The sequence below is a fragment of the Pseudomonas sp. 32A genome (assembly GCF_052682255.1).
This window is the reverse complement of the sequence record NZ_JBQYLY010000001.1, coordinates 3,033,596-3,258,511: the sequence shown is the minus strand read 5'-3', so window position 1 is coordinate 3,258,511 and position 224,916 is coordinate 3,033,596. Positions and strand designations below refer to the sequence as shown.

Below are 224,916 nucleotides of genomic sequence, written 5' to 3'. Positions count from 1 at the left end.
CAGGCGCAGGAGAAACCATTTCTGTTTCTGGCCGATGCACAGCGGTTGGCTGTGGGTACGCACCAGACGTTGCGGCAAACGATAGCGCAACCAGCCTCGGGTGCAGGCCAGAATTTGCACATCTTCACGTTCAAGGCCTACTTCTTCGTTCAACTCACGGTACAAGGCGTCTTCAGGGGTTTCGTCGGGGTTGATTCCGCCTTGAGGAAACTGCCAGGCATCTTGGTTGATACGGCGAGCCCATAGCACCTGTCCGGCATCATTCGTAAGAATAATCCCGACATTAGGACGGAAACCATCGGGGTCGATCACGGCAACAACCTCGCAAACGCATGTCACCGCATTGTTCCACAAAGATTGATACAGCGGCAACGAGGCTGCTTACCTTATGTGCACTCTTGTGAAAAGACCGTATTCTGGACGCCTTTTTACAGACTTTTCAGCGAGTAACTGCAATGCGCCTGGCTTTATTCGACTTGGACAACACGCTTTTGGGGGGTGACAGCGATCACGCCTGGGGCGATTACCTCTGTGAACGCGGGATTCTCGACGCCGTGGCCTACAAGGCCCGCAACGATGAGTTCTACCAGGACTACCTGGCCGGCAAGCTGGATAACGCCGAGTACCTGAACTTCTGCCTGGAAATCCTCGGCCGCACCGAGATGGCCCAGTTGGAGGAGTGGCACCGTGACTACATGCGCGACTGCATCGAGCCGATCGTGCTGCCCCTGGCCGTTGAACTGCTGGCCAAACACCGCGCCGCGGGCGACAAGCTGGTGATCATCACCGCCACCAACCGTTTCGTCACCGCGCCAATTGCCGCACGCCTGGGCGTGGAAACCCTGATCGCCACCGAATGCGAGATGGAAAACGGCCGCTACACCGGGCGCAGCACCGATGTACCGTGTTTTCGCGAGGGCAAGGTGACGCGCTTGAATCGTTGGCTGGAAGAGACCGGGTACAGCCTGGAGGACAGTTACTTCTATAGCGATTCGATGAATGACCTGCCGTTGCTGGAGCAGGTGACGCATGCGGTGGCAGTGGATCCGGATCCGAATCTGCGGGCTGAGGCTGAGAAGCGTGGTTGGCCGGTGATTACTCTGCGCGGCTAAAGATCGTTCCCACGCTCCGCGTGGGAATGCATCACTGGACGCTCTGCGTCCGCTCTTGGGACGCGGAGCGTCCCGGGCGGCGTTACCACGCGGAGCGTGGGAACGATCATCTAGACGGGTTTGGCACCCATCAACCCGGCAATCGCCACAAACCCCACCAGGCTCACAACCGCCAGCGCCACGGTAAAGTTCAAACTCCCCGCCCCGCCCAATCGCAGTCGATTAAGCCGCACCACCAGCCAGAACCAGCTCAGCGCCGCCACGGTGTAGATCACGCTCGAGCCCAGAATCCAGGTTTGCCCCAGCGGCCAGCCGATCAGGTGCGCCAGCCACCAGCCGGTGAACGGCATGCTCACCACGCAAATCCCCATCAACAACCACACAAACACCCAGGGCCGCTGCACGGTATAGGCCGGCCCCGCACTGCGTTTGCGCCAGGCCAGCACCGCCAGCGCGACGCCGCTGAGCAGCAGCAACACCGTGGCCGCGATGTGGATAACTTTAAGGGTGGTCAGCGTTTCCATGTTCTCGATTCCTTGAAGGCCGCTCAGTCAGCGTAGTCGCTCAACCGAGGAACAGTTGGTAGGCCGGGTTATCACTTTCATCCCAGTACGGGTAGCCAATGGCTTCCAGCGCCGCCGGCACCAGGTGGCGCTCGTCCGCCGGCACTTGCAGGCCCGCCACTACGCGCCCGTCAGCGGCGCCGTGGTTGCGATAGTGGAACATCGAGATGTTCCAGCGCCCGCCCAATTTGTTCAGGAAGTTGAACAACGCCCCCGGACGTTCCGGGAATTCGAAGCGGAACACCACTTCGTCGCTGACGTGCGCCGCATGGCCACCGACCATATGGCGGATGTGCAGCTTGGCCAGTTCGTTTTCCGTCAGGTCCAGCACCGGGAAACCCTGGCTGGTGAGGCTGGCGATCAGTGCACTGCGCGGGTCGTTTTCCGGGTGGGTCTGCACGCCGACAAAAATGTGCGCCTCGCGACCAGAGTGGTAGCGGTAGTTGAATTCGGTGATCTGGCGCTTGCCCACGGCCTCGCAGAAGGCCTTGAAGCTGCCCGGCTTCTCGGGAATGGTCACGGCGATGATGGCTTCGCGGCCTTCACCCAGCTCGGCGCGCTCGGCCACATGGCGCAGGCGGTCGAAGTTGACGTTAGCCCCGGAATCAATGGCCACCAGGGTTTGCCCGGTGATGCCACGGGTCTCGACGTACTTCTTGATGCCCGCCACGCCCAGGGCGCCAGCCGGTTCCGTGATGGAGCGGGTGTCGTCGTAGATGTCCTTGATCGCCGCGCAGATTTCATCGGTGCTGACGGTGATCACTTCATCCACGTAATCCTTGCAGATGTCGAAGGTGTGCTGGCCGATCTGCGCCACTGCCACGCCGTCGGCGAAGATGCCCACGGTCGGCAATACCACGCGCTCGCCCGCCGCCATGGCGGCTTGCAGGCAGTTGGAGTCGTCCGGCTCGACGCCGATGATCTTGATTTCAGGCCGCAGGTATTTCACGTACGCCGCGATCCCGGCGATCAGGCCACCGCCGCCCACCGGGACGAAAATCGCGTCCAGCGGCCCCGGGTGCTGGCGCAGGATCTCCATCGCCACGGTGCCCTGCCCGGCAATGGTGTGCGGATCATCGTAGGGGTGAATGTAGACGTAGCCTTTTTCGTCGACCAGCTTCAGCGAATACGCCAGCGCTTCCGGGAACGAATCCCCGTGCAGCACCACTTTGCCGCCACGGGAGCGCACGCCTTCGACCTTGATCTCGGGCGTGGTCTTGGGCATCACGATGGTGGCCTTGACCCCCAGCACCTTGGCCGCCAAGGCCAGGCCCTGAGCGTGGTTGCCCGCTGAAGCGGTGACCACACCGCGCGCACGCTCTTCGGCACTCAGCTGGGTCAGCTTGTTGTAGGCACCGCGAATCTTGAACGAGAACACCGGCTGCAAGTCTTCGCGCTTGAGCCAGACCTTGTTGCCCAGGCGCTCGGAGAGCTGGCGGGCGGTCTGCAGCGGGGTTTCTACGGCAACGTCGTAAACGCGCGAGGTGAGGATCTTTTTGACGTACTGTTCAAGCATCGGAAAGCATCACTGGGCGGGTTGGGCAGGGCCAAGGAGTCTAACCCAGCGTTTGGCCGGGCGACCACACGAAAACCGAGGTTTTGTTGGGTTATACTCGCGCCCCTCTTTACTCCCCGCCCGTTCCGGAGCCCGCATGACCCAGGATCAACTCAAACAGGCAGTGGCCCAGGCCGCCGTCGATTTAATCCTTCCTAAACTCGACGATAAAAGCATCGTCGGTGTCGGCACCGGCTCCACCGCCAACTGCTTTATCGATGCGCTGGCCCTGCACAAAGGCGCGTTCGACGGCGCGGTTGCCAGCTCCGAAGCCACCGCTGCGCGGCTCAAGGGCCACGGTATTCCGGTGTATGAGCTGAACACCGTCAGCGACCTGGAGTTCTATGTCGACGGCGCCGATGAAAGCGACGCGCACCTGAACCTGATCAAGGGCGGCGGCGCAGCCCTGACCCGCGAGAAGATCGTAGCGGCCGTGGCCAAGACCTTCATCTGCATCGCCGACGCCAGCAAACTGGTGCCCGTCCTCGGCGCGTTCCCGCTGCCGGTGGAAGTGATCCCGATGGCCCGCAGCCACGTGGCCCGCGAGTTGGTGAAGCTGGGCGGCGACCCGGTCTACCGCGAAGGCGTGCTGACCGACAACGGCAACATCATCATCGACGTGTTCAACCTGCAGATCACCAACCCGGTGGAGCTGGAGCGTCAGATCAATGCCATCGTCGGCGTCGTCACCAACGGCCTGTTCGCGGCACGCCCGGCTGACGTACTGCTGCTGGGCACCCCGGAAGGCGTGAAAACCCTCAAAGCCTGAACCGCTCCCCAACTGTAGGAGCGGGCTTGCCCGCGAACAACCAACCAGCGCCTCGCCCGCTCAGGGCGACCCGCGTTACCGGTAACGTTTTTCGCGAGCAAGCGTGCTCCTGCAAGCAGCATTTGCGCTCACCCTCGGCCGAAACCGAGCACGCCCCACGGCATCTCTCGCCGCGCTTCGTATCAAATCTGTTACAAATTACAGCCAGGCGACTCGTGCGTTTAACAATGCGCCAATTCGCCGCCGCCCATGGAATGAGGCGCGCATTGTGCAAAAGGTCTCGGCTCCCGACTCCAATCACTTCAAGGAAGACCCTGTGATAAAGCCTCTAGCCCTCGCTGTCAGCGTTGCCAGTGCCCTGCTGTCCACCAGCGCCCAGTCATACGATTACGGCCAACACGCCAACACCACCCTGGAAACGCTGATCAACGACTACCCCGGTCGCTATCGCGGCACCGCCAATTTCGCCGGGGCTGCCGATTGGATGCAAAGCCAGATGGGCAGCGCCTATAACATCAGCCGCCAGGATTTTTCCTGGACCGCCAGCGGCACCTCTCGCAGTTCGCAAAACGTGGTGGCCTACGCCGCCGGCACCCAGCCGCAATATGTGGTGATCGGTGCGCACTTCGACACCTATTTTGGTCGCCCCACCTTGCAAGGCCTCGATGACAACGGCTCCGGCGCCAGTGTGCTGACCGAGGTGGCAAAAAACCTGGGCGGGCTGCAGTTGGAGAACGGCCTGCAAATCGTCGGCTTTGGCGCAGAGGAAGAAGGGCTGCGCGGCTCGAAAGCCTTCGTCAACTCATTGAGCGCCAGCCAGAAGGCCAACATGCTGGCGATGATCAACCTCGACAGCCTGATCACCGGCGACATGATGTACGCCCACGCCGGCCAGAACAGCACCGCCAACCCGGCGCTGGCGTCGTTGCGCGAGCACACGTTCCAGATCGCCAGGGAGCTGAACATTCCGCTGTTCACCAACCCCGGCCTCGACCCGCAATACCCCAAGGGCACTGGCTGCTGCAGCGACGGCGAACCCTTCGAGCCGCTGAATATCCCGATCCTGTATATCGAAGCAACCAACTGGGAATTGGGCGACCTGGATGGTTATACCCAGACCAACAACCCGGCCATCCCCGGCGGATCGACCTGGCACGACCCTGCCGAGGACAACAAGGCTGTGCTGACCAATGCCTTCGGCCAGGAACGTATTGACCAGCGCCTGCGGGACTATTCGCGGCTGCTCAGCCGGCTGGTATTGGAGTTGACCAATGCCGACTTGATGGCCTCCACCGCCTCGGGTGGCGCCGTTGCGCGCAACATGCAGGACAACCTGCAACGCCAGCATCAGTCGATGGTGCGCCTGCACGATCGCCGCTGGCTGACCCTGCAGTCGGCCAGCCGCGAGGTCGGCAGCTTCGATGGCGAAATCGGCGTAGACGGCGAATACAACCCCGACAGTGGTTTCGACGCCGCCCCCAACCCCGAGGCGCGGAGTCTCGGCCTGCATGCCCTGGGCGACTACCAGTTGAGTTCCAGCCTGAACCTGGGCGCCAGCCTCAGCTACCTCAATGGGCGCGACAAGCTTGAGCATCGCGGCAAACTGCAAAGCGACACCTGGCAGGCAGCCGCTTACGCACTGTTGAATGACGGCGGCCCGAGCTGGCTGGCCGGCGACTTGAGCGTGGGCCACAGTCGCTTTGACTCCCGGCGCAATTTGCTGATCCAGGCCAACGGTGGGCCGGTATTGCTCAATCAGCACCTGACCGGGAAAACCGATGCGTTGGCATTGGGCGCGCGGGTGCTGGGCGGCTATGACTTCGACTTCGGCGCGATCAAGAGCGGGCCCTTTGCCGGGCTGGACTACACCCATTACCGCATCGATAAATTCCATGAAAAGCAGGACCTGCGTACCGCCCTTGAGTACGAAGAACAGTCGTTCGACTCACTTGAAGCCAGCCTCGGCTGGCGTGTGCGCGGTGCTGTCGCCTTGCCTTATGGCCTGAGCCTGATGCCTTACGCCGACATCGCCTGGGTCAAGGAACTGGCCGACGGCCGCCTGGACGACCTTGACCTGACCGCCCGCGCCGATGGCCAGGCACGCACGGCCCGGCTGGGGTCAGTGGATAAAAGTTTCGGCCGCGCCCAGGTCGGCAGCCAACTGGCAATCACCCCGCAGTTGGGCGTGTATGCCGAAGTGAACGGCCGATTGGGCCATGCCGAGGGTAGCCAGACCGGCTATTCGCTGGGCGTGCAGTGGATGTTCTGATCAGGGCTTCTTGAACACATAAAAGAGGTTCGGCTCACTGACCATGTACAACGTGCCGTCGTTGTCCATGGCAATCCCCTCGGCCTGAGGCACGCGCTGCTTCAGGCCATGGCGCCCCTTGAGCAGCGACAGACTGCTCAGCGGACGACCGTCGATATCCAGTTCCAGCACCAGGAAAGACTCATCCGACAGCGCCAGCAGATGGCCGCTGCGCTCGTCGTATTGCAGGCTCGACAGGTCGCGCACAAACAACCCGGCATCGCGCTTGGGGTTGTTGATCACGTGCACCGAGTAGGTTTTTTCCGGTTTGAAATGGGGAAAGCCGTGCACCTCGTAGATCAGCATCGGGTCGCGTTCCTTGGCCACAAACAGGCGCTTGCCCACCGAGTCATAGGCCAGGCCTTCGAAGCCTTTGTTGCCACCCAGGTGCACGCCGAGGGTCATTTGCTCGGCGTCGGCGGCATCGAGGAATTGGGTGTCGTCATCCACATGGACCTTGATCAGCCGCTGCTGGCGCTCGTCACTGATGACGTAGGTGTTGTCGCTGATGTACTCCACCGCCTCCGCATCACCAAAACCCACCAGCGCAATGCGCCGCAAGATTTTGCCCTCCAGGGACAACTCCACCAGTTCGGCATTCTTGTTGGTCACGGTAAACAGGCTGTTGCGCACCGGATCAAAGGTCAGGGCCGAGACATCATCGTTGAGGCCGTCGATCACCTGCGCCTCCAGGGCCACCCGGTAATCCCCCAGGCCAATGGAATGCTCACCGGCGGGATGGCGCCACGACTGCCAGTTGAACCAGGCACGCTCGAACAGGCGCAATTGCTGCGCGACCACGCCCACCGCCACCAGGGCGATCAGGATCAGGATGAAAAAAGCAGGTTTGGGGCGGGCAAGTCGACGCATCGGGCGGGGCTCAAAGTGAAAAACTGGCGAATGAATATCACGGTCGCCTGAATTTAAACTTAAACGCCCCGGGTGTCTGGCGGATGCCGCAGATAGAGAGAAATCTGACGTAATCGAACTACTGTTTCTGCTTCTCGAAGCGATAGAACAGGTTCGGCTCGCTGACCATGTACAGCGTGCCGTTCTCGTCCATGGTCACGCCTTCGGCACGGGGAATGGTGTCCTTCAAGCCATTGAAGCCACCCAGCAAGGTCATGAAGCTGACTTGCTCGCCCTTCTCGTCCAGTTCCAGCAGCAGATGGGAATCGGCCGACAGCGCCAGCAGATGGCCGGTACGGGGGTCGACGGTCAGTGCCGACAGGTTACGCATGTCCAATTCGGTGTTGGCGAGCTTCTGCTTGTCACCGGTGAGGGTCTGGCTACCGTCGCTTTTCCAGGTAAACAGGGCCGGCGGACGTTCTTCGCCGAGAATCAGCTGTTGATTGCGCTTGTCCCAGGTGATCGCTTCGAAGGCTTTGTTCTGGTCCTTCGAGGGGCCGAGGTCATAGGACGGGAAGTCGGCTTTGTTCAACTGCTGGGTCTGCGGGTCAACCTTGATGATGGTCAGGCTGTGCTGACGCTCATCGACCACAGCCATCAGGCCGTTTTCCATCATGGTCACGCCTTCCGGGTTGTTCCAACCATTGAGCGGCATCTTGCGCAGCACGTCGCCTTGCAGGGTCAGCTCAACCAGGAACGGGTTCTTGCCCATGACCGAGAACAGGGTCTTGGTCAGCGGGTTATACGCCAGGTCCGAGGCTTCGTCCTTCTCCATGCCGGGCAGCAGCTTGGCGTCGATCACCGCGTGGTAGTCCGGGAGCCAGACACTTTCCAGGCGCTCGGCCGGAGTTTCGAAGCCCTCTGCCACCCACAACACACCGCGGTCGTCCCAGTGCATGGCCCAGGCCACGCCATAGATGATCGCGCCGGCCAGGAACAGCCAGGAATACCAGCGCATGGCAAGGCGTGAACGCAACGAGGGTTTTACGGAGGGGAGAGGCACGGCCATTACGCTTTCCAGAAAGTCAGCTTTAGGGGATAGCACAGGATCACAAGGTCCGCGCGCGGGAGGCTGATGATTATCCGGATGGGGTGTGAAAAAAATGCAAAAACCGATTTTGCAGCCATACACAGATCAAATGTGGGAGCGGGCTTGCTCGCGAATGCGTAGTGTCAGTCACTGAATCTGTCGACTGGTCCACCGCATTCGCGAGCAAGCCCGCTCCCACATTTTTGACCGCGTTTCGCCAGGTATTTAGCGAACGCTGCTTTCGAAGCGGCTCACACCCGGCAACTCCAGCACCAGTTCATCGCCCACATTCAGCGGGCCCACGCCTGCCGGCGTACCGGTGAGGATCACATCCCCGGCCTGCAGCGAGAAGCAACCGGCCATGTACTGGATCATCGGGATGATCGGGTTGAGCATGATCGCGCTGTTGCCGTCCTGGCGCACTTCGCCATTGATGGTCAGGCGAATGCCAATATCCGTCACATCCGGGAAGGTGCTGCCGACCACGAACGGTGCAATCACTGCCGCGCCATCAAACGACTTGGCGATTTCCCAAGGCAGGCCCTTGGCTTTCAGCTCGGCCTGTTTGTCCCGCAGGGTCAGGTCTAGGGCCGGGGCGAAGCCGGAGATGGCGTCCAGCACTTCTTCGCGGCTCGGCTTGGTCGACAACGGCTTGCCAATCAGCACTGCAATTTCCGCTTCGTAGTGCACCGAACCGCGCTCGGTAGGGATGGCGAAGCCGCCTTCCAGCGCCACCACGCAGCTGCCGGGCTTGATAAACAGCAGCGGCTCGGTGGGTACCGGGTTATCCAGTTCCTTGGCGTGTTCGGCGTAGTTACGCCCGATGCACACCACTTTCCCCAGGGGAAAGTGAATATTGGTGCCGTCGACATACTTGTGCTGGTAGCTCATGGACCGACTCCTTCAGGGACTGTTAAACAGCGAAAATCTTGCCTGGGTTCATGATCCCGTTCGGGTCGAACACCGCTTTCACTGCCTTCATGTATTCGATTTCAACCGGCGAGCGGCTGTAAGTCAGATAGTCGCGCTTGGTCATGCCTACGCCGTGTTCGGCGGAGATCGAGCCGTTGTACTTCTGCACGGTCTCGAACACCCACTTGTTGACGGTGGCGCACTTGGCAAAGAACTCGTCCTTGCTCAGGTTTTCCGGCTTGAGGATGTTCAGGTGCAGGTTGCCGTCGCCGATGTGGCCGAACCACACGATTTCGAAGTCCGGGTAGTATTCGCCGACAATCGCATCAATTTCCTTCAAGAAGGCCGGCACTTTCGACACAGTCACCGAAATGTCGTTCTTGTACGGCGTCCAGTGGGAGATGGTCTCAGAGATGTACTCGCGCAGCTTCCACAGGTTGTGCAGCTGGGTTTCGCTCTGGCTCATCACGCCGTCCAGCACCCAGCCCTGCTCCACGCAGTGTTCGAACGTGGCCAGGGCGTCGTTGGCCACTTCTTCGGTGGTCGCTTCAAATTCCAGCAGCGCGTAGAACGGGCAGTCGGACTCGAACGGCGCCGGTACGTCGCCGCGCGCGAGGACTTTGGCCAGGGCCTTGTCGGAGAAGAATTCGAAGGCGGTCAGGTCCAGCTTGCTCTGGAAGGCGTGCAACACCGGCATGATCGAGTCGAAATCGGTGGTGCCGAGCACCATCGCGGTGAGGTTTTTCGGCGCCCGGTCCAGGCGCATGGTCGCTTCGACCACAAAGCCCAGGGTGCCTTCCGCGCCGATGAACAGCTGGCGCATGTCGTAGCCGGTGGCGTTCTTGATCAGGTCTTTGTTCAATTCCAGCAGGTCGCCCTTGCCGGTGACGACTTTCATGCCGGCGACCCAGTTACGGGTCATGCCGTAGCGAATCACCTTGATCCCGCCGGCATTGGTGCCGATATTGCCGCCAATCTGGCTGGAACCGGATGAAGCGAAGTCCACCGGGTAGTACAGGCCTTTTTCTTCGGCGACGTTCTGCAATTGCTTGGTGACCACGCCCGGCTGGCACACGGCGGTGCGGTCGGTGAGGTTTACGTCGAGGATCTGGTTCATATAGTCGAACGACACGACCACTTCGCCATTCGCCGCGACGGCAGCGGCCGACAGGCCGGTACGACCACCGGACGGCACCAGCGCCACCTTGTGTTCATTGGCCCAACGGACGATGGCCTGCACCTGTTCGGTGGTCTTCGGGAAGACGATGGCCACCGGGGCCGGGGCGAAATGCTTGGTCCAGTCCTTGCCGTAAGCCTCAAGGGAGTCAGCATCGGTCAGGACCTTGCCAGGCTCAACCAGGGTCTTCAGCTCATCAATCAGGGCAGGATGGGTCATCGACAGAACTCTCGAACAATTCATGGTCATCCTGAGAACGCTTCACGTCGCAGGAATGGGTGTTTAGCGGGGCACGTATGCTAGCATACCGCCCCCGCAGGATAGTGCCCAAGGGCGTTCTGCGGTGACGGCTTTCCTGCCGTCCGGGTCAGCTTGCGCTGCTCGATTCCCTGCCATTTTTCTCCGGGATACAGGTTTACGCAGATGAGCAAGACTTCTCTCGATAAGAGCAAGATCAAGTTCCTTCTTCTGGAAGGCGTCCACCCATCGGCCGTCGAAGTTCTGAAGGCTGCTGGGTACTCCAGCATTGAGTACATCACCAGTTCTCTGCCGGAAGCCCAGCTCAAGGAAAAGATCGCCGACGCGCACTTTATCGGCATTCGCTCCCGCACTCAGCTGACCGAAGAGATCTTCGATCACGCCAAGAAGCTTGTCGCTGTAGGTTGTTTCTGCATCGGCACCAACCAGGTCGACCTCAACGCAGCGCGCGAGCGCGGCATCGCGGTGTTCAACGCACCGTACTCCAACACCCGCTCCGTGGCTGAGCTGGTATTGGCCGAGGCCATCCTGCTGTTGCGCGGTATTCCCGAGAAGAACGCCTCCTGCCACCGTGGCGGCTGGATCAAGAGCGCAGCCAACTCCTTCGAAATCCGCGGCAAGAAGCTGGGTATCGTCGGTTACGGTTCGATCGGTACTCAACTGTCGGTATTGGCCGAAGGCCTGGGCATGCAGGTGTTCTTCTACGACACCCTGACCAAGCTGCCATTGGGCAACGCCACTCAGGTGTCGAGCCTGACCGAGCTGCTGGGCATGTCCGACATCGTGACCCTGCACGTACCGGAAACCGCTGAGACCCAGTGGATGATCGGCGAGAAGGAAATCCGCGCCATCAAGAAGGGCGGGATCCTGATCAACGCCGCACGCGGCACTGTTGTTGAGCTGGACGCCCTGGCCGACGCGATCAAGGACAAGCACCTGATCGGCGCCGCCATCGACGTGTTCCCAGTAGAGCCGCGCTCTAACGACGACATCTTCGAAAGCCCGCTGCGCGGCCTGGACAACGTGATCCTGACCCCGCACATCGGCGGCTCCACCGCTGAAGCCCAAGCCAACATCGGCCTGGAAGTGTCGGAGAAACTGGTCAAGTACAGCGACAACGGTACGTCGGTGTCCTCGGTCAACTTCCCGGAAGTGGCCCTGCCGGCTCACCCTGGCAAGCACCGTCTGCTGCACATCCACCAGAACATCCCTGGCGTGATGATGGAGATCAACAAGGTCTTCGCGGAAAACGGTATCAACATTTCCGGTCAGTTCCTGCAGACCAACGAGAAAGTCGGCTACGTGGTGATCGACGTAGACGCCGAGTATTCGGACCTGGCGCAAGAGAAGCTGCAACACATCAAAGGCACTATCCGTAGCCGCGTGTTGTTTTAATCCTGTAGGAGCGGGCTTGCCCGCGAAAAACGTTAACGAAAACGCGTGCATCCTGGATGCACGCAGCGCCCTCAGGTTTTTCGCGAGCAAGCTCGCTCCTGCAAATAAAAAACGGGAGCCCCGCAAGGGGCTCCCGTTTTTTATTTCACGTTAACCGTGATGACTTTCGAGGCTACAGTCGGGTTGAACTGCATATGCAGTTTGTCGCCGGCGACCAGTTGCAGCGTGTGCTTGCCTGGGGTGAGGGTCACCTCGGTTTCGGTCTGGGCCTTGCCGTAGTGGATCACGGTGTCGGTGGCCGGGATTGGCACGCTGGCGTCAGGCAATGCTTTCTGGTCGATCAGCAGGTGGTGGTGGCCGGTGCCCGGATCCTGGCTGGTGGCCGGCGCCAGTTTCAGGCCTTCCATGCCGAATTTCACGGTGAAGGTTTTATCGACGGTGGCGCCATCTTTCGGCGACACGATGAACACTTTGGCACCTTCTGGTGGAGCGCTGCGCGGGATGCCATCAGCAGCGGTCGCCAGCATCGAAGCGCCCAGCAAAAGGCTGGCCAGGGTTGCACGGGTCAAAAAGGCTTTCATTCACTTCTCCAGTTTTTCGGTGAAATCTGTAGGGTTAAGACAACTTCGCGACAAATTGCTGTCCAAGGCACTCAACACCATAGCAAAGCGAGCCGGAACAGCGCCTCGCTCATTCGAATTCTTTAGGAGAGACCATGCGCTTCCTGCCTGGCCTGTTACTTTTACTTCCCCTTGTGAGCCCCTTGGCCCATGCCGAACTGATCGACGATGTGTTTGACCGTGGGGAATTGCGCATCGCCCTGGAAGCCAACACCCCGCCCTTCAACTTCAAGGAAGGCGACAAACTCACCGGTTTTGAAGTGGAGCTGGGTGAGTTGCTGGCCAAGGAAATGGACGTACGCCCCTCCTTTATCACTGTCGATGCCGCCGATCTGCTACCCGGCGTGGAAAGCGCCAAGTACGACGTGGCCATCAACCATATCGCTATGACTCCTGAACTGGCGGATCGTTTCGACTTCAGCGAGCCCTACAGCTACTCCAGTGCACAGCTGATCGTGCGCAAGCAGGAACAACGTCCACTGGGCAGCTTCGCGGCGCTCAAGGGCAAGGCGTTGGGCGTGGCCCAGGGCAGCCAGTTTGTGGAGCAGGCGCGCACCGCCGAGGGCGTTGATTTGCGCAGCTATGCCGATGCCAAGCAGCCGATCAAGGACGTCGCAGACCAACAGATTGATGCCGCCATCAGTGACCGGTTGCTGATTCCCTACGCGATTCGCGACAGCCAGTTGCCGGTGAAGGAAGGCGCAGACGTCGGCCCTACGCTGAGCCTGGCGATTCCGTTCCAGAAGGGTAACCCGGCGTTCAAGGCCAGCCTGGACAAGGCCCTGCAGCGGGTAAAGGCCGATGGCCGGCTGACGGCGTTGTCGGAGAAGTGGTTCGGAATGGATGCGAGCAAGCCGGTGAAAAAGGCCGAATAAACGACTCGGTCAATGTGGGAGCGGGCTTGCTCGCGAAAGCGGTGGGTCAGCTTGAGCATCGGGTGACTGACACTGCGCTTTCGCGAGCAAGCCCGCTCCCACATGTTGATCTATGTCGGGCTTGAGCATTTTGCCAGGGCCGCTGCCGCTTCGGGCAGTTCCAGCTCACTGAACACCAGCACTCCATGGCGCTTGAGCAATGCCGCCGTCACGCCTTCGCCCGTGACCTTCACGCCGGTGAAGGTGCCGTCATAGGTCAGCAGATTGCCGCAGGACGGGCTATTGGCCTTGAGCACGGCGACCCGGATGTTGTGACGCTGCACCAAGGCCAACGCCTGGCGGGCACCCTCGAGGAAAGCTTCGCTGAAGTCTTCGCCTTGGGCCGTCAGCACCTGGGCGCGGCCTTCCCACACATCAATCCCCTGCCCGCCCGGGATTTCGGCAGACGGCCGTGGCGTCGGCAAACCTCCCGCAACCTCGGGGCACACGGCAACCACCCGGCCTTCGGCCTGCCATGCGGCGAGTTGGTCGAAAGGCCCGCTGGCGCCTCCGTCGTAGCGTACCCGGTGCCCCAACAGGCAGCGGCTGACCAGAATCTTTTGCATCATCAGAACGGCTCGTTACCCCGCCGGCGAAACCAGCCGGTAAGGGACAAGCGTTCGCGGGTGGCGGGCATGACTTCATGGGGGATCTCCCCCGACAGGAACACCACCAGGCAACCGCCGATGGGCACCACATCGTATTCGACGTCGCCCTTGAGGTACATGCGCAACTGGCCACCATGCTCCGGCAGCCAGGCGTTGTTCAAGTAGATCACCGCCGACACCATACGCCGGTCGTCATCGCGAAAACGGTCTACATGCTTGAGGTAAAACGCCCCCGGCGGGTACATCGCGAAGTGGCTTTCGAAGTCTTCCAGGCCCAGGAACAGGCCCCGGTTCATCGCCACCCGCAGGCTGTCCATCAGCTCGAGGTAGGTGTCGCAGGCGACTACTTCACCCGGCTCCAGCCACTGGATATGGTCGCCCCGAATGCCCTCGCGAATCTCCTGGGACGGCCCGCGCCCGACGGCTGCCGGCGCCAATTCACCCTCGGCGGCGCGTTTATGGCACTCAGCCGCCAGTTCGAGGGTCAGAGCCTCGGGCAGGAAGATATTCTGCTGCGACCAGCCTTGTGCGGCCAGGTCATCGACAATGCGTAACAGCAGCGGGTGATCGGAGGGTATGGGCATGGCGCGCATAGTATCCATACGCCTGTGAATCCGACAGAGCCGCCGAGCGTCTGAATACACTTTAGTCAGGTGACCGATAGGATTTCTCGACAAATCCTACGCCCGACACGGACAATAGTGGCCGACTGACAGGAGTCCCTATGCGTCGTTTGTTTTTTTCCTTGCTGATGCTCTGCGTTTTGCCCGCCTGGGCAGACAGCCATGACCAGTTGTACAAGGTCGCCGGCTGGGCAGACCAGCGCGCGCATTTTAATGACGCCCTCAGTGCCGCCCAGCAGCGCTACCGCAATAGCTTGCCGCCGGCGGTGTATCAAGCGCTGGTGGACAACAGCAATAAACGCTTTGCGCCGCAGTCGGTAGACCAGCGCGCCGAAGCACAGCTGCGCAAGAATCTGGCGGACCCGAAGCCGGCGTTGGCCTTTTTCCAGTCGCCCCTTGGCCGCAAGATTGTCGCCGCCGAGTTGCTGGCCACGCGCCGGGATCAACTGGCGAAGAATGCCCAGGGCTTGCCGCATATGGAGGCCGACGCCACCCGCAGCCTGATCATTGGCCACCTGGCCCAGGCGCTGCCGGCGCGGGAAGCCGGGGCTGAAGTCAGCCTGGCGATTGCCGGTGTGGCGGCCGACAGCTTGAGCCAGATGATCCCCGGCCTGTTGGGCGGCGGTCAGGCACAGGGCATGTTGAACGGCCAGCGTGAGCGCCTGATGCAGCAGATTGGCAATGATTTGAACAACACGTTGTTGTACGTCTACCGCGATCTGTCTGACCCGGAGTTGGAGGAGTTCGCGACGTTCGCGGAGTCGCCGGATGGCAAGGCGTACTACAAGGCGGCATTGGCGGCGATCCGGGCCGGGCTGGCGGTCGGTCAAAGCACTTCAAGCCTGGCACCCTGACACCGATTGATCGCTCCCACGCTCCGCGTGGGAGCGCAGCTGGTGACGCTCTGCGTCACGGGACGCGGAGCGTCCTCGGAGGCATTCCCACGCGGAGCGTGGGAACGATCTCAGGCCAGGTGATCACTTAGAAACTTGAAGTACACCTGCCGAATCTCCGGAATCTCATTCGCCAAATGATGCCTGCCACGCGGCAGCATCAAGATCTCCGGCTGGTCGAACTTGCTGCGCAGTACCGTCAGGTTGTGCTGCCAGTCCACCGTCATGTCTTCCTCACCCTGCACGATCAACGGCCGCCGCGCACTGCGTGGCGCGGCTTCAATGCGTTTGATCCAGCGCGCCAAGGCGCCCACCCAGGCGGTCGGCAGTTGCCGGGGCTGCAACGGGTCGGCCTCCAGGAACGGCTTGAACTGCGGGTCGTTGGTGTTATCGCTGAAACGCCGGGCGATGCCTTTGACGAACGGCCGGAGCAGGTAATAACTGAGCTGCGACCAGCCCCAGGCCCGGGGACGCACCAGCGGTGAGAGCAAAAAGGTCTTGCCCTGGGCCGGGCTGTCGACGCCATGGTTAAGCAGGTGATCCACCACAATCGCGCCGCCGGTGCTTTGCCCGAACAGGTGCCACGGCTGCGGCAATTGCAACGCCCTGGCCTGTTCAAACAGCGCCTGCACCACGTTCTGGTATACCGCAAAGTCATCGATGCTGGCCCGCGCGCCGCTGGACAAACCATGGCCCGGCAAGTCGCAGGCGATCACCACAAAGCCCTGGTCCAGCGCCCAATCCACGGCATTGCGGTACAAACCCATGTGGTCGTAGAAGCCATGGAACAGGAACATCGTCGCCACCGGAACGGGCGGCCACCACACCTGGCAGACCACCTCGAACCCATCCACCGTAACCCGCCCCAGGCCGCTTACTGCGGGCACTTTGCGGGCGGGCAGGTCCAGGCCATAGAAGCGCTGGTAGACCCGGGCCTCGGCAGAAAGCGGCTGCGCGTCCACCAGGGGCCGCAAGCTTTCGCGTAGATGATCAGGGTCAAACGTAACGGGCATAAGAACTTCCAGACTGTGGCTTCAACGCGTTGAACAGATGAATATCGAGCCGCGATATTCATCTGTCAGGGCAAGCATGGCAAGCTACGCGTCCTCCGAGGATCGATCCAAATGCGACAGCCCTACCGCACCACCCTCTTCGCCAGCCTGATCGTGATCATTTGCGCCGGGGTGCTATGGGCGGCGTATGACTGGTTCCAGGGGCGCTACCTGCGGGCGTTCAGTGAGCATACGGCGGTGTTTTCCGGTGACAGCCTGAGCCTGCCGGCCGAGCTTGCCGGCCCGGGCCCAATCCGCCTGGTGCACTTCTGGGACCCGGCCTGCCCGTGCAATGTCGGCAACCAACAGCACCTCAGCGAGCTGATCGAGCAGTACGCGCCCCAAGGCGTAGAGTTCTATTCCCTGCAGAAAGCCGGCAGCCACGGCCAGTTGCCCGCCACCCTCGGCGCGATGAAGGCCCTCAAGGCCGTGCCAGGCGCCCAACACTTGCCTGCCAGTCCGGCCGTTGGCATCTGGGACCGCAGTGGCAAGCTGGCCTACTTCGGGCCCTACAGCGAAGGGCTGACGTGCAACTCCAGCAACAGCTTTATCGAGCCGATCCTGCAAGCCCTCGGAGTCGGGCGCGAGGTCAATGCGACCCACACCCTCGCGGTTGGCTGTTACTGCGAGTGGAACGCGGCCGCCCCTCCACCCTGAGGCGACATGCCAAGCTGAACAGAGGCTGTTCATTCGGCAAACTCAAATAACTGTATCGGCATGCTCCTGTATCGTGAGCAGCTAGTGGAGCGGACGGCGTTTGAGTCGTCAGTGCCAGGCGCACAAGCAGACGATACGGGAACACATGAGCCAATTAACCATCATCCTCTGGATACTCAACGTCATCGTTGATACGTCCGGCCAGTTGGCGTTTAAAGCCGCTGCCTCAGCCAGCGCCGAGCATGACGGCATGGCCCACTGGCGCCATATGCTCAAGCGTCCGTGGATCTGGCTGGGCATCATCTGCTATGTCTTCGAATTCGTGCTGTGGCTGGCCTTCCTGACGCTGGTGCCGTTGTCGGTCGGGGTGATGCTGGGCTCCATCAATATTGTCGTGATCATGATTGCCGGGCGTTTCCTGTTCAAGGAAAGCCTGACCAAATGGCGGTTGATCGGCATCCTGCTGATCGCCTGTGGCGTGACCGTCGTGGGGTTTGAGTAATGAAACGGTTTTATATTCTGGGTTTTCTGTCGCTGATCGTTTTCGATACCTTGGCGCAGGTCAGCTTTAAGTTCGCCTCGATTCACGCCGAACCACTGACGATGGACGCCGCCTGGCTGATACGCGTGTTCGGCGCGCCGTGGATCTACGGTGCATTTGTTGGCTACATCGGCGCGTTTTTTACCTGGATGACGTTGTTGAAATACGCGCCGGTCGGCCCGGCATTTGCGGCGTCACACCTGGAGCTGATCAGCGTGACGCTGATCTCCGTCTGGCTGTTCAACGACACCCTGACCCTGCCTAAAATCGTCGGTGGCGCGCTGATTATCGCGGGCATCCTGTGCCTGGCGCGCAGCGAAGAAAAAGAGAGCAAGACCGTCGAGGCCGAGCCCTCGCAGACGCTGGCGTCATGACCCGCGTGGCCGGCCGGGAGATTCCGCCAACAGCGGGCCTTCCCCTGCGCTGGCGGGATGTGTTCAACCTCTCGGGCGACCTGGCCCGCTCGCTGGCCCAACAACTCGATATCCCGCTGCCGGCCCTGCCCTGTTCCGGCACGGCCGCCCTGATCATGGCGCTGCGGGTGTTGCAGCAACGCAGTCCTGGGCGCACCGAGCTTATCGTCCCCGCGTATACCTGCCCGTTGGTTGCCCTGGCTGCCCATCACTGCCCGCCTCTGCGGGTGGTGCCGTGCGATTTACAGCCCGGTAGCATCGACCTGGACGAGCAACAGCTGGCGCAATTGTGCAACGCAAATACCTTGGCGATCGTCGTCACCCACCTGGCCGGGCGTGTGGCGGATGTGGACGCCGCCAGGCGCATTGCCGAGCCACTTGGCGTGGCGATCATCGAAGACGCCGCCCAAGCCATGGGCGCGCTGGATGACGGAAAAAGCGTCGGGCTCAAAGGCGACATCGGCTTTTTCAGCATGGCGCTGGGCAAAGGCCTGACAACGGCCGAAGGCGGCGTGTTGTTCAGCCGGGACCCGGCGCTGCATCAGGCATTGCACCAGCAATGCCGGCAGGACTTGCCCTTCAGCCTGCGCTGGGAAGCGCAACGCAGCGCCGAGCTGTGGGGCTATGCCGCGGCGTATCAGCCCCGTGGGCTGAAGTACGTGTACGGCAAACCGCTGCGGGCGGCGCTGGCGCGGGGCGATGAAGTGGCGGCGGTGGGCGACGATTTTTCCATCAACGATATCCCGTTGCACCGTCTAGGCGGTTATCGCCAAAAAGTAGGTGCTGCAGCGCTGACACGCCTGCCCGAACATTTGCAGCAAGGGCGCCTGCGGGCGTTGCGCCGCGTGGCGTTGCTCAACAGCTTGCCCGGCGTCTCGGTGTTGACCGACCGCCCGGGCCAGCAAGGCACCTGGCCGTTTCTGATGGTGGTCATGCCCAGCGCACAAACTCGCGATACCGCCATGGCGCAGCTGTGGACGGCGGGCCTGGGCGTCACCCGCCTGTTCATCCACGTATTACCGGGCTACCCGGCACTCACCCCGCTCTTGCAGCAAGGCGTCGCTACCCCGCACGCACAATGCTTCGCCGCCCAAACCCTGTCGATCAGCAACAGCCACTGGCTGACGGACGAGCTGTTCGAGCAAGTGCTGGATCATCTACGGCGAATTCTTAAACGCTAGCCCAGCTCTGATCGATGCGGGTCAAAAGGCGCGCATTCAACTCATTCTGCTGCTGTTGCCAGATCACCACCTGGTTTTCCGGCAGCTCTTCCTGGCCATCCGATGCACTCAGCCAGCGCTTGAACTTGCTCTGGTAGTGGTAGGCCGAGACGTCACCGGTGATGTCCGCGCCAATGATGCTGCCGTGGCATGCATCGATCAGCTGATTCAAATGCGTCTCCAGAAACTCGCCCTGGTCCCAGTTGGTATTCACCACCTCCGGGCTCAGCACGTCTTTGTCGATGGAGAGATACACCGGCAATGACCGGTCGAGCTGCGCCAGGAACGCGCTCATCAACTCGTCCGCGTTGGCGAATGCGCGATTGCTGCGGCCTGCGCCGATCCACTTCAACCAGCGGGTATCGACGTTGGTGTTCCAGTAGGTCAGCTTGCGTTTCACCAACGGCGACCAGTGATTCTCCCAGGCGTGCTTGAGGGAAATGTCCGGCGAGCCGATGCCCAGCACATGCACATGCTCGACCTGCGGCAAACGGCTGGCCCAGTAGACCCAGGACCCACAGTGGATACCAAACGGATAGCGCATGTTGTCCGGGTGGTTATCGCAAATGATCAGCTGGATCTTTTGCTGGGTGGGAAGACGGTTCAACAGCAACTGGCTGAGGTGGTGATAGTCACCGCTGCCGGTAAACACGCAGCCGTAGTCTTTGGGCATCTGCGCTTGCAGGGCGTTCTCCAGCTCCTTGAACTGCGCCCAGCGGCAACCGAACCGAATCTTCTCCTGCCAGGCTTGCAGCGGCAGGGTAATGGCGCCGGGAATGTTATTCACGGCTCCGTCAAAATCGAGGATCAATGCGGGACGGGCCTGGCTCATGCGGTTTGCTCCTGCTGCCACTGGGTATCGCTTTCAAAATGGTGCCGGAAACGGTTCATCACTTTGCGCAGCAGCGGGTTCCTCACCCAGACCAGATGGCGGGTAAACGTGAACTTGGCACCGAGGCTGGCCTTGACCTGTGGGTCGGTCCACCCCGCGACATAAAACTGCAGGCCCTTTTCCAGGGCGAACTCCAGGTTCACAAACCAGCTGACGAAGTACAGGTTGTGCTCCAGCGCCAGCGGGTAGTTAAGGCCGATGTACTTGTCGAGCAACTTGCCGTCTTGCTGGTAGCACAGGTTATAGCCAACCAGCTCGTCCTCGTCCCAGTAACAGAACACATGCCCGCCGCTGTCGGCATCGGTGAGCAACTGGATGAAGAACTCGGGCGTGAGCAAGTCGAAGTGGATCTCGCTCTGTGCGTACACCGCCTTGTACAGCCGATACAGTTCCTGCTGCCATTGCTCGTCGCTGAAGCGGGCATCGCCGGTGTCCAGGATCTCGATGCGCAGCTCATCACGGCTGCGTAGCTTGCGGCGGATATTGCGGCGACGGCTGTGGGACAACCGCGACAAATACTCATCCGTCGAGCTGAAGTCGATCGGTACATAGGCCAGCGCCTGGCCCTCTACATCGATGAATCCGCGCTGGGTGCAGGCCTCGATCAACGCGTGTGCGTAACGATTGTCCTCGACGCTGAGCAGTGGAGAATCCAGCGGCACGTCTTTGACGATGGTGAGTTTGCGTTGCGGCGCACACTCCTGTTGCAGCCATTGCGCCATGTCCTGTGGCGGTACGCTCAGCGGAAACGGGGAATATTCGCTGACCGTGGTGCCGACAAAGCAGGTGTCGATATGCAGCCATGACTGCCACAAACGGTACCCCGGCCAACTGCGCAGGCGGGCACGCAGCTCATCGTCGGCGGTGGTTTGCAGGTCGAACCGGGTGAAAAAGTACGGCAGTCCCTGTGCTGACAGCTGGGCGTTGAAGCCCACCGGCGGGTATCGCAAAAAGTGGCTGATCAGCGATGGCGTTTCCATGCAGCAGGCATAAGGCACCTGTGCACGGCTGGGATCTGTCATAAATTGCATTCCGAAAGTGATAGCAAAGGCGCGCCCGGATGACGGGGTGAATCATCGCGCCGCTGGTTTCATGTAACAGAGTAAACATAATACTCCGCCCACCCGCGGCCCACTTCAGAACCCCCACTTCATGCAGCTCAGGTTCAGGGAGCAAGAACCCGAGAGCATTTTCCGCAGCGCTCGCCAAACCCACTAAACTGCCCGAATCTTCACGGTGACCGACTAATAAGGGACAACCCATGAAACGCATCCTGACCGCGCTGGCCATCCTGCTCGTAGCCCTTATGGTTGGCGCCGGCTGGTACGTGTACAGCAAGCAGCCGACTCGCCAGGGCACGGTGGAGCTGGCCCACCTGCAAGGCTCGGTCACCGTGCGCTACGACGACCGAGGCGTGCCGCATATCCGCGCCGAGAATGAGACCGACCTGTACCGCGCCCTCGGCTACGTACATGCCCAGGACCGGTTGTTCCAGATGGAGATCATGCGGCGCCTGTCCCGTGGCGAGCTGGCCGAGGTGCTGGGGCCCAAGTTGCTGGAAACCGACAAACTGTTCCGCAGCCTGCGCATTCGCGAGCGCGCCTTGAGCTACGTCGAACACATGGACCATGAGTCTGCGTCCTGGAAGGCCCTGCAAGCCTACCTGGACGGGGTCAACCAGTATCAGGACAGCCACGCCAAACCCATGGAGTTCGACGTACTGGGCATCCCCAAGCGTCCGTTTACCGCCGAAGACACCATCAGCGTCGCCGGCTACCTGGCCTACAGCTTTGCCGCTGCCTTTCGTACCGAACCCTTGCTGACCTACGTCCGCGATCAACTGGGCAACGATTACCTGAAGGTCTTCGACCTCGATTGGCAGCCCAAGGGCGCACTGAACCTGGCGGCTGGTGACTGGAAGGATTTGGGCGCCATCGCCCAGTTGAGCGAACAGGCCATGGCCGACAACGGCCTGCCGCAGTTCGAAGGCAGCAACGCCTGGGCCATCAGCGGCAGCCGTACCAAGAGCGGCAAACCGTTGCTGGCGGGTGACCCGCATATCCGCTTCTCGGTGCCATCGGTGTGGTACGAGGCGCAGCTGTCAGCGCCGGGTTTCGAGCTTTACGGTTATCACAACGCGCTGGTGCCGGTGGCGTTCCTGGGCCACAACAAGGATTTCGGCTGGAGCCTGACCATGTTCCAGAACGATGACCTCGACCTGATCGCCGAGAAGGTCAACCCGGACAACCCCAACCAGGTCTGGTACCACGACAAGTGGGTGGACATGACCAGCAGCGAGCAACAGATCGCGGTCAAGGGCCAGGACCCGGTGACCATAACCCTGCGCACCTCGCCCCACGGCCCGATCATCAATGACGCGCTCGGCGAAAACGCCGGCAAGACGCCGATTGCCATGTGGTGGGCGTTCCTCAACACCGAGAACCCGATCCTCGATGGCTTTTATCAGCTCAACCGTGCCGACACGCTGGCCAAGGCCCGTGCGGCGGCGGCCAAGGTCCAGGCGCCTGGCTTGAATATCGTGTGGGCCAATGCCAAAGGCGATATCGGCTGGTGGGCAGCGGCGCAACTGCCGATCCGCCCGGCCGGGGTCAACCCGGGCTTTATCCTCGACGGCAGCACCGCCCAGGCGGACAAGCTCGGCTTCTACCCGTTCAGCGCCAACCCCCAGGAAGAAAACCCGGCCCGCGGTTACGTGGTGTCTGCCAACGCCCAGCCGGCATCCCCCACCGGCATGCCGATTCCCGGGTATTACAACCTGGCGGACCGTGGCCAGCAGTTGAATGCCCAGTTGAGCGACAACAGCGTGAAATGGGATGTGGACAACAGCCAGGCCTTGCAGCTCGGCACCACCACCGCCTACGGCCCACGGCTGCTGGCGCCGTTGCTGCCGGTGCTGCGTGAAGTGGTCAAGGACCCGGCACAGTTGAAACTGGTGGAGCAATTGGCAACGTGGAAAGGCGATTACCCGCTGGACTCCACCAGTGCCACGCTGTTCAACCAGTTCCTGTTCAACCTCACTGACGCCGCGTTCCACCCAAAGCTGGGCGATGCGATGTTCAAGACCTTGCTCACCACCCGAGTGGTGGATGCGGCCTTACCGCGCCTGACCGCTTCAGCGGATTCGCCCTGGTGGGACGGCCACCGCGCCGAGACCGTCAAGCTTGCCTGGGACAACAGCCTGCAACACCTCAAGGCGACCTTCGGCGACGACCCGGCGCAGTGGCAATGGGGCAAGGCCCACACCCTGACCCATGGCCATCCGCTGGGCTCGCAGAAGCCGTTGGATCAGATCGTCAACGTCGGCCCGTTTGCCGCTCCTGGCACCCATGAAGTGCCCAACAACCAATCCGCACAGATCGGCCCGGCGCCATGGCCGGTGACGTACGGACCGTCGACCCGGCGCCTGATCGACTTCGCCGATGCGGCGCATGCGCTGACCATCAACCCGGTCGGGCAGAGTGGCGTGCCGTTCGACAAGCACTACTCCGACCAGGCGGAGACGTATATCGAAGGCGGGTATGAGCAAGCGCATTTCAATGATGAGGAAGTGACGGCGAATACCCGCAGTACGCTCAAGCTGTTGCCGGCCAGGTAGGTGGTTGAAATACGGACTGTGTGGGAGCTGGCTTGCCTGCGATAGCGGTGTGTCAGTCGATAGAAATGTTGACTGACACACCGCTATCGCAGGCAAGCCAGCTCCCACAGTTGATCTGCGTTGTTGCGTCTACCGGGCTCGCAGCCGCCCCGGCGCTTCACCGTAGGTCTCCTTGAATTTCTTGCTGAACGCCGCCTGGGACTGATACCCCGCCTGGGCAGCAATATCCGTCAGGCTCAGCCGCGACTGCTGCAGCAGGTTGAACGCCAGCTCCATGCGCAACTGCGTCAGCAACACCCACGGCGACACACCCGCCACTTTGACAAACCCACGCATGAAGGTCGCCCGGGACATCGACGCGGCGCTGGCCAGGCTGTCGATGGTCCACTCATGCCCGGGCTTCGCCAGCATCGCCTGCCAGGCCTTGCCCAGGCGTTTGTCGGCCAGCAAGGCGAAAGTGCCCGCCACCGGCGCTTGCTGCGTCAGCCACGCCCGCAGGATCAAGGTGAACAACGCCGACGACAGTGCATCGATAAAGAACCTGGCCCCCAGCCGTTGCCCGTCCGCTTCGCTGCGCATCAGTGCGATCAATGCCGCCAACTGCCCATCGGCCTGCCACTGCCGACTCGACACCACCAGATAGTCCGGCAACGCACTGAACAACAACGACTGACGGTTATAGCGAAAGCTGCCGCAAAGCATGTCCACGTCCGGCTGTTCACCGCCCAGGCGATGGATCGGCAACAGGCCGCCCTCGATCACGGTCTGCGCCACCGGCTTCACCCGCACGCCCTGGCTGCGCACCAGGTGCGTCGCGCCACCGGGCATCAACAGGATATCGCCCTCTTCCAGCGTCACCTGCTGCCCACCGGACAATTCGGCGCGGCAGGTGCCCGCCAGCACAATGTGATACGGCGCCACGCCCAGCGGCTCGGGCTCGTGGTCCATGGCCCAGGCGCCCTGGAACTGGCAACGCAAGTCCAGGCTGCCCCGCAGGTTGGCCAACGCGATCAAGGTGTCGATGGAGTTCATTTGCGAGCATCGGTCAAAAAGATGAGCGGATTGAACAATACCGCCAAACCGGAACAGCCCAGACTGGTTTCACACCCAACCCGTTCAGGAGTTAACGCGATGTTCAATAACTGGTCCGACTTGCTGCCTACCGTGAAGAAAGCCTTTGGCGCACTGGGCAAGAGCAACCCGAAGATGGTCAAAGCCTACATGGCGCTGGGGGAAGCTGCCGAGGAAAACAACGTCCTGGATGCCAAGACCCGTGAGCTGATTTCCATCGCCGTGGCCATCACCACGCGCTGCGACGGTTGCATCGGCGTGCATGCCGACGCGGCGATTAAGGCCGGCGCTACCCGCGAAGAAGTGGCCGCGACCCTGGCCACGGCGATTTCGCTGAATGCCGGTGCGGCGTATATCTACTCGCTGCGTGCCCTGGAAGCCTACGACACGCTCAAACCGGCGCCGCAAAGTTAAGCCGGAATTGTTGCGGCGTCACGCCCAGCCGGCGGTTGAACACACTGCGCATGTGCTGGGCATCGCGAAAGCCGCATTGATACGCCACGGTCTTGAGCGGCGCGTGGGTGCTTTCCAGCATCACCCGCGCCGCATCCACCCGCGCCCGCTCGACGAACTCCGCCGGGGTGATCTGCGCTTCCCGGGCGAACACCCGCGAGAAGTTGCGCGCGCTCATGTTGGCAGCCTTGGCCAGGTCGGCGATGGTCAGGTCGCCTGTCAGGTTGGCCAATACGTAGAGCTGCACCAGCGCCACCGCCGAGGTGGCTTCGGCGTGGGGTGTCAGAAACGGGCTGAACTGCGACTGCCCGCCTGAACGCTGGGTAAATACCACCAGACGCTTGGCCACGCTGAGGGCGACTTCCGGGCCGTGGTCCTGGGCCAGCAGGTACAGCGACAGGTCGATGCCCGCCGTCACCCCGGCGGAGGTGTAGAGGTTGCCGTCCTGCACGTAGAGGCGGTCCGCTTCGACCTGGGACGATGGGCATAAGGCGGCCAGATCAGCGGCGTCGCCCCAGTGGGTAGTGACGGTGCGCCCGTCCAGCAGACCGGCGCGGGCGAGCATGAAGGCGCCGTTACAGATGGAGCCGAAACGTTTGGCTCGCGCGCTGGCGTCACGCAGCCATTGATTGAACACCGGGCCGAAATCCTCAAAGGGCAACTGCGGCCCGCCGGCCATCAACAGCAAATCGTAAGGGTCGAGGGCTTCGCTGAAATGCCGGTGCGCCTGCAACGACAAGCCGTTGGAACAGGCCATGTTGCCGTGCCCCAGGCCAATCACCTCCAGCTGGTAATGCGCCTCGGGCGGCAGAAAACGGTTGGCCTCGCAGAACACATCCAGCGGCCCGGTCACGTCCAGTGACTGGACGCCGGGGAAGATCAGGATGGCAACGGTTTTGCCCATGGGTAGAAACACCTTTTTCCAACTGAATAAATGCAAAACCCCTGTGGGAGCTGGCTTGCCTGCGATACAGGCGACGCGGTCCATCAGGTATACCGAGGTGATGCTATCGCAGGCAAGCCAGCTCCCACATTTGATCGCGCATACCCTTGGCGCGATATCGCAGCACATTGGCCGGGATCGCATCCTCGCCGCGATGGCCCCCTCGCGGGCGCACGACCAGACTGGACTCATCGGCGCCAACCCGGCGCTTTCTTGAGGACAACGACCATGAGCACCACCATCGCCGGCATCAAGATCCCGGACAGCGCCCTGGCCAAGGCCACCACCGAATACATCCGCGACATCGAATCCGACCTGCTGTACCACCACTCCCGCCGGGTGTTCCTGTTCGGCGCCTTGAGCGGTGAGCGCCAGCAACTGGCCTATAACCCGGAGCTGCTGTACGTCGGCGCGATGTTCCACGACCTGGGTTTGGTGGAAGGTCACCGCAGTGACGACGAGCGCTTTGAAGTGGACGGCGCCAATGCAGCGGCGGACTTTCTCAAGCCTTACGGGTTGAGCGATGACGACATCGAACAGGTGTGGTTGTCGATTGCCCTGCACACCACGCCGGGGGTGCCCAAGCATCTGCGTCCGACTGTGGCGCTGGTGACCGCTGGCGTGGAAATGGACGTGCTGGGGATGGAGTACGCGGCGTTTACCAGCGTGCAGCGCGAAGCAGTGGTGCATGCGCATCCACGGGGTGAAGGGTTCAAGGAGTGCATCATCTGCGCGTTTGCCGATGGCCTGCGCCATCGTCCGCAGACCACGTTCGGCAATGTGAAGACCGATGTGCTGGTGGATCAGGAGCCTGGGTTCAAGCCGATGAACTTTGTCGAGGTGATTCGCAAGTCGCCTTGGATGGCCTGACAGGATCGTTCCCACGCTCTGCGTGGGAATGCATCCCTGGACGCTCCGCGTCAGCTCTCAGAGTCGTGACGCGGAGCGTCACAGGAGGCGTTCCCACGCGGAGCGTGGGAACGATCATCCTAGACCGGCGCTGGAGCCCGACGCGAATCCGTCGGCTTCTCCCAGCCATCCGCAGCCGCTTCTTCAATCGCCTGCTGGATCGCTTTCTTGCGGTGCTCTTCAGCACGACGGCTGAAGAACCACACCAGGAACGTCACGATCGACACCGCCAGCAGAATCAAGCTGGCCACGGCGTTGATCTCGGGTTTAACCCCCAGACGCACCGCCGAGAACACTTCCATCGGCAACGTGGTAGAACCCGGCCCCGACACGAAGCTGGCCAACACCAAGTCATCCAGCGACAGCGCGAACGACATCATGCCGCCCGCCGCCAGCGACGGCGCGATCATCGGGATGGTGATCAGGAAGAACACCTTCCACGGCCGCGCCCCCAGGTCCATCGCCGCTTCTTCAATCGACAGGTCCAGCTCACGCAAGCGCGCCGACACCACCACCGCCACATACGCCGAACAGAACGTGGTGTGGGCGATCCAGATGGTCACCAGGCCACGTTCCTGAGGCCAACCGATCATCTGCGCCATGGCCACGAACAGCAGCAACAGCGACAGACCGGTGATCACTTCCGGCATCACCAGCGGTGCCGTCACCAGGCCGCCGAACAGCGTGCGGCCCTTGAACTGGCTGATACGCGTCAGCACGAACGCCGCCAACGTACCCAGCGCCACTGCGGCAATCGCGGTGTAGCAGGCAATTTCCAGGGAGCGACCGACGGAGCCCATCAACTGGGTGTTGTCCAACAGGCCGACGTACCACTTGATCGACCAACCGCCCCACACCGTCACCAGTTTGGATTCGTTGAACGAGTAGATCACCAGGATCAGCATCGGCAGGTAGATGAACAGCAACCCCGCCACCAGCATGAAGCTTGAGAAACTGACGCGCTTCATATCTTGCCCTCCATCTCTTTGGCTTGGCTGCGGTTGAACAGAATGATCGGCACGATCAGGATCGCCAGCATCACGACCGCCAAGGCAGACGCCACCGGCCAGTCACGGTTGTTGAAGAACTCTTGCCACAACACTTTACCGATCATCAGGGTTTCCGGGCCGCCCAGCAGTTCCGGGATCACGAACTCGCCCACCACCGGGATAAACACCAGCATGCAGCCGGCGATGATGCCGTTCTTGGACAGCGGCACGGTGATTTTCCAGAAGCTGTTGAAGGTGCTCGAACCCAGGTCCGATGCGGCTTCCAGCAGGCTCTGGTCGTGCTTCACCAGGTTGGCGTACAGCGGCAGGATCATGAACGGCAGGTACGAATAGACCACGCCGATATACACCGCGATGTTGGTGTTGAGGATCTGCAGCGGTTCGTTGATCAGCCCGATGGACATCAGGAAGCCGTTGAGCAAGCCGTTGTTGCTGAGGATGCCCATCCACGCATACACGCGGATCAGGATCGCAGTCCAGGTCGGCATCATGATCAGCAGCACCAGCACCGTCTGGATTTCCTTGCGCGCGCTGGCAATGGCGTAGGCCATCGGGTAGCCGATCAGCAGGCAGAGGACGGTGCTGAAAAACGCCATCTTCAGCGAGCCCAGGTACGCCGCGATGTACAGCTCGTCATCGCCCAGCATCCCGTAGTTGGCCAGGTTCAGCACCAACTGCAGTTTCTGCTCAACGAAGGTGTAGATCTCGGTGTACGGCGGGATCGCCACGTCGGCTTCGGCAAAGCTGATCTTCAAGACGATGAAGAACGGCAGCATGAAGAACAGGAACAGCCAGAGGAAAGGGATCCCGATGACCACGTGCCGGCCACCGGGGGTTATTCGTTGCAGCTGGCGTTTGAACTTCTTCATGTTCATGAGCGAAGTACCACGCCGCTGTCGTCTTCCCACCACACGTACACCTGGTCGCCCCAGGTTGGGCGCTGGCCGCGGCGCTCGGCGTTGGCCACGAAGGACTGCACCAGCTTGCCGCTCGGCAATTCGACGTAGAACACCGAGTGGCCGCCGAGGTAGGCGATGTCGTGCACCTTGCCGCTGGACCAGTTGTGCTCGCAGGTCGGCATTTCGGTGGTCACCAGCAGCTTTTCAGGGCGGATGGCGTAGGTCACCGACTTGTCTTCCACCGAGGTGGCGATGCCGTAGCCGACGTAGATGTCGCGGTCCAGGTCCGGGCACTTGAGTACCGCGTGGCCTTCGGCGTCGTCCACCACCTGGGTGTCGAAGATGTTGACGTTGCCGATGAACTCGCACACCAGGCGGCTGGTAGGCGTTTCATAGATGTCGATCGGGCTGCCGATCTGGGCAATCCAGCCCAGGTGCATGATCGCGATGCGCTCGGCCATGGTCATGGCCTCTTCCTGGTCGTGGGTCACCATCACGCAGGTCACGCCTACGCGCTCGATGATCTCAACCAGTTCCAGTTGCATCTGCGAACGCAGTTTCTTGTCCAGTGCGCCCATCGGCTCATCGAGCAACAGCAGTTTCGGACGCTTGGCCAGGGAACGCGCCAGGGCCACCCGCTGGCGTTGACCGCCAGACAGCTGGTGCGGCTTGCGCTTGGCGTACTGGCTCATCTGCACCAGCTTGAGCATCTCGGCCACACGGGCGTCGACCTCGGCCTTGGGGATCTTGTCCTGTTGCAGGCCAAACGCGATGTTCTGGGCCACGGTCATGTGGGGGAACAGGGCGTAGGACTGGAACATCATGTTGATCGGCCGCTCGTACGGCGGCATGTCGGTGATGTCCACACCGTCGAGGTAAATGCGTCCTTCCGTTGGGCGCTCGAAGCCTGCGAGCATGCGCAGCAAGGTGGATTTGCCCGAACCCGATCCGCCGAGCAAGGCGAAGATCTCGCCTTTCTTGATTTCCAGGGACACATCGTCCACCGCAATCGTCTCGTCGAACTTCTTCGTGACCCGGTCGATTTTGACCAGCACCTTTTTCGGTGTCTGGTCGCCCTCGAGGGCTTTCTTATAGGCGCCGGAGGCAACTGCCATTTACGAAACTCCCAGAATAAAAAGAGTGCAGCTCGCCCAATACGGGCCAGCCTTGGATAGTTTGAGCGTTAAGCCTTACTTGCCCGTCTTGACCTTGGTCCAACTACGGGTCATCAAGCGTTGCACTTTCGGGGGTAGCTCGAAGTTGACAAAAGTCCGGTCGAGAACCGCCTGCGGTGGGTAAACCGCTTCGTCGGTGCGTATCGATTGCTCCATCAGTTTGTCCGCCCCTGGGTTAGGGTTGGCGTAACCGACGTAATCACTGACCTGAGCGATCACCTCAGGTTTCAGCAAATAGTTGATGAAGGCGAGGGCCTCTTTGACGTTGGTGGCATCCTTGGGGATGGCCAGCACGTCGAACCACAAGTTGCCGCCTTCTTTCGGAATCACGTAGGCGATGTTCACGCCCTTGCCCGCCTCGGTCGCACGGGCCTTGGCCTGGAACACATCACCGGAGAAACCGGCCGCCACGCAGATGTTGCCGTTGGCCAGGTCCGAGATGTACTTGGAAGAATGGAAGTAGGTCACGTAAGGACGCACTTTCAGGAGTTTCTCTTCAGCCTTCTTATAGTCTTCAGGGTTGGTGCTGTTGGGGTTCAAGCCCATGTAGTTGAGCACCGCCGGCAACATTTCGTCCGCCGAGTCCATGAACGACACGCCGCAGCTCGCCAGCTTCTTCATGTTTTCCGGCTCGAACAGCACGGCCCAGGAATCGATCTTGTCGACGCCCAGCACTTCTTTGACTTTATCTACGTTGTAACCAATACCGTTGGTGCCCCACAGATACGGCACGGCGTACTGGTTGCCCGGGTCGTTCTTTTCCAGACGCTTGAGCAGCGCCGGGTCGAGGTTGGCGTAATTGGTCAACTGCGACTTGTCGATTTTCTGGAACGCCCCGGCCTTGATCTGCTTGCCAAGGAAGTGGTTCGACGGCACTACCACGTCATACCCGGTACGGCCGGCAAGTAACTTGCCTTCCAGGGTTTCGTTGGAATCAAACACGTCATAGACCGGCTTGATGCCGGTGGCCTTTTCAAAGTTGGCCAGGGTGTCCGGGCCGATGTAGTCCGACCAGTTATAAATATGCACAGTCGGGGCGGCCTGCACGCTGACAGCCAGCGTGATACCTGCACCCACCAGCAAGGCTTTGCGAAATAAAGAAATTGGCAAGTGGAGGTCCTCTTAAATAGTTGGGCCCGAAGTTGTTGCCCGGCAACAAAACCGGCGCGCAACTTACCCTCGATAAACCGATCCGGCAAAACTTTCTGTCATTTAATGGGTAGGAGCGGGCTATGTGGGAGCGGGCTTGCTCGCGAAAGCGGCGTATCAGTTGATACATACGCTAGCTGACACACCGTCTTCGCGAGCAAGCCCGCTCCCACACCAGCCTGCTCCCACAGGTCTTAAGGCTTACTTGCCCGATTTGATTTTGGTCCAGCTGCGGGTCATTTCACGCTGAGTAGCAGCCGGCAAGTCAGCAATGGCATACAGCTTGGCTTGCACGTCCGCTGACGGATAAATGCCTGGGTCGCTGGTGATGTCTTTGTCGACCAATGCGGTAGCCTTCTCGTTACCGTTCGGGAAACGCACGCTGTTGGTGATGCTTGCCATGACTTCCGGCTTGAGCAGGTAGTTCATGAACTTGTAGGCGGCGTCGACGTTCTCGGCATCTTTAGGGATGGCGACCATGTCATAGAAGCTGCCGGCACCTTCTTTCGGAATGTCGTAGGCCACCTTGACCTTGCCACCGGCTTCAGCCGCGCGGGACTTGGCCTGCTGCACGTCACCCGAATAACCAACGGCTACGCAGATGTTGCCGTTGGCCAGGTCGGAGATGTACTTGGACGAGTGGAAGTAACCGATCGAAGGACGCAGCTTGAGGAACAGCGCCTCGGCTTGCTTGAGGTCTTCTTTCTTCTGGGTGTCGGTCGGCAGGCCCAGGTAATGCAGTGCCACCGGCAGCATTTCGGTTGGCGAATCGAGGAAGCTCACACCGCAGCCTTTGAGCTTGGCGAGGTTTTCCGGCTTGAGGATGGTGTCCCACGAGTCGATCTTGTCGATGCCCAGTGCAGCCTTGACCTTCTCCGGGTTGTAGCCGATGCCGATGGAGCCCCACATGTACGGGAAGGCGTGCTTGTTGTCCGGGTCGCTGACGGACACGGCTTTAAGCAGGGATTTGTTCAGGTTGTCGTAGTTCGACAGCTTGGACTTGTCCAGTTCCTGGTAAACGCCGGCCTTGATTTGCTTGGCGAGGAAGTTGTTCGACGGCACGACGATGTCGTAGCCGGACTTGCCTGCCAGCAACTTGGCTTCCAGGGTTTCGTTGGAGTCGAACACGTCATAGACCACCTTGATCCCGGACTCTTTTTCAAAGTTCGCGATGGTGTCCGGTGCGATGTAGTCGGACCAGTTATAAACGTGCAGCACTTTATCGTCGGCGTGCGCCGCGCCTGCCATGGCCCCCATCAGGGACAAGGCCAGGAGGGTCTTGCCAGCGTTCTTCAAACCTAATGCCTTCATTCGGTCATGCTCCAATTTTTTCTTTTTTGGGCCACGTTCGTTCTTTAAGTCCAACGTGTTTCGCAGCCCGTCTAAGGGGCAACAAAACAGGGCGACAGTCTGGCAAGTTCAGGGGCCGGCTTTCAACCAATGCCCCGCTTTTCTAACATCCCAGAAGCAGCGCCCGACAGGCGCTGCGTTCTGAGCCTAGCATTTAGCCCTGCAATGCCGCCAAAGTCAGGTCCAGGCAGTGCCGCGCCTTGGTCACCAACTCGTCTATCTCGGCCTTGCTGATCACCAGCGGTGGCGAAATGATCATGGTGTCGCCCACGGCGCGCATGATCAGGCCATTCTCGAAGCAGAACGTGCGGCAGATCATGCCAACACCACGGCCTTCATAACGCTTGCGCGTTGCCTTGTCCTGAACCAGCTCGATGGCACCGAGCATGCCCACACCGCGAACTTCACCCACCAACGGGTGATCCGCCAGTTCCCTCAAACGCTTTTGCAAATAGGGTGCCGTTTCGTCATGCACGCGCTTAACAATTTGTTCATCGCGCATGATGCGGATGTTTTCCAGGGCCACCGCTGCCGCCACCGGGTGACCGGAATAGGTGAAGCCGTGGTTGAAATCACCGCCTTCGTTCAGCACGGCGACCACTTCGTCGCGCACGATCAGGCCACCCATCGGGATGTAGCCGGAGGTCAGGCCCTTGGCGATGGTCATCATGTCGGGCTTGAGGTCGTAGAAATCGCTACCGAACCACTCACCGGTACGGCCAAAGCCGCAGATCACTTCATCGGCGACGAACAGGATGTCGTACTTGGCGAGGATTTCCTTGATGCGCGGCCAGTAGCTGGCAGGCGGTACGATCACGCCACCGGCACCCTGGATTGGCTCGGCAATAAAGGCGCCGACGTTGTCCACGCCCAGCTCCAGAATCTTCTCTTCCAACTGGTTGGCCGCCCACACGCCGAACTCTTCCGGGCTCATGTCGCCGCCTTCGCCGAACCAGTACGGCTGGGCGATGTGGACGATGCCCGGGATCGGCAAGTCGCCCTGTTCATGCATATACGTCATGCCGCCCAGGCTGGCGCCGGCCACGGTGGAGCCGTGGTAGCCATTCTTGCGGCTGATGATGGTTTTCTTGTTCGGCTGGCCTTTGATCGCCCAGTAGTGGCGGACCATACGCAGCATGGTGTCGTTGCCTTCGGAGCCGGAACCGGTGAAGAACACGTGGTTCATGCCTTGCGGGGCGATATCGGAGATGGCTTTGGCCAGTTCCAGCACCGGCGGGTGGGCAGTCTGGAAGAACAGGTTGTAGTAAGGCAGCTCTTTCATCTGCTTGGCGGCCGCATCAGCCAGTTCATCGCGACCGTAGCCGATCGCCACGCACCACAGGCCGGCCATGCCGTCGAGAATCTTGTTGCCTTCGCTGTCCCACAGGTAAACGCCGTGGGCTTTGGTGATGATCCGTGGGCCTTTCTCTTTCAATTGCTTGAAGTCGCTGAACGGCGCCAGGTGGTGATCGCTGCTCAAGGCTTGCCATTCACGGGTTTGCGGGTTGTTGCTGGACATACCAATCTCCTAAGTGTTTCAGGTGAGGGCGCGCCGTTTGAAGGGCGCGCCCGGCGCATCAGACGGCAAAGAGCAGGAATTCCCGCTCCCACGAACTGATCACGCGCTTGAAGTTTTCATGCTCGGCCCGCTTGACCGCGACGTAGCCTGTGATGAATTTGTGACCCAGGTATTTCTCGATGGTCTTGCTGTTTTCCATGCGTTCCAGGGCGTCTTCGATGGTCAGCGGCAGGCGCAGGTTGCGGCGCTCGTAACCACGGCCCACCACCGGCGCGCTTGGGCTGATGCCTTCGACCATACCGATGTAGCCACACAGCAAGCTGGCAGCAATCGCCAGGTACGGGTTGGCGTCGGCACCCGGCAGGCGGTTTTCCACCCGACGGTTTTGTGGGCCGGCGTCCGGTACCCGCAGGCCTACGGTGCGGTTTTCTTCGCCCCACTCCACGTTGACCGGCGCCGAGGTGTCGGGCAGGAAGCGGCGGAACGAGTTGACGTTAGGCGCGAACAGCGGCAACAACTCAGGGATGAATTTCTGCAGGCCACCTATGTGGTGCAGGAACAGCTCGCTCTTGGTCCCGTCTTCATTGGAGAACACGTTCTTGCCGGTGGCGATGTCGATGATGCTCTGGTGCAGATGCATTGCGCTGCCGGGCTCGCCGGTCATGGGCTTGGCCATAAAGGTGGCCGCCACGTTGTGCTTGAGCGCCGCTTCACGCATGGTCCGCTTGAACACCAGGATCTGGTCGGCCAGGGACAGGGCGTCGCCGTGACGGAAGTTGATTTCCATCTGCGCCGTGCCGTCTTCGTGGATCAGCGTGTCGAGGTCCAGTTCCTGCAGCTCGCACCAGTCGTAGACGTCTTCGAACAACGGGTCGAATTCGTTGGCCGCTTCTATAGAGAAGGACTGGCGGCCGGTTTCCGGGCGACCGGAACGGCCAATCGGCGGTTGCAGCGGGAAGTCCGGGTCTTCGCAGCGCTTGGTCAGGTAGAACTCCATCTCCGGCGCCACGATGGGCTGCCAGCCTTTATCGGCGTAGAGCTTGAGGACTTTCTTGAGCACGTTGCGCGGCGACAGCTCGATCGGGTTGCCTTGCTTGTCGTAGGTGTCGTGGATCACCTGGGCCGTAGGCTCTATGGCCCAGGGCACGAGGTACACCGCGTTCTCGTCCGGGCGGCAGATCATGTCGATGTCGGCCGGGTCGAGCAATTCGTAATAGATGTCGTCTTCGACATAGTCGCCGGTCACGGTCTGCAACAGAACGCTTTCGGGCAGGCGCATGCCTTTTTCGGCGATGAACTTGTTGGTCGGCGAGATCTTGCCCCGGGTGATGCCGGTGAGGTCGCCAATCATGCATTCGACTTCTGTGATCTTGTGGTCTTTCAACCAATCGGTGAGCTGGTCGAGGTTGTTACTCATAAATGCCTCTGGGCTGTGTTTCCTGACATCCATTAAAGGTCAGGCGTAAGTTGACGCAGCATCCGCGTCGCGTTGCATCACCCGCTTTCGACAGGCATTGCCAAATGCCTGGAAGATTGCGAGGTAGTGCGGGTTAGAGCTTACCTGCCATTCGGGGTGCCATTGCACTCCTAAAGCAAAAGCCTTGCCCGCGGGAACCGAAAAGCCTTCGATCAGGCCGTCCGGCGCGGTGGCCTCGACCTGAAAACCCGGCGCCAGGCGATCGATGCCCTGTGAATGAATCGAGTTGACCTGGATCGTCGACGGCAATCCCAGGCTTGCCAATACCCCATTCGGGGAGATGGCCACTGCGTGCGCCGGGCCGTACTGGATGTCCAGCGGCTGGGTGTCGTCTTCGCGGTGATCCATCATGCCCGGCACTTCGTGAACCTTCTGGTGCAGGCTGCCGCCAAACGCCACGTTCATTTCCTGGAAGCCACGGCAAATCCCCAGCACCGGCACGCCTGCCGCAATCGCGGCACGCAACAGCGGTAGCGTGGTTTGGTCCCGTGCAGAATCATGAGCAGTCCCGGGCGCGCTGGCCGGACCGTCGTAGTGAAAGGGTTCGATATTGGAAGGTGAGCCGGTGAAAAGAATGCCGTCCAGACCGTCAAGAATATTGGCCGGGTCGAGCACATCCGCCAGGGACGGAATAATCAACGGCAAGCCCTTGGCAGCGGTGGCCACTGCACGGACGTATTTGTCGCCACTGATGTGATAAGCATGCAGACCGACCTGTTTGGAGCAGGCGGTGACGCCGATTAACGGCAGGCGAGACATGAAGCACCCCGGTATTATTGCTGTTATGGGTTTGAATCGAGCTTAGCCTTGTTCATTTTTTTACACAACACCCCCGTAAAAAATACAACACGGCCCGCTCAAACGTGCTGGTTCCAAGAGCACCAATCCCAAAAAATCGCCCCAAAAAGCCCCAAAAAAGCCCTCAAGGCGCTTTTTTAGGGCAAAAAAGGCCTCGCTTGACTTCGGCATGCCGTTCGGGTTGACTGAAACCCGAAGAGATCAATGATTGATATTTTTAACAACAAAGGTGTTGCATCATGTCGGTACCCCCGCGTGCCGTTCAGCTTAACGAAGCGAACGCGTTCCTTAAGGATCATCCTGAGGTTCTGTACGTAGACCTTCTAATTGCGGATATGAATGGTGTGGTGCGCGGCAAGCGCATCGAACGCACCAGCCTCCACAAGGTTTACGAGAAGGGCATTAACCTGCCTGCCTCTCTATTTGCCTTGGATATCAATGGCTCAACGGTGGAAAGCACCGGCCTGGGTCTGGACATCGGTGATGCTGACCGAATCTGTTATCCAATCCCCGACACCCTGTGCAATGAACCCTGGCAAAAGCGCCCAACCGCGCAACTGCTGATGACCATGCACGAACTCGAAGGTGAACCTTTCTTCGCCGATCCTCGCGAAGTACTCCGCCAAGTTGTAAGCAAATTTGACGACCTCGGTCTGACCATCTGCGCCGCATTCGAGCTGGAGTTCTACCTGATTGACCAGGAGAACGTGAATGGCCGGCCACAACCGCCCCGCTCGCCGATCTCCGGCAAACGCCCGCATTCGACACAGGTCTACCTGATCGACGACCTCGACGAATACGTCGACTGCCTCCAGGACATTCTGGAAGGTGCAAAAGAGCAAGGCATCCCTGCCGACGCCATCGTCAAGGAAAGTGCCCCGGCGCAGTTCGAAGTGAACCTGCACCACGTTGCCGACCCTATAAAGGCCTGCGACTACGCGGTACTGCTCAAGCGCTTGATCAAGAACATCGCCTACGACCATGAGATGGACACCACCTTCATGGCCAAGCCTTACCCGGGCCAGGCAGGCAACGGCTTACACGTACACATTTCGATCCTGGACAAGGACGGCAAGAACATCTTTGCCAGCGAGGATCCCGAGCAGAACGCCGCATTGCGTCACGCGATCGGCGGTGTGCTGGAGACCCTACCCGCCCAAATGGCGTTCCTGTGCCCTAACGTCAACTCCTACCGTCGTTTCGGCGCACAGTTCTACGTGCCGAACTCGCCGTGCTGGGGCCTGGATAACCGCACCGTGGCGATTCGCGTACCGACCGGCTCGTCCGACGCCGTACGTATCGAACACCGTGTGGCCGGTGCCGACGCCAACCCTTACCTGCTGATGGCTTCGGTCCTGGCGGGCGTGCATCACGGCCTGACCAACAAGATCGAGCCTGGCGCACCGGTGGAAGGCAACAGCTACGAGCAGAACGAACAGAGCCTGCCGAACAACCTGCGTGATGCCCTGCGTGAGTTGGACGACAGCGAGGTGATGGCCAAGTACATCGATCCTAAATACATCGATATCTTCGTCGCCTGTAAGGAAAGTGAGCTGGAAGAGTTTGAACACTCCATCTCCGACCTTGAGTACAACTGGTACCTGCATACCGTGTAAGCGGTTGCCGGGTTAAAAAGAACGCCGCAGGCTTTTGGCTTGCGGCGTTTTTTTATGCCTGTCTGTAGGAGCAAGCTTGCTCGCGAAAAACCTGAGGGCGCCGCGTTGATTCAGGATGCCCGCGTCATCGTTTACGACCCTCGCGAGCAAGCTCGCTCCTACATGGTATGGATCACAGGCTGTCTCTCGTACAATGCCCGCTGCCCTGTAGGAGACTTCAATGAATCGCCCTGCCACCCCTCGCAAACCCCGCGCCCGCAGCCAGGCCCGGATCGACGCGATTCTCGACGCCGCCCGCACCTTGCTGGCCGCCGAAGGCGTGGCCAGCCTGTCGATTTACAGCGTGGCCGAGCGGGCACAGATTCCGCCGTCCTCGGTGTACCACTTCTTCGCCAGCGTGCCTGCCTTGCTGGAGGCGCTGACCGCTGACATCCATGCAGCCTTTCGCGCGGCCATTCAGGCGCCGATCGACCACGACTCACTCAAGCATTGGCGCGACCTTTCCTGCGTGGTGGAGCAGCGCATGCTCACCATCTACAGCAACGACGCCGCCGCCCGGCAATTGATCCTGGCCCAGCATGGGTTGACCGAAGTGACACAGGCCGACCGCCAGCACGATCTGGAGTTGGGAAACCTGATGTATGAGGTGTTCAACCGGCACTTCGAGGTGCCGAGCCTGCCCGCCGATGTCGACGTGTTTGCCCTGGCTTTGGAACTGAGCGACCGCGTCTACGCGCGCTCGGTGCATCAGCATGGGCAAATCACCCCGCGCATGGCCGAGGAAGGCATGCGGGTGTTTGATGCGTATGTGGGGCTTTATCTGCCGGCGTTCTTGCCCAAGCGCACACCCAGATGATCATTCCCACGCTCTGCGTGGGAATGGCTCATGGGACGCTCCGCGTCCCGCCAGCCAGCACAAGACTTGAGCCCTGCGCATGGGTGACGCGGAGCGTCACGGGATGCATTCCCACGCAGAGCGTGGGAACGATCACAGCTTGGCGATCGACACCTCGGTGGATTTCACGAAGGCAATCACTTCACTGCCAATCACCAGTTCCAGCTCTTTCACCGAGCGCGTGGTGATCACGGAAGTGACGATGCCGGACGCGGTCTGCACGTCGATTTCCGACAGCACGTCGCCTTCGACGATTTCCTTGATGGTGCCTTTGAACTGGTTACGCACGTTGATGGCTTTAATAGTCATGGTCGTTCTTCCTGTGTAAGACAAGTGAGTTATTGAGCCCAACGCAATTGCGTAGGCAGCGGTGAAACAGGTTCGGGTTCCGGCGGGGTGCCGGGCAGCGACAACACACGGTTAAGCACTTCGGTTTCCAGCGCCGCCAGGCGGTGGGAGCCACGCACCCGCGGGCGTGGGAGTTCCACGTGCAGGTCGAGGCCGATTTCGCCGTCTTCGATCAGGATCACCCGGTCGGCAATGGCCACGGCTTCGCTGACGTCGTGGGTCACCAGCAACACGGTGAAGCCGTGCTTCTGCCAGAGGTTCTCGATCAGTTGCTGCATCTCGATCCGGGTCAGGGCATCCAGGGCCCCCAGCGGTTCGTCCAGCAGCAACAGGCGTGGCTGGTGGATCAAGGCGCGGGCCAGGGCCACGCGTTGCTTCTGGCCACCGGACAACGCCGCCGGCCACTCATTGGCGCGCTCGGCCAGGCCGACCGCTTCCAGCGCTTCCAGTGCCCGCGGGCGCCAGTTGCCCTTGAGGCCAAGGCCCACGTTGTCGATGATCTTTTTCCACGGCAGCAGGCGCGCTTCCTGGAACATCAACCGCGTGTCTTCAATCGCCTCGCTCAGCGGCGCGGAACCGGCGAGCAGTTCGCCGCCGCTGGCTTTGTCCAGGCCGGCCAGCAGGCGCAGCAAGGTACTTTTGCCGCAGCCGCTGCGGCCTACGACCGCCACGAATTGACCGGCAGGAATATGCAGGTCGATTTCCTTGAGCACTTCCCGCGCGCCGAAAGCCTTGCGCAACTTGCGCACTGCCAGGGGAATGCCCCGCAGCAGGCGTGGAGGTTGTTGAGCGGTCATGCCGCACCTCCTTTATTCACTTGATAAGCCGGGTGCCAGCGCAGCCAGACACGTTCCAGGCCACGCGCCGCCAGGTCTGCCAGCTTGCCGAGCACGGCGTACAGCACGATCGCCAGTACCACCACATCGGTCTGCAGGAATTCCCGGGCGTTCATTGCCAGGTAGCCGATGCCGGAACTGGCGGAGATGGTTTCCGCGACGATCAACGTCAGCCACATAAAGCCCAGCGCAAAGCGCACGCCCACCAGAATCGAAGGCAAGGCGCCCGGCAAAATCACTTGGCGAAACAGGCTGAAACCGGACAGGCCATAACTGCGGGCCATTTCCACCAGCGCCGGGTCGACGTTGCGGATGCCGTGGTAAGTGTTGAGGTAAATCGGGAACAGCGTGCCGAGGGCGACCAGGAATATCTTCGCGGTCTCGTCGATGCCGAACCACAGGATCACCAGCGGGATCAGCGCCAGGTGCGGCACGTTGCGGATCATCTGCACCGAGCTGTCCAGCAGGCGTTCACCCCAGGTCGACAGGCCGGTGATAAAGCCCAGGGCCAGGCCGATGCTGCCGCCGATCAAAAAGCCCAGGCCCGCACGCCAGCCGCTGATGGCCAGGTGGGTCCAGATTTCGCCGCTGCGCACCAGGCTGATGCCCGCTTCGATCACCGCGCTGGGTGCCGGCAGAATACGCGTCGACAACCAACCGGCCGACACCGACAACTGCCATACCGCCAGCAACAGGATCGGCAGCGCCCAGGGCGCCAATCGATGACTTAACTTTTCAAGGTTCATGGCGGCGCCTCAGCTCTGGGACGCAGCTTTGGGAAGAATGTCGTTGGCGACCATTTCGCCGAACGGGCTGACGTAGCCGGCGCCTTTCGGCAGCTCGGGACGTTCGATGTCCAGGTGCGGGAACAACAGCTCAGCCACGCGATACGACTCTTCCAGGTGTGGATAACCGGAGAAGATAAAGGTGTCGATGCCCAGGTCAGCGTATTCCTTCACCCGTGCAGCCACGGTCGGCCCATCGCCCACCAAGGCCGTGCCGGCTCCGCCACGTACCAGGCCTACGCCGGCCCACAGGTTGGGGCTGACTTCCAGGTTGTCGCGACTACCGCCGTGCAAGGCGGCCATGCGTTGCTGGCCTACGGAATCAAAACGTGACAACGAGGCCTGGGCGCGGGCGATGGTTTCATCGTCCACGTGGGAGATCAGTTTGTCGGCGGCCTGCCAGGCTTCGGCGTTGGTTTCACGCACGATCACATGCAGGCGAATGCCGAAGCGCAGGGTACGCCCGAGCTTAGCGGCCTTGGCCCGTACCTGTGCGATCTTTTCCGCTACCGCAGCCGGCGGCTCGCCCCAGGTCAGGACCATTTCCACTTGCTCGGCTGCCAGGTCCTGGGCCGCTTCGGAGGAACCCCCGAAATACAGCGGCGGACGCGGTTGCTGGATCGGCGGATAGAGCAACTTGGCGCCTTTGACGCTGATGTGCTTGCCGTCGTAATCGACGGTTTCGCCTTCCAGTACGCGGCGCCAGATGCGGGTGAATTCCACCGACGCCTGGTAACGCTCTTCATGGCTCAGGAACAACCCGTCGCCGGCCAATTCATCCGGGTCTCCACCGGTTACCAGGTTGAACAACGCCCGGCCACCGGACAGACGATCCAGGGTCGCTGCCTGACGCGCCGCCACCGTCGGGGAAATGATCCCGGGGCGCAGCGCGACAAGGAATTTCAAGCGTTGGGTCACCGGGATCAGCGACGCTGCCACCAGCCACGAGTCTTCGCACGAACGGCCGGTGGGGATCAGCACCCCGCCGAAGCCGAGGCGGTCTGCCGCTTGGGCTACTTGCTGCAAGTAACCGTGATCAACGGCGCGAGCGCCTTCGGCGGTGCCAAGGTAATGGCCGTCGCCGTGGGTAGGCAGGAACCAGAAAATATTGAGGCTCATGGAGTTGTCTCCTGAAGAAGTCGGATTACGGCGCTTTGGCAACGGCGGCGGGTGGCGTCCAGATCACGTCCTTGATGTTCAAGGGTTTGGGGATCAATTTGAGTTGGTAGAAGCTGTCGGCGATTTTCTGCTGCGCGGCGACCACTTCCGGGGTCAGGAACAGCGCGCCGTAGCCCTGGCGTTTCACCGAGGTCAGGGTGATGTCGGCCGGCAAGCCCAGCAGCGGTGCAACTTGTTCAGTGACTTGCTCCGGGTTGGCCTTGGACCATTCGCCCACCGCGCGCACTTCTTCCACCAGCGCCTTGATCACCTCAGGGTGTTTTTCGGCGTAAGGCTTGGTGGCCAGGTAAAACTGATGGTTGTCGGCGATGCCGGTGCCGTCACGCAGGGTGCGGGCTTGCAGTTGTTTCTCGGCGGCCGCCTGATACGGGTCCCAGATCACCCAGGCATCGACGCTGCCGCGCTCGAACGCGGCGCGGGCATCGGCGGGCGGCAGGAAGACGGTCTGCACGTCGGTGTATTTCAGGCCGGCATCTTCCAGGGCACGCACCAGCAGGTAGTGCACGTTGGAGCCCTTATTGAGGACGACTTTCTTGCCCTTGAGGTCTTGCACCGATTTGATCGGCGAGTCTTTCGGTACGAGGATCGCTTCGCTGGTCGGCGCTGGTGGTTCATAGGCGACGTAGAGCAAATCGGCACCGGCGGCCTGGGCGAACACCGGTGGCGTCTCACCCGTCACGCCGAAGTCGATGGAACCGACGTTCAATCCTTCCAGCAGCTGCGGGCCACCGGGAAACTCGGTCCACTGCACTTGCACGCCCTGCTCGGCCAGGCGTTTTTCCAACGAGCCCTTGGCCTTGAGCAGCACCAGGGTGCCGTACTTCTGATAGCCGATCCGCAGGGTCTCGGCGGCTTGAGCTTGAACGATGGCACCGAAGGACACAGCCGCAGCAAACAGTGCGACCAGACCACGACGCAAGATGACAGTGCGCATGGCGCTCTCTCCAAAATACGATGAGGGGGTTGGCTGCACCTGCTTGGCCGTTGGCGGCTGAGTAAGGTGAGTAGTACTTGTTGAATCCAGGTAAAGCTGGGTGAGGCTTAAATGCTCCAGCGAGCACTCAACAAACGTTCATTCAACACATTGGGGTCAAGGGGTTTCGGGCGGCGGGCCATGGCGCTGTAGAAGGTTTCCAGGGCCTCGCTCAAACGTTGTTCCAGCACCGGCACCAGTTGCGCCTGGGCACTGCCTTCGCCGTAAGCAATCTGGCTGTCTTCGGCGAAAATCCCGTGGAGCAATTCCTGGGCTTTCAGGGCCGACAGCACCGGCTTCAAGGCGTAGTCCACCGCGAGCATGTGGGCGATGCTGCCGCCGGTGGCCATCGGCAATACCACTTTGTGGGCCAGGGCGCGTTCGGGCAGCAGGTCAAGGATGGTTTTCAGCGCGCCGGAAAACGAAGCCTTGTACACCGGCGTGGCGATCACCAGGCCATCGGCATTTGCCACTTGCTGCAGCAGGTCGATGATTTTCGGGCTGTCGAACCGCGCGTGCAGCAAGTCTTCGGCCGGGAAGTCCCGTATCTGATAACTCACCACTTCCACGCCTTGTTGCTGCAACCAGTTGCGGGTGTGATCCAGCAAGACCCCGGACCGGGAACGTTGGCTGGGGCTACCACCAAGTGTTACGACCAGCATGTAGGCAATTCCTTTGGAAAGTGTCGGCGGTTCGCTATGTGGCGATGGCGCCAAGATGGGACAGACCATATCAGCCAATTTATATATCTATAAATCTTATTTTTTCATTTGTTTATTCTTTAAATGCATATGCGGCTGACTAAATTCCAGGCATAAAAAAAGGCCGTCGAAACGGCCTTAAAACCCCTGCTGTGTGAGACTTGAAATGCGATCAAGTGTGGGAGCGGGCTTGCTCGCGAAAGCGGTGTGTCATTCAAAGATGCGTCAACTGACAGTGCGCATTCGCGAGCAAGCCCGCTCCCACATTGGGTTCTGTGTCAGCGATTCGGTTGGGGGGTGAGCCGCAGGTACGGCTTCACTGCGCGGTAACCCTTCGGAAAGCGTTTCTTGATCTCTTCCTCGTCCTTGAGCGACGGCACGATCACCACCTCATCGCCGTCCTGCCAGTTGGCCGGGGTGGCGACTTTGTGGCTGTCGGTCAGTTGCAGCGAGTCGATCACCCGCAGGATTTCGTGGAAGTTGCGCCCGGTGCTGGCCGGGTAGGTGATGGTCAGGCGAATCTTTTTGTTCGGATCGATCACGAACAGCGAACGCACGGTGAGGGTATCACTGGCATTCGGGTGGATCAGGTCGTACAGGTCGGAGACCTTGCGGTCTGCGTCGGCCAGGATCGGGAAGTTGACGATGGTGTTCTGGGTTTCGTTGATGTCTTCGATCCACTTGTGGTGGGAGTCCACCGGGTCCACCGACAGGGCAATGGCCTTGACGCCGCGCTTGGCGAATTCATCTTTGAGCTTGGCGGTAAAACCCAGCTCGGTGGTGCACACCGGGGTGAAGTCCGCCGGGTGGGAAAACAGCACGCCCCAGCTATCGCCCAGCCACTCGTGGAAACGAATCTTGCCGGCGCTGGAATCCTGTTCAAAGTCGGGGGCGATGTCGCCCAGTCTGAGGCTCATGGTGTGGCTCCTGATGAGTGCTTATGGAGCCCACTGTGCCTGTGTCGCGGATTATTTAAAAAGAATAAATATCGATTTATCTAGACGATAAAGGAATATTAAAAATCTGTTCATTGGACTTGGCTACAGGCGAGGATCAACATCGGCTTCAAGGTTCGAGAAGGCCTTGAGACGCTGTACAAAGAGGGGTTCAGGACGGGCTTGCGGGGGTTGAGCCCGACTTGAAAAGTAAAGCACCCTGCCCGGCATTGCGCCGGGCAAGGTTTTACGCTCTTACTTGAACGCGTAGCTGTAGCTGACGATCAGGCGGTTTTCGTCCTGGTCGCGAGTGCTGGCCAGGTCGGTACGCCACATGGCGTTCTTCCAGGCGACGCCCAGGTTTTTCAGCGGACCTTCTGGAATAACGTAGGCCAGGGTCAAGTCACGCTCCCACTCGGTCTTTTCACCGACGGCAGTGTCGATGTTGCTGCCACGCAGGTAGATCACACCGGCTGTCAGGCCAGGTACGCCAACCTTGGCGAAGTCATACGCGTAGCGAGCTTGCCAGGTACGCTCGCCAGCACGGGCGAACTTCTGGATTTGCATGTCGGTAGTGGTGCTGTTCGACGAGCCGTCACCTTGGTTCAGCCAAGGGAAGTCGCTGTCGCCCTTGGTGTACTGGTAACCAGCACCAAAGGTGTGACCAGCAACCGAGTACAACGCCAGGTAGCTGTACAGGTCGTTGTCGACCTTACCTTTGGTAGTCGTGTTGCCGTAGAAACCGGTGGTGTAGTAACCGGCAGTATCACCGTTGGCACCGTTGTCGCGGCTGCGGTAGTAACGCAGGTCACTTTTCAGAGTGCCTGGACCGATCGCCCAGTTGTGGACCAAGCCCAGGAAGTTCTGAGCATAAAAGTCCTTCAGCTCGCCGAAGTAGTACGAAGCGGTCAGGTCTTTGGTGATTTTGTAGTCAGCACCGGCGTAATAGAACTTGTTGACGAAGTTACCAGCGTCGTAGTTCGAGCTACCGTTGGCACCGGCCAGGGACAGACCTTCATTGTTGCTGGAGTTACGGCCTTTGGAGTGCTCGATCTGACCAGCAGTCAAGGTCAGGTCCTTGATCTCGTTCGAAGAGATCTCGCCGCCCTGGAAGGTTTGTGGCAGCAGACGACCGTCGTTGGTCTTGATGACCGGGTTGTTCGGCTGCAGGGTACCGATCTTCAGCACGGTCTGGGAGATCTTGACCTTACCGGTCACGCCCAGGCTGGCGAAATCGTTGACCGCCTTGTTGCCATCACTTGGGAACACGGTGCCGCCGGAAGCAGTACCGGTGTAGTTACCGTGGTTTTCACGGCTGGAATCCAGACGCACGCCGTACAGGCCGATGGCGTCGAGACCGAAGCCTACAGTGCCCTGGGTAAAGCCGGAGATGAAGCGCAGGTCGAAGCCTTGGCCCCATTCAGCGTTTTTGCTGCGGGTGTTGGACGTTCTCGAAGGAACGCCATCACGGTTGTCGGTATTGATGTAAAAGTTGCGCAGACCAAGAGTGACCTTGCTGTCGTCGATAAAACCTGCGGCGCCTGCTTGTTGAGCGATTGCCCCCAAAGCTACGGCCAACGCCAATGTTGACTTCTTCATGTACCGCTCCTCTCATTTCTAATTTTTGTATTTCTTAGGTCTCGGGTCTGACGCCCTTGATCCACAGATGCGCGATTAGCGCCAGATAGTGACTGACAAGTCAATCGTAACCTTGTGTGTCTACTACCTTCGTCTAACCGCAGTTGATTTGGTCCCTGCAGGGTAATGAGTTTTTCATACACCCAAAAAGAATTGTTTCATTCTTTTTCATACGATTCTGGAATAACGCTTTCCATGTGACGGTCTGGCCGTTGAGGCAGTACCGCTGCATAAAGGTGTTCCTGAAGAGTATGTCTCTGCGTTTTTTTAGATCGTTTTGTGTTGACCCAATGGGGCCATACGTCACTCACGATCAAAAACGCGACGCCATCATGGCCAAACGCACATCATTCCGTCAATTTGTTACAGTTTTTGTATCGATGAAACTTTTCTGCCGTCCCGCTAATGCATCTCACCGTACCTGGCGATAATGTCACTTTGATGTCAGTTGTGTGGATAATTCTGCAAACCCGGCGAGTGGCCTCATTGCACCCATCCCGGATGCAAGACTTGCCAAATTGACAGGCGAGAGGATTGCCCCCTCGCCGCTTCAGGCTTACAACGCCTTTTCGAAAATCTTCGAATTACGCTGATAGTTGTACAGCGACGCCCGCGCCGACGGCAGGCGATCCACTGTACTCGGCACAAACCCACGCTCGCGAAACCAATGGGCAGTACGGGTGGTCAGCACGAACAACGTCTTCAAACCCTGGGCCCGGGCACGGGTCTCGATGCGTTCCAGCAGTTCGTCACCGCGACCGCCATGACGGTACTCCGGGTTCACGGCCAGGCACGCCAGCTCCCCTGCGTCCGAGTCGGCGATCTGATACAGCGCCGCGCAGGCGATGATCATGCCTTCACGTTCCACCACACTGAACTGCTCGATTTCCCGCTCCAGCACTTCACGGGAACGGCGCACCAGAATCCCCTGCTCTTCCAGCGGGCTGATCAGGTCCAGCAGACCGCCGACATCTTCAATTGCCGCTTCGCGCACCAGCTCAAACTGCTCCTGGGCGACCAGCGTACCGCCGCCGTCCCGGGTGAACAGCTCGGTCAGCAAAGCACCATCTTCGGCATAACTGACAATGTGGCTGCGGCCTACGCCGCCACGGCAAGCTTCAGCCGCTGCGTCCAGCAGCTCAGCCTGGTAGTTGCTGCCCAAGCGTTGCAGGTGCGCAGGCACCTGTTGCGGACGCAGTTCACGCACCAGGCGGCCGTGTTCATCGATCAAACCAAGATCGGCGCCAAACAGCAGCAATTTGTCCGCGCCCAGGTCAATGGCGGCGCGAGTGGCGACGTCTTCGCAGGCGAGGTTGAAGATTTCACCGGTAGGCGAATAACCCAGCGGCGACAGCAATACGATGGAACGCTCGTCCAGCAGCCGGTTGATGCCCTTGCGGTCGACCCGGCGCACCTCGCCGGTGTGGTGATAGTCGACGCCTTCAAGCACACCAATCGGGCGCGCCGTCACCAGGTTGCCGCTGGCCACCCGCAGGCGCGAGCCCTGCATCGGCGAGGACGCCATGTCCATGGACAACCGCGCTTCGATGGCGATACGCAGATGGCCGACCGCGTCGATCACACACTCCAGAGTCGCGGCATCAGTAATGCGCAAGCCTTCGTGGTAAGCCGGGGTCAGGCCGCGGGCGGCGAGGCGGGTTTCGATTTGCGGACGCGAACCGTGGACCAGCACCAGGCGCACGCCCAGGCTGTGGAGCAGCACCAGGTCGTGGACGATATTGCCGAAGTTCGGATGATCCACACCATCGCCCGGCAGCATGACCACAAAGGTGCAGTCGCGGTGGGCATTGATGTAAGGCGAAGCGTGACGAAGCCAATTGACGTATTCGGGCATAAAACCTGGGCCTGTAATAAAAAGCAGCCAAAAAGGGATGAATCATGAAAACGCACAGCGGGCTGTTGGTTATCGTCGGAACAGGCTTGGCGACACGCTCGCTCTCCTTCTATGTACGGATGGGCAGGGGTTAATTTATGCAGGTGTCAGGCAGTAATGTTGAATCAGTTCCCGCAATAGACGCACTGTAGGCGTCAAGCGTGACATTTCAAGGTACTCGCCGGGCTGGTGGGCGCAGGCGATATCGCCAGGGCCGAGCACCAGGGTCTCGCAACCAAGGCGCTGAAGATAAGGCGCTTCGGTGCCGAACGCCACTGCTTCAGCGCGATGACCGGTAAGTCGTTCAGCCACCCGCACCAACTCGGCATCCTCTGCTTGCTCGAACGGCGGCACTTCGGGGAATAACGGCGCGTAGTCGATCTTCACCTTATGCCGCTCGGCCAGGGGCTCAAGCTTCTGCCGGATGGCCGCGCGCAGCACCTGGGGATCCATGCCGGGCAAGGGCCGCAGGTCGAATTCAAGGGAGCACTGGCCGCAGATGCGATTGGGATTGTCGCCACCGTGGATACAGCCGAAGTTCATGGTCGGTTGCGGCACGCTGAATTGTGGGTTGCGGTATTCGCGCTGCCAGGCCAGGCGCAGGCCACGCAGCTCGCCGATGGCGTCGTGCATGGCTTCGAGGGCGCTGTGGCCCAGGCTTGGATCCGACGAATGGCCGCTGCGCCCGAGAATATCGATGCGCTCCATCATCACGCCCTTGTGCAGGCGGATGGGTTTGAGGCCGGTCGGCTCGCCGATCACCGCCGCGCGGCCTAAAGGACGGCCCGCCTCGGCCAGCGCCCGGGCGCCGGCCATGGAGCTTTCTTCATCGCAGGTGGCAAGAATCAGCAGCGGTTGCTTGAAGGGTTGGTCCAGCAGCGGCTGCACGGCTTCGATCACCAGGGCGAAAAAGCCCTTCATGTCGCAGCTGCCCAGTCCTACCCAGCGGCCGTCGACTTCCGTCAGCTTGAGCGGATCGGTCTGCCATAGCGCGCCATCGTAGGGCACGGTGTCGCTGTGACCCGCCAACACCAGGCCGCCAGGGCCGGTGCCGAAACTGGCCAGCAGGTTGAATTTTCCGGGGCTGACCTGCTGGATGTCGCAGGCAAATCCCAGGTCCCCCAGCCAGGTGGCGAGCAAATCGATCACCGGGCGGTTGGATTGGTCGAGAGAGGCCTGGGTACAACTGACCGAAGGCGCGGCAATCAGCGCGGCGAACTGTTCTTTCATGGATGGTAAAGGCATGCGCTGTCTCTCAACTTCCCGGACGAACCCCATCATAGAACCATCTGCACGACACAATAAACCGTTGCGGCGCGTTGCCGGGCTCAGTCCTGTACACTGCACGACCTTGGCAGCCACTCATTTCCCCGGCTGCGCTCCCGATCCTGGATTTTCCGGCCATGCAGAAAGAAACCGAAATCAAGCTCCGCGTCAGCCGCGAAACCCTCGCCGCGCTGCGTGAGCACCCGTTACTGAAAAAACGCAACAAAAGTGGCTGGGAACGCCGTGAGCTGATGAACCAGTACTTCGACACCCCGGAACGCGACCTGGCCCAGGCCAAAGTGGCCCTGCGCCTGCGCAAAGACGGCGACGAAGTGATCCAGACCCTCAAGACCCGTGGCCAGAGCGTTGCCGGCTTGTCGGAACGCAATGAGTACAACTGGGACCTGGCCAAAGCCAAGCTCGACGTGAAGAAGCTCGACGGCGAATGCTGGCCCGAGCAACTGGCCGAGCTGGACAAAAAGACCCTCAAGCCGATCTTTACCACCGATTTCGTTCGCGAACGCGCCGAAATTGCCTGGGGCCGCGGCAAGGCCAAGGTGGTGATCGAAGCCGCCCTGGACCTCGGCCATGTGGTCGCCGGCAAGCAGAAAGAAGAAATCTGCGAACTGGAACTGGAACTGCGCGAAGGCGACCCGGCCGCCCTGCTGGAGCTGGCCGCTGAACTGGCCGCAACCCTGGCCCTGATGCCGTGCGATATCAGCAAGGCTGAGCGTGGCTATCGCCTGTTCGACGCCAACAGCTACTCCCTGAGCCTGCCGGCACCGGTGCTGCACGCTGAAATGCCGCTGGACGACGCGTTTGCCGCCGTCATGTGGCACCTGTTGGGCAGCAGCCAGCGCCTGGCCGAGCAATACCGTTTCAATGGCCACTGGCGCCTGCTGCAAGACTGGGTAGAAAACCTCGGCGAACTGCGTGCCCTGCTCGGCAGCCTCGGCCAGGCCGCGCCACGCCAATCCACCAGCGAACTGCGCGCCGCACTGGACGCCTTGCTGGAAGACTGGCGTCCGCTGGTTCAGGCCGGTGACGACGATGAAGACATCCGCAAGGCCGCGCCGGAACAGTTCGCTGAAGAACTGGAAGACGTGCGCTGGGGCCTCTTCTCGCTGACCACTTCCCGCTGGCTGCTGGCCCGTACCTGGGCAGCGGAGCGCAACGTGCGTGGCAATCGCCAGGGCGCTGCACAGCTCGCCAACTGGCTGCCACGCCTGCTGGCCGACGACGCCGTCGCCCTGCAACTGCCGCGCTACCAGCAACAGCCGGAAGACCTGGCCGAGCAACTGCCGCGTATCGAACGCATCCTGGCCTGGCTGCACCATGCACGCCAAGTGCTGGATATCGCCGAGCTGGACCGTCTGTATGGCGAGTTGAACAAGCTGGCGCACCTGGCCAACCAGCCGATCACCGATGAGTCGCTGGATGCGCGGATGCATCAGGCAATCGCGGTGTATCAGAATCGCGCCTGGAAAACCCTGCTGCGCCTGTAAAACCCTTGTGGTGAGGGAGCTTGCTCCCTCGCCACTAAAGTCAGGCCATGGCAACTATCAGCGCAACACCGGCAAACTCGTGGTGGACTTGATCTCCGACAGGGCCACTATCGAGTTGACCTCCTGAATCCCCGGCACCATCGAGAGTTTTTCGAAGAAAAACCGCTCATACGCTTCAATGTCCGACGTGACGATCCGCAGTAAAAAGTCCACCGCCCCCATCAGCACATAACATTCCAGCACTTCCGGAAAACCGCGAATCGCCTCGGTGAATTCAGTGAAGTTGGAACGGCCGTGGGCGTTGAGTTTCACCTCGGCAAAGATCTGCGTGTTGAGGCCGATTTTTTTGCGGTCCAGCAGGGTGACCTGGCCGCGAATCACACCCTCCTCTTTCAGCCGCTGAATCCTGCGCCAGCACGGCGACTGCGACAGGCCGACCTGTTCGGCAATCTGCGCGCTGGAAAGCGAAGCGTCCTCCTGCAACAGCGCCAGGATGCGCCTGTCATACACGTCCAACTCACTGTGCATAGAAATACCTGTTAATCGTACTTTCTGGAATTACATGATTCTCTTATAAGCCAATACGGGCTTTTTTAGATAAGAAATCTCCCGGGGCGCATGTAAAAATTTCTCCAGTCGAATCCGGAGAATCATCATGCACGTCGTCGAATCCACCAGTCCCGCCCCACGCGTCGATGCCTGGGCCGTCAGCAACGCTCACTGCCAGGCGCACTATCAAATCCTCGCCGAGGCTGAACCCGACGTGTTGTGCCGGGTGCTCAACTATTTTGCCCTGCAATTCCTGGTTCCTCGCCAGGTGAACGTGCAGCGCGAAGACGACCTGCTGGCGATCGATATCGTGATGGATGGCCTGAGCTGGCACCGGGCCCAGGTGATCGGCGAAAAACTTCGTAACCTGATCAGCGTGTGCTCGCTGGAACTGCAACCGGCTGATGCGGTGCGGCCTCTGGCGGTGCAGGCGGCCGGTCAGTAAAAGCCTGCAATAAACCCCGGAGGCCGAAGCGCAAGGGGTGACTAGCCTGAGGACTACGTCTAATCGTTGCCCAGGAACGTCGCCATGCCCGTTGCGCCAAATACCCAGGATCGCTGGCTGGAAATCCATCAGTTGCTACCTGCCCTGATCGACCAGGGCGTGGTGCCCGCCGACCTGACCGTAACGGCGAACAGCGGGCGGCATCCCCTGGAATGCATTGCCAGCTCGGGGCCGCCGCTGGAAATGCTGACCGAATGGCTGGCCCGTCACTGCGGGCAGCCTTACCTGCGTATCGACCCGTTGAAAATCGATGTCGCCGCAGTGGTGCCGCTGATGTCATACGCCTTTGCCCAGCGGCACAAGATCCTGGCGGTTGCGGTCGACGCCCACAGCGTTACCGTCGCCAGTGCCCAGCCTTACGTGAGCAGTTGGGAAGCGGGCCTGGCTCAAGTGTTGAAGCGTTCCATCAGGCGGGTGGTGGCCAACCCCCAGGATATCCAGCGCTGCACCGTAGAGTTTTACCGGCTCGCGAAATCGGTCAACGGCGCTATTGATCAAAAAACGTCCAGCGCTCCCAACATCGAGCAACTGCTCAACCTTGGCGCCAGCGACCAGGAACCCGACGCCAACGACGCGCACATCGTCAACATCGTCGACTGGCTGTTGCAGTACGCCTTCGGCCAACGGGCCAGTGATATCCATATCGAACCCGGCCGCGAACAGGGCCGCGTGCGTTTTCGCATTGATGGGCTGCTGCACGACGTCTATCAATTCCCGTCCCAAGTGACGATGGCGGTGGTCAGCCGCCTGAAAAGTCTCGGGCGGATGAACGTGGCGGAAAAACGCAAACCCCAGGACGGCCGGGTAAAGACCAAAAGCCCCGCGGGCGGCGAAGTGGAACTGCGCCTTTCGACCTTGCCCACGGCCTTCGGCGAAAAGCTGGTGATGCGAATTTTCGACCCGCAGGTGCTGCACAAGGATTTCCAGCAACTGGGGCTCTCCGACGACGACCTGCAACGCTGGCAATCCATGACCGGCCAGGCCAACGGCATCATTCTGGTCACGGGCCCCACTGGTTCGGGCAAGACCAGCACCCTGTACACCACGCTCAAGCAACTGGCCACCCGCGAGGTCAACCTGTGCACCGTCGAAGACCCAATCGAGATGGTCGAGCCGGCCTTCAATCAGATGCAGGTCCAACCCAACATCGACCTGACCTTCGCCAGCGGCATCCGTGCCCTGATGCGCCAGGATCCGGACATCATCATGATCGGCGAGATTCGCGACCTGGAAACCGCAGAAATGGCGATCCAGGCCGCCCTGACCGGGCACCTGGTGCTATCGACCCTGCACACCAACGATGCACCCGGCGCCATCAGTCGCTTGCTGGAACTGGGCATCCCTCATTACCTGATCAATGCGACATTGCTGGGAGTGATGGCCCAGCGTCTGGTGCGGCTGTTGTGCCCGCACTGCAAGCAGCTCGCCGGGCAGGTCTACCAGGCCGTGGGTTGTGGAGAATGTCGGGAAAGTGGGTATCGGGGCCGGGCCGGGATCTACGAAATCATGCTGATGAACGACCGCCTCAAGGCCTTGATCACCCCGGGCACCAACCTCCAGGTCCTGCGCCGCGCGGCCCTTGACCAAGGCATGTGCAGCTTGCGGTCTGCCGGTACGCGCAAGGTAATGGCAGGGCTGACGACGATGGACGAGGTGCTGCGAGTGACGCCTGGGGATTCAGAAACAAATCCTTTGATTGATGGGCCGGTAAACCGTTCTTATCCGTGACAACACCGTTACAATCGGAAAAACCTCGCTTTACCGCCCACACCAGATAGGGAATCGTTATGCAGATCGGAACCGTACTGCTTCTTTTCGTAGGCTTGGCCGTCGCCATCCTCTTCATGGGTTTCAAAGTGGTCCCCCAGGGTTACCAGTGGACGGTTGAACGCTTTGGCCGCTACACCAACACCCTCAAGCCGGGCCTGAACATCATTATCCCGGTCATGGACCGCATCGGTCGCAAGATCAACGTGATGGAAAGCGTGCTGGATATTCCACCCCAGGAAGTCATCACCGCCGACAACGCCACGGTGCAGATCGACGCCGTGTGCTTCTTCCAGGTGGTCAATACCGCCCAGGCCGCCTACGAGGTGAACAACCTCGAACACGCCATCCGCAACCTGCTGCAAACCAACATCCGTACCGTGCTCGGCTCCATGGAGCTGGATGCGATGCTCAGCCAGCGTGACGGCATCAACGAAAAACTGCTGCGCACCGTCGACGAAGCCACCGCACCGTGGGGCATCAAGATCACCCGGATCGAAATCAAGGACATCAGCCCGCCTGCCGACCTGATGGCTGCCATGTCCGGCCAGATGAAGGCCGAGCGGATCAAGCGTGCACAGATCCTCGAAGCCGAAGGCCTGCGAGCCTCCGCGATCCTGACCGCCGAAGGCAAGAAGCAGGCGCAGATCCTTGAGGCCGAAGGTGGTCGTGAGGCGGCGTTCCTGGAATCCGAAGCCCGTGAGCGTCAGGCAGAAGCTGAAGCCCGCGCCACTCAAGTGGTATCGGAGGCGATCGCCACCGGTAACGTGCAGGCCATCAACTACTTTGTCGCCCAGAAATACATCGACGCACTGGGCAAGCTGGCCTCAGCCAACAACAGCAAAGTGATCCTGATGCCGCTGGAAGCCAGCCAGGTGATTGGCGCCGTTGGTGGTATCGGCGAGATCGTCAAGGCAACCTTCGACAACAAGAAAGCCTGAGGCACGCACCATGTGGGAATTCCTGCAGCACCTGTCGTTTTGGGACTGGCTGGCACTGGGCACGGTGCTGTTGATCCTTGAAGTGTTCGGTGCCGGCGGTTATCTGCTGTGGATGGGCATCGCTGCGGCAGCCGTGGGCGTCATCAAGTTCTTGATCCCGAGCCTGGGCCTCGAATGGCAACTGCTGCTGTTCGCGGTGTTGTCGATCCTGACGGCGGTGTACTGGTGGCGACGCCAGCGCAGCAGCGCCAAGGTCAGCGACCAGCCGGGGTTGAACATGCGCGGTTCTGAGCTGATCGGCCGCACCTTTGTGGTGCATCAGGCCATTATCGAGGGCCGAGGCAAGATCAAGGTGGGCGATGGTGTCTGGATGGCCTCCGGGCCTGACGCGCCGGTTGGGGCACACGTACGTGTCACTGGTCAGGAAGGCGTTATTTTGCAGGTTGAAACTGTTTAGTCATCCATGGAACTCGACTGGGCTATCTACAATCAAACTGTTCAGATAACCCAGTCGGAGTCACCCATCATGCGTCTAAAATATGCTGTCGCAACCCTCGCTGTGCTTTCCCTTCCTGTCGGTTCAGCCATGGCCGACAGCTTCTGGCGTAATGTCATCTCATCGGGTGCCACGACCGGCTCGACGTACCTGACCTTCAAGGACCACAAAATGGTGGTCGCCGCCCAGGACGACGCCGGTAGCTTCGTCGCCAGCGACGGCAGCATCCGCGGCCCTTACCTGGAAGCTGCGATGCAGAAGGTCCGCGCCGATAACCCTGGCCTCAAGGCCACGGACATGGACCTGGCCAACGCGATCCTGGCAAAAAACGCCATTGCTTCCGAGTAATACCGTCGCGTAAAAAATGCCGCTCTTCGAGAGCGGCATTTTTTTGCCCCTTCTTCCTACACCCGACGCTGACGATTCAAAATTCGATCAGGAAAACTCCTGTCGAGCGGGCCGCCCCCCCGGCAACAAGCTATCGATTCCCTATTAGTTCAAGTGAATCGATGACTATGAAAAAACTCACCGGCGCCCTGCTGCTTGCCGCGATCGTCACCCCTTATGCCCAGGCAGAAGGCTGGTACGGGTCGGCAAAGCTCAACAGCGCCCGCCAGAACCTCTCAAGTTCCCTGTTGACCAGCCCACGGGTAACCCACCGGGTAGAAGCGCCTGACAGCAGCAAGACATTCACCGGTTCATTTGCCGTGGGTTATGCCTTGGCTGATGGCTGGCGCCTTGAAGGTGAATACACCACGCCCAGCCACTCGAACTTCAAATCCCATTGGGCACCGTTCAATGCCAACGTCAACAGCCTGCAGACCGACAGCCAGCGCCTGATGCTCAACGGTTATAAAAACATCCCGATCAACGAGTGGCTCTCGTTCTACGGCATGGCGGGGGTGGGGGTGGCCCAAATCGACGCCAAGGGTTATCAGGCCAACGAAACACGTCGCTTTGCCAGCCATCGCCAACACAACTTCGCCTACAGCGTCGGCCTGGGGCTGGATGCCAAGGTCAGCGAAACCCTGACCCTGGGCACCGGCTGGCGTTACGTGGACATGGGCCGGATCGAAACCGGCTACAACACCTTCGCCAACCGGATAAACGCCCGGGACGAGCAGCTTAAAGGCAAGCTCAAGGATCAGAATGTGTTTCTTGAGGCGCGCGTTTCTTTCTGACGTAGACGCCGAGAATGCCGCTTACCAGGCGGCATTTTTTGTTTAAGAGGAGACAATTCATTCACAGGCGACAGGCTATATTCAGTCGAGCCGTGCAACCATGCGCGGCATTGATATGCTTTTTCTCAGCGCCCTTCTGAAACGGATGCCTTCAACGTCATGAGCCAACTGCCCTTTCTGCCGTTCTCCAAGCCCACCATTGATGAAGCCACCATCTCGGCGGTGGGCGACGTACTGCGCTCCGGCTGGATCACCAGCGGGCCGAAAGTGCAGGCGTTCGAAGCGCAGTTGTCGGAATACTTTGGCGGGCGCCCGGTGCGCACCTTCAACTCGGGCACCTGCACCATGGAGATCGCCTTGCGCATCGCCGGTATCGGCCCTGGAGATGAAGTCATCACCACCCCGATTTCGTGGGTCGCCACGGCCAACGTGATTCTGGAAGTCGGCGCCACTCCGGTGTTCGCCGATATCGACCCGGTAACCCGCAATATCGACCTGGCCCAGGTAGAAGCCGCGATCACGCCGCGCACCAAGGCGATCATCCCGGTGTACCTGGCCGGTCTGCCACTGGACATGCCATTGCTCTACGCCCTGGCCAACAAGTACAACCTGCGCATCGTCGAAGACGCCGCCCAGGCCCTGGGCTCCAGCTGGGATGGCGAGCGCATTGGTGCTACCGGCGATTTCGTGTCGTTCAGCTTCCAGGCGAACAAAAACATCACCTCATCCGAAGGCGGCTGCCTGGTATTGAACAACGCTGAAGAAGCGCGCCTGGCGGAAAAATATCGCCTGCAGGGCGTGACCCGCACCGGCTTCGACGGCCTGGACGTGGATGTACTCGGCGGCAAGTTCAATATGACCGACATCGCAGCGGCCATCGGCCTGGGCCAATTTGCCCACATCGAGAAGATCACTGCCCATCGCCAGGAACTGGCACGGCACTATTTCGAATGCTTCGGCAGTGATTTCGAAGAAAAGTACGGCGCGCAATTGCCACCGGCAGACTTCGAAAACAGCAACTGGCACCTGTTCCAGCTGGTACTGCCGGAGCGCCAGGACGGGTTGCCGGCGCGCGCCACGTTCATGGAGCAGATGCAGGCCCACGGCGTCGGCATTGGCTATCACTACCCGCCGATCCACCTGCTGAGCTTGTACAAGGCGCAGGGATTCAAGGAAGGCATGTTCCCGGTAGCGGAAAAAGTGGGGCGTTTGATTGTGTCGTTGCCAATGTTCACGGCGATGACGAAGGCGGATGTAGAGCGTTCGGTAGCGGCGGTCAAAGCGGTATTGAAGCGCGGATAAAACCTTTGCGGGAGCCGGTTGCCGGCTCCCGCAGCGGGATCACTCGCCGATGGCAGCCTTGTAACCGGCAGCGTCCAGCAGCTTTTCCAGATCAGCCGAGTTGCTTGGCTTGAGCTTGAAGATCCAGGCACCGTAAGGGTCGGAGTTCAACAGCTCTGGCTCGCCGCTCAAGGCGTCGTTCACCGCGATCACTTCGCCAGCAATTGGCGAGTAGATATCTGAAGCGGCCTTAACCGATTCAACTACACCCGCCTGCTGAGTCGCCTCAAATACGTTGCCGACTTCGGTCAACTCGACGAACACCACATCTCCCAAAGCTTCCTGGGCATGGTCCGAGATCCCGACGGTCACCGTACCGTCAGCTTCCAGACGGGCCCATTCGTGACTTTCGGCAAAACGCAGGTCGGCAGGGATATCGCTCATAGTCTGTGTCCTCAAGAAAAAATGTCAGCGGCCATTGGCCCGCCGGAAACGTTAAATCAGTGTTTTGCCATGACGCACGAAGGTCGGTTTGACCACCCGAACCGGGTACCACTTGCCGCGGATTTCCACCTCGGCCCGGTCAGCAGTCGCCGACGGCACACGCGCCAGGGCAATGGATTTGCTTAGCGTAGGAGAGAAACTACCACTGGTGATCTCTCCTTCGCCAACATTGGCGATACGAACCACCTGATGAGCGCGTAAAACCCCGCGCTCCTCCAGTACCAGGCCGACCAGCTTGGACTTCACACCGGCAGCCTTTTCGGCCTCCAGGGCGGCGCGACCGATGAAATCGCGCTCGGCCGGTTCCCAGGCGATGCTCCAGGCCATGTTGGCTGCCAGGGGCGAAACGTCCTGATGAATATCCTGACCGTAGAGGTTCATGCCGGCCTCAAGGCGCAGCGTGTCGCGGGCGCCGAGGCCGATGGGCGAAATACCTGCGCCCACCAGATCGTTGAAAAACGCCGGGGCCTGGTTGGCCGGAAGAACAATTTCCAGACCGTCTTCGCCGGTGTAACCGGTGCGCGCAATAAACCAGTCGCCGTCGGCCAGGCCTTCAAAGGGCTTGAGCTGGTGAATCAAGGTGGCACGTGACTGGGTGACCAGCTCGGCGATCTTTTGCCGGGCGTGGGGTCCTTGAATGGCGAGCATGGCCAACTCGGGCCGCTCGTGGATCTGGGCCTGAAAGCTGCCGAGCCGGGCCTGCATCCAGGCCATGTCCTGGTCGCGGGTGGCCGCGTTGACCACCAGCCGGTAACCGGTTTCGGTGCGGTACACGATCATGTCGTCCACCACGCCGCCCTGCTCGTTGAGCATGGCGCTGTACAACGCACGGCCACAGCCGTGCAAGCGGTCAACATCATTGGCCAGCAGGTGCTGGAGCCATTCCTTGGCCTGGGGGCCTTTGATATCGATCACGGTCATATGGGATACATCAAACACCCCGCAGTCGCGTCGCACCTGATGGTGTTCCTCAACCTGCGAGCCGTAGTGCAACGGCATATCCCAACCGCCAAAATCGACCATTTTCGCGCCAAGGGCGAGATGCAGGTCATACAGAGGCGTGCGCTGTCCCATGGGTTTCTCCTTCCGGGCGTGGCGAAGGTGCGGACGGTCGCCTTCGGGCCGCACGCCTTGAAATACAAGGCCTGTAGCCGCGCTCAGCAACCCGATCTGAAAGATCGACCGCACCGAATGCCGCGCATTGTAGCCTCATGCCGTAGGACTGGCACCTAACCGATTCGTCTCGCCGAACGTCGGATCAACCCGATGACCGGTAACAGACCCACCAACACCAGCGTCAAGGCCGGCAGCGAAGCCCGCGCCCACTCCCCTTCGCTGGTCATCTCGAAAATCCGGACCGCCAGCGTGTCCCAGCCGAACGGGCGCATCAGCAGGGTGGCGGGCATTTCCTTGAGCACATCGACAAACACCAGCAACGCCGCGCTCAGGGTGCCCGGCAGCAAAAGCGGCAGATACACTTTGCAAAACAGTCGCGGCCCGCTGACCCCCAGGCTACGAGCGGCTTCCGGCAAGGACGGACGGATTCGCGCCAGGCTGTTTTCCAGCGGCCCGTAGGCCACCGCAATGAAGCGCACCAGATACGCCAGCAGCAAGGCCGACAAACTGCCCAGTAACAGCGGTTTGCCGGCGCCCCCCAGCCAGCCTGATACCGGGATCACCAGTTCACGATCCAGGTAGCTGAACGCCAACATGATCGACACCGCCAGCACCGAGCCCGGCAGCGCGTAACCCACGTTGGCCAGGCTGATGCCGGAGCGGATGGCCCGGGTGGGCGCCAAACGATGGGCGAACGCCAGCACCAGGGCCACGCTGACGGTGATCAGGGCCGCCATGCCACCGAGGTAGAGGGTATGGACGATCAAGCCGGCGTAGCGCTCGTCCAGATCAAAGCGGCCCCGCTGCCAGAACCAGGCCACCAGTTGCAGCATCGGAATCACGAACGCGCAGGCGAACACCAATCCGCACCAACCGCTGGCCAACGCCGCCTTGAACCCGCGCAGGTGGTACAGCGCCTTGCCGCGAGGTCGCTCATTGCTCGGCCGACTGGCGCCCCGGGCGCGGCGCTCGCCGTACAACACCAGCATCACCACCAGCAGCAACAGGCTGGCCAGTTGCGCAGCACTGGAGAGGCTGAAAAAGCCGTACCAGGTCTTGTAAATGGCAGTGGTGAAGGTGTCGAAGTTGAACACCGAGACGGCGCCAAAATCTGCCAACGTCTCCATCAGCGCCAGGGCCACACCCGCACCGATGGCCGGGCGCGCCATGGGCAGGGCCACACGCCAGAACGCTTGCCACGGTGACTGCCCCAATACCCGCGCCGCTTCCATCAGGCCTTTGCCCTGGGCGAGAAACGCGGTGCGCGCCAGCAGGTAAACGTAGGGGTAGAACACCAGCACCAGCACGATGATCACGCCGCTGGTGGACCGTACGCGAGGCAGGCGCAACCCCGTGCCGAACCATTCCCGCAGCAGGGTTTGCACCGGACCGGAGAAGTCCAGCAAGCCCACGAAGACGAAGGCGAGCACATAGGCAGGAATCGCGAAAGGCAGCATCAACGCCCAGTCCAGCCAGCGCCGGCCGGGGAATTCGCAGAGGCTGGTCAGCCAGGCCAGGCTGACGCCCAGCAGCGTGACGCCCACACCGACGCCCAGCACCAGGGTCAAGGTGTTACCCAGCAGGCGTGGCATCTGGGTTTCCCACAGGTGGGACCAGATTTGATGGTCGATGGTCTGCCACGACAGCAACAGCACGCTCAGCGGCAGCAGCACCAGGGCGGCGACGGTGAAGACCGGCAGGTACCAGCGGCGTTGGGCGGGATGGGCCAAGGAACAGATCTCTGGGGATAATATTTTTAACTCGCCACAAAACAGTGTGGGAGCCGGGCTTGCCCGCGATGCAGGCACCTCGGTGTGTCAGTCACACCGCGGTGATGCTATCGCAGGCAAGCCAGCTCCCACACTGTGTTGCGGTGTTTTTAAACGTGCACTTAGTTCCAGCCAGCCCGATCCATTAAGCGAATAGCCTCAGCCTGGCGCTTGCCCGCCACTTCCACCGGCAATGTATCGGCCACAAACTTACCCCAGGTCGCGACTTCAGCCGACGGCGGCACGGCCGGATTGGCCGGGAATTCCTGGTTCACATCCGCAAAGATCTTCTGCGCTTCCGGTGTGGTCATCCACTCCACCAGCGCCTTGGCTGCTTCCGGGTGCGGTGCGTGCTTGGTCAGGCCGATGCCCGACAGGTTGACGTGCACCCCACGGTCGCCCTGGTTCGGCCAGAACAGCTTCACCGCCAGGTCCGGCTTCTGCTTGTGCAGGCGGCCATAGTAGTAGGTGTTGACGATACCAACGTCGCACTGCCCGGCATTGATCGCCTCGAGCACGGCGATGTCATCGGAGAACACCTCGGTGGACAGGTTGTTGACCCAGCCCTTGACGATTTCTTCGGTCTTGGCCGCGCCGTGGGTTTCGATCAGGGTGGCGGTCAGCGACTGGTTGTAGACCTTCTTCGCAGTGCGCAGGCACAGGCGACCTTCCCATTGTTTGTCGGCCAGCGCCTCGTAGGTGGTCAGGTCGCCTGGCTTCACGCGATCGGTGGAATAGGCGATGGTCCGCGCACGCAGGCTCAAACCGGTCCAGGCATGGGCCGAAGAGCGGTATTGAAGGGGGATGTTCTTGTCGATCACCGCAGAGGTGAACGGTTGCAGGATGCCCATCTGCTCGGCCTGCCAGAGGTTGCCGGCATCGACGGTGAGCAGCAGGTCGGCGGTGGCGTTTTCACCTTCGGCCTTGATGCGCTGCATCAGCGGCGCTTCCTTGTCGGTAATGAACTTCACCTGCACGCCGGTCTTTTTGGTGTAGGCGTCGAACACCGGTTTGATCAGTTCGTCGATGCGCGAGGAGTAGACCACGACTTCGTCGGCCGCCTGCACGGTAGTGCTGCCGATCAGTGTGAGTGCCAGGGCAGTCAGGAGGCGCTTGGGTGCCAACATGGGTGCGGTCTCTCATTTGCGAAAAGAGGGCAAATGATAAGGACTCACATTTGGTAACGCTCGACGCAGCCGTTACCAAATGTTGCGCAACCCTCTCAGGCCTTGGCCAGCTCCGGCAAATCCCCGGACAAGCCCAAGGCCTGACGCACAAACAACGCTTTGGCCTCCGGCATCTGCTCAACCACCTTCAGCCCGGCATTACGCAGCCAGCGCAGCGGCAGTTGATCGGCCTGGAACAACCGCTCAAAGCCTTCCATCGCCGCCATCAACGCCAGGTTGTGCGGCATGCGCCGGCGCTCGTAACGGCTGAGCACCTTCGCATCCGCCAGGCGCTCACCGCGCTCGTTGGCCGCCAGCAGCACCTCGGCCAGCACCGCCGCATCGAGGAAGCCCAGGTTTACGCCCTGCCCCGCCAGCGGATGAATGACGTGGGCCGCGTCGCCAATCAATGCCAGGCCTTCTGCCACGTAACGTTTGGCATGGCGCTGACGCAACGGCACGCACACCCGTGGATCGGCGCTTACCACGGTGCCCAGGCGCCCTTCGAAGGCGCTCTCCAGCTCGCGGCAGAAGCGTTCATCGTCCAACGCCATCAAACGCTCGGACTCACTCGGGGTGGTGGACCAGACGATCGAACACCAGTCTTCCTGCCCATCCCGCACCAGCGGCAAAAACGCCAGCGGGCCGTTGTCGGTAAAACGCTGCCAGGCCGTGCGCTGATGCGGCTGACTGCTGCGCACACTGGTGACGATGGCGTTGTGCAAATAATCCCACTCACGGGTGGCGGTGCCGGTCAGGCGGCGCACGGCCGAGTTGGCGCCGTCAGCCGCGACCACCAGCGGCGCGCGCAAGGTGCGGCCGTCAGCCAGGGTCAGCAGCCAGTCATCGCCGGAGCGGCGCATCTGCTCCAGGCGCGCATTCGCCAGCAGGCCGAGGTCGCAGTCGTGCAGCCGATCGAGCAACGCATCCTGAACCACACGGTTTTCGACGATATGCCCCAGCACCTCGGCATGCACACTGGCTGCCGAAAAGTGGATCTGCCCGGTGCCGCTGCCGTCCCACACCTGCATCTCGCCGTAAGGGCTGGCACGCCGCTCGACAATGCCGTCCCACACGCCAAGACGCTCGAGGATGCGCTGGCTGGCGGCCGACAAGGCGCTGACCCGCGGCTCGAACGCAGCATGAGGGTCGAACGGTTTGACGCTCAGCGGGCTGCCATCCAGCAGCAGCACCTGCAGGCCACTGCCCTGCAACGCCAGCGCCAGGGCGCTTCCGACCATTCCGGCCCCGACAATCAGCACATCTGCGCGCATGTCCATGCTTTAAGCCTGTCTCGATTGCAGCTTGCGCCGCACGTAAAGGGTTTTGTCGACCCGCGCCACCAGGGTGCCGGAGCCGTCATGAATCTGCACCTTGAGCTGCGGCAAGTACTTCTCGCCGCCGGCGGTGTGCTGGCGAATCTCGTCCAGCAACCCTTGGTCGATGGAAAATTCGGCAAACACCGGGCCTTTGCCCGGCGAGATGAAATCGATGGCCGCAGCCTTGTCCCAGACAATGTAGTCGCGCCCCAGATTCTCCATCAGCATCAGCATGTAGAACGGGTCGACCATCGAGTACAGGCTGCCGCCAAACTGTGTGCCGACGTAATTGCGGTTGTACCAGCCCAGGCCCATGCGCACCTTGACCTCGCGAAAATCGCTGCCGATGTGCAACACCCGGACTCCGGCCCCGAGGTAAGGCGGGTACAGGGTCATGACCCAGCGCAACAGCCGCGCCTTGCCCAGGCGTTGGGTCAGCCACTCACGCATCGGGACGGGTGCCCAGGCCCATGGCCTGACGCGCGAACCAGCGCTTGGCCGGTGGCAGCAGGTCCAGACCCAACAACCCCATGTTGCGGCCCAGGGCTACCAATGGTTGCGCACTGCCAAACAGGCGGGTGACCTGGTCGGAAAAGCCGACGGTGAGTTTCTGGTCCATGCGCTGACGCTCGCGGTACGCCTGCAAGGTCGCCAGGTCGCCCGGAATTGCCGGCCCGGCCAGCAGCGCCTCGGCCAACGCGTAGGCATCCCGCAGGGACAGGTTGAAGCCCTGACCGGCAATCGGGTGCAGGCTGTGGGCGGCATTACCGAGCACCGCCAGATGGGAGCGCACTTGTTCTTCCGCCTCCACGAGGGCCAACGGGTACAAGTGACGCGCGCCGACCTGCTTGAGAGTGCCGGCGGTAGCCGAACACGCCCTGCAATTCACTCAGGAAGCTGCGTTCGTCCAGGTCGGCCAGGCGCTTGGCGTCCATGCCGATGCGGGTCCACACCAGCGCGCAACGGTTGTCCGGCAGCGGCAGCAAGGCCATCGGCCCTTCGTCGGTGAAACGCTCGAACGCCTCGCCGTTGTGGGCTTCGCTTGGGGTGATGTTGGCGATCAGCGCACTCTGGTTGTACGGCCGCTTTTTGACGCCGATGCCCAGTTGCTCGCGCAAGCCCGAGCGGCCGCCATCGGCCAGCACCGCGAGGTCGCACTCCAGCACGGTTTCGTCATTGAGGGTCAGGCGGTAGCCATCGGCAAGCGGCTCCATGCGGGTGACTTCCGCCGGGCAACGCCAACTGACCACTTCCTTGTCCAGGCCTTGCCACAGGCATTGGCCGAGCCAGGCGTTTTCCACTACGTAGCCAAGCGCCGGCACGCCCTCTTCCATGGCCGACAGGCGCGCAGTAGAGAAGCGGCCACGGTCCGACACATGAATCTGCTTGATCGGCTCGGCGCGACGGGAGATTTCCTGCCATACGCCCAACCGTTGATAAATCTGCCGCGCGCCAAAAGACAGTGCCGAAGAACGTGCGTCGTAGCTCGGCTGGTAACTGTCGCCGGGCGCAAACGGCTCGATCAGCACGATCTTCCAGCCACGGGCCTTGGCTCCGGCCTGCAACGCCAACGCGAGGCTGGCGCCCACCAGGCCGCCGCCGATAATCGCCAGATTGACCCGGCTCATCGGGCACCTGCCATCAGCGCTTCGATCTCGGCGACGGACTTGGGCACGCCACCGGTCAGAATTTCACAGCCTTGCTTGGTCACCACCACGTCGTCCTCGATGCGTACGCCAATGCCACGCCATTTCTTCGCCACGTTCTGGTTGTCCGGGGAAATGTAGATCCCCGGCTCCACGGTCAGCGCCATGCCGACTTCCAGCACCCGCCACTCGCCGCCCACCTTGTACTCGCCCACATCGTGCACATCCATCCCCAGCCAGTGGCCAGCGCGGTGCATGTAGAAGGCTTTATAGGCTTCGCTGGCGATCAGCTCGTCGACGTCACCCTGCAACAACCCCAGCTTCACCAGCCCGGCAGTGATCACTTGCACCGTCGCCTCGTGGGCCTGGTTCCAATGCTTGTTCGGGGCGATTTCGGCAAAGGCGGCTTCCTGGGAAGCCAGCACGATTTCGTAAATCGCCTTTTGTTCAGCAGAGAACTTGCCGCTCACCGGCCAGGTGCGGGTTATGTCGCTGGCGTAGCAGTCGATCTCGCAACCGGCGTCAATCAGCACCAGATCGCCATCCTTGAGCACCGCGTCATTCTGCTGGTAATGCAGGATGCAGCTGTTGCGCCCCGAGGCGACGATGGAGCCATAGGCCGGCATCTTCGCCCCGCCTTTGCGAAACTCGTAGTCGAGCTCCGCCTCAAGGCTGAACTCATACAACCCGGCGCGGCTGGCCTGCATGGCCCGCACATGGGCCGCGCAGGAAATCCGCGCGGCCTCGCGCATCACCTTCACTTCTGCCGCCGATTTATACAGGCGCATGTCGTGAAGCAGATGATCCAGGGCAACAAATTCATTCGGCGGCTGGGCGCCGAGGTGCGCTTTAGAGCGGATCACGTTGATCCACTCCATCAGGTGCCGGTCGAATTCGGCATTGCTGCCCATGGCTGAATACACCCGGTCGCGGCCTTCGATCAGGCCGGGCAGGATGTCGTCGATATCGGTAATCGGGAAGGCGTCATCGGCACCAAAATCGCGGATCGCGCCTTCGGTGCCCGCTCGCAGGCCGTCCCACAGTTCGCGCTCGGCATTGCGTTCGCGGCAGAACAGCACGTACTCGCCGTGCTGGCGGCCGGGCATCAGCACGATCACCGCTTCCGGTTCGGGGAAGCCGCTCAGGTACTGGAAGTCGCTGTCCTGGCGGTAGACGTGCTCGACGTCACGGTTGCGGATGGCCACCGCAGCCGCCGGCAGAATGGCGATGCTGTTGGGTTCCATCTGCGCCATGAGCGCCTTGCGGCGCCGGGTGTATTCCGCTTTGGGGATATGGATCATGGGCAGATGGGCTTCCTTTCTTAGTGCAGCGACGGCTTGGGTGCAGCGGGCTCAGCCGATTTACGGGTCTCGGTGAACAGCAGCAGCGGCGCGACGCGCAGGTATTCCATGACTTCCATGTAGTCGCTTTCGCCGTCTTCGGACTCTTCCAGGGCGTCTTGCACCTGGGAGATGGCGGCCAGGTCTTGCAGCACTTCCTGGGCGTCGGTGCTCAGGTCCAGGCCGCCGGCGTTCACGCCGAAACCATGGAGGAAGCCTTGGCACCATTGGCCCAGCGCGGCGGCGCGCTCGGTGAGCGGCGCGTCATCGGTCGGCAGCAGCAACACGACGGTGACGTCATCACCGGTCAGCTCGCCTTTGACCATCTCTTGCAAACCGATCAACGCGTTGCGCACGTTTTCGGTGGGCTCGGTTTCCAGCAGCTCGGCGACGTCGGCCAGCCAGTTGTCGGCATCAAAGCCGACACCGGTGCAACTGCGCCCCAGCAGCACGCCGTGCAACTCGGCAGGCGAGCAAGGATGACCGCTGGAGCTCAGCAGTTTGGAAAAAGCATCGTACGGGGAGTTCTGAATGGGCATGGTGAGCTAGGCGCCAGACGGCGCAATGTCTAGAATGAAGCGCTGTATCCTAGCATCGGCAGACGTACCAAGACTATCGAGGGCGTCAGATCGTTTATCCAGCAGTTGCCATTCATCAGACAAATCCAGTGGAACCCAATGGAAGACACCGACCTGCAAGCGCTGATGGCCAGACTCGAGCTGCTAATTAACCGGGTCGAGCAACTTAAGAGCCAAAACGGACTCCTATTAGCTCAGGAAAAGACCTGGCGCGAGGAACGCGCTCACCTCATTGAAAAAAACGAAATCGCCCGGCGTAAGGTCGAATCGATGATTTCGCGCCTGAAGGCCCTGGAGCAAGACTCATGAGTTCAAGCAATAGCGTCACCGTGCAGATTCTCGACAAAGAATATTCGATCATCTGCCCACAGGAAGAACGCAGCAACCTGGTGAGCGCTGCCCGCTACCTGGACGGCAAGATGCGTGAAATCCGCAGCAGCGGCAAAGTCATCGGCGCCGATCGCATCGCGGTGATGGCCGCCCTGAACATCACCCACGATTTATTGCATAAGCAGGAACGGCCTGACGTGCAGGCCAGTGGCTCGACGCGCGAGCAGGTGCGCGACCTGCTGGAGCGGGTCGATCTGGTACTTTCTACCGATCCAGAGCCACCCAAGGGCTGATTGCGGCGTCGGTTTCGGGTATACTCGCCCCACTCCCTGGCGTGCTTGCCAGTCGGCGATGTCCCTGAGCCGATTCGCACTACCCTGGAAGTTACACGTTGGGCTGGTGTGCATGTCCGCTAGACGGAAAGCCTTAAAGCCTACTGTTTCTTCCACCTTGAACTTTCGGGTTCAAGGGCTAAGTCGACAGCGGTTCTGTCGGGGAGCCTGATTCCCAAATCCAATGCCAGTCTTAGGACTGGCATTGTTTTATGAGCCGAAAACCATGACCGAACCTGCGCCGCTTTCCCGCCCGCAACTTCGACGCATGCTGCGCAAAGCCCGCCGCGCCCTGACGCCGAGCGAGCAACGCCAGGCCGCCCTGGGCCTGTATCGGCAACTGGCACAGCACCCGCTGTTTCGCCGGGCCAAACACATCTCCTTGTATCTACCGACGGACGGTGAAATCGATCCGCGCCTGCTGCTGCGCGCTGCACAGCGCCGGGGCAAGGCGACGTACCTGCCGGTGCTCAGTGCGTGGCCGCGAACCAAGATGGTGTTCCAGCGGGTACGGCCCGGCGAGAAGCTGAGCCCCAACCGTTTTCGCATCCTTGAGCCACAGGTGAATGTCAGCCGGCAACGCAAGGTCTGGGCGCTGGACCTGGTGCTGTTGCCACTGGTGGGATTTGATGATGTGGGCGGACGGCTGGGCATGGGCGGCGGTTTTTATGACCGTAGCCTGGCCTATATGGCCCGCCGGAAATCCTGGCGCAAACCGACACTGTTGGGCCTGGCCCATGAATGCCAGAAGGTCGAACGATTGGCGCAGGCAAGCTGGGATGTACCGCTTGAGGGCACAGTCACCGATAAGGATTGGTATATAGCAGAGACGCTACTGGAACCAGCAGCGCCTTAAGGACAGGTCAGCGTTTGAACGGTTGCGGTTGTTGCTGTGCGAGTTCAATCGGTGCGTCAGTCTTGTTCGACCACAAGCTCTGCGCATAGCCGGTGGTCACGACGCCCAGACCGAACAAAATAACCAATATCCATAGTAAATCCGGTTTGCGTTTCATCGATTGCCCCCCTTCAGGCATCTTGCACACGATGACAGCAACGTTCCATAAGTAGTCCGTGCCAGCTGCGTCAAGCTCAAAACCCCGGCATTCTGCGTTAACGTGAACCAACACGCAAACCTTGACGCCAACCGACCGTCGGTTTGTCATAAAATTGCCGGACAACTTTCCCAATCGTCTTTTGAGGAGCGAAAACATGGCCTATTGGCTGATGAAATCCGAGCCCGATGAACTGTCCATCAAGGGCCTGGAAAAGCTCGGCGAGGCCCGTTGGGACGGGGTGCGCAACTATCAGGCGCGTAACTTCCTGCGGGCAATGGCGGTAGGTGACCAGTTTTTCTTTTATCACTCCAGCTGCCCGGAGCCGGGGATTGCCGGCATCGGCAAAATCGTCGAGGCGGCCTACCCGGACCCGACCGCGCTGGAGCCTGACAGCCATTACTTTGACGCCAAGGCCAGCCCTGAAAAAAACCCGTGGAGCGCGATCAATGTCGCCCACGTCGAGACCTTTCCCAAGGTCCTGGGGCTGGGCTATCTGAAACAGCAAACCGCCCTCGCCGAGTTGCCCCTGGTGCAAAAAGGCAGCCGCCTTTCGGTGATGCCGGTCACCGCCGAGCAATGGGCCGCCGTACTCGGCCTGCGTTAACTGTAGGAGCGAGCTTGCTCGCGAAAAACTCCAAGGCAACGCGACTATCCAGACAGGTCGCGTTATCGTTGACGCTTTTCGCGAGCAAGCTCGCTCCTACAGTTCATTTGACCCGCATCAAGGGCCTTCGGGCAGGATCGGTCAAACTAGGACGCTAACGCCGCAGGATGCACCCATGTCGACGAACCACCGCACCTCCCATCTTTTCGCCATTCCATTGATTGTCTTGCTGCTGGCCGCCGGCGGCTTTGGCTACTGGCAATCCACTCAGGACCGCTTGCCCGAAGGCTTGAGCATGGGCAATGGCCGGCTGGAATCGACCGAAGTGCAGATCGCCGCCAAGATCCCCGGGCGCCTCGCCGAAGTGCGGGTGGACGAAGGCGACAAGGTGCTCAAGGGCCAACTGCTGGCGCGCATGGACACCCGCACCCTGGAAGCCCAGCGCGCCCAGGCCGAAGCCGAAGTGCTGCGGGCCAAAGAGAATTTCGCCGCCGCCCAAGCCAATGTGCAACTGCGCCAGAGCGAACAACTGCTGGCCAGCCAGGAACTCAAGCGCACCCAGGAGCTGTACAAACGCGGCTTCGCCAGCGGCCAGTTGATCGACCAGCAGCAGGCGCGGCAAAACACCGGCAACGCCGCCGTGGTCGCCGCCCAAGCCCAGGTCAACTCGGTAAAGGCCGCCATCGGCGCCGCCCAGGCCCAGGTCGCACAGCTCACCAGCGAAATCGAGGACAGCAGCCTGCGGGCGCCCATCGACGGCATCATCCAGCTGCGCCTGGCCGAACCTGGCGAAGTGCTCGGTGCCGGTGGCCGCGTGTTGCTGCTGATCGACCCCAACGACCAATACATGAACCTGTATCTGCCCGCATCGGTAACCGGCGCCCTGACCGTCGGCAGTGAGGCGCGGATCGTCCTCGACGCCCTGCCGAAGCAACCGCTGCCGGCGAAAATCAGTTTTGTCGCGGCCAAGTCGCAGTTCACCCCCAAGGAAGTGGAAACCCGCGACGAGCGCCAGAAGCTGGTGTTCCGGGTCAAACTGCGCCTGACCCAACCGAGCGCCGTGCCCCAAGCCAAACCGGGCATGCCCGGCGCCGGTTATGTGCGCACCGCTGACCTGGACTGGCCGGCCAACCTGCAATGAGCGGCCTGGCGCTGCACGCCACGGGCATCAACCATCGCTACGGCAAGCAACAGGCGCTGATCGACATCGCCTTCAGCTTGCCCGCCGGTACACGCTGCGGGCTGATCGGCCCAGACGGCGCCGGCAAGTCGAGTTTGCTGGGCTTGATTGCCGGGGTTAAAAAGCTTCAGGAAGGTCAACTGGACGTGCTCGGCGGCTCTATCGAAGACCGCCGCCACCGCAACAGCCTGTACCCGCGCATCGCCTTCATGCCTCAAGGCCTGGGCGGCAACCTGTACCCCGAGCTGTCCATCAGCGAGAACATCCGGTTCTTCGCCACGCTGTTCGGCCTGTCAAAAGCCGATTGCGACCAGCGCATGCACAACCTGCTGCTGGCCACCGACCTCGCACGCTTCGCCGAGCGACCTGCCGGCAAGCTCTCCGGCGGCATGAAGCAGAAACTCGGCCTGTGCTGTGCGCTGATCCACGACCCGGACCTGCTGATCCTCGACGAGCCCACCACCGGCGTCGACCCGCTGTCCCGTCGGCGCTTCTGGGAACTGGTGGAAACCGTACGCAGCGAACGCCCGCAACTGACATTGCTGGTGGCCACTGCCTACATGGAAGAAGCCGAGCAGTTCGAACACTGCCTGATGCTCGACCGCGGCAAGCTGATCGCCGACGGCCTGAGCAGTGAACTCGCCGCCGCAACGCCCAGCGGCAAACTGGACGAAGCCTTCACCCATTTCCAGGGCGACAGCGCCCATAACAACGAACCGCTGGTGATTCCGCCACGGGAAAGCGATAACACCGACATCGCGATCGAAGCCCACGACCTGACCCTGCGTTTCGGCGATTTCACGGCGGTGGACAAAGTCAGCTTCGCCATAGGCCGGGGCGAGATCTTTGGTTTCCTCGGCTCCAACGGCTGCGGCAAGACCACCACCATGAAGGTCCTCACCGGCCTGATGCCGGCCACCGAGGGTACGGCAACCCTGCTCGGTAATCCGGTCAACGCCAAGGACCTGGCCACCCGCAAGCGCGTGGGTTTCATGTCGCAAAGCTTCTCGCTGTACGGTGAACTCAGCGTGCGCCAGAACCTGGTGCTGCATGCGCAGTTGTTCGACCTGCCGAAGGCGGAAAGCGGCCAGCGCATTGATGAGTTGATCGAGCGTTTTGACCTGGGCGACGTTGCCGAGCAGCCTTCCGGCGAGTTGCCATTGGGTTTGCGCCAGCGCTTGTCCCTGGCGGTGGCGGTGCTGCACCGCCCGGAAGTGCTGATCCTCGATGAACCGACCTCGGGCGTCGACCCGGCCGCGCGGGATGATTTCTGGCGATTGCTGATCGAGCTGTCCCGGGAACAGGGCGTGACGATCTTCCTGTCCACGCACTTCATGAACGAGGCCCAGCGCTGCGACCGAATCTCGCTGATGCACGCGGGCAAGGTACTGGCCTGCGACACGCCGGACGCGCTGCAACAGCAATTCCACGGCGAAACCCTGGAAGCAGCGTTCGTCACCTGCCTGGAACAGGCCCAAGGCGCGCCCGAAGCGGCAACCGCGCCCACCGAAACCGTCAGCGAACCCATGGCCCCGCCCGTCAGCAAACGTGGGTTCAGCCTCGCCCGCCTGTTGGCCGTGGCCAGCCGCGAAGGCAAGGAACTGCTGCGGGACAAAGTGCGCATGGCCTTCGCCCTGCTGGGCGCGATTTTCATGATGGTGATTTTCGGCTACGGCATTTCCCTGGACGTGGAAAAGCTCGCCTTCGCTGTCTACGACCAGGATCAAACGCCGCAAAGCCGGGCCTATCTGGAAGCCTTTCGCAGTTCGCGTTATTTCGCCGAACAGCCGCCGATCACCGATTCCAATGAGCTGCACAAACGCCTGCAACGCTCGGAAATCAAACTGGCGCTGGAGATTCCGCCGGGTTTTGGCCGTGACCTCTACGCCGGTCGCCAGCCCGCCGTGGCCGCCTGGCTCGATGGCGGCATGCCGTTTCGCGCGGAAACCAGCCGCAATTATGTCGAGGCCGTGCACCAAGCCAATCTCCAACAACTGGCCGAACTGAACAGCACACCTCTCAACCAACAGGCCGCCGCCAAACTGGAAACCCGCTTTCGCTACAACCAGGACGTGGTCAGCGTGAACGCCATCGGCCCGGGCGTGATGGCGCTGATCCTCGCCTTCATCCCGGCGATGCTCACGGCCCTGGGGATCGTGCGCGAAAAGGAACTGGGCTCGATCACCAACTTCTACGCCACGCCGCTGACTCGCTTGGAGTTCCTGCTGGGCAAACAGGCACCGTACCTGGCGGTGAGCCTGATCAACCTCGGGCTGCTGGTGGCGATGAACCGCTGGCTGTTCGGCGTGCCGTTCAAAGGCAGCGGCGTGACCCTGGCCTTCGGCGGCCTGCTGTATGTGCTGGCCACCACCAGCATGGGCCTGCTGATTTCCGCGTTCACCCGCACCCAGATCGCGGCGATCCTCGGCACCATGATCATCACCAGTCTGCCGACCATTCAGTTCTCCGGGCTGATCGTGCCGCGCTCGTCCCTGGAAGGCGCCGCCGCGTTGATGGGCATGCTGTTCCCGGCGGGCTACTTCCTCGACATCGCGGTGGGCACCTTTACCAAGGCCCTGGATCTGCGCCAGTTGTGGCCGCAGTGCCTGGCGCTGTTCGGATTCTTCCTGGGGTTTACCGGGCTTAGCCTGGTCATGCTCAAGAAGCAGGAGGCCTGAGATGCACAAGTTCGCCCATATCCTGCGCCTCGGCATCAAGGAACTGACCAGCCTGCGCCACGACAGCGTGTTGCTGCTGTTCCTGTTCTACGCCTTCACCGTCGCCATCTATATGCCCGCAGCCGGTTCGGTGATCGGCGTGCACAACGCCAGCGTGGCTTTTGTGGATGAAGACCACAGCGCGCTGTCCCGGCAACTGGCCGAAGCCCTGCAACCGCCGGAGTTTCAAGCGGCGGTGCCATTACCGTATGACCAGTTGGACAAGGTGATGGACAGCGGCCAGTACACCTTCGTGATCAACGTGCCGGCGAATTTCCAGGCCGACCTGTTGGCCGGGCGCCAGCCGGGGGTGCAGGTCAACGTCGATGCCACGGCCATGAGCCAGGCATTCATGGGCGCCGGGTATATCGGGCGGATTTTCCAGCGGGAATTGCTGACCTATGGCAACCAGGCCGATGCCGCCCAAAAGGCCCCTGCGCTGCTGACCACCCGGGCGCTGTTCAATACCAACCTGGAAGGTGGCTGGTTTCTCGCGGTGATCCAGATCGTCAACAACATCACCATTCTCGCCATCGTGCTGACCGGTACCGCGCTGCTGCGTGAGCGCGAACACGGCACCCTCGACCATCTGCTGGTGCTGCCACTGACGGCGCTGGAAATCATGCTGGCGAAAATCTGGAGCAACATGCTGGTGGTGGTGCTGTGCACCTGGCTGTCGCTGGAAGTGGTGGTGAAAGGCTTGCTCGGCGTGCCGCTGGCCGGGTCGCTGACCTTGTTCTTGCTGGTGACGGCGTTGTACCTGTTTGCCAGCACCGCCTTGGGCATCTTCCTCGCCACCCTCGCCCGCTCGACGCCGCAGTTCGGACTGCTGGCGATCCCGGTGATTATTCCGATGCTGCTGTTGTCCGGCGGCAGTACGCCGCTGGACAGCATGCCGCAGTGGTTGCAATGGGTGATGCAGGGCTCGCCGTCGACGCACTTTGTGAGTTTGAGTGCGGCGATTCTGTTCCGGGATGCAGGCGTGAGCGTGGTGTGGCCGGACTTGCTGGCGCTGGCGGGGATTGGGTTGTTGTTCTTTGCGGTGGCGTTGGCGCGGTTCAGGAAGAGCCTGGCTTCCTGAGGTGTCTGTCAGGGCCTCTTCGCGAGCAAGCCCGCTCCCACATTCAACCGCATTCTCATGTTAGAACTCGGTCAAGTGTGAGAGCGGGCTTGCTCGCGAAGGGCGCGAAGCGACCGGCTTACTGGATGATCAGGTTGTTGAACAACAGATCCTCAACCTGCGGCTTGCCGGTCTCGTCGTTCATTACTTGCTGAGTCTGCTTAAGGGCTTCCTGGCGCAGTTTTTCCTTACCGTCGACGCTGCTCATTGCGTCGCTGGTTTGCTGGGTAAACAGCGCCACCAACTGGTTGCGAATCAACGCATCGTTGGCTTTGACGGCGGCGGCCGCCTCGGGGCCTGTCACCCGCAGGGCGATATCCGCCTTGAATACCTTCAGCTTCGCGGTGCCATCCAGGCCGTAGTTACCGACAAACGGCGGGCTCAGGCTGATATAGCTGACCTTCGGCGCTTCGCCTTCTTTGGCTTCTTCGGCCAGGGCTGCCGTCGGCAGTGTCAGGGCCAGCATCAACAGGATCCACGCTTTCACAGTTCATTCCTCAATTCGGTTGCCCAGTAGCATAACGCTAGCAGCCCTGAGCACAAGCTTATGGCGACTTATCAGGCCGGGGCATGCTCGTTGACCCATCGCCCTGCCCACCTACACTTATCGGCCAACACGCCAAAAGGAATAGTCCGATGAAAGCTGTGCTGTGCAAAGCCTTCGGCCCCGCCGAAACCCTGGTGCTGGAAGACGTCGAAAGCCCGGCGATCAAGAAGAACGAAATCCTGTTGGACGTGCATGCGGCCGGGGTCAATTTCCCGGACACCCTGATCATCGAGGGTAAATACCAGTTCAAACCGCCCTTCCCGTTTTCGCCGGGCGGTGAAGCGGCAGGCGTGATCAGCCAAGTCGGCGAGAGCGTCAGCCACCTGAAGGTCGGTGACCGGGTGATGGCGTTGACCGGCTGGGGCAGCTTCGCCGAGCAGGTCGCCGTGCCGGGCTACAACGTGCTGCCGATCCCGCCGAGCATGGACTTCAACACCGCTGCCGCCTTCAGCATGACCTACGGCACCTCGATGCACGCCCTCAAGCAACGGGCCAACCTGCAACCCGGGGAAACCCTGTTGGTGCTCGGTGCCTCCGGCGGTGTCGGCCTGGCTGCGGTGGAAATCGGCAAGGCCATGGGCGCCCGGGTGATCGCCGCTGCCAGCAGTGCCGACAAGCTCGCCGTGGCCAAGGCCGCGGGCGCCGATGAGTTGATCAACTACAGCGAAGACAGCCTCAAGGACGAAATCAAACGCCTTACCGGCGGCAACGGCGTGGATGTGATCTACGACCCGGTGGGCGGCGACCTGTTTGACCAGGCCATTCGCAGCATCGCCTGGAATGGCCGGCTGCTGGTGGTGGGCTTTGCCAGCGGGCGCATTCCTGAGTTGCCGGTAAACCTGGCGCTGCTCAAGGGCGCGGCAGTCGTCGGGGTGTTCTGGGGTTCGTTTGCCCAGCGCCAGCCTCAGGACAATGCCGCCAACTTCCAGCAACTGTTCGGCTGGTTTGCCGAAGGCAAGCTGAAGCCGCTGGTGTCTCAGGTGTACCCGCTGGAGCAGGCCGCGCAGGCGATTAATGACCTCGGCCAGCGCAAGGCTGTCGGTAAGGTCGTGGTGCAGCTACGCTGACGATTGTTTCATTTTGTCGGCGAGGTGCCTGGGCCCATGATCGGCCGAGGCACTCTTTCATTGGCAGGAAAAATAATGGTCACACGGTTGCGCGCGCTGCTGCTGGGGTTGTTGATGGTGATCTCGGCTCAAGCTTTTGCCCATAAAGAGGACAAGGATGTACGCGGGCTAAACAACGTGACCGTGCTGATCGTGCGTCATGCAGAAAAACCCGATGAAGGCCCGTTGCTAAGCCCCAAGGGCGAACAAAGGGCGGCAGCCTATGCCCGCTATTTCGACCCGTTGCTGTTGAACGGCATCTCGGTGGTGCCCCAGCGGTTGATCGCTACCAGCGACAGCAAGGAAAGCTCCCGCCCTCGCCTGACCCTGACGCCGTTGGCCCAGCGCCTGCAACTTCCACTTGAAACGCCCTACTCAGACGATCAAGTCGGCAAGCTGGTGAAATCGCTACGCAAGTCCAACCAGGCCCAAACCGTGCTGATCGCGTGGCATCACGGGCATATCGACAAGTTGATCGAAGCCTTTGGCGGGGACGGCCCGGCGCTCACCGGCATGAAGAAATGGCCGGAAAACGTATATGACTGGCTGATCGTGTTGCGCTTCGACGAACAGGGCCAACTGGTGGAGTCCCGCAGCCAGAAAGTCCAGGAACACCTGCTTCCGGGCGACATCGCAGCCACCAACGGCAGCTGAGCCGGATCGCTGTCTGTGGCGAGGGAGCTTGCTCCCGCTGGGTCGCGAAGCGGCCCCAAAAGATGGGCCTGCTGCGCAGTCCAGCGGGAGCAAGCTCCCTCGCCACACGTTCGTGATACCCCGCCTGAAAACGCCCCTCACTTGTCTCTAAGCGACATGTTCGTAAAAGAACATGCAATTGCACTCAATTCCTATGCCCGCAGATAAGAGGCGGTGCTATTTTCGGTAACGAAACTGTAACATTCGCATCCGCAGTCAAAACAAGAAATTTGGAGCTCTTGAATGTTTGCTTTCTTCCGCCCTGCCGCACACCAGGCGCCCCTGCCTGAAGAAAAAATAGACAGCACGTACCGACGCCTGCGCTGGCAGATCTTCGCCGGTATTTTCTTCGGTTACGCCGGGTACTACCTGCTGCGCAAGAACTTCTCCCTGGCCATGCCGTACCTGATCGACGAGGGTTACACGCGCGGCCAGCTGGGCCTGGCGATGTCGGCGATTGCAATTGCCTACGGCCTGTCCAAGTTCCTTATGGGCCTGGTGTCCGACCGCTCCAACCCGCGCTACTTCCTGCCCTTCGGCCTGCTGGTGTCCGCCGGGGTGATGTTCATTTTCGGTTTCGCGCCTTGGGCAACGTCCAGCGTGACCATGATGTTCATTTTGCTGTTCATCAACGGTTGGGCCCAGGGCATGGGCTGGCCGCCAAGTGGGCGGACCATGGTGCACTGGTGGTCGCAGAAGGAACGCGGCGGCGTGGTTTCCGTATGGAACGTGGCGCATAACGTCGGCGGCGGCTTGATCGGCCCGCTGTTCCTGCTGGGCATGGCCTGGTTCAACGACTGGCACGCGGCGTTCTACGTGCCGGCCACCGTGGCCCTGCTGGTGGCGGCATTTGCCTTCATCACCATGCGCGATACCCCGCAATCGGTGGGCCTGCCGCCTATCGAGCAATACAAGAACGACTACCCGGAAGGCTACGACGCCAGCCACGAAGACGAATTCAGCGCCAAGGAAATCTTCGTCAAGTACGTGCTGCGCAACAAAATGCTGTGGTACATCGCCTTCGCCAACGTCTTCGTCTACCTGCTGCGCTACGGCGTACTGGACTGGGCCCCGACGTACCTCAAGGAAGCCAAGCACTTCGACGTGGATAAAACCTCGTGGGCGTACTTCTTCTACGAATGGGCAGGCATTCCGGGCACGCTGCTGTGCGGCTGGATGTCGGACAAGATCTTCCGTGGCAACCGTGGCCTGACGGGCATCGTGTTCATGGGCTTGGTGACCGTCGCGACCCTGGTTTACTGGCTCAACCCGCCGGGCAACCCGATGGTCGACATGATCGCGCTGTTCTCCATCGGCTTCCTGATCTACGGACCGGTGATGCTGATCGGCCTGCAAGCGCTGGAACTGGCACCGAAGAAAGCCGCCGGCACTGCAGCGGGCTTTACGGGCCTGTTCGGTTACCTGGGTGGTTCGGTGGCAGCGAGTGCGGCCATGGGCTACACCGTTGACCATTTCGGTTGGGACGGTGGTTTTGTGCTGCTGATCGGCGCGTGCCTGCTGGCGATTGCGTTCCTGATCCCCACCTTGTGGCACACCAATAGCGTCAGTACCGCACGTTAATCGTCGGAACAGCCTTTGGAACACCGCTTGAGCCGCGCCTCCAGATTCTTGTCTGGCATGGCGTGGCTACGCAGGGCGTTGACGGTCTGCTCGACATAATCGCGAGTGGTCCCGTAACGCCCGCAAGCGCTTTGCAACACGTGATTCAGCACAATGTCGGGCAAATTCCCGGCATAGCTGGGCAGGTGCCGCTCCAGTACAAATCCCAATGCCTGCACCTGGCTGCCATCTTCAAGACGGCAGGTGAGCCAGTGTGGCCGGTAGGACGGGTAAGGCATCTCGCGCTGCCACAAGGCATAAAGCGAAGCCTCCAGCTGATCTTCCGGCAAGCGGTAGGCAAACCCACTGCACGAGCCACCCCGATCCAGGCCAAACACCAACCCCGGTGTTTCCGGCGTGCCCCGGTGTTCATGAGACCACAGGTACAAGCCGCGGTGATAACCATGGACCCGCGCCCGCATGCGTTGTGTCGACGAGCATTCAGGCCGCCAGATCAGCGAACCATAAGCGAATAGCCAGACCGGCCCACCCTTATGCAAAGCCATGGTGGCTTGCATCGAGCTCATCAACTGTTCGTGAGTGAGTTGCGGCCCCAGATCGAGCCGCGGAGGGTAAGCCAATTGCAAAAGATCAGATTCAATGGCGGTCATGGCAAATCGCTTAGGTCTCCTTTGTTGTTACGAGAAGCTGTTACCAGTTGTAAGCAACTTTACCGTAATAGAACGCGCCGCTGTAACCGTACGGCGAAAAAGTGCTATAGGCCAAATTGCCACCACTGCTGGCGTAGGCATTGAGTTTTTCCGGGTACTTGTCGGTGACGTTGTCGCCGCCAACGGTGAAGGTCCAGTTTTTCAGCTTGTAGTCGGCTGACAGGTCCAACAGCCAGGCGGCCTTGAAGCTCTGGTCGTTGGCCGGGTCCGCCTGGTAGCTGGTGAACGAACCATAGCGCACCAAATTACTGTGCAGCGCCCAATTGCCGAAACTCAGGTCGTTGCCCAGGCTCAGCTTGTGCTGGGGCGTGGTGTCGCCCAACAGGCCGATGCGTTCGCGACGATCCACCCGGACCAGGCTCGCGCCCAGGCTATCCAGTACAGCCGGGTTGGCTTTTACGTCGGTGACCTTGGTGTGGTTGTAGTTGTAGCCCACGGTGCTGTTCCAGCGCACACCGTTATCCAGCTGGTAGCGATAGTTGGCCACCAGGTCGACGCCATTGGTGGTGGTGTCGGTAGCGTTGGTGAAGTAACGCACGGTGGTGTAGTTGATGTTGCCGACGCCGTTGGCCTGCAGGTACGCCAGCGCAGCCGGGTTTTTGCTCAGGTCCAGGTTGGAGGACAGGCTGATGCGGTCGCTGATGTCGATACGGTAGACGTCGGCGGTCACTGTCAGGTTGTCGGTCGGCTCCAGCACCAGGCCGAGGCTGTAGTTGCGGGACTTCTCGGCTTTCAGGTCTTCCGCACCGAGCAGGCGCGCCACCTGGCTGTTGGCCGGGAACGTACCGGCTTCCTGGATGGTGTTGCCGATCAGCTGCGACGAGGTGTAGGCGAAGTTCTGCTGCGCCAGGGACGGCGCGCGGAAACCGTTGGATACACTGCCGCGCAAGGCCACTTGCGGGGTGAAGTCGTAGCGGGCCGAGAGCGAGCCGCTGACGTTGGAACCAAAATCACTGTAGTCCTCATGACGCACGGCAGCCGAGGCGCTGAGTTTTTCGGTGAAGTTGGTTTCCAGGTCCAGGTACTGCGCCCAGTTATGGCGCGTGCTGGTGCCTGCGTCGGAATCACGGAAGCCGCCCAGGCCCGAACTGCCGGTCTGGTAGTAGGACGCCGGGTCACCCGCCTTGATCTGATAACCCTGGTCCAGGTATTCGCCACCAAACGCTACCGACACCGGATACGGCAACCAGCCCAGGCTGAATTCCCGCGACAGGTCCAGGCTGAGTTGCTTCTGGTCATTGACCAGGGTGCCGTTGTCGAACTTGCGCGGCGTCGCCAGGCCCAGCGAAGTGTTGATGGTTTCGGTGCCGATCTGGTACTGGTTCTTGCCGTAGTTCACCGACACGTCGTAGTGCCAGTCATAGGCCAACAGGCCGCGCAGACCGACCGCCAGGGACGTGTCTTCCACGTCGCCGCGAATCAGCGGCAAGTAGCCGTTGGGGTTGAGCGCTGGAATGTTGTTGCTCGCGTTGCTGGCCCGGTAGAACGCCGCTGTCTCGCCGCGGGTCTTGCTGTAGCCGCCAAACGCGTAGAATTCGGCCGCTTCGCTGAAGGAGTATTCCGAGTTGAGAAACAGCTTGCCCTGATCGGTAGCCGGCTCGCCCTGGCGGAACACCCGCTGGCCGTAAGTCGTCGAACCAACGCTGCCCGGACGCAGGTCCTTGCCGGCACGGTTGGTGTAATCGTTGTCGGCGCCTTCGGCCGAGATGTTGATAAAGCCGTTATCGCCCAGCGCCACACCGGTGTTGCCGCTGAGGTTGCGCTGGATACCGTCACCCTTCTTGTACTCACCGAACTTGCTGGTGATCGAGCCACCGTGGTCGTCATGCTTGAGGATCACGTTGATCACCCCGGCAATCGCATCGGAGCCGTAACGGGCCGATGCGCCGTCACGCAGCACTTCAATATGGTCAACTGCCGACAGCGGGATCGCATTCAGATCCGCCGGTGCCGAGCCGCGCCCCACTGCGCCGCCGAGGTTGACGAAGGCGCTGGTGTGGCGGCGCTTGCCATTGACCAGCACCAATACCTGGTCCGGCGAAAGGCCGCGCAACTGCGCCGGGCGCACCAGTTCGGCACCGTCTACCAGGCTCGGGCGTGGAAAGTTGATGGAAGGAATCAAACGGGCCAACACCGCGCCCAACTCATCAGAGCCGGTGCTGCGCAAGGTGTCGCTGGAAATCACATCGATAGGTGACAGCGAAGCACTGGCGGTGCGCTCTTGGGCGCGGGTGCCGGTCACGATGACTGTGTCGAGTTTGGGTACATCGGCAGTGGCCGTTTCGGCGGCTTCCACTGGACTGAATCCCACAGCGGTCAGCAAATTAGCCGACAAAATCGCCGTGTACAGCAGGTGCTGCTTGTTGCTCCCCATACCGCTCCCCTTGGAATCAAAAGCCAGAACGTCAATGCTCTGAGCTCATACGATCGATCCGTGTGGCGGACGGTGGCGGTCATTTATTGGTTATTGGCAGAAAGTCGGTAGTCCGTTGTCATATAGCTTAATGATATTTATGTAACAAATTAAATACCTTTAAAGAATAAGCGAATGCATAAGCCCGGGCCGCTCCGCTCATCAGGATTGGCTGCCTCAATCCCTGTAGTTTCAGCGCACGTTCAGGCTGGAGGCACGCTGAGCCTTCAAAATAGGCGCCTGTCACGACCCACTTAGCCGCCAACCGAACCGACTATCGAGGTCACACCATGAAATACCGACTTCCCAGCCTGTTGTTCCTGGCCCAAGCCACCACCGCCCTGGCGGTGGAAGCGCCGCCCCAGGACGAAAAAGGCTTCTGGTACGCCCAGACGAGCGTCTACACCCGGCATTTTTCGCCGGACAAGGACCACAACAACAATCAGGACCTGATCGGCCTTGAGCGCAATGAAGCGTCAGGCCTGGTGTATGGCGGGGCGACGTTTCGCAACTCGTTCAGACAGCGGTCGTACTACGCCTACGCCGGCAAACGCTACGACATGCCCGATTACCCGGTGTACTTGAAGCTGACAGGCGGCGTGATCCAGGGCTATCGCGGCAAGTACCGCGACAAGATTCCGCTGAATGGACTGGGCGTGGCGCCGGTGATCATCCCCTCGGTGGGCACTCATTACGGGCCGGTTGCCGCCGAGTTGGTGTTGCTGGGGTTCAATGCGGCGATGGTGACGACAGGCGTTCGTTTCTGATCGGGCCGCTGAAGGGCTTCTGTGGCGAGGGAGCTTGCTCCCGCTGGGTCGCGAAGCGGCCCCTGAAGTTCATGCGGTCTTTCAGATAGAACCCAGCGACTGTTTTGGCGCTGCTACGCAGCCCAACGGGAGCAAGCTCCCTCGCCACAGGTTACGTGCGAGGCGCGTAGGCAAATACGTCAGCACGCATCTGGTGTGCATCCATGCCGGCCTCGACCAGCGCATCCAGGGTGCCATAGATCATCGCCGGTGAGCCGCTGGCGTAGACGTGCACGGCCTTGAGGTCGCTGATGTCTTCGCACACCGCTTCATGCAGCAACCCACAGCGCCCTTCCCAGCCGCACAGGTCGCTGACCACTTTGTGCAGGAACAGGTTGGGCAGTTGCAGCCACTGGTCCCAGTGCTCGATCTCGTAGAAATCTTCCGGTCGACGTACCCCCCAATACAGATGCACCGGGTGCTTGAAGCCACTGGCGCGGCAGTGTTCGATCAGGCTGTGCATCTGCGCCATGCCGGTGCCGGCGGCGATCAGCACCAGCGGCCCGTCGGGCAGTTCGGCCAGGTGGGTGTCGCCAAACGGCATCTCGATGCGTGCCATCTGGTTGCGCTGCAACTGCTCCAGCAGGCTGCGGGCGCTGTCTTCCCGGGCCAGCACGTGCAATTCCAGCTCGCGCCCGGCGTGGGGCGCCGAGGCCAGGGAGAACGCCGACTTCTCGCCGTTTTCCCGCTCAATCATCAGGTACTGCCCGGCGTGGTAGCGCACCGCCTTGCCGGCCGGAGCCCGCAGGCGCACACGCCACACGTCACCGCCCACTTCGACGCACTCACTCAGTTGGCAAGACAGTTTGCGCACCGGCAATTCTCCCGGCGCCAGCACGCCATCCCACAACACAATGCAATCTTCCAGCGGTTCGGCAATGCAGGTATAGAACTCGCCATGGTCACGCACCTCACCGGCTTGCTGCACCCGGCCTTCCACCAGCAGCGCTGCACACACATGGCACACGCCATTGCGGCAGGCCTGGGGGCAATCGTAGCCCAGGCGTCGCGCGCCCTCGAGAATCCGCTCGCCAGGCGTCAGTTCCAGTACCGCACCGGAAGGCTGCAGGGTTACACGCATCAATCTATTCCTAATTCTTTCCAGAGCGCATCCACACGGGCAGTGACCGCTTCGTCCTTGACGATCACACGGCCCCATTCGCGGGTAGTTTCACCCGGCCATTTATGGGTGGCATCCAGGCCCATTTTCGAGCCGAGGCCCGATACCGGCGAGGCAAAGTCGAGGTAGTCGATCGGCGTGTTATCGATCATCACCGTGTCGCGCTTGGGGTCCATGCGCGTGGTGATGGCCCAGATCACGTCGTTCCAGTCCCGGGCGTTGATGTCGTCGTCGGTGACAATAACGAACTTGGTGTACATGAACTGTCGCAAAAACGACCACACACCCAGCATTACCCGCTTGGCGTGGCCGGGGTACGACTTCTTCATCGTCACGATGGCCATGCGGTACGAGCAGCCTTCGGGCGGCAGGTAGAAGTCGGTGATTTCCGGAAACTGCTTTTGCAGGATCGGTACAAACACTTCGTTCAACGCCACGCCGAGGATCGCCGGTTCATCCGGCGGACGGCCGGTGTAGGTGCTGTGGTAGATCGGCTTGATCCGGTGGGTGATGCGCTCGACGGTGAACACCGGGAAACTGTCGACTTCGTTGTAGTAGCCGGTGTGGTCGCCGTAGGGGCCTTCATCGGCCATCTCGCCGGGGTGAATCACGCCTTCAAGGATGATTTCGGCGGTGGCCGGCACCTGCAGGTCATTACCACGGCACTTCACCAACTCGGTGCGGTTACCGCGTAACAGACCGGCGAAAGCGTACTCGGAGAGGCTGTCGGGCACTGGCGTGACGGCGCCGAGGATGGTCGCCGGGTCGGCGCCCAGGGCCACCGAAACAGGGAATGGCTTGCCGGGATGCTTTTCGCACCACTCACGGAAATCCAGCGCGCCGCCACGGTGGCTCAGCCAGCGCATGATGACCTTGTTGCGGCCGATCACTTGCTGACGGTAGATGCCGAGGTTCTGGCGGTCTTTGTTCGGGCCTTTGGTGACGGTCAGGCCCCAGGTGATCAGCGGGCCGACGTCGCCAGGCCAGCAGGTCTGCACGGGGAGCATGCCGAGGTCGACGTCATCGCCTTCGATGACCACTTCCTGGCAGACCGCGTCTTTCACGACCTTGGGCGCCATGGCAATGATCTTGCGGAAGATGGGCAGCTTCGACCAGGCGTCCTTCAGACCCTTGGGTGGCTCGGGCTCCTTGAGGAAGGCCAGCAGCTTGCCGATCTCCCGCAGTTCGCTGACGGACTCGGCGCCCATGCCGAACGCAACGCGGTCGGGGGTGCCGAACAGGTTGCCGAGCACCGGAATATCAAAGCCCACCGGGTTTTCGAACAGCAGCGCCGGGCCCTTGTTACGCAAGGTGCGGTCGCAAATCTCAGTCATCTCCAGGACCGGGGAAATCGGCACCTGGATACGTTTCAACTCTCCGCGCTGCTCAAGTTGCTGCACGAAATCCCGAAGATCCTTGAATTTCATTAACCATGCCACCCGTAAAATAGGCGTACATCCTACCTGCTCTTACGGTCGCTGGCAGCTTATTGAGCAGCATTGCCGACGACACAGACTCAAAGAGCCGATGCCTGGGTTTCATTGCGCAAGGCTTTGAACAACGGTTCAAGGAACGCCTCGACATACCGCGAACCGACGGCCGAGAGGTGATTGTCGTCGGTGTACAGCGACTGACCGTCCAGTTCCACGCGACACCAGTCATTCGCACTGCATAGCTCAGGCGCCGGGTCCATTACCTTTACCCCGGGATCAGCCGCCGCGATGCGCTCGAATACGCTGCTGATATAGGCCTGGCGCTGGAGGTGCTCAGCCAGGGGCATACCTTCTTTGTCGGTGGGCCGGCCGAGCATCGCCAGGCGACTCAGGCGGTAAGGCGGACTGAATTCCTGCAGGGGGACTTCCTTGACCAGCCACACCCGATGGCCGCTGTCGCGCAACTGCTGCACAAGGGCGCCCAAGCTTTCAGCGAAGCGCCGCTCGGCGAAGGCGCGGTCATAGGTTCCGGTCGCCGGGTCCAGCAACGAAGCCTCGGTGTCACCATCGCGCTGCCCATAGACATACAGGCTCCAGCGCGCCACCAGCACCACGTCGCTAAAGGTTTCCTTGCCGAGCAGTTGCGTGACCTGCTGGTTAAAGGTCAAGCAGCCCGGAACGCTTTCCTTGCGATTAAACGGCAGGCAACCGGCATAACCGGCCTGGGTGACGCTGACACCATACTTGCTCGCGCCGTCTTGCAATGCCGGAACCAGGGCCGTGGCATGGCTATCGCCCCATACCAACGCGCGGGTCGGCGCGGACTGAGGTCCGAAATGACAAAATCCATGATGGCGATTTTTCCCCCCATCCACCAGGCAGGCCATGAGGTCCGGGCTCCACTCGCGCGCCTGGGCAAATTGCAGCGCCTCGGGCGACAGGCGCCAAGGCAACCCCTTTGTCCAGACCAGGCCTTTGCCGAGCAGCCCCACCGCCAGCAGCGCGATACCCGCCGCCACGAGGATTTGCTTGCGTCCTGCCAGCAACCGACGCTCACGGAACGGCGCCTCGACGAACCGCCAGGATCCGTAACCCAGCAACAGGCTCAACACAAACAGCGCACCAAGCTCCCACGGCCCCAGGCCATCGACACTGGCGTACTTGCCGAACACGTAGACCGGCCAATGCCACAGGTACCAGGAGTAGGAAATCAGGCCGATCCCCACCAGCAAACGGCTACCCAGCAGCTTGCTCGCCAGGGTGGCTTGCTGGCCGTTGGCCCAAATCAGGCAGACCACGCCGACCACCGGCAACAGCGCAGCGGCGCCGGGAAACGGCGTGCTTGGGTCATAGGCGAAGACCGCCAGCAGGATCAGGCCAAGACCGGCAAGACTGACGACCTGCGCCAAGGCCGGGCTCGCGCGGTATTGCCGTGCAGGCATGACCGCCAGCATTGCGCCCGCCAACAGTTCCCAGGCACGCATCTGTAGCAGGAAAAAGGCTCTTTCCGGAGCGTGGGCCACCTCCCACGTGCTCATCCCGAACGACACCAGCAACAACACAAACAGCGCCGCACGCCAGTGTTTGAGCCGGCTCGACAGCACCGTCAGCAACAGAGGAAAAAGAATGTAGAACTGTTCTTCAACCGACAATGACCAGGTATGCAGCAACGGCTTGATGTCGGAGGCCACATCAAAGTAGCCGTCCTGGCGCATGAAAAACAGGTTGGAGATAAACACCACCTGGTTGTGAATCGAGCGCCCCAACTCGCTGTAATCCTTGGGCGCCAGCAGAAACCAGCCCACCACCAGCGCGCCGAGCATCATCACGAATAGCGCCGGCAGGATACGCCGCGCTCGGCGGGCCCAGAAGCCGACAAAACTGAAACGGCCGGCCTCACGCTCGCGCCAGATGATCGAGGTGATCAAGTATCCGGAGATCACGAAAAACACGTCGACGCCGACAAAGCCGCCGGTAAAGCCTGGTACACCAAAATGAAACAGCACAACAGCAAGCACAGCTATGGCACGCAGGCCGTCAATGTCCCTGCGATAAGCGAGAATGGTCATAAAATCTTGTAATTTGCCTGATCGGATGGACAGCGAGTGTAGTCACACACGCGAATTTGTTTCTAAACAGACACACACTAAAGCCAAAACGCATTTTCCAGAAACAAAAAAAATGGCGCCCCATGGGGCGCCATCTTTTTTGACCGAAGCGTCGTGTTACTTGCGCTTCATCGACAGGAAGAACTCGTCGTTGGTCTTGGTGGTTTTCAGCTTGTCGATCAGGAACTCGATGGCCGCAACTTCATCCATCGGGTGCAGCAGCTTGCGCAGGATCCACATGCGCTGCAGTTCGTCGTCAGCGGTCAGCAACTCTTCACGGCGTGTGCCGGAACGGTTGATGTTGATGGCCGGGAACACACGCTTTTCAGCGATACGGCGGTCCAAAGGCAGTTCCATGTTGCCGGTACCTTTAAACTCTTCGTAGATCACTTCATCCATCTTCGAGCCGGTTTCAACCAGCGCGGTGGCGATGATGGTCAGCGAGCCGCCTTCTTCGATGTTCCGCGCGGCGCCGAAGAAACGTTTCGGTTTCTCCAGGGCGTGGGCATCGACACCACCGGTGAGCACTTTGCCGGAGCTCGGGATCACGGTGTTGTAGGCACGGGCCAGACGAGTGATGGAGTCGAGCAGAATCACCACGTCTTTCTTGTGTTCGACCAGGCGCTTGGCCTTTTCGATCACCATTTCAGCAACCTGCACGTGGCGAGTTGGTGGCTCATCGAACGTCGAGGCAACCACTTCGCCGCGCACGGTGCGCTGCATTTCGGTTACTTCTTCCGGACGCTCATCGATCAGCAACACGATCAGGTGAACTTCAGGATTGTTACGAGCGATGTTCGCTGCGATGTTCTGCAGCATGATGGTCTTACCGGCTTTCGGCGGGGCCACGATCAGGCCGCGCTGGCCTTTGCCGATCGGGGCGCACAGGTCGATGACACGACCGGTCAAGTCTTCGGTGGAACCGTTACCGGCTTCCATCTTCATGCGCACGGTCGGGAACAGCGGGGTCAGGTTCTCGAAGAGAATCTTGTTTTTCGCGTTCTCGGGACGATCGTAGTTGATCGTGTCGACCTTGAGCAGGGCGAAATAACGCTCGCCTTCCTTTGGAGGGCGGATCTTGCCAACGATGGTGTCACCGGTGCGCAAGTTGAAGCGACGGATCTGGCTCGGCGAGACGTAGATATCGTCTGGGCCGGCGAGATAGGAAGCGTCTGCAGAGCGGAGGAAGCCGAAGCCGTCCTGGAGAATCTCCAGCACGCCATCACCGGAGATTTCCTCGCCGCTTTTCGCGTGCTTTTTGAGCAGGGAGAAAATCACGTCCTGCTTGCGCGAACGGGCCATATTTTCTATGCCCATCTGTTCGGCCAATTCGAGCAGTTCGGTAATCGGCTTTTGCTTGAGTTCAGTCAGATTCATATAGGAATGACGTAATCATTTATGGAGGGGGGGAAATTAAGCTTTTGGCTTAATGAGGCCGCGCCGCAGAGAAGGCGACAGGATCGCGTACTAATCGAAAAGGAGAGCGTCGGCGACGGCTTGCAGGGGGCAGTGGAGAAACCAGTGCGGGGCCGAATGTACCACCTGAATTTCAGAGCGTCTAGCCCTGTTTCACGAAAAAGCCCCGCAATTTGCGGGGCCTTTTGAGGACGCTTAGATGTTGGCGTCGAGGAAAGCTTGCAGCTGGGACTTCGACAGTGCGCCGACCTTGGTGGCCTCGACATTGCCGTTCTTGAACAGCATCAGGGTCGGGATACCACGCACACCGTGCTTGGCCGGGGTTTCCTGGTTGTCGTCGATGTTCAGCTTGGCGATGGTCAACTTGCCTTCGTAAGTGGTGGCAATGTCGTCCAGGACCGGAGCGATCATTTTGCAAGGACCGCACCACTCAGCCCAGTAGTCAACCAGCACCGGGCCCTGGGCCTTCAGTACTTCGGCCTCAAAGGTCGCGTCGGTGACGTGCTTGATAAGATCGTTGCTCATGGATGTCTCCGGGTTGTAAGCAAAAAAAACGTTGCCCATCATAGCCGCCCTTCCCGCGTTCAGGAAGCCGCAGCTGATTGACTCTTCCTATGATGGCGCATGAGTTTGGGTATAGCCCAACTCACGGGGTCACGGGAGTGATGAAGGCAATGCCTGTACGCATCGCCGCGTTACGCACATGTTCCTGCATGCTTTTCTGCGCGGCCCCGCTGGCGCGTCGGGCCAGTGCACGGAGGATTTTGCGGTGCTCCTGCCAGGTCTCCATGGCCCTCTCCGGCCGGATGAACGGTAGCTTCTGACTCTCCAGAAACACCTCGGCGCTGGCACTGAGGATGTTCACCATCGCCTGATTGCCGCTGGCCAGCAGGATGCGCTGGTGGAATTCGAAGTCCAGCCGGGCCGCTGCCTCAAAGTCACCGGCCTTGAGCTCCTTGCGCATTGCCTCGACGTTATCTTCCAGGAGGTCCAACTCATCGGTGGTCAACGTCACCGCCGCCAGCCCCGCCGCAAAGCCTTCCAGGGCGTAGCGCAGTTGAAAGATATCCAGTGGCGTCGCCTGCGCCGTAAACGGCCAGGCCAACCCAGGGAGTTCCTCGGCCGCTTGCACGAACACGCCTTTACCCGGTTGCACACTCACCACGCCCAACGCGCTGAGGGACGACAAGGCTTCGCGCAACGAGGCCCGGCTTACGCCCAATTGCAGCGCCAGATCGCGCTGGGAGGGCAATGCGTCGCCCGGCCCGAAGCCTTCATCAGCGATCAATTTGCGGATGGCCTGTAGCGCCACTTCCGGTACGGCTTGGGCGATGGAATTCATAAAAACTCGAGTTTCCAGTCAACTGAGCGGCTAGTTGTAAAGCTATTCGAAGCGCCCGGCAAGCCACGCCCCAAAGGGGCTCGCGGGGTTTTGGCGGCGCCCGAAAAGGGTGCAGAAAGCGCAGTAACTGTTCAGACCAGTAAGACCGCCAAAACTCAACAGCTACCAGCCCTCCAGCGAATTAACACCGTGCTGGCATGGGCTGTGCACTGGCAAAACTCAGAAAATCCTTTCGTCCCTTTCGGAGAGTTGCCATGACCAAGCGTTGCAGCGCCCTGCTCACTGCCCTGTTTGCCAGCCTGATGCTGAGCCAGGCGCCCGCCCAGGCCAACGGTCTGGACGATATCGTCGCCCGTGGCACCCTCAAGGTGGCCGTGCCTCAGGATTTCCCGCCGTTCGGCTCGGTCGGCCCGGACATGAAGCCTCGCGGGCTGGATATCGACACCGCAAAACTGCTGGCCGACCAGCTCAAGGTCAAGCTTGAACTGACCCCGGTCAACAGCACCAACCGCATCCCGTTCCTCACCACAGGCAAGGTCGACCTGGTGATTTCCAGCCTGGGCAAGAACCCCGAGCGCGAGAAGGTCATCGACTTCTCCAAGGCCTACGCGCCGTTCTACCTCGCCGTGTTCGGCCCACCGGATGCGCCGATCAGCACCGTTGACGACCTCAAGGGCAAGACCATCAGCGTGACCCGTGGCGCCATCGAAGACATCGAGCTGACCGCCGTTGCGCCTAAAGAGGCGACGATCAAGCGCTTTGAAGACAACAACTCGACCATCGCCGCCTACTTGGCCGGCCAGGTGGACCTGATCGCCAGCGGCAACGTGGTAATGGTGGCCATCAGCGAGCGCAACCCCAAGCGCGTACCGGCACTGAAAGTGAAGCTCAAGGACTCGCCGGTCTATGTTGGCGTGAACAAGAACGAGCCGGCGCTGCTGGACAAGGTCAACCAGATTCTGGTCGCGGCCAAAGCCGACGGCAGCCTGGAAAAGAACGCAATGCAGTGGCTCAAAGAGCCGCTGCCGGCTGATCTCTGATCGCGGTAACGAGGGTTAGCTATGGCCTACCAATTCGACTTTGTGCCGGTTCTGGCCAATACCGATCTGTTGCTGCGCGGCGCGCTGTTCACCCTTGAGCTGACCGCCATCGGTGCAGTACTGGGCGTGGCGCTGGGAATCGTCGGCGCGGTGGTGCGGGCGTGGAAGATCCAGCCGTTCAGCTGGATCTTCGGGGTGTACGTCGAGTTGATCCGCAACACGCCGTTCCTGGTGCAGCTGTTTTTCATCTTCTTCGGCCTGCCGTCCCTCGGTTTGAAAATCACCGAATGGCAAGCAGCGGTGCTGGCGATGGTGATCAACCTGGGGGCGTACTCCACGGAGATCATCCGCGCCGGAATCCAGGCGATCCCGCGTGGGCAACTGGAAGCGGCGGCCGCGCTGGCCATGACGCGTTTCGAGGCGTTCCGCCATGTGGTGTTGCTGCCCGCGCTGGGCAAGGTCTGGCCGGCCCTGAGCAGCCAGATCATCATCGTGATGCTCGGTTCGGCAGTCTGTTCGCAAATCGCCACAGAAGAGCTGAGCTTTGCCGCCAACTTTATCCAGTCACGCAACTTCCGTGCTTTTGAAACCTATGCACTGACCACCTTGGTCTACCTGTGCATGGCGCTGATGATCCGCCAGTTGCTGAACTGGATCGGCCGTCGCTATGTCATGAGGAACGCCCGATGAGTGATTTTTCCTTCTGGGACATCGTGCGCAACCTGCTCACTGGCTTGCAATGGACCTTGCTGCTGTCGCTGGTGGCGTTTATCGGCGGCGGCGTGATCGGCTTGCTGGTGATGACCATGCGCATCAGCACCAAGGCTTTCCCGCGCAATGTTGCCCGTACCTATATCGAACTGTTCCAGGGCACGCCGCTGTTGATGCAGCTGTTCCTGGTGTTTTTCGGCATTGCCTTGCTCGGCGTGGACATTTCGCCCTGGCTGGCGGCAGCCATTGCCTTGACCCTGTTCACCAGCGCCTACCTGGCCGAGATCTGGCGTGGCTGCGTCGACTCCATCGCCCACGGGCAATGGGAGGCGTCCGCGAGCCTGGCCCTCAACCCACTTGAGCAATTGCGCTACGTGATCCTGCCCCAAGCGCTGCGCATTGCCGTGGCGCCGACCGTGGGCTTCTCGGTGCAGGTGGTCAAAGGCACCGCCGTGACCTCGATCATCGGCTTCACCGAGCTGACCAAAACCGGCGGCATGCTCGCCAACGCAACCTTCGAACCCTTCATGGTCTACGGCCTGGTGGCGCTCGGTTACTTCCTGCTTTGCTACCCCTTGTCCCTCAGTGCGCGCTACCTGGAAAGGAGACTGCATGCCTCTGCTTAGAATTTCCGCCCTGCATAAGTATTACGGCGATCACCATGTACTCAAGGGCATCGACCTGACGGTCGAAGAAGGCCAGGTGGTGGCAATCATCGGCCGCAGTGGCTCGGGTAAGTCCACCTTGCTGCGCACCCTCAATGGCCTGGAGTCGATCAACGATGGCGTGATTGAAGTCGACGGCGAATACCTCGACGCCGCCCGCGCCGACCTGCGCAGCTTGCGGCAAAAGGTCGGCATGGTGTTCCAGCAGTTCAACCTGTTCCCGCACCTGACGGTGGGTGAAAACGTCATGCTTGCACCACAAGTGGTGCAGAAAGTGCCGAAAGCCAAAGCCGTGCAACTGGCGCGGCAAATGCTGGAGCGGGTCGGGCTGGGGGAGAAGTTCGATGCCTTCCCTGATCGTTTGTCCGGCGGCCAGCAGCAGCGGGTAGCTATCGCCCGGGCGCTGGCCATGTCACCCAAGGTGTTGCTGTGTGATGAAATCACCTCGGCCCTGGACCCGGAACTGGTCAACGAAGTGCTCAGCGTGGTGCGCCAACTGGCCAAGGATGGCATGACACTGATCATGGTCACCCATGAGATGCGTTTTGCCCGGGAAGTGGGGGACAAACTGGTGTTCATGCACCAAGGCAAGGTGCATGAAGTGGGTGACCCTAAAATCCTGTTTGCCAACCCGCAGACCGCCGAGTTGGCCAACTTTATTGGCTCGACAGAAACACCCGACTGAGCCGTCAGCCAGCAGGCACCAGCTCAAAACGCCCACCGCCCTCCAGCACGGTTTTGTCGCGCACGGCGGTGGTAGTGTCGAAGAGATAAGTCTCAACCTGCACCTGAGCCGAAAACACGCGACCCACGGCCGGCACCCCCGCAGCCAACACCACCATGGCCTGGTCTTGCAGCAGTTGGCCGCTCCGATCGGCACGATTATGCAACGGGGCCAACTCTGCTGGCCTGCCGTCCAGCACCGCCTGCTGGAGGCTGAGGTTGAAATACCCCTGCTCGCCAAACTTGAAGCCTTGGCCCACAGCGGGTACACCTCGAAAACGCAGGGCAATGAGCGTGTCCTGCGGGCACACCACATTCAAATGCACCGTGCGCTTACCGAACAGTACGCCTTGCCCAGCAAACGCGCCAAGATCAACCTCCGGCCGGCTCAACGACAGACGACATTCTGCGGCATGGACCTCCCCCGCGATCAACAGGCCGGACAACAGCGCGCCTGCAGCGCCTACCTTAATGGCAGGTCGCAGAGGCGGTTTCATAGGGTCGCTCATCATAAGATTGCTCCGCCAGGTCGAGTTGAAGTGTGCACGAAGCCCCGCTTGGCGATGACACCGTAAGGGTTTGCGCGCTATCGATATTGCTCAGGAAAATCATGCCGTCTGCGACGACGTTGGTCAGGAATGCATTACCTGCACCCAGCACCGATGCACCCTGGGGCAGAGGCTCGCCAGCTGTATCCGTGGCCCTCAGTAGCACGCGTCGAACTTTAACCACCTCGAAGTCGACCTTGCTGAATGAACCTCGCCCGGCCTCCAGCACTTTCGTACCGTTCTTGATATCCACCTGCCGCGGCAAGGACTTGCCTTCGATTTCAAGCTGACTGACTTGATAGGCGGGCAGCCCGGGAAGCACCGCCATGCCCCAGCGATCAGTCCACACAGGCCCTTGGGGAGTACTGATACGAGCCCCCGTAATATCACCGGCCGAGGCAACGCCGAACGTATCTTCGACCCGGTACGGCGTAAAGGTCACGCCCCGATCATGGGCCACCACGGCGCCCTGCAATTGCCCGCTGTAGCGTGTACTGGAGCCATCCCGATCAATGCCCGCACCGACCTGGGTATAACGCGACAACGTATTAACCCAACCGCCCACAGCCTGCTCATGATCGCCCCTCAGGTCTCTCTCGCCACGAAGCTCATAGTTCAAGGTCTCATCCACACGTTCGGTATACGTGGTACCAATACTGGAGCGACGACCTTGATGTCGTGCAACAGAGGTGAGAGACCGCTCGCGGCCCAGCGGAACGGCGACCTGCAAGCGAAACCCGACGCCATCCTTATCGCCCCGGGTAGCACCCGACGTACCCACCTGCGAGTCCACTGTCACACCCACGTTCGCGTACCTGAAGTCCTTGCTCCAAGAGCCGTAGATGTTTTGGGTGGTCCTGCTATTGAAATGAGCCGCCCGGGAATAGCCCAACGAAAACTCGCCAAACTCCCGCGCAGCCCAACTGAAGCCCGCGGTGTACTGATTTTTAAACCGTGCGTCCCGAGCGTCGCCGGCGGCAGTACGCAGGGTTTCGAGCACCTCACGATAGCCTGGGGTTTGAGTCGTGGCGCTCAGCGAAACCTGTACGTTGCCAGGCAACGTGCTTCCCACGGAAACGCTATTGCGCGCGCCATGGCGCTTTTTTTTACGGTCCCGCGCAAGGTTGTTACGCAGTCCCAGGGAAAAACGTTCGCCAAAGCCGGTGTCCAGCGCAAAGCCCACCGAATTGTAGTTGTCGGTGCCCTGCACCCCGGAGCTGAAGGCGCTGCTCTTGCCAAACGCCCAGGTTCCGCTGGCCATTCCGAGCACAGGCTCTTTGGCGCCGCTGCGGTCCACATCTCGCACTTTGCCCAGTCCAGCCGTATAACCCGCCCTGACCGGTACCGCCGCGCGAAAAGACGCCGCCGGTACCACGAAGCTACGTTGTGCCCCTCGTGTATCGATGACGCTGACATGAAGGTCACTTGTGCCATTGAGCAAAGGTAAATTGCTCAATGAAAAGGGGCCTTCGGGCACCACCGTGGTGTAAATCAGGGCGCCTGACTGACGCACTTCAACCCGTGATTGGCTGACGGCTACACCCTCGACCACCACGCCACCGCCGCTCGAACTGCTCGCGATCCCATCGGGAAACAACTGCGCGCCCAACAGTTGCACACCGCCAAATACCGGGCTGGCGCCGGATATCTGCCCCAATTGGAACGTAGAAGCCAACGGCACTAAATCACGTTGCGCATAGGCAAATAGATGCTCGGTGGTGGAGCGCCCGTTGCTGGAGACGTACAGCTGGCGACTACGTGCAATCCAGTCTCCGAAGTTGAACCCTGCTTCTGTCGAAGCGGAGAAATAACGGCTGGTGTCCTCTCGCGAATGGCTATTACTGCCCTGCAGGTCATAGTTGAGCATCCCTGCGGTACCGCCCCGGGAATAGTGGCCAGACCCGCGTTGCAGTTCGCGCAATGCCTGGGTAGGCACCACCAGCAATACTTCCTCGCTTCCAGGGCGTAACGTTGTGACCGTATTGGGATACTCAGAGAGGAAGTCATGGCAAGCCTGGTCAGCCGCCGCGTCTTTGTTCAGTACCCGGGAAGGCACTTGCAAGCCCGCCCGGTCAAGCAAACCACGGGTGAAACACAACTCGCCTTCATGATTGAAACGCACATCCGCCAGCCCCACCCGGTCACCATTCACCGTCAGCCCGACAACGCGCACGCCTTCGGTGAAACGCGCAGCGCTACGGAAATAACGAGCGACGCCGGGGTCAATGCCGCGAGCCTGTAAGGTCGCCAGGTCGAATCCCAGCAACTGGGTGCCGGGCTGGGCAGCGTAAGCCTGCTCAGTCAACCCCGACAGGATCGCCACACACACCAGCCCATTACGCCTGAATCGCTCATCGTCACGTTTGGTTTTAGATAGTTTCTTACTGACTGCACCGGGAACTCTTTTGACTTTTCTCATGACCGGTCAAGGCGCATTGGCTAGGAGTAGCGCGTCGTAACTGTCGACGGTAAATCCATAGATGGTGGCCGGCTCGAGGGTCACTGAAGTGGCGTCCGGTACGGCCTTCTTCAGGTCAACCTTCAACACTTCGCCCGGCAAGATGTAGGCGCGAGGAAGGTTGGCTCGAATGTTTTGCGGATTGACCTTCACTTCAGTGCCCAGTCGGACCACATACGGACTGTCGTTGCGCACGATCAGAGTGCTGGCCTGCAGTTGCCAGGTCAGTAGCTCCCAGGGTGCTTCATTTCGAGGCAAGCCTTTGGGGTGCAGGATCAGGGGTAAATTCTGCCGGAGGCTGATACCGATCGTCGCACCCGAACCGGGTCGGGTCTGAGGAACGCCCTCGAAAGACACACGCTTCAAACGCTGAGTCTTGAGCGGCTCCTTGCCAATTGCCAGGAACCTGACCATCTGCTGCTCCCCTGCATCGACTCGCGCAACAGGCGGCGTTATAAGCACCAGCGGCTCAAGGTCTTCAGGAATATCTTCGATCGTCGAATGAAGTAAGGCGGGGCCTTTATCGGTATTGGTTACGTTGATGCTGACTTCGCCCTCCGACTCGTTCAGCACAATAACGGTTGTTTCAGGACGCATACCATCTGCCCATACATCAGCAGCAAACACCATATTCAAACAAACATACAAAGGCGCAAGAACTTTGAATCTCAACTTAGTCATTGACCAACCTTCCATTACCTCAAGATTACAAACCAGTCGACGCAGGTTTTGGCAAGCAACTTTCAGCCCTAACCTGCATCGACCCAATTCAAATGATTCTTAGAGGTAACGCAGTTCCAAAGTCGCCTGACCATCCAGAGCAATTTGACTCGTCATATCAAGCTCAGAAGTTCTATTGATAACCGCCTGAACTTCCAGATTTCCGGCCAGTGTATTCAGTTGAAGTGGCGTATTGGTACCAATGTGCCATGCCGCGATATTCGCGCCTTGCCCCAACGCCGGCCCGCCCTGCACCCAACTGGCGCCATTGTTGCTACTGGTAAGAACGTTTACCGCCCGACCATCAGCGACAGAATTCGCAGATGCACAACGTACCCGCCTATTTTCTGTGCTCTTGCGGTGGTGCCCAAACCGTAGTTATAGGTATCGGTGTAAGGCGCACCGAACTGACTGACCATCAGGTTCGGGATACGGCTGCTGGCCCGGTTATCCACGGCCTTGATGCCCACCTTGGTCTTTACACTGCTGGCACACCTGATTGCATAAGGGGTGGTCTTGGCGGCCAACTTGGTATAGTTGGTGGGGCTCAAGGTACTCGGGTTGATGGCCCCGTAATCAATAACAGAGTTGGTAATTGTGAAACTGCAGCTGCTGGGCGCGATGGTGCCCTTGACACGAAGATCGGCAGCTTGCGCGCTCAGACCTGCAACAGCTACCAACATACCTACCAATACAGCAACATTTTTCTTCATAAGATATTTACCCTTCAATGAGATATGGCTAATTACAGATGGCCAGAAACGAACATTGCCCCTCATCCACGCGGGCAAGTTCATGCTGCACGACGTTCTGATCCATAAATAAATACCGCCACGGCACAAATGCCGAGTCGAAGTATCGGCATATCAATTCCAGAATAAAGTCGGGGAAAATTGCAATCCTCGTATGAACCGTCAGTTCTATTGCCTTGAACCTTCCGGCGCCATCGTGCGAGCGTGCGTAAAATCGCTCAGGAGGAATATAAAAACGTGTAGGAACTATCAGTTACCCCAGTAAGTGCTGGGTTGCACAAATATGGATTACATCACCCGTTAACTAGGTAATACGAGATGAGTGAACATTTCCTACAACGGCAACTCGCCCGTCCCATAGCCGTGCTGGAAAAATTACTCTGGCACTACGCGTTGGCGTCAGCGGTTGATCGTGGCACGATGGCGAGGTTATCGACCGAGACCCCTTAACCATGCCGCAATCCCAAGCCAAGAATCTGTCCCTGATCGCCGCCATCGACCTGGGCTCCAACAGCTTTCACATGGTCGTGGCCAAGGCCCAGAACGGCGAAATCCGCATCCTTGAGCGGCTCGGCGAGAAAGTGCAGCTGGCTGCCGGTATCGACGATGAGCGTCAGCTCAATGAAGAATCCATGCAGCGCGGGCTCGATTGCCTGAAGCGCTTTGCCCAACTGATCAACGGGATGCCCCCCGGCGCCGTGCGGATCGTCGGCACCAACGCCCTGCGCGAAGCCCGTAACCGCGGCGAATTCATCCGCCGTGCCGAGGACATTCTCGGTCACCCTGTAGAAGTCATCTCAGGCCGCGAGGAAGCGCGCCTGATCTACCTCGGCGTGTCCCACACCCTGGCCGACACCCCGGGCAAGCGCCTGGTGGCCGACATCGGCGGTGGCAGTACCGAATTCATCATTGGCCAACGCTTCGAACCGCTGCTGCGCGAAAGCCTGCAGATGGGTTGCGTGAGCTACACCCAACGCTATTTCAAGGACGGCAAGATCACCCCTGCCCGCTACGCCCAGGCGTATACGGCGGCGCGGCTGGAGATCATGAGCATCGAGCACGCCCTGCACCGCCTGACGTGGGATGAGGCCATCGGCTCGTCCGGCACCATCCGCGCCATCGGCCTGGCCCTCAAGGCCGGCGGCCACGGCACTGGCGAGGTCAATGCCGAAGGCCTGGCCTGGCTCAAGCGCAAGCTGTTCAAGCTGGGAGATGCCGAGAAGATCGACTTCGATGGCATCAAGCCTGACCGCCGCACGATTTTCCCGGCGGGCCTGGCGATCCTCGAAGCGATTTTCGACGCTCTCGAACTGCAACGCATGGACCACTGTGACGGTGCCCTGCGTGAAGGCGTGCTGTACGACCTGCTGGGCCGCCATCACCACGAAGACGTGCGTGAACGCACCCTCAGCTCGCTGATGGAGCGTTACCACGTCGACCTGGAGCAAGCCGCTCGGGTTGAACGCAAGGCGCTGCATGCTTTCGATCAGGTCGCTGCGGATTGGGACCTGGAAGACGGCGTCTGGCGTGAACTGCTGGGCTGGGCGGCCAAGGTCCATGAAGTGGGGCTGGACATCGCCCACTACCATTACCACAAGCACGGCGCCTACTTGATCGAGCACTCGGACCTGGCGGGTTTCTCCCGGGAAGACCAACAGATGCTCGCGTTGCTGGTACGCGGCCACCGGCGCAATATTCCGAAGGACAAGTTTGCCGAGTTCGGTGACGAAGGCATCAAGCTGATTCGCCTGTGCGCGCTGCTGCGTTTTGCGATCCTGTTCCACCACATCCGTGGTACCCAGGAAATGCCGCAAGTGGTGTTGCGGGCCAATGCCGACAGCCTGGACGTGGTGTTCCCGAAAAACTGGCTGGATGAAAACCAGCTGACCCAGGCGGATTTCGCCCAGGAAGCCGAGTGGCTGACGCGGGTTGGGTTCACGCTGAACGTGCGCTGATAGGGGTGAGTGACGCGGAGCGTCACAGGATGTATTCCCACGCAGAGCGTGGGAACAATCCAACGCCACAAAACAAATGTGGGAGCGGGCTTGCTCGCGAACGCGGAGTGTCAGTCAACAGACTCATCGACTGATTCACCGCGTTCGCGAGCAAGTCCGCTCCCACATTTTTGACCGCGTCGGCTTTTAGTTCACCGTCAGAATCGGGCTGCCCAGCTTCTCCAACAACGTCGCCTGGGCGCTGCGCGGGTTCTGGTTGCCGGTAGGGGTATTGCGCACGTAGCGTCCGTCCGACTGCAGGCTCCAGCTGTGGGTGTTGTCGGTGAGGTAACTCTCCAGCTCCTTCTTGACCCGCATGATCAGCTTCTTGCCTTCCACCGGGAAGCAAGTCTCCACACGCTTGTCGAGGTTGCGCTCCATCCAGTCGGCACTGGAGAGGTACATCTGCTCCTCGCCGCCATTGAGGAAGTAGAACACCCGTGTGTGCTCCAGGAAGCGCCCGATGATCGAACGCACGTGGATGTTATGGGAGACCCCGGCGATGCCCGGACGCAGGCAGCACATGCCACGCACCACCAGGTCGATACGTACGCCAGACTGGCTGGCCTTGTACAGCGCGCGGATGATCTTCGGATCGGTCAGCGAGTTGAACTTGGCGATGATGTGCGCCGGCTTGCCTTCGAGGGCGAACTGGGTCTCGCGGGCAATCATGTCGAGCATGCCCTTCTTCAGGGTGAACGGCGCGTGCAGCAGCTTCTTCATGCGCAGCGTCTTGCCCATGCCGATCAACTGGCTGAACAGCTTGCCGACGTCTTCACACAACGCGTCATCGGAGGTCAGCAGGCTGTAGTCGGTGTAGAGCTTGGCGTTGCCGGCGTGGTAGTTGCCGGTGCCCAAGTGGGCGTAACGCACGATCTCGCCGGCTTCACGGCGCAGGATCAACATCATCTTGGCGTGGGTCTTGAAGCCGACCACGCCGTAGATCACCACCGCACCGGCCGCTTGCAGGCGGCTGGCCAGTTGCAGGTTGGATTCTTCGTCGAACCGCGCCCGCAGTTCGATCACCGCCGTCACTTCCTTGCCGTTACGCGCGGCATCTACCAGCGCATCGACGATTTCGGAGTTGGCGCCCGAGCGGTACAGGGTTTGGCGCACAGCCAACACATGCGGGTCCTTGGCGGCCTGACGCAGCAGGTCGACCACCGGCGTGAAGGACTCGAACGGGTGCAGCAGCAGAATGTCCTGCTTGCTCACCACGCTGAAAATGTTCTCGCTGTTCTGCAGCAGTTTCGGGATCTGCGGGGTGAACGGCGTGTATTGCAGCTCCGGGTGGCTGTCCAGGCCGGTGATGCTGAACAGGCGCGTCAGGTTCACCGGGCCATTGACCTGATACAGCTCGGTTTCGCTCAGGTTGAACTGCTTGAGCAGGTAGTCGGACAGGTGTTTCGGACACGTATCGGCCACTTCCAGACGTACCGCATCACCGTAGCGACGGGAGAACAGCTCACCGCGCAGCGCGCGGGCCAAGTCTTCTACGTCTTCGGAGTCCAGTGCCAGGTCGGCGTTACGGGTCAGGCGGAACTGGTAGCAGCCCTTGACCTTCATGCCCTGGAACAGGTCATCGGCGTGGGCGTGGATCATCGACGAAAGGAATACATAGTTATCGCCAGCGCCCCCCACCTCTTCCGGTACCTTGATGATCCGTGGCAGCAAGCGCGGCGCCGGGATGATCGCAAGGCCGGAATCGCGACCGAAGGCGTCGATACCTTCCAGCTCGACGATGAAGTTCAGGCTCTTGTTCACCAGCAATGGGAACGGGTGCGTCGGGTCGAGACCGATAGGGGTGATGATCGGCGAGATTTCGTCGCGGAAGTAGCGGCGTACCCAGGTCTTGATCTTGGCGGTCCAGTGACGGCGCCGGATGAAGCGGACCTGATGCTTTTCCAGCTCCGGCAGCAGGATGTCGTTGAGGATCGCGTATTGGCGGTCCACATGGCCGTGCACCAGCTCGCTGATACGGGCCAGGGCCTGGTGCGGTTGCAGGCCGTCGGCACCGGCTTGTTCACGGGCGAAGGTGATCTGCTTCTTGAGGCCGGCGACACGAATCTCGAAGAACTCGTCCAGGTTGCTGGAGAAGATCAGCAGGAACTTCAGCCGCTCCAGCAACGGGTAGGACTCATCCAGTGCCTGTTCCAGCACGCGGATGTTGAATTGCAGTTGTGACAGCTCGCGATGGATGTACAGGCTGCTGTCATCCAGGTTGGTAATCGCAACCACCGGCGCCGGTGCGGCAGCGGGCGTTTCGACCACCACGGCAGGCGGTGCCGGCTCCAGCTCCGGCGGGGTCTCGGTGACTTGTTCAACCACCGGGTGAGCGTCTTTTACGGCAACTTCTGTGAGTCCTTCGGTATTCATCGAGTGTTCCTGTGAGGGCTAGTGTTGCTCTCTAAGCAATTGGGCGGCGCGGGCGGCGAAGTAAGTCAGGATGCCATCAGCACCCGCGCGTTTAAAGGCAGTCAGGGATTCAAGGATCACCCCTTCACTCAACCAACCATTCTGGATCGCGGCCATGTGCATGGCGTATTCACCGCTGACCTGATAGACAAAGGTCGGCACCTTGAATTCCTCTTTGACCCGATAAAGGATGTCGAGGTACGGCATCCCGGGCTTGACCATGACCATGTCGGCACCTTCAGCCAGGTCCGCCGCCACTTCGTGCAGGGCTTCGTGGCTGTTGGCCGGGTCCATCTGGTACGAGGCCTTGTTGGCCTTGCCCAGGTTCAGCGCCGAACCCACCGCATCGCGGAACGGGCCGTAATAGGCGCTGGCGTACTTGGCCGAGTAAGCCATGATGCGCACGTTGACGTGGCCGGCCAGCTCGAGGGCTTCGCGAATCGCCTGGATGCGACCGTCCATCATGTCCGACGGCGCCACCACCTGGGCACCCGCTGCGGCGTGGGACAAGGCCTGCTTGACCAGCGCATCAACGGTGATGTCGTTCTGAACATAGCCTTCTTCGTCGAGAATGCCATCCTGCCCGTGGGTGGTGAACGGGTCCAGCGCCACGTCGGTGATCACTCCCAGTTCCGGAAAGCGCTCACGCAAGGCGCGGGTGGCACGCTGGGCAATACCGTCCGGGTTCCAGGCTTCGGCGGCGTCCAGGGACTTGAGTTCAGACGGCGTGACCGGGAACAGCGCCAGTGCCGGAATCCCCAGTTCAACCCAGTTCGCCGCTTCTTCGAGCAGCAAATCAAGGGTCAAGCGCTCCACACCTGGCATCGACGCCACCGCTTCCCGACGATTTTCACCGTCCAGCACAAACACCGGCAGGATCAGATCATTCACCGTCAGGACGTTTTCACGCACCAGGCGACGGGAAAAATCATCGCGACGGTTGCGACGCAAACGGGTGGCGGGAAACAGGCGGTTGGCGGGGGTAAAGCTCACGGCAGACTCCTGAGCCCGGGTTGACGGGCGAGCGTGACAGTTATAAGCGGCCATTATGACGAAGGAATTACAGTTGTGGTGACCTCATGCACCGTAAGGCAACCGGCATGTGACCTATAGTCGCATTCGTCGTTTATGTAGGAATTGTTCACTTCGTGACACATCTCGATACTTTCATGAATGTTCACGAAGGCGTAGGCTGCGCGTTCATTTCGCCAGCACCCAGACCATGCTTCAACAATTTCTGCATGACTTCGGCTACTTTGCGCTGTTCCTAGGCACCTTCTTCGAAGGCGAAACCATCTTGGTTCTCGCAGGCTTCCTGGCGTTCCGTGGATACATGGATATCAACCTGGTGGTGGTCGTTGCCTTTTTCGGCAGCTACGCCGGCGACCAGTTGTGGTACTTCCTGGGACGCAAGCACGGCCGCAAACTGTTGGCGCGCAAGCCGCGCTGGCAACTGCTGGGCGACAAGGCCCTGGAGCATATCCGCAAGCACCCGGACATCTGGGTGCTGAGCTTCCGCTTTGTCTACGGTTTGCGCACGGTGATGCCGGTGGCCATTGGTTTGTCGGGCTACCCGCCGGGCCGCTACCTGTTGCTGAACGGCATCGGCGCCGCCGTGTGGGCCGCAGCGCTGGGAGCTGCGGCTTACCATTTCGGCGCGGTACTGGAAGGCATGCTGGGCAGCGTCAAGAAATATGAGCTGTGGGTGCTGGGCGCACTGCTGCTGCTGGGCCTCGGCTTGTGGATCCGCCGGCGCATCAAGAACGCCCGCCTGACCCGCGAAGCCTGTGCCGCTGAGAAGGTTCGCCTGGCGGCAGACACCGCTGCAAAAACCGAAAAGCCTACGACGCCAGTCGAGTAAGCCGGTCCCTGCAACAGTAGAGGCCGATGCCGCTGAGCAAGCTGTAACTGACCAGGCCCAGCCAGCCCAACGAGCTGGCCGGCCACAGCCCCACCAGCGGCGCCAGCCAAACCAGCGGCACATTCAGTGCCAGGCGCACCAGCTCAGCCTTCAGCGCCCACGGACGATTCTCCAGCGCCACCCCCAGGGTGAACAACCCCAAAGCCATCGCGCTCCAGCCCAACACCAGGGCGGCGGTCGGCAAACCCTCGCCGAAATTCATCAGATAACTGCCAAAGCCCACGTACGCAGCAAACTGCAGCGCGATGTAAACCTGTTGGCGCCCGTCCAGCGGCACCTCGAACTTGCGGAACTGACTCAAGTCCGGCTTGGTCATCGGGTACTTCGCCGCCACGTCCGCCGGGCGCCAGCCGGTGCGCATGAACCAGATCCGCAGCTTGTCCCACCCACTTTCGGTACGCCGTGCATCACTCCACAACTGCGCATAAAACTGCAGGTTGGCCCACAGCGGGTTCCAACTGGCCAAGGGTGTGGTCACGCCAAAGATCACGGGCTCGTTATCGTCCTCTTCCTGGAAGGAGCCAAACAGACGGTCCCAAATAATGAACACCCCGCCGTAGTTGCGATCCATGTAGAGAGCGTTCTGTGCATGGTGGGCCCGATGATTGGACGGCGTGACGAAAAACCACTCGTACCAGCCGAGCTTCGGCACATGGCGCGTGTGCACCCAGAATTGATACAGCAGGTTGAGGGACGCCACGCTGATAAACACCACCAGCGGCACACCGAGCACGGCCAGCGGCAGGTAGAAGATCCAGCTCAGCAGGAAGCCGGTGCTGGTCTGGCGCAAGGCGGTGCTGAGGTTGTAGTCCTCGCTCTGGTGATGCACCGAGTGCGCGGCCCAGAGGATGTTGCGCTCATGGCCCATGCGGTGCAGCCAGTAGTAGCAGAAGTCATAGAACACAAAGGCGAACACCCAGGTCCAGACGCTTTGGGCCGACAGCTCGATGATTGCCAGGTGCTTGAGCGCGAAGGCGTAGGTAAGGATGCCTACACCTTTGGTGAGCAACCCTGTGGTGGTGGACAGCACGCCGGTGCTGAGGCTGTTGATGGCATCGGCCACACGGTAGTTGCGTTGGCCGCGCCGGTAGTCAGCCAGCAGCTCGACCACGATCAAGGCAATGAAAAACGGTACCGCGTAAGGGACGAAGTCCATGGGCAAGTCCGGTCAATTATTGTTACATCTAGAGTAGGTGTAGCGGCTGGATATCCCATTGGCAATGAGTGACAAATGAGTAGACATTTAACGCCATGAATCAGGAGAAATGCCCATGAGCAAAAAGATTGCAGTGATCCTTTCCGGCTGTGGCGTGTACGACGGGGCTGAGGTTCATGAAAGCGTGATCACCCTGCTGCGCCTGGACCAGCGCGGCGCTGAGGTGCAGTGTTTTGCGCCGAACATTGCCCAACTGCACGTGATCAATCACCTCACGGGCGAAGAAATGCCTGAGTCGCGCAATGTGCTGGTGGAGTCGGCGCGTATTGCCCGCGGCGAGGTGAAGGACATTCGTGAGGCCAACGCCGAGGATTTCGACGCACTGATCGTGCCCGGCGGTTTTGGCGCGGCAAAGAACCTGTCGAACTTTGCCGTGGAAGGCGCCGGGTGCAGCGTCAACCCGCAGGTGCTGGAACTGGCCGAAGCCTTTGCCGAAGCGGGCAAGCCCGTCGGCCTGATCTGCATCTCGCCGGCCCTGGCGGCGAAGATCTATGGCCCCGGCGTGACCTGCACCATCGGTAACGACGCCGACACCGCAGCCGCCATGGACAAGATGGGTGCCACCCACCAGGAATGCGCGGTGGACGACATCGTCGAAGACAAGGCGCGCAAGCTGGTGAGCACCCCGGCCTACATGCTGGGCAAGCGCATCAGCGAAGTGGCGTCAGGCATCAACAAACTGGTGGACCGGGTGCTGGAACTGACCCACGAGAACGATTAGGCCTTCATCAGCCGGGTCAGAATCCGATCCAGCGAATTGGCAAACGCCTGCTTGTCCTTGTCCCCATGGGGCGGCGGGCCACCGCCCATCTGCCCCTGCTCCCGCAGATCGGTGAACAGGTTACGCACCGCCAGCCGCTCGCTCATGTTCTGCGGGCTGAACTCCTTGCCTCGCGGGTCCAGCGCTGCCACGCCGTTCTTGACCAAACGGTCGGCCAGCGGCACATCGCTGCAGATCACCAGTTCGCCGGGCACCGCGTGCTCCACCAGGTAGTCATCGGCCGCATCCGGGCCGCTGGGCACCACAATCAGCTTCACACACGAGAAGCTCGGCTTGATCTGGCTCTGCCCGGCCACCAGCACCACCTCGAACTGGCGCTTGAGGGCGAACTTCACCACCTGGTCCTCGGCCGCCCGTGGGCAGGCATCTGCGTCGATCCACACGCGCATGGTTACGCCACCACCCTGCGCTTTTCAGCCAGCCGGCTGCGACCGTACAGCACCACAATCGCCAGAATCGCAACGGCCTGGGCACTCAGGGAATAAGCATCGGCGTGAATGCCCAGCCAGTCGAAGTCAAAGAACGCCACTGGCCGGGTGCCGAAGATCCCGGCTTCCTGCAACGCCTTGACGCCATGCCCGGCGAACACCACCGACAGCGCACACAACAACGCCGCGTTGATACCGAAGAACAGCGCCAGCGGCAGTTTCGCCGAACCCCGCAGAATCACCCAGGCCAGTCCCACCAGCAGCACCAGCGCCGTGGCCCCCCCGGCCAATACCGCGTTGTGCCCGGCGGGGCCAGCCTGCAACCACAGGGTTTCGTAGAACAGGATCACTTCGAACAGCTCGCGGTACACCGAGAAGAACGCCAGCATCGCGAAGCCGAAACGCCCACCACCGCCCACCAGGCTGCTCTTGATGTAGTCCTGCCAGGCGGCTGCGTGGCGGCGGTCGTGCATCCACACCCCGAGCCACAGCACCATCACACTGGCAAACAGCGCGGTGCAGCCCTCCAGCAACTCACGCTGGGCGCCACTGACATCAATCACATACGCCGCCAGCGCCCAGGTGGCCAAGCCGGCCAACAGCGCCAGGCCCCAGCCGACGTTGACGCTGCGCACCGCCGATTGCTGGCCGGTGTTACGCAGGAACGCGAGGATCGCCGCCAGTACCAGGATCGCTTCCAGACCTTCGCGCAGCAGGATCAATAAACCAGAGATATAACTCAGGGACCAGCTCAAGCCGTCGCTGCCCAGCAGGCCGGCCGACTCGGTGAGCTTGCCCTTGGCCACGTCCAGGCGCTGCTGAACTTGCTCGAGCGGCAACCCGTCCTGCAATGACTGCCGATAGGCCATCAGGGCCTTTTCGGTGTCCTTGCGCACGTTGGCGTCGACGTTGTCGAGGGAGCTTTCAACCAGTTCGAAACCTTCCAGGTAAGCCGCTACCGACAGGTCGTAGGCCTGCTCGTGCTCACCGTTACGGAAAGCGGCGAGGCTTTTGTCGAGGGTGGTCGCGGTGTAATCGAGCAACTGCGCCGGGCCACGCTTGACCTGCGGCGGCTGGGCGCGCTGGGCACGGAACGTCGCCACAGCGTCCGGGCCTTCGGCGGCCAGCACTTCGTTGGGGGTCTGGCGCGCAAGGTCCGCGAGGTTGAAGGACTTTTCGCTTTTCGCTGCAGCCGGGTCGGCGGTGAAGCCCGCAATGTAGGTGGCCAGGTCCCAGCGCTGGCGGTCGTCCAGTTGATCGGCGAAAGACGGCATGTCGGTGCCTTCGACGCCCAGCCCAAGGGTGTTGTAGATCGCGTAGAGGCTCAAACGGTCGAGGCGCGCAGCGTCCCGCAGATTGGCGGGCGGCGGGGTCATGCCAACGCCTGCGGGGCCATCGCCAGCGCCCGCGGCGCCGTGGCACACCGAGCAATTCTGCGCGTACAGCGGCGCACCACGGGTCGGGTCGGGCGTAATGGCCGGGGCTTGGCTGACTTCATAGGCCACCGCCAGCTTGGCGCCCAATTGTCGGGCCTGGTGCGCAACCACCGCGCCGTCCTGATGGGCCGTTACGGCGGCCAGCAGTTCATCCACGCCTTTGATCAGTTCGGCGCGCTCGGGCTTTTCTGGTAGATCGGCCACCAGCCCCTGCAACACCCCGAGAAACTCTACCTGTTCACGGTATTCGGAATCATCGATAACCTTGCCCGCCTCCACTGTCGGGGGGTAGTCCGCACCGATGTAGTCCAGTAAATGCAGGGCTTGGGGCGCGCCCTCGGCAGTTGCAGCCAGCAGGTTGAAACTGCACGACATCAACGCCGGCAGCACCAGCCAGGCAAGAAAACGGAAGGGGGCAATCATGAATGGATCTCAAATGGAAATACGAAGTAACACATTGTCAAACCTTACGGGGTTTGACTCAAGTTGTAACTGATGTGGGCCTGGGTTTACCAAGAGGCGGATGATGGCCTCCTTACCGGAAAATGGATCCAAAAGGCCATTGTTTTGCCAGTAATCGGGCTTATAATGCCGCGCCTTCGTTATTGCGAAATGGCATTTTCGCTCCTCTTTTTATGAGGAATTGGCAGGATGCAACGCCTTCCTGCCATTGGTGATTCGGTCCGACCAGCACATTCGGCCGATTATGTTCAGGGAAGAAGCTCCTCGATGGCATCTCGCGCCTTTACCTCGCTCGCGCTCGCAGCAGTCACCTTGCTGTCCGGTTGTTCGATGTTCCGCAGCTACGACACCGAGCTGCAAGCCACCAATCAGCAGTTGGCCACCGGCAATGTCGACGGCGCGCTGACCCTGCTTGAGAAGAACAACACCGGCGACGACAAGGACCTTCTCTACTACTTCGAAAAGGGCGAGTTGTTGCGGGCCAAGGGTGACCTGACCGGCAGCCAGACCGCCTGGCGCAGTGCCGACCTGCAAGTCTACAAGTGGGAAGAGTCGGTCAAGTTCGACACCGATAAATACCTCGCGCAGTTCGGCGCCTTCCTGGTCAATGACAAGGTCCGTCGCTACGAAGGTTACGACTACGAAAAAGTCATGCTCACCACCCAGATGGCCCTGAACCTGCTGGCGCTGAATGACTTCGACGGCGCCCGCACCGAGATCAAGAAGACCCACGAACGCGAAGCGGTGATCGCCGACCTGCGGGACAAGGAATACCTCAAGAGCGAAAACGAAGCCGAGCGCCAGGGCATCGCGACCCAGTTCAAGGACCTGCGCGGCTACCCGGTGGAAAGCCTCAACGCCCCGGAAGTGGTGGGCCTGAAGAACAGCTACCAGAGCGCGTTCAGCCATTACCTGGCTGGCTTCGTCTACGAAGCCCTGGGCGAAAAAGACCTGGCCGCACCGGGCTACCGCAAGGCCGCCGAACTGCGCCCCAACACTCCACTGCTGGAACAGGCGCTGCTCAACCTGGATAAATCCAAAGTCGGTGCCAACGAGACCGACGTGCTGATCGTGGTGCAAAGCGGCCTGGCACCGGCCCGCGACTCGATTCGCCTGCCATTGCCGATCCCCATCGACGGCCACCTGGTGATCACCCCGCTGTCGTTCCCGGTGATCAAGCCCGACACCTCCACCGCGACCTTCGCGCAGATCGGGGTCGACGGCCAGCAGCAGAACCTCACGGCTCTCAACAGCACCACCGCCATGTCCCGCCGCGCCCTGCGGGATAACATGCCGGGCATCATCCTGCGCACCACCGTGCGGGCCGTCACTCGCGGCGTCACCCAGAACAACCTGAACAAGACCAACCCGATGGCGGGCCTGGTACTCGGTATCGCTTCGGCCGTCACCGAAGGCGCCGACACCCGCACCTGGCGCACGTTGCCGGACATGACCCAAGTGACACGCCTGCGCCTCAAGCACGGCGAGCACCAGGTCAGCCTGCCCAACGCCCTGGGCGGCACGCTGGTAACGGTCAAGGCCGACCAGCGCTACCAGGTGATCACCCTTCGGGTGGTCGGCAACCAGGTATTCGCCGGCGGTCTCGCGGCCCATGTGGTGCAGAGCAATCCGCCCCAGGCCGTCGCCACGCTCAAACAACCTTAAGGAGCACGCTATGCGTCATTTCATCCTCGGCGCCCTGACGCTGATCCTGCTGGCCGGTTGCGCCACCCCGCCACCGCCGGAACCCGGCAGCGCCGCGAGCAAAATCGTGGTGATGGGCAAGTTCAAGGGCATCGCCGTCGGCGCCATCCGCGTCGCCCGGGAAAACGGTTTCCTGACCGCCAAGGTGCAGTTGAGCAATATCACCAGCAGCAACCAGATGATGTATTACCGCTTCGCCTGGCTGGGTGCCGACGGCTTCCCGGTGGGCGACGAAGAGACCTGGAAAGTGCTGAACCTCTACGCCAACCAGGCGACCTTCCTGCCGGCCATCGCCAACCTGCCTCAGGCCGCGGACTTCCGCCTTGAAGTGAAAACGCCTTGATCCGCCCACTCATTCAGTTTCAGAGAGACATCCCCATGTTTGCACGCTTCTCGTTCCTCGCTGTGGTCGCCGTTATGGCCAGCGGCTGCGCCAACACCTCGCCGGTACTGGGCGGTAAAAACATCAGCTACGGCGACACCAAGGCCGTGGAACTGGTGACCAACGAGTTCGGTTCCACCGACCTGCAGATGATCGCCGAAAGCATGACCCGCTCCCTGGCCCAGTCCGGCATCCTCCAAGGCCGCCCGGTGGTGCAGGTGTATGACGTGAAGAACAAGACCAGCGAGTACATCGATACCCGCGAGATCACCACGTCAATCAAGACCCAACTGATGAAAACCGGTACCGCCCGCTTCGCCAGCGACAACACCGACATGCAAAGCCAGGTCGACCAACTGAAGCTGCAGAACCAGAGCGGCCTGTACAAGAAGTCGACCGTCAGCAAGACCGGCAACATGGTCGCCGCCAAGTACCGTCTGGAAGGCTCCATCAGCTCCATCGTCAAGCGCAGCTCGGACTACAAGGACGTGTTCTACAAGTTCAGCCTGCAACTGATTGACGTGGAAAGCGGCCTGGCCGAATGGATGGACGAAAAAGAAATCCGCAAGACCACGGAGCGCTAAGCAATGCGTGCATGGATTGGCATGATCGGCCTGTTGTGCGCCTTTGGCGCCTCGGCCGCACCGAAGATCGCGGTGACCGACCTGGCCTACGAGGCCCGGGTGGAGGAGTACATCCACCTGGTCGCGGCGAGCAACAACTTCCAGGCCAGCGCCTACAACGCCAGCGGCGGCTCAAGCTACAGCGAGTACGAGAGCCGCAACAGCTACATCGAGCAGACCGAACTGCGCAAGTTCAGCGGCGACATCAAGGGGGAAATCCTCAAGTCGCGGCAGTTCCAGCTGGTGCAGGGCACGCCTTACACCGCTGACGCCAAGGGCGATGTGTATGACGTGATCAAGCGGATCAAGGCCGGTAACTTCAAGGGCGCGGACTACGTGTTGTTCGGCACCTTGTCGGACATCGACTTCACCCAGGACGTCAACGCGCTGGACCACACCAACAGCTATTCGGCGGTGCTGGGCCTGACGCTGGTGGCGGATTTCAGCCTGATCAACACCCGCACCTTTGAGATCACCTCGGCGTTTACCGCCATGGGCGAAGGCCAGGACACCAAGCTGGTGAACAACCGTGACGTGCGCGTGAGCCTGAACCGGCCTCGCGTGGTGCGGGAAGTGTCGAAGGCGTTGGGCGAGGATGTTGCACGGCAGTTAGCCGAGCAATTGGGCGGTGGTTATCAGGAAGCACCTGGGCAGCCTGCATTGCGCAATAACCTGCCACGGGATGAAGCGCCGAAGATCCTGCGCTGAACACCGGAAGTACATGCAACACAAAACTAATGTGGGAGCGGGCTTGCTCGCGAATGCGGTGGGTCAGTCACCAGGTGCATTGACTGACCCACCGCATTCGCGAGCAAGCCCGCTCCCACATTTTTTGATCCGGTTTCGTCAGTTACGCCGTTGCGCGATGCAAGCTGGCCAGGAACCCCGCCGCACCAACAAACAGCCCGGCAAACGTGCGGTTCATGCGTTTCTGCTGCTTCGGTGTGCGCAGCAAGCGCAACACTTTCGACGCCAGCCCGGTGTAGCCAGCCATCACGATCATGTCCACGCAGATCATTGTCGCGCCCAGGATCAGGTACTGGTTCAGCAACGGCGCCTGCGGGTTCACGAACTGTGGCAACACCGCCAGCATGAACACCAGGGCCTTGGGGTTGCTGGCGTTGACCAGAAACCCACGGAACATCATCGCCATCGGCTTGCCGATCGGGCGGATCGCCGCATCATCGCTAAGGTCGGTTGGCAGTGCGCGCCATTGCTTGATGGCCAGGTACACCAGGTACGCCACACCGAACCACTTGATCGCATAGAACGCGGTGGAAGATGCCGCGAGAATCGCCCCCAGGCCGCCAGCGACCACGGCGATTTGCATCGCCAGGCCCAGTTGCAGGCCCAGGGCATTCCAGTAACCACGCAGGAAACCGTATTGCAGGCCGCTGGACATCGACGCAATGGCGCCGGCGCCAGGAGAGAGACTGATGATCCAACTGGCCAGGAAAAAGGCCAGCCATGTGTCGAGAGCCATTACACACCTCAGAGCTGAGTTTGCTGAATGTTTCTAAACTAACGCTGCTGGCCGAGAAATGGCTAGAAAAATTTTGGGGTGCGCCTTGGTGGCGAGGGAGCTCCCTCGCCACAGATTAAGGCAGTACGCCACTGTCGCGCCAACGGCGCACCGAGCGCTGGAAGAACAGGCTGTTGGGCACTTGCACCATGACACTGCCGGTACCGGCCTCTTCCACTTCGATCAGCGTGGTATAGAGCAGGTTGATCGCCACCACCCGGCCTTTGACACCGGGTTTGTCGACGGTGTCCACCAGTTCGACCACGTCACCAAGACGGAACGGCCCGACGGTGAAGATCAGAATGGCGCACAGCAGGTTCGACAACACCGACCACATGGCGAAGAACGCCACCGCGGCCACCGCCACAAAGCCCGACAACGCCGTCCACAGCACCGTGGCGGACACGCCCAGGCGCTCCAGCACAAAGATCAGCGCACTGCCCATGATCAGCCAGCGCAGGCCGCCGCGCAGGGGCATCAGCAACTGCGGCGGGAACGGATAACGTTCCCCCAGGCGGTTCAGGCATTTGGCGACGAAACGCTGGGCGAGATAGCCGGCCAGCAGGATCAGCAGAATCTGTACGGCCACCCAGATCGGCGCGATCCACTGGGCCGGCAGGGGCAGTTGCAGCGCCTCCATCAGGACAGCGCCTCCAGCTCCGCTTGCAAGGATTCCAGCAGTTCGAGGGCTTCCATCCAGGTCTCCTCCAACTGTGCCTCACGCACCTTGAGCTTGGCCTGTTCGGCCAGCAGGTCGCGCAATTCATCCTTGCGGGCCGGCTCGTAGATGGCGCTGTCACCGAGGCTGGTTTCGATCTTCGCCAGCTTCTCGTGGATCTTGCCCAACTCGGCTTCCAGCTTGTCGGCTTCACGCTTGTGCGGTGCCAACTGCTGACGCAATGCAGCAGCGGCCTGGCGCTGGGCCTTCTTGTCGGTCTTGTCCGGGTTGACCGGCGTGTTGCTGACCGGCGCGTTGCGCAGGCGGTAGTCCGACAGCCAGCGCGCGTAGTCTTCCAGGTCGCCGTCGAATTCCTCGACCTTGCCGTCAGCCACCAGCAGGAAGTTATCGGTGGTGCTCTTGAGCAGGTGCCGATCGTGAGACACCACCAACACCGCGCCGCTGAATTCCTGCAGGGCCATGGTCAGCGCCAGGCGCATTTCCAGGTCGAGGTGGTTGGTCGGTTCGTCGAGCAGCAGCAGGTTTGGCCGGTCCCAGGCGATCAACGCCAGGGCCAGGCGGGCTTTTTCGCCGCCGGAGAAATTCAACACCGGCTCGTCAATGCGCGCACCACGGAAGTCGAAACCACCGAGGAAGTCTCGCAGAGTCTGTTCGCGTTCGGTCGGCGCCAGGCGCTGCAAGTGCAGCAGCGGGCTGGCCTTGGCGTCGAGGGAGTCCAACTGGTGCTGGGCGAAATAGCCCACCACCAGGTTCTCACCGCGCACCAGGCGGCCGGCCAAAGGCTGCAATTCGCCCGAGAGGTTTTTGATCAGCGTCGACTTGCCCGCACCGTTGGGGCCGAGCAGGCCGATCCGCGCGCCAGGGGTGAGCTGCAACTTGACCTTCTCAAGGATGGTCTTGTCGCCATAACCCAGGCGGGCGTCGGACAAGTCCAGCAACGGGCTGGAGATTTTCACCGACTCGCGGAACACAAAGTCGAACGGTGAATCGACGTGGGCCGCCGACAGTTCTTCCATGCGCTCCAGGGCCTTGATCCGGCTCTGGGCCTGACGGGCCTTGGTGGCCTGGGCCTTGAACCGGGCGATGTAGCTTTCCATGTGCGCACGTTGCGCCTGCTGCTTCTCGTAGGCTTGCTGTTGCTGGGCCAGGCGTTCGGCACGGGCGCGCTCAAAGGCGCTGTAGCCACCGCGGTACAGGGTGATTTTCTTCTGGTCGACGTGGGCGATGTTGTCGACCACGGCGTCGAGGAAATCCCGGTCGTGGGAAATCAGCAGCAAGGTGCCCGGGTAGCTTTTCAGGAAGTCTTCCAGCCACAGGATCGCATCGAGGTCCAAGTGGTTGGTCGGTTCATCGAGCAGCAACAGGTCCGAGGGGCACATCAGCGCCTGGGCCAGGTTCAGGCGCATGCGCCAGCCGCCGGAGAAGTCGGCGACCGGGCGATCCATCTGTTCATTGGTAAAGCCAAGGCCGGCAAGCATCTTGCGGGCGCGGGCGTCGGCGGTGTAGCCGTCGGCGCTGTCCAGTTCCGAGTGCAGGCGGGCCTGTGCGGCGCCGTCCTGGGCTTTCTCGGCCTCGGCGAGGTCGTGTTGCACCTGGCGCAGGCGCAGGTCGCCATCGAGCACGTAGTCGATCGCAATGCGGTCGAGGGTGTCGATCTCCTGGCGCATATGGGCGCTGCGCCAGTCGGCCGGCAGCAGACAGTCCCCGGAATCAGGCGTCAGCTCACCCAGCAGCAAGGCAAACAACGTGGATTTGCCGGCGCCGTTGGCACCGATCAGGCCGGCTTTGTGACCGGCGTGCAGGGTCAGCTCGGCGTCTTCGAGAAGACGTTGCGGGCCACGCTGTAATGTTAGGCTTTGAAGTCGGATCATAATGGCGGCGGAGTCTACCAGCTTCGTTGGCCGCTGGCTTGGGTGTGAATATGTGCGCTGACCTGTGGAGCTTTGCCCTCTCGACTTACGCCCGCCCGGGCGTCGAGGACGCGTGCCTGCGCTTGCAGGCGCAAGGGGCTGATGTGTGCCTGATGTTGTGCGGGTTGTGGCTGGAGCAGCGTGGCGTGGCGCCGGAAACGTCGCGTTTGCAGGCACTGCGGCAAGTCGCTGAGCCGTGGCAGGCGGAGGTGGTCGGGCCGCTGCGGCAAGTGCGCACGCAATGGCGGGCCCTGGCGCAGCACGATGCTGAGCTGGGAGCGTTACGGGAGCGGGTCAAGGCCCTGGAGCTGGAAGCTGAGCAGCTTCTGCTATCGCGTCTGGAAGGCGTTGCGCAGGTTTGGCCGATGGCCGAGGCGGGAGCTCAAGCGTGGCTTGAAGGACTGGCGGCCGAAACCGCCAACCTTGACCACGACGCGCTGCATCAGCTGCGCGCCGCAGTCACCAACACTTAGGAAGCGCTGGTTGGGGTGACGCTTGGCGCTGCCGGTGCAGGCGTGCTGCTGGCCGGAGCGGTTGGCGCTGCGGTGCTGGCAGCCGGTGCGGCCGGTGTTGCTGGCTTTGCAGCTGGGGTAGCTGGCTTGGCCGGTGCAGGCTTGGCGGCTGCTGGTTTTGCGGCTGGCTTGGCGGCTGGTTTCGCAGCAGCAGGCTTAGCGGCCGGCTTGGCAGCTGGTTTCGCAGCAGCAGGTTTAGCGGCTGGCTTGGCAGCTGGTTTCGCAGCAGCAGGCTTAGCGGCTGGCTTGGCAGCTGGTTTCGCAGCAGCAGTTTTAGCAGCTGGCTTCGTGGCTGGTTTCGCAGCAGCAGGTTTAGCGGCTGGCTTGGCAGCTGGTTTCGCAGCAGCAGGCTTAGCGGCTGGCTTGGCAACTGGTTTTGCAGCAGCAGTTTTAGCGGCTGGCTTGACAGCTGATTTTGCAGCAGCAGTTTTAGCAGCAGGCTTGGCAACTGGTTTTGCAGCAGCAGTTTTAGCAGCAGGCTTGGCAACTGGTTTTGCAGCAGCGGTTTTAGCGGCTGGCTTGGCGGCTGGTTTCGCAGCAGCAGTTTTAGCGGCTGGCTTGGCAGCTGGTTTTGCAGCAGCGGTTTTAGCGGCTGGCTTGGCGGCTGGTTTTGCAGCAGCAGTTTTAGCGGCTGGCTTGGCGACTGGTTTTGCAGCAGCGGTTTTAGCAGCTGGCTTGGCAGCCGATTTAGCCGGTGCTTTTGCCGCAGGCTTGGCCGCAGCTTTCGCAGGTGCCTTGGCGGCGACTGCTTTGCTGGCTGGCTTCTTCGCTGCGCTGGCTGCAACGGCTTTAGCCGGAGCACGAGTGCTCAGCACTTTGCCTACAGCTTCCTTCACACGACCAACACCCTGAGCCAGTTTCAGGCTCTCGGAAGCATCACGCTTGAGTTGGGAAATGTAGGTGCGGGTTTCGGATTGACGATCCTTGAGGGCGTCGAGCAAGTCCTCAAGTTCTTTGACGGCGTCCTTGGCTTTGGCTTGTGCCTTGGCTTTGCCAGCGGTCGCTGCGCCTTGCAGTTTGGTACGGGATTTGTGCAATTTTTCCTGAGCTTTGCCGCGTTGTTTTTCAAGCTTGGCGAGCAACTTCTCTGCATCAGCCAAGGCTTGTGAACAAGCGCTTTCCAAATGTTCGAGCAGGCTGCCCGAAAGTTGTTGGAGCAAATGCAACGGGGTATTTACAGGCTTCTGTTTGGCCGACATGGTTTACCTCCTGGCTGACGTGGGTGCGGCTCATACTAGCCCTCTGCTCTTACCGCCGCTAGGGCATGTTGACAGTATCGATTGGCTTGCGTTGCACCGCACGAAAATTCTTATTGATATAACGAAAATCCACGCCACTTTTTAAGCATTCACACTGGCATAATCCATCGCACTTTCGGCTGGAGAACGCCCATGTCGCGTTACCTTTTTTTAGTGTTGAGCGTGGCGCTTTCAGTGGCCAATGCGAGTGAGAAATTGCCGTCCAAAGATGACCACGACCTGGCCTACAGCCTGGGCGCAAGCCTGGGTGAGCGTCTGCGCCAGGAGATGCCGGGCCTGCAAATCGAGGCACTGATCGACGGACTCAAACAGGCCTATCAAGGTAAGCCACTGGCCCTGGACGACACGCGCATCGAACAGATCCTTGCCCAGCACGAAGCGCAAAATGCGCCGGACAATCGAGCGCCACAAAGTGAAAAGGCACTCGCTGCCGAACAGCAATTTTTAGCCAGTGAGAAATCCAAAAGTGGCGTGCGCGAATTGGCAGACGGCATCCTGTTGACCGAACTGACCCCTGGCAGCGGGAAAAAGCCGGCGGCCGATGATCGCGTGCAAGTGAATTATGTTGGGCGGTTACCCGACGGGACGGTCTTCGACAAGAGCACACAACCCCAGTGGTTTCGCCTGGACAGTGTGATCAGCGGCTGGCGCAGCGCATTGCAGCAGATGCCGGTAGGCGCGAAATGGCGGCTGGTGATCCCATCCGACCAAGCCTATGGCGCTGATGGTGCGGGCGAGTTGATCCCACCTTATACGCCGCTGGTATTCGAGATCGAATTGCTTGGCGCGGGAGCCTGAGCCCAAACGAAAAACGGTGCGCAATGCGCACCGTTTTTTTGTGTTGCGGCGAGTCAGGCTTTAGCCGTCAACTCTTCCTTGTGAGCGTTGTGCAGCACTTCGATCAGGCAATCTTCCAACTCGAAACGCTCGTGAAGCAAACCGCCCAGCTCTTTGAATTTTTCGGCAACGCATTTGCCTGCGTCACACAGGTCGTTGAACGCCAGCAGCTTCTCGGTGATGACATCGATGCGCGGGTAAATCGTCTTCGCCAAATCGAGGCCACGTTGATCGTCGAAAGCCTCGGCCTCTATGGTCAATTGCTCGTAGACACCGAAGTGCCCCGCCGAGAGGTAATCCACCAATACCCCACAGAATTCCTGCAACGGCTTGCGATTCTCGCTTAGCGCTTCGGGCTTGGCACCGAGAGCATCAAAGGCCCGAACCAGTTCGTGACGCGCCTTCAACCAAACATCGATCAGTTTGTGCACCCCACCCCAGCGTTCCTGAGCATTCTGACAACTTTCCAGCATGATGATCTCTCTTCCCTATAGGGGCGCCGCACACTGCCCGCGCAACACTTCAAGGTTAAAGCGGCAACCGGGCAAAGGTGCATCGAACAGTCTGTTTCAATGACGCGTGCGAGCCAGATTATGCCCGCATGACTATGGCATCAAGGTACGCAGGAGAGAAAGTTCATACAAGTGTTTAATCCATTCCTACAACCTGCGGGCACCTGTCAGTGCCGCGCAAGGCCAAACCGCTGGCTCAACAGCAGCCGCGAGAACTGCGCTACGCCAAGGATCAGCATGGCCACGAAGAACAGCAGGCTCCACTCGGGAATACTCAAGTCGAACAGCGTCCAGTTGATTTCCACGCAGTCGACGGTGCCCTTGAAGATCAGCGCCAACGCCTCCCGTAGCGACAGGTTTTCAATCATGGATTGAAGGCCTGGCCAACAGGCCGGCAGCTGTTCCGGCGGCGTATTTTGCAGCAGCACCTGGCGTACGGCGGTGATGGCGCCCAACACTGCACAGCCCATGCTGGACGCCCAATACAGGTAGATCCCGGACCGCTTGGGCCCATGAATCGCCGCCACCAGGTTGATCAGCGTGAAGGCAGCTACAAGAATTCGTTGCACCTGACACAGGAAACACGGCCGCAAAAGCGCGGCATATTCCAGGTAAAAGGACGCGCCCAGCGTCAGCGCACCAGCCAGGAACGCCAGGAGGAACAGGGAGCGTGAGGGGGCCAAAGACATTGTTTATCCGCAACGCAAGAGATAGGTAGTTACGGTAGAGGAAAGGCCTTACCCCTTTCAATACGCGTCGGAGCAGACGATTCCGCGAGAGCGTAGGGATATCCCGTCAGAAGGCGAGTGATTAAACGCGCATCTGCGTAGGAGTTTACTACAAGCCATATTGACTACAGCTATAGCGCGCTATTGAAGGGTTAGCCACCAGAAAATCCTGAGGCAACCCTTACACTGTTTCCTACGTCAAACCCTTGCCGGCACCGGCAGCGGTGACGCCAGCAGACGCTTGTCCAGCAGGCCCAGGCCTTCCTGAAACAACTGGTTGCTGCGCTCGGTGTCGCCCAACTGCGCCAGCAGGCGTGCCAGTTCGGCACAGGCTTCAGGGTTGCGCTGCGCCTGCAGGCTGCTTTCCAGGTAGTCCCGAGCCTTGCCCCACAGGCTGTTTTGCAGGCACAGGCGTCCCAGGGTCAGCAACAGGCTGGCATCGCCTGGATGATCCTTGAGCCAGCCTTCGGCAAACTTCAGTTGCTTCGCCGGATCGCTGCCACGCAGCAGGCCGTAGAGCCTGATCAGATGGCTGTCGTACTCGCGCTTGAGCGCGCCGCGCAGCACTTCTTCAGCCTTGGCATCCGCGCCCAATTGGCGCAGTTGTTCGGCGTAAGCCAGCACCAGTTGCGGCTCCTGGCGCTGGGCCGAGGTCAGTTGTTGCCAGGCCCGCTCAAGGGACTGCTGGCCGGCCTCGCCCTGCTCTTCGCGCTGGGCAGCCAGGGTCAGGTTCTCGCCCCAGGCGCGACGTTCCAGGTCAGCCAGCTCGGCAGGCGGCAGCGCTTTGTCTTTGCGCAGCTCCGGCAGCAGCCGGATTACCGAAGACCAATCACCACGCTGTTGATACAGCCGCTGCAATTGACGCAATACCTGGACGTTATGCGGATGACGCTCATGCATGGCCTGCAAGGTGACCAGGGCGCCATCAGTGTCGCCACGGTCCATCTGCAACTGCGCATGACTCAAGGCCACCGCCAGTTCAGCCTGGGGCTGGCGCTCAAGCGCGCGCTCCAGCAGGCCGTCCGCTTCCTCGTAACGCCCCTGCTCGTTAGCCGCGCGGGCGGCGCCGAGGTAGTAGAGCAATGGCTGGCGTTCCGCTTCGGCCGCTCGGTGCAAGTGACGCTCGGCACTGGCCCAACGCCCTTCGGCAAGGTCCATCTGGCCCTGTTCAATGGCGACCTGCACCCGACGGCTGCGATTGCGCCGCGACCACGGGTTGACCACACCACCCGAAGTCAGCACCAGGCTAAGCAGCACCCGGACCAGATAGATCGCCAGGCCGATGGCAAACAGCGCCACCAGCGTCGACCACAGCCCGGACTCGTAATGCAGCACATGGGGATAGGTAATCAGCACGTAACCGGTGTGTTTCGAAATGCCCACGGCCAGTGCCAGGGCGATCGCAATCGCCAGCACCAGAATCACATAGAAGCGCTTCATCGGCTTTACTCCTGGGTCGCCGGCTTGCCAGCGGAAGCTTTGGCTTCTTCGGCAGACAGGTGGCGACGGTCAAGGTAAGCCTGCACGGCAGCCAGGCTCGCGGCCAGGTCAGGCGTTACCACCGAGACGGCCTTGGGCTCGAGCTCGGCAATACGCGCCAGCATGGCTTTGCTTTGCGGGTTGTCTTGATTGAAGTTGTCCTGCAACACGCTGCGGGCCTCGCCCAGGGAGCGGCTGTACACCGCCGGCTCGCCGTTGAGCGCCGCCCATTGCGCTTGCTCCAGCGCCAGGCTCAGGGCCAGACGCACCTGATTCAGACCTTGCCCTGCCAGCAGCGGACGAATGTTGTCATCGGGGTTGAAGTCGATGCGGAAATACCGCGAAATCTGCTCCCACCACTGGCTCCAGCGGCTGTCCGTATCGGTGGTCGGACGGCCCCCATTGGCGGCTTCCGGGAGTTGGTACTCAGGAGCAATGGCCGCCAGTTGCACGACCTGATCGCGCAATGCTGCCAGTTGCAGGTACAGCCCGGTACGGTCCGGCTGTTCGATATTGCGCAACGCGGCGAGGCTCTTGGCCAACTGCTCACGAGCGGCGTAAGAGCCCGGGTCACTTTGTTCGCGGAGGATTTCGTCAGCGCCCTGAACCAGCGCCTGGGCACTGTTGATGTCCTGCAAGGCGGAAAGACGCAGGCTGGCCAGGCGGATCAGGTGTTCGGCCTCGGCCAGGCGCCAGTCCTGGCGGCTGGCGCCCAGCACGGTTTCCAGGCGTTGGCTCAAGCGCTGCTGGTCGCCCTGCAATTGCGCCACCAGCCGGCGGCGCTCTTCCAGTTCCTCAGCGCCGGGCAACTGCCCCAGGCGTGCCGACAGCTGCTGTTGGCTCTGTTTGAGGCTCTGGGATTGGTCGTCCAGGGTTTGCACTTGGCCCAGCTGTTGCTGGCTGCTCGCCTGCAGTGCGCGGACCTGCCAGATCCCCCAGCCGCCGGCGGCAACACCGGCTGCGCCAAGTAACAAGGCCACGATAGCCAGGCCGTTGCCACGGCGCGGGGCGGTGGTGACCGGTGTCTCAACGGGCGCATCAAGCGCGGGCTGAGCTTCATCTTTAGGCAAGGCTGTTTCGCTCACGTATCCATCCTTTGCGTATTAGAGAGTGGGAACGGAGAAACTCCGTAACGCCACTAACAAAGCCGCAGCACTGGCGCCACGACAATCCACAACTTTTTGCGCGCCAGCGGCACGCGCCATCTCGGCGACTCGCGGGCTGGGCACAAACAACGGCAGTTGTGCCACCAGGGGCCAATCTGTGCCGGCCAGGGCTTGCAGGTGTAAAAAACCCTGCCCACTGCTGACCACCACGCCGTTCAAGCGTTCCACGTTTATGCGTTGGATCAGGGTTGCACCGTCGTAATCCGGCAGGAAACGGCGGTACAACTCCAGATAGTCGACACTAGCACCTTGCTCGCGCAAACGCTCAGCGAGCAACTCGCGCCCGCCCTCGCCCCGCAGGATCAGCACCCGGGCCCCAGGCCGAGCGATAGCCTCGCGCAAGGCGACCAGTTCAAGCAAGGCTTCACTGTCGTCGCCTTCCTTGGGGTAGCTGACATCAACGCCGTGGTCAGCCAGCACCTGCGCCGTAGCAGCACCGACGCTGAACCACGGCAATGCCGGTGGCTGTGGCCAGTGTTGAGCCAACAACTGCAAACCCAGGCGCGCCGCCGGCTTGCTCACCACGATCACCGCACAATAACGGTCCAGCTCGCGAAAGATTGCGTGTTGCTCAGGCGTGACGGGCAACGCTTCGATCTCCAGCAACGGCAGGCTGCTGCTGAAGATACCTTCCTCAGACAACGTCGCCGCCAGGGCCGCCGACTCCTCGGCAGGCCGCGTCAGCAGCACACGCCATTGCGTCACTGCGGACCTGCCTCGCCGTAGACCGCTTGCAGAATGGCACCGGCGCCTTTCTCCAGCAGTTCCTCGGCGACTTTGATCCCCAGGCTGGTCGCTTCGCTTTGTGGCCCGCGGATGTCTGCGGTGAGCAGCAACCCACCACTCGGATCGCCCACCAGCCCACGCAGCCAGAGGTTCTCACCTTCAAGCACCGCGTAGCAGGCGATCGGCACCTGGCAGCCACCGTTGAGGTGCTTGTTCAGAGCGCGTTCGGCGGTGACGCGAATTTCAGTGTCCTGGTGGTCCAGCGGCTTGAGCAGCGCATGAATTTCGCTGTCGGCGGTGCGGCACTCGATACCCACGGCGCCCTGTCCGCCAGCCGGCAAGCTGTCTTCGACGCTGATGGCCGAGGTGATGCGGTCTTCAAAACCCAGGCGGATCAGGCCGGCTGCCGCGAGGATGATCGCGTCATATTCACCGGCGTCGAGCTTGGCCAGGCGGGTATTGACGTTGCCCCGCAGAAAGCGGATTTGCAGGTCTGGGCGGCGGGTCAGCAACTGTGCCTGGCGACGCAGGCTGGAGGTGCCGACGACACTGCCCAGCGGCAGTTCATCAAGAGAGGCGTAGGTATTGGAAACGAAAGCATCGCGCGGGTCTTCGCGCTCGCAGATGCAAAAAAGGCCCAGGCCTTCGGGGAAGTCCATGGGCACATCTTTCATAGAATGCACGGCGATGTCGGCTTCGTTCTCCAGCAGAGCGGTTTCCAGCTCCTTGACGAACAGGCCCTTGCCGCCGATTTTCGACAATGGCGAATCAAGCAGCTTGTCGCCGCGACTGACCATGGGCACCAGGGACACCTTCAGGCCAGGATGAGCCTGCTCAAGGCGTGCTTTGACGTATTCGGCCTGCCATAAGGCCAGGGCGCTTTTACGGGTGGCGATGCGGATTTCGCGAGAGGACATGGATCAATCCGTACTGAATAGATACGGCAGATAATAACAGCTCAGGCAAATGCGCTTTGATTTGAATCAGCAAGTGCGGGGCCTCCCTGGCCGCGTCGCACCGGGATATGGGCAGTGAAGCTTGCGTCAGCCCTTGGGCTAAAGCTGCTGCATCATCTTGCGCACACCGGCGACATGGCGCCGGCTGACGATCAAGGCGTCACCATTGAGGCCTTTCAGGAACAGCTGAAAATGCCCAAGCGGCGTGCGCTGCAAGCGCTCGATGCGCTCCCGTGCCACCAGCGCGTTGCGGTGGATACGCACAAAGCGGTCGCCAAATTCATCTTCCAGCGCCTTGAGTGGCTCATCGAGCAGCACTTCACCGGCCTCGTGACGCAAGGTCACGTACTTGTGATCGGCGATGAAATAGACCACCTGATCCAGGGGAATCAGTTCGATGCCCTTGCGGGTGCGGGCGCTGATATGACTGCGCGGCCCGTTGCCGCCCTGGGCTGCGGGCTGGGTCAAGGCAGCGAGCTGGACGCGATTGGGACGCTCGGCCTTTTTCAAGGCGCGGAGCAATGCATCGGCGTTGATCGGCTTGACCAGGAAACTGGCGCCACTGGCATCCAGAGCCTCGGAAGAGAACTCATCCTGGGAGGCGCACAGCACCACCGAAGGCGGCGACTCTCGCTCGCTCAGGCGGGCAGCTACCTGCAAGCCATCAAGGCCCGGCATGCGGATGTCGAGTAACACGACGTCCGGCTTGAGGCTGTCAATAAGGGCCAAGGCTTCTTCGCCACTGGTGGCGCTCGGCTCAAGGACACTGTAACCCTCGAGTTCACTGACCAAACGGCTCAGTCGCTCGCGGGCTTGGGGTTCGTCATCAACGATCAGGACATTCATATTGCGCTGGATTCCTGCGTGAGTCTCGCACAAGGATAGCGTAGACAGGTGCGGTGACTTCCGTCACGGCGATCCACGCTAAGACTAGCGCGAGCGGCAAAAAGTGCCCCGAGAGTGGCACCAATATTTACCCGGACCTGTTCAATCGCGCCCAAAGCCTTCTGCCTTTGGGCATCGTCGTAGGGTTTGCTGATACACAATACGAACACCCCCTCTCTAATGGATAGCCTGGAGTTCGACCTCATCGCCTGGCATTGGTGCAGTGCACCTTCTGTCAGCGCGACGCTCTATCAGTGCAACTGTAGACGCTCGCGAAGACGATATTGCTCAATCGTCAAATATCGTTTCAATAAACACGCTTTGTTTACTCAAGACCGCAAGTTTTAAACCCCCGTTCGGTCATGGCTCCAGTCTCGTCCTGCGCGAGTCCGGCGGCAAGGCACTTAGCCATCTTGGAAACAAATAAAAATGCCGCGCCCCCGCATCCTCGCCTCCGGGGGCAACCCTGTTATTATCGGCGCCACACTTTCATGCCCTCTTTCCAGCAGATCACGAGCGAATCCATGAGCACCGACAAGACCAACCAGTCCTGGGGCGGCCGCTTCAGTGAACCCGTCGACGCCTTCGTCGCGCGCTTCACCGCCTCCGTCACCTTCGACCAGCGCCTCTACCGCCACGACATCATGGGCTCGATCGCCCACGCCACGATGCTGGCCAAGGTCGGCGTACTGACCGATGCCGAGCGCGACAGCATCATCGACGGCCTGACCACCATCCGTGGTGAGATCGAAGCCGGTACTTTCGACTGGCGCGTCGACCTGGAAGACGTGCACATGAACATCGAGGCCCGTCTCACCGACCGCATCGGCGTGACGGGCAAGAAACTGCACACAGGTCGCAGCCGTAACGACCAGGTGGCCACCGATATCCGCCTGTGGTTGCGAGACGAGATCGACCTGATCCTGGCCGAAATCACCCGCCTGCAAAAAGGCCTGCTGGAGCAGGCAGAGCGTGAGTCCGGCACCATCATGCCCGGCTTCACCCACCTGCAAACCGCCCAGCCTGTGACCTTCGGCCACCACCTGCTGGCCTGGTTCGAAATGCTCAGCCGCGACTACGAGCGCCTGGTGGACTGCCGCAAGCGTGCCAACCGCATGCCTCTGGGCAGCGCCGCATTGGCCGGCACCACCTACCCGATCGACCGCGAATACACCGCGCAGTTGCTGGGTTTCGACGCCGTGGGCGGCAACTCCCTGGACGGCGTGTCGGACCGTGACTTCGCCATCGAATTCTGCGCCGCGGCCAGCATCGCGATGATGCACTTGTCGCGTTTCTCCGAAGAGCTGGTGCTGTGGACCAGTGCGCAATTCCAGTTCATCGACCTGCCGGACCGCTTCTGCACCGGCAGCTCGATCATGCCGCAAAAGAAAAACCCCGATGTGCCGGAGCTGGTACGCGGCAAAAGCGGCCGTGTATTCGGCGCGCTGATGGGCCTGTTGACCCTGATGAAAGGCCAGCCGCTGGCTTACAACAAGGACAACCAGGAAGACAAGGAGCCGCTGTTCGACGCCGCCGATACCCTGCGCGACTCGCTGCGGGCCTTTGCCGACATGATCCCGGCGATCAAGCCCAAGCACGCCATCATGCGTGAAGCGGCCCTGCGTGGTTTCTCCACCGCCACCGACCTGGCCGACTACCTGGTGCGTCGCGGCCTGCCGTTCCGCGACTGCCACGAAATCGTTGGGCATGCCGTGAAATACGGCGTGGACACCGGCAAGGACCTGGCGGAAATGAGCCTGGAAGAACTGCGCCAGTTCAGCGATCAGATCGAGCAGGACGTGTTTGCGGTGCTGACCCTGGAAGGCTCGGTGAATGCCCGTAACCATATCGGCGGGACTGCACCGGCGCAGGTGAAGGCTGCCGTGGTTCGCGGCCAGGCATTGCTCGCCAGCCGCTAACCCAAAGGTAAGTACCCCGGCAAACAAGGGCGAACACTGAACCTGTGGCGAGGGAGCTTGCTCCCGTTGGACTGCGCAGCAGTCCCACGGGAGCAAGCTCCCTCGCCACAAAAGCAGTCTTTATTTCTTGGCAGCAACCATCGCCATAAACGCCGGCATTGCCGCTTCCTTGTCCGCCGCCACCCGCCGGGCATTCGGCAACGCCTGCAAGCGTTCCAGCAACGCCTTGGCCTTCGGCAACTCAGCCAACAGATCCAGCCCGAACAACTTTCCGGCCACGGCACAGGCCAGGTCCACGCTGTACACAAAATACAAATCCGCAATCGTGAAGCTGTCTCCCGCCACGTACGGCGCGAACTTCCCGTGCCGCCCCAGCGATGCGATCCCCAGCAGTAACTCAGTCCTGGATTTTTCCTTGATCGCCTCCGGCACCGGCATCCCGAAAAACGCCTCGGCAAAACACGCCCGGGCCGGCAGCTCGATGTACAGCTCGATTTCCCTGCACAACGCCAGCACCCGGGCGCGCTGGAACGGATCGCTCGGCAGCAGCGATGGCCCGCCTTGGGTCTGTTCGATGTATTCGAGGATCACGCTGGTTTCGTTGATAAAGCCTTGCTCGACACCCAGCACCGGCACCTTGCCCCGGGGGCTCACGGCCAAGGCTTCAGGGGTCTGGCCTGCGTAGAACGGCACCTCTTCGAAGGGCAGCCCTTTCTCCAGCAGTGCCAGTTTCACCATGTTGTAGTAGTTGCTGACCGAAAATCCATAAAGCTTGAGCATCACTAAGCCTCCAGGCCGTGTACGGGGTTGGCAGCAGTGGTTATAGAACGGGATGCCACGCCTGACCAGCAGCATCAGCCGAGTGAATGGGGGTAGACTGGCGCCCTTTCCTCCAGGAGCCTGCCATGAGCGAGCCAACCGATATCGACAACGACGAAGAAGAGTTCGCCGAGACCACCTTGATTGAAGCGATCGAAAACCAGATCGAAAGCGACAACCCGCCCGCCGCCAAGGCCACGTTCAACAAGCTGACCCTGGTGGGCTACGAGCGCGAAGACATCCTGCAAATGATGGCCCACGTACTTGCCATCGAGATCGACGCCCTGCTCGAAGAAGACCGTGCCTTCAATACCGAATGGTATGAAACTGCCTTGCGCGCCCTGCCAGAGCTGCCGCCCGAGAAGCAATAAGCCCGACACCGCGCTGGCCAGCAAGCGCTTGCTGGCCACAATCCTGCCCCACATCAACACGGCATGAGTTCCGACTGGACAGCTCGCCAAAGTGCGTTCACCTTATGGCTGCTAACGTCTAAAAATTCCTAGAAAGTCTGGAGTCCTTATGTCGTATACCCCTGAGTTGGTTGCCGAACTGGAAATCCTTGCACTCTTCAACCTGGGCAGCTCCCAGGAAGGTCTGAAAGTTCATCAGACCGCCGCTCCCACTGCCATTGCCGCTGCCCGGCGCCTGTTTGAAAAAGACCTGATCGACCAGCCAGATGGTGGCTACCTCACCAGCCTTGGCCGGGATGCTGCCGAACACGCACAAAGCCTGCTGACTATTCTGACGACCAGCAAAGAAGCCGCCTGACACCTCGTATCGCCCACGGGATCCTCTTTTCACGGATTCCGCGGGCATTCCTGCGCCCGGGATAAAATTTTGGCGCCAAAAACAAAATCCCGCTAAACCTCCTACGCTACTGGCTGTAAACTCCCACACGGCCGCCCACGTCGGGCCCTGCGAGCCACCGAGTTCGACATGACCCGCACCCACGAAATCCGCCCCGACCTGGACGAAGGCATCGACCGCAAGGTGCTGACCCAGTTGCGCGCGCGGTTTCTGGCCCTGAACGAGGGCCGCATGGCGCGCGCCGTCGAAGGGCTGACGCCGCGCCAGCAAAGCGTCCTGACGCTGCTGCCGCTGTTCTTTCACGTCAATCATCCGCTGCTCCCGGGTTATGTGTCGGGCAGTACTCCGGCGGGCCTGTCGAACTTTGAACCCGACGCGCAAGTGTTGGCAGAAGCCCAGCGCCTGACCCGCACGTTTTCCTACAAGCCCCGGCACGGCAACCCACCGCGCCCGATTCATGGCCTGTTCCTGATGGGCAGCCTGGGCACCCTGGCCCAGGCCGATCAAAGTGATATGGACGTGTGGGTCTGCCACGCCGCCGATCTCAGTGAGAACGAGCTGGCCGAGCTGCGCAAAAAATGCCAGTTGCTGGAAACCTGGGCCCTGAGCATGGGGGCCGAGGCGCACTTCTTCCTGATCGAGCCGACACGGTTTATCCAGGGCGAACGCGACACCCAACTGAGCTCCGAAGACTGCGGCACCAGCCAGCATTACCTGCTGCTGGACGAGTTCTACCGCACCGCCATCTGGCTGGCCGGGCGCACACCGATCTGGTGGCTGGTACCGGTGTATGAAGAAACCCGCTACGCCGAATTCACCCACGCGCTGATCTCCAAGCGCTTTATCCGCGCCGACGAAACCCTCGACCTGGGCCATCTGGCTCACATCCCGCCAGGTGAATTTATCGGCGCCGGCCTGTGGCAATTGTTCAAGGGCATCGAATCGCCCTACAAGTCGGTACTCAAACTCCTGCTGACCGAGGTCTACGCCAGCGAACACCCGAAGGTGCAGTGCCTGAGCCTGCGCTTCAAGCGGGCGGTGTTTGCCAATCAGATGGACCTGGACGAGTTGGACCCGTACATCGTGGTCTACCGCCGGATCGAGGAATACCTCAAGGCCCGCAATGAGCCGGAACGCCTGGAACTGGTGCGGCGCGCCCTGTACCTGAAGGTCAACCGCAAGCTCAGCGCGGGCCAGCGCACCGGGTGGCAACGTTTGCTCCTGGAGCGTCTGGCCAGTGAATGGGGCTGGGACCAGCGCCAACTGGCCCTGCTGGACAGCCGCAGCCAATGGAAAGTCCGCCAGGTGGCCTCCGAGCGCCGGGCGCTGGTCAACGAGCTGAACTACAGCTATCGCTTCCTGACCCAGTTTGCCCGCACCGAACAGACCGTCAGCCTGATCAACAAGCGCGACCTCAATGTACTCGGCCGGCGCCTGTATGCCGCGTTCGAGCGCAAGGCCGGCAAGGTTGAGTTCATCAACCCCGGCATTGCCCCGGACCTGGCCGAAGACACCCTGACCCTGGTGCACTCGCCCAACCGCAAAGAGCCGGGCCAGCACCATTGGGGCCTGTACAACGGCAACCTGACGGCTCTGGAATGGGAGCACTTCGCGCCGATCAAGCGCAGCCGCGACCTGCTGGAAATGCTCACCTGGTGCCACCGCAACGGTGTGATCGACAGCAGCACCCGCCTGGCTTTGCATCCCGGCAGCAGTGACATGACCGAATTCGAGCTGTTCAACCTGCTGGGCAGCCTGCAACAAACCGTCGCCCTGCCCTTGACCAGCGTGGACGAGGAGCGCCTGCTGCGCTCGGCAGTGCCCGAGGAAGTGCTGCTGCTGATCAACGTCGGCGTCGATCCGCTCAAGCACCACCGCGACCTGAACATCCTGATGACCACCGAGCGCACCGACTCCCTGAGTTACGCCGGCGTACGGGAAAACCTGGTGCTGACCCTGGACCAGGTCACGCTCAACAGCTGGAACGAGGTGATGGTCAGCCGCTACGACGGCCCCCACGCGCTGCTCGACTGCCTGCGGGATTACCTGAACCAGTTGCCGGCCAATCATCTGCCGCGATTGCGGGTGCGTTGCTTCTGCCACAACCGCGCACAATTCATTGCCCAGCGCGTGGAAGAAATCTTCGACACCGCGCAAAACCTGATGCTGAGTCAGGAAAACCACCGCTATCTGGTGCAGGTGCAGCAGCACTACCACGTGATGGAGCTGACACCCGGCCAGGCCAACCATGTGTCACTGGCGACCCAGGACGCGCTGATCGCCTACCTCAGCGAAGAACTGGCCAGCTACAGCCCGCTGCACCTGGACACCATGGCCCTCGAAGACCATGACCTGGCGCTGTTGCTGCCCATGGGCCTGCCCGACTGTGTGCAGGTGTTCTACCGGATCAACGAAGGGGTTGCCGATCTGTACGTGCTGGATGAATTCAATGCGCTCTGGCAGCAGCGCCTGCCGTTTCACGACGAGCAAAGCCTGTTGGTGCCGCTGCAACGCTTCCTGCAATCGATTATTTATCGGCGCGACGCGCTGCTGCCGCTGGACCCGCAACAGCCCCTCGGCGCGGTGCAAATCCTGTATTACCAGCTGTTGCCGTCAGGCAGCGGCCGCGCACGCCGGGCCGAACCGCGCCCAGCGCCGCAAACCCCGGCCAATAAACCGTTCTACGACGTGCAGGCGATTATCGGCAAGGCGGCCCCGGGCCAGGTGGGGATCACCTTGTACTGCAATCAACGGGAGTTTTCCGAGCTGGAATTTGGCGACCAACTGTTTGCGGTGGTCGCCCAGCAAATCGTCGGGCAACGCCGGGAGACCGAGCGCTACCGCTGCTACATCACCGATCTGGACCTGTCCGGCCTGCTCGGTGATGTTCAAAGCCCGAGCAATCTGTACCTGCGCTACAAGGCTGATCTGGAACTGGCGCTCAATGAAGCGCTGAACCAGGTTTAGAGAGGAAAGGCGCCACCGTCTTTTGGCTGGCCTTCAACGCTGAGCAATTCAAGCTTGAGGGTCTTGCCACCCGGTGCTGGCCAGTCGATGTGCTGGCCGACTTGCAGGCCCAGCAATGCACTGCCCACCGGCGCCAGGATCGAGATTTTGCCTTTGTCGGCGTTCGCGTCCTTGGGGTAGACCAGGGTCAGGTGATAGTCCTTGCCACTGCCTTGTTCACGGCAATGCACGCTGGAGTTCATGGTCACGACAGTTGCAGGCACTTCATCGTGGCCAACCACTTCTTCGGCGCGGTCGAGTTCGTGTTGCAGGGCTTCAACGCCCGGCGACGCCTCGCCGACACGGTCGATCAGTTGCTCAAGACGCTGCACGTCAAGACGGGTGAGGATGATGGAAGGTGCGGTCATGATTCAGGCAGACTCCTTTTTTCTGCACAAAAAAGCAAAACCCCGCCAGGAAAAGGCGGGGTTCTCACGGACCTCGATGAGTTGAGGTGTATCCGGACACTACCACAGCACAATAAATAAACAAGACAGCCTCAGGCGGAGGCCTTGCGCTGTTCGGCCTGGGCGACGATCACGCGGCGCCGCGCGTCATCGGCGGAGCGCCATTCGCGGATGTCTTCCACATGGCGGAAGCAGCCGAGGCAGACTTTGTGCTCATCCAGCCGACATAAACTGATACAAGGTGACGGCACCGCCGGGCTGACATTGCTGAACAGCGGCTTGGGCGGGCGTACGGGTGCGGGCTGCGTCACGATCAGATCTCGTCGAAGTCCAGCTCGGCGCCGGTATATTCATGGGTCAGGCGCGTGAGCATCTCGCCCAACAACTCTTCGCTCTTGTCGCACTGCCATTTGCCGCTTTCTTCGTCGTAGTCGAAGTGAACGCCACCGGAGCGCGCAGCCAGCCACAGCTGACGCAGCGGTTCCTGGCGACTGAAGATCAGTTGCTGGCCGCTCTCGAACTTGACGGTCAGCACACCGGCCGAGTTCTCCAGGTCCACATCCAGGCCGCTGTCGTCGAAAATATCCTCCAGCGCTTGCTGGGTCGAATCCACCAGGTCGTGAAAACGGGCTTCGGTCAAACTCATTGTGGGAACCTCGAAAGTGTCTGGTCTCGCTCAAGCGCCGCACAATACGGACGCACCATCATGATTGCAAAGGATACCGATTTCATTACCCGCAGCTGCGGGAATTATCCCTGATTGGTGTGAGCACAATCGCGACAAACTCGGCAAAGCCCCGCCGGACGGGTATTTCGGCACATAGGCAATCCGGCGGGTGGTCGGTATACTCGGGCGCAATTAATGCATATTCAAGGATTTCGCCATGAAGCGCCTGATCTCTTCCCTTGCTGCGCTCGTCGCGGTCGCTTGCCTCGTTAGTGCCTGTGGTCAAAAAGGCCCGCTGTATCTGCCCGATGACAGCAAAGACCCGAATGAACAGGCGCAATCGTCGCAAACCAAAGCGCACAAGCACGACACCTTCTAAGGGAACATCATGGACGCTTTTAACTACCGGGACGGCGAGCTGTTCGCGGAAGGTGTCGCTCTGTCCGCCATTGCCGAGCGCTTTGGTACCCCGACCTACGTGTACTCCCGTGCCCACATCGAAGCGCAATACCGCTCCTTTGCCGACGCACTGGAAGGCACGCCGAGCCTCGTGTGCTACGCGGTAAAAGCCAACTCCAACCTGGGTGTACTCAATGTCCTGGCGCGCCTGGGCGCCGGTTTCGACATTGTGTCCCGGGGCGAGCTTGAGCGTGTGCTGGCCGCTGGCGGCAAAGCTGACAAGATCGTGTTCTCCGGCGTCGGCAAGAGCCGCGAAGACATGCGCCGCGCCCTGGAAGTTGGCGTGCACTGCTTCAACGTCGAGTCCACCGACGAGCTGGAGCGCCTGCAAGTGGTGGCCGCCGAGATGGGCGTTCGCGCGCCGATCTCCCTGCGGGTCAACCCGGACGTAGACGCCGGCACTCATCCGTACATTTCCACCGGTCTCAAAGAGAACAAGTTCGGCATCGCCATTGCCGACGCCGAGGACGTGTACATCCGCGCCGCCCAACTGCCAAACCTGGAAGTATTGGGCGTCGACTGCCATATCGGCTCGCAACTGACCAGCCTGCCACCGTTCCTCGACGCTCTCGACCGCCTGCTGGCGCTGATCGACCGCCTCGGCGAATGCGGCATCTACCTGCACCACATCGACCTCGGTGGCGGCGTGGGCGTGCGCTATCGCGACGAAGAGCCGCCGCTGGTTTCCGACTACATCAAGGCCGTGCGCGAACGCACCGAAGGCCGCGACCTGACGCTGATGTTCGAGCCGGGCCGCTACGTCGTCGCCAATGCCGGCGTGCTGCTGACCCAGGTCGAGTACCTCAAACACACCGAACACAAGGATTTCGCCATCGTCGACGCGGCAATGAACGACCTGATTCGCCCGGCGCTGTACCAGGCCTGGATGGATGTGACGGCCGTCAAGCCACGCGCGGGCGAAGGCCGCAGCTACGACGTGGTCGGCCCGATCTGCGAGACCGGCGACTTCCTGGCCAAGGAACGTCAGTTGGCCCTGGAGGAAGGCGACCTGCTGGCCGTGCATTCGGCCGGTGCCTACGGGTTTGTCATGAGCTCCAACTACAACACCCGCGGGCGTACCGCCGAGGTGCTGGTGGACGGTGATCAAGCGTTTGAAGTGCGTCGCCGCGAGACGGTAGCCGAGTTGTTTGCTGGCGAAAGCCTGCTGCCGGAGTAAGGCCATGTTGCTGCGTTTTACCAAGATGCACGGGCTGGGCAATGACTTCATGGTTCTCGACCTGGTCAGCCAGCACGCGCACATCCTGCCCAAGCACGCCAAGCTGTGGGGCGACCGACACACCGGCGTCGGCTTCGACCAATTGTTGCTGGTGGAAGCACCGAGCAACCCGGAAGTGGATTTCCGTTACCGGATCTTCAACTCCGACGGCTCCGAAGTGGAACAGTGCGGCAACGGTGCCCGTTGTTTCGCCCGTTTTGTGCTGGACAAGCGCCTGACCGCCAAGCGGCAGATTCGCGTCGAGACCAAAAGCGGCATTATCGAGCTGGATATTCGCAGCGACGGCCAGATCGGCGTCAACATGGGCGCCCCACGGCTGGTGCCGGCGGACATTCCGTTCCAGGCCACCGAGCAAGCGCTGAGCTACGCCGTGGACGTGGACGGCAAGACCGTCAACCTGGCTGCCGTGTCCATGGGCAACCCCCATGCCGTGCTGCGGGTCGATGACATCAACAGCGCACCGGTTCACGAACTGGGGCCCAAGATCGAAAACCACCCGCGCTTTCCGGCGCGGGTTAACGTGGGTTTCCTGCAGGTCATCGACCGTTCCCGTGCGCTCTTGCGCGTCTGGGAACGCGGTGCCGGCGAAACCCAGGCTTGCGGTACCGGCGCCTGCGCCGCTGCCGTGGCCGCGATCAGCCAGGGGTGGATGGATTCGCCACTGCTGATCGACCTGCCCGGCGGACGTCTGTCCATCGAATGGGCAGGCCCTGGCCAACCGGTGAAAATGACCGGCCCGGCCACCCGCGTCTACGAAGGACAGGTCCGTCTATGAGTGAGCAAATCTAATGACTGATAAGCCTCAAGTACCCGCGAAAGCATCCCCAAGCGAAAGTCTGGAGGCCGCAGCCGTTGCGGCGTATCTGGAGGCTAATCCGGACTTCTTCGTCGAACACGAAGAGCTGTTGCCGGCCCTGCGTATTCCCCACCAGCGTGGCGATACCGTGTCGCTGGTGGAGCGGCAGATGAAGATCCTGCGCGAGCGCAATATCGAGATGCGTCATCGGCTCTCGCAGCTGATGGACGTGGCCCGTGACAACGACCGCCTGTTTGACAAGACTCGCCGCCTGGTCCTGACCCTGATGGACGCCGCCAGCCTGGAAGAAGCGGTGATTGCCGTCGAAGACAGCCTGCGCCAGGACTTCCAGGTGCCCTTTGTCAGCCTGATCCTGTTCAGCGATAACCCGATGCCGGTAGGGCGCTGGGTCAGCGGCAGCGATGCCCAGACTGCCATTGGCGGCTTGCTGTCCGAAGGCAAGACCATCAGCGGCACCCTGCGCGAGCATGAGCTGGACTTCCTGTTTGGCGCCGAGCAGCGCCAGCAGATCGGCTCAACCGCCGTAGTCGCCCTCAGCCATCAAGGGCTGCATGGCGTGCTGGCCATCGCCAGCCGCGATCCGCAGCACTACAAAAGCTCGGTGGGCACGCTGTTCCTGAACTACATCGCCGAAGTGCTGGGCCGCGTCCTGCCGCGCTTCACCACCGCCTTGCGCGCGGTGCGCTAGCCATGGAACGACAACTGGACGCCTACTGCGCTCACCTGCGCAGCGAGCGCCAGGTGTCACCGCATACCCTGGAAGCCTACCGGCGGGACTTGAACAAGGTCCTGGCGTTTTGCGAGAAACAACACATCAGCAGTTGGAAGGCCCTGGATATCCAGGGTCTGCGCAGCCTGATCGCCCGCCTGCATCAGCAAGGCCAATCCTCCCGCAGCCTGGCGCGCCTGCTGTCGGCGGTGCGCGGCCTTTATCACTACCTGAACCGCGAAGGCCTGTGCGACCACGACCCGGCCAACGGCCTGGCGCCGCCCAAGGGTGAACGCCGCCTGCCCAAGACCCTCGACACCGACCGTGCCCTGCAATTGCTCGACGGCGCGGTGGAAGATGACTTCCTGGCCCATCGCGACCAGGCGATCCTCGAGCTGTTCTACTCTTCGGGCCTGCGCCTGTCGGAGCTGACCGGGCTTAACCTCGATCAACTGGACCTGGCAGATGGCCTGGTGCAAGTGCTCGGCAAAGGCAGCAAGACTCGCGTATTACCGGTGGGCAAAAAGGCCCGCGAAGCCTTGCTGCTGTGGCTGCCCCTGCGTGCCCTGGCCAACCCGGCGGATGACGCCGTGTTTATCAGCCAGCAAGGCCGACGCCTCGGGCCCCGGGCCATTCAGGTACGGGTCAAGGCCGCCGGCGAGCGCGAGCTGGGGCAAAACCTGCACCCGCACATGCTCAGGCACTCCTTTGCCAGCCATTTGCTGGAGTCGTCCCAGGACCTGCGCGCGGTGCAGGAGCTGCTTGGCCACTCCGACATCAAGACCACCCAGATCTACACCCACCTGGACTTCCAGCATCTGGCAACGGTGTACGACAGCGCCCATCCACGGGCCAAACGCATTAAGGGCAGTGACTCATGAGCATCAAGCTGATCACCTTCGACCTGGACGATACGCTCTGGGATAACGTGCCGGTCATCATCAGCGCCGAGGCGTCGATGCGTGAGTGGCTGGCGATCCATGCGACCAAGGTGGGCGACTTGCCCCTGGAGAAGTTTGCCAGCTTGCGCCAACAGGTGCTGGAGCGGCATCCGGAGCTCAAATACCGCATCAGCGTGTTGCGTCACAAGGTGCTGCAATATGCTTTCGAGGAGGCTGGATATCCGCTGCCGGAAGCGGCGCAGATGGCGGATGTGTGCTTTGAAGCGTTCATCCACGCCCGGCATCAACTCACCGTATTCCCCGAAGCGGAACCGATGCTGCAAGCACTGCGCCGCGACTATCTGCTGGGGGTGATTACCAACGGTAATGCCGATGTGCAACGTGTGGGGTTGGCGGACTACTTCCACTTTGCACTCCGGGCTGAAGACATTGGTATTGCCAAGCCGGATGCCCGGTTGTTTCAGGAAGCCTTGCAGCGCGGTGGCGTAGCGCCGGGCGCGGCAGTGCATGTGGGTGATCATCCAGGGGATGACATTGCCGGTGCGCAGCAGGCGGGGCTGCGGGCGGTGTGGTTCAACCCGGCAGGCAAGGCCTGGGAGGCCGAGAAATTGCCGGATGCCGAGATCCGCAGCCTGACCGAGTTGCCAGCGCTCCTGACCCGTTGGAACGCATAACCTGATGATGAAGGGCTTTTGTGGCGAGGGAGCTTGCTCCCGCTGGGCTGCGAAGCGGCCCCTGAACCAGCCACGACGGCCTTTCTGAAAGAACGCGTCGACCCAACCAGGGGCCGCTTCGCGCCTCAACGGGAGCAAGCTCCCTCGCCACACACACTCTTCATCCTTAGATGGGTGTTGGGCCTAACCATTTTGTAGCGCCCATGAAAAAGCCCGCAGCGACGGCGGGCTTTTTCAGCAAGCAAGCAGCAAACCTTAGATAGGCCGGCTGCCATACTTGTTATCCGGCTTCTTCGGTGGATCAGCCACCACGTTAGCCTCGACTTCCTGCACTTTGCCGCCTTTAGCGAGGAATTCTTCCATCGCACGGGCCAGCGCATCGCGCTCTTTGTTCTTGGCTTCTACGCTCGGCAGTTCGTCGACCGACACCGCAGCCTTGGCCTTGCCTTTGGCTGCCGGGACCGGTGCATCGTCGCCACCGTCGTCGTCAGCCACGTCTTCGGCAGCCGCCTCAAGACCTTCTTCGGTTTCGTCGTCGTCGCCTACTTCGAGGTCGTCGTTTTCCAGATCATCGTCGCTCATGTTCTACCTCATGACTTGCGAAAAGCAGATTAGTTATAGCCCAGCTTCGCCGCCTGTCGACGGCCGCCGGAAAAAAATCAACATCCACCGGATCACCAGTGGCTTATGCCCCATCACCGTGCAAGGTGGCGAGGACTTTACGAGCACCGCCATGATCACGGTGCTCGCCCAGATAAACACCTTGCCAGGTCCCCATCGCCAAGCGGCCGGCCCTTACCGGCAAACTCAGCTGGCAGCCCAGGAGACTGGCCTTGAAGTGCGCCGGCAGATCATCCGGACCTTCGTCGTTGTGTTCATATCCCGCCATGCCTTGCGGCACCAGCGCATTGAAAAAACGCTCGAAGTCACGGCGAACCGCCGGATCGGCATTCTCGTTGACCGTCAACGAGGCCGAGGTGTGCTGCAGCCACAAATGCAACAGTCCCACCCGACAGGCCTTCACTTCAGGCAAGCCGGCGAGCAACTCGTCCGTCACCAGATGAAAGCCCCGGGGCTTGGCCCGCAGGGTTATCAGGGTCTGTTGCCACATACAGTTCTCCGCCTATCGGCGCGCATTCTAGCGCGCTCAGGGAAAAAACAAAGTGCCGAATACGCCTACATGCCTGTAAGACATTCGCACACCGAAAAGTGCGGTGTGGATACCATCACAAAGTCGCGAAAAAACCCATACACCTTTAGCCACAGACAAACCCCGGGCAAAAAAATGCCCGGCAAGCCGGGCATCTTTTTTTCGCGTACTTACAAGTTGTAGCCGCGTTCGTTGTGTTGCGCCAGATCGAGGCCAACCGCCTCTTCTTCTTCGGTCACCCGCAGGCCCATCACCACGTCCAGCACCTTGAGGATGATGAACGTCACGATGGCGGTGTAGATGACGGTGAAGCCGACACCCTTGGCCTGAATCCAGACCTGCGCCGCCACGTCAGTCACAGTGCCGAAGCCGCCCAGTGCAGGGGCTGCGAACACACCCGTGAGGATCGCTCCCACGATACCGCCGATACCGTGAACGCCGAACGCGTCCAGGGAGTCGTCGTAGCCCAGCTTGCGCTTGAGGCTGGTAGCGCAGAAGAAGCAGATCACACCGGCAACCAGGCCGATCACCAGGGCGCCCATCGGGCCCACGGTGCCGGCGGCTGGAGTGATTGCCACCAGGCCAGCGACCACACCCGAGGCGATGCCCAGAGCGCTTGGCTTACCGTGAGTGACCCACTCGGCGAACATCCAGCCCAGCGCAGCAGCCGCGGTAGCGATCTGGGTAACCAGCATCGCCATGCCGGCAGTACCGTTGGCCGCAGCAGCGGAGCCTGCGTTGAAGCCGAACCAGCCAACCCACAGCATGGCCGCGCCCACCAGGGTGTAACCGAGGTTGTGCGGTGCCATTGGGGTAGTCGGGAAGCCTTTACGCTTGCCGAGCACGATGCACGCCACCAGGCCAGCCACACCGGCGTTGATGTGCACCACGGTGCCGCCTGCGAAGTCCAGCACGCCCCAGTCGCCCAGCAACGAACCCGGACCGCCCCACACCATGTGGGCAATCGGTGCGTAGACCAGGGTGAACCAGACGCCCATGAAGATCAGCATCGCGGAGAACTTCATACGCTCAGCGAACGCACCGACGATCAGCGCCGGGGTGATGATCGCGAAGGTCATCTGGAAGGTCACAAACACGGCTTCAGGGAACAACGCCGCCGGGCCGGTGATGCTGGCCGGGGTCACACCCGAGAGGAACAGTTTGGACAAGCCACCCACAAACGAGTTGAAGTTGACGACGCCTGCTTCCATCCCGGTGGTGTCGAACGCCATGCTGTAGCCGTAGACGAACCACAGGATGGTGATCAAGCCGGTGATGGCGAAGCACTGCATCATCACGGAAAGAATGTTTTTGGAGCGAACCATGCCGCCGTAGAACAGCGCCAGGCCTGGAATGGTCATGAACAGCACCAACGCAGTGGATGTGAGCATCCAAGCGGTGTCGCCGGAGTTGAGGACTGGAGCAGCCACTTCGTCTGCCGCCATGGCCAGGCTTGGCATTACGATGGACAACAGGGCTCCGAGCCCTGCGAATTTACGCAGAGTCATATTGTTTTCTCCTGGGGCGTTGGGGTTTGGCGGCTTAGATTGCGTCGGTATCGGTTTCGCCGGTACGGATGCGAATAGCCTGTTCCAGATTGACCACGAAGATCTTGCCGTCACCGATCTTGCCGGTGTTGGCGGCCTTGGTTATCGCCTCGATAACCCGGTCAAGATCCTTGTCGTCAATGGCGACATCAATCTTCACCTTTGGCAGGAAATCGACCACGTATTCCGCGCCGCGATACAGCTCGGTGTGACCCTTCTGCCGACCGAAGCCTTTGACCTCAGTAACGGTAATGCCCTGCACGCCGATCTCGGACAGTGACTCGCGTACATCGTCCAACTTGAACGGCTTGATGATGGCAGTGACTAGCTTCATGAAAACTCTCTCCCGAATTGGTGGACTTGCCCCAGGAAAACAAACCCGTCTCAAGTCTAAGCGCAGTGCCTGGCTTTGTAACGCTTCGTCGCCTTGGCATTTTCCATTGCGACGCTCGCTAACCACTGGTGACGAAACATGTACCGCTGGTCCGTCGGCGCACTGCATCGTCACAGCGACTGCATCAGTGCATGGGTCATGATCGTCTAAGCAGAAAGCTTGCCAGCTCCGTAAAAATCACTGAAATCAGTCCTTTGTTCGCTTGTGCCCACCTCCCGGGCGCCGTTGCTGCGAAGATACGCACGAAAACGGTGCGTGACCGCCCGGCCGCATGCGCGAAAAGCGTGCGCCTGTGCCTGCGAAAAGACTATAGACGCTGCGTGATACACTGCCGGCCAACAGATTTTCCGGACGATTTCCCATGCTCGCGCCCAAAGACCTCCTCGACGCCCTGAGCGGCCACGCCTCCCGCCTGTTCAGCAGCGACACGCCGCTGCCACGCAATGAAATTGAAAGCCAGTTCAAGGCGCTGCTGCAAAGCGGTTTCAGCAAGCTGGACCTGGTAAGCCGGGAAGAGTTTGATAGCCAGATGGTGGTGTTGGCGCGCACTCGGGCGCGGTTGGAAAGCCTTGAGGCCAAGGTGGCGGAGCTGGAAGCGCGATTGACGCCGGCCGCCGAATAAACCGGCCCAACCGGGGCAGGTTTCGCCTGTCCCCGTTAAACCGTTGTAACCCTCAGCTCACCCGCTGATACCCGCCGACAACGCCCTTCTTCGACAATACCCACTGCCACAACTGGATATCCCGCGCGCGAAACGCCCCTGCACACGACAGCAGGTAATAGCGCCACATCCGGTAGAAACGCCGCCCGAAGGTTTCGGCGAAGTCCGGCCACGCCAATTCGAAGTTTTCGCACCAGGCCATCAGCGTCTTGTCGTAGTCGGCGCCAAAGTTGTGCAAATCCTCGGCAACAAACAACCCGTCCATGGCGTCGCCAATCTGCCCGATCGAGGGCAAATCCCCGTTGGGAAAGATGTATTTGTCGATCCACGGGTCCGGCGTGCTGTTGCGTTGGTTCTTGCCAATGGTGTGTAGCAGGAACAGGCCGTCGTCCTTCAGGCAGCGGTTGGCCACCTCCATATACGCCCGATGGTTCTTGCGGCCCACATGCTCAAACATGCCGACGCTGGCGATATGGTCGAATTGCTCGTCGATATCCCGATAGTCCTGCAGACGAAACTCGATCGGCAGATGTGCATACTTGGCGCGACCCCACTCCGCCTGCTCTTTGGAGATGGTCACACCCACGCACTCGACACCATAGTGCTCGGCCGCATGGCTCATGAAACTGCCCCAGCCACAGCCGATATCCAGCACGCGCATGCCCGGCTTGAGACCGAGCTTTTTACAGATCAGGTCCAGCTTGGCGAACTGCGCCTGCTCCAGGGTGGTGGCATCTTTCCAGTAGCCACAGGTGTACGTCATACGCGAGTCGAGCATGCGCGCGTAGAAGTCATTGCCGAGGTCGTAGTGCGCCTCGCCGACTTGCCAGGCGCGCTTCTTGTTTTGCAGGTTCAGCCAGCGGGAGCTGAACGCGTGAAACAACAAGGTGGCCGGGTTGGCCTGGTCGATCACCCCGGACCGCATGAGGCGGTAGAAAAACTCATCCAGCGCCTCGGCGTCCCAACCGCCATCCATGTAGTCCTCGCCAAGGCCAAGGTTGCCTTTGGCCAGGGCCAGGTCGAACGTAGCACTGTGGTGCAGTTGCATATCCGCAGCCGACGGCCCGTTTACCTCAATCTGCGCCTGCGCCAGCAACTCCTTAACGAAGCGCGCTCCCTGAGACATCTCATCAGAACCGGAAAAAGAATGACGCGTTTTGTTAAGCACAATTGCTCTCCAGAAATAGCGTTGCCTTTGATTCATACACTGCGAGAAATCTGGCCATGGAAGCGTCTGGCATGGCCCTCAAGGCATCACCGGGAACGCTGGCTGGGAACAGATGTAACAAATCTTATCCAGCCATTTTTTAAAGATATAATGAATTAATCTTATGAAAACCATGCGAAATTGGAATGCAAAATGGACATCAGGGCGCTTCGTTATTTCGTAGAAGTCGTGGACCAGCAGAGCTTTACCAAAGCCGCCGTGAAGCTGCACTTGACCCAGCCAACGGTCAGCAAAATGGTGCAGCAACTTGAAACGAGCCTTGGCTTGAGGCTGCTGGACCGCATGGGAAAACGTTTCACCCTGACGGACGCCGGTGAAATTGTGCTCAAGCGCGCCAAGGAAATGATCGCACTGCACGATGAGATGACCGTGGAGCTGCAAGACTTGCAGCAAGTCGAACGCGGCGCCCTGCGCATGGGACTGTCGCCCTCGACTCACCTCGCACTGGCACCGATCTTCGCGGAATATCACGCCCGCTACCCGAAGATCGAACTGAAACTGTTCGAAAGCGGCGGCAACGTCACCATTCAGGACCTGCGCCAAGGCACCCTGGAGTTCGGCACCATCCTCGACTCTCCGCGCGTGGCGGATATCTGGTCCGAATTCGAATCCATGCCCTTGTTCGAGTCGCCACTGTGCCTGCTCGCACCCCATGATTCGCCCTGGCAGGGACGCAGCTCGGTGGAGCTGAGCGAACTGCAAGCCTGCGAATTCATCTTTTACGATGACACCTTCACCCTGAACCAATTCGTACTCGACGCCTGTGCCCTGGCCGGTTTTGAGCCGCGTATCAGCGGGCGCAGCAGCCAATGGGACTTTATCGCCTCCCTGGTACGACTGGGCGTGGGCATCACCCTGCTGCCCCGGGCGTTCTGCGACACCCTTGATGCCAACCAATTCAGCATCGCGGAAATACAGTCGCCGGCCCTGAACTGGCGGCTGATGCTGGCGTGGCGGCGCCAGTGCAAATTGTCGTTTGCGGCGCAGGCGTGGTTGACATTGGCGAAGGAGTTTTTGTGTGTGCCGCCGCCCAGTCAGTAACCGATACGTTCTGTAAAACCTCACCGCTGCGTTGCGCCGGCGCTCGACTACCCTTAAAAAACCGCAGGAAGCGGCCACTCATTTCAAGGAACGAGCATGTCCCTCGCCATCGTCCACAGCCGCGCCCAGATTGGCGTTGAAGCCCCCGCCGTCACTGTCGAGGTGCACATGGCCAACGGCTTGCCGTCGCTGACGCTGGTAGGCCTGCCGGAAACCGCCGTCAAGGAAAGCAAAGACCGCGTGCGCAGTGCCATTCTCAATTCTGCGCTGCAATACCCGTCCCGCCGCATCACCCTCAACCTCGCGCCCGCCGACCTGCCCAAGGACGGCGGGCGTTTTGATTTGGCGATTGCCCTGGGGATTCTCGCCGCCAGTGTGCAGGTACCGGCGCTGACCCTCGATAACGTGGAATGCCTGGGAGAGCTTGCACTGTCAGGTGAGGTGCGGGCGGTAAAAGGGGTATTGCCGGCAGCGCTGGCGGCGCGCAAGGCCGGGCGCACCTTGATAGTGCCACGGGCCAATGCCGAAGAGGCGTGCCTGGCCTCGGGATTGAAGGTGATTGCGGTGGATCATCTGCTGCAAGTGGTGGCGCACCTGAACGGTCACGTGCCGATCGAGCCCTTCGTTTCCAGCGGCCTGATGTACTTGAACAAGCCCTATCCCGACCTCAGTGAAGTGCAGGGCCAACTGGCAGCCAAACGCGCACTGCTGATTGCCGCCGCGGGCGCCCACAACCTGTTGCTCAGCGGGCCACCGGGCACCGGCAAGACCTTGCTCGCCAGCCGTCTGCCGGGGCTGTTGCCGCCCTTGAGTGAACAGGAAGCGCTGGAGGTGGCGGCGATTCAATCAGTGGTCAGCCTGGCGCCGCTGAGCCATTGGCCGCACCGGCCGTTTCGCCAGCCGCACCACTCGGCGTCAGGCCCGGCGCTGGTGGGCGGTGGCTCGAAACCGCAGCCGGGGGAAATCACCCTCGCCCATCATGGTGTGTTGTTTCTCGACGAACTGCCGGAGTTTGATCGCAAGGTCCTGGAGGTGCTGCGTGAGCCGCTGGAGTCCGGGCATATTGTGATTGCCCGCGCCCGCGACCGGGTGAGTTTCCCGGCGCGTTTCCAGTTGGTGGCGGCGATGAACCCCTGCCCTTGCGGCTATGTGGGCGAGCCAAGTGGGCGCTGTCGCTGCACGCCGGAGCAGATCCAGCGCTATCGCAACAAGCTCTCGGGGCCGCTGCTGGACCGGATCGACCTGCACGTGACCGTCGCCCGGGAAAGCACTGCGCTGAACCCGGGCAAACAGTCAGGCGACGATACCGCCAGCGCATCAGCCCTCGTGGCCGAGGCCCGGGAGCGTCAGCAACGGCGCCAGGGCTGCGCCAATGCCTTTCTCGACCTGCCGGGGCTACGCCAGCACTGCAAGCTGGCGAAGGCCGATGAAGGCTGGCTGGAGAGTGCGTGCGAACGGCTGACGCTGTCGCTGCGGGCGGCGCATCGTTTGCTCAAGGTCGCCCGCACCCTGGCCGACCTGGAACAGGTGGAAGCCATTGCCCACCATCATCTGGCGGAAGCCTTGCAGTACCGCCCCGCTAGCGCGTCCTAGGTAAAGTCAGAAGCAACCCGGCCACTTCCATCACCTCACCCATCGCCGCCTCAGCCGATTCAACGGAGGGTTTGAGCATCAAGTCATCGGCATACCCCATGGCCACGGCGAAGAGCTGCCGCGCCGCTCGTTTGGGCGACTCACAGTGGAACACTTTGGCCGCCACACCTTGCTCGATGATCTCGGCGAGCATCGCTTGCCATTGGGCGTTGATCGTCAGGTAAGCCTCGGCGAATGGCTCGTCATGCATGGCTTCGTCCCACGCATCCAGCCACAACGCCCATCCGGCATCTGCCGTGGAGGGCAAGCAGTCACGCAGGAAACCTTCGAGTGCTTCCAGTGGAGGCAGCCCCTCCAGCGGCACCCGCACCTCGTCCAGTTGCTCGTTGGCAAACCGCACAAACGCTTCGCGGCGCAGTTCTTTCCAGTCGCTGAAGTAGTGATAGACGTGGCTGCGGGACAGCCCGGCATGTTCCGCCAAGTCGCGGGTGGAAACATCGGCGAAGCCTTTGCTGCGAAACAGCTCCAGGGCGGCGGCGATGATCTGGTCTTTACGGTCGATACGCGACATGAGGCTTTTCCTTCAGGCACCGGCAGATCGACGGCGCTTGCTTTTTGAGCGATCGCTCAAGGATACTTGAGCAGTCGCTCAATACTAGCGTTTATCTCACCCTTGGTGCACCCCATGTCATCCGTAACACCGCAAATTCTGATCGAAGAAAGCAAAAAGATCGGGCAACAATCCGCCAGCCAAACCCTCAAGGCGATCGCCAGGGCTTATCCCGGCAAGCTGTTCTGCACCTTGTCGCTGGTGGCCCTGGAAAACGCGTTGCTGCTGGCCTACCCGCTGTTTGCCGGGTTCGCGGTGGACTCAATTATCCGCGGCGACGCCGGCAGCGCGCTGTTCTACGCCGCCGTGGTACTGGCGTTCTGGGTGGTCGGGGCGGCGCGAAGGGCGCTGGATACGCGCACCTTCACCCGTATCTACGCGGACCTGGCGGTGCCGGTGATTCTCAACCAGCGCCTGCAAAACCACAGCACCTCACGGGCAGCGGCGCGGGTGGTGTTGGCACGGGACTTTGTGGATTTTTTCGAAAAACACGTGCCAATCATCGCGACGGCGCTGGTATCGATCGTCGGTGCGGCAGTGATGCTGCTGGTGATCGAGCCGTGGATCGGCCTGGCCTGCCTGACGGCGCTGGTGCTGTGCACGACCTTGTTGCCACGTTTCGCCCGGCGCAATCAGGAGTTGCATGAGCGCTTGAATGACCGCCTGGAAAAGGAAATCGGCCTGGTGGAAAAGGTCGGCGCGCAGACCTTGCGGCGCCACTACCGGGTGTTGTCACGCCTGCGGATCTGGCTGTCGGACCGCGAGGCTGCCGCGTTCCTGTTTATCGGTACGCTGGCGGCACTGCTGTTTGTGGTCGCCATCAGCCAGTTGGCGCTGTCGCCGGCGGTAAAGGCGGGCCACGTGTATGCGGTGATGACTTACCTGTGGACCTTTGTCAGCAGCCTGGATGAAGCGCCAGGGATGGTCGACCAACTGGCGCGACTCAAGGACATTGGCAAGCGTGTGGACCCGGGGCTGGGCGACCGATCCGACGTTTGAGGCGTCGAATCGTCCGTCATCGCGGGCAAGCCCGGCTCCCACATTGAACCGATTTCTTCAATTGAACACGGTCAACTGTGGGAGCGGGCTTGCCCACGATGAGGCCCGAACAGTCAATCAACGAAACCGGTCAACCTCATGCCGCAAGCCCGCCGCCAGGGTCTCCAGTTCCTTGGCGGTGATCGCCAGGTTCGACACCACTTCACGCTGCTCGCTGTTGGCCAGGGCAATGCTCTGCAAGTTGCTGCTCAGCAAGGTCGCGGTGCTGCTCTGCTCTTGGGTAGCGGTGGTAATCGCCGCAAACTGCTGGCCCGCCGAGCGGCTTTGCTCGTCGATCCGCGCCAGGGCCGAGGCCACGTCGGCATTGCGCGCCAGGCCTTCCTGCATCAGCACGTTGCCTTGTTCCATGGTGCTGATGGCGTTGCCGGTTTCCTGCTGGATGCTCTGAATCATCCCGGAAATTTCATCCGTGGCCTGACGAGTACGCGACGCGAGGTTGCGCACTTCATCCGCCACCACCGCAAACCCACGCCCTTGCTCACCGGCCCGCGCGGCTTCGATGGCGGCGTTGAGCGCCAACAGGTTGGTCTGTTCGGCAATGGCGGTGATCACCCCGACGATCCCGCCGATTTCCTGGGAGCGCTGGCCCAAGGTGTTGATCACAGTGGCCGTGCTATTGAGCGCGGTGGCGATGTGTTCCAGGGACGACGACGCTTCCTGCATCGAGGTGCGGCCGATCTTGGTTTGCTGGGCGTTGTCCTGAGCCAGGCGCTCGGTGTTGCCCATGTTGTCGGCGATGTTCAGCGAGGTGGCGCTGAACTCTTCTACCGCGCCGGCCATGCTGGTGATTTCGCCGGACTGCTGCTCCATGCCTTCGTACGCACCGCCGGACAAACCGGACAGCGCCTGGGCGCGGCTGTTCACGTCTTCAGCCGCCTTGCGAATGTGCGACACCATGGTCGACAGCGCTTCGCCCATCTGGTTGAAACTGCGGGCCAACTGGCCGATTTCGTCATGGCTGGAAACGTTCAGGCGCGCGCTCAAATCACCGGCGCCCAGGGCTTCTGCCTGACGTACCAGGTCGCCCAACGGCTGCAACTTGCTGCGCAGCAGCCAGACCGCCGCGCCCACCGCCAGCAGCATCGCGAGCAAACTGCCGATCGCCAGGCGAATCCCCACCGACCAGGTCACCGCGCGAATTTCGGCTTTCGGCATGCTCGCCACCACCGACCACGGGCCACCTTCAAACGGCACCGCGACGCTGTAGAAATCTTCGTTCTTGTCGCTCCAGAAACGGCCTTTTCCAGGTTTGGCGGCCAGGTCGAGCATGACCGGAATCGACTGATCCAGCGCCTGCACGCCAGCGGGCGGTACCAGCCAATGCTTCTGTTCATCCAGCAGCGCGAGCGAACCGGTCTGGCCGATGCGGAAACGCTTGAGGTTGTCGAACTGGGCGTTCTGCGCGTCGGTGTAGTCGAACCCGACAAACAGCACCGCAATCACTTTGCCGCTGGCATCACGCACCGGGCTGTACTGGGTCATGTAGGAGCGATCAAACAACACCGCGCGGCCGACATAGCCCTGCCCGCCGAGCAAGCGTTGATAGGCCGGGTGCTGATGATCCAGCGCCGTGCCGATGGCGCGGCTGCCGTCCTGCTTGGTCAGGGATGTGCTGACGCGGATAAAGTCCTCGCCGCTGCGTACGAATACGGTCGCCACGCCGCCGGACATCTGCTTGAACTCATCAACTTCAGCGAAATTGTTGTTGAGCACTTCCTCGCCCAGGTACAGGCCCGGCGTCTTCACGCCCGCCACAGTCACCGGCTGCTCCGGCCGCACACTCAAGCCAGCGCTGAAGCGCTTTTCAAACAGCCCGCTCAAACGCTGGGTACTTTCGCGCAAGGTGCTGTGGAAGGTATTGAGTTGGTCAGCCAGCAAGCGAGCCTCGCTGGCCAGATGCTCCTCGCGGGTGTCGAGGTTGGCGGAGTCCAGCGAACGCAAGGCGAACACTGTGCTGCCGCTGATGACGACAGCCAGTATCACGGCGAGGGCAAGCCCCAGTTGAGAGGCGATCCGGGCGCGAGGTTGAGACATGAAGGCTCCTGGCCGAGGCCAGGATCATCCTGATCTCATAGCGCTGCTCGGCAAAATTCTAATAGGGGAAACGTTGCAGAACGGTAGTTCCAACAACCCTACTTCGGCGGGCAGGCTCAATACTTGAGCGAATCACAGGGGTATCACGCAAACGATTGCTCGCCAATGCGCAATCCGCTCAATCCAGTCGCTCTACCTCGGGCAATTCCATCGCTTGGACCTCACTCTGGAGAAAGTCCGCCAGCCGGCGCAAACGCTCACCACCAGGCCGGGTTTTCGGCCACACCAGATAGTAATTTTCCCCACTGGCCACGGCGGTGGGCCATGGCAAGCTCAGGCGGCCCTGGGCCACGTCTTCAGCCACCATCAGCAAGTCGCCCATGGACACGCCGTAACCCCGGGCGGCGGCGATCATGCCCAACTCCAAGGTGTCGAACACCTGCCCGCCCTTGAGCGATACCTGGGATGACAGCCCCATGCGCTCCAGCCAGTAGCGCCAGTCACGCCGGTCCGGCGTCGGGTGCAGCAATTCGGCAGAGGCCAGCCGCGTAACGTCCCAGGGCCCGTCGCTCAACAGGTTCGGCGCGCCCACCGGAATCAGCAGCTCAGGAAACAGGTAACTGGCTTCCCAGTCCGGCGGGAAATGGCCGTTACTCAGCAATACCGCGCAATCGAACGGTTCCTGATTGAAGTCCACTTCATCGACGTTCATCCAGGCGCTGGTCAGTTGCACTTCATTGCCCGGCTGCAAATGCCGGAAGCGACTGAGCCGCGCCAGCAGCCAGCGCATGGTCAGGGTGGACGGCGCCTTCATGCGCAGGATGTCGTCCTCTGCGTTCAACGTATGGCAGGCGCGCTCCAGGGCCGCGAAGCCTTCGCGCACGCCTGGCAGCAACAGGCGCGCCGCCTCGGTGAGCTGCAAGGTGCGGCCGCTGCGCTGGAACAGGCGGCAGGCGAAATGCTCTTCCAGGGTACGAATGTGCCGGCTCACCGCGCTTTGGGTGATCGACAACTCTTCCGCCGCCCGGGTGAACGAGTTGTAGCGGGACGCGGCTTCAAACGCGCGTAAGGCGTAAAGAGGAGGAAGACGACGAGACATGGCGAAAGCTCCGACGGCGCAATCTCGAAACCCTACCAGAATCATTCAGGCATGAGTTTTAATCATGCGTGCCATCGGATTTATCCCTTTGTGCAATGCGCTGTGGGCGCCGAGAATCAACCCTTCCACCCTTCCCTGACTTTTTGAGCGTGATGATCATGCAGCATCCGGCACGTACCGAACTCTGGGCCATTCTGCGGCTGTCAGGGCCGCTGATTGCCTCACAGTTGGCCCACATGCTGATGGTGCTGACCGACACCCTGATGATGGCCCGCCTGAGCCCCGAGGCCCTGGCCGGCGGTGGCCTGGGTGCCGCAAGCTATTCGTTCGTGTCGATTTTCTGCATCGGCGTGATCGCCGCCGTGGGCACGCTGGTCGCGATCCGTCAGGGCGCGGGCGACATTGAAGGCGCCACCCGCCTGACCCAGGCCGGGCTGTGGCTGGCCTGGTTGATGGCGCTGGTGGCCGGTTTGCTGCTGTGGAACCTCAAGCCGGTGCTGCTGATGTTCGGCCAGACCGAAACCAACGTCGCGTCCGCCGGCCAGTTCCTGACCATCCTGCCGTTCGCCCTGCCCGGCTACCTGACGTTCATGGCCCTGCGCGGCTTCACCAGCGCCATCGGCAAGGCCACGCCGGTGATGGTCATCAGCCTGGGCGGCACGGTGATCAACTACCTGCTCAACCACGCGTTGATCGAAGGCATGTTCGGCCTGCCGAAACTCGGGCTGGTGGGCATTGGCCTGGTCACGGCCATCGTCGCCAACTGCATGGCTTTGGCGTTGATCTGGTACATCAAATACAACCGCGCCTACGACGCCTATCCGCTGCGCAAGGGCCTGCTGCGGCCCAACCTGCATTACCTGCGGGAACTGTGGCGCCTGGGCCTGCCGATTGGTGGCACCTACGCGGTGGAAGTCGGGCTGTTTGCGTTCGCCGCGCTGTGCATGGGCACCATGGGCAGTACGCAATTGGCTGCGCACCAGATTGCCCTGCAGATTGTGTCGGTGGCGTTCATGGTTCCGGCGGGCATGTCCTACGCAATTACCATGCGCATCGGCCAGCATTACGGGGCCGGGAACCTGCTGGAAGCACGACTGGCCGGGCGGGTGGGCATCGGCTTTGGCGCGCTGGTGATGCTGGGCTTTGCAGCGGTGCTGTGGTTGTTCTCGCATCAGTTGATCAGCTTGTTCCTCGACCAGCATGACCCGGCGTTTCGCGACGTGATCAACCTCGCCGTGAGCCTGCTGGCCGTGGCCGCTTGGTTTGAGCTGTTCGACGGCGTGCAGACCATTGCCATGGGCTGCATTCGCGGGCTCAAGGATGCCAAGACCACGTTTCTGGTCGGGCTGGGTTGCTACTGGCTGATCGGCGCACCGGCTGCGTGGTTGATGGCGTTCAATCTCGGCTGGGGGCCGACTGGCGTGTGGTGGGGCCTGGCTCTGGGCCTGGCGTGCGCGGCAATCAGCCTGACCTGGGCGTTTGAACGGAAGATGAAGCGGATGATTCGCCAGGAGCCTGAAACCCAACGCGGATTTCAAGGCGCGCAGCCTGAGTAACGATTGTGCTCGGTCAAATGTGGGAGCGGGCTTGCTCGCGAATGCGGTGGGTCAGCCATGAATGGGTTGGCTGAAATACCCCATTCGCGAGCAAGCCCGCTCCCACATTTTTGATCGGGTTCACACCATCAGATCACGCCGCCCACCAATTCCTGGCTGTTACCAAACGTCAGGTAGTCCACCAGTTCCGCCAGCGGCAACGGCTTGCTGATCAGGTAACCCTGAGCCTGATCGCAGCCGAACAACCGCAGCAACGCCAGCTGCTCTGCGGTTTCCACGCCCTCGGCCACCACTTCCAGATTCAGGTTGTGGGCCAGGTTGATCATCGCGTGCACCAGCTTGCGGTTCTCTTCGCGCTCTTCCATGCCGCCGACGAAGCTTTTGTCGATCTTCAGCAAGGCAATCGGCAGGCTGTTGAGGTGCACGAACGACGAGAAGCCGGTGCCAAAGTCATCCAGGGAAAAGCGCACGCCCAGGCGGCCAAGCGCGTCCATGGTCTGCTTGACCAGGTCGCTGCGACGCATCACGGCGGTTTCCGTCAGTTCAAATTCCAGCCACTGAGCTTCCACGCCACGCTCGGCAATCAGCCGGCTGAGGGTGCTGAGCAATTGGCTGTCCTGGAACTGGCGGAACGACAGGTTGACCGCCATGTGCAACGGCGCAATCCCACGTTCGCGCAGGTCCTGCATGTCGCGCAGCGCCCGGGAAATCACCCAGTAGCCCAACGGCACGATCAAGCCGCTCTGCTCGGCCAGGGGCACGAACTCGCTCGGCGGCAACAACCCACGCTCTCCGTGGCGCCAGCGCACCAACGCTTCAAGGCCGACGATATGCCCGTCGTCGAGGTCCAGGCGGGGTTGGTAATGCAGTTCCAGCTCGTCACGGCGCAACGCCCGGCGCAGTTCGCTTTCAAGGTCGGCGAGGCTGCGGGCATTGCGGTTGATGCGCTCGTTGAAGATATGAAAAGTACAGCCCTGGGTGCTCTTGGCTTGCTGCATGGCGATATGGGCGTGCCACATCAGTGGGTCGGCGCCGGCCCTGGCGCGGGCATGTGCCACGCCGAGACTGCAGCCGATCAGCAGGCTTTCGCCATCGACCCAATACGGTTCGGCCATGGCTTCGATGATGCGCTCGGCCATCCATTCGGCGCGCTGGGGCGCGCGGCGGGTATCGATCAGCAGGGCGAATTCATCGCTGCCCAGGCGTGCCAGTTGATCACCGGCCTCCAGCTGGCTCTTGAGCCGCGAGACCACTTGCAGGATCAGCCGGTCGCCGGCCTGGTGGCCGAGGGCGTCGTTGGCATGACGGAAGTTGTCCAGGTCGAGGTGACCGAGGGCGACGCCACGGCCTTCGTTTTCCGCCAGGCGGGCGGTCAACAGGGTCTGGAAGCCCTGGCGGTTGGCGATGCCGGTCAGCGGGTCTTGCTCGGCCAGGCGTTGCAGGGTGTTTTCCAGCACTCCGCGCTCGCGCACATGCCGCAGGCACCGGCGCAATGTATCGACATCCAGTGCATTCAGGATCAGCCAGTCGCTGACGCCGAGGGGCGAAACAAGAGGTTCCTCTTCCAACAGCAATACCGTTGGCAGGCTGCAACGACCGGGGCCGGGCTGAAGGCTGGCCGTGGTCAACAACACCGCACTGTGATCGTCGTCGAACAGATTGCTCACAGACTCCCAGTTTGGCGCGCTGATCAGCACAGCTCCGTCGCCCATCGGCGCCAGGCACTCGCGCAATAACGCTGCCCACGCTGGCTCATCGGCCAGTAGCAGCAAACGCAAGGGTTCGACAGGCGTAGACAAGCTAGCTCCCTAGACTCTGCAAAATTTCGTTGGCGGCGGGCATTATGACGTGCGACCTGACAATGACCAATGATATGGGTTATCAAATACACACTGAGCGGCGCTAGACCGAACAATAGTCCTAAATGCCCTGCACATCCTGCGGCAAAGTAACAAAACCGGCAAATTTAGATCGAGTGGTACGTCACACTGTCGTTCAGAGGCAGCAGAATCTTGCCAGCCTGTTAAAATGCCCGCCCTTTTGATCAATGACTCCCTGAATTCTGTATGTCCCGACTCAATCCCCGGCAGCAAGAAGCCGTGAACTACGTCGGCGGCCCTCTATTGGTGCTCGCCGGTGCCGGTTCCGGCAAGACCAGCGTGATCACCCGCAAGATCGCGCACCTGATCCAGAGCTGCGGCATCCGCGCCCAGTACATCGTCGCTATGACCTTTACCAACAAGGCGGCGCGGGAAATGAAAGAGCGCGTCGGCACCCTGCTCAAGGGTGGCGAAGGCCGTGGCCTCACGGTGTGTACCTTCCACAACCTGGGGCTGAACATCATCCGCAAGGAGCATGTGCGGCTGGGCTACAAGCCGGGCTTCTCGATCTTTGACGAGACTGACGTCAAGGCGCTGATGACCGACATCATGCAAAAGGAATACGCGGGCGACGACGGCGTCGACGAGATCAAGAACATGATCGGCTCGTGGAAAAACGACCTGATCCTGCCCGCCGAAGCCCTGGAAAACGCGCGCAACCCCAAGGAACAGACTGCCGCCATCGTCTACACCCACTACCAGCGCACGCTCAAGGCGTTCAACGCGGTGGACTTCGACGACCTGATCCTGCTGCCGGTGAAGCTGTTCCAGGAACACGCCGACATCCTCGAAAAGTGGCAGAACAAAGTCCGCTACCTGCTGGTGGACGAATACCAGGACACCAACGCCAGCCAATACCTGCTGGTGAAGCTGCTGATCGGCAAGCGCAACCAGTTCACCGTGGTGGGTGACGACGACCAGTCGATCTACGCCTGGCGCGGCGCCCGCCCGGAAAACCTGATGCTGCTCAAGGACGACTACCCGTCCCTGAAAGTGGTGATGCTGGAGCAGAACTACCGCTCCACCAGCCGCATCCTGCGTTGCGCCAACGTGCTGATCTCCAACAACCCCCACGAGTTTGAAAAACAACTGTGGAGCGAGATGGGCCACGGCGACGAGATCCGCGTGATCCGCTGCCGCAACGAAGACGCCGAAGCCGAGCGCGTGGCCGTCGAACTGCTCACGCTGCACCTGCGTACCGACCGGCCCTACAGCGATTTCGCGATCCTGTACCGCGGCAACTATCAGGCCAAGCTGATCGAGCTGAAGCTGCAGCACCACCAGATTCCTTATCGTCTGTCGGGCGGCAACAGCTTTTTCGGACGCCAGGAAGTAAAAGACCTGATGGCCTACTTCCGGCTGATCGTGAACCCGGACGACGACAACGCCTTCCTGCGGGTGATCAACGTCCCACGCCGGGAAATCGGTTCGACCACCCTGGAAAAGCTCGGCAACTACGCCACCGAGCGCAAGATCTCGATGTACGCCGCCACCGACGAAATCGGCCTGGGCGAGCACCTGGACACCCGCTTCACCGATCGCCTGGCGCGCTTCAAGCGCTTCATGGACAAGGTGCGCGAGCAGTGCGCCGGCGAAGACCCGATCAGCGCCCTGCGCAGCATGGTCATGGACATCGACTACGAGAACTGGCTGCGCACCAACAGCTCCAGCGACAAGGCCGCCGATTACCGCATGGGCAACGTGTGGTTCCTGATCGAGGCGTTGAAAAATACCCTGGAGAAGGACGAAGAAGGCGAGATGACCGTCGAGGACGCCATCGGCAAGCTTGTGCTGCGGGACATGCTTGAACGCCAGCAGGAAGAGGAAGACGGCGCCGAAGGCGTGCAGATGATGACCTTGCATGCGTCCAAGGGCCTGGAATTCCCCTACGTGTTCATCATGGGCATGGAAGAGGAAATCCTCCCGCACCGCTCCAGCATCGAAGCCGACACCATCGAAGAAGAACGGCGCCTGGCCTACGTGGGCATTACCCGCGCGCGTCAGACCCTGGCCTTCACCTTTGCCGCCAAGCGCAAGCAGTACGGCGAGATCATCGATTGTGCCCCCAGCCGGTTCCTCGACGAACTGCCGCCGGATGACCTGGCGTGGGAAGGCAACGACGACACACCAACCGAAGTCAAAGCCGTTCGCGGCAATACCGCCCTGGCGGATATACGCGCGATGTTAAAGCGCTAGAATCGACTACTTTTTAATCTACTTTCGGCGCGTGTTGCGCCAACAGAGGAAGCTTTCGTGGAAGCACTGCACAAGAAAATTCGCGAAGAAGGCATCGTGCTTTCCGATCAGGTACTCAAGGTCGACGCCTTTCTGAACCACCAGATCGACCCAGCGCTGATGAAACTGATCGGCGACGAGTTCGCTGCGTTGTTCAAGGATTCGGGCATCACCAAGATCGTCACCATCGAAGCCTCGGGCATTGCACCGGCGATCATGACCGGCCTGAACCTCGGCGTACCGGTGATTTTCGCGCGCAAGCAACAGTCCCTGACCCTGACTGAAAACCTGCTGTCGGCGACGGTGTATTCCTTCACCAAGAAAACCGAAAGCACCGTGGCGATTTCCCCGCGCCACCTGACCAGCAGCGACCGCGTGCTGATCATCGATGACTTCCTGGCCAACGGTAAGGCGTCCCAGGCGCTGATCTCGATCATCAAACAGGCCGGCGCGACCGTGGCTGGCTTGGGGATTGTGATCGAGAAGTCGTTCCAGGGTGGCCGTGCAGAGCTGGATGCCCAGGGTTATCGGGTTGAATCGCTGGCGCGGGTGCAGTCGTTGGCGGGTGGGGTTGTGACCTTTATCGAGTAATTTGCAGCACTGCAAATCCCGAGTGAACACAATTCAAAATGTGGGAGCTGGCTTGCCTGCGATAGCGGAGTGTCAGGCGACAGAGATGTCGACTGTCAGGCCCTCATCGCAGGCAAGCCAGCTCCCACATTTGATTTGTGGTGTTTGTCAGTGCGCGGTGGCTTGTAGGCCCGCTAGCAACAGGCGCTGGTACAAGTCCTCTTTCAACCCCTCCGGCTTATCCAACCCCATCCGCACCAAATGCTCGGGAAACGCCTCCGGCTCCGGTGCATCCAGCGCCGCCTTGCCCAGTTCCAGAATCTCCGTCAGCTTGAATTTGCTCTTGAGCCAGTTCAACGCCCGCAGCAAATCCCGCTCTTCATCGGTGAAATCACAGCCCAACGGATACTCCGGGAACAACCTCGGATGCCGAGCTTGAATCGCCTGCAGACGCTCCGGCGTGTTGTCGGCAAACCGCGGATCCAGCTGGAAATCCTTCGGCAACTTCCCGGCCTTCTGCGCCTGTTCGATCAAGTCTTCCTGGAACCGCGAGTCGGTGATATTCAGCAGCGCCTCGATTACCTTGGCATCGGTCTGCCCACGTAAATCCGCGATCCCGTATTCGGTGATGACAATGTCCCGCAGGTGCCGGGGAATCGTGCAGTGGCCGTATTCCCAGACGATATTGGAACTGACCTCGCCCCCCGATTCGCGCCAGCTGCGCAGGATCAGGATCGAGCGCGCGCCTTCCAGCGCATGGCCCTGGGCGACAAAGTTGTATTGCCCGCCGACGCCGCTGAGCACCCGGCCGTCTTCCAACTGGTCGGCCACGCCCGCGCCCAGCAGGGTCACGGTAAACGCGCTGTTGATAAACCGCGCATCCAGGCGCTGTAAACGCTTGAGTTCTTCCTGCCCGTACAGCTCGTTGATGTAGCTGATGCGGGTCATGTTGAATTCCAGGCGCTTGCTCTGGGGCAAATCCCGCAGGCGCTCGTAGAAACTCTGCGGGCCGAGGAAGAAGCCGCCGTGCACCGAGATCCCGTCGGTCTGCGCGGCTTCGTCCAGGGTGCCGGCGTTGGCCCGCTGCTGGGTCGCCACGTCCGGGTACACCTTGCGCCGCACAATCCCGGCGTCGGCCAGCACCAGCAGGCCGTTGACGAACATTTCGCTGCAACCGTACAGGCCACGGGCGAAGGGTGCGACGCCGCCTTCATGGCTGATCAGCGGCGCCCATTGGTACACATCCAGGTCGGTGAGCAACAGGCGATACGCCTCGTTGTCCGCCTGGCGCGCCAGCAAGGCGGCGGTCAGTGCGTCGCCCATGGAGCCGATGCCGATCTGCAGGGTGCCGCCGTCGCGCACCAGGGTGCTGGCGTGCAAACCGATAAAGTGGTCCTGGAAACCTACAGGCATGTTCGGCGTGGAGAACAGCGTGGTGCTGTCCTTCTCGTCGATCAGGAAGTCGAATTCATCCATACCCAGTTCGGCGTCGCCGGGCATGTAGGGCAAATCACTGTGAACCTGGCCCACCACCAGGATGGTTTCACCGGCTTCGCGGCGCTTGGCGATCATCGGCATCAGGTCGAGGGTGATGTCGGGGTTGCAGCTCAGGCTCAGGCGATCCGGGTGTTCGGCGCTGCCGGCCACCAGCTGCGCAACGAGGTTCAGGCCGGCGGCGTTGATATCACGGGCGGCGTGGCTGTAATTGCTGCTGACGTAATCCTGCTGAGCCGAGGCGCTGTGCAACAAACTGCCGGGCTGCATGAAAAACTGCTGAACATGAATGTTGGCCGGCAGATTGTCCTTGTGCAGGGCGGCGAGGAAATCCAGCTCGGGATAGTCGCCGAAAACCCGTTCGATAAAAGGTTCGAGGAAGCGCTTCTGCAAGCCATCGCCCAAGGTGGGGCGACCCAGGACCAGAGCGGTGTAAATGGTCAGCGCCCGATCCGGCAGCTTGGCGATACGCCGGTACAGCGCGTTGACGAACAGGTTGGGTTTGCCCAGGCCCAGGGGCATGCCCATGTGAATATGCGCCGGCAGCCGTGCCAGTACGTCGTCGACCGCTTGCTCGATTGAACACAACTGCACCATCCGACTTCTCCCGAACATTCCATGAATTGGGGTTGGACCGAGCTTGCCGGGTCTTTGCTGCAAAGAACAGCCTAAAAAGGCAAATCGCGGGCACAAAAAAGCCGCTGGTCAGCGGCTTTTTTGGCGAAGATCGGTTTATTTAAGACCCGACATCTTCTCGATTGCACCTTTAAGCTCGTCATCCGAGCAGTCGGCACAGGTGCCTTTTGGCGGCATGGCGTTCAGGCCGGTGATGGCCTTGGCCAGCAGGCCGTCGAGGCCACCCTGGTGGTCCGCGCGGTCTTTCCAGGCCGCGGTGTCGCCAATTTTCGGAGCGCCCAACAGGCCGGTACCGTGGCAAGCGTTGCAGTGCTTGGCGATTACGTCATCCGGCGATTTCGCGCCACCGCCGCCGCCCGCAGCCACTGCCACTTCCATCCCCTTGCACTCTTGCCCCTGGACGCACACCTGGCCGACAGGCTCCAGGCGTTTGGCAATTTCATCATTGGTCGCAGCTTGAGCGCTGACAGCCCATAGGGCCAGTACTGTTGCTGGTGCAGCCAGCATTTTCATAATTAGGTTCACGCGTTCACCCTCAATGGTGGCTATTCACGCCTGCGGCCACGGTTTCGCAGGCGGCGAAAGTATAACGGTTAGCCCGCCCCGCCGAAACAACCCTATTAACCAAGGGGAGATTCAGCAGGGCGGAATGCTGCTACGGGCGTCTCTGCGACATAGGCAGGACGCCTCTTTTCTTAAAAGTTCGCGGGTGTGGCTGCGCTGATTAGTCGCGCCGGCACTTCGAACGGATTGCGAAAACGGTGCGGCTTGGTGCTTTCAAAGTAGTAGCTATCGCCGGCTTCGAGCACAAAAGTTTCAAGACCGACTACCAGCTCCAGGCGGCCTTCCACCAGAATCCCGGTTTCCTCGCCCTCATGGGTGAGCATCTCTTCGCCGGTATCGGCACCTGGCGGGTAGATCTCGTTGAGGAACGCAATCGCCCGGCTCGGGTGCGCGCGGCCCACCAGTTTCATGGTAACGGCGCCGTCGGAGATATCGATCAGCTCATTGGCTTTATAGACGATCTGGGTCGGTTTTTCCTGGAGGATCTCCTCGGAAAAGAACTCCACCATCGACATGGGAATGCCGCCCAGCACCTTGCGCAAGGAGCTGATGGAGGGGCTGACACTGTTTTTTTCGATCATCGAAATGGTGCTGTTGGTGACGCCCGCGCGCTTGGCTAGCTCACGCTGGGAAAGACCTTTCAGTTTACGGATGGATTGCAGTCGTTCGCCGACGTCCAATGCAGGAGCCTCCTAGGATTCAGGCGTTGTTGTAATTGAGCGTTATCATGGCGACAGCGTTCAGTATTTACAACACTTTGGCCTAAATCCCGGAATCTGCCATTCGTGGGTGCCGCTCAAGCGCCGGAATAGAGCCGTGGCACCCGGCGCAGGTTGCAGAAGATCTGGTACGGAATGGTGTCGGCAGCGGTGGCAACGTCACTGGCGAGGATGTTTTTGCCCCACAACTCGACGGTAGAACCGAGCCCGGCCTGAGGTACGTCGGTCAGGTCGATACACAGCATGTCCATCGACACCCGGCCCAGCAACTGACTGCGCTGGCCGGCCACCAGCACCGGGGTGCCGGTGGGCGCGTGGCGCGGGTAGCCGTCGGCATAACCCATGGCAACCACGCCGATGCGCATCGGTTTCGGGGTGATGAACCTGGCGCCGTAGCCCACCGGCTCGCCGGCCGGCAGTTCACGTACGCAGATGACTTTCGATTCGAGGGTCATCACCGGCTGCAAGCGTGCGGCGATGGCCTGGTCTTCGCCAAACGGCGTGGCGCCGTAAAGCATGATGCCCGGGCGTACCCAGTCACTGGACACGTTCGGCCAGCCCAGCACCGACGGCGAATTGCGCAGGCTGACCTGGGCCGACAAGCCCTGGCGCGCCGCTTCAAACACCGCGACTTGCTCTTCGCTGCTGGTACTGTCCAGCTCATCGGCACGGGCGAAGTGGCTCATCAGCACGATCTTCGCGACTTTGCCGCTGGCCAGCAGGCGCTGGTAAGCGTCGTGATAATCCTTGGGGTGCAAGCCGACACGGTGCATGCCCGAATCAAGCTTGAGCCACACGGTCAGCGGCTTGCTGAGCTGCGCCTGTTCAATTGCATCCAGCTGCCACAGCGAATGCACCACGCACCAGAAATCATGCTCGATGATCAGCGGCAGCTCGTCGGCTTCGAAAAAACCTTCCAGCAACAGCACCGGCCCGCGAATCCCGGCGGCCCGCAGTTCCAGCGCTTCCTCGATGCAAGCGACGGCAAACCCGTCCGCCTCGGCTTCCAGCGCCTGGGCAACGCGCACGGCACCATGGCCGTAGGCATCGGCCTTGATCACGGCGAGGGCCTTGGCCCCACCCGTGACTTCACGGGCCAGTTGATAATTGTGGCGCAGGGCTTGGAGGTCGATCAGGGCACGGGCAGGACGCATGGCGGCAGGCTTCTAGGCGGCAGTGAGAAGAAAAAACCGGCACCCACTGACTGCGCGGGCACCGGGAGAGGAGTTTTGCTTAAGGCAGAGCGGCCACAACCGACAGCTCCACCAGGATTTCCGGTTCGCAGAGTTTCGCTTCAACCGTGGCACGGGCCGGCGCGACGCCTTTTGGCAGCCACTTGTCCCATACCGCGTTCATTCCGGCGAAATCGGCGTCGATGTCTTTCAGGTAGATGGTCACCGACAGCAGCTTGGTCTTGTCGGTACCGGCCAGGTCCAGCAAACGCTCGATATTGACGAGTGTTTCGCGGGTCTGCTGTTCAATCCCGGCACTCATGTCGTCGCCGACCTGCCCTGCCAGATACACGGTACCGCTGTGAACAACGATCTGGCTCATGCGCTCATTGGTGAGCTGGCGCTGGATTGACATGTTTTGCGGACTCCTGGTGGTTGCCATAACGGGAAATATCGAGGCCTTCGGCACTGATTTGCGGAGTTTTCTTCGCCATCAAATCGGCCAGCAAACGACCAGAGCCACAAGCCATGGTCCAACCGAGGGTGCCGTGACCGGTGTTCAGGAACAGGTTTTTGAACGGGGTAGCACCGACAATCGGCGTGCCGTCCGGGGTGGTCGGGCGCAGGCCGGTCCAGAAACTGGCCTGGCTCAAATCACCGCCCTGAGGATAAAGGTCGTTGACGATCATCTCCAGGGTTTCCCGCCGGCGTGGGTTCAGCGACAGGTCAAAACCGGCTATCTCAGCCATGCCACCGACGCGGATGCGGTTGTCAAAACGGGTGATCGCGACCTTGTAGGTCTCGTCGAGAATGGTCGAAGTCGGGGCCATCGCCGCATTGGTGATCGGCACAGTCATCGAGTAACCCTTGAGCGGGTACACCGGCGCCTTGATCCCCAGTGGCTTGAGCAGCTTCGGCGAGTAGCTGCCGAGGGCCAGCACGTAGCGGTCGGCGGTTTCCAGCTTGCCGTCGATCCACACGCCGTTGATCCGGTCACCGGCGTAGTCCAGCCGCTGGATATCTTGCTCGAAGCGGAATTCGACACCCAGTTGCTTGCACATGTCGGCAAGGCGGGTGGTAAACATCTGGCAGTCGCCGGTCTGGTCGTTCGGCAGGCGCAGGGCACCGGCGAGGATATCCGTAACGCTGGCCAGGGCTGGTTCAACCCGGGCAATGCCGGCGCGGTCCAGCAGCTCGTAAGGCACGCCAGACTCTTTCAACACGGCGATGTCCTTGGCGGCACCATCCAGTTGGGCCTGGGTGCGGAACAGCTGAGTAGTCCCCAGGGTGCGGCCTTCGTAGGCAATGCCGGTCTCGGCGCGCAGTTCGTCGATGCAGTCGCGGCTGTATTCGGACAGGCGCACCATGCGTTCCTTGTTCACCGCATAACGGCTGGCGGTGCAGTTGCGCAGCATCTGCGCCATCCACAGGTACTGATCGATATCGGCAGTGGCCTTGATCGCCAGGGGTGCGTGGCGCTCCAGCAGCCATTTGATGGCCTTGAGCGGCACACCCGGAGCAGCCCATGGCGAGGCGTAGCCCGGCGAGATCTGCCCGGCGTTGGCGAAACTGGTCTCCATGGCCACAGCCGGCTGACGGTCGACCACGACCACTTCAAAACCAGCTCGTGCCAAATAGTAGGCACTGGCCACGCCAATGACACCGCTACCCAAGACCAGAACGCGCATTTTTATTCCCTCATCACGGCTTGACCGCTGACGTTTGTTGTTCAGCACAAAGATGTGGGCAGTATAAAAAGCAATCACCAGTGCATTTCACTATATAACTGCCTATATTTGGCGACAATTCTCGGCAAAAACCCTTTTCACGGAGGAGCATCCCCTATGCGGACCAACACTCAGACCAAGCGGGAGCTGGACAAGATCGACCGCAACATCCTGCGCATCCTGCAGGCCGACGGGCGAATTTCGTTTACTGAGCTGGGGGAAAAGGTCGGGCTGTCGACCACGCCGTGCACCGAGCGGGTCCGGCGCCTGGAGCGCGAAGGGATCATCATGGGCTACAACGCCCGGCTCAATCCGCAGCATTTGAAGGGTAGCCTGCTGGTGTTTGTCGAAATCAGCCTCGACTACAAGTCCGGCGACACCTTTGAAGAATTCCGACGCGCCGTGCTGAAACTGCCCCACGTGCTGGAGTGCCACCTGGTGTCAGGGGACTTCGACTACCTGGTGAAGGCGCGCATCTCGGAGATGGCGTCGTACCGCAAATTGCTCGGCGATATCCTGCTCAAGCTACCCCACGTAAGGGAGTCCAAGAGCTATATCGTGATGGAAGAGGTGAAAGAGAGCCTGAACCTGCCGATCCCGGATTAAGACAGCACCACAGGCCAATGTGGGAGCGGGGACATCCGCTAGACCAATACCTGACGCGTCGACGCCATGTACGCGTGAATCTGCTTTTCCACCCGTGGGTGGATCAGCTCCACCGGGCGCCGGTCATTGGGGCATGGCAAGGTCGGCGTGGTGCCGAACAGCCGGCAAATCAGCGGGCGCTCGTCGTACACGGTGCAGCCATTGGGACCGAGGTGCACGCAGTTGAGTTCGTCCATCGCCGCTTCCTGCTCGGCAGCGGTCTTGCGCGGCAGGCGCGACATTTCCTCGGGGGACGTGGTTACCGGCCCACAGCAGTCGTGGCAACCCGGGACGCACTCGAACGAGGGAATCTGCCGGCGCAGCGCGTTGACTTTCTGACTGTTGCAACTCATCGACACAGGGACCGAACGGCGAATAGGCGTGGATTCTGCCTTAAAAGCCCTCGGTGAGACAGCTTCGCCCGACCGCTGTATCCTGCGTCAAATTTTCCAAACAGGGATGCTCCCCATGACCGCCAGCGCCCGGCACGCCAATTCCTACTACGCCGCCAGCAGTTTCCCGCAGCCTGATTATCCGGTGCTGACAGGTGAAATCGTGGCCGATGTGTGCGTGGTGGGCGGCGGTTTTTCGGGGCTTAACACTGCCCTGGAACTAGCCGAGCGTGGTTTCAGCGTGGTCCTGCTGGAAGCCCGCAAGATCGCCTGGGGCGCCAGCGGGCGCAATGGCGGGCAGTTGATTCGTGGTGTCGGCCATGGACTGGACCAGTTCACCAACGTCATCGGCGCCGAGGGCGTGAGCCAGATGAAACTGATGGGCCTGGAAGCAGTAGAGATCGTGCGCCAGCGGGTCGAACGTTCGCAGATCGCCTGCGACCTGACCTGGGGCTACTGCGACCTGGCCAACAAACCCCGCGACCTGGAACACCTGGCCGCCGACGCCGAAGAGCTGCAAGGCCTTGGCTATCGCCATGAAGTGCGCCTGCTGCAAGCCAGCGAGATGCGCAGTGTGATCGGCTCCAACCGCTATGTAGGCGGCATGATCGACATGGGCTCCGGCCACCTGCACCCGCTGAACCTGGCCCTCGGCGAGGCCGCCGCTGCACAGCAGTTGGGCGTCCAGCTGTTCGAGCATTCCGAGGCGGTGCGGATCGATTACGGCCCTGAGGTCAACGTTCACACCGCCCAAGGCAACGTGCGCGCCAAGACCCTGGTGCTGGGCTGCAATGCTTATTTGAACGGCCTCAACCCGCACCTGAGCGGCAAGGTGCTGCCCGCCGGCAGCTACATCATCGCCACCGAGCCGTTGAGCGAAGCCCAGGCGGCCGAGTTGCTACCGCAAAACATGGCGGTGTGTGACCAGCGGGTGACGGTGGACTACTTCCGGCTGTCCGCCGACCGACGCTTGCTGTTCGGCGGTGCCTGCCATTATTCCGGACGCGACCCACAGGACATCGGCGCCTACATGCGGCCAAAGATGCTCCAGGTGTTCCCGCAGTTGGCCAACGTAAAAATCGACTACCAATGGGGCGGCATGATTGGCATCGGCGCCAACCGCCTGCCGCAGATTGGCCGGCTGGCCGACCAACCCAACGTGTATTTCGCCCAGGCCTATGCCGGCCATGGCCTCAATGCCACCCACCTGGCGGGCAAACTGCTGGGCGAAGCCATCAGCGGCCAGCAAAGCGGGCGTTTTGATCTGTTTGCCAAGGTGCCGCACATCACTTTCCCGGGCGGCAAGCATTTGCGCTCGCCGCTGTTGGCGCTGGGAATGCTCTGGCACCGGTTGAAGGAACTGGTCTGAATCAACCGCGCCAGAAGGGCTTCAACCCTTCCTGGCGCGCCTGTTCGACACTCAGGCCCACGTCACGCAGTTGCTCCGGGGTCAGCTCCAGCAAGGTCTTGCGCGTGTGCATGCGGTGCCAGAACAACGCCCAAGAGCGCAGCGCCGGGGCCTTGTGACGCGCCGCCATGCGCCGCTCCTGGCCGACTTCCAGTTCCTGACCGTGTAATGCCAACCGCACATCGCTCAAACCGCTCATTTTCCTGCCCCTCATTTACGTATTGCCATGAGTCGGTAGGATGAGCCGGCGGGCGAAACCATGACAGATTCAACCTCGCTGTATTAAATCCATACAGATGCTGCCTATTGGCGCCTGAATCCTGTATTTTCAGCCTATCTGTACTGGTAATCGGGAAGCATCGCCATGACCCTATACGTCAACCTCGCCGAACTGTTAGGCACGCGAATCGAGCAGGGCTTCTATCGCCCGGGCGATCGATTGCCGTCGGTGCGGGCCTTGAGCGTGGAGCACGGGGTGAGCCTGAGCACCGTACAACAGGCCTATCGGATGCTGGAAGACAACGGCCTGGCGATGCCCAAACCCAAATCCGGCTACTTCGTACCGGTAGGCCGCGACTTGCCCGCGCTGCCCGCCGTTGGCCGCCCGGCCCAGCGCCCGGTGGAAATTTCCCAGTGGGACCAGGTGCTGGAACTGATCCGCGCGGTGCCACGCAAAGACACCATACAGTTGGGCCGGGGCATGCCGGATGTATTGTCGCCGACCATGAAACCGCTGCTGCGCAGCCTCGCCCGGATCAGTCGGCGTCAGGACATGCCGGGGCTGTATTACGACACTATCCACGGCAACCTGGAGCTGCGCGAACAGATCGCGCGCCTGATGCTCGATTCAGGCTGCCAACTGACGCCCCAGGACCTGGTGATCACCACCGGTTGCCACGAAGCGCTGTCCGCCAGTATCCACGCCATCTGCGAGCCGGGCGACATCGTTGCCGTCGACTCGCCAAGCTTCCACGGCGCCATGCAAACCCTGAAAGGCCTGGGCATGAAAGCCCTGGAAATCCCCACCGACCCGCTTACCGGTATCAGCCTGGACGCGCTGGAGCTGGCGCTGGAACAGTGGCCGATCAAAGTCATCCAGCTGACCCCCAACTGCAATAACCCGCTGGGCTACATCATGCCGGAGTCGCGCAAACGCGCGCTGCTGACCCTGGCCCAGCGCTTTGACGTGGCGATCATCGAAGACGATGTGTATGGCGAACTGGCCTACAGCTACCCGCGCCCACGCACCATCAAGTCCTTCGACGAAGATGGCCGCGTCGTCCTGTGCAGCTCCTTCTCGAAGACCCTGGCGCCGGGCCTGCGGATCGGCTGGGTAGCACCCGGTCGGTACCTGGAACGCGTGCTGCACATGAAATACATCAGCACCGGCTCCACCGCGACCCAACCGCAGATCGCGATTGCCGAATTCCTGAAAGACGGGCATTTCGAACCGCATTTGCGGCGGATGCGCACGCAATACCAGCGTAATCGCGACCTGATGCTCGATTGGGTCAGCCGTTACTTCCCGGCCGGCACCCGCGCCAGCCGTCCACAGGGCAGTTTCATGCTGTGGGTGGAATTACCGGAAGGCTTCGACACCCTGAAGCTCAACCGGGTGTTGTTGGATGAAGGTGTACAGATTGCTGTGGGAAGCATCTTTTCCGCCTCCGGCAAGTACAGGAATTGCCTGCGCATGAACTACGCTGCCAAACCAACGCCGCAGATTGAAGAGGCCGTGCGCAAGGTCGGCGCAACGGCCATCAAGTTGCTGGCCGAAGCCGCGGACTGACCTTTCTCGGGAAATAGCCGTCATATGCCGACAACCGCCCTGATTCGGAACCCACGTCATTGATGACCCAACGGCTATTACCGTTTTTCCTGCTGGGCATCCTGGCCCTGGGCGGCTGCGCAACCATCGACCAGCCGCGCACGCCCAGTGAGGCGCTGCCGGCCAGCGAGTCGTCCTTCGGCCGCTCGATCCAGGCCCAGGCCGCACCGTACAAAGGCCGCTCCGGCTTCCGCCTGTTGCCCAACAGCAGCGAAGCCTTCATGGCCCGTGCCGAACTGATCCGCAACGCCCAGACCAGCCTCGACTTGCAGTACTACATCGTCCACGACGGCATCAGTACGCGGATGCTCGTGGATGAATTGCTCAAGGCCGCCGACCGTGGCGTGCGCGTGCGCATCCTGCTGGACGACACCACCAGCGACGGCCTGGACCAGATCATCGCGACCCTCGCCGCCCACCCGCAGATCCAGATTCGCCTGTTCAACCCGCTGCACCTGGGCCGCAGCACCGGCGTGACCCGTGCCATGGCGCGGCTGTTCGACCTGTCGCTGCAACATCGGCGCATGCACAACAAGCTGTGGCTGGCGGACAACAGCGTCGCCATCGTCGGCGGGCGCAACCTGGGGGATGAGTATTTCGACGCCGAACCCAACCTCAACTTCACCGATATCGACATGCTCAGCGTGGGCCCGGTGGCCGAGCAACTGGGCCACAGTTTCGACCAGTACTGGAACAGCGCCCTGAGCAAGCCCATCGGTGACTTCGTCAGCAGCGCCTCCAAAGGCGACCTGGCCAGCGCCCGCGTACGGCTGGAGGAATCCCTCGCCGAATCTCGCCAGCAAAATCATGCCCTGTACAACCGCCTGCGCACTTACAAAACTCAGCCGCGCATGGACATCTGGCGCCGCGAGCTGATCTGGGCCTGGAACCAGGCGCTGTGGGATGCGCCGAGCAAGGTGCTGGCCAAGGCCGATCCAGATCCGCGGCTGCTGCTGACCACCCAGCTGGCGCCCGAACTGGAAGGTGTCAGCCATGAGCTGATGATGATCTCGGCCTACTTCGTGCCCGGGCAGCCCGGGCTGGTGTACCTGACCGGGCGTGCGGACGCCGGGGTATCGGTGAGCCTGCTGACCAATTCCCTGGAAGCCACCGACGTGCCAGCCGTCCACGGTGGCTATGCGCCCTATCGCAAGGCGTTGCTGGAACACGGCGTGAAACTGTACGAGTTGCGTCGCCAGCCGGGAGACGGCGGCGGCAGCGGCCCTCATCTGTTCCGCAAGGGCACCTTCCGCGGCTCGGACTCCAGCCTGCACAGCAAGGCGATCATCTTTGACCGGGAGAAATCCTTCATCGGCTCATTCAACTTCGACCCGCGCTCGGTGCTGTGGAACACCGAAGTCGGCGTACTGGTGGACAGTCCCGAGCTGGCGGAACACGTGCGCAACCTGGCACTGGAGGGCATGGCGCCCCCGTTGAGCTATCAGGCGAAACTGCAGGATGGCCAGGTGGTGTGGGTGACCGAGGACAACGGCCAACTGCACACCCTGACCCGTGAACCCGGCAGTTGGTGGCGCCGGTTCAATGCCTGGTTTGCTACATCCGTCGGGCTGGAACGCATGCTTTAAGAACAGCGCAGAGCCCTGTGGGAGCCGGGCTTGCCCGCGATTGCGGCGTCTCAGGCACAGGATGCGCAAGCTGACACTTCGCTATCGCAGGCAAGCCAGCTCCCACAGTTGTTCGCATTTCAAGGTCAGGCCGGCTGGGTGGCGCCGAATGCACCTTGGCGCAGCAGCAGAATCACCAATCCCAGCGCCCCCGCTGCCATCAACAGCGGCAACGCATGCCCGCTGATCCACTGGCTGCCAGCACCGGCCACCAGTGGGCCGATCAGGCAGCCGATGCCCCACAGCTGCGCGATATGCGCATTGGCGCGCACCAGTGCGTCGTCGCGGTAGCGCTCGCCAATCAGGATCAGCGACAGGGTGAACAACCCACCGGCACTGGCCCCGAACAGCACCCACACCGGCCAGATCAGCAGCGTATCGAGCAACAGCGGAATCGCCAGGCTCGTCGCCAGCAGCATCAGCGCGCAGCCGAGAAACAGTGTGCGCCGAGGCAGGTAGTCCGCCAGTGCACCAATCGGCAGTTGCAGCAACGCATCACCGACCACCACCGTGCTGACCATCGCCAGGGCAATCTCGGCGGTGAAACCCTGTTGCAGGCAATACACCGGCAACAGCGTCAGAATCATCGCCTCGAACGCGGCGAATAACGCCACCGCCCAGGCAATCGCCGGCAAACCCTGGCAGAAGCGCAGCAAGTCGCCGAAGGTCACGCTGAAGGACTCGGCAGTCGGCGCACCGGTGCGGCCCAGCAGCAGGATCGGCGAGAACGTCAGCAGACCAACGCCCACCCAGAAGCCAATGTCGTTATCCGTACCCAGCGCGCCCAGCAGCAACGGGCCTGACAGTTGGCTCAACGCATAGCTACAGCCATACAGCGCCACCAGACGGCCGCGCCAGCGCTCGATCACCAGTTGGTTGATCCAGCTTTCGCCGAGGATAAACACGATGGTCAGGATCACCCCGATCATCAGCCGCAGCACCAGCCATACCGGGTAGCTGGGCAATACCGCCAACAGGCCGATGGAAATCGCCCCGGCCCACAGGCACAGGCGCATCAGGTTTGCCGTGCCCAGGCGTGAGGCCAAGCCACTGGAGACCTTGGCACCCAGCAGCACACCGAAGGCCGGCATCGCCGCCATCACGCCGATAGCGAAGCTGCCGTAGCCCCAGCTTTCCAGGCGCAGGGACACCAGCGGCATGCTCACGCCCAAGGCCAGGCCCACGCTCAAGACCGACGCCAACACGGCGAAATAGGTCGCCCAACGCATTTCCACGCTCCTGTGGATTGTTTTTTCAGGGCCGCAAACGAACTGTAGGAGCGAGCTTGCTCGCGAAAAACTTGAGAGCACCGCGTGCATTCAGAATGCCCGCGTCATCGTTCAAGTCCTTCGCGAGCAAGCTCGCTCCTACAGGGAGTCGCCGGGATGACTTACAACTTGATCCAGGTCGCCTTCAGCTCGGTGTACTTGTCGAACGCGTGCAGCGACTTGTCGCGGCCGTTACCCGACTGCTTGAAACCACCGAACGGTGCGGTCATGTCGCCGCCATCGTACTGGTTGACCCACACGCTACCGGCACGCAGTGCCTTGGCGGTCAGGTGTGCCTTGGAGATGTTCGACGTCCACACCGCAGCGGCCAGGCCGTATTGGGTGTCGTTGGCGATCGCGATGGCTTCTTCCACGCTGTCGAAGGCAATCACCGACAACACGGGGCCGAAGATTTCTTCCTGGGCGATCTTCATGGCGTTGGTCACACCGTCGAAAATCGTTGGCTCCACATAGGTGCCACCGCTTTCCTGCAGCGTGCGCTTGCCGCCGGCTACCAGCTTGGCGCCATCGGCATGCCCGGCTTCGATGTACGACAGCACGGTGTTCATCTGCTGGGTATCCACCAGCGCGCCGACCGTGGTGGCCGGGTCCAGCGGGTTGCCCGGCTTCCAGGCCTTGAGGGCCTCGATCACCAGCGGCAGGAATTTATCCTTGATCGAACGCTCCACCAGCAGGCGCGAACCGGCGGTGCACACTTCGCCCTGGTTGAAGGCGATGGCGCCGGCCGCGGATTCGGCGGCGGCTTGCAGGTCCGGGGCATCGGCGAACACGATGTTCGGGCTCTTGCCGCCAGCTTCCAGCCAGACGCGCTTCATGTTCGACTCACCGGACCGGATCAGCAGTTGCTTGGCGATCTTGGTAGAACCGGTGAACACCAGGGTGTCGACGTCCATGTGCAGCGCCAGGGCGTTACCCACGGTGTGGCCATAGCCCGGCAGCACGTTGAACACGCCTTTCGGGATGCCGGCTTCAACCGCCAGTTCGGCGATGCGGATGGCGGTCAGCGGCGACTTTTCAGACGGCTTGAGGATCACCGAGTTACCGGTGGACAGCGCCGGCCCAAGTTTCCAGCAGGCCATCATCAGCGGGAAGTTCCACGGCACGATGGCCGCGACCACGCCGACGGGCTCACGGGTCACCAGGCCAAGCTGGTCGTGGGGCGTGGCTGCGACTTCATCATAGATCTTGTCGATGGCCTCACCGCTCCAGCTCAGCGCTTGCGCCGCGCCTGGAACGTCGATGTTCAGGGAGTCACTGATCGGCTTGCCCATGTCCAGGGTTTCAAGCAGTGCCAGCTCTTCGGCGTTGGCCTTGAGCAAGCCGGCGAAACGGATCATGGTGGCTTTGCGCTTGGCGGGCGCCAGGCGTGACCAGGCACCGGAATTGAAGGTGGCGCGGGCGTTTTCAACCGCGCGCTGGGCGTCGGCGACGTCACAGCTGGCAACCGTTGCCAGCAGACGGCCATCGACCGGGCTGAGGCATTCGAACGTGTCGCCGGAAACGGCGGCGGTGTATTCGCCATTGATGTAGGCGCGGCCTTCGATCTTCAGATCCTTGGCGCGTTGTTCCCAGTCGGCACGGGTCAGGGTGGTCATGCGAGTGTCCTCCTCTTATTGAATACAAGGGCCGGGCAATGTACCCAGGCACCTTCGAAGAATGCTTGCCCGGCCAGCCAGCTGTTCGGCTCAAGGCAGCTGCCACCCTAAACCAGCGGCGATGGATGTTTCAATATATTTGACATAACGGCAGCAAACGCCCTTGCGATGTTCATTTTAATAAACATAGACTTTGAGCTCTTCAACCGCAGGCCAGACGGGACACGCCCATGAACATCCAGAATATCGTCGACTTCAGCCAGGCCAGGACTGAGCCTGACCGCTACCGTCCGGCCGCGGAGAAAATCCTCAAGGGCGACCCTGAGCAAACCGTCTACAACCACTACAACAGTCCGTGCGGCCAGATGAGCGCCGGTGTCTGGGAAGGTGAAGTCGGGCAGTGGAAGGTCAACTACACCGAGCATGAGTACTGCGAGATCGTGCAGGGTGTTTCGGTGTTGCGTGATGCCGACGGCAACGCCAAGACCTTGCGCGCCGGTGATCGCTTCGTGATTCCGGCCGGCTTCAGCGGCACTTGGGAAGTGCTGGAACCCTGCCGCAAGATCTATGTGGTGTTCGAAGAAAAGGCCTGATCATTTTTCAGGCACAAAAAAAAGCCCGCATCGTGAGATACGGGCTTTTTTTCACAAGAAAGAAAACCAATTACTTGATTTTGCCTTCTTTGTAGATCACGTGCTTGCGAACGCGCGGGTCGAACATTTTCTTTTCGAGCTTGTCCGGGGTAGTACGCTTGTTCTTGTCGGTAGTGTAGAAGTGACCAGTACCGGCGCTAGAGATCATTCGAATCAATTCACGCATGATTTAGCTCCTTAGATTTTGCCGTCGCGGCGCAGTTCGGCCAGCACGACAGTGATGCCGCGCTTGTCGATAACACGCATGCCTTTGGCAGATACGCGCAGACGGACAAAACGTTTCTCTTCTTCAACCCAAAAGCGGTGATGCTGCAGGTTTGGCAGGAAACGACGACGGGTTTTGTTGTTTGCGTGGGAAATGTTATTCCCAGTCACCGGACCCTTACCGGTAACTTGACAGACTCTCGACATGCCTCAGCCCTCTAAAACCACATGCCCAACCCGGCATGGGTTGGCCGCTTAATCTCTCAGTCATTTGGCGCCAGGCGCCGCGTTTCTTTAGGGTCTTACCGGCTACACCTACTAGCGAAGGAACCGGGCCCCTAGAAAAGAGCGCTGCTTTATACCAGAAAGACCCCAGTGCAACAACAGGCCGTGTACTTTTATACGCGTAAATCCAGGCCATGGACGCCTGAACCGTTGCCAGGGTGGGCCGCTATAGAAGCTAACCGCTCGTCGCACAGAATGATTTACAGCGCTCGCGCGCACTGCAAAGTGCTCGGCAAAACGACCTGAGGCGCCATCAAAACAGCATTTGAGGCAAAAGCACAGGCAAAAATGGGCTAGTCATTTGTCAATCAGCCCACTACGGTAGGACTTTTCCAGACTGCACTCGCAGATGGGCCTTCGATCTGCAAAGGAAACCGAATATGCGCCTCGCTGCCCTACCGCTATTGCTAGCCCCTCTTTTTATTGCTGCACACGCCCAGGCGGCCACCACCCTGAGCGTCTGCACCGAAGCCAGTCCCGAGGGCTTCGACGTGGTGCAATACAACTCGCTGACCACCACCAATGCCTCGGCAGACGTATTGATGAACCGCCTGGTGGACTTCGACGCCACCAGCGGCAAGCTGGTCCCGAGCCTGGCGGACAGCTGGGACGTCTCGCCGGACGGCCTGACCTACACCTTCAAGCTGCATCCGGAGGTGAAATTCCATCGCACCGAATACTTCACCCCAAGCCGCACTCTGACCGCCGAAGACGTGCGCTTCAGCTTCGAGCGCATGCTCGACCCGGCCAACCCGTGGCACAAGATTGCCCAGAGCGGCTTCCCCCACGCCCAGTCGCTGCAACTGCCCACGCTGATCAAGAAGATCGACGCCCTCGATCCGCTGACCGTGCGCTTTACCCTGGACTACGCCGATTCGACCTTCCTCGCCGCATTGAGCATGGGCTTCGCCTCGATCTACCCGGCGGAATACGCCGACAAACTGCTCAAGGCCGGCACACCCGAAAAACTCAACAGCCAGCCTATCGGCACCGGGCCGTTCATTTTCGGGCGCTTCCAGAAGGACGCGACGATTCGCTACAAGGCCAACCCGGACTACTTCGCCGGCAAGCCTGCGGTGGACAACCTGATCTTTGCGATCACCCCGGACGCCAACGTGCGCCTGCAAAGGTTGCGTCGCGATGAGTGCCAGATCGCCCTGTCGCCCAAGCCCCTGGATATCGATGCTGCACAGAAAGACGCCGACCTGAAGATCGAGAAAACAGCGGCCTTCATGACCGCGTTTGTCGCCATCAATAGCCAGCATCCGCCGCTGGACAAACCGGAAGTTCGCCAGGCAATCAACCTGGCCTTCGACAAGGCCAGCTACCTCAAGGCGGTATTCGAAGGCACCGCTGAAGCCGCCAACGGCCCGTACCCGCCCAATACCTGGAGCTACGCCAAGGACTTGCCGGGCTACCCGCAGGACATTGCCAAGGCCAAGCAGCTACTGGATCGCGCCGGCCTCAAGGATGGTTTCAAGACCACCATCTGGACCCGGCCGTCGGGCAGCCTGCTGAACCCGAACCCGAGCCTGGGCGCACAACTGCTGCAAGCGGACCTGGCCAAGGTCGGCATCCAGGCTGAAATCCGCGTGATCGAATGGGGCGAACTGATCCGCCGCGCCAAGGCCGGCGAGCACGACCTTCTGTTCATGGGCTGGGCCGGCGATAACGGTGACCCGGATAACTTCCTGACGCCGCAGTTCTCCTGCGCGGCCGTAAAGTCCGGCACCAACTTCGCCCGCTACTGCGACCCGGCGCTGGACAAGCTGATCAGCGCCGGCAAGACCACCAGCGAACAAGGCGTGCGCAGCAAGCTGTACCAGCAGGCCCAGGCGCAGATCCAGCAACAGGCGTTGTGGCTGCCACTGGCGCACCCGACGGCGTTTGCGCTGACGCGCAAAAATGTCGAGGGGTATCAGGTGAGCCCGTTCGGGCGCCAGGATTACTCCAAGGTCAGCGTCAAGCCATAAACCAGGCCCCCTGTAGGAGCGAGCTTGCTCGCGAAGGTCGTCAACGATAACGCGGAAAACCTGACACCCAACGGTGCCCTCAGTTTTTTCGCGATCAAGCTCGCTCCTACAGAGCCTACATCCACCCAAATTCCGCCATCGACAGCGGATCACCCTCCCCCACAATGATGTGGTCCAGCACACGCACGTCCACCATCTCCAACGCCTTTTGCAGCACTCTGGTCAGTTTTCGATCAGCAATGCTGGGCTCGGCGCTGCCGGAAGGATGGTTATGACACAGGATCAGCGCCGCAGCGTTGTAGTCCAACGCGCGCTTCACCACTTGCCGGGGGTAGACAATGGCGTTGTCGATGGTGCCTTGAAACAGCTTCTCGAAGCCCAGCACCCGGTGTTTGGAGTCGAGAAACAGGCAGCCGAATATCTCGTGAGGCTCATGGCGCAGCAGCGCCTTGAGGTAGTCGCGCACGGCCTCCGGACTTTCCAGCACCGAGTCGCTGCGCAGGCGCTCGGCCAAATGACGGCGGGCCATTTCCAGTACGGCTTGAAGCTGGGCGAACTTCGCCGGCCCCAGGCCCAGGTGCTGGCTGAACACCGTCTGCCGGGCCTCCATGAGCGCGCGCAGGCTGCCAAATTGCGCCAGCAGATGCCGCGCCAGGTCGACGGCACTTTTACCGGACACCCCGGTGCGCAGGAAAATCGCCAGCAATTCAGCGTCGGAAAGGTTCTCCGCGCCCAGTTCCAACAGCTTCTCCCGCGGACGCTCTGCCGCAGGCCAATCGCGAATACTCATGGCACCTCCGTGTGCATGTGCGCCGCTGTTGCATGGCGGACGCTGTGGTATCTTAGGCCATCTTTTTGCGTGCGATTTCACCTGGGGAGGGGGCATCGCAACGCCATCACTGAACTGGAAAGGCAAGCCAATGCAGCGTCTGTATCGGAAACGCATCGTTCTCGGCGTCGGCGGCGGCATTGCCGCCTACAAGAGCGCAGAGCTGGTTCGCAGGCTCCTCGACCAAGGCGCTGAAGTGCGCGTGGTCATGACCCGGGGCGGCAGTGAATTCATTACCCCACTGACCATGCAAGCCCTGTCCGGCCACCCGGTTCACCTCGACCTGCTGGACCCCGCAGCCGAAGCTGCCATGGGCCACATCGAACTGGCCAAATGGGCCGACCTGGTGCTGATCGCTCCGGCCACGGCCGACTTGATCGCCCGCCTCGCCCAAGGCATTGCCGACGACCTGCTGACCACCCTGGTGCTGGCCACCGACGCCACCGTCGCGATCGCCCCGGCCATGAACCAGGCCATGTGGCGCGACCCGGCCACCCAGGCCAACACCCAACTCCTGCAAAGCCGTGGCCTCAAGGTCTTCGGACCGGCCTCCGGCAGCCAGGCCTGCGGTGACGTGGGCCTGGGCCGCATGCTCGAAGCCACCGACCTCGCCCAATGCGCCGCCGACTGCTTCCAGCACCTGGCCCTCACCGGCAAGCACGTGCTGATTACCGCCGGCCCGACCCAGGAAAACATCGACCCGGTGCGCTACATCACCAACCATAGCTCAGGAAAAATGGGCTTCGCCCTGGCTGAAGCGGCGGTCGAGGCAGGCGCCCGGGTAACCTTGATCACCGGCCCGGTGCATCTGCCGACCCCGGATCGCGTCACCCGAATCGACGTAGTCAGCGCCCGCGACATGCTGGCGGCCTGTGAAGCGGCGATTCCCTGCGACCTGTTTATCGCTTCGGCAGCGGTCGCGGACTACCGCCCGGAAGTGGTTGCACCGCAAAAACTCAAGAAAGACCCTACAAGCGGCGACGGCCTGCTCCTGCAAATGGTCCGCAACCCGGACATTCTGGCGACCATCGCCACCCGCGAAGACCGCCCGTTCAGCGTCGGCTTCGCTGCCGAAACCGAGCATTTGCTGGACTACGCCGCACGCAAATTGAAAGACAAGAACCTCGACCTGATTGTCGCCAACGATGTCGCCAACCCGAGCATCGGCTTCAACAGCGAGGAAAATGCCATCAGCGTGATCGACCGCGAGTTGCACGCTACCGTTTTCGCCCAGACCAGCAAGGGCAAGATTGCCCGCCAACTGATCTCTTTTATCGCCCTACGGCTGAACCAGGTTTAATTTCCATGCACGCTTTGCAAGCCAAGATCCTCGACCCACGCATCGGCAACGAATTCCCGCTGCCGGCCTACGCCACTCCAGGCTCCGCCGGCCTCGACCTGCGCGCCATGCTCAAGCAGGACACCGTGCTTGAGCCGGGCCAGACCATTCTGATTCCGACCGGCCTGTCGATCTACGTGGGCGACCCTGGCCTGGCGGCGCTGATCCTGCCGCGCTCCGGCCTGGGTCACAAACACGGCATCGTCCTCGGCAACCTGGTGGGCCTGATCGACTCGGACTACCAGGGCGAGTTGATGGTGTCGTGCTGGAACCGTGGCCAGACCGCGTTCAACATCGCCGTCGGCGAGCGCATTGCCCAACTCGTACTTGTGCCGGTGGTGCAGGCGCACTTCGAGCTGGTTGAAGAGTTCGACGAAACACAGCGCGGTGCAGGCGGCTTCGGACATTCCGGCAGCCACTGACTAAGCTGAACTGACTTAGCCGGACAAGCCGGGTCCCTCACCCGGCCTGACGCCAACGCATGGCCTTTCAGGATGAAGAATGCGCGGAACTTATCAGCAAGATTTCCCCAGTGAAATCAGGGCATTAGGCGGGCGAAAGGGCGGTGCTTCGGCGCCGATGGCACTTTTGCACCACGAACTCTATGCCAAAAACGCCGTCTTACCCTTCAGTTTGAGCCTGCCGGTCAGCACCCCTGAGGCCAGCCCAGCCCCTTATCGATGGAGTTCCCCCCCGCAATGAGCAACGCAGCCCGAGTCGCCCCGACATTTCCCGACAGCATTTTCCGCGCCTATGACATCCGTGGCGTGGTCCCCAAGACCCTGACCGCCGAAACCGCCTACTGGATCGGCCGTGCCATTGGCTCCCAGAGCCTGGCCCAAGGCGAGCCCAACGTCTCCGTTGGCCGTGATGGCCGCCTCTCCGGCCCCGAGCTGGTGGAGCAACTGATCCAGGGCCTGGCCGACAGCGGCTGCCATGTCAGCGACGTGGGCCTGGTGCCAACGCCTGCGCTGTACTACGCGGCCAACGTACTGGCCGGCAAGTCGGGCGTGATGCTCACCGGCAGCCACAACCCGTCGGACTACAACGGCTTCAAGATCGTCATCGCCGGCGATACCCTGGCCAACGAACAGATCCAGGCCCTGCACACCCGCCTCAAGACTAACGACCTGACCAGCGGCACCGGCAGCATCACCAAGGTGCAAATCCTTGATCGCTACTCGGACGAAATCACCCGCGACGTCAAACTCGCCCGCCGCCTGAAAGTGGTGGTGGACTGCGGCAACGGCGCGGCCGGCGTGATCGCCCCGCAACTGATCGAAGCCCTGAACTGCGAAGTGATCCCGCTGTTCTGCGAGGTCGACGGCAACTTCCCTAACCACCACCCGGACCCGGGCAAGCCTGAGAACCTGGTGGACCTGATCGCCAAGGTCAAGGAAACCGGCGCCGACCTGGGCCTGGCTTTCGACGGCGACGGCGACCGCGTCGGCGTGGTGACCAACACCGGCAATATCGTGTTCCCGGACCGCCTGCTGATGCTGTTTGCCCGCGACGTCGTGGCGCGCAACCCGGGTGCCGAGATCATCTTCGACGTCAAATGCACCCGCCGCCTGACGCCGCTGATCAAGGAATACGGCGGTCGTCCGCTAATGTGGAAGACCGGCCACTCGTTGATCAAAAAGAAAATGAAAGAAACCGGCGCCCTGTTGGCCGGCGAAATGAGCGGTCACGTGTTCTTCAAGGAACGCTGGTTCGGTTTTGACGACGGTATTTACAGCGCCGCCCGTCTGCTGGAGATCCTCAGCAAGGAAAAATCCACCGCCGAAGACCTGTTTGCAACCTTCCCGGATGATATTTCTACGCCAGAGATCAATATCCATGTGACCGAAGAGAGCAAATTCAGCATCATTGACGCACTGCACGATGCGCAGTGGGGCGAAGGCGCCAACCTGACCACCATTGACGGCGTGCGGGTCGATTACGCCAAAGGCTGGGGCCTGGTTCGCGCATCCAACACCACACCGGTGCTGGTGCTGCGTTTCGAGGCGGATTCCGAGGCTGAGTTGCAGCGCATCAAGGACGTGTTCCACGCCCAGTTGAAACGTGTTGCCCCTGATCTCCAATTACCGTTCTGATTTTTTTACCGGAGCCCTGAATGACCCTCGAACGCGAAGCCGCCGCCAATACCGCCAAGGTCCTTTCCGAAGCGTTGCCTTACATTCGACGCTACGTCGGCAAGACGCTGGTGATCAAGTACGGCGGCAATGCCATGGAAAGCGACGAGCTGAAAACCGGCTTTGCCCGCGACATCGTGTTGATGAAAGCCGTCGGGATCAACCCGGTGGTGGTACACGGTGGCGGCCCGCAAATCGGTGACCTGCTCAAGCGCCTGTCCATCGAGAGTCACTTCATCGACGGCATGCGTGTCACCGACGCCCAGACCATGGACGTGGTGGAGATGGTCCTGGGCGGCCAGGTGAACAAAGACATCGTCAACCTGATCAACCGCCATGGCGGCAGCGCCATCGGCCTGACCGGCAAGGACGCCGAGCTGATCCGGGCGAAGAAGCTCACCGTGACCCGCAAGACCCCGGAGATGACTCAGCCGGAAATCATCGACATCGGCCAGGTGGGCGAAGTGATCGGCATCAACACCGACCTGCTGAACCTGCTGGTGAAAGGCGATTTCATTCCGGTGATCGCGCCAATCGGCGTGGGTGCCAACGGTGAGTCCTACAACATCAACGCCGACCTGGTGGCCGGCAAGGTGGCCGAGGCGCTGAAGGCCGAGAAGCTGATGCTGCTCACCAACATCGCCGGCTTGATGGACAAGGAAGGCAAGGTCTTGACCGGCCTGACGACCCAGCAAGTGGACGACCTGATCGCCGACGGCACCATCTACGGCGGCATGCTGCCGAAGATCCGCTGCGCACTGGAAGCGGTGCAAGGCGGTGTCGGCAGCTCGTTGATCCTGGATGGCCGGGTTCCAAATGCGATCCTGCTGGAAATCTTCACCGACACCGGTGTGGGTACGCTGATCAGCAATCGCAAGCGCCCTTAAGCGCTGGTAAACAAAAAGGCCCCGTTCAATTCGATTGAACGGGGCCTTTTCTATGTACTCGGCCTAAAAATGTGGGAGCGGGCTTGCTCGCGAAAGCGGCGGGTCAGTCGACACATATATCAACTGACAAGCCGTATTCGCGAGCAAGCCCGCTCCCACATGGATCTTCTAAACGCCGAACTGCTCGCGATAGGCCTTGACCGCCGGCAAATGCTGCTTGAGCTGCGGGTCGTCTTCCAGGAACTGCAGCACTTGGTTCAACGAAACAATGCTCACCACCGGAATCGCGAAATCACGTTCCACTTCCTGGATCGCCGACAATTCACCGTTGCCACGCTCCTGGCGGTTCAGCGCGATCAGCACACCGGCCGCCTTGGCGCCGTCCTGGGAAGCGATGATCTGCATCACTTCGCGAATCGCCGTACCGGCAGTGATCACGTCGTCGATGATCAGCACGTCGCCCTTGAGCGGCGCGCCCACCAGGCTACCGCCTTCGCCATGGGCCTTGGCTTCCTTGCGGTTGAAGCACCAAGGCAAATCCAGCCCGTGATGTTCGGCCAACGCCACGGCAGTCGCGGCGGCCAGGGGAATGCCCTTGTAGGCCGGGCCGAACAGCACGTCGAAGGAAATACCGCTTTCAACGATGGCGGCCGCATAGAAACGACCCAACTGCGCCAGGGCGGAACCCGAGTTGAAAAGGCCGGCATTGAAGAAGTAAGGGCTGGTGCGCCCGGACTTCAGGGTGAACTCACCGAAGCGCAATACGCCGCGATCGATGGCAAAACGAATGAAATCGCGTTGATACGCCTGCATGAAAAAAGCCTCAGATACCACGGATTTAGCTAATTAGGTAGACGGCGTGTATCATACACGCACGCGATTTTTGGGGCCATTTATGCGGATCATCAGTGTGAACGTCAATGGTATTCAGGCTGCAGTCGAGCGTGGTTTGCTCAGTTGGCTGCAAGCCCAGAATGCCGACGTCATCTGCCTGCAGGACACCCGCGCCTCCGCCTTTGAACTGGACGACCCAGCCTTCCAACTGGATGGCTACTTCCTTTATGCCTGTGATGCCGAAGTTCCCGCCCAAGGCGGCGTGGCTTTGTATTCGCGGTTGCAACCCAAGGCGGTCATCAGCGGCCTCGGCTTCGAGACAGCCGACCGCTACGGGCGCTACCTGCAAGCCGATTTCGACAAGGTCAGCATCGCGACCTTGCTGCTTCCATCAGGGCAGAATGGCGATGAAGACTTGAACCAGAAGTTCAAGCTAATGGACGACTTCGCCCGTTATCTGGATAAACAGCGGCGCAAACGTCGCGAGTACATTTACTGTGGCTCGCTGTATGTGGCGCAACAGAAGCTGGATATCAAGAACTGGCGCGACAGCCAGCAATCACCGGGCTTTCTCGCGCCGGAACGGGCCTGGATGGACGAGATTGTCGGCAATATGGGCTATGTCGATGCCCTGCGTGAAGTCAGCCGCGAAGGCGACCAGTACAGCTGGTGGCCGGATAACGAACAGGCCGAGATGCTCAACCTCGGCTGGCGTTTTGACTACCAGCTGCTGACGCCAGGCTTGCGCCGCTTCGTGCGCAGCGCACGCCTGCCACGCCAGCCGCGCTTCTCACAGCACGCGCCGCTGATCGTGGACTACGACTGGACCTTGACCATCTAAGGTCTTTTTCCAGGCACAAAAAAACCGACATCGCTGTCGGTTTTTTTGTGGGCGGTGGTTATTTGATCAACCGCAACGTCCACGGATAACGATAAGCCACGCCCTTGTTGGCCTTGATGCCCCCAATGATCGTCATCACTACCGCGCCGATCACCAGGACGGTCATCAACACGAAGCCGATCACGATAAAGCCCAGCAGGAAGCAGACCGCCCAGGCTATGCCCACGGTGATCTGGAAATTCAGCGCTTCCTTGCCCTGGTCATCAATGAACGGGTCCGTGTCCTTCTTCACCTGCCAGAGAATCAAAGGCCCCAGCAGGCTGCCGAACGGGAACATCAAGCCGAAAAACGCCGCGAAGTGACAGAGCATCGCCCACTGGCGAACTTCCTTGGACGGTGTCGGCAGCGGAAGTTGACTGTCACTCATGGCGTAGCTCCTTGGGGTTGAATCAGTCGGCCAGGGCGGCGTTCTGCAGTTCGAAGATCTCGGTCATGCCTTTCTGGGCCAATGCCAGCATGGCATTCAGGTCCGCCGGCTGGAATGGCGCGCCTTCGGCGGTGCCCTGCACTTCGATGAAACCACCGGTGCTGGTCATCACCACGTTCAGGTCGGTCTCGGCAGCCGAATCTTCAAGATAGTCCAGATCCAGCACTGGCTCGCCCTGATACATGCCTACCGATACAGCCGCGATCATCTGCTTGAGCGGATCGCCGCCTTTCAGGCCGCCACGCTTCTTGATGACTTTGAGCGCATCGACCAGGGCAACCATGGCGCCGGTGATGGATGCAGTACGGGTGCCACCGTCGGCCTGGATCACGTCGCAGTCGACATACAGGGTCACGTCGCCCAGCTTGGACATGTCCAGGGCAGCACGCAGGGAACGACCGATCAGGCGCTGGATTTCCAGGGTGCGCCCGCCTTGCTTGCCACGGCTGGCTTCACGCTGGTTACGCTCGCCGGTGGCGCGCGGCAGCATGCCGTATTCGGCAGTCAACCAACCCTGGCCCTGGCCCTTGAGGAAACGCGGCACGCCGTTTTCGACGCTGACGGTGCAGATAACCTTGGTATCGCCAAACTCGACCAGTACAGATCCCTCGGCGTGTTTGGTGTAGTTGCGGGTGATGCGGATCGAGCGGAGCTGATCGGCAGCGCGACCACTTGGACGTTTCATAGGGGATACCTGTACGGAGGACGAAAAACTGCCGAGCATTATAGAGCCGCCAGCCCTGATCGGCACTTCTAAAAAATCCTGTTACAAACCCGGTCACCGAAGCCACTGTTTGGGGCCACCCGTCCCGTTGAGCTACAATCCTGCGCCTTCGCAGCCTGTCGGCTTCAATCTACCCATCAGCCCGCCTGTTTGCGGGACTGCATCGCGAGGTACCGCCATGGTGCACAGCATGACCGCCTTCGCCCGCGTCGAAAAAGCCGGCGTCCAAGGCACCCTGAGCTGGGAATTGCGCTCGGTCAACAGCCGCTACCTGGAGCCGCACCTGCGCCTGCCGGAATCGTTTCGCGACCTCGAAGGCGCGGTCCGTGAAGCGCTGCGCCAGGGCATCTCCCGCGGCAAGCTGGAATGCACCCTGCGCTTCACCGAGGAAACCACCGGCAAGCCGTTGCAGGTGGATCGCGAGCGCGCCGCGCAATTGGTCGCCGCCGCCGAAACCATCGCCAGCCTGATCAAACAGCCTGCCGCCATCAATCCTTTGGAAGTTCTGGCCTGGCCCGGCGTGTTGGTGGCCGACGCCACTGACCCGCAGGCGCTGAACGCCGAGGCCCTGGCCCTGTTCAACCAAGGCTTGAAAGAACTCAAGGCCGGTCGCGAACGCGAAGGCGCCGAGCTGGCCCGCCTGATCAGCGACCGCCTGACCTCCATCGAAGAAGACGTGGTGACCCTGCGTGAACTGGTGCCGCAGATGCTTGCCACCCAGCGCCAGAAGGTCCTGGATCGCTTCGCCGACATGCAGGCCGAGCTGGACCCGGTGCGCCTGGAGCAGGAAATGGTCCTGCTGGCACAAAAGAGCGACGTTGCCGAAGAGCTCGACCGCCTGAGCACCCACATCCTGGAAGTGCGCCGCGTGCTCAAGTCTGCCGGTGCCGCCGGTCGGCGCCTGGACTTCCTGATGCAGGAACTCAACCGCGAAGCCAATACACTGGGCTCCAAAGCCTTTGATCCGCGCAGCACCCAGGCTGCGGTCAACCTCAAGGTGTTGATCGAGCAAATGCGCGAACAAGTACAGAATATCGAGTAAGGCACCCTGACATGACCCACAGCACCGGCACCCTTTACATCATTTCTGCCCCATCGGGCGCGGGCAAAAGCAGCCTGGTCAAAGCCCTGACCGACGCTGACGAGCAGATCCGCATCTCGGTGTCCCACACCACCCGCGCCATGCGCCCGGGTGAAGTGAACGGCGTGCACTACCACTTCGTCGAGCGCACCGAGTTCGTCAAGATGATCGAGCACGGTGATTTCCTCGAGCGCGCCGAAGTCTTCGGCAACCTCTACGGCACCTCCCAAAGCCACCTGCAGCAGACCCTGGACGAAGGCCACGACCTGATCCTGGAAATCGACTGGCAGGGCGCCGAGCAAGTGCGTCAACTGATGCCCAAAGCCCGCTCGATCTTCATCCTGCCGCCGTCGCTGGAAGCGTTGCACCAGCGCCTGACCAACCGCGGCCAGGACAGCGACGAGATCATCGAAGGCCGCATGCGCGAAGCCGTCAGTGAAATGAGCCACTACGTCGACTACGACTACCTGATCATCAACGACGATTTCGCCCACGCACTGGACGATCTGAAGGCGATTTTCCGCGCCAATCAGCTCCAGCAAAAGCGTCAGCAGCAGCGTTTCGGCAAATTGTTGGCCGAACTGCTCGGCTGATTGGCTCTTCCCAAAACCGCTGCAAGGGCTTTACATTGGCACTTGTAGCGCGTTTGCGATGGCCTGCGAAAAATCAGCGCTTCCCTAAACGCTGGTGATTTTTTAAACTGTTCAGTCCGCTCGCCCAACCGGGCAGCGCGCATATTGCATTCGCTCCGAGGAATACCATGGCCCGCGTAACCGTTGAAGACTGCCTAGAACACGTGGATAACCGCTTTGAGCTGGTCATGCTCTCTACCAAGCGTGCCCGTCAACTGGCTACTGGCGGCAAAGAGCCTCTGGTCCAGTGGGAAAACGACAAGCCTACCGTTGTAGCCCTGCGTGAAATCGCTGAAGGCCTGATGAGCTACGAGTTCATCGCCAACGCCGAAATCGTTGAAGACGAACCGCTGTTTGCAGCGTTCGAGGACGAGTCCAACGAGGCCGTCTAAGCCTATGCCTGGTCGACGTAGCACGGCGCGGGGTCACAGCCAACGGCAGGAGTTAATACTTTGCCGAGCATAGACGCCCTCGCCGATCGCTTATCGACCTACCTCGGCCCAGACCAGGTCAACCTGGTCCGCCGAGCGTATTTCTACGCCGAACAAGCCCACGACGGCCAACGCCGCCGCAGTGGCGAGGCGTATGTCACGCATCCTCTTGCCGTGGCAAATATTCTTGCCGACATGCACATGGACCATCAGAGCCTGATGGCCGCGATGCTGCATGACGTGATCGAAGACACCGGTATTGCCAAGGAAGCGCTCAATGCGCAATTTGGCGAAACCGTGGCCGAACTGGTCGACGGGGTCAGCAAACTGACCCAGATGAACTTCGAAACCAAGGCCGAAGCCCAGGCGGAAAACTTCCAGAAGATGGCCATGGCCATGGCCCGGGATATCCGGGTGATCCTGGTCAAGCTGGCCGACCGGCTGCACAACATGCGCACGCTGGAAGTGCTGTCCGGTGAAAAACGCCGGCGCATCGCCAAGGAAACCCTGGAAATCTACGCGCCCATCGCCAACCGGCTGGGCATGCACGCCATTCGTATCGAGTTCGAAGACCTCGGCTTCAAGGCCATGCACCCGATGCGTTCCGCGCGCATTTATCAGGCGGTCAAACGCGCCCGGGGCAATCGCAAGGAAATCGTCAACAAGATCGAAGAGTCCCTGAGCCATTGCCTGGCGATCGATGAGATCGAGGGCGAGGTCAGCGGCCGGCAGAAACACATCTACGGCATCTACAAGAAGATGCGCGGCAAGCGTCGGGCCTTCAACGAGATCATGGACGTGTACGCGTTCCGGATCATCGTCGACAAGGTCGATACCTGCTACCGCGTGCTGGGCGCTGTACATAATTTGTACAAGCCCCTGCCGGGGCGCTTCAAGGACTACATCGCGATTCCCAAGGCCAACGGCTATCAGTCACTGCATACCACGCTGTTCGGTATGCACGGGGTGCCGATCGAGATCCAGATCCGCACCCGCGAAATGGAAGAGATGGCCAACAACGGCATCGCCGCCCACTGGCTGTACAAATCCACCGGCGACGAGCAGCCGAAAGGTACCCATGCCCGCGCCCGCCAGTGGGTCAAGGGCGTGCTGGAAATGCAGCAACGTGCCGGCAACTCCCTGGAATTTATCGAAAGCGTGAAGATCGACCTGTTCCCGGACGAGGTCTACGTGTTCACGCCCAAAGGCCGGATCATGGAGCTGCCCAAAGGCTCCACGGCGGTCGACTTTGCCTACGCGGTGCACACCGACGTGGGTAACAGCTGCATAGCCTGTCGGATCAATCGTCGACTGGCCCCGCTGTCGGAACCGCTGCAAAGCGGCTCCACGGTGGAGATCGTCAGCGCACCGGGCGCACGCCCGAACCCGGCCTGGCTGAACTTTGTGGTTACCGGCAAGGCCCGCACCCATATCCGTCACGCCCTGAAACTGCAGCGCCGCTCCGAGTCCATCAGCCTGGGCGAACGCCTGCTGAACAAGGTGCTCAACGGCTTCGACAGCTCCCTGGACAAGATCCCGGCCGAGCGCGTGCAGGCCATGCTCCACGAGTACCGTCAGGAACTGATCGAAGACTTGCTGGAAGACATCGGCCTGGGCAACCGCATGGCGTATGTGGTCGCCCGCCGCCTGCTGGGCGAAGGCGAACAGCTGCCAAGCCCCGAAGGCCCGCTGGCGATTCGCGGTACCGAAGGCTTGGTACTCAGCTACGCCAAGTGCTGCACGCCGATCCCGGGTGACCCGATTGTCGGCCACCTGTCCGCGGGCAAAGGCATGGTGGTGCACCTGGACAACTGCCGCAATATCAGTGAAATCCGCCATAACCCCGAGAAATGCATCCAGCTTTCGTGGGCCAAGGATGTCACCGGCGAATTCAACGTCGAGCTGCGGGTCGAGCTGGAACACCAGCGCGGCCTGATCGCCCTGCTGGCCAGCAGCGTCAATGCGGCCGACGGCAATATCGAGAAAATCAGCATGGACGAACGCGATGGTCGCATCAGCGTGGTCCAACTGGTGGTCAGCGTGCACGACCGCGTGCACCTGGCCCGCGTGATCAAGAAACTGCGCGCCCTGACCGGGGTCATCCGCATCACCCGCATGCGCGCCTAGCCCATCCATTACAAGGAGTCATTCATGACCAAGACTGTTATCACCAGCGACAAGGCACCAGCAGCAATCGGTACTTACTCCCAGGCGATCAAGGCGGGCAATACCGTCTACATGTCCGGCCAGATTCCACTGGACCCAAAAACCATGGAGCTGGTTGAAGGCTTTGAAGCCCAAACCATCCAGGTCTTCGAAAACCTGAAGTCGGTTGCCGAAGCTGCAGGCGGTTCGTTCAAGGACATCGTCAAACTGAACATCTTCCTCACCGACCTGAGCCACTTCGCCAAGGTCAACGAGATCATGGGCAAGTACTTCGAACAGCCGTACCCAGCCCGCGCCGCCATTGGCGTTGCCGCCCTGCCAAAGGGCGCGCAGGTTGAGATGGACGCCATTCTGGTCATCGAGTAAAACATCCGGCGCAGCGCTTCCAAGGGAAGGCTGCGCCGAATTGGTTTTTGGAAGGATTTCGTAATGCGCAAAGCGCTCGTTGCCTCTTCGTTGCTCGCCCTGTTGCTCGGCGGCTGCGCCAGCAATCCCGCCGACCTGGATGTGAGCGGCACCTGGATCAACCAGGCCGCCATCGACGCGGCAGCCAAGGGCGGCCCTTTGCGTGAAGCCCTGCAGAGCTACGGTCCGAACCTCGAATGGGAGGTGAACACCAAAGCATCCCAGGCCCGCTACTACAACGGTTTTGAAGTAGCTGAAGGCAAGTTGCTGGGTGAAAAATCCGGCGCCTGGAGCGTCGATTTCTACGGCAGCTCCGCCACTGAACTCAAGCGTAAAGGCAAACTACTGCTGCAAGGGGCCAATGATAACGAGCCCGAGCAGCTATTTGCCCGCGCCAAGGACCCTGCCCCAGAAGGCGCGCCACTTGGCGCCAACTTCGAACGCACCCTGTACGCCGCCTATATGGGCGGCACCTGGAAAATCAGCAGCGGCAACGGCGAAGGCGCGACGGTGCAGTTCCAGGCCAATGGCCAGGTAACCGGCTTGCCCGGCGCTGATCAGTACTCGCTGTGCCTGGCGGGCGATTGCGCCTCCATGAGCGGCGGCTACGACAGCATCTGGCTGCAACTGAACGGCCAGGGTAACCCGTGGATCTTTGCGCGCAAGGGCAAGCAACTGGAGATCTTCCAGGCGATCAACACCGCTCAGGCCGACGAGGTACCCTCGTTTACCCCCGGGCCACGACAGTGGTTGCTGGAAAAACAGTGACGCAAAAAAAGGAGCCCTTAGGCTCCTTTTTCTTCACGCCGCGATCAACCCTCCAGGATCGCCGCATACCCTTCGCGATAACTCGGATAACGCGGCACCCAGCCCAGCGCCTTGGCCCGGGCATTGCTGCATTGTTTGCTGCCAGCACGGCGGACGCTGGCGTTCTCGGCCCATTCGGTCACGCCAAGGTACTCGCGCAACCAGGCAACCACCTCGGCCAGCGGGGCCGGAGCGTCGTCGACGCCGATGTAGCACTTATCCAGCACACCGCCCTGCTCCACGTGCTGCAGCAAAAACGCGAGCAGACCCGCCGCGTCATCGGCGTGAATCCGGTTGCCATATAAAGGCGGATCAATCGCCACGCGATAACCCTGGCGCACCTGGCTCAGCAGCCATTCCCGGCCCGGGCCATAGATACCGGTGAGGCGCACCACGCTCGCGGGAATGCCGCTATCCAACGCCACTTGCTCGGCTTCCAGCATGACTTGGCCGGAATAACCGCCTGCCTTGGTCTCGGAGCTTTCGTCGACCCACTCACCGTTCTGCTGCCCATACACACTGCTGCTGGACACAAACAGCAGGTGTTTAGGTTCCTGGCCGTAGTCGTTCAACCATTCCAGCACATGCCGCAACCCTTGCACGTATGCCGCACGATAGCCCGCCTCGTCGTGATCGGTGGCCGCCGCGCAATACACCAGATAATCCACTCCGCCCACCGGCCAGGTGTCGGGGCAGTCTTCTTTGAAAAGATCGCCAGCGATCCCGATCACGCCCTCGGGAAGGCGCGAGACATCCCGCCGCAGGCCGTGAACCTCCCAGCCCTTGGCCAGCAATTGGGTGGCCAGACGGCTACCGACATCGCCGCAACCGGCAATCACCACAGAAGGCGCAGACATCACAAAACTCCATTCTTAAAGGTCAAGATTAGCCCCCACAGATGACCAGCGGCCAGCAAAACGACAAATAAAGTTACTGTATTACTTCTGTTAACAAGAATTACTTGCAATAATAACCGCCCATTTGTCCTCGACCCGTTACGGTCTGGAAGGACGCTCACTCATTTTTTCTCTCAGGTCCGGCCAGCATGACACGCAATAAATTCCCCGCTTCGCCAACCAAGCCTCACAGCCCATCCCGCGCCTGGCGTGCGATAGCTGCAGTGCTGTTCAGCGTTCTGCTGGCACCGACCGCCGCGTTCGCCGACAACACCGCACCGGCCACCCCGCCGGCTGCCACTGCGCCAGCCTCCGAGCAAAACGCTCCTGCACCAGCCGCCGCACCCGCTGCCACCGACCCGGCCCTGGCCGCCGAAGGCGCACCGGCTGACGATTCCGGCGTTGTGCTGGAAGAAGACAACAGCCTGGGCATGGCCCACGACCTGTCGCCCTGGGGCATGTACCAGAACGCTGACATCATCGTGAAGATCGTGATGATCGGCCTGGCCATCGCCTCGATCATCACCTGGACCATCTGGATCGCCAAAGGCTTCGAGCTGCTGGGTGCCAAGCGTCGCCTGCGTACTGAAATCGTCCACCTGAAAAAAGCCACCACCCTTAAGGAAGCCAGCGAAAGCGCGGCGAAGAAGGGCACCCTGGCACACCTGCTGGTTCACGACGCACTCGAAGAGATGCGCCTGTCCGCCAACACCCGTGAAAAAGAAGGCATCAAGGAACGCGTCAGCTTCCGTCTTGAGCGCCTGGTTGCCGCCTGCGGTCGCAACATGAGCAACGGCACCGGCGTGCTGGCCACCATCGGTTCCACCGCGCCCTTCGTCGGCCTGTTCGGTACCGTGTGGGGCATCATGAACAGCTTCATCGGCATCGCCAAAACCCAGACCACCAACCTCGCCGTCGTGGCTCCCGGCATCGCCGAAGCCCTGCTGGCAACGGCACTGGGCCTGGTTGCCGCGATTCCTGCGGTCGTCATCTACAACGTCTTCGCCCGTTCGATCGCCGGCTACAAGGCCCAGGTGTCGGACGCTTCGGCAGAAGTCCTGTTGCTGGTCAGCCGTGACCTCGATCACCTGCCTACCGAGCGCAGCTCGCAACCGCATATGGTGAAAGTGGGGTAATCGGCCATGGGCCTGCATTTGAATCAAGGCGACGACGAGCTCGTCGAGAACCACGAAATCAACGTCACGCCGTTTATCGACGTGATGCTGGTGCTGCTGATCATCTTTATGGTGGCCGCACCACTGGCTACTGTGGACATTAAGGTCGACCTGCCCGCCTCCAGCGCGAAACCTGCGCCGCGGCCGGAGAAGCCGATATTCCTCAGCGTCAAGGCGGACCAGCGTCTGTTCCTGGGCGAAGAAGAAGTCAAATCCGAAACCCTGGGCGCGGTGCTCGACGCCAAGACCCAGGGCAAGAAAGACACGACCATCTTCTTCCAGGCCGACAAGGGCGTGGACTACGGCGACCTGATGAGCGTAATGGATGCCCTGCGGGCAGCCGGCTACCTCAAGGTAGGCCTGGTCGGACTTGAGACGGCAGCCAAGAAATGATCACGACGCGCCACAAACTGACGCGTTATGGCACCAGCCTCGCCGTCGTGCTGGGCGTCCACGCCGTCGCGATCATCATCGCGCTCCAGTGGTCGGCGCCACATAGGGTGGAGCTGCCTCCGGCGGCCATGGTCATCGACCTGGCACCGATGCCGGCGCCACCACCTCCGGCACCGCCGAAGGTGGTAACGCCGCCGCAACCACCCGCGCCGGTGGAAGAGCTGCCATTGCCGAAACTGGCCGAGGCACCCAAGCCGACGATCCAGGTACCAAAGCCGGTCAAGCCCAAGCCAAAACCACAGCCGCCCAAGCCTGTGGAGAAGAAGCCCGATCCGCCCAAGGAAAAACCTTCCGAAGAGCCGCCGAGCGAAACTCCGCAGAACAACGCGCCTACGGAGAAGTCCGCTCAGCCACAACCGGGCCCTTCACCGCAGCAGATCGCGGCCAAGGCCACCTGGGAAAGTACCCTGCTGGGCCACCTGCAGAAGTACAAGAAGTACCCGCCAGGCGCCCAGGCGCGTGGCAAGGAAGGCCTGAACCGCCTGCGTTTCGTGGTAGATGCCGATGGCAACGTGCTGTCCTATGAACTGGTGGGCCGCTCCGGCAACGCCGATCTGGACCGCGCCACCCTCGACATGATCCGCCGTGCCCAGCCGCTGCCCAAGCCGCCGGCCGACATGTTGAAAGGCGGCAGCATCGAGATCGTTGCGCCGTTTGTTTACAACATCGAAAAACGTCGCCGGTAATCCTCTCCCGTGGGCACTCTCGAGTGCCCACGGCTGCTTCGCCTCCCCTGCCTATCGCCGCAAGCTGAACCCCAGTTGAACAGGCCTCAACCTAACTTTATCTTCACTTGTAACATTTAAAGACAAAGCCAATCATCCGCGAATCGTTCTCATTAGCGGACATTCGGCATGCCCAACCTTGCCCGGCTGGCTCTTCTCCTACTGGCTTTTCCCGTCGCAGCGCAGGCAGATCAGCTGGTCACCCTGGTCATTCAAAACCACACCTTCAGCCCCTCGACGTTCGAGGTGCCTGCCGGTGAACGTTTCCGCATTCAGCTCACCAGCCACGACGAAAGCGTCGATGAGTTCGAAAGCTATGACATGAAATTCGAAAAAATCATCGTCCCCGGCAACACCGTTACGGTGTTTGCCGGCCCGCTGCATCCCGGCACCTACACCTTCTTCGATGACTACCACCCCGACCAGGCCAAAGGCACGGTCACGGCTGTCGCGGCCAAGGAGTAAGCCATGCTGGCCTGTCTGTTGATCGTGTTTCGAGAAGTGCTGGAAGCCGGGATCGTGGTGGGAATTGTCATGGCCGCCACCCAAGGCCTGGCCAGACGCGGGCTGTTCATTGGTGGTGGAATCGCGGCCGGCGTGCTCGGTGCCGGCATCCTCGCGCTCTTTACCGGCGCAATCACCCAGGCACTGCAAGGCTTCGGCCAGGAAATCTTCAACGCGGCCATCCTGGTGGTCGCCGTGGTGATGCTGGGCTGGCACAACCTGTGGATGGCCAGCCACGGTCGCGAGCTGGCAACCCAACTGCGCAGCGCCGGCAATGCCGTACTCACTGGGGAAAAATCACTCTGGGCCCTGGCCGTAGTGATCACCGTGGCCGTGCTGCGCGAAGGCTCGGAAATCGTGCTGTTCCTTTACGGCATCGCCGCGTCGAGCCAGGCAGACCCGCTCTCGATGCTGACCGGCGGCGTGCTCGGCATCGCTGCCGGGGTCGCGTTGTCCTGGCTGATGTATCGCGGCCTGGTCGCCATCAGCCTCAAGCGCCTGTTCTCGATTACCGGCTGGATGATCGCCTTGCTCGCCGCCGGCATGGCTGGCCGGGCCGCCGCGATCCTTGCCGGTATCGACCTGATTCCCGCCTGGGGCTACCAGCTCTGGGACACCTCCTGGCTGGTCTCCGATGGCAGCCTTACCGGCCGCGCGCTGACCGCGCTGGTGGGCTACACCGACCGGCCACTGGGGGTCCAGTTGGTTGCCTGGTCCGTCACCCTCGCGCTCCTGGTGCTGGGTAACCGCTTACTGCATTCACGCCCGACACAATCACGTTAACCGCCCCAGGAGCCCCACCATGAAACCTTTGCGCAATCCCTTGGCCGCCGCACTGCTACTTGTCAGCGCCGTGGCCGCTTCCTCCCTGGCCCAGGCCCGCGAATACCCGATTGGCGGGCCCGTCCAGGTCAACGACATGGAAATCGCCTCTTCCTATCTGGTGGGCATCGAAATGGCCCCGATGCCACCGGGCATGGTGATGAGCAAGGACTCGGTGCACCTTGAAACGGACGTGCACGCCACCGCCGACAACAAGTACGGCCTGTCCAACGGTGAGTGGGTGCCCTACCTGACCATCACCTACTCGCTGGTCAAGCAAGGCTCGCCCGACTACAAGGAAATCGGCACCTTGTTGCCGATGGTGGCCAAAGACGGCGCTCACTACGCCAACAACGTGAAAATGGACGGCCCCGGCACCTATACCGTGGTGTTGCGCTACGAAAGCCCGCAAATCAAAGGCTTCTTCCACCATGTGGACAAGGAAACCGGCGTGCCGGAATGGTGGGGGCCCTTCACCAAGACCTTCACCTTCAAATACCCGCAAAGCTGAAAGCATGAACGCGGCACCTGATTACCAGGTGTCGTAAACCCCATGCTGTCTGATAACGTGCGTCTATCGATTGCAGCCGGTATGCTTGGCCCGCAACCTCATGGACGCCCGCTATGACTCTTACAGAATTACGCTACATCGTTACCCTCGCCCAAGAGCAGCACTTCGGCCACGCGGCCGAGCGTTGCCACGTCAGCCAGCCGACGCTGTCGGTGGGTGTGAAGAAGCTTGAAGACGAACTCGGTGTGCTGATTTTCGAGCGCAGCAAAAGCGCCGTGCGCCTCACGCCCGTCGGCGAAGGCATCGTTGCCCAGGCCCAGAAGGTTCTGGAACAGGCCCAAAGCATTCGCGAGCTGGCCCAGGCCGGTAAAAACCAGCTGACCGCCCCGCTGAAAGTCGGCGCCATCTATACCGTCGGCCCGTACCTGTTCCCGCACTTGATTCCGCAACTGCACCGCGTCGCGCCGCAGATGCCGCTGTATATCGAAGAAAACTTCACCCACGTGCTGCGCGACAAACTGCGCAACGGCGAGCTGGACGCGATCATCATCGCCCTGCCGTTCAACGAGGCAGACGTGCTGACCCTGCCGCTCTACGATGAGCCTTTCTACGTGCTGATGCCGGCGTCCCACCCGTGGACGCAGAAAGACACCATCGACGCGGGCTTGCTCAACGACAAGAGCCTGCTGTTGCTGGGCGAAGGCCACTGCTTCCGCGACCAGGTGCTGGAAGCCTGCCCGACCCTGACCAAGGGCAATGACGGCGCCAAGCACACCACCGTGGAATCCAGCTCCCTGGAAACCATTCGCCACATGGTTGCCTCCGGCCTGGGCATTTCGATCCTGCCGCTGTCGGCGGTGGACAGCCATCACTACGCCCCCGGCGTGATAGCCGTGCGCCCACTGACGCCGCCGGTACCGTTCCGGACCGTGGCCATTGCCTGGCGCGCCAGCTTCCCGCGGCCGAAAGCGATTGAAATCCTCGCCGACTCGATCCGCCTGTGTTCGGTGGCCAAACCGCCTGCTGCGAGCTAAGTAACGGTATGACTGAGCTGTCGCAGGTGTCGGTGACGGCACTCAAGGGTGTCGGGGAGGCCATGGCCGAGAAATTGGCCAAGGTCGGCCTGGAAAATCTCCAGGACGTGCTGTTCCACCTGCCCCTGCGTTACCAGGACCGCACCCGCGTGGTGCCCATCGGCCAGTTGCGCCCTGGGCAGGACGCGGTGGTTGAAGGCACCGTCAGCGGCGCCGATGTGGTGATGGGCAAGCGCCGCAGCTTGGTGGTGCGCCTGCAAGACGGCACCGGCGGCCTGAGCCTGCGCTTCTACCATTTCAGCAACGCCCAGAAGGAAGGCCTCAAGCGTGGCACCCGCGTGCGTTGCTACGGCGAAGCCCGGCCCGGCGCGTCGGGGCTGGAAATCTACCACCCGGAATACCGCGCCATTACCGGCGACGAACCGCCGCCAGTGGACACCACCCTCACACCGATCTACCCGCTCACCGAAGGCCTGACCCAACAGCGCCTGCGCCAGCTGTGCATGCAAACCCTGACGATGCTCGGGCCAAAAAGCCTGCCCGACTGGCTGCCTCAGGAACTGGCGCGCGACTACCAACTCGCACCGCTGGATGATGCGATCCGCTACCTGCATCACCCACCTGCCGACGCCGATGTCGACGAGCTGGCCCTCGGTCATCACTGGGCCCAGCATCGCCTGGCGTTCGAAGAACTGCTGACCCACCAACTGTCCCAGCAACGCCTGCGCGAAAGCATGCGCTCCCTGCGCGCACCGGCAATGCCCAAGGCTACGCGCCTGCCCGCGCAATACCTGGCCAACCTGGGGTTTGCACCGACGGGCGCCCAGCAACGGGTCGGCAACGAAATCGCCTACGACCTGAGCCAGAAAGAACCCATGCTGCGGCTGATCCAGGGTGACGTGGGCGCGGGTAAAACCGTGGTCGCCGCCCTCGCCGCCTTGCAGGCACTCGAAGCGGGTTATCAGGTTGCACTGATGGCGCCTACCGAGATTCTTGCCGAACAGCACTTCATCACCTTCAAGCGCTGGCTCGAACCACTGGGCCTGGAAGTCGCGTGGCTGGCCGGCAAGCTCAAGGGCAAGAACCGCGTAGCCGCCCTGGAACAGATCGCCGCTGGCGCCCCGATGGTGGTGGGCACCCACGCGCTGTTCCAGGACGAAGTGAAGTTCAAGAACCTGGCGCTGGTGATCATCGACGAACAACACCGCTTCGGCGTGCAGCAGCGCCTGGCCCTGCGCCAGAAAGGCGTGGGCGGCCGCATGAGCCCGCACCAGTTGATCATGACCGCCACGCCGATCCCTCGCACCCTGGCCATGAGCGCTTACGCCGACCTCGACACGTCAATCCTCGACGAACTGCCGCCGGGCCGAACGCCGGTCAACACGGTGCTGGTCACTGACACCCGCCGGGTCGAAGTGATCGAGCGGGTGCGCGGTGCCTGTGCCGAAGGGCGCCAGGCGTATTGGGTGTGCACGCTGATCGAAGAGTCGGAAGAGCTGACTTGCCAGGCTGCCGAAACCACCTATGAAGACCTCACCAGCGCCCTGGGCGAACTCAAGGTCGGGCTGATCCACGGTCGCATGAAGCCGGTGGAAAAAGCCGCGGTGATGGCCGAGTTCAAGGCCGGCAATTTGCAGTTGCTGGTAGCGACCACCGTGATCGAAGTCGGCGTCGACGTGCCCAACGCCAGCCTGATGATCATCGAGAACCCCGAGCGCCTCGGTCTGGCCCAACTGCACCAATTACGTGGCCGCGTCGGCCGGGGCAGCGCTGCCAGCCATTGTGTGCTGCTGTACCACCCGCCGCTGTCGCAGATTGGCCGTCAGCGCCTGGGTATCATGCGTGAGACCAACGATGGTTTCGTGATCGCCGAAAAAGACCTCGAACTGCGCGGCCCCGGCGAAATGCTCGGCACCCGCCAGACCGGCCTGCTGCAATTCAAGGTGGCCGACCTGATGCGCGACGCCGACCTGTTGCCCGCCGTGCGCGATGCCGCCCAGGCGCTGATCGAGCGCTGGCCGGAGCATGTCAGCCCGCTGCTGGATCGCTGGCTCAGGCATGGGCAGCAATACGGCCAAGTGTGACGCTGACCCACCGTAGGAGCGAGCTTGCTCGCGAAAAACCTGAGGGCGCCGCGTTGAATCAGGATGCCCGCATCATCGTTAACGACCTTCGCGAGCAAGCTCGCTCCTACACATGCCTGCAATAGCCGACAGTGTCACAAACCGCACTTAGACGACCCTCACTTGTATCAAGCTGGTTATACTCCAATGACTGTAGGAAATTGGATTCAGGCCATGTCAGAAGTTGCCCTCGCCACAGCCCCACCGACCGCACCCTCGGTGATTCGGACGCTGCTTGCAAAGCTCGCCATCAGCTACACGGAAGTTGCCGAACGCCCTGGCCTGAACCCGGCACAGAAGGTTCAGGCCGTGCTGCTCGACGATGCCGTGGGTGCACTCATGGTGCTGTTTCCGCAGAATCAGCTGCTGGACCTCAACCGCCTGGCCGAACTCACCGGCCGCCGCCTCACGGCGGTGTCGCCGGAGCGCCTCGAGCGCATGCTCGGCAAACACAGCCTGAGCCTGCTGCCTGGCCTGCCACCGCTCACCAGCTCCCCGTGCCTGTACGAAGAAAGCCTGTTGCGTGAGCCAACCGTGCTGGTGCACTCGGGCGAGGCCGGGCTGCTGCTGGAGATTTCCAGCGACGCCTTCAAGAGCATGCTGACCAAAGCCAGCGCCGCGCATTTCGGCGAGCCGCTGAGCAGCATCCGGCCGAACCTGGATCGCCCCAACGACGACCGCGAGGAAATCACTCAGGCGATGCAGGCGTTCACCGCCCGCCGTATCCAGCAGCGCCTGGAAGCGACCATCGAGATTCCACCGCTGGCCGACACGGCGCAGAAGATCATCAAGCTGCGGGTCGACCCCAACGCCACCATCGACGACATCACCGGCGTGGTGGAAACCGACCCGGCCCTGGCCGCCCAAGTGGTGAGCTGGGCCGCATCGCCCTACTACGCCTCGCCGGGCAAGATCCGTTCGGTGGAAGATGCCATCGTGCGCGTGCTGGGCTTTGACCTGGTGATCAACCTCGCGCTGGGCCTGGCCCTGGGCAAGACGTTGAGCCTGCCCAAGGACCACCCGCAGCAGGCCACGCCGTACTGGCACCAGTCGATCTACACCGCCGCCGTCATCGAAGGCCTGACCCGCGCCATGCCCCGCGCCCAGCGCCCGGAAGCCGGCCTGACCTACCTGGCCGGCCTGCTGCACAACTTCGGCTACCTGTTGCTGGCCCACGTCTTCCCGCCGCATTTCTCGCTGATCTGCCGGCACCTGGAGGTCAACCCGCACCTGTGCCACAGCTACATCGAGCAGCACCTGCTGGGCATCAGCCGCGAGCAGATTGGTGCGTGGTTGATGCGTTATTGGGACATGCCGGACGAACTGTCCACCGCCCTGCGCTTCCAGCACGACCCGACCTACGACGGCCAATATGCTGAATACCCGAACCTGGTGTGCCTGGCCGTGCGCTTGTTGCGCAGCCGTGGCATCGGCTCCGGGCCACACGAAGATATCCCGGACGAACTGCTTGAGCGCCTGGGGCTGACCCGGGACAAGGCAGAGGATGTGGTGGCCAAAGTGCTGGATGCGGAAACGTTGCTGCGCGAGTTGGCGTCGCAGTTCAGCCAGGGATAAACCGGGCGCCTGTGATACCGCTATCGCAGGCAAGCCAGCTCCCACACTTGACCGAGTTCTACCTATAGAAACGCGGTACATGTGGGAGCTGGCTTGCCTGCGATGAATTCACCTCGGTCTTAAGCCTTCGGCTTTTTCTTCGGCTTCAAATACTTGGTCAACCCCTGGAACCAGATCACCAGCGCCGGGTTGCCCTTGATCTGGATCGACTTGTCCTGAATCCCCGTCATGAACGCCAGTTGCTTGTTCTTCGCCTGCATCGTGGCGAAGCCGTAGGCGGCATCCTTGAAGGCAATGGCAAACGCAGGCGCGGGATGAACACCCGAACGGCTGGTGATGCGCTGGTCTTTGACGATGAAGTGACGGGCAACTTTGCCGTCGAGGGTCTGCAGCTGGAACGCCAGGTCCTTGTCACCCAACTGCTGCTGGAACGCAGGGTTGGTGCGGCTGGCTTTGCCCATCAACAGGCCAAGCATCCAGAGGAGAAAACGAAATTTCATGCACACGGCCTCAGTGTAATTATTGGGTGGCCGCAGCAGTTTAACGATTTGTGCAAATAACGCTACCGATCTCCCGTTTTAGCAGGAGATCGGCTGGCGTTTACCGCTTATAGCAACAACTTGGCTTAGACGTTAGGGCAAGGAACCGGTGCCCAATCCGCCAGGTTTGGATCGCGGCAAGTGCCTTCGATCTGTGCTTTACCGGCGCTGGCAACCTGCTTGCTTTCAGCTTGCTTGGTCTGGGCGGTCTGGATGGTTTTCTCGGTGGCTACGGCTTCTTTCGGCACGGTAGGCAGTACCGGCTTCTTCGCGACTTTTACCGGCTTCTTGCCTTTGGCTGGCGTCACCACCGGCGTGGTATCGGCAGTCGCAACAGTGACGACGTCAGCACGTTGTACGCCCACTTGTTGCAGGTCCTGCTCGTAAGCCTGGGTGTAGTTGTTCAGGTCTTCGCTGGCCTTGCCATTCACCGCGACGATCAGGTCGTTGGACTCTTTCAGGCCCGAAACGATTTCTGCCAGGCGCTTGCGGCCTTCGGTGTCGTTAACGGTCTTGGCCTTGCGGTCAGCCACCAGTTTGGTGAATGCGCTCTGGTAGCACTGCTGGGACGCCTTGGCGTACGCGGTGCTGCGGTCGATGTCCGAAGCGCGCTTGTTGACGTCAGTGGCGTAGGACGCGATGCGCTGGTTGTCATCGGTGATCTGCTTCTGGCGCTCGGTGTAGTAACCCGCTGCACCACCGGCCAGGGCGCCGCCCGCTGCACCGATGGCGGCGTTGCGGCCACGCTTGTCGGAATCGCCGGTCAGGGCGCCCAGCAAGGCACCGCCGGCCGCACCAATTGCAGCACCGGTGACGACCGACTTGGTCAGGTCCGAATCGGTAGCGCGCAGGTGCTGCACCGGCTCGTAGCAGTTCGGGTAGTACTCGACCTTGGTGGTCGAGGAGACCTTGGAGGTCGGCGACGTTGCACAACCGGTCAGCACGGTGCTGAAACCAGCAGCGATCAACAGCAGATGACGCTTGGAAACTGCCTTACGGGAAAAAATCATCGTTGTGTTCTCTTTTAAGTTTGACTTGCCCAGCACGGCCCACCGCCGCCTGAGTCCTTTCCAAGCTCGCCATACAACCAACGGTCAAGACCGCTGACCGCTCGCTGCGAGCAATTCCTTCAAAATCGTCGCCGGGTCGGCCCGCTGTTGCTTGCGGTAGTTGCCCACATGACGAACGAATAACGTCGCACGCGTCACCAGGCTCTTGCCCAGTACCGGCTTGCGATCCAACTCTTCCTTGATCCGTTGAAACTGCGCCTGGATCACCGCATCGGTGTAGCGCGTGCCGGTGGCCAGGTTGTCGATGTAGATCGCCACCGCGCCGTCCAGCGCGCTGCGCCCATTGGTGATGGCCGTGGCGAACAGTTGCGCGCTGGCTTCGTCCTTGGCGTCGATGGCCTGCTGGCGGCTCTTCTGCAAATTGATCAGGCGGATGTTGTAGTTGTTGATGGTCTCGGCCACCAGGGCTGCGGACTGAATCAGGTTGCCGGCCGCTTCTTCGCGCTGCTGGGCGATCAGCGAAACGTTGCGCTTGAGCTCTTCGTTGACCAGCCCAAGCTCGGCTTGCAGGCGCGGGTCGACGCTGGCGGCGATGATGCTGTCCAGGCGCTTGGTCGGGTCCTGGGCGTCATCGATGGCGTCGGTCAGCGAAGCCAGGCGGCCTTCTTTCTGCCACTGGGCGAACAGCTCCTTGTAGCGCGAACGCGGTGCCGACAAGGCGCCAATCGCCACGCGAAAGCCGGTGGTCTCGTTGCTTTGTTCGGTACCGTCAGCGGCGAACAACGGGTACTCGCGGCGCATGCCGGTGAACAGCGTGCCCTCGCCTTCCAGGTAGTTGCCGCCCTTGACCACGAACCCGCCATAGGTGCCCTGACGACGCCCGGCGTGCACCAGTTGAAAGGATTCCTGGACCATTTCCGCCGCGTTGCCGATCACATCGAACATGCCGATCGGGTTGGGCAATTTGGTGCCGATAGGCATCAACCGCGCCGCTTGGCCGGTGCCACCGGCGACCTGGTTGAACACCGCATAATCGGCGAGAGGGCCGTCGCTTTCGCTGCCCTCGGTGCGCCGTGGGAACAGTCGGCCTTCCAGGTCCTGACGGCTGACCGCCTGGCCACCGCGAGCGGCAAACTCCCACTCCACTTCGGTAGGCAGGCGCACAAAACCCAGGCCGCCGTCATCCGCCGAAGCGCCGCGACCACTCACCGGCAACAGCTCGCGGTGGTATTTCATCAACCACGCGCTGTACACCGCCGAGAAGCGTTCCGCCTCAAAGCGCGACAGCTTGACCTTGGGCAGGCGCGCCGCCATGCCGGTGGGTACGTCGCACGCCGGGGCCGGCTCGCCACTGGCCAGGGACTGCGCCTGGGACATGACCTGCGCGTATTGCCGTGCGGTGACTTCGTACTTGCCGATGAAGTACAGCATCGGCTTGAGCGGGGTCTTGGCGTCGGTCTTGGGCATCAGCGGCGCGATGACCTTGTTCCAGTCCTTGGGCAGGTCCTTGAGGGTGAACTGGCCGTTGATAAAGTCCCGGCGATAACCGGAAATGAACGACTGCTGATAGCCCGCCTCGCCCTCGCTGAACGGGTAGCCGAGGCTGATCTCGCGGTCATCCAGGGTGCCTTGGGCCAGCACATAGGCGTAGCGGAACACCATGTTGCCTTCGCAGGGCAGCGGCAGGCTGACGTCATCCGGCAACGGCTTGGGGTTGTCCAGCTTGTCGCTGGCCTCATCGGCCCAGGCCACGCAGGACAGGGTCAGCGCCACGGCGGCGCCCAGTAACTTATACATCTCTGATTCCTTCAGAAGCCTGGATACGCGCCACACGCCAACCGCCACAGGCCGCCGCCACGGCGCTGACGCCAAGGACAGCGGCCAAGGCCAGGCCGTAATGACGCGCCAGCAGATGACTGGCGTACTCGCCTGGCACCTGCACGAATAATTGATTCAGACCTGACTGCGCCAGGCCATACAACACGCCACTCAATACAGCGGCAAACCCCGCGCTGTAGAGCGCCTGCAACACCACGAACAGCAACAGCCCGGCGGTGGAAAACCCCAACAGCCGCAACACCGACAGCTCCCGGCGCTTGCGTGCAACCGAAGCCAGCGCACCGGCAAAGATCGCGGCAAACGCGCCCGCCAACGCCAGCCCGGCGATGATCCAGAACACGATCGACAGGTTGCGGCTCAACGACTGCACCTGGGCGATGGTCTGGGCCTGGGTCGACACCAGCAGATTCTGCCCGGCGAAATACACCCGCAGCGGTTCCACATCCATCAGGCGCCGCGCATACAAGCGGAACGCCGGGTATACCCGCTGCTCGCTGACGCCCACCGCATCGCCGTCCCAGCCAAACGCCGGCACCGCGCGGCCATCGCGATAATCTTCCGCCGCTTCCAGCAAGCCCAAGGGCGCAAACAGTCCATCCCGGGCGAAGGCTTCCAGTGGCAATACGTGCAGCACTTGAACCCGAGTGCGCTGCGACTCGACCCGCCCTGCCACCTGGCGACCAAAACTGGCCTCCAGCCAATCCCCAGCCTTTGCCCCGAGCTTCTCGGCGGCGGTGTGGCTCAGCACGATTTGATCCAGGCCCTTGGGCATCGGCATGCCGGCCAGCAATGGATCGTTGTCGGCGGTCGGCAGCATCTCCACCGTCACGGCGCCCAACTGCGCCGTCGCTGCAATCTGCCGGGTGCGCGGCAAGGCAAACGCCACGTCATTGCGCTGGCGCAGTTGCTCGACAAATTCACTGCTGAATCGACCACCGCCCAACGGAATAATTTCCCGGGTGGCCGGGTCGTTTTCCAAACGTTCGGTCAAACTGCTGACCAGTCCATATTTCAGGCCAAATAACACCAGCAGCGGGGCGATCACCGCCACCAGCGCGAGCACCGAACACACCGACAGCCACGCATCGTTGCGGTAATCCTGCCAGGCCAGGGAAGCCACCAGCGCGATACGCATCAGCACGCCTCCCCGAGGGTCGCGGTGACGCCGCCGTCGGTGTCGCGACGGCAACTGATGCGCCGCACCTGCAAGCCACTGGCCCGGGCCAGGGGTTCGTCATGGGTAGCGATCACGCAGCACGCGCGGTTATTCCGGGCTTGGGCCAACAGCGCCTGCATCACCCGCTCGGCGTTCAACGGGTCAAGCGCAGCGGTGGGCTCGTCCGCCAGCAACAGCTGCGGACCGTGAGCCAGTGCCCTCGCACAGCTGACCCGCTGACGCTGGCCGACGGACAACGCCGCCGGCTTCTTATCCAGTTGATCAGTGATTTCCAGCTGCTCGGCCAACCGCGCCACGCTGCCATCGTCCCTCAGCCCCAGAAGTTGCCGCGACAATGCAATGTTGCCGCGCACATCGAGAAAACCCAGCAGGCCGCCGGTTTGCAGTACATAACCCAGGTGCCGACTGCGCAGGTCCGCCAGCGCACTTCGCTGATCGCCGCGCCAGAGCCCGGCGATGTCGACGCGGTTGAACTCGAACTGCCCGACCTGATCCGGCGCCAATACCAGCGCGAGCAAATCCAACAAGGTGCTCTTGCCACAGCCACTCGGTCCGACCACCGCCAACTGTTCACCCGCACGCAGTTGCAGGCCCGGTATCACCAGGCTGTAGCGCTGGGCACCAACGCCCCGGCTCTTGTGCACCGCGCTCAAGTTCAGCATTACGGCAGCGTCGACAACGGCACGCGGTACAACGCATCACCCGGCTCGGCATCGCCGAAACGGACCCAATTCGCCACGTCATTGTGGAAGGTTTCGTAGAGGCGGATCTTCGAATCCAGCTCGTCGATAAAGTCTTCCTGCTCGGCCACGCTCAACGACAGCCACAAGTCCTGGGTCATGTTCAGCGACTTGCTGCGGTACGGCAGGCCTTCCAGGTATTCGCCAAGAATGCCGCCGTCCGCCAGGTTGCCGCCTTTTTTCAAGGCCTGTGGATCGCGGCTCATATAGGCCGAGGCGCTGGCGATTTCCTGGAAGAAATCCTTCGGTGAGGTCTGGGTTTTACGCGCCGCGTCGACGATCAGTTTCAGTGACTGCTGCAAGTCGTTGAGCTGCAATTTGGTCAACATCACGCACACCTGGAAGGCCGGCAGCGCGGCGTTGGTCAGGTCGCGGTCGGCGGTCCAGGCACTCACCAGTTGCGGCGCCTGGCTCGCGGTTTTGCGGCCGAGGAAATCCATGTGCATCGCGTAACCGACGGCGGCGGATTTGTCCGCCAGGGTCGGCGCGGTGCTGAGCAGCGGCACCGGCTGCGGCGTATTGCTGCGCACCTGATGCACCAGGTTGGCGAACACCGTACCGATCTCGTCGACACGCTCGCCGAACTTGCGCACATCGCCACCGGGCACCGGCGTGTACAGGTCGCCGATCTGCGGGTTGGCGTCGGCGGTGAGGGTGCGGTATTGGGTTTCGGCGCCGCTGTGGGTTTTCTTGCCGGCGTCGGTACGCAGGTGCAAAGCGTAGATCTTGATCTGCTTGCCCAATGCAGCCTGGCGTACTTCGGCTTCGTTCATCTGGGTGGTGGCGAACGGGTCGTTCTTGCGCAACGCACCGGCGTCGGTCACCAGCAGGATCAGGCGCCCGCCGTAGCCGGACCAGTCCATGCCCTCCACCGCCTGCATCACACCGGCGAACGCGTCTTCGTTGAACGAGTGGCTGGACACCGTGGACGCCTTCACCTGGCGCGCCATGTCGAGGAAGCGTTGCGGATCGCGGCCCTGGTCGAGGGTGATCAGGGTCTTGGCCACGTATTCCAGGCCCGGGGTTTTCTTGATGCTGTTGCGAAAACCCACCAGCCCAAAGCTCACACTGTCCAGCTCGCCACGCTCGGCGATGCGGGTTTGCAGCTCGTGGACCACGTCGCGAACCTGGTCGATGTAGGGCTGCATCGACACCGTGGTGTCGACCACCAGCACCACGGCGGTGCGAAAGGCGTCGGCGTTGGCATCGGTCACCGGCGTTCGGCCGACAGCCTTGGCGATGACATTAGACGTGTTGCCCGGGTCGATGGAGGCAACGTTGAGCAACTGCACCGGCTGGCCGTTTTCGTCGAAGCTCTCTTTGGAGTCGAAGATCGGCAACAGGTAGAACTGGTTCTGCGGGACGGCGCTGGCGCTGGGTTCCAGGGCCAGCACTTGCTGATTGTCCTCGCTGTTTTTCTGCACCTTGAGCAGCAGGTTTTTCGCCGCCGCCGGATCAGCCAACAACTTTTCCACTTCTGCGGATTGGCGCAGGAACATCACCGGCGCCCGGCCCGAACGCTCAGTGAACTTGAGCACCAGGCTCTGCTTCCAGTCGCTGACTTGGGTGGCCGGCAACCAGCCGTCGCTACGCCCGTCGGTGGCGGCGCCAACACGCAGCCACGGGCTGCCGTCGACGTCCTTGCGCTGGTAGACGTAGAGCACGGAAAACGCCGGCAAACCTTCGCCTGCCGTGCCGCCCGCGTCACTCGACAATTTCGCGCCGGGCTTGCTCAGTACCCGCTGGAACAGGGTTTTCTTGCCAGCCATCAGCAACGGGCGTTGGCCGCCGTCGGCCTGCGCCGCCACCGGTTGCGCGGCAGGCGGCGTGGCAGTCGGTTTGGCGGTCTTGGCCGCCTCGACAACCGGCGGCGCGGCGGGCGCATCATCTTTCAACCACCAGTAGCTCGCGCCCCCAATCGCCAGCGCCACTGCCACGGCAACCGCTGCCAACGCCAGCACCGGACCACGGTTTTGTTCGGACACGGCGGAGTGTTGCGTCGGCGTCACCACCGGTTGACGCACCGGTTGCGGCTGCGGTTTGTCGGTCGGGATTTCGATGGAGACCGGCGTGAGTCCGGCCAGGTCATTCGAGACCGCCACCGGAATCGGCAAAGGCCGAATCAACGTCGCCTCGACCTGCTCTTCCTTCGGCAACTGATCCAACGCCCGCAACAACGCCGCCGCATCCGGGAAGCGTTCCGCCGGGTCTTTGGCCAGCAGCTTGCGCAGCACCTCCTGATAACGCCCATGGTGCACCGGCAACTCCGGCAGCGGTTCAGTCAGGTGCGCCAGCGCGGTGGAAAGCGCATCGGTGCCGTTGTAAGGCAGCTTGCCCACGAGGATTTCGTAGAGCACCACGCCCAGCGCATACAGGTCGGCGCGCCCATCAATCTCCTGGCCCCGGGCCTGCTCCGGGCTCATATAGCTCGGCGTGCCGACGGCAAATCCGGCCTGGGTGAACTGCGTGCGGTCATCCAGGGACTTGGCGATACCAAAGTCCGATAACACCGCCGTGCCATCCGCGCGAAACAGAATGTTCGCCGGCTTCACGTCTCGGTGGACCAGGCCCTGGGCGTGGGCATAACCCAGCGCCGACGCAATCTGGCGGATATACGTCAGCCCCTGCTCCGGCATCAGGCCGGCGGCAATGCGCTCCTTGAGCGTGCCGTTGGGCAGGTATTCCATGGCCATGTAATACAGCTCACCGACATTGCCGATGTCATGGATGGTCACGGTATGCGGGTGGGACAGGCGCGCCAAAGTCTTGCCTTCGCGCAGGAAGCGTTCGCAGAAGCTCGGGTCGGCCGCCAGCGCTGCCGCCATGATCTTCAGCGCCACCTTGCGCTCCAGGGACCGCTGGGTCGCCAGGTACACGCTGGCCATGGCGCCAACGCCAATTTCGCCTTCGATGTCGTAGCCGGGAATGACGATGTTCATGTCGACACCTTCACAACGATGGCGGTGATATTGTCCGGCGCGCCGCGATTGAGCCCCAGGTGCACCAGGCTGCGGACGATTTCGTCGGGCTCGGCATGGCTCAACACTTCGCGAATCTCGTGGTCTTCGACGGTCTTGTTCAGGCCGTCGCTGCACAGCAGGTAGCTGTCGCCGGGGGCGATCAACAGGTCGACCGACGACAACGCCAACTGCGCTTCCACACCAATCGCTCGGGTGACGATATTCGCCCGTGGATGCACTCGTGCATCGGCTTCACTGAGCAGGCCGCTGTCCTGCAAGTCCTGCACGTAGCTGTGGTCGCGGGAGATGCCTTCCAGCACGCCGTCCCGCAGGCGGTACAGGCGGCTGTCGCCGGCCCACAAGCACACACCGCGCAAGCCTCGGGTGGCAAGCAACACCACGGTGCTGCCCATCATGCTCACGCCACGGTGGGCGGTTTCTTCGCGCACCGCGCCGTTGACCCGCAACAGGTCGCTGCGCAATGCCGCCGTGTATTCCTCAAGGGAACGGCCGACGGGAATACTGCGCAGGCTGTCGACGATCAGGCTGCTGACGTAGTCCCCTGCCGCGTGCCCGCCCATGCCGTCGGCCACCACCCACAGGCCGTTTTCCGGCAGGTCGAGGCAGGCGTCTTCATTGACTTGGCGAACCATGCCGACATGGCTTTTGCTGGCGGATTTGAACGTGGACCGCATCTACACAACACCTTCTTGGCCAAGCAAAAATTGCGCAAAATCGTCGGCGGCAGGCAGGCCCTGACACCGCAATAAACCGGGGGAAATCTGTTGCGAACCCCGCCCCCACCACAGGCTCGCGCCTTCGCAGGCCTGTTCGGCAAGCGCAGTCATCCGCGCTTGCGGGTCTGTGGCAGCGACGCGTTGCAGGCCGGCAAATCGGCTACCCAAGGTGCGTGGTTGGCAGGCCGGAGCGCCGAGGGATTCGACGCCGTCGCTGAAACCTTCGAAGGTGGCACCGGCATCCAGCGTGCTCAGCAGCAGTTCTTCCACCTGTTCAAACCAGGCGTCCGGCCCGCCGATGATGGAGGCCGGATCGCTGTCGTGGTCCAACAGCGCAGCCACCGTCAGCGGGAAATAGCGCCCCACCCGGTCGATGCTCGGCATCACCACGCCCACCGCCGCGTCCGGCCCGCACACGCCCGGTGCCAGCACGAAACGCCACAGCGGGCTGACCAGGTAAGCGTTCAACCAGTCACCCCCAAGGCGGGTCTGGCTGGCGAGTAATCCGGACGCCAGCCAGCTGTCCCAAGGGCCGATAAAGCTCTGGGGCAGCGCGCGGCTGACAAAGTCGCCGCGGCTGGCCAACTTGCCGTAGAAACCCAACGTGGTCATAACCGCTCCGGCAGGCTGAAGCCGTTAAGCACGCGGCTCTTGAACGGGTTGAAGGCGCTGTTGGCCCGCAACTCGTAGGAGATGCTCGCGCCGTCGACCCGCAGGCGCAGGTTGAAACGGTCCGGCGAATTACCGGCGGTCAGGTCTGATTGTTCCAGCAACCGGAACCACGCCCACGGGCCATCCAGCGTCACGCCGGAGCGCCCGCTGGCCGACGGCGGCATGATGGAAATGCGCACCACGCCAATGCTGCCGGGATTCGGCCACTGCATCGCAACCGGGCGGCTCGGGCCGTGGTCGTAGCTCAGTTGTTGGCCGTCCAGGTCCAACAGGAACTGGGTGATGGTCGCGTCCATCGCCACCGGCTTGAGCTCAAAGCGCACGATCGGCTGGGTGCCACCGGCACGGAAAAACGCATCACGAATGGTCGCCGCGCGCTGGAAGGTTTGCAGCACACCCGGCGCGATGCCGAGTTTCTGCGCCGCGCCCGGCTGCCAGCGCCAGGTTTGCGTGGAGGTGTCGACGTAAGGTTGCAGGTACTTGCGGAAGTAGTTGTCCATCACCCCGCCCACCCCAAAGAACTGCCCGAAGTCATCCAGGGTCGCGTCCCGCGCACTGCCAGGCGACATCGGATAACGCCCGGCCAGGGACTGGCGATACACGTTCACCACTTCACTGACCCACGCCGCATTCAACTGGTTACGCACCCCGCCCATCATGCTGTTGGTGGTGGAGTTGACCACCGACTTGACCATGCCCTGCACCAGCGGCGGCTGGCGTTCGGCATTCAGGCTGACCCGCGTGGCCGCGGCCGCCGCCTGGTTTTTCGCTTCGCCGAGCAACGCATCGCCGCTGGCGCCGACCATGGCGCTGACCTGCACATACAACGCATTCATGTCCGCCAGCAGGCCATCAATGGCCGCCGGTTCGCCTTCGTTCTTGCTGACGATGCTGTTGAGTTCGGCGAAGTGCGCCGTCACCGGATCTTCACTGGCCGCTGGTGCATTTGCAGTTGGCTGGTCCTGGCCAAGCAGGCTGCCGAGGCGTTCCTTGAGCTTGTCCACGCCACCTTCCACCGGCGCGCCCTTGGCGGCCAGCAAGCGTTCTTCCGCCTGCAGGTCGGTCTCCTTGGAGACTGCCACCAGCAGCTTCTTCAGCGGCGAGTTCGGCCCGGAAATCACCCGCAAAACGTCGGCCGCCTGGGCCACGCTGGTGATCGGCACAAAGTCGATGTCCGCCAGCAAGGCGTCCCACTGGCGTTGATAGTCCTGGAAGTAAAGGCGACGCACGTCCGCCGCGAGGCTGACCACGTTCTGTTGATCGGCCGGCTCGCGGCCCAGCACCCATTGCTCTTCAGCGAGGGTGCCGGTCTGGTTCAGGCTGGTCAGCAGGAAGCCCTGGCGATAACCCTTGGCGGTGAAGAAGCCGCTCAACGGCTCACCCAACGGCTTGCCACTTTTGCGACTGAACACCAGCGCGGCATCGCGGCCCGCCGCTTCGTTGATGCGAAAGTCCGGCACGCCTTCCGGCAGTTTCTGGCGCTTGATGCGGTCGTAGACGCGCTGGGCCACCGGCAGTTGCTGCAGTTGCCGGCGCAGGTCGTCGATCAAGCGCGGGTCCAGCCGGGCGCTGGGCGGATGCCGCTCGAACAAGGCCTGCAAGTGCCCGATCAGAGCCTGGCGTTGGTCCGCCGGCAGGTCGCGCGGCAGGTTGCGGTCCCAGTCCAGGGCGATCCAGGCCTTGATGAAGTCCGGGTCGTAATGCTCGCTGTCAGCGAGCATCAGGTAGGCCTTCAAGCCTTCGTAGAGGAAGTCGGAATTGCCGCCGCCGTGCAGTTGCTCTTCGATGCGCGTCACCAAACGGGGCGCGAACACGGCAATCAACAGCTTGCGGTAGACGCTGGCGGATTCGGCTTCAAGCATGTCGCCCTGATACAGGCCCAAGCCTTCGGACCAGCTCGGCGAGTCGCCCGCCAGGTTCTTCACGGCGTTGAGCAACGGCAATACCGCGAGCACTTCGCGTTGCGCCGGGCTCAGGTTCTGCACGGTCTGGCCCAGCGGTGCGACCTTCTGATCAACCTGGGCAATGTAGGCCTGGTTGGCGCGATAACTCACCCACCAGAGGGTACTGACCACCAGCACCAACGCCACGGTTGCGGCCAACACGCCACGGGCAATCCACTTGCGACGGCGCTCGACCTTCGGGTTGACGCCCACCAGGCCACGCTCGGCAAACGCCACGGCGGTGAACAGTTTTTCGATGAAATAACTGCGCCCGGTGCCGGTCTGACGCGCCAGGTGCTGGCGGTCCAGGTTCATGCTCTGGGCCATGGCGCCGATCAAGCGGTCAATCGGGCTGCCTTCCTGGGTGCCGCTGGTGAAGTACACCCCGCGCAGCAAGACCCGCTCTTCAAAGGCGTTGGGTTTGAACACGCCTTCGAGGAAGCCTTGCAGGCAATCCTTCAACGCGCCGAACTGCTGCGGGAAGCCGTAGATCAGGTCGCGCCGCGCCGGGTCGCGTTCCTGTTGCAGGCGCTCCACCAGCCGCTCGTTGAGGCGCTGTTCCAGGCCGGCGAACTCGCTTTGCAGATGGGCCAGCGGGCCGTCGCTGTTCTTGCCGTCGTCCAGGGCGAAGGTCATGCCCCACACCTGGGCGCGCTCTTCCTTGCTCAGGTTGTCGAAGAACTCCATGAAGCCCGGTACCAGGTCGAGCTTGGTCAGCATCAGGTAGATCGGGAAGCGCACGCCCAGTTGGGTGTACAGCTCCTGGATGCGCAGGCGGATCGCGGCGGCATGGGCGGCACGCTCGGCGTCGCTGCCCAGCAGCAGGTCCGAGAGGCTGATGGCGATAAACGCACCATCAATCGGGCGCCGGGAACGCTGCTTTTTCAACAGGTCGAGAAAGCCCAGCCAAGCGGCTTTATCCACCGTAGAGTTGCTGTCCTGGGTGGTGTAGCGGCCGGCGGTGTCGAGCAATACGGCCTGGTCGGTAAACCACCAATCGCAATTGCGCGTACCGCCCACGCCCCGTACAGCACCGGCACCCAACTGCGCGGCCAAGGGAAAGTGCAGCCCGGAATTGACCAGCGCGGTGGTCTTGCCCGAACCCGGCGGGCCGATGATCACGTACCACGGCAGCTCATACAGGTTGCGGCGCTCGTCACCGCCCAGCTTGGCCTTTTTCAACAGGGCCAGGGCTTCGTCCATGCGCTGGCGCAGGGTCGCCAGCTCTTCGGCGGTGGCAACGCTGGCCGGGTCTGGCGGGGTTTCTGCGGCGAGGCTGCGCATCACTTCAGCGGCCTGGCGGCGGGCCTGGATAATCCGGAAAACGCGGTAGGCAATCCACACCGCGAACACCAGGATGATCAGCGCCCAGCGGCGTCCTTCCGGCACCAGCACATCGAGCAGCGGCCCCACGAACCAGATGATCAGGCTCAAGGCGATCAGGCCCAGCAACGGGATCACCCAGCGAATCACAAAACTGAAAAACGCCTTCACTCGACCCCCTCCGCCAATACGGTGATTTCTACCCGGCGATTGCGCGCACGGCCTTCAGCAGTGGCGTTGGTCGCCACCGGCTCGGTGTCGCTACGGCCCTCGGCACTGAAGCGTTCCGCCTGGCCGGTCTTGGCCGCGAGAATCTCCAGCACCGACTTGGCCCGCGCCTCGGACAGCGCCCAGTTGGACGGGAACCGCAGGGTCGCAATCGGACGGTTATCGCTGTGGCCGGTGACCCGCACCTGGCCCTTGACCTTGCGGATGGCGTCGGCAATGCGCAGCATCAGTGGCTGGAAGTCATCGACGATGCTGGAGCTGGCCGAGGCGAACAGTTCATCGCCACGGATGGTTACCACCGAGCGGTCGACAGCATCTTCCACCGCCACGCGACCGGCCTTGATGTCTTCCACCAGGAAGCCCGCCAGGCGTGGCCGCTCGATGATTTTCGGCTGGGCGACCGGACGGTCGATGGCCTGCACCGGGATCTCGCCCAAGGCATGAATATTCTTGAACACCGGCTCGGCATCCGACGCCAGTTTCATCCGCAATCCGAACAGCAACGCCAGCAACAATGCCACGCCGATGGCCACGGCGATCCACGGCGGCATGAACTGCGCCAGGCGATCACGGGCCACGGTTACGCCGCGCCAGTGGGGCGACAGCTCGCGCTCATGCTCGCCACGGGCACTGCGAATTGCCGCCGCGGTGCGCTCACGCAAGGCTTCCAGCTGGCTACGGCCGTCGTTCATCACGCGGTAGCGACCTTCGAAACCCAGGCACAGGCACAGGTACAGCAGTTCCAGCAGGTACAGACGTTCCCGTGGGCTTTGCAGGCAGTGATCCAGCAACTGGAAGACCTTTTCGCCGCCCCAGGCTTCGTTGTGCACGGTGATCAGCAGGCTCTGCTTGCCCCAGTCACTGGCACTGCCCCACGGCGTACTCAGCACGGCTTCATCGAGGGCGGTGCACAGCGCGTAACGCGCCAGCAGCACGTCATTGCGGGCCACGCCGGCGGCCTCGGCACGCTCTTCAAACTGGCGCAGGTAGGCCAGCAATTGTGCGCGCAGGCTCGACGGCGCCGGGTGCGAAATCGTGTTGCGCAAGCGCGTCAGCAGCGACAGCAACGGGCCGGCGGCGCTTTCCAGCGGGTTCAGGCCCTGGGCCTTGCCGGTCAGGATCGGCGCGGCAGGCATCGACAGCGGCGCCGGCTCTGCGCGAACCGGCTCCGGTGCGCGGCCACCCGGGCGCGGCATGAACTGGGTGCGGTCATCATCATTGGGATGCATCGCGGATTATCCTCGGATGGCCCAGAAAGCCAGGTTCAACCCCGGGAACTGGCCGGCGATGTGGAACGCAAAGCCGCCGGAATTACTCAGTTGCTGCCAGTGCTCGCTGCCCCGGTCCAGCTCGTAATAGGTGCTGCCTGCGTGGTACGGAATCTGCCGTGGCGCCACCGGCAGCGGCAGCAGGCCGATGCCCGGCAGTTGCAGGTTGACCAGGTCGCGGATGTGTTCCACCGAGCCGACTTTGCTTTGCTGACCGAAGCGCGCGCGCAGGGTTTCGCCTGGCACATCGGCGCGCACCACCAGGATGAAACTGGCGCTGTCGATCAAGGTTTTGTCGGCCAGCATCGCCACGTGTACGCCGTAGGCTTTCTCGACAATCGGGATCGGCGTGGCCTTGCTGTCGATCAGCATCGACAGTGCTTCACGCAGCGCCTGCATCACCGGGGTGAAGCTCAGGGCCAGGTCGTCATGCTGGTATTGCGGGTATTCCTGGGGGCGGCGGCCAGTGGTGGAGAAGGTCGAGAACTCGCCGGCCAGGCTCACCAGTTCACTGAAGAAACGCTCCGGGTGCAGCGGGCTCAACTGGCTCAGGTGCTGGATCAGCGGCTGGGCGCGGTTGACCAGTTGCAGCAGCATGAAGTCGGCAATTTCCGAAGCACCACCGGCGCCCGAAGCCACCACGCGCCCGGCCAACGCTTCGCCACGCTGGTGCAGCAGGCCCAGCAGTTCGCTGCGAAACGCAGTCAGCGGCTTGCTGGCCGTCACGTCGAGGACCGGCGGAATGTAGCTGTCGTCCAGCACCAGGGCGCGGTCGGCGCGCTTTTCCTTGATGCGCACCAGGCCGATGGCCGCGTAATCGCTGATGCCATCCTGGGCAGTCAACAGCCGCAGGGCACGGGAACCGACCGCCACCGGCGCACGGTTTTCAAAGGGCGCGTTGTCGTCGCGCACTTCGCGCACCTGGCTGACGTAGCGCGCCGCTTCCAGGGCTTCGCCTTCGTCGACGGTGTCGCGGGCGCCGGCACGCTTGAGGGGCAGCGCCAGGTAGACCAGACCATCACGCAGGTGGTCGTCAATGTTCAACGGGCTCGGCGCCAGGTCATCCTGGGGGATATTGAACGGCGTACCGTCGGGCAACAAACCGCGTGCCGAGACAATCGCCAGCTTGCCCTGGGCCAACAGGCCCTGGTCGATCAACAATTCGGAGAAGCCCCAGGCCCCTGCCGACAACGGGCGGCTGCGCGCATCGATCAGGTTTTCCAGGTAACGGTCATGCTGCTGGAAGTGCTGCGTTCCGATGAACATGCCTTCCGACCAGACCACGCGATTGTTCCAGGACATGGGGGCTCCGATTCTTATTGGGCAGGGCTGGATGGGGGAACCACGACGTCGGCACGTACGGCATGCACATCGAGGCTGATCTGGTATTCGGTGTATTGGCGCGCCGGCACGTTAAGCACGGTGCGCCACACGGCGCGGTCCAGTTCGCGATAGCCCACCAGCAGGCCAATCTGGCGGGTGGACGGGTCGAGGTCGCGCTGGATGCTCAATTGCTGGCCGGGCTGGATCACCACTTCGTCCTGGTCGAGCAGGTCGAGGCCGAGGGTCGACTGGGCGCGATCGGCCAAGGCGAAGTAGTCGGAACGGCTGAAGGTAGCGGCGTTTTTCAGTTCGAAAATCCGCACCCGTACCGGGGCTGCCTGACCATTGGCGCCGGGGTTTAGCCCGGCGATGGCGTGGAAATGCAGCTCGACGGCGGCGGTGTCTGCCTCAGCCTCGGGGGCTTCGGGTTTGGCCGTGTCCTTGGCACACGCCGTCAGCAGAAGCGCGGTGGCGGCTGCGAGTAAAAACCTGGGAATCATCCTGCGTCCTCAATGACGTACTTAGCTATCCGTTGTTCCATGTACTGCGTTGTTAGTGACGTTGTCGGCTGCTGTGCTCTTCGTAGGCACGGCTGAATTCACGCCCGAACAAGTCCTGGAAATCTTCCTGGGCCTCGCGGGAAATATTGCTGTAGAGCTCGGTGAACTGCTGCCAGTACTGGGCCTGGCGCGAACCGTTGAAAATGCTCGACAGCCCGCCGGGTTTGCCCATGCGCTCTTCAAGCTGCGCCGGCTCAAAGCGCGTCAGCAGGTGTTTGATGGCGGCTTCGACACCGGCCATTACCGCCAGTTGGTGAGCGCGCAGATCGTCGAAACTGTCGCGTACTGCAACGTCCGGCGCCATAAACGCCTGGTTGCTGTGACGCAGGAGCAGCAGTAACGCTTCATCGGCATTCGGGGCGAATTTCAACGGGTTGTTTTCCACCGGTTGAATCACCGTCTGCTGCATGCGGAACTCGCCCTTGAGGCTGCTGCGGGCACGCAGTACGTCGATCAAACCTTCGACCATCAGCCGGTAGCTGCGGCCGATGCTTTCCATCTGGGCTTCAGCCTGGGCCTTGTCCAGGCGCAACTGATCGAGGCCGGCACCGCGCAGGAAGGCTTGCAGCAAATCGGGTTGGTTGGCGTCGGCCAACGGGAGCGGCTGCTCGACCTTGGGTGGCTCGATGATCGGTGGTGGCGGTGGTGGAGGCGGCGCAACAGGCTTGGGTGCCGGGGCATCGCCAAACAAATCCCAGTCGTCGGGAATGATTGAGCCCGAAACTACCGGCGCAGGCGGTTCAGCCACGGGCAGCGGTGTCGGCGGACGAAAGTCGTGTTGCTCGGCCGGTACGTGGTCGTGCACGGTGGCCGGCGGTACGCTGGTGGGCGCGAGGAAGTCGAACAGGTCCGGCAGGGTGTCCATCGACGAGGCGCCCTGGAACTGCGGCGCGATCACCGGGTGCGGCGTCGGGGTGCTCACGGCGGCGCCCATCAGGGCTTCGAAGCTGTTGGAGGCGTCACCGGTGAAAGACGGGGTATCTGTCACTTTCAGGTTGAAATCGATACGCGCCTGGATTTCGTAATCACCGATGCGAATCAGCTCACCGTCTTGCAATGGCTCACTGTTTCCCCGGCGCAAACGGATGCCGGCGTTGACTAGCTCAACACCGTTAGTGCTGTTATCGGTTAAATAATAACGACCATCTTTGTATTGAATAACGCAATGCTGCGTGGAAACCAGGCGCTCCGGGTCAGGCAATATCCAGTCATTTTCGGAACCGCGGCCAATAGCCATCGCTCCCTGATCCATGGACTTTTCAGGGCACTGGCCAGGGGTAATCTTGTGATAACTAGTGATAGTCAAACACAGCGACATCATGCCTCCTTGCTGATACTTCGCGCGCGGCCGTTCCCTGGGAGAAATGCTCCCGAGGGATCCACGACAGATCCTTTCAAAACCTTGAAAGCCTGCTTCAACCCGCGTAATAGCTGATCTTAACCGGCCTGTATGACAAAAATCCTGCCTCGGCACCTGCTTCGACCGATCAGTCGCGCAGGATGTTAAGCACCGCACATCTGTCATAGAGGGCGAATAGCTTACCTTGACAAGGCATAAGTACTACACCAAAAATGCACAACTTCTTGAACACCAGTGATGGCACTTTGAAATCAGCATGATGTCAAAGCGCTAAATATGACCAAGAAAACATGCAAAGTTCCTCGCGCAACTAATGCATGAGCTGCCCGTCATCTAACGGGCTGATAGGGAGATCGAATTTAGTGGATGTGCCTCTGCTGCTCGCCGCCGTTTCCGCGACTTCGCCTTGTGGCGAAGACTTGGAATATGACGCCGATTATTTGCATCTTGAGCGTGCCGCACAGGGTCAACCCGAGCGCAGCATGGGCGACTCGATTCTGCCTGCCGAACCTCCGGAATGGCGCAGCATCCAGCAGCAAAGCCTCGACCTTCTGCAACGCAGCAAAGACCTGCGCATCACCCATTTCCTGTTGCAAAGCGCCCTCGCCCTCCAGGGCATCGCGGGGCTTGCCGACGCGCTCACGCTGATCAACGCGCTGCTGCGCGAATACTGGGCCGACCTGCATCCGCGCCTGGATGCCGATGACGACAACGACCCCACCGTGCGCATCAACGCCCTCAGCGGAGTGGCCAGCGACGCGAACATCCGCCTGCTGCGCGAAGCCATTCTGACCCGTTCGCGCACCTTCGGCCCCGTCAGCCTGCGCGCCGCGCTGAATGCCAGCGGGCTGCAGAGTTTCCCCGGCGAAAGCCTCGGCGCCGAACAGCTCAACGGCGCGTTTCTCGACAGCGATGCCGAGCAACTGCAAGCCACCCGCGACGCGCTGAACGCCGCCCGCGCCGCCTGTGATGCCATCGAACAATACGTCAGCGACCAGGTCGGTTCCGCCCAGGGCGTGGACCTCGGCCCCTTGAAGCAACTGCTCAAGCAGGCCGTGCAGATACTCAACCAATATGCCCCACACAGCGGTGCCGCCAGCGAGCCCGAGGTTGTCAGTGACGACAATGCCCCCTCGGTTGAATACGCCGCCGCGCCCGTTGCAGCACGCCCGACCGGCGACATCGCGAGCCGCGATGAAGTGCTGCGCAGCCTCGACAAAATCCTTGCGTACTACACCCGCCACGAGCCTTCGAGCCCGCTGCCGGTGCTGTTGAACCGAGCGAAGAATCTGGTGCACGCCGACTTTGCGGCCATCGTGCGCAACCTGATTCCCGATGGCATGTCCCAATTTGAAAATCTGCGCGGGCCGGACAGCGAATAAGCGTACGGATCGCGCAGTTACAACACCGTCGCTCAAGCGACCAGGAGCAGCAACGTGGCGAAGCAAAGTTCTCAGAAATTCATCGCGCGCAACCGTGCGCCTCGGGTGCAGATCGAGTACGACGTCGAGCTCTACGGCGCCGAGAAAAAGGTCCAGCTGCCCTTCGTCATGGGTGTGATGGCCGATCTCGCCGGCAAGCCCGCGGAGCCTCTGGCGCCTGTGGCCGACCGCAAGTTCCTTGAAGTGGACGTCGACAACTTCGACTCGCGCCTCAAGGCCATGCAGCCACGCGTCGCGTTCCACGTGCCCAACGAGCTGACCGGCGAAGGCAACCTGAGCCTGGACATCACCTTTGAAAGCATGGACGACTTCAGCCCCGCCGCCGTGGCGCGCAAGGTCGACTCGCTGAACAAGCTGCTCGAAGCCCGCACGCAGCTGGCCAACCTGCTGACCTACATGGACGGCAAGACCGGCGCTGAAGAAATCATCATGAAAGCGATCAAGGACCCGGCATTGCTGCAGGCCCTTGCGAGCGCGCCGAAGCCGGCAGGGGACCAGTAATCATGACCGAGAATACCGCCCGCGAAGGCGCCCAGAACCTGGGCGCTACCGAAGAAACCAGCGAGTTCGCGTCGCTGCTGCTGCAAGAATTCAAACCCAAGACCGAGCGTGCTCGCGAAGCCGTGGAAACCGCCGTGCGCACCCTGGCCGAGCAGGCACTGGCACAGACCGACCTGGTGTCCAACGACGCGATCAAATCGATCGAATCGATCATCGCCGCCATCGACGCCAAGCTCACCGCCCAGGTCAACCAGATCATCCATCACCAGGATTTCCAGCAACTGGAAAGCGCCTGGCGTGGCCTGCACTACCTGGTGAACAACACCGAGAGCGATGAGCAGCTGAAGATTCGCGTGCTCAACATCTCCAAGCCGGACCTGCACAAGACCCTGAAGAAATTCAAGGGCACCGCGTGGGACCAGAGCCCGATCTTCAAGAAGATGTACGAAGAAGAATACGGCCAGTTCGGCGGCGAACCTTACGGCTGCCTGGTAGGCGACTACTACTTCGACCAGTCGCCTCCCGACGTGGAGCTGCTGGGCGAGCTGTCGAAAGTCTGCGCCGCGATGCACGCGCCGTTCATTGCCGCGGCTTCGCCAACCGTAATGGGCATGGGCTCCTGGCAGGAACTGTCGAACCCGCGCGACCTGACCAAGATCTTCACCACCCCGGAATACGCCGGCTGGCGCTCCCTGCGTGAATCGGAAGACTCGCGCTACATCGGCCTGACCATGCCGCGCTTCCTGGCGCGCCTGCCGTATGGCGCCAAGACCGACCCGGTGGAAGCCTTCGCCTTCGAAGAAAACACCGACGGTGCCGACAGCTCCAAGTACACCTGGGCCAACGCGGCCTACGCGATGGCGGTGAACATCAACCGTTCGTTCAAACACTTCGGCTGGTGCTCGCGCATCCGTGGCGTGGAGTCTGGCGGTGAAGTCGAGAACCTGCCGGCCCACACCTTCCCGACCGATGACGGCGGTGTGGACATGAAGTGCCCGACCGAAATCGCCATCAGCGACCGCCGTGAAGCGGAACTGGCGAAGAACGGTTTCATGCCGCTGCTGCACAAGAAAAACACCGACTTTGCCGCCTTCATCGGCGCCCAGTCGTTGCAGAAACCGGCCGAATACGATGACCCGGACGCCACCGCCAACGCCAACCTGGCCGCGCGCCTGCCGTACCTGTTCGCCACCTGCCGTTTCGCTCACTACTTGAAGTGCATCGTGCGCGACAAGATCGGCTCCTTCAAAGAGAAGGACGAGATGCAGCGCTGGTTGCAGGACTGGATCCTCAACTACGTGGACGGCGACCCGGCGCACTCCACCGAAACCACCAAGGCCCAGCATCCATTGGCGGCTGCCGAAGTGATCGTGGAAGACGTTGAAGGCAACCCGGGGTACTACAACTCCCGGTTCTACCTGCGCCCGCACTACCAGCTTGAAGGGCTGACCGTGTCGCTGCGCCTGGTATCGAAACTGCCTTCGGCGAAAGGCGCGTAAAAAATCGGGACTGGCTCGCTCCCTGTAGGAGCGAGCTTGCTCGCGAAAAACTTGAAGGCGCTGCGTTCATCCAGGATGCCCGCGTCACCGTTGACGACCTTCGCGAGCAAGCTCGCTCCTACAGGGGTCGGCGGCGTTAACAAATACAGTGGCTGAGACCACACAGGGAGAAAACATGGCTGTTGATATTTTCATCAAGATCGGCGACATCAAGGGCGAGTCCATGGACAAGGCCCACAAGGACGAAATCGACGTATTGAACTGGAGCTGGGGCATGGCCCAGTCCGGCAACATGCACGTGGGCGGTGGCGGCGGCGCGGGCAAGGTGAACATCCAGGACCTGTCACTGACCAAGTACGTCGACAAGGCCTCGCCTAACCTGATGATGCACTGCGCCAGCGGCAAGCACATCGACAAGGTCACGCTGACCGTGCGCAAGGCCGGCGGTGAAAGCCAGGTCGAGTACATGATCATCAACCTGGAAGAAGTGCTGGTTACCTCCCTGAGCACCGGCGGTTCGGGCAGCGATGATCGCCTGACCGAAAACGTGACCCTGAACTTCGCCCAGGTGATGGTGGACTACCAGCCACAGAAAGCCGACGGCACCAAAGACGGCGGCGCGATCAAGTTTGGCTGGAACATTCGCTCCAACACCAAACGCTGATTTGTCACCCTCGCTCCGTAGCAGCTGTCGAGCGGAGCGAGGCTGCGTTCGAGGACGAAGTCCTCGCAATCCGGCACCGATAGTTGACTGATAAGTCCCGGTGTCCGGTTTACGACTGCTTCGCAGCCGAACGCAGCCTCGCCTCGCTCGACAGCGGCTACGGGTCAGGCACTTTGTTCCTCTCGCAACCCGTCCGTGGAGCTGCTTTGGTGGTAACTGAAATTGCTTCCCGCGATCGCCTGCAACCGTCCCTGCTGGACCGGTTGACTGACGATGACCCGACCAATCCCAAGGAAAGCGCCGACAAACGCGTGCTGTCCCTGAGCCAATTGAAAGCCTCGGTGCTGCGTGACCTGACGTGGCTGCTCAATACCACTTCACTGCTCAACGCCGATGCCACGCTGCACACGCCGGCCGGCACGTCGGTGGTCAATTACGGGCTGCCTGCCCTGGCGGGCAACAGTGTCTCCAGCGTCGACGTCAGTGCCCTGGAAGCCTTGATTCGACAAGCTATCGCCACCTTCGAGCCGCGTATCCTGCGTCATACCCTGCGGGTCAAGGCACGCGTGGGCCATGGCGAGATGAACCATAACGCCCTGAGTTTCGAGATCGAGGGCGACCTGTGGGCGCAGCCGGTGCCGTTGCGCCTGTTGCTGCAAACCGACCTGGACCTGGAAACCGGCCATGTGCGTGTGGTCAACGCCGACCAGCGGAGACGCCCATGAACCCGCGCCTGCTGGAACTGTACAACCAGGAACTGCACCACGTGCGCGAAAGCGCCGCCGAGTTCGCCAAGGAATACCCGAAGATCGCCAGTCGGCTGACCCTGTCCGGCATGGACTGCGCCGACCCGTACGTCGAACGGTTGCTCGAAGGCTTTGCGTATCTCACGGCCCGGGTCCAGCTCAAACTCGACGCCGAGTACCCGACCTTCACCAACAACCTGCTGGAGATCGCCTACCCGCACTACCTGGCGCCGACCCCGTCGATGACCGTGGTGCAGTTGCAGGCCGATCCCGATGAAGGCTCCCTGGCCAGTGGTTTTCCACTGCCCCGCGACACCGTCCTGCGCGCCGCGCTGGGTCGCGAAACCCAGACCTGCTGCGAGTACCGCACCGCGCACCCGGTGACGCTGTGGCCGTTGCAGGTCGCCCAGGCCGAGTACTTCGGCAACCCGTCCGCGGTGCTCGGGCGTTTGGCCGCCAGCGAACCCAAGGCCAAGGCCGGCCTGCGTCTGACCTTGCGTACCGGCGCCGAGCTGCCGTTCAACAGCCTCGCCCTGGATAATTTGCCGCTGTACCTCAGCGGTGCCGACGAACAACCGTTCCGCCTCTACGAACAACTGCTGGGCAATGCCTGTGCGGTGTTCGCGCGCAAGCCCGGCGGTGATTGGGTTGAACGCCTGTCGCCGGATGCCTTGCGCTCCCGGGGTTTCGACGACGCCGATGCGGCAATGCCGGTGGTGCCTCGGGCATTCCAGGGCTATCGCTTGCTCCAGGAATACTTCGCCCTGCCCCACCGTTTTCTGTTCGTTGAATTCGCTGAACTGAGCCGCGCCGTCAAGCGCTGTGACGGCCAGGAGCTGGAACTGATCGTGCTGTTCGACCGCCACGATCCGAGCCTGGAAGGCAGCGTCGGCAAGGCGCAATTCGTGCCGTTCTGCACCCCGGCAATCAACCTGTTTCCCAAGCGCGTGGACCGGATTCACTTGTCCGAGCGGGTCAACGAACACCATGTGATCGCCGACCGCACGCGACCGATGGACTTCGAGATTCACTCCTTGAGCGGCATCACGGGCCACGGCACCGGACCGGAGCAACCGTTTTTGCCGTTCTACGCAGTACGCGATCCGTCGCGCTATGGCCGTGACCAGGCTTATTACACAGTGCGTCGCGAACCCCGCGTGTTGTCCAGCGACCAGCGTCGCAACGGGCCGCGCTCCACCTATGTGGGCAGCGAAACCTTCGTCAGCCTGGTGGACACCCAGCAAGCGCCGTACCGCCATGACCTGCGCCAACTGGGCGTGACCGCACTGTGCACCAACCGCGATTTGCCGTTGTTCATGAGCGTGGGCAACGGCAAGACCGACTTCACCCTGGCCGACAGTGCGCCGGTATTGGCCGTACGTTGCGTCGCCGGGCCAAGCCGCCCGCGCGCCAGCCATGCCCATGACGCCAAGGCCTGGCGCCTGATCAGCCAGTTGTCGTTGAACTACCTGTCGCTGAGCGAGCAAGGCCAGGGCGCCGCCGCGCTGCGTGAACTGCTGCGTCTGTATGGCGACAGCAACGATGCCGCCCTGCAATTGCAGATCGAAGGCCTGCGGGAAGTCAGCAGCAAAGCGGTGACCCGCCGCCTGCCGATGCCCGGCCCGATCGTGTTTGGCCGGGGCCTGGAGATCACCCTGGAATTTGATGAAAACGCGTTCCGCGGCACCGGCGTGTTCCTGCTCGGTGCGGTGTTTGAACGGTTCCTGGCACGCTATGTGTCGATCAACAGTTTTACCGAGACGGTGATCCGTACCACCGAACGCGGCGAGATCATGCGATGGAAAGCCAAGCCCGGACGCCGTCCGACCCTGTGAGTACCCTGGATGCGATGCATCAGGAGCCCTGGGAATATGACTTCTTCCAGGCGCTGCGGCGCATCGAGTGCGAATCGCCGGACCTGCCACGCCTGGGGCATTCCCTGCGCCTGGCGGATGACCCGCTGCGTCTCGGGCAGCAGGCCGATTGCACCTTTGCGCCGGCTACATTGGCCTCGGTCGAACCTGGGGCTGAAGGCCAGCCGGCACGGCTTGAGCAGTTCTTCTTCGGCCTCGGCGGCCCTAACGGCCCGCTGCCGCTGCACATCACCGAGTACGTGCGAGAGCGCCAGCGCAACAACGCCGACAGCACCAGCAAGCGCTTCCTGGATGTATTCCACCACCGCCTGTTGACCCTGTTTTATCGCGCCTGGGCCGAGGCACGGCCTACCGTCAGCCATGACCGCCCGGACGATGACTACTGGTCGGCGCGCCTCGCCGCTTTGAGCGGTCGCGGCACCCCGAGCCTGCTCAACCAAGGCCTGATCCCCGACACGGCGAAGCTGCATTACAGCGGCCACCTGTCGGCGCAAACCCGCTACCCGGATGGCCTGAAGGCGATTCTCGGCGAGTACTTCGGCCTGCCGGTGGAGATCGAAGAATACGTCGGCCAATGGCTGGAACTGCCCGAGCGCAGCCGCGTGAGTGTCAGCGCCAACCAGCTGGGCGTGGACTTTTGCCTGGGCAGCCACGTGTGGGACCGCCAGCACAAATTCCGCATCCGCCTGGGCCCGCTGAAGCTCGATGACTACATGGGCATGCTGCCCGGCAGCCAGCCGTTCAACGAGCTGGTGGCGTGGGTCGCCGAGTACCTGGGCCATGAACTGGACTGGGACCTGAACCTGATTCTGCAACAACCGGAAGTGCCGGCCCTGCAACTCAACGGCCAGTTCCGCCTGGGCTTCAACACCTGGCTCGGCCAACCCGAGCATGACGCCAACGACCTAATCCTGGCCCGGCATTACGCCGAACACGCCAACACCTCAAGGAATCCAGAGCATGGGTGAAATCAGTCGCGCCGCACTGTTCGGCAAACTCAACAGCGTGGCCTACAAGGCCATCGAAGCCGCCACCGTGTTCTGCAAGCTGCGGGGCAACCCGTATGTGGAACTGGCCCACTGGTTTCACCAGTTGCTGCAACTGCAGGACTCGGACCTGCACCGCATCATCCGTCAGTTCAACGTCGAGCCGGCGCGCCTGGCCCGTGACCTGACCGAGGCCCTGGACCGCCTTCCCCGTGGCTCGACGTCGATCACCGACTTGTCGTCCCATGTGGAAGAAGCGGTCGAGCGTGGCTGGGTCTACGGCAGCCTGATGTTTGGCGAAAGCCAGGTGCGCACCGGCTACCTGGTGCTGGGGATTCTCAAGACGCCAAGCCTGCGCCATGCGCTGTTGGGGTTGTCCGGTGAATTCGACAAGATCAAGGCCGAAGCCCTGAGCGAACGCTTTGATGAATACGTCGGCGACTCGCCCGAAAATGCACTGAGTGCCAGCGACGGTTTCAACGCCGGCGCCGTACCCGGAGAGGCCAGCGGCGCCATGGCCCCGAGTGCGATGGGCAAGCAGGAAGCCCTCAAGCGCTTCACCGTCGACCTGACCGAACAGGCCCGCAGCGGCAAGCTCGACCCGATCGTCGGGCGTGACGAAGAGATCCGCCAACTGGTGGACATCCTCATGCGTCGACGCCAGAACAACCCGATCCTTACCGGTGAAGCCGGCGTCGGCAAGACCGCCGTGGTCGAAGGCTTCGCCCTGCGCATCGTCGCCGGCGACGTACCACCCGCGCTGAAAGATGTGGAACTGCGCAGCCTCGATGTGGGCCTGCTGCAAGCCGGCGCCAGCATGAAAGGCGAGTTCGAACAGCGCCTGCGCCAGGTCATCGAAGACGTCCAGGCCTCGCCGAAACCAATCATCCTGTTTATCGACGAAGCCCACACCCTGGTAGGTGCCGGTGGCGCCGCCGGGACCGGTGACGCGGCCAACCTGCTCAAGCCGGCCCTGGCCCGTGGCACCTTGCGTACCGTGGCCGCCACCACCTGGGCCGAGTACAAGAAGCACATCGAAAAAGACCCGGCCCTGACCCGCCGTTTCCAGGTGGTGCAAGTGGCCGAGCCGTCGGAAGACAAGGCGCTGCTGATGATGCGCGGCGTGGCCTCGACCATGGAGAAACACCATCAGGTGCAGATCCTGGATGAAGCCTTGGAAGCGTCGGTGAAGCTGTCCCACCGCTACATTCCGGCGCGTCAATTGCCGGACAAATCCGTGAGCCTGCTGGACACCGCCTGCGCCCGCGTCGCGATCAGCCTGCACGCGGTGCCGGCGGAAGTCGACGACAGCCGCCGTCGAATCGAGGCGCTGGAAACCGAGCTGCAAATCATCGCCCGCGAGCATGCGATCGGCATCGCCATCGGTGCGCGCCAGACCAACAGCGAAGCGCTGCTGGGTGCCGAACGCGAGCGCCTGGCCACCCTGGAAAGCCGTTGGGCCGAAGAGAAAACCCTGGTGGATGAGTTGCTCGCCACCCGTGCAACCCTGCGCGAAAAAGCCGGTGTGGTGGACAGTGATGCGGGTAACCACGAGAGCGACGAACTACGTGCAAAACTGGTCGACCTGCAACAGCGCCTCTCCACACTGCAAGGCGAAACCCCGCTGATCCTGCCGACCGTGGATTACCAGGCCGTGGCCTCGGTGGTCGCCGACTGGACCGGCATCCCGGTGGGCCGCATGGCCCGCAACGAACTGGAGACGGTGCTCAACCTCGACCAGCACCTGAAGAAACGCATCATCGGCCAGGACCACGCCTTGCAGATGATCGCCAAGCGCATCCAGACCTCCCGCGCCGGCCTCGACAACCCGAGCAAGCCGATTGGCGTGTTCATGCTTGCCGGCACCTCCGGCGTAGGCAAGACCGAAACCGCCCTGGCCCTGGCCGAGGCCATGTACGGCGGTGAGCAGAACGTGATCACCATCAACATGAGCGAGTTCCAGGAAGCCCACACCGTGTCCACCCTCAAGGGCGCGCCACCGGGCTACATCGGCTACGGCGAAGGCGGCGTACTGACCGAAGCCGTGCGGCGTAAACCCTACAGCGTGGTGCTGCTGGACGAGGTGGAAAAAGCCCACCCGGACGTGCATGAAATCTTCTTCCAGGTGTTCGACAAGGGCGTAATGGAAGACGGCGAAGGCCGGGTGATCGACTTCAAGAACACCTTGATCCTGCTGACCACCAATGCCGGTACCGAGCTGATTTCCCAGGTCTGCAAAGACCCGGCGAACATCCCCGAGCCCGAGGAAATTGCCAAGGCCCTGCGCCAGCCGTTGCTGGAGATTTTCCCGCCGGCGCTGCTTGGCCGCCTGGTGACCATTCCGTACTACCCGCTAAGCGACGAGATGCTCAAGGCGATCACCCGCCTGCAACTCAACCGCATCAAGAAGCGCGTGGAGAACACCCACAAAGTCGCCTTCGATTACGACGACGAAGTCGTCGACCTGATCGTATCCCGCTGCACCGAAACCGAAAGCGGCGGGCGGATGATCGACACCATCCTGACCAACAGCCTGCT

At 61.3% G+C, this 224,916-nt stretch carries 212 protein-coding genes, 1 other RNA gene and 4 pseudogenes (2 of these 217 only partly in view); 100 read left to right on the top strand and 117 right to left on the bottom strand.

Annotated elements, in window-relative coordinates; translation table 11 throughout:
- Positions 1–312, bottom strand: the 5' portion of a protein-coding gene (locus tag ACUN0G_RS14800; RefSeq protein ID WP_003176750.1) for an RNA pyrophosphohydrolase. The gene continues 168 nt to the left of window position 1, outside the view; 312 of the gene's 480 nt are visible here — the first part of the coding sequence; the start codon lies at positions 310–312; the stop codon falls past the left edge of the window.
- A gap of 143 nt (positions 313–455) precedes the next feature.
- Here ACUN0G_RS14800 and ACUN0G_RS14795 point away from each other — a divergent pair, with 143 nt between their 5' ends.
- Positions 456–1,112, top strand: a complete 657-nt coding sequence (locus ACUN0G_RS14795; RefSeq protein ID WP_445573724.1) for an HAD family hydrolase — start codon at positions 456–458, stop codon at positions 1,110–1,112.
- 110 nt (positions 1,113–1,222) lie between these two features.
- Here ACUN0G_RS14795 and ACUN0G_RS14790 read toward each other — a convergent pair whose 3' ends face one another.
- Together ACUN0G_RS14790 and ilvA are read right to left on the bottom strand one after the other, a co-directional pair.
- On the bottom strand, positions 1,223–1,636 hold the full coding sequence (locus ACUN0G_RS14790) for a DUF2269 family protein (protein ID WP_177022346.1): 414 nt from the start codon (positions 1,634–1,636) through the stop codon (positions 1,223–1,225).
- Positions 1,637–1,676: 40 nt separating this feature from the next.
- Positions 1,677–3,191, bottom strand: coding sequence for a threonine ammonia-lyase, biosynthetic (gene ilvA, locus ACUN0G_RS14785; RefSeq protein ID WP_003213834.1), 1,515 nt, complete (start codon positions 3,189–3,191; stop codon positions 1,677–1,679).
- Positions 3,192–3,327: 136 nt separating this feature from the next.
- Between ilvA and rpiA the strand changes: the two genes are divergently transcribed.
- A complete protein-coding gene (gene rpiA / locus ACUN0G_RS14780) occupies positions 3,328–3,999 on the top strand; it encodes a ribose-5-phosphate isomerase RpiA (RefSeq protein ID WP_076013033.1) in 672 nt (223 codons plus the stop codon).
- A 316-nt stretch (positions 4,000–4,315) separates the two neighbouring features.
- Positions 4,316–6,268 carry an autotransporter domain-containing protein gene (locus ACUN0G_RS14775; RefSeq protein WP_445573723.1) on the top strand — a complete coding sequence of 651 codons (1,953 nt, stop codon included), beginning with the start codon at positions 4,316–4,318 and terminating at the stop codon, positions 6,266–6,268.
- On the opposite strand, the gene ACUN0G_RS14770 is transcribed toward ACUN0G_RS14775, so the two are convergent.
- The 4 genes from ACUN0G_RS14770 to ACUN0G_RS14755 form a co-directional block, all read right to left on the bottom strand.
- Positions 6,269–7,177, bottom strand: coding sequence for an SdiA-regulated domain-containing protein (locus ACUN0G_RS14770; protein ID WP_421525238.1), 909 nt, complete (start codon positions 7,175–7,177; stop codon positions 6,269–6,271).
- A 118-nt stretch (positions 7,178–7,295) separates the two neighbouring features.
- Positions 7,296–8,225: an SdiA-regulated domain-containing protein gene (locus tag ACUN0G_RS14765; RefSeq protein WP_258342690.1), complete on the bottom strand. Its 930-nt coding sequence runs from the start codon at positions 8,223–8,225 to the stop codon at positions 7,296–7,298.
- A 246-nt stretch (positions 8,226–8,471) separates the two neighbouring features.
- Positions 8,472–9,137: a fumarylacetoacetate hydrolase family protein gene (locus ACUN0G_RS14760; protein ID WP_010167806.1), complete on the bottom strand. Its 666-nt coding sequence runs from the start codon at positions 9,135–9,137 to the stop codon at positions 8,472–8,474.
- A 22-nt stretch (positions 9,138–9,159) separates the two neighbouring features.
- Positions 9,160–10,554 carry an FAD-binding oxidoreductase gene (locus tag ACUN0G_RS14755; protein ID WP_258342692.1) on the bottom strand — a complete coding sequence of 465 codons (1,395 nt, stop codon included), beginning with the start codon at positions 10,552–10,554 and terminating at the stop codon, positions 9,160–9,162.
- A 204-nt stretch (positions 10,555–10,758) separates the two neighbouring features.
- Here ACUN0G_RS14755 and serA point away from each other — a divergent pair, with 204 nt between their 5' ends.
- Complete coding sequence (gene serA, locus ACUN0G_RS14750) at positions 10,759–11,988, top strand: phosphoglycerate dehydrogenase (RefSeq protein WP_076013037.1); 1,230 nt, start codon at positions 10,759–10,761, stop codon at positions 11,986–11,988.
- A 140-nt stretch (positions 11,989–12,128) separates the two neighbouring features.
- On the opposite strand, the gene ACUN0G_RS14745 is transcribed toward serA, so the two are convergent.
- On the bottom strand, positions 12,129–12,569 hold the full coding sequence (locus ACUN0G_RS14745; RefSeq protein WP_258342694.1) for a DUF4399 domain-containing protein: 441 nt from the start codon (positions 12,567–12,569) through the stop codon (positions 12,129–12,131).
- Between the two features lie 134 nt (positions 12,570–12,703).
- On the opposite strand from ACUN0G_RS14745, the gene ACUN0G_RS14740 reads away from it, so the two are divergent.
- Complete coding sequence (locus ACUN0G_RS14740; RefSeq protein WP_258342696.1) at positions 12,704–13,483, top strand: transporter substrate-binding domain-containing protein; 780 nt, start codon at positions 12,704–12,706, stop codon at positions 13,481–13,483.
- 110 nt (positions 13,484–13,593) lie between these two features.
- Here the strand turns inward: ACUN0G_RS14740 and ACUN0G_RS14735 are convergent, their stop codons facing one another.
- Positions 13,594–14,088 carry a DUF523 domain-containing protein gene (locus ACUN0G_RS14735; protein WP_218263100.1) on the bottom strand — a complete coding sequence of 165 codons (495 nt, stop codon included), beginning with the start codon at positions 14,086–14,088 and terminating at the stop codon, positions 13,594–13,596.
- A gap of 2 nt (positions 14,089–14,090) precedes the next feature.
- Positions 14,091–14,723: a 2OG-Fe(II) oxygenase gene (locus ACUN0G_RS14730; protein WP_076013039.1), complete on the bottom strand. Its 633-nt coding sequence runs from the start codon at positions 14,721–14,723 to the stop codon at positions 14,091–14,093.
- 131 nt (positions 14,724–14,854) lie between these two features.
- Here ACUN0G_RS14730 and ACUN0G_RS14725 point away from each other — a divergent pair, with 131 nt between their 5' ends.
- A complete protein-coding gene (locus tag ACUN0G_RS14725; protein WP_063026433.1) occupies positions 14,855–15,607 on the top strand; it encodes a DUF2059 domain-containing protein in 753 nt (250 codons plus the stop codon).
- A 110-nt stretch (positions 15,608–15,717) separates the two neighbouring features.
- Here the strand turns inward: ACUN0G_RS14725 and ACUN0G_RS14720 are convergent, their stop codons facing one another.
- Positions 15,718–16,659: an alpha/beta hydrolase gene (locus tag ACUN0G_RS14720; RefSeq protein ID WP_445573722.1), complete on the bottom strand. Its 942-nt coding sequence runs from the start codon at positions 16,657–16,659 to the stop codon at positions 15,718–15,720.
- Between the two features lie 111 nt (positions 16,660–16,770).
- Here ACUN0G_RS14720 and ACUN0G_RS14715 point away from each other — a divergent pair, with 111 nt between their 5' ends.
- The 4 genes from ACUN0G_RS14715 (at position 16,771) to ACUN0G_RS14700 (ending at position 19,490) form a co-directional block, all read left to right on the top strand.
- Positions 16,771–17,355 (top strand): DUF6436 domain-containing protein, encoded by a 585-nt coding sequence (locus tag ACUN0G_RS14715; RefSeq protein ID WP_076013042.1) that lies wholly within the window; start codon positions 16,771–16,773, stop codon positions 17,353–17,355.
- A gap of 145 nt (positions 17,356–17,500) precedes the next feature.
- Positions 17,501–17,857 (top strand): EamA family transporter, encoded by a 357-nt coding sequence (locus tag ACUN0G_RS14710; protein WP_167664061.1) that lies wholly within the window; start codon positions 17,501–17,503, stop codon positions 17,855–17,857.
- Positions 17,857–18,270, top strand: a complete 414-nt coding sequence (locus ACUN0G_RS14705) for a DMT family transporter (protein WP_167664060.1) — start codon at positions 17,857–17,859, stop codon at positions 18,268–18,270. Before ACUN0G_RS14710 ends, ACUN0G_RS14705 begins: the two co-directional genes overlap by 1 nt.
- The gene (locus ACUN0G_RS14700) at positions 18,267–19,490 is read left to right on the top strand and encodes a DegT/DnrJ/EryC1/StrS family aminotransferase (protein ID WP_445573721.1); all 1,224 of its coding nucleotides are present in this window, start codon (positions 18,267–18,269) and stop codon (positions 19,488–19,490) included. The genes ACUN0G_RS14705 and ACUN0G_RS14700 overlap by 4 nt, the downstream gene beginning before the upstream one ends.
- Here the strand turns inward: ACUN0G_RS14700 and ACUN0G_RS14695 are convergent.
- Positions 19,480–20,361, bottom strand: coding sequence for a hypothetical protein (locus ACUN0G_RS14695; protein ID WP_258342705.1), 882 nt, complete (start codon positions 20,359–20,361; stop codon positions 19,480–19,482). The two genes, ACUN0G_RS14700 and ACUN0G_RS14695, sit on opposite strands and share 11 nt — an antisense overlap.
- Positions 20,358–21,443: a GNAT family N-acetyltransferase gene (locus ACUN0G_RS14690; RefSeq protein ID WP_445573720.1), complete on the bottom strand. Its 1,086-nt coding sequence runs from the start codon at positions 21,441–21,443 to the stop codon at positions 20,358–20,360. The genes ACUN0G_RS14695 and ACUN0G_RS14690 overlap by 4 nt, the downstream gene beginning before the upstream one ends.
- A gap of 239 nt (positions 21,444–21,682) precedes the next feature.
- Between ACUN0G_RS14690 and ACUN0G_RS14685 the strand changes: the two genes are divergently transcribed.
- The gene (locus ACUN0G_RS14685) at positions 21,683–24,037 is read left to right on the top strand and encodes a penicillin acylase family protein (RefSeq protein WP_445573719.1); all 2,355 of its coding nucleotides are present in this window, start codon (positions 21,683–21,685) and stop codon (positions 24,035–24,037) included.
- A 129-nt stretch (positions 24,038–24,166) separates the two neighbouring features.
- Here the strand turns inward: ACUN0G_RS14685 and ACUN0G_RS14680 are convergent, their stop codons facing one another.
- The gene (locus ACUN0G_RS14680; protein ID WP_445573718.1) at positions 24,167–25,069 is read right to left on the bottom strand and encodes an AraC family transcriptional regulator; all 903 of its coding nucleotides are present in this window, start codon (positions 25,067–25,069) and stop codon (positions 24,167–24,169) included.
- Positions 25,070–25,168: 99 nt separating this feature from the next.
- Between ACUN0G_RS14680 and ACUN0G_RS14675 the strand changes: the two genes are divergently transcribed.
- A complete protein-coding gene (locus ACUN0G_RS14675) occupies positions 25,169–25,522 on the top strand; it encodes a carboxymuconolactone decarboxylase family protein (RefSeq protein WP_016973032.1) in 354 nt (117 codons plus the stop codon).
- Here ACUN0G_RS14675 and ACUN0G_RS14670 read toward each other — a convergent pair.
- The gene (locus tag ACUN0G_RS14670; RefSeq protein ID WP_445573717.1) at positions 25,500–26,465 is read right to left on the bottom strand and encodes a GlxA family transcriptional regulator; all 966 of its coding nucleotides are present in this window, start codon (positions 26,463–26,465) and stop codon (positions 25,500–25,502) included. The genes ACUN0G_RS14675 and ACUN0G_RS14670 overlap by 23 nt on opposite strands.
- A gap of 267 nt (positions 26,466–26,732) precedes the next feature.
- On the opposite strand from ACUN0G_RS14670, the gene ACUN0G_RS14665 reads away from it, so the two are divergent.
- Positions 26,733–27,374: an HD domain-containing protein gene (locus ACUN0G_RS14665; RefSeq protein ID WP_017476582.1), complete on the top strand. Its 642-nt coding sequence runs from the start codon at positions 26,733–26,735 to the stop codon at positions 27,372–27,374.
- 119 nt (positions 27,375–27,493) lie between these two features.
- Here ACUN0G_RS14665 and ACUN0G_RS14660 read toward each other — a convergent pair whose 3' ends face one another.
- The 8 genes from ACUN0G_RS14660 to ACUN0G_RS14625 form a co-directional block, all read right to left on the bottom strand.
- The gene (locus ACUN0G_RS14660; protein WP_258342711.1) at positions 27,494–28,381 is read right to left on the bottom strand and encodes an ABC transporter permease subunit; all 888 of its coding nucleotides are present in this window, start codon (positions 28,379–28,381) and stop codon (positions 27,494–27,496) included.
- On the bottom strand, positions 28,378–29,298 hold the full coding sequence (locus tag ACUN0G_RS14655; protein WP_258342713.1) for an ABC transporter permease subunit: 921 nt from the start codon (positions 29,296–29,298) through the stop codon (positions 28,378–28,380). Before ACUN0G_RS14655 ends, ACUN0G_RS14660 begins: the two co-directional genes overlap by 4 nt.
- Complete coding sequence (locus tag ACUN0G_RS14650; RefSeq protein ID WP_003195240.1) at positions 29,295–30,437, bottom strand: ABC transporter ATP-binding protein; 1,143 nt, start codon at positions 30,435–30,437, stop codon at positions 29,295–29,297. The genes ACUN0G_RS14655 and ACUN0G_RS14650 overlap by 4 nt, the downstream gene beginning before the upstream one ends.
- Before the next feature lie 75 nt (positions 30,438–30,512).
- Positions 30,513–31,607 carry a polyamine ABC transporter substrate-binding protein gene (locus ACUN0G_RS14645; protein WP_258342715.1) on the bottom strand — a complete coding sequence of 365 codons (1,095 nt, stop codon included), beginning with the start codon at positions 31,605–31,607 and terminating at the stop codon, positions 30,513–30,515.
- Between the two features lie 240 nt (positions 31,608–31,847).
- Complete coding sequence (locus tag ACUN0G_RS14640; RefSeq protein WP_275712421.1) at positions 31,848–32,942, bottom strand: polyamine ABC transporter substrate-binding protein; 1,095 nt, start codon at positions 32,940–32,942, stop codon at positions 31,848–31,850.
- Between the two features lie 208 nt (positions 32,943–33,150).
- The gene (locus ACUN0G_RS14635) at positions 33,151–34,515 is read right to left on the bottom strand and encodes an aspartate aminotransferase family protein (protein ID WP_093203921.1); all 1,365 of its coding nucleotides are present in this window, start codon (positions 34,513–34,515) and stop codon (positions 33,151–33,153) included.
- Positions 34,516–34,573: 58 nt separating this feature from the next.
- Positions 34,574–35,932: a glutamine synthetase family protein gene (locus ACUN0G_RS14630; RefSeq protein WP_010167850.1), complete on the bottom strand. Its 1,359-nt coding sequence runs from the start codon at positions 35,930–35,932 to the stop codon at positions 34,574–34,576.
- A 39-nt stretch (positions 35,933–35,971) separates the two neighbouring features.
- Complete coding sequence (locus tag ACUN0G_RS14625; RefSeq protein WP_093203916.1) at positions 35,972–36,751, bottom strand: gamma-glutamyl-gamma-aminobutyrate hydrolase family protein; 780 nt, start codon at positions 36,749–36,751, stop codon at positions 35,972–35,974.
- Positions 36,752–37,029: 278 nt separating this feature from the next.
- Between ACUN0G_RS14625 and ACUN0G_RS14620 the strand changes: the two genes are divergently transcribed.
- Positions 37,030–38,406: a glutamine synthetase family protein gene (locus tag ACUN0G_RS14620; protein WP_003213894.1), complete on the top strand. Its 1,377-nt coding sequence runs from the start codon at positions 37,030–37,032 to the stop codon at positions 38,404–38,406.
- Positions 38,407–38,626: 220 nt separating this feature from the next.
- Entirely contained in the window at positions 38,627–39,262 is a 636-nt protein-coding gene (locus tag ACUN0G_RS14615; RefSeq protein WP_445573716.1) for a TetR/AcrR family transcriptional regulator, read from the top strand.
- A 132-nt stretch (positions 39,263–39,394) separates the two neighbouring features.
- Here the strand turns inward: ACUN0G_RS14615 and ACUN0G_RS14610 are convergent, their stop codons facing one another.
- From ACUN0G_RS14610 to argE, 10 genes are all read right to left on the bottom strand, one after another.
- Positions 39,395–39,610, bottom strand: a complete 216-nt coding sequence (locus ACUN0G_RS14610; protein ID WP_003213899.1) for a TOBE domain-containing protein — start codon at positions 39,608–39,610, stop codon at positions 39,395–39,397.
- Between the two features lie 29 nt (positions 39,611–39,639).
- The gene (gene ssuB / locus ACUN0G_RS14605) at positions 39,640–40,446 is read right to left on the bottom strand and encodes an aliphatic sulfonates ABC transporter ATP-binding protein (RefSeq protein ID WP_258342723.1); all 807 of its coding nucleotides are present in this window, start codon (positions 40,444–40,446) and stop codon (positions 39,640–39,642) included.
- Positions 40,443–41,231, bottom strand: a complete 789-nt coding sequence (ssuC, locus tag ACUN0G_RS14600) for an aliphatic sulfonate ABC transporter permease SsuC (protein ID WP_275963892.1) — start codon at positions 41,229–41,231, stop codon at positions 40,443–40,445. Before ssuC ends, ssuB begins: the two co-directional genes overlap by 4 nt.
- A 9-nt stretch (positions 41,232–41,240) precedes the next feature.
- Entirely contained in the window at positions 41,241–42,389 is a 1,149-nt protein-coding gene (ssuD, locus tag ACUN0G_RS14595; RefSeq protein ID WP_445573715.1) for an FMNH2-dependent alkanesulfonate monooxygenase, read from the bottom strand.
- Between the two features lie 25 nt (positions 42,390–42,414).
- On the bottom strand, positions 42,415–43,383 hold the full coding sequence (locus tag ACUN0G_RS14590; RefSeq protein ID WP_010167860.1) for a sulfonate ABC transporter substrate-binding protein: 969 nt from the start codon (positions 43,381–43,383) through the stop codon (positions 42,415–42,417).
- A gap of 107 nt (positions 43,384–43,490) precedes the next feature.
- The gene (gene ssuE / locus ACUN0G_RS14585; protein WP_017476595.1) at positions 43,491–44,084 is read right to left on the bottom strand and encodes an NADPH-dependent FMN reductase; all 594 of its coding nucleotides are present in this window, start codon (positions 44,082–44,084) and stop codon (positions 43,491–43,493) included.
- 317 nt (positions 44,085–44,401) lie between these two features.
- On the bottom strand, positions 44,402–45,040 hold the full coding sequence (locus tag ACUN0G_RS14580) for a peroxiredoxin (protein WP_010167863.1): 639 nt from the start codon (positions 45,038–45,040) through the stop codon (positions 44,402–44,404).
- A 273-nt stretch (positions 45,041–45,313) separates the two neighbouring features.
- Entirely contained in the window at positions 45,314–46,657 is a 1,344-nt protein-coding gene (locus ACUN0G_RS14575; RefSeq protein WP_258342725.1) for an OprD family porin, read from the bottom strand.
- A 595-nt stretch (positions 46,658–47,252) separates the two neighbouring features.
- Positions 47,253–48,551: an amino-acid N-acetyltransferase gene (gene argA, locus ACUN0G_RS14570; protein WP_177043805.1), complete on the bottom strand. Its 1,299-nt coding sequence runs from the start codon at positions 48,549–48,551 to the stop codon at positions 47,253–47,255.
- Positions 48,552–48,686: 135 nt separating this feature from the next.
- Positions 48,687–49,835, bottom strand: coding sequence for an acetylornithine deacetylase (gene argE, locus ACUN0G_RS14565; protein ID WP_076013065.1), 1,149 nt, complete (start codon positions 49,833–49,835; stop codon positions 48,687–48,689).
- Positions 49,836–49,993: 158 nt separating this feature from the next.
- On the opposite strand from argE, the gene ACUN0G_RS14560 reads away from it, so the two are divergent.
- Complete coding sequence (locus ACUN0G_RS14560; protein WP_076013066.1) at positions 49,994–51,361, top strand: CYTH domain-containing protein; 1,368 nt, start codon at positions 49,994–49,996, stop codon at positions 51,359–51,361.
- A 57-nt stretch (positions 51,362–51,418) separates the two neighbouring features.
- Here the strand turns inward: ACUN0G_RS14560 and ACUN0G_RS14555 are convergent, their stop codons facing one another.
- Positions 51,419–51,889 carry an Lrp/AsnC family transcriptional regulator gene (locus tag ACUN0G_RS14555; protein WP_010167872.1) on the bottom strand — a complete coding sequence of 157 codons (471 nt, stop codon included), beginning with the start codon at positions 51,887–51,889 and terminating at the stop codon, positions 51,419–51,421.
- Between the two features lie 127 nt (positions 51,890–52,016).
- Between ACUN0G_RS14555 and ACUN0G_RS14550 the strand changes: the two genes are divergently transcribed.
- From ACUN0G_RS14550 to ACUN0G_RS14520, 7 genes are all read left to right on the top strand, one after another.
- On the top strand, positions 52,017–52,355 hold the full coding sequence (locus ACUN0G_RS14550; protein WP_445573714.1) for a hypothetical protein: 339 nt from the start codon (positions 52,017–52,019) through the stop codon (positions 52,353–52,355).
- A gap of 84 nt (positions 52,356–52,439) precedes the next feature.
- Positions 52,440–54,143 carry a GspE/PulE family protein gene (locus ACUN0G_RS14545; RefSeq protein ID WP_445573713.1) on the top strand — a complete coding sequence of 568 codons (1,704 nt, stop codon included), beginning with the start codon at positions 52,440–52,442 and terminating at the stop codon, positions 54,141–54,143.
- Positions 54,144–54,202: 59 nt separating this feature from the next.
- Positions 54,203–55,123 (top strand): SPFH domain-containing protein, encoded by a 921-nt coding sequence (locus tag ACUN0G_RS14540; RefSeq protein WP_445573712.1) that lies wholly within the window; start codon positions 54,203–54,205, stop codon positions 55,121–55,123.
- A 10-nt stretch (positions 55,124–55,133) separates the two neighbouring features.
- Positions 55,134–55,580, top strand: coding sequence for an NfeD family protein (locus ACUN0G_RS14535; protein WP_167664049.1), 447 nt, complete (start codon positions 55,134–55,136; stop codon positions 55,578–55,580).
- A 69-nt stretch (positions 55,581–55,649) separates the two neighbouring features.
- Positions 55,650–55,967, top strand: a complete 318-nt coding sequence (locus tag ACUN0G_RS14530) for a DUF2388 domain-containing protein (protein ID WP_010167882.1) — start codon at positions 55,650–55,652, stop codon at positions 55,965–55,967.
- Positions 55,968–56,128: 161 nt separating this feature from the next.
- Entirely contained in the window at positions 56,129–56,800 is a 672-nt protein-coding gene (locus tag ACUN0G_RS14525) for an outer membrane protein (protein ID WP_445573711.1), read from the top strand.
- A 159-nt stretch (positions 56,801–56,959) separates the two neighbouring features.
- Positions 56,960–58,102: a DegT/DnrJ/EryC1/StrS family aminotransferase gene (locus ACUN0G_RS14520; protein WP_445573710.1), complete on the top strand. Its 1,143-nt coding sequence runs from the start codon at positions 56,960–56,962 to the stop codon at positions 58,100–58,102.
- A gap of 39 nt (positions 58,103–58,141) precedes the next feature.
- Here ACUN0G_RS14520 and gcvH read toward each other — a convergent pair whose 3' ends face one another.
- From gcvH to ACUN0G_RS14475, 9 genes and pseudogenes are all read right to left on the bottom strand, one after another.
- On the bottom strand, positions 58,142–58,525 hold the full coding sequence (gcvH, locus tag ACUN0G_RS14515; protein WP_445573709.1) for a glycine cleavage system protein GcvH: 384 nt from the start codon (positions 58,523–58,525) through the stop codon (positions 58,142–58,144).
- Positions 58,526–58,576: 51 nt separating this feature from the next.
- The gene (gcvT, locus tag ACUN0G_RS14510) at positions 58,577–59,659 is read right to left on the bottom strand and encodes a glycine cleavage system aminomethyltransferase GcvT (protein ID WP_258342740.1); all 1,083 of its coding nucleotides are present in this window, start codon (positions 59,657–59,659) and stop codon (positions 58,577–58,579) included.
- 155 nt (positions 59,660–59,814) lie between these two features.
- Complete coding sequence (locus ACUN0G_RS14505; RefSeq protein WP_003213940.1) at positions 59,815–61,431, bottom strand: ABC transporter permease; 1,617 nt, start codon at positions 61,429–61,431, stop codon at positions 59,815–59,817.
- Between the two features lie 161 nt (positions 61,432–61,592).
- Complete coding sequence (locus ACUN0G_RS14500; protein WP_445573708.1) at positions 61,593–62,597, bottom strand: extracellular solute-binding protein; 1,005 nt, start codon at positions 62,595–62,597, stop codon at positions 61,593–61,595.
- 95 nt (positions 62,598–62,692) lie between these two features.
- Positions 62,693–63,910 (bottom strand): 2-octaprenyl-3-methyl-6-methoxy-1,4-benzoquinol hydroxylase, encoded by a 1,218-nt coding sequence (locus tag ACUN0G_RS14495; RefSeq protein WP_421551241.1) that lies wholly within the window; start codon positions 63,908–63,910, stop codon positions 62,693–62,695.
- 9 nt (positions 63,911–63,919) lie between these two features.
- Positions 63,920–64,405 carry a DUF4442 domain-containing protein gene (locus tag ACUN0G_RS14490; RefSeq protein ID WP_421523307.1) on the bottom strand — a complete coding sequence of 162 codons (486 nt, stop codon included), beginning with the start codon at positions 64,403–64,405 and terminating at the stop codon, positions 63,920–63,922.
- Positions 64,398–65,583 (bottom strand): annotated as a pseudogene (ubiH, locus tag ACUN0G_RS14485) (2-octaprenyl-6-methoxyphenyl hydroxylase). The gene ACUN0G_RS14490 and the pseudogene ubiH overlap by 8 nt, the downstream one beginning before the upstream one ends.
- Positions 65,580–66,902, bottom strand: coding sequence for a Xaa-Pro aminopeptidase (gene pepP / locus ACUN0G_RS14480; protein ID WP_258342743.1), 1,323 nt, complete (start codon positions 66,900–66,902; stop codon positions 65,580–65,582). Before pepP ends, ubiH begins: the two are co-directional and overlap by 4 nt.
- Positions 66,903–66,922: 20 nt before the next feature.
- Positions 66,923–67,480, bottom strand: coding sequence for a YecA/YgfB family protein (locus ACUN0G_RS14475; protein ID WP_003213952.1), 558 nt, complete (start codon positions 67,478–67,480; stop codon positions 66,923–66,925).
- 138 nt (positions 67,481–67,618) lie between these two features.
- Between ACUN0G_RS14475 and ACUN0G_RS14470 the strand changes: the two genes are divergently transcribed.
- The 4 genes from ACUN0G_RS14470 (at position 67,619) to ACUN0G_RS14455 (ending at position 69,037) form a co-directional block, all read left to right on the top strand.
- A complete protein-coding gene (locus tag ACUN0G_RS14470) occupies positions 67,619–67,828 on the top strand; it encodes a TIGR02449 family protein (protein WP_003213954.1) in 210 nt (69 codons plus the stop codon).
- Positions 67,825–68,142, top strand: a complete 318-nt coding sequence (locus ACUN0G_RS14465) for a cell division protein ZapA (RefSeq protein ID WP_003213956.1) — start codon at positions 67,825–67,827, stop codon at positions 68,140–68,142. Before ACUN0G_RS14470 ends, ACUN0G_RS14465 begins: the two co-directional genes overlap by 4 nt.
- A gap of 30 nt (positions 68,143–68,172) precedes the next feature.
- A non-coding RNA gene (gene ssrS / locus ACUN0G_RS14460) (6S RNA) lies at positions 68,173–68,351 on the top strand.
- A gap of 56 nt (positions 68,352–68,407) precedes the next feature.
- The gene (locus ACUN0G_RS14455; protein ID WP_258342745.1) at positions 68,408–69,037 is read left to right on the top strand and encodes a 5-formyltetrahydrofolate cyclo-ligase; all 630 of its coding nucleotides are present in this window, start codon (positions 68,408–68,410) and stop codon (positions 69,035–69,037) included.
- A 7-nt stretch (positions 69,038–69,044) separates the two neighbouring features.
- Here the strand turns inward: ACUN0G_RS14455 and ACUN0G_RS14450 are convergent, their stop codons facing one another.
- Positions 69,045–69,194 (bottom strand): hypothetical protein, encoded by a 150-nt coding sequence (locus tag ACUN0G_RS14450; protein ID WP_003213959.1) that lies wholly within the window; start codon positions 69,192–69,194, stop codon positions 69,045–69,047.
- A 196-nt stretch (positions 69,195–69,390) separates the two neighbouring features.
- Between ACUN0G_RS14450 and ACUN0G_RS14445 the strand changes: the two genes are divergently transcribed.
- The 4 genes from ACUN0G_RS14445 to ACUN0G_RS14430 all read left to right on the top strand — a co-directional run bounded on the left by ACUN0G_RS14445 (position 69,391) and on the right by ACUN0G_RS14430 (position 74,818).
- Positions 69,391–69,840, top strand: coding sequence for an EVE domain-containing protein (locus ACUN0G_RS14445; RefSeq protein WP_258342747.1), 450 nt, complete (start codon positions 69,391–69,393; stop codon positions 69,838–69,840).
- 175 nt (positions 69,841–70,015) lie between these two features.
- Positions 70,016–70,981 carry an HlyD family secretion protein gene (locus ACUN0G_RS14440; protein ID WP_063026373.1) on the top strand — a complete coding sequence of 322 codons (966 nt, stop codon included), beginning with the start codon at positions 70,016–70,018 and terminating at the stop codon, positions 70,979–70,981.
- Positions 70,978–73,698: a ribosome-associated ATPase/putative transporter RbbA gene (rbbA, locus tag ACUN0G_RS14435; protein ID WP_445573707.1), complete on the top strand. Its 2,721-nt coding sequence runs from the start codon at positions 70,978–70,980 to the stop codon at positions 73,696–73,698. Before ACUN0G_RS14440 ends, rbbA begins: the two co-directional genes overlap by 4 nt.
- A 1-nt stretch (position 73,699) precedes the next feature.
- Positions 73,700–74,818 (top strand): ABC transporter permease, encoded by a 1,119-nt coding sequence (locus ACUN0G_RS14430; RefSeq protein ID WP_445573706.1) that lies wholly within the window; start codon positions 73,700–73,702, stop codon positions 74,816–74,818.
- 118 nt (positions 74,819–74,936) lie between these two features.
- Here the strand turns inward: ACUN0G_RS14430 and ACUN0G_RS14425 are convergent, their stop codons facing one another.
- On the bottom strand, positions 74,937–75,344 hold the full coding sequence (locus ACUN0G_RS14425; RefSeq protein WP_258342752.1) for a flagellar basal body-associated protein FliL: 408 nt from the start codon (positions 75,342–75,344) through the stop codon (positions 74,937–74,939).
- A 149-nt stretch (positions 75,345–75,493) separates the two neighbouring features.
- Between ACUN0G_RS14425 and ACUN0G_RS14420 the strand changes: the two genes are divergently transcribed.
- From ACUN0G_RS14420 to glpT, 4 genes and pseudogenes are all read left to right on the top strand, one after another.
- Entirely contained in the window at positions 75,494–76,471 is a 978-nt protein-coding gene (locus ACUN0G_RS14420; protein ID WP_445573705.1) for an NADPH:quinone oxidoreductase family protein, read from the top strand.
- 75 nt (positions 76,472–76,546) lie between these two features.
- Positions 76,547–77,164, top strand: a complete 618-nt coding sequence (locus tag ACUN0G_RS14415; RefSeq protein ID WP_445573704.1) for a flagellar basal body-associated protein FliL — start codon at positions 76,547–76,549, stop codon at positions 77,162–77,164.
- Positions 77,160–77,270 (top strand): annotated as a pseudogene (locus tag ACUN0G_RS14410) (N-acetyltransferase); the annotation flags it as partial. The gene ACUN0G_RS14415 and the pseudogene ACUN0G_RS14410, both read left to right, overlap by 5 nt.
- Positions 77,271–77,446: 176 nt before the next feature.
- Positions 77,447–78,784, top strand: a complete 1,338-nt coding sequence (glpT, locus tag ACUN0G_RS14405; protein ID WP_093203852.1) for a glycerol-3-phosphate transporter — start codon at positions 77,447–77,449, stop codon at positions 78,782–78,784.
- On the opposite strand, the gene ACUN0G_RS14400 is transcribed toward glpT, so the two are convergent.
- Positions 78,781–79,434 (bottom strand): gamma-glutamylcyclotransferase, encoded by a 654-nt coding sequence (locus ACUN0G_RS14400; RefSeq protein WP_076013086.1) that lies wholly within the window; start codon positions 79,432–79,434, stop codon positions 78,781–78,783. The two genes, glpT and ACUN0G_RS14400, sit on opposite strands and share 4 nt — an antisense overlap.
- A 40-nt stretch (positions 79,435–79,474) precedes the next feature.
- Positions 79,475–81,868 (bottom strand): TonB-dependent receptor plug domain-containing protein, encoded by a 2,394-nt coding sequence (locus tag ACUN0G_RS14395; RefSeq protein ID WP_445573703.1) that lies wholly within the window; start codon positions 81,866–81,868, stop codon positions 79,475–79,477.
- A gap of 329 nt (positions 81,869–82,197) precedes the next feature.
- Here ACUN0G_RS14395 and ACUN0G_RS14390 point away from each other — a divergent pair, with 329 nt between their 5' ends.
- On the top strand, positions 82,198–82,674 hold the full coding sequence (locus ACUN0G_RS14390; protein WP_258342756.1) for a sn-glycerol-3-phosphate transporter: 477 nt from the start codon (positions 82,198–82,200) through the stop codon (positions 82,672–82,674).
- A 151-nt stretch (positions 82,675–82,825) separates the two neighbouring features.
- On the opposite strand, the gene ACUN0G_RS14385 is transcribed toward ACUN0G_RS14390, so the two are convergent.
- The 6 genes from ACUN0G_RS14385 to ACUN0G_RS14360 all read right to left on the bottom strand — a co-directional run bounded on the left by ACUN0G_RS14385 (position 82,826) and on the right by ACUN0G_RS14360 (position 90,132).
- Positions 82,826–83,794, bottom strand: a complete 969-nt coding sequence (locus ACUN0G_RS14385) for a CDP-6-deoxy-delta-3,4-glucoseen reductase (protein ID WP_445573702.1) — start codon at positions 83,792–83,794, stop codon at positions 82,826–82,828.
- Complete coding sequence (ubiD, locus tag ACUN0G_RS14380) at positions 83,794–85,260, bottom strand: 4-hydroxy-3-polyprenylbenzoate decarboxylase (RefSeq protein ID WP_017476626.1); 1,467 nt, start codon at positions 85,258–85,260, stop codon at positions 83,794–83,796. The genes ACUN0G_RS14385 and ubiD overlap by 1 nt, the downstream gene beginning before the upstream one ends.
- An 89-nt stretch (positions 85,261–85,349) precedes the next feature.
- Positions 85,350–87,335: an acyltransferase family protein gene (locus ACUN0G_RS14375; RefSeq protein ID WP_421551131.1), complete on the bottom strand. Its 1,986-nt coding sequence runs from the start codon at positions 87,333–87,335 to the stop codon at positions 85,350–85,352.
- A 156-nt stretch (positions 87,336–87,491) separates the two neighbouring features.
- Positions 87,492–88,751, bottom strand: coding sequence for a transcription termination factor Rho (rho, locus tag ACUN0G_RS14370; protein WP_008438874.1), 1,260 nt, complete (start codon positions 88,749–88,751; stop codon positions 87,492–87,494).
- A gap of 234 nt (positions 88,752–88,985) precedes the next feature.
- Positions 88,986–89,315, bottom strand: coding sequence for a thioredoxin TrxA (gene trxA / locus ACUN0G_RS14365; RefSeq protein WP_003213989.1), 330 nt, complete (start codon positions 89,313–89,315; stop codon positions 88,986–88,988).
- Between the two features lie 121 nt (positions 89,316–89,436).
- Positions 89,437–90,132 (bottom strand): FadR/GntR family transcriptional regulator, encoded by a 696-nt coding sequence (locus ACUN0G_RS14360; protein WP_258342761.1) that lies wholly within the window; start codon positions 90,130–90,132, stop codon positions 89,437–89,439.
- 254 nt (positions 90,133–90,386) lie between these two features.
- On the opposite strand from ACUN0G_RS14360, the gene ACUN0G_RS14355 reads away from it, so the two are divergent.
- The 4 genes from ACUN0G_RS14355 to ACUN0G_RS14340 are packed head-to-tail and all read left to right on the top strand — an operon-like array spanning position 90,387 to position 93,233.
- On the top strand, positions 90,387–91,172 hold the full coding sequence (locus tag ACUN0G_RS14355; protein ID WP_017476630.1) for a transporter substrate-binding domain-containing protein: 786 nt from the start codon (positions 90,387–90,389) through the stop codon (positions 91,170–91,172).
- Positions 91,173–91,193: 21 nt separating this feature from the next.
- Complete coding sequence (locus ACUN0G_RS14350) at positions 91,194–91,862, top strand: amino acid ABC transporter permease (RefSeq protein ID WP_003213995.1); 669 nt, start codon at positions 91,194–91,196, stop codon at positions 91,860–91,862.
- Positions 91,859–92,509, top strand: coding sequence for an amino acid ABC transporter permease (locus ACUN0G_RS14345; protein ID WP_003213996.1), 651 nt, complete (start codon positions 91,859–91,861; stop codon positions 92,507–92,509). Before ACUN0G_RS14350 ends, ACUN0G_RS14345 begins: the two co-directional genes overlap by 4 nt.
- A complete protein-coding gene (locus tag ACUN0G_RS14340) occupies positions 92,496–93,233 on the top strand; it encodes an amino acid ABC transporter ATP-binding protein (protein WP_258342763.1) in 738 nt (245 codons plus the stop codon). The genes ACUN0G_RS14345 and ACUN0G_RS14340 overlap by 14 nt, the downstream gene beginning before the upstream one ends.
- Positions 93,234–93,237: 4 nt before the next feature.
- Here ACUN0G_RS14340 and ACUN0G_RS14335 read toward each other — a convergent pair whose 3' ends face one another.
- From ACUN0G_RS14335 to ACUN0G_RS14320, 4 genes are all read right to left on the bottom strand, one after another.
- The gene (locus ACUN0G_RS14335; protein WP_445573701.1) at positions 93,238–93,768 is read right to left on the bottom strand and encodes a hypothetical protein; all 531 of its coding nucleotides are present in this window, start codon (positions 93,766–93,768) and stop codon (positions 93,238–93,240) included.
- Entirely contained in the window at positions 93,740–96,238 is a 2,499-nt protein-coding gene (locus ACUN0G_RS14330) for a fimbria/pilus outer membrane usher protein (protein WP_445573700.1), read from the bottom strand. The genes ACUN0G_RS14335 and ACUN0G_RS14330 overlap by 29 nt, the downstream gene beginning before the upstream one ends.
- A gap of 6 nt (positions 96,239–96,244) precedes the next feature.
- Positions 96,245–96,958 (bottom strand): fimbria/pilus chaperone family protein, encoded by a 714-nt coding sequence (locus ACUN0G_RS14325; RefSeq protein WP_445573699.1) that lies wholly within the window; start codon positions 96,956–96,958, stop codon positions 96,245–96,247.
- A gap of 329 nt (positions 96,959–97,287) precedes the next feature.
- Positions 97,288–97,710 carry a DUF1120 domain-containing protein gene (locus ACUN0G_RS14320; RefSeq protein ID WP_445573698.1) on the bottom strand — a complete coding sequence of 141 codons (423 nt, stop codon included), beginning with the start codon at positions 97,708–97,710 and terminating at the stop codon, positions 97,288–97,290.
- 491 nt (positions 97,711–98,201) lie between these two features.
- Between ACUN0G_RS14320 and ppx the strand changes: the two genes are divergently transcribed.
- Complete coding sequence (ppx, locus tag ACUN0G_RS14315) at positions 98,202–99,704, top strand: exopolyphosphatase (RefSeq protein WP_017476639.1); 1,503 nt, start codon at positions 98,202–98,204, stop codon at positions 99,702–99,704.
- Between the two features lie 186 nt (positions 99,705–99,890).
- Here ppx and ppk1 read toward each other — a convergent pair whose 3' ends face one another.
- Positions 99,891–102,119, bottom strand: coding sequence for a polyphosphate kinase 1 (gene ppk1 / locus ACUN0G_RS14310; RefSeq protein WP_445573697.1), 2,229 nt, complete (start codon positions 102,117–102,119; stop codon positions 99,891–99,893).
- Positions 102,120–102,137: 18 nt separating this feature from the next.
- Positions 102,138–103,151 carry a porphobilinogen synthase gene (gene hemB, locus ACUN0G_RS14305; protein ID WP_445573696.1) on the bottom strand — a complete coding sequence of 338 codons (1,014 nt, stop codon included), beginning with the start codon at positions 103,149–103,151 and terminating at the stop codon, positions 102,138–102,140.
- A gap of 229 nt (positions 103,152–103,380) precedes the next feature.
- Here hemB and ACUN0G_RS14300 point away from each other — a divergent pair, with 229 nt between their 5' ends.
- Positions 103,381–104,019 carry a DedA family protein gene (locus ACUN0G_RS14300; protein ID WP_445573695.1) on the top strand — a complete coding sequence of 213 codons (639 nt, stop codon included), beginning with the start codon at positions 103,381–103,383 and terminating at the stop codon, positions 104,017–104,019.
- Here the strand turns inward: ACUN0G_RS14300 and ACUN0G_RS14295 are convergent.
- A complete protein-coding gene (locus ACUN0G_RS14295) occupies positions 104,000–105,235 on the bottom strand; it encodes a sterol desaturase family protein (RefSeq protein ID WP_445573694.1) in 1,236 nt (411 codons plus the stop codon). The two genes, ACUN0G_RS14300 and ACUN0G_RS14295, sit on opposite strands and share 20 nt — an antisense overlap.
- Positions 105,236–105,350: 115 nt before the next feature.
- Between ACUN0G_RS14295 and elbB the strand changes: the two genes are divergently transcribed.
- Entirely contained in the window at positions 105,351–106,016 is a 666-nt protein-coding gene (gene elbB / locus ACUN0G_RS14290) for an isoprenoid biosynthesis glyoxalase ElbB (protein WP_003214018.1), read from the top strand.
- On the opposite strand, the gene ACUN0G_RS14285 is transcribed toward elbB, so the two are convergent.
- Both ACUN0G_RS14285 and ACUN0G_RS14280 read right to left on the bottom strand, forming a co-directional pair.
- A complete protein-coding gene (locus ACUN0G_RS14285; protein WP_445573693.1) occupies positions 106,013–106,465 on the bottom strand; it encodes a YaiI/YqxD family protein in 453 nt (150 codons plus the stop codon). The genes elbB and ACUN0G_RS14285 overlap by 4 nt on opposite strands.
- Before the next feature lie 2 nt (positions 106,466–106,467).
- The gene (locus tag ACUN0G_RS14280; RefSeq protein ID WP_421551139.1) at positions 106,468–108,363 is read right to left on the bottom strand and encodes an FTR1 family protein; all 1,896 of its coding nucleotides are present in this window, start codon (positions 108,361–108,363) and stop codon (positions 106,468–106,470) included.
- 306 nt (positions 108,364–108,669) lie between these two features.
- On the opposite strand from ACUN0G_RS14280, the gene ACUN0G_RS14275 reads away from it, so the two are divergent.
- The 4 genes from ACUN0G_RS14275 to ACUN0G_RS14260 are packed head-to-tail and all read left to right on the top strand — an operon-like array spanning position 108,670 to position 111,819.
- Positions 108,670–110,067 (top strand): COG3014 family protein, encoded by a 1,398-nt coding sequence (locus tag ACUN0G_RS14275; RefSeq protein ID WP_445573692.1) that lies wholly within the window; start codon positions 108,670–108,672, stop codon positions 110,065–110,067.
- A 10-nt stretch (positions 110,068–110,077) separates the two neighbouring features.
- On the top strand, positions 110,078–110,449 hold the full coding sequence (locus ACUN0G_RS14270; RefSeq protein WP_445573691.1) for a DUF1425 domain-containing protein: 372 nt from the start codon (positions 110,078–110,080) through the stop codon (positions 110,447–110,449).
- Positions 110,450–110,484: 35 nt separating this feature from the next.
- Complete coding sequence (gene lpoB, locus ACUN0G_RS14265) at positions 110,485–111,072, top strand: penicillin-binding protein activator LpoB (RefSeq protein ID WP_076013106.1); 588 nt, start codon at positions 110,485–110,487, stop codon at positions 111,070–111,072.
- 3 nt (positions 111,073–111,075) lie between these two features.
- Entirely contained in the window at positions 111,076–111,819 is a 744-nt protein-coding gene (locus ACUN0G_RS14260) for a penicillin-binding protein activator LpoB (protein ID WP_445573690.1), read from the top strand.
- A gap of 142 nt (positions 111,820–111,961) precedes the next feature.
- Here ACUN0G_RS14260 and ACUN0G_RS14255 read toward each other — a convergent pair whose 3' ends face one another.
- The 3 genes from ACUN0G_RS14255 to ACUN0G_RS14245 all read right to left on the bottom strand — a co-directional run bounded on the left by ACUN0G_RS14255 (position 111,962) and on the right by ACUN0G_RS14245 (position 115,183).
- Positions 111,962–112,594 (bottom strand): LysE family transporter, encoded by a 633-nt coding sequence (locus ACUN0G_RS14255; protein WP_003208844.1) that lies wholly within the window; start codon positions 112,592–112,594, stop codon positions 111,962–111,964.
- 115 nt (positions 112,595–112,709) lie between these two features.
- Positions 112,710–113,273, bottom strand: a complete 564-nt coding sequence (locus ACUN0G_RS14250; protein WP_258342775.1) for a mechanosensitive ion channel family protein — start codon at positions 113,271–113,273, stop codon at positions 112,710–112,712.
- A complete protein-coding gene (locus ACUN0G_RS14245; RefSeq protein ID WP_445573689.1) occupies positions 113,273–115,183 on the bottom strand; it encodes an ATP-binding cassette domain-containing protein in 1,911 nt (636 codons plus the stop codon). Before ACUN0G_RS14245 ends, ACUN0G_RS14250 begins: the two co-directional genes overlap by 1 nt.
- A 50-nt stretch (positions 115,184–115,233) precedes the next feature.
- Between ACUN0G_RS14245 and ACUN0G_RS14240 the strand changes: the two genes are divergently transcribed.
- Positions 115,234–115,695 (top strand): TIGR02444 family protein, encoded by a 462-nt coding sequence (locus ACUN0G_RS14240; protein ID WP_445573688.1) that lies wholly within the window; start codon positions 115,234–115,236, stop codon positions 115,693–115,695.
- Here the strand turns inward: ACUN0G_RS14240 and ACUN0G_RS14235 are convergent.
- Entirely contained in the window at positions 115,692–116,933 is a 1,242-nt protein-coding gene (locus tag ACUN0G_RS14235; RefSeq protein WP_445573687.1) for an AlgP family protein, read from the bottom strand. The two genes, ACUN0G_RS14240 and ACUN0G_RS14235, sit on opposite strands and share 4 nt — an antisense overlap.
- Before the next feature lie 192 nt (positions 116,934–117,125).
- Here ACUN0G_RS14235 and ACUN0G_RS14230 point away from each other — a divergent pair, with 192 nt between their 5' ends.
- On the top strand, positions 117,126–117,791 hold the full coding sequence (locus ACUN0G_RS14230; RefSeq protein WP_445573686.1) for an FKBP-type peptidyl-prolyl cis-trans isomerase: 666 nt from the start codon (positions 117,126–117,128) through the stop codon (positions 117,789–117,791).
- Positions 117,792–117,844: 53 nt separating this feature from the next.
- On the opposite strand, the gene rsd is transcribed toward ACUN0G_RS14230, so the two are convergent.
- The 7 genes from rsd to ACUN0G_RS14195 all read right to left on the bottom strand — a co-directional run bounded on the left by rsd (position 117,845) and on the right by ACUN0G_RS14195 (position 124,243).
- Positions 117,845–118,303 (bottom strand): sigma D regulator, encoded by a 459-nt coding sequence (gene rsd / locus ACUN0G_RS14225; RefSeq protein ID WP_445573685.1) that lies wholly within the window; start codon positions 118,301–118,303, stop codon positions 117,845–117,847.
- A 206-nt stretch (positions 118,304–118,509) separates the two neighbouring features.
- Entirely contained in the window at positions 118,510–119,031 is a 522-nt protein-coding gene (locus tag ACUN0G_RS14220) for a disulfide bond formation protein B (RefSeq protein WP_063033880.1), read from the bottom strand.
- A gap of 237 nt (positions 119,032–119,268) precedes the next feature.
- The gene (locus ACUN0G_RS14215) at positions 119,269–120,510 is read right to left on the bottom strand and encodes a heme biosynthesis protein HemY (protein ID WP_258342782.1); all 1,242 of its coding nucleotides are present in this window, start codon (positions 120,508–120,510) and stop codon (positions 119,269–119,271) included.
- Between the two features lie 5 nt (positions 120,511–120,515).
- Positions 120,516–121,634, bottom strand: coding sequence for a uroporphyrinogen-III C-methyltransferase (locus tag ACUN0G_RS14210; protein WP_258342784.1), 1,119 nt, complete (start codon positions 121,632–121,634; stop codon positions 120,516–120,518).
- 18 nt (positions 121,635–121,652) lie between these two features.
- Entirely contained in the window at positions 121,653–122,420 is a 768-nt protein-coding gene (locus tag ACUN0G_RS14205; RefSeq protein WP_445573684.1) for a uroporphyrinogen-III synthase, read from the bottom strand.
- Positions 122,417–123,358, bottom strand: a complete 942-nt coding sequence (hemC, locus tag ACUN0G_RS14200; protein WP_445573683.1) for a hydroxymethylbilane synthase — start codon at positions 123,356–123,358, stop codon at positions 122,417–122,419. Before hemC ends, ACUN0G_RS14205 begins: the two co-directional genes overlap by 4 nt.
- A 138-nt stretch (positions 123,359–123,496) precedes the next feature.
- Positions 123,497–124,243, bottom strand: coding sequence for a LytR/AlgR family response regulator transcription factor (locus ACUN0G_RS14195; RefSeq protein ID WP_017476662.1), 747 nt, complete (start codon positions 124,241–124,243; stop codon positions 123,497–123,499).
- Between the two features lie 563 nt (positions 124,244–124,806).
- On the opposite strand from ACUN0G_RS14195, the gene argH reads away from it, so the two are divergent.
- On the top strand, positions 124,807–126,201 hold the full coding sequence (gene argH, locus ACUN0G_RS14190; protein WP_003208818.1) for an argininosuccinate lyase: 1,395 nt from the start codon (positions 124,807–124,809) through the stop codon (positions 126,199–126,201).
- 120 nt (positions 126,202–126,321) lie between these two features.
- Here argH and ACUN0G_RS14185 read toward each other — a convergent pair whose 3' ends face one another.
- A complete protein-coding gene (locus ACUN0G_RS14185) occupies positions 126,322–126,981 on the bottom strand; it encodes a glutathione S-transferase family protein (RefSeq protein WP_445573682.1) in 660 nt (219 codons plus the stop codon).
- Positions 126,982–127,106: 125 nt separating this feature from the next.
- Between ACUN0G_RS14185 and ACUN0G_RS14180 the strand changes: the two genes are divergently transcribed.
- The 3 genes from ACUN0G_RS14180 to ACUN0G_RS14170 all read left to right on the top strand — a co-directional run bounded on the left by ACUN0G_RS14180 (position 127,107) and on the right by ACUN0G_RS14170 (position 130,794).
- The gene (locus tag ACUN0G_RS14180) at positions 127,107–127,391 is read left to right on the top strand and encodes a hypothetical protein (RefSeq protein ID WP_003208814.1); all 285 of its coding nucleotides are present in this window, start codon (positions 127,107–127,109) and stop codon (positions 127,389–127,391) included.
- Between the two features lie 148 nt (positions 127,392–127,539).
- The gene (locus tag ACUN0G_RS14175; RefSeq protein WP_063033873.1) at positions 127,540–127,788 is read left to right on the top strand and encodes a TIGR02647 family protein; all 249 of its coding nucleotides are present in this window, start codon (positions 127,540–127,542) and stop codon (positions 127,786–127,788) included.
- 168 nt (positions 127,789–127,956) lie between these two features.
- On the top strand, positions 127,957–130,794 hold the full coding sequence (locus tag ACUN0G_RS14170; protein WP_445573681.1) for a class I adenylate cyclase: 2,838 nt from the start codon (positions 127,957–127,959) through the stop codon (positions 130,792–130,794).
- Here ACUN0G_RS14170 and rnk read toward each other — a convergent pair.
- From rnk to cyaY, 3 genes are all read right to left on the bottom strand, one after another.
- Positions 130,791–131,201 (bottom strand): nucleoside diphosphate kinase regulator, encoded by a 411-nt coding sequence (gene rnk / locus ACUN0G_RS14165; protein WP_258342791.1) that lies wholly within the window; start codon positions 131,199–131,201, stop codon positions 130,791–130,793. The two genes, ACUN0G_RS14170 and rnk, sit on opposite strands and share 4 nt — an antisense overlap.
- A 131-nt stretch (positions 131,202–131,332) precedes the next feature.
- A complete protein-coding gene (locus tag ACUN0G_RS14160) occupies positions 131,333–131,551 on the bottom strand; it encodes a DUF1289 domain-containing protein (RefSeq protein ID WP_258342792.1) in 219 nt (72 codons plus the stop codon).
- A gap of 2 nt (positions 131,552–131,553) precedes the next feature.
- On the bottom strand, positions 131,554–131,886 hold the full coding sequence (gene cyaY, locus ACUN0G_RS14155) for an iron donor protein CyaY (protein ID WP_421523286.1): 333 nt from the start codon (positions 131,884–131,886) through the stop codon (positions 131,554–131,556).
- Between the two features lie 238 nt (positions 131,887–132,124).
- Between cyaY and lptM the strand changes: the two genes are divergently transcribed.
- The 6 genes from lptM to ACUN0G_RS14125 are packed head-to-tail and all read left to right on the top strand — an operon-like array spanning position 132,125 to position 136,705.
- On the top strand, positions 132,125–132,286 hold the full coding sequence (gene lptM, locus ACUN0G_RS14150) for an LPS translocon maturation chaperone LptM (RefSeq protein ID WP_177046833.1): 162 nt from the start codon (positions 132,125–132,127) through the stop codon (positions 132,284–132,286).
- A 9-nt stretch (positions 132,287–132,295) separates the two neighbouring features.
- A complete protein-coding gene (gene lysA / locus ACUN0G_RS14145; RefSeq protein WP_063033870.1) occupies positions 132,296–133,543 on the top strand; it encodes a diaminopimelate decarboxylase in 1,248 nt (415 codons plus the stop codon).
- Positions 133,544–133,547: 4 nt separating this feature from the next.
- Positions 133,548–134,378: a diaminopimelate epimerase gene (gene dapF, locus ACUN0G_RS14140; RefSeq protein ID WP_003208798.1), complete on the top strand. Its 831-nt coding sequence runs from the start codon at positions 133,548–133,550 to the stop codon at positions 134,376–134,378.
- A gap of 13 nt (positions 134,379–134,391) precedes the next feature.
- Positions 134,392–135,108 carry a DUF484 family protein gene (locus ACUN0G_RS14135; RefSeq protein WP_258342795.1) on the top strand — a complete coding sequence of 239 codons (717 nt, stop codon included), beginning with the start codon at positions 134,392–134,394 and terminating at the stop codon, positions 135,106–135,108.
- Between the two features lie 2 nt (positions 135,109–135,110).
- The gene (gene xerC / locus ACUN0G_RS14130) at positions 135,111–136,010 is read left to right on the top strand and encodes a tyrosine recombinase XerC (protein WP_076013125.1); all 900 of its coding nucleotides are present in this window, start codon (positions 135,111–135,113) and stop codon (positions 136,008–136,010) included.
- A complete protein-coding gene (locus ACUN0G_RS14125; RefSeq protein ID WP_445573680.1) occupies positions 136,007–136,705 on the top strand; it encodes an HAD family hydrolase in 699 nt (232 codons plus the stop codon). Before xerC ends, ACUN0G_RS14125 begins: the two co-directional genes overlap by 4 nt.
- A 255-nt stretch (positions 136,706–136,960) precedes the next feature.
- On the opposite strand, the gene sutA is transcribed toward ACUN0G_RS14125, so the two are convergent.
- The 4 genes from sutA to glnK all read right to left on the bottom strand — a co-directional run bounded on the left by sutA (position 136,961) and on the right by glnK (position 139,736).
- Positions 136,961–137,287: a transcriptional regulator SutA gene (sutA, locus tag ACUN0G_RS14120; RefSeq protein WP_003208791.1), complete on the bottom strand. Its 327-nt coding sequence runs from the start codon at positions 137,285–137,287 to the stop codon at positions 136,961–136,963.
- Positions 137,288–137,390: 103 nt separating this feature from the next.
- Positions 137,391–137,816 (bottom strand): secondary thiamine-phosphate synthase enzyme YjbQ, encoded by a 426-nt coding sequence (locus ACUN0G_RS14115; protein WP_445573679.1) that lies wholly within the window; start codon positions 137,814–137,816, stop codon positions 137,391–137,393.
- Positions 137,817–138,025: 209 nt separating this feature from the next.
- Positions 138,026–139,363, bottom strand: coding sequence for an ammonium transporter (locus ACUN0G_RS14110; protein ID WP_258342798.1), 1,338 nt, complete (start codon positions 139,361–139,363; stop codon positions 138,026–138,028).
- Between the two features lie 34 nt (positions 139,364–139,397).
- Positions 139,398–139,736: a P-II family nitrogen regulator gene (gene glnK / locus ACUN0G_RS14105; protein WP_002555808.1), complete on the bottom strand. Its 339-nt coding sequence runs from the start codon at positions 139,734–139,736 to the stop codon at positions 139,398–139,400.
- A 421-nt stretch (positions 139,737–140,157) separates the two neighbouring features.
- Between glnK and ACUN0G_RS14100 the strand changes: the two genes are divergently transcribed.
- The gene (locus tag ACUN0G_RS14100; RefSeq protein WP_003208783.1) at positions 140,158–140,418 is read left to right on the top strand and encodes an accessory factor UbiK family protein; all 261 of its coding nucleotides are present in this window, start codon (positions 140,158–140,160) and stop codon (positions 140,416–140,418) included.
- Between the two features lie 52 nt (positions 140,419–140,470).
- Here the strand turns inward: ACUN0G_RS14100 and cfa are convergent, their stop codons facing one another.
- Complete coding sequence (gene cfa, locus ACUN0G_RS14095; protein ID WP_093203756.1) at positions 140,471–141,583, bottom strand: cyclopropane fatty acyl phospholipid synthase; 1,113 nt, start codon at positions 141,581–141,583, stop codon at positions 140,471–140,473.
- A gap of 234 nt (positions 141,584–141,817) precedes the next feature.
- Here cfa and ACUN0G_RS14090 point away from each other — a divergent pair, with 234 nt between their 5' ends.
- Together ACUN0G_RS14090 and ACUN0G_RS14085 are read left to right on the top strand one after the other, a co-directional pair.
- Positions 141,818–142,726 (top strand): LysR family transcriptional regulator, encoded by a 909-nt coding sequence (locus ACUN0G_RS14090; protein WP_093203752.1) that lies wholly within the window; start codon positions 141,818–141,820, stop codon positions 142,724–142,726.
- A gap of 96 nt (positions 142,727–142,822) precedes the next feature.
- Positions 142,823–144,319 carry a YifB family Mg chelatase-like AAA ATPase gene (locus tag ACUN0G_RS14085; protein ID WP_421523282.1) on the top strand — a complete coding sequence of 499 codons (1,497 nt, stop codon included), beginning with the start codon at positions 142,823–142,825 and terminating at the stop codon, positions 144,317–144,319.
- Here the strand turns inward: ACUN0G_RS14085 and ACUN0G_RS14080 are convergent.
- On the bottom strand, positions 144,306–144,890 hold the full coding sequence (locus ACUN0G_RS14080) for a TetR/AcrR family transcriptional regulator (protein WP_258342801.1): 585 nt from the start codon (positions 144,888–144,890) through the stop codon (positions 144,306–144,308). The genes ACUN0G_RS14085 and ACUN0G_RS14080 overlap by 14 nt on opposite strands.
- Positions 144,891–145,004: 114 nt before the next feature.
- On the opposite strand from ACUN0G_RS14080, the gene ACUN0G_RS14075 reads away from it, so the two are divergent.
- Entirely contained in the window at positions 145,005–145,928 is a 924-nt protein-coding gene (locus ACUN0G_RS14075) for an ABC transporter six-transmembrane domain-containing protein (RefSeq protein ID WP_445573678.1), read from the top strand.
- A gap of 117 nt (positions 145,929–146,045) precedes the next feature.
- Here ACUN0G_RS14075 and ACUN0G_RS14070 read toward each other — a convergent pair whose 3' ends face one another.
- On the bottom strand, positions 146,046–148,022 hold the full coding sequence (locus ACUN0G_RS14070; RefSeq protein ID WP_445573677.1) for a methyl-accepting chemotaxis protein: 1,977 nt from the start codon (positions 148,020–148,022) through the stop codon (positions 146,046–146,048).
- Between the two features lie 178 nt (positions 148,023–148,200).
- Positions 148,201–149,121 carry a LysR substrate-binding domain-containing protein gene (locus ACUN0G_RS14065; RefSeq protein ID WP_421523278.1) on the bottom strand — a complete coding sequence of 307 codons (921 nt, stop codon included), beginning with the start codon at positions 149,119–149,121 and terminating at the stop codon, positions 148,201–148,203.
- A 152-nt stretch (positions 149,122–149,273) separates the two neighbouring features.
- Between ACUN0G_RS14065 and ACUN0G_RS14060 the strand changes: the two genes are divergently transcribed.
- Complete coding sequence (locus ACUN0G_RS14060; RefSeq protein WP_258342805.1) at positions 149,274–150,677, top strand: NorM family multidrug efflux MATE transporter; 1,404 nt, start codon at positions 149,274–149,276, stop codon at positions 150,675–150,677.
- Positions 150,678–150,805: 128 nt separating this feature from the next.
- Here ACUN0G_RS14060 and ACUN0G_RS14055 read toward each other — a convergent pair whose 3' ends face one another.
- Positions 150,806–152,476, bottom strand: coding sequence for a putative bifunctional diguanylate cyclase/phosphodiesterase (locus ACUN0G_RS14055; protein WP_226476790.1), 1,671 nt, complete (start codon positions 152,474–152,476; stop codon positions 150,806–150,808).
- A 267-nt stretch (positions 152,477–152,743) separates the two neighbouring features.
- Between ACUN0G_RS14055 and rep the strand changes: the two genes are divergently transcribed.
- Both rep and ACUN0G_RS14045 read left to right on the top strand, forming a co-directional pair.
- A complete protein-coding gene (gene rep / locus ACUN0G_RS14050; RefSeq protein WP_017476688.1) occupies positions 152,744–154,753 on the top strand; it encodes a DNA helicase Rep in 2,010 nt (669 codons plus the stop codon).
- A 57-nt stretch (positions 154,754–154,810) separates the two neighbouring features.
- A complete protein-coding gene (locus tag ACUN0G_RS14045; protein WP_008439415.1) occupies positions 154,811–155,383 on the top strand; it encodes a xanthine phosphoribosyltransferase in 573 nt (190 codons plus the stop codon).
- A 147-nt stretch (positions 155,384–155,530) separates the two neighbouring features.
- On the opposite strand, the gene ACUN0G_RS14040 is transcribed toward ACUN0G_RS14045, so the two are convergent.
- From ACUN0G_RS14040 to dadA, 6 genes are all read right to left on the bottom strand, one after another.
- Positions 155,531–157,453 (bottom strand): acetyl-CoA hydrolase/transferase C-terminal domain-containing protein, encoded by a 1,923-nt coding sequence (locus tag ACUN0G_RS14040; RefSeq protein WP_445573676.1) that lies wholly within the window; start codon positions 157,451–157,453, stop codon positions 155,531–155,533.
- A 135-nt stretch (positions 157,454–157,588) separates the two neighbouring features.
- A complete protein-coding gene (locus ACUN0G_RS14035) occupies positions 157,589–158,005 on the bottom strand; it encodes a c-type cytochrome (protein ID WP_076013140.1) in 417 nt (138 codons plus the stop codon).
- A 182-nt stretch (positions 158,006–158,187) separates the two neighbouring features.
- On the bottom strand, positions 158,188–158,736 hold the full coding sequence (locus ACUN0G_RS14030) for a cupin domain-containing protein (RefSeq protein ID WP_003208755.1): 549 nt from the start codon (positions 158,734–158,736) through the stop codon (positions 158,188–158,190).
- Positions 158,737–158,852: 116 nt separating this feature from the next.
- Entirely contained in the window at positions 158,853–159,929 is a 1,077-nt protein-coding gene (gene alr, locus ACUN0G_RS14025; protein ID WP_421523275.1) for an alanine racemase, read from the bottom strand.
- 79 nt (positions 159,930–160,008) lie between these two features.
- The gene (locus ACUN0G_RS14020) at positions 160,009–160,362 is read right to left on the bottom strand and encodes a RidA family protein (RefSeq protein WP_003208752.1); all 354 of its coding nucleotides are present in this window, start codon (positions 160,360–160,362) and stop codon (positions 160,009–160,011) included.
- Entirely contained in the window at positions 160,334–161,635 is a 1,302-nt protein-coding gene (gene dadA, locus ACUN0G_RS14015; protein ID WP_063033857.1) for a D-amino acid dehydrogenase, read from the bottom strand. Before dadA ends, ACUN0G_RS14020 begins: the two co-directional genes overlap by 29 nt.
- A 156-nt stretch (positions 161,636–161,791) precedes the next feature.
- Here dadA and ACUN0G_RS14010 point away from each other — a divergent pair, with 156 nt between their 5' ends.
- Entirely contained in the window at positions 161,792–162,280 is a 489-nt protein-coding gene (locus tag ACUN0G_RS14010) for an Lrp/AsnC ligand binding domain-containing protein (RefSeq protein WP_003206849.1), read from the top strand.
- A gap of 38 nt (positions 162,281–162,318) precedes the next feature.
- On the opposite strand, the gene ACUN0G_RS14005 is transcribed toward ACUN0G_RS14010, so the two are convergent.
- Positions 162,319–162,672: a YkgJ family cysteine cluster protein gene (locus tag ACUN0G_RS14005; protein ID WP_003208747.1), complete on the bottom strand. Its 354-nt coding sequence runs from the start codon at positions 162,670–162,672 to the stop codon at positions 162,319–162,321.
- Between the two features lie 115 nt (positions 162,673–162,787).
- Between ACUN0G_RS14005 and ACUN0G_RS14000 the strand changes: the two genes are divergently transcribed.
- Entirely contained in the window at positions 162,788–164,080 is a 1,293-nt protein-coding gene (locus ACUN0G_RS14000) for an NAD(P)/FAD-dependent oxidoreductase (protein ID WP_445573675.1), read from the top strand.
- Position 164,081: 1 nt separating this feature from the next.
- On the opposite strand, the gene ACUN0G_RS13995 is transcribed toward ACUN0G_RS14000, so the two are convergent.
- Complete coding sequence (locus tag ACUN0G_RS13995) at positions 164,082–164,318, bottom strand: DUF1127 domain-containing protein (RefSeq protein WP_258342815.1); 237 nt, start codon at positions 164,316–164,318, stop codon at positions 164,082–164,084.
- A 165-nt stretch (positions 164,319–164,483) separates the two neighbouring features.
- On the opposite strand from ACUN0G_RS13995, the gene ACUN0G_RS13990 reads away from it, so the two are divergent.
- Positions 164,484–165,908, top strand: a complete 1,425-nt coding sequence (locus tag ACUN0G_RS13990; protein WP_258342817.1) for an aminotransferase-like domain-containing protein — start codon at positions 164,484–164,486, stop codon at positions 165,906–165,908.
- A 62-nt stretch (positions 165,909–165,970) separates the two neighbouring features.
- On the top strand, positions 165,971–167,533 hold the full coding sequence (locus ACUN0G_RS13985; protein WP_445573674.1) for a phospholipase D family protein: 1,563 nt from the start codon (positions 165,971–165,973) through the stop codon (positions 167,531–167,533).
- A gap of 125 nt (positions 167,534–167,658) precedes the next feature.
- On the opposite strand, the gene ACUN0G_RS13980 is transcribed toward ACUN0G_RS13985, so the two are convergent.
- The 3 genes and pseudogenes from ACUN0G_RS13980 to ACUN0G_RS13970 form a co-directional block, all read right to left on the bottom strand.
- Positions 167,659–168,801, bottom strand: coding sequence for an MFS transporter (locus tag ACUN0G_RS13980; RefSeq protein ID WP_218263079.1), 1,143 nt, complete (start codon positions 168,799–168,801; stop codon positions 167,659–167,661).
- Between the two features lie 40 nt (positions 168,802–168,841).
- A pseudogene (locus ACUN0G_RS13975) lies at positions 168,842–168,931 on the bottom strand (outer membrane lipoprotein carrier protein LolA); the annotation flags it as partial.
- A gap of 31 nt (positions 168,932–168,962) precedes the next feature.
- Positions 168,963–170,456 (bottom strand): aldehyde dehydrogenase, encoded by a 1,494-nt coding sequence (locus ACUN0G_RS13970; protein WP_017476698.1) that lies wholly within the window; start codon positions 170,454–170,456, stop codon positions 168,963–168,965.
- 230 nt (positions 170,457–170,686) lie between these two features.
- Between ACUN0G_RS13970 and ACUN0G_RS13965 the strand changes: the two genes are divergently transcribed.
- A complete protein-coding gene (locus ACUN0G_RS13965) occupies positions 170,687–171,049 on the top strand; it encodes a cupin domain-containing protein (RefSeq protein ID WP_003213261.1) in 363 nt (120 codons plus the stop codon).
- 70 nt (positions 171,050–171,119) lie between these two features.
- On the opposite strand, the gene rpmG is transcribed toward ACUN0G_RS13965, so the two are convergent.
- Both rpmG and rpmB read right to left on the bottom strand, forming a co-directional pair.
- Complete coding sequence (gene rpmG / locus ACUN0G_RS13960) at positions 171,120–171,275, bottom strand: 50S ribosomal protein L33 (RefSeq protein WP_003176906.1); 156 nt, start codon at positions 171,273–171,275, stop codon at positions 171,120–171,122.
- A gap of 11 nt (positions 171,276–171,286) precedes the next feature.
- Positions 171,287–171,520: a 50S ribosomal protein L28 gene (rpmB, locus tag ACUN0G_RS13955; RefSeq protein ID WP_003213263.1), complete on the bottom strand. Its 234-nt coding sequence runs from the start codon at positions 171,518–171,520 to the stop codon at positions 171,287–171,289.
- A 458-nt stretch (positions 171,521–171,978) separates the two neighbouring features.
- Between rpmB and ACUN0G_RS13950 the strand changes: the two genes are divergently transcribed.
- The gene (locus ACUN0G_RS13950; RefSeq protein ID WP_445573673.1) at positions 171,979–173,571 is read left to right on the top strand and encodes an ABC transporter substrate-binding protein; all 1,593 of its coding nucleotides are present in this window, start codon (positions 171,979–171,981) and stop codon (positions 173,569–173,571) included.
- A gap of 115 nt (positions 173,572–173,686) precedes the next feature.
- Here ACUN0G_RS13950 and radC read toward each other — a convergent pair whose 3' ends face one another.
- Complete coding sequence (gene radC / locus ACUN0G_RS13945) at positions 173,687–174,361, bottom strand: RadC family protein (protein WP_258342824.1); 675 nt, start codon at positions 174,359–174,361, stop codon at positions 173,687–173,689.
- 130 nt (positions 174,362–174,491) lie between these two features.
- Between radC and coaBC the strand changes: the two genes are divergently transcribed.
- From coaBC to argB, 4 genes and pseudogenes are all read left to right on the top strand, one after another.
- Positions 174,492–175,700: a bifunctional phosphopantothenoylcysteine decarboxylase/phosphopantothenate--cysteine ligase CoaBC gene (coaBC, locus tag ACUN0G_RS13940; RefSeq protein WP_017476702.1), complete on the top strand. Its 1,209-nt coding sequence runs from the start codon at positions 174,492–174,494 to the stop codon at positions 175,698–175,700.
- A 5-nt stretch (positions 175,701–175,705) separates the two neighbouring features.
- Entirely contained in the window at positions 175,706–176,161 is a 456-nt protein-coding gene (gene dut / locus ACUN0G_RS13935; RefSeq protein WP_003213270.1) for a dUTP diphosphatase, read from the top strand.
- 252 nt (positions 176,162–176,413) lie between these two features.
- Positions 176,414–177,835: pseudogene (locus ACUN0G_RS13930) on the top strand (phosphomannomutase/phosphoglucomutase); the annotation flags it as partial.
- A gap of 20 nt (positions 177,836–177,855) precedes the next feature.
- On the top strand, positions 177,856–178,761 hold the full coding sequence (gene argB / locus ACUN0G_RS13925) for an acetylglutamate kinase (RefSeq protein ID WP_003213275.1): 906 nt from the start codon (positions 177,856–177,858) through the stop codon (positions 178,759–178,761).
- Between the two features lie 168 nt (positions 178,762–178,929).
- Here argB and pyrE read toward each other — a convergent pair whose 3' ends face one another.
- The gene (gene pyrE / locus ACUN0G_RS13920; protein WP_017476704.1) at positions 178,930–179,574 is read right to left on the bottom strand and encodes an orotate phosphoribosyltransferase; all 645 of its coding nucleotides are present in this window, start codon (positions 179,572–179,574) and stop codon (positions 178,930–178,932) included.
- 82 nt (positions 179,575–179,656) lie between these two features.
- Here pyrE and ACUN0G_RS13915 point away from each other — a divergent pair, with 82 nt between their 5' ends.
- Complete coding sequence (locus tag ACUN0G_RS13915; protein ID WP_003176915.1) at positions 179,657–180,436, top strand: exodeoxyribonuclease III; 780 nt, start codon at positions 179,657–179,659, stop codon at positions 180,434–180,436.
- 58 nt (positions 180,437–180,494) lie between these two features.
- Here ACUN0G_RS13915 and ACUN0G_RS13910 read toward each other — a convergent pair whose 3' ends face one another.
- Together ACUN0G_RS13910 and rph are read right to left on the bottom strand one after the other, a co-directional pair.
- Complete coding sequence (locus ACUN0G_RS13910; RefSeq protein ID WP_017476705.1) at positions 180,495–180,863, bottom strand: DUF4870 domain-containing protein; 369 nt, start codon at positions 180,861–180,863, stop codon at positions 180,495–180,497.
- A gap of 22 nt (positions 180,864–180,885) precedes the next feature.
- Positions 180,886–181,608, bottom strand: a complete 723-nt coding sequence (rph, locus tag ACUN0G_RS13905) for a ribonuclease PH (protein WP_003213280.1) — start codon at positions 181,606–181,608, stop codon at positions 180,886–180,888.
- A 217-nt stretch (positions 181,609–181,825) separates the two neighbouring features.
- Here rph and ACUN0G_RS13900 point away from each other — a divergent pair, with 217 nt between their 5' ends.
- The 6 genes from ACUN0G_RS13900 to ACUN0G_RS13875 all read left to right on the top strand — a co-directional run bounded on the left by ACUN0G_RS13900 (position 181,826) and on the right by ACUN0G_RS13875 (position 187,130).
- Positions 181,826–182,689, top strand: a complete 864-nt coding sequence (locus tag ACUN0G_RS13900) for a YicC/YloC family endoribonuclease (RefSeq protein ID WP_093203689.1) — start codon at positions 181,826–181,828, stop codon at positions 182,687–182,689.
- An 11-nt stretch (positions 182,690–182,700) separates the two neighbouring features.
- Positions 182,701–183,321, top strand: coding sequence for a guanylate kinase (gmk, locus tag ACUN0G_RS13895; RefSeq protein ID WP_003213284.1), 621 nt, complete (start codon positions 182,701–182,703; stop codon positions 183,319–183,321).
- 167 nt (positions 183,322–183,488) lie between these two features.
- Complete coding sequence (rpoZ, locus tag ACUN0G_RS13890) at positions 183,489–183,752, top strand: DNA-directed RNA polymerase subunit omega (protein ID WP_003176920.1); 264 nt, start codon at positions 183,489–183,491, stop codon at positions 183,750–183,752.
- A 60-nt stretch (positions 183,753–183,812) separates the two neighbouring features.
- Positions 183,813–185,918: a bifunctional GTP diphosphokinase/guanosine-3',5'-bis pyrophosphate 3'-pyrophosphohydrolase gene (gene spoT / locus ACUN0G_RS13885; RefSeq protein WP_258342825.1), complete on the top strand. Its 2,106-nt coding sequence runs from the start codon at positions 183,813–183,815 to the stop codon at positions 185,916–185,918.
- A gap of 24 nt (positions 185,919–185,942) precedes the next feature.
- The gene (locus tag ACUN0G_RS13880; RefSeq protein WP_003213288.1) at positions 185,943–186,323 is read left to right on the top strand and encodes a RidA family protein; all 381 of its coding nucleotides are present in this window, start codon (positions 185,943–185,945) and stop codon (positions 186,321–186,323) included.
- A gap of 63 nt (positions 186,324–186,386) precedes the next feature.
- Complete coding sequence (locus ACUN0G_RS13875; protein WP_177080584.1) at positions 186,387–187,130, top strand: hypothetical protein; 744 nt, start codon at positions 186,387–186,389, stop codon at positions 187,128–187,130.
- Positions 187,131–187,174: 44 nt separating this feature from the next.
- Here ACUN0G_RS13875 and ACUN0G_RS13870 read toward each other — a convergent pair whose 3' ends face one another.
- A complete protein-coding gene (locus tag ACUN0G_RS13870) occupies positions 187,175–188,026 on the bottom strand; it encodes an SDR family oxidoreductase (protein WP_421551161.1) in 852 nt (283 codons plus the stop codon).
- Between the two features lie 188 nt (positions 188,027–188,214).
- Between ACUN0G_RS13870 and exbB the strand changes: the two genes are divergently transcribed.
- From exbB to ACUN0G_RS13825, 9 genes are all read left to right on the top strand, one after another.
- The gene (gene exbB / locus ACUN0G_RS13865; RefSeq protein ID WP_421523269.1) at positions 188,215–189,201 is read left to right on the top strand and encodes a tonB-system energizer ExbB; all 987 of its coding nucleotides are present in this window, start codon (positions 188,215–188,217) and stop codon (positions 189,199–189,201) included.
- Between the two features lie 6 nt (positions 189,202–189,207).
- Positions 189,208–189,633, top strand: a complete 426-nt coding sequence (gene exbD, locus ACUN0G_RS13860; RefSeq protein ID WP_017476711.1) for a TonB system transport protein ExbD — start codon at positions 189,208–189,210, stop codon at positions 189,631–189,633.
- Positions 189,630–190,379 (top strand): energy transducer TonB family protein, encoded by a 750-nt coding sequence (locus tag ACUN0G_RS13855; protein ID WP_258342834.1) that lies wholly within the window; start codon positions 189,630–189,632, stop codon positions 190,377–190,379. The genes exbD and ACUN0G_RS13855 overlap by 4 nt, the downstream gene beginning before the upstream one ends.
- Before the next feature lie 168 nt (positions 190,380–190,547).
- The gene (locus tag ACUN0G_RS13850) at positions 190,548–190,883 is read left to right on the top strand and encodes a cupredoxin domain-containing protein (RefSeq protein WP_076013159.1); all 336 of its coding nucleotides are present in this window, start codon (positions 190,548–190,550) and stop codon (positions 190,881–190,883) included.
- A 3-nt stretch (positions 190,884–190,886) separates the two neighbouring features.
- On the top strand, positions 190,887–191,705 hold the full coding sequence (locus tag ACUN0G_RS13845; RefSeq protein ID WP_445573672.1) for an FTR1 family iron permease: 819 nt from the start codon (positions 190,887–190,889) through the stop codon (positions 191,703–191,705).
- A 19-nt stretch (positions 191,706–191,724) separates the two neighbouring features.
- Entirely contained in the window at positions 191,725–192,255 is a 531-nt protein-coding gene (locus tag ACUN0G_RS13840) for an iron transporter (RefSeq protein ID WP_258342835.1), read from the top strand.
- 113 nt (positions 192,256–192,368) lie between these two features.
- Entirely contained in the window at positions 192,369–193,289 is a 921-nt protein-coding gene (locus tag ACUN0G_RS13835; RefSeq protein WP_003213305.1) for a hydrogen peroxide-inducible genes activator, read from the top strand.
- An 8-nt stretch (positions 193,290–193,297) separates the two neighbouring features.
- On the top strand, positions 193,298–195,373 hold the full coding sequence (gene recG, locus ACUN0G_RS13830; protein WP_017476717.1) for an ATP-dependent DNA helicase RecG: 2,076 nt from the start codon (positions 193,298–193,300) through the stop codon (positions 195,371–195,373).
- A gap of 213 nt (positions 195,374–195,586) precedes the next feature.
- Positions 195,587–196,987, top strand: coding sequence for an HDOD domain-containing protein (locus ACUN0G_RS13825; protein WP_421523267.1), 1,401 nt, complete (start codon positions 195,587–195,589; stop codon positions 196,985–196,987).
- Between the two features lie 119 nt (positions 196,988–197,106).
- Here the strand turns inward: ACUN0G_RS13825 and ACUN0G_RS13820 are convergent, their stop codons facing one another.
- The 13 genes from ACUN0G_RS13820 to tagH form a co-directional block, all read right to left on the bottom strand.
- On the bottom strand, positions 197,107–197,487 hold the full coding sequence (locus ACUN0G_RS13820) for a hypothetical protein (RefSeq protein WP_010168229.1): 381 nt from the start codon (positions 197,485–197,487) through the stop codon (positions 197,107–197,109).
- Between the two features lie 125 nt (positions 197,488–197,612).
- Positions 197,613–198,536 (bottom strand): type VI secretion system-associated lipoprotein TagQ, encoded by a 924-nt coding sequence (tagQ, locus tag ACUN0G_RS13815; RefSeq protein WP_421523266.1) that lies wholly within the window; start codon positions 198,534–198,536, stop codon positions 197,613–197,615.
- A gap of 84 nt (positions 198,537–198,620) precedes the next feature.
- Positions 198,621–200,333: a formylglycine-generating enzyme family protein gene (locus ACUN0G_RS13810; RefSeq protein WP_063033839.1), complete on the bottom strand. Its 1,713-nt coding sequence runs from the start codon at positions 200,331–200,333 to the stop codon at positions 198,621–198,623.
- Positions 200,326–201,510, bottom strand: coding sequence for an ABC transporter permease (locus ACUN0G_RS13805; RefSeq protein ID WP_421523265.1), 1,185 nt, complete (start codon positions 201,508–201,510; stop codon positions 200,326–200,328). Before ACUN0G_RS13805 ends, ACUN0G_RS13810 begins: the two co-directional genes overlap by 8 nt.
- Complete coding sequence (locus ACUN0G_RS13800) at positions 201,510–202,214, bottom strand: ABC transporter ATP-binding protein (protein WP_445573671.1); 705 nt, start codon at positions 202,212–202,214, stop codon at positions 201,510–201,512. Before ACUN0G_RS13800 ends, ACUN0G_RS13805 begins: the two co-directional genes overlap by 1 nt.
- A complete protein-coding gene (locus ACUN0G_RS13795) occupies positions 202,214–205,231 on the bottom strand; it encodes a serine/threonine-protein kinase (RefSeq protein ID WP_445573670.1) in 3,018 nt (1,005 codons plus the stop codon). The genes ACUN0G_RS13800 and ACUN0G_RS13795 overlap by 1 nt, the downstream gene beginning before the upstream one ends.
- Positions 205,228–205,947 carry a PP2C family protein-serine/threonine phosphatase gene (locus ACUN0G_RS13790; RefSeq protein ID WP_076013169.1) on the bottom strand — a complete coding sequence of 240 codons (720 nt, stop codon included), beginning with the start codon at positions 205,945–205,947 and terminating at the stop codon, positions 205,228–205,230. The genes ACUN0G_RS13795 and ACUN0G_RS13790 overlap by 4 nt, the downstream gene beginning before the upstream one ends.
- The gene (gene tagF, locus ACUN0G_RS13785) at positions 205,948–206,601 is read right to left on the bottom strand and encodes a type VI secretion system-associated protein TagF (protein WP_445573669.1); all 654 of its coding nucleotides are present in this window, start codon (positions 206,599–206,601) and stop codon (positions 205,948–205,950) included.
- On the bottom strand, positions 206,598–210,098 hold the full coding sequence (tssM, locus tag ACUN0G_RS13780; RefSeq protein ID WP_445573668.1) for a type VI secretion system membrane subunit TssM: 3,501 nt from the start codon (positions 210,096–210,098) through the stop codon (positions 206,598–206,600). Before tssM ends, tagF begins: the two co-directional genes overlap by 4 nt.
- Positions 210,095–211,384, bottom strand: coding sequence for a DotU family type VI secretion system protein (locus ACUN0G_RS13775; RefSeq protein ID WP_063033833.1), 1,290 nt, complete (start codon positions 211,382–211,384; stop codon positions 210,095–210,097). The genes tssM and ACUN0G_RS13775 overlap by 4 nt, the downstream gene beginning before the upstream one ends.
- A gap of 6 nt (positions 211,385–211,390) precedes the next feature.
- Positions 211,391–212,725: a type VI secretion system baseplate subunit TssK gene (tssK, locus tag ACUN0G_RS13770; RefSeq protein ID WP_063033832.1), complete on the bottom strand. Its 1,335-nt coding sequence runs from the start codon at positions 212,723–212,725 to the stop codon at positions 211,391–211,393.
- A gap of 14 nt (positions 212,726–212,739) precedes the next feature.
- Positions 212,740–213,246 (bottom strand): type VI secretion system lipoprotein TssJ, encoded by a 507-nt coding sequence (gene tssJ, locus ACUN0G_RS13765; RefSeq protein WP_421523261.1) that lies wholly within the window; start codon positions 213,244–213,246, stop codon positions 212,740–212,742.
- Between the two features lie 52 nt (positions 213,247–213,298).
- A complete protein-coding gene (gene tagH / locus ACUN0G_RS13760) occupies positions 213,299–214,624 on the bottom strand; it encodes a type VI secretion system-associated FHA domain protein TagH (RefSeq protein ID WP_445573667.1) in 1,326 nt (441 codons plus the stop codon).
- A gap of 404 nt (positions 214,625–215,028) precedes the next feature.
- Here tagH and tssA point away from each other — a divergent pair, with 404 nt between their 5' ends.
- The 8 genes from tssA to tssH all read left to right on the top strand — a co-directional run.
- Entirely contained in the window at positions 215,029–216,048 is a 1,020-nt protein-coding gene (gene tssA, locus ACUN0G_RS13755; protein WP_258342845.1) for a type VI secretion system protein TssA, read from the top strand.
- 54 nt (positions 216,049–216,102) lie between these two features.
- Positions 216,103–216,609, top strand: coding sequence for a type VI secretion system contractile sheath small subunit (tssB, locus tag ACUN0G_RS13750; protein ID WP_010168268.1), 507 nt, complete (start codon positions 216,103–216,105; stop codon positions 216,607–216,609).
- 2 nt (positions 216,610–216,611) lie between these two features.
- Positions 216,612–218,108 carry a type VI secretion system contractile sheath large subunit gene (tssC, locus tag ACUN0G_RS13745; protein WP_017476732.1) on the top strand — a complete coding sequence of 499 codons (1,497 nt, stop codon included), beginning with the start codon at positions 216,612–216,614 and terminating at the stop codon, positions 218,106–218,108.
- 175 nt (positions 218,109–218,283) lie between these two features.
- Positions 218,284–218,772: an Hcp family type VI secretion system effector gene (locus tag ACUN0G_RS13740; RefSeq protein ID WP_003213345.1), complete on the top strand. Its 489-nt coding sequence runs from the start codon at positions 218,284–218,286 to the stop codon at positions 218,770–218,772.
- A 209-nt stretch (positions 218,773–218,981) separates the two neighbouring features.
- Positions 218,982–219,497, top strand: a complete 516-nt coding sequence (gene tssE, locus ACUN0G_RS13735; protein WP_026077864.1) for a type VI secretion system baseplate subunit TssE — start codon at positions 218,982–218,984, stop codon at positions 219,495–219,497.
- The gene (gene tssF / locus ACUN0G_RS13730; RefSeq protein WP_445573666.1) at positions 219,494–221,353 is read left to right on the top strand and encodes a type VI secretion system baseplate subunit TssF; all 1,860 of its coding nucleotides are present in this window, start codon (positions 219,494–219,496) and stop codon (positions 221,351–221,353) included. Before tssE ends, tssF begins: the two co-directional genes overlap by 4 nt.
- Positions 221,317–222,360 (top strand): type VI secretion system baseplate subunit TssG, encoded by a 1,044-nt coding sequence (tssG, locus tag ACUN0G_RS13725; protein ID WP_008439466.1) that lies wholly within the window; start codon positions 221,317–221,319, stop codon positions 222,358–222,360. The genes tssF and tssG overlap by 37 nt, the downstream gene beginning before the upstream one ends.
- Positions 222,353–224,916: the 5' portion of a type VI secretion system ATPase TssH gene (gene tssH / locus ACUN0G_RS13720; RefSeq protein ID WP_421523259.1), read on the top strand. The gene runs 109 nt beyond the window's last position; the window shows 2,564 of its 2,673 coding nt (coding positions 1–2,564); its start codon is at positions 222,353–222,355; its stop codon lies beyond the right edge, outside the window. The genes tssG and tssH overlap by 8 nt, the downstream gene beginning before the upstream one ends.

Excerpts from the sequence above, each read along its gene's own strand:
- ACUN0G_RS14795 (WP_445573724.1), top strand. The coding sequence starts at position 456 with ATGCGCCTGGCTTTATTCGACTTGGACAACACGCTTTTGGGGGGTGAC.
- ACUN0G_RS14790 (WP_177022346.1), bottom strand. The coding sequence starts at position 1,636 with ATGGAAACGCTGACCACCCTTAAAGTTATCCACATCGCGGCCACGGTG.
- ilvA (WP_003213834.1), bottom strand. The coding sequence starts at position 3,191 with ATGCTTGAACAGTACGTCAAAAAGATCCTCACCTCGCGCGTTTACGAC.
- rpiA (WP_076013033.1), top strand. The coding sequence starts at position 3,328 with ATGACCCAGGATCAACTCAAACAGGCAGTGGCCCAGGCCGCCGTCGAT.
- ACUN0G_RS14770 (WP_421525238.1), bottom strand. The coding sequence starts at position 7,177 with ATGCGTCGACTTGCCCGCCCCAAACCTGCTTTTTTCATCCTGATCCTG.
- ACUN0G_RS14765 (WP_258342690.1), bottom strand. The coding sequence starts at position 8,225 with ATGGCCGTGCCTCTCCCCTCCGTAAAACCCTCGTTGCGTTCACGCCTT.
- ACUN0G_RS14760 (WP_010167806.1), bottom strand. The coding sequence starts at position 9,137 with ATGAGCTACCAGCACAAGTATGTCGACGGCACCAATATTCACTTTCCC.
- ACUN0G_RS14755 (WP_258342692.1), bottom strand. The coding sequence starts at position 10,554 with ATGACCCATCCTGCCCTGATTGATGAGCTGAAGACCCTGGTTGAGCCT.
- serA (WP_076013037.1), top strand. The coding sequence starts at position 10,759 with ATGAGCAAGACTTCTCTCGATAAGAGCAAGATCAAGTTCCTTCTTCTG.
- ACUN0G_RS14745 (WP_258342694.1), bottom strand. The coding sequence starts at position 12,569 with ATGAAAGCCTTTTTGACCCGTGCAACCCTGGCCAGCCTTTTGCTGGGC.
- ACUN0G_RS14740 (WP_258342696.1), top strand. The coding sequence starts at position 12,704 with ATGCGCTTCCTGCCTGGCCTGTTACTTTTACTTCCCCTTGTGAGCCCC.
- ACUN0G_RS14735 (WP_218263100.1), bottom strand. The coding sequence starts at position 14,088 with ATGCAAAAGATTCTGGTCAGCCGCTGCCTGTTGGGGCACCGGGTACGC.
- ACUN0G_RS14730 (WP_076013039.1), bottom strand. The coding sequence starts at position 14,723 with ATGCGCGCCATGCCCATACCCTCCGATCACCCGCTGCTGTTACGCATT.
- ACUN0G_RS14725 (WP_063026433.1), top strand. The coding sequence starts at position 14,855 with ATGCGTCGTTTGTTTTTTTCCTTGCTGATGCTCTGCGTTTTGCCCGCC.
- ACUN0G_RS14720 (WP_445573722.1), bottom strand. The coding sequence starts at position 16,659 with ATGCCCGTTACGTTTGACCCTGATCATCTACGCGAAAGCTTGCGGCCC.
- ACUN0G_RS14715 (WP_076013042.1), top strand. The coding sequence starts at position 16,771 with ATGCGACAGCCCTACCGCACCACCCTCTTCGCCAGCCTGATCGTGATC.
- ACUN0G_RS14710 (WP_167664061.1), top strand. The coding sequence starts at position 17,501 with ATGAGCCAATTAACCATCATCCTCTGGATACTCAACGTCATCGTTGAT.
- ACUN0G_RS14705 (WP_167664060.1), top strand. The coding sequence starts at position 17,857 with ATGAAACGGTTTTATATTCTGGGTTTTCTGTCGCTGATCGTTTTCGAT.
- ACUN0G_RS14700 (WP_445573721.1), top strand. The coding sequence starts at position 18,267 with ATGACCCGCGTGGCCGGCCGGGAGATTCCGCCAACAGCGGGCCTTCCC.
- ACUN0G_RS14695 (WP_258342705.1), bottom strand. The coding sequence starts at position 20,361 with ATGAGCCAGGCCCGTCCCGCATTGATCCTCGATTTTGACGGAGCCGTG.
- ACUN0G_RS14690 (WP_445573720.1), bottom strand. The coding sequence starts at position 21,443 with ATGACAGATCCCAGCCGTGCACAGGTGCCTTATGCCTGCTGCATGGAA.
- ACUN0G_RS14685 (WP_445573719.1), top strand. The coding sequence starts at position 21,683 with ATGAAACGCATCCTGACCGCGCTGGCCATCCTGCTCGTAGCCCTTATG.
- ACUN0G_RS14680 (WP_445573718.1), bottom strand. The coding sequence starts at position 25,069 with ATGAACTCCATCGACACCTTGATCGCGTTGGCCAACCTGCGGGGCAGC.
- ACUN0G_RS14675 (WP_016973032.1), top strand. The coding sequence starts at position 25,169 with ATGTTCAATAACTGGTCCGACTTGCTGCCTACCGTGAAGAAAGCCTTT.
- ACUN0G_RS14670 (WP_445573717.1), bottom strand. The coding sequence starts at position 26,465 with ATGGGCAAAACCGTTGCCATCCTGATCTTCCCCGGCGTCCAGTCACTG.
- ACUN0G_RS14665 (WP_017476582.1), top strand. The coding sequence starts at position 26,733 with ATGAGCACCACCATCGCCGGCATCAAGATCCCGGACAGCGCCCTGGCC.
- ACUN0G_RS14660 (WP_258342711.1), bottom strand. The coding sequence starts at position 28,381 with ATGAAGCGCGTCAGTTTCTCAAGCTTCATGCTGGTGGCGGGGTTGCTG.
- ACUN0G_RS14655 (WP_258342713.1), bottom strand. The coding sequence starts at position 29,298 with ATGAACATGAAGAAGTTCAAACGCCAGCTGCAACGAATAACCCCCGGT.
- ACUN0G_RS14650 (WP_003195240.1), bottom strand. The coding sequence starts at position 30,437 with ATGGCAGTTGCCTCCGGCGCCTATAAGAAAGCCCTCGAGGGCGACCAG.
- ACUN0G_RS14635 (WP_093203921.1), bottom strand. The coding sequence starts at position 34,515 with ATGTCCAGCAACAACCCGCAAACCCGTGAATGGCAAGCCTTGAGCAGC.
- ACUN0G_RS14630 (WP_010167850.1), bottom strand. The coding sequence starts at position 35,932 with ATGAGTAACAACCTCGACCAGCTCACCGATTGGTTGAAAGACCACAAG.
- ACUN0G_RS14625 (WP_093203916.1), bottom strand. The coding sequence starts at position 36,751 with ATGTCTCGCCTGCCGTTAATCGGCGTCACCGCCTGCTCCAAACAGGTC.
- ACUN0G_RS14620 (WP_003213894.1), top strand. The coding sequence starts at position 37,030 with ATGTCGGTACCCCCGCGTGCCGTTCAGCTTAACGAAGCGAACGCGTTC.
- ACUN0G_RS14615 (WP_445573716.1), top strand. The coding sequence starts at position 38,627 with ATGAATCGCCCTGCCACCCCTCGCAAACCCCGCGCCCGCAGCCAGGCC.
- ACUN0G_RS14610 (WP_003213899.1), bottom strand. The coding sequence starts at position 39,610 with ATGACTATTAAAGCCATCAACGTGCGTAACCAGTTCAAAGGCACCATC.
- ssuB (WP_258342723.1), bottom strand. The coding sequence starts at position 40,446 with ATGACCGCTCAACAACCTCCACGCCTGCTGCGGGGCATTCCCCTGGCA.
- ssuC (WP_275963892.1), bottom strand. The coding sequence starts at position 41,231 with ATGAACCTTGAAAAGTTAAGTCATCGATTGGCGCCCTGGGCGCTGCCG.
- ssuD (WP_445573715.1), bottom strand. The coding sequence starts at position 42,389 with ATGAGCCTCAATATTTTCTGGTTCCTGCCTACCCACGGCGACGGCCAT.
- ACUN0G_RS14590 (WP_010167860.1), bottom strand. The coding sequence starts at position 43,383 with ATGCGCACTGTCATCTTGCGTCGTGGTCTGGTCGCACTGTTTGCTGCG.
- ssuE (WP_017476595.1), bottom strand. The coding sequence starts at position 44,084 with ATGCTGGTCGTAACACTTGGTGGTAGCCCCAGCCAACGTTCCCGGTCC.
- ACUN0G_RS14580 (WP_010167863.1), bottom strand. The coding sequence starts at position 45,040 with ATGAGCCTCAGACTGGGCGACATCGCCCCCGACTTTGAACAGGATTCC.
- ACUN0G_RS14575 (WP_258342725.1), bottom strand. The coding sequence starts at position 46,657 with ATGAAGAAGTCAACATTGGCGTTGGCCGTAGCTTTGGGGGCAATCGCT.
- argA (WP_177043805.1), bottom strand. The coding sequence starts at position 48,551 with ATGCCCGAATACGTCAATTGGCTTCGTCACGCTTCGCCTTACATCAAT.
- argE (WP_076013065.1), bottom strand. The coding sequence starts at position 49,835 with ATGCCTTTACCATCCATGAAAGAACAGTTCGCCGCGCTGATTGCCGCG.
- ACUN0G_RS14560 (WP_076013066.1), top strand. The coding sequence starts at position 49,994 with ATGCAGAAAGAAACCGAAATCAAGCTCCGCGTCAGCCGCGAAACCCTC.
- ACUN0G_RS14555 (WP_010167872.1), bottom strand. The coding sequence starts at position 51,889 with ATGCACAGTGAGTTGGACGTGTATGACAGGCGCATCCTGGCGCTGTTG.
- ACUN0G_RS14550 (WP_445573714.1), top strand. The coding sequence starts at position 52,017 with ATGCACGTCGTCGAATCCACCAGTCCCGCCCCACGCGTCGATGCCTGG.
- ACUN0G_RS14545 (WP_445573713.1), top strand. The coding sequence starts at position 52,440 with ATGCCCGTTGCGCCAAATACCCAGGATCGCTGGCTGGAAATCCATCAG.
- ACUN0G_RS14540 (WP_445573712.1), top strand. The coding sequence starts at position 54,203 with ATGCAGATCGGAACCGTACTGCTTCTTTTCGTAGGCTTGGCCGTCGCC.
- ACUN0G_RS14535 (WP_167664049.1), top strand. The coding sequence starts at position 55,134 with ATGTGGGAATTCCTGCAGCACCTGTCGTTTTGGGACTGGCTGGCACTG.
- ACUN0G_RS14530 (WP_010167882.1), top strand. The coding sequence starts at position 55,650 with ATGCGTCTAAAATATGCTGTCGCAACCCTCGCTGTGCTTTCCCTTCCT.
- ACUN0G_RS14525 (WP_445573711.1), top strand. The coding sequence starts at position 56,129 with ATGACTATGAAAAAACTCACCGGCGCCCTGCTGCTTGCCGCGATCGTC.
- ACUN0G_RS14520 (WP_445573710.1), top strand. The coding sequence starts at position 56,960 with ATGAGCCAACTGCCCTTTCTGCCGTTCTCCAAGCCCACCATTGATGAA.
- gcvH (WP_445573709.1), bottom strand. The coding sequence starts at position 58,525 with ATGAGCGATATCCCTGCCGACCTGCGTTTTGCCGAAAGTCACGAATGG.
- gcvT (WP_258342740.1), bottom strand. The coding sequence starts at position 59,659 with ATGGGACAGCGCACGCCTCTGTATGACCTGCATCTCGCCCTTGGCGCG.
- ACUN0G_RS14500 (WP_445573708.1), bottom strand. The coding sequence starts at position 62,597 with ATGTTGGCACCCAAGCGCCTCCTGACTGCCCTGGCACTCACACTGATC.
- ACUN0G_RS14495 (WP_421551241.1), bottom strand. The coding sequence starts at position 63,910 with ATGCGCGCAGATGTGCTGATTGTCGGGGCCGGAATGGTCGGAAGCGCC.
- ACUN0G_RS14490 (WP_421523307.1), bottom strand. The coding sequence starts at position 64,405 with ATGCGTGAGTGGCTGACCCAACGCCTGGGCAAGGCGCGGCTGTTGCGC.
- pepP (WP_258342743.1), bottom strand. The coding sequence starts at position 66,902 with ATGATCCATATCCCCAAAGCGGAATACACCCGGCGCCGCAAGGCGCTC.
- ACUN0G_RS14475 (WP_003213952.1), bottom strand. The coding sequence starts at position 67,480 with ATGCCCATTCAGAACTCCCCGTACGATGCTTTTTCCAAACTGCTGAGC.
- ACUN0G_RS14470 (WP_003213954.1), top strand. The coding sequence starts at position 67,619 with ATGGAAGACACCGACCTGCAAGCGCTGATGGCCAGACTCGAGCTGCTA.
- ACUN0G_RS14465 (WP_003213956.1), top strand. The coding sequence starts at position 67,825 with ATGAGTTCAAGCAATAGCGTCACCGTGCAGATTCTCGACAAAGAATAT.
- ACUN0G_RS14455 (WP_258342745.1), top strand. The coding sequence starts at position 68,408 with ATGACCGAACCTGCGCCGCTTTCCCGCCCGCAACTTCGACGCATGCTG.
- ACUN0G_RS14450 (WP_003213959.1), bottom strand. The coding sequence starts at position 69,194 with ATGAAACGCAAACCGGATTTACTATGGATATTGGTTATTTTGTTCGGT.
- ACUN0G_RS14445 (WP_258342747.1), top strand. The coding sequence starts at position 69,391 with ATGGCCTATTGGCTGATGAAATCCGAGCCCGATGAACTGTCCATCAAG.
- ACUN0G_RS14440 (WP_063026373.1), top strand. The coding sequence starts at position 70,016 with ATGTCGACGAACCACCGCACCTCCCATCTTTTCGCCATTCCATTGATT.
- rbbA (WP_445573707.1), top strand. The coding sequence starts at position 70,978 with ATGAGCGGCCTGGCGCTGCACGCCACGGGCATCAACCATCGCTACGGC.
- ACUN0G_RS14430 (WP_445573706.1), top strand. The coding sequence starts at position 73,700 with ATGCACAAGTTCGCCCATATCCTGCGCCTCGGCATCAAGGAACTGACC.
- ACUN0G_RS14420 (WP_445573705.1), top strand. The coding sequence starts at position 75,494 with ATGAAAGCTGTGCTGTGCAAAGCCTTCGGCCCCGCCGAAACCCTGGTG.
- ACUN0G_RS14415 (WP_445573704.1), top strand. The coding sequence starts at position 76,547 with ATGGTCACACGGTTGCGCGCGCTGCTGCTGGGGTTGTTGATGGTGATC.
- glpT (WP_093203852.1), top strand. The coding sequence starts at position 77,447 with ATGTTTGCTTTCTTCCGCCCTGCCGCACACCAGGCGCCCCTGCCTGAA.
- ACUN0G_RS14400 (WP_076013086.1), bottom strand. The coding sequence starts at position 79,434 with ATGACCGCCATTGAATCTGATCTTTTGCAATTGGCTTACCCTCCGCGG.
- ACUN0G_RS14395 (WP_445573703.1), bottom strand. The coding sequence starts at position 81,868 with ATGGGGAGCAACAAGCAGCACCTGCTGTACACGGCGATTTTGTCGGCT.
- ACUN0G_RS14390 (WP_258342756.1), top strand. The coding sequence starts at position 82,198 with ATGAAATACCGACTTCCCAGCCTGTTGTTCCTGGCCCAAGCCACCACC.
- ACUN0G_RS14385 (WP_445573702.1), bottom strand. The coding sequence starts at position 83,794 with ATGCGTGTAACCCTGCAGCCTTCCGGTGCGGTACTGGAACTGACGCCT.
- ubiD (WP_017476626.1), bottom strand. The coding sequence starts at position 85,260 with ATGAAATTCAAGGATCTTCGGGATTTCGTGCAGCAACTTGAGCAGCGC.
- ACUN0G_RS14375 (WP_421551131.1), bottom strand. The coding sequence starts at position 87,335 with ATGACCATTCTCGCTTATCGCAGGGACATTGACGGCCTGCGTGCCATA.
- rho (WP_008438874.1), bottom strand. The coding sequence starts at position 88,751 with ATGAATCTGACTGAACTCAAGCAAAAGCCGATTACCGAACTGCTCGAA.
- trxA (WP_003213989.1), bottom strand. The coding sequence starts at position 89,315 with ATGAGCAACGATCTTATCAAGCACGTCACCGACGCGACCTTTGAGGCC.
- ACUN0G_RS14360 (WP_258342761.1), bottom strand. The coding sequence starts at position 90,132 with ATGAATTCCATCGCCCAAGCCGTACCGGAAGTGGCGCTACAGGCCATC.
- ACUN0G_RS14355 (WP_017476630.1), top strand. The coding sequence starts at position 90,387 with ATGACCAAGCGTTGCAGCGCCCTGCTCACTGCCCTGTTTGCCAGCCTG.
- ACUN0G_RS14350 (WP_003213995.1), top strand. The coding sequence starts at position 91,194 with ATGGCCTACCAATTCGACTTTGTGCCGGTTCTGGCCAATACCGATCTG.
- ACUN0G_RS14345 (WP_003213996.1), top strand. The coding sequence starts at position 91,859 with ATGAGTGATTTTTCCTTCTGGGACATCGTGCGCAACCTGCTCACTGGC.
- ACUN0G_RS14340 (WP_258342763.1), top strand. The coding sequence starts at position 92,496 with ATGCCTCTGCTTAGAATTTCCGCCCTGCATAAGTATTACGGCGATCAC.
- ACUN0G_RS14335 (WP_445573701.1), bottom strand. The coding sequence starts at position 93,768 with ATGAAACCGCCTCTGCGACCTGCCATTAAGGTAGGCGCTGCAGGCGCG.
- ACUN0G_RS14330 (WP_445573700.1), bottom strand. The coding sequence starts at position 96,238 with ATGAGAAAAGTCAAAAGAGTTCCCGGTGCAGTCAGTAAGAAACTATCT.
- ACUN0G_RS14325 (WP_445573699.1), bottom strand. The coding sequence starts at position 96,958 with ATGACTAAGTTGAGATTCAAAGTTCTTGCGCCTTTGTATGTTTGTTTG.
- ACUN0G_RS14320 (WP_445573698.1), bottom strand. The coding sequence starts at position 97,710 with ATGAAGAAAAATGTTGCTGTATTGGTAGGTATGTTGGTAGCTGTTGCA.
- ppx (WP_017476639.1), top strand. The coding sequence starts at position 98,202 with ATGCCGCAATCCCAAGCCAAGAATCTGTCCCTGATCGCCGCCATCGAC.
- ppk1 (WP_445573697.1), bottom strand. The coding sequence starts at position 102,119 with ATGAATACCGAAGGACTCACAGAAGTTGCCGTAAAAGACGCTCACCCG.
- ACUN0G_RS14300 (WP_445573695.1), top strand. The coding sequence starts at position 103,381 with ATGCTTCAACAATTTCTGCATGACTTCGGCTACTTTGCGCTGTTCCTA.
- ACUN0G_RS14295 (WP_445573694.1), bottom strand. The coding sequence starts at position 105,235 with ATGGACTTCGTCCCTTACGCGGTACCGTTTTTCATTGCCTTGATCGTG.
- elbB (WP_003214018.1), top strand. The coding sequence starts at position 105,351 with ATGAGCAAAAAGATTGCAGTGATCCTTTCCGGCTGTGGCGTGTACGAC.
- ACUN0G_RS14285 (WP_445573693.1), bottom strand. The coding sequence starts at position 106,465 with ATGCGCGTGTGGATCGACGCAGATGCCTGCCCACGGGCGGCCGAGGAC.
- ACUN0G_RS14280 (WP_421551139.1), bottom strand. The coding sequence starts at position 108,363 with ATGATTGCCCCCTTCCGTTTTCTTGCCTGGCTGGTGCTGCCGGCGTTG.
- ACUN0G_RS14275 (WP_445573692.1), top strand. The coding sequence starts at position 108,670 with ATGGCATCTCGCGCCTTTACCTCGCTCGCGCTCGCAGCAGTCACCTTG.
- ACUN0G_RS14270 (WP_445573691.1), top strand. The coding sequence starts at position 110,078 with ATGCGTCATTTCATCCTCGGCGCCCTGACGCTGATCCTGCTGGCCGGT.
- lpoB (WP_076013106.1), top strand. The coding sequence starts at position 110,485 with ATGTTTGCACGCTTCTCGTTCCTCGCTGTGGTCGCCGTTATGGCCAGC.
- ACUN0G_RS14260 (WP_445573690.1), top strand. The coding sequence starts at position 111,076 with ATGCGTGCATGGATTGGCATGATCGGCCTGTTGTGCGCCTTTGGCGCC.
- ACUN0G_RS14255 (WP_003208844.1), bottom strand. The coding sequence starts at position 112,594 with ATGGCTCTCGACACATGGCTGGCCTTTTTCCTGGCCAGTTGGATCATC.
- ACUN0G_RS14250 (WP_258342775.1), bottom strand. The coding sequence starts at position 113,273 with ATGGAGGCGCTGCAACTGCCCCTGCCGGCCCAGTGGATCGCGCCGATC.
- ACUN0G_RS14245 (WP_445573689.1), bottom strand. The coding sequence starts at position 115,183 with ATGATCCGACTTCAAAGCCTAACATTACAGCGTGGCCCGCAACGTCTT.
- ACUN0G_RS14240 (WP_445573688.1), top strand. The coding sequence starts at position 115,234 with ATGTGCGCTGACCTGTGGAGCTTTGCCCTCTCGACTTACGCCCGCCCG.
- ACUN0G_RS14235 (WP_445573687.1), bottom strand. The coding sequence starts at position 116,933 with ATGTCGGCCAAACAGAAGCCTGTAAATACCCCGTTGCATTTGCTCCAA.
- ACUN0G_RS14230 (WP_445573686.1), top strand. The coding sequence starts at position 117,126 with ATGTCGCGTTACCTTTTTTTAGTGTTGAGCGTGGCGCTTTCAGTGGCC.
- rsd (WP_445573685.1), bottom strand. The coding sequence starts at position 118,303 with ATGCTGGAAAGTTGTCAGAATGCTCAGGAACGCTGGGGTGGGGTGCAC.
- ACUN0G_RS14220 (WP_063033880.1), bottom strand. The coding sequence starts at position 119,031 with ATGTCTTTGGCCCCCTCACGCTCCCTGTTCCTCCTGGCGTTCCTGGCT.
- ACUN0G_RS14215 (WP_258342782.1), bottom strand. The coding sequence starts at position 120,510 with ATGAAGCGCTTCTATGTGATTCTGGTGCTGGCGATTGCGATCGCCCTG.
- hemC (WP_445573683.1), bottom strand. The coding sequence starts at position 123,358 with ATGTCCTCTCGCGAAATCCGCATCGCCACCCGTAAAAGCGCCCTGGCC.
- ACUN0G_RS14195 (WP_017476662.1), bottom strand. The coding sequence starts at position 124,243 with ATGAATGTCCTGATCGTTGATGACGAACCCCAAGCCCGCGAGCGACTG.
- argH (WP_003208818.1), top strand. The coding sequence starts at position 124,807 with ATGAGCACCGACAAGACCAACCAGTCCTGGGGCGGCCGCTTCAGTGAA.
- ACUN0G_RS14185 (WP_445573682.1), bottom strand. The coding sequence starts at position 126,981 with ATGCTCAAGCTTTATGGATTTTCGGTCAGCAACTACTACAACATGGTG.
- ACUN0G_RS14180 (WP_003208814.1), top strand. The coding sequence starts at position 127,107 with ATGAGCGAGCCAACCGATATCGACAACGACGAAGAAGAGTTCGCCGAG.
- ACUN0G_RS14175 (WP_063033873.1), top strand. The coding sequence starts at position 127,540 with ATGTCGTATACCCCTGAGTTGGTTGCCGAACTGGAAATCCTTGCACTC.
- ACUN0G_RS14170 (WP_445573681.1), top strand. The coding sequence starts at position 127,957 with ATGACCCGCACCCACGAAATCCGCCCCGACCTGGACGAAGGCATCGAC.
- rnk (WP_258342791.1), bottom strand. The coding sequence starts at position 131,201 with ATGACCGCACCTTCCATCATCCTCACCCGTCTTGACGTGCAGCGTCTT.
- cyaY (WP_421523286.1), bottom strand. The coding sequence starts at position 131,886 with ATGAGTTTGACCGAAGCCCGTTTTCACGACCTGGTGGATTCGACCCAG.
- lptM (WP_177046833.1), top strand. The coding sequence starts at position 132,125 with ATGAAGCGCCTGATCTCTTCCCTTGCTGCGCTCGTCGCGGTCGCTTGC.
- lysA (WP_063033870.1), top strand. The coding sequence starts at position 132,296 with ATGGACGCTTTTAACTACCGGGACGGCGAGCTGTTCGCGGAAGGTGTC.
- dapF (WP_003208798.1), top strand. The coding sequence starts at position 133,548 with ATGTTGCTGCGTTTTACCAAGATGCACGGGCTGGGCAATGACTTCATG.
- ACUN0G_RS14135 (WP_258342795.1), top strand. The coding sequence starts at position 134,392 with ATGACTGATAAGCCTCAAGTACCCGCGAAAGCATCCCCAAGCGAAAGT.
- xerC (WP_076013125.1), top strand. The coding sequence starts at position 135,111 with ATGGAACGACAACTGGACGCCTACTGCGCTCACCTGCGCAGCGAGCGC.
- ACUN0G_RS14125 (WP_445573680.1), top strand. The coding sequence starts at position 136,007 with ATGAGCATCAAGCTGATCACCTTCGACCTGGACGATACGCTCTGGGAT.
- sutA (WP_003208791.1), bottom strand. The coding sequence starts at position 137,287 with ATGAGCGACGATGATCTGGAAAACGACGACCTCGAAGTAGGCGACGAC.
- ACUN0G_RS14115 (WP_445573679.1), bottom strand. The coding sequence starts at position 137,816 with ATGTGGCAACAGACCCTGATAACCCTGCGGGCCAAGCCCCGGGGCTTT.
- ACUN0G_RS14110 (WP_258342798.1), bottom strand. The coding sequence starts at position 139,363 with ATGACTCTGCGTAAATTCGCAGGGCTCGGAGCCCTGTTGTCCATCGTA.
- glnK (WP_002555808.1), bottom strand. The coding sequence starts at position 139,736 with ATGAAGCTAGTCACTGCCATCATCAAGCCGTTCAAGTTGGACGATGTA.
- ACUN0G_RS14100 (WP_003208783.1), top strand. The coding sequence starts at position 140,158 with ATGCTCGCGCCCAAAGACCTCCTCGACGCCCTGAGCGGCCACGCCTCC.
- cfa (WP_093203756.1), bottom strand. The coding sequence starts at position 141,583 with ATGTCTCAGGGAGCGCGCTTCGTTAAGGAGTTGCTGGCGCAGGCGCAG.
- ACUN0G_RS14090 (WP_093203752.1), top strand. The coding sequence starts at position 141,818 with ATGGACATCAGGGCGCTTCGTTATTTCGTAGAAGTCGTGGACCAGCAG.
- ACUN0G_RS14085 (WP_421523282.1), top strand. The coding sequence starts at position 142,823 with ATGTCCCTCGCCATCGTCCACAGCCGCGCCCAGATTGGCGTTGAAGCC.
- ACUN0G_RS14080 (WP_258342801.1), bottom strand. The coding sequence starts at position 144,890 with ATGTCGCGTATCGACCGTAAAGACCAGATCATCGCCGCCGCCCTGGAG.
- ACUN0G_RS14075 (WP_445573678.1), top strand. The coding sequence starts at position 145,005 with ATGTCATCCGTAACACCGCAAATTCTGATCGAAGAAAGCAAAAAGATC.
- ACUN0G_RS14070 (WP_445573677.1), bottom strand. The coding sequence starts at position 148,022 with ATGTCTCAACCTCGCGCCCGGATCGCCTCTCAACTGGGGCTTGCCCTC.
- ACUN0G_RS14065 (WP_421523278.1), bottom strand. The coding sequence starts at position 149,121 with ATGTCTCGTCGTCTTCCTCCTCTTTACGCCTTACGCGCGTTTGAAGCC.
- ACUN0G_RS14060 (WP_258342805.1), top strand. The coding sequence starts at position 149,274 with ATGATCATGCAGCATCCGGCACGTACCGAACTCTGGGCCATTCTGCGG.
- rep (WP_017476688.1), top strand. The coding sequence starts at position 152,744 with ATGTCCCGACTCAATCCCCGGCAGCAAGAAGCCGTGAACTACGTCGGC.
- ACUN0G_RS14040 (WP_445573676.1), bottom strand. The coding sequence starts at position 157,453 with ATGGTGCAGTTGTGTTCAATCGAGCAAGCGGTCGACGACGTACTGGCA.
- ACUN0G_RS14035 (WP_076013140.1), bottom strand. The coding sequence starts at position 158,005 with ATGAAAATGCTGGCTGCACCAGCAACAGTACTGGCCCTATGGGCTGTC.
- alr (WP_421523275.1), bottom strand. The coding sequence starts at position 159,929 with ATGCGTCCTGCCCGTGCCCTGATCGACCTCCAAGCCCTGCGCCACAAT.
- ACUN0G_RS14020 (WP_003208752.1), bottom strand. The coding sequence starts at position 160,362 with ATGTCAATCCAGCGCCAGCTCACCAATGAGCGCATGAGCCAGATCGTT.
- dadA (WP_063033857.1), bottom strand. The coding sequence starts at position 161,635 with ATGCGCGTTCTGGTCTTGGGTAGCGGTGTCATTGGCGTGGCCAGTGCC.
- ACUN0G_RS14010 (WP_003206849.1), top strand. The coding sequence starts at position 161,792 with ATGCGGACCAACACTCAGACCAAGCGGGAGCTGGACAAGATCGACCGC.
- ACUN0G_RS14005 (WP_003208747.1), bottom strand. The coding sequence starts at position 162,672 with ATGAGTTGCAACAGTCAGAAAGTCAACGCGCTGCGCCGGCAGATTCCC.
- ACUN0G_RS14000 (WP_445573675.1), top strand. The coding sequence starts at position 162,788 with ATGACCGCCAGCGCCCGGCACGCCAATTCCTACTACGCCGCCAGCAGT.
- ACUN0G_RS13995 (WP_258342815.1), bottom strand. The coding sequence starts at position 164,318 with ATGAGCGGTTTGAGCGATGTGCGGTTGGCATTACACGGTCAGGAACTG.
- ACUN0G_RS13990 (WP_258342817.1), top strand. The coding sequence starts at position 164,484 with ATGACCCTATACGTCAACCTCGCCGAACTGTTAGGCACGCGAATCGAG.
- ACUN0G_RS13985 (WP_445573674.1), top strand. The coding sequence starts at position 165,971 with ATGACCCAACGGCTATTACCGTTTTTCCTGCTGGGCATCCTGGCCCTG.
- ACUN0G_RS13980 (WP_218263079.1), bottom strand. The coding sequence starts at position 168,801 with ATGCGTTGGGCGACCTATTTCGCCGTGTTGGCGTCGGTCTTGAGCGTG.
- ACUN0G_RS13970 (WP_017476698.1), bottom strand. The coding sequence starts at position 170,456 with ATGACCACCCTGACCCGTGCCGACTGGGAACAACGCGCCAAGGATCTG.
- ACUN0G_RS13965 (WP_003213261.1), top strand. The coding sequence starts at position 170,687 with ATGAACATCCAGAATATCGTCGACTTCAGCCAGGCCAGGACTGAGCCT.
- rpmG (WP_003176906.1), bottom strand. The coding sequence starts at position 171,275 with ATGCGTGAATTGATTCGAATGATCTCTAGCGCCGGTACTGGTCACTTC.
- rpmB (WP_003213263.1), bottom strand. The coding sequence starts at position 171,520 with ATGTCGAGAGTCTGTCAAGTTACCGGTAAGGGTCCGGTGACTGGGAAT.
- ACUN0G_RS13950 (WP_445573673.1), top strand. The coding sequence starts at position 171,979 with ATGCGCCTCGCTGCCCTACCGCTATTGCTAGCCCCTCTTTTTATTGCT.
- radC (WP_258342824.1), bottom strand. The coding sequence starts at position 174,361 with ATGAGTATTCGCGATTGGCCTGCGGCAGAGCGTCCGCGGGAGAAGCTG.
- coaBC (WP_017476702.1), top strand. The coding sequence starts at position 174,492 with ATGCAGCGTCTGTATCGGAAACGCATCGTTCTCGGCGTCGGCGGCGGC.
- dut (WP_003213270.1), top strand. The coding sequence starts at position 175,706 with ATGCACGCTTTGCAAGCCAAGATCCTCGACCCACGCATCGGCAACGAA.
- argB (WP_003213275.1), top strand. The coding sequence starts at position 177,856 with ATGACCCTCGAACGCGAAGCCGCCGCCAATACCGCCAAGGTCCTTTCC.
- pyrE (WP_017476704.1), bottom strand. The coding sequence starts at position 179,574 with ATGCAGGCGTATCAACGCGATTTCATTCGTTTTGCCATCGATCGCGGC.
- ACUN0G_RS13915 (WP_003176915.1), top strand. The coding sequence starts at position 179,657 with ATGCGGATCATCAGTGTGAACGTCAATGGTATTCAGGCTGCAGTCGAG.
- ACUN0G_RS13910 (WP_017476705.1), bottom strand. The coding sequence starts at position 180,863 with ATGAGTGACAGTCAACTTCCGCTGCCGACACCGTCCAAGGAAGTTCGC.
- rph (WP_003213280.1), bottom strand. The coding sequence starts at position 181,608 with ATGAAACGTCCAAGTGGTCGCGCTGCCGATCAGCTCCGCTCGATCCGC.
- ACUN0G_RS13900 (WP_093203689.1), top strand. The coding sequence starts at position 181,826 with ATGGTGCACAGCATGACCGCCTTCGCCCGCGTCGAAAAAGCCGGCGTC.
- gmk (WP_003213284.1), top strand. The coding sequence starts at position 182,701 with ATGACCCACAGCACCGGCACCCTTTACATCATTTCTGCCCCATCGGGC.
- rpoZ (WP_003176920.1), top strand. The coding sequence starts at position 183,489 with ATGGCCCGCGTAACCGTTGAAGACTGCCTAGAACACGTGGATAACCGC.
- ACUN0G_RS13880 (WP_003213288.1), top strand. The coding sequence starts at position 185,943 with ATGACCAAGACTGTTATCACCAGCGACAAGGCACCAGCAGCAATCGGT.
- ACUN0G_RS13875 (WP_177080584.1), top strand. The coding sequence starts at position 186,387 with ATGCGCAAAGCGCTCGTTGCCTCTTCGTTGCTCGCCCTGTTGCTCGGC.
- ACUN0G_RS13870 (WP_421551161.1), bottom strand. The coding sequence starts at position 188,026 with ATGTCTGCGCCTTCTGTGGTGATTGCCGGTTGCGGCGATGTCGGTAGC.
- exbB (WP_421523269.1), top strand. The coding sequence starts at position 188,215 with ATGACACGCAATAAATTCCCCGCTTCGCCAACCAAGCCTCACAGCCCA.
- exbD (WP_017476711.1), top strand. The coding sequence starts at position 189,208 with ATGGGCCTGCATTTGAATCAAGGCGACGACGAGCTCGTCGAGAACCAC.
- ACUN0G_RS13855 (WP_258342834.1), top strand. The coding sequence starts at position 189,630 with ATGATCACGACGCGCCACAAACTGACGCGTTATGGCACCAGCCTCGCC.
- ACUN0G_RS13850 (WP_076013159.1), top strand. The coding sequence starts at position 190,548 with ATGCCCAACCTTGCCCGGCTGGCTCTTCTCCTACTGGCTTTTCCCGTC.
- ACUN0G_RS13845 (WP_445573672.1), top strand. The coding sequence starts at position 190,887 with ATGCTGGCCTGTCTGTTGATCGTGTTTCGAGAAGTGCTGGAAGCCGGG.
- ACUN0G_RS13840 (WP_258342835.1), top strand. The coding sequence starts at position 191,725 with ATGAAACCTTTGCGCAATCCCTTGGCCGCCGCACTGCTACTTGTCAGC.
- ACUN0G_RS13835 (WP_003213305.1), top strand. The coding sequence starts at position 192,369 with ATGACTCTTACAGAATTACGCTACATCGTTACCCTCGCCCAAGAGCAG.
- recG (WP_017476717.1), top strand. The coding sequence starts at position 193,298 with ATGACTGAGCTGTCGCAGGTGTCGGTGACGGCACTCAAGGGTGTCGGG.
- ACUN0G_RS13825 (WP_421523267.1), top strand. The coding sequence starts at position 195,587 with ATGTCAGAAGTTGCCCTCGCCACAGCCCCACCGACCGCACCCTCGGTG.
- ACUN0G_RS13820 (WP_010168229.1), bottom strand. The coding sequence starts at position 197,487 with ATGAAATTTCGTTTTCTCCTCTGGATGCTTGGCCTGTTGATGGGCAAA.
- tagQ (WP_421523266.1), bottom strand. The coding sequence starts at position 198,536 with ATGATTTTTTCCCGTAAGGCAGTTTCCAAGCGTCATCTGCTGTTGATC.
- ACUN0G_RS13810 (WP_063033839.1), bottom strand. The coding sequence starts at position 200,333 with ATGTATAAGTTACTGGGCGCCGCCGTGGCGCTGACCCTGTCCTGCGTG.
- ACUN0G_RS13805 (WP_421523265.1), bottom strand. The coding sequence starts at position 201,510 with ATGCGTATCGCGCTGGTGGCTTCCCTGGCCTGGCAGGATTACCGCAAC.
- ACUN0G_RS13800 (WP_445573671.1), bottom strand. The coding sequence starts at position 202,214 with ATGCTGAACTTGAGCGCGGTGCACAAGAGCCGGGGCGTTGGTGCCCAG.
- ACUN0G_RS13795 (WP_445573670.1), bottom strand. The coding sequence starts at position 205,231 with ATGAACATCGTCATTCCCGGCTACGACATCGAAGGCGAAATTGGCGTT.
- ACUN0G_RS13790 (WP_076013169.1), bottom strand. The coding sequence starts at position 205,947 with ATGCGGTCCACGTTCAAATCCGCCAGCAAAAGCCATGTCGGCATGGTT.
- tagF (WP_445573669.1), bottom strand. The coding sequence starts at position 206,601 with ATGACCACGTTGGGTTTCTACGGCAAGTTGGCCAGCCGCGGCGACTTT.
- ACUN0G_RS13775 (WP_063033833.1), bottom strand. The coding sequence starts at position 211,384 with ATGCATCCCAATGATGATGACCGCACCCAGTTCATGCCGCGCCCGGGT.
- tssK (WP_063033832.1), bottom strand. The coding sequence starts at position 212,725 with ATGTCCTGGAACAATCGCGTGGTCTGGTCGGAAGGCATGTTCATCGGA.
- tssJ (WP_421523261.1), bottom strand. The coding sequence starts at position 213,246 with ATGATTCCCAGGTTTTTACTCGCAGCCGCCACCGCGCTTCTGCTGACG.
- tagH (WP_445573667.1), bottom strand. The coding sequence starts at position 214,624 with ATGTCGCTGTGTTTGACTATCACTAGTTATCACAAGATTACCCCTGGC.
- tssC (WP_017476732.1), top strand. The coding sequence starts at position 216,612 with ATGACCGAGAATACCGCCCGCGAAGGCGCCCAGAACCTGGGCGCTACC.
- ACUN0G_RS13740 (WP_003213345.1), top strand. The coding sequence starts at position 218,284 with ATGGCTGTTGATATTTTCATCAAGATCGGCGACATCAAGGGCGAGTCC.
- tssF (WP_445573666.1), top strand. The coding sequence starts at position 219,494 with ATGAACCCGCGCCTGCTGGAACTGTACAACCAGGAACTGCACCACGTG.
- tssG (WP_008439466.1), top strand. The coding sequence starts at position 221,317 with ATGGAAAGCCAAGCCCGGACGCCGTCCGACCCTGTGAGTACCCTGGAT.